The sequence below is a fragment of the Microbacterium sp. NPDC078428 genome (assembly GCF_044542535.1).
Taxonomy (GTDB): domain Bacteria; phylum Actinomycetota; class Actinomycetes; order Actinomycetales; family Microbacteriaceae; genus Microbacterium; species Microbacterium limosum.
This window is the reverse complement of the sequence record NZ_JBITUP010000005.1, coordinates 57,609-273,772: the sequence shown is the minus strand read 5'-3', so window position 1 is coordinate 273,772 and position 216,164 is coordinate 57,609. Positions and strand designations below refer to the sequence as shown.

The following is a 216,164-nucleotide window of genomic DNA, read 5'->3' as shown; positions in this document are numbered from 1 at the left end:
GTCAAACTCCGCCGCGCCAGCTAACCCGTTTCGCGGGCATTCTCAGATGAGGCACCGAACAACTTTCGCGGGCACCTTGACTTGAGGCACTCCGGACGACATGATCAGGCTCATCCCAGATGAGGGTGTAGTTGGCGTCGGCGTGGCGGTCCCGGGATAGACGTCGAGGGACGCTCTTCGAGGCGGGTAATACTGTCGTCGCGGCAGAGCTCGATATGCGTGTCATCGCAGTGGCCGACCACGTGTGATCGATCTAGGGCCCGGTGCGGGCGACGCTGGCGGGACCTCGGTTGCAGCTGGCACGCCCGAGCACGTCGCGGACAAAGGTGTCGGTGCTTCCGCGGGCTACCTCACCGCCGCACTGCACGCAGCCACCAACGTGACCCCATCGTGACGAGTCCAGAATCGCGGGTCACCCCCCGCGGTTGGGAGACACGCCCTAGCTCTGGGCCTCGCCGAGGCGCGCTTCGGGCGTGAGCTCAGCGCGGAGACCGCCGCCGGTCGCAGCCCGGGCAAGAGCGCGACCCAGCGCAGGTGCCTGCTTGAACAAATTGTGACCGGCCACAAAGAAGACAGACCCTGCCTCCCACACGGCCACGCCGTCCTCACTCCACGGGAGGTCGGTCACCCAGCAATGAAGGAAGTCGCGCGGCTCTGGGTGGAGACCGGGCAGCGCCCGTGTCACGTATTCGCGTGCGCGTTCGTCCAGCGATCGAATCGCCGCCGGGTCGATGAGAGTTCCGTCGTCGCGGACGCCAACGGTGTCGCTGAGTCCGACCGAATAGCTGCTGTTGCCCGGTAGCGGCGTCGCGTAGACGCCGACTTCGCCGAAGACGCCGCTGCTGTCCTGCAGGCACGCGACTCGTGCCGGGGCGGCGGCTTTCACGTCGAAGGTCAGCCTGACGTGTGCGGCAAGGCGAACCGGCAGCGACAGGCCGACGCTGCGTGCCAGGCGGGCGGTTTCGCGGCCGGCGCACACGACCACCTTGGAGTAAACAGCCCGGTCGGTGACGCTGCGCACCTCGACCGTCCCGTCGGCGCGGGGATCGATGGAGATGACCTCACCGGTGGTGACCGCATCTGCGAGGGCACCCGTGAGTGCCGTGATCGCGGCTCGGGTACGGATCGCGCCGCCCGACTCGTCGAGCACCGCTGGCCCCGAGTACCCAGCGAGCAGCGGCATCCGCTGGGCGACCTCGGCCGCATCGATCTCGTGCGCTTCCACGCCGCCGACCTGGTCGAGCACCCGCAACCGCGCCAGGGCGCTGTCTCCGATCGCCAGGACACCGTCTGATGAGACCAGCTCGACGTCGAAGTGTTCGGCCCACTCATCCCATACCCCACGGCTTTCGCGCGCGAAAGCGACGAGTCGCGGGTCGTCGTGAGCATGCCGGAAGATCCGCGACTCGCCTGCGGACTGACCCGTCCCGGGCAGACCAGCCTCATACAAGCGCACCGGCACGCCCTGCCCCCGCAGCGCGTACGCCGTCGACAGACCGACGATCCCGCCGCCGATCACTGCCACCTCGGGTGAACGCGTCGTGGCAACGCCGTCGTCAGTTCCTGTCATCGCGGTTCCCCGATCTGTTGGTGCTCAGCGATAGGCCGCAAGAGAAGGGGCCGCTGCCACGACGTCAGCGGGCTGTGCAAGCCCGAAGTCACCGCGCCCAGCGACCCCTCCTGTCTGGGCAGTACTCCCGGTCTGTGGTCTCAGGCGGGGAGCTTCGAGGCCAGGACGTCCAGTTTCTCGATCGTAGGCTCGCTGAACAGTTTGCCCGTCTGCTCGCCGAGAGCGGTCGCAACTGCGCCCGACAGGTGCGCGTCGCGGCCGGCGTCATCGGGGAACACATCGAAGATCCCGAATGAGGACGGGCCGAGACGGATCGCGAACCACGCGACGGTGGCCGGTTCCTCCTCGACGAGCCCTCGCCCGATGCCGAGAAATTCCTGGACCTCGTCCTCCTTGCCGGGCAGGGCCTCCAGCCTGAGAAGCAGTCCCTTCGTCACGCTGATCACATCACCTCTCCCTGGGTCGAACTGCTCGCAAATTTCGCCACGATCGTATCGCAGAACGCAGGCAGGTCATCGGGCGAGCGGCTGGTGATCAGGTTCCCGTCCACCACGACGTCCTGGTCGACGACGTCAGCACCGGCGTTGCGCAGATCCGTGCGGATGCTCGGGAAGGACGTCAAGGTGCGACCTTCGACCACACCCGCCTCGATCAGCGTCCACGGCCCGTGACAGATCGCCGCAACGGGCTTGCCGCTTTCGATGAACTCGCGGACGAAGGAGACCGCGTCGGGGTCAACCCGGAGTTGGTCGGGGTTCACCGTGCCGCCCGGGAGAAGCAGGGCGTCATAGTGGGCTACAGAGGCGTCCGCGACCAACCCGTCGACAGTAAACGTGCCTGCTGCATCCAGATCGTTCTCACGGGCCTGAATCTCACCGTCATGGATCGACAGAACCTCGGTCTGTGCACCAGCCTGCTCCAGCGCCTCGCGGGGCTTCTCGAGCTCGACTCGCTCGACCCCGTCGGCGGCGAGGATGGCGACTCTCTTGCCCTGCAGCGTCTCGGCCATATCAGTTCGCCTTCTTTTCGGTCGACATCCCGGGCTTGATGAGGACCTTGGTCCAACCCTTGGACCGGGCGTCGAAGTTCTTGTAGGCATCGGCAGCCTGGTCCAGCGAGATCTCGTGGGAGACGATCCACGAAGGGGTCGCCTTGCCGGCGGCGATCAAGTCCCGCAGCTGGCGGTTGTACCGCTTGACCGGGGCTTGACCGCTTCCCATGGTCTGCCCCTTGAACCAATGTGTGCCGAAGTCGATGGCCGCCTTTCCCTGCTTGGCGAGGTCGTCCTTGGCTCCGGGGTCCTGGGGGACGAACACGCCAACGGTGCCGATTCCTCCGGTGAAACGCACCGCGTTGATGAGCATGTTCATAGTAGCGGCGGTGTCCTCGTTGCCTTGAGGATCATGGGCCTGGTAACCCACGCATTCGCAGCCCCGGTCAGCTCCCAGCCCCATCGTCTCGTCGAGCACGGCTTGCACGGGATCGACCTTGGAGTCGTCGATGGCGATCGCGCCGATCTGCTCGGCCAACGCGAGCCGGTCAGGGTGACGATCGACCACCATCACCTTCGCGGCGCCCTTGATCATCGCGGACAGGGCGGCCATCAGCCCGACCGGACCCGCCCCGGCGATGACAACGCTGTCGCCCGGGACCACGCCGGCCATCTCGGTGGCGTGGTAGCCGGTGGGGAAGATGTCGGAGAGCATGACGTAGTCGTTCTCCTTCTCCTCCGCATCCTCGCCCAAGCGCAGCGCGTTGTGGTCACCGAAAGGCACACGGAGCAGTTCCGCTTGGCCACCGCCGTAGGGACCCATGTCGGCGAACCCGTAGGCCGCACCGGCGAGTGATGGTTCGGGCTGGGTGGTGAGGCAGTAGTTGGTCAGGCCGCGTTCGCAGTTCTTACAGAATCCGCACGAAATGTTGAACGGGAGCACGACTCGGTCTCCGACCCTGACCTTCTCCACACCGCTACCGACCTCGATGACCTCCCCCATGTTCTCGTGACCGAACGTCCGGCCTACCTCGAAGGACGTCCGTCCCTCGTACATGTGCAGATCGGAGCCGCAGATGTTCGTCGTCGTCACCCTGACCAGCACATCGGTGGGGCGCTCGATCTTCGCGTCCGAGACGTTCTTCGTGCTGACCTGACGGGGCCCCTGGTACACCACTGCCTTCATGTCCACTCCGATCCGATGTGTTGCTCGATGTCTGTTTGGCGGGGCCTCGACAACGCCGGCCCTCCGCGAGACAGCGAACGCCCCCCACGAACCACATCTCAAGGGGCTTCCCGAAGAAGACGATCTGACGAAGGAACCGCGAACGCTCGGTCGTAGATCGTCTGAACATACAGCGGAGGTGCCCGGGCCTCACCGCGTACCTTCCAGATAGCTCTAGAAGGCTCGAGAGCGCCCTGCGGCGACTTGGCGAAGTGTCCAGTAAACGACTACCAACATTTCACACCCCCTGATGGGGGAGGGAAGTTTCGGTGCTTTACCGGGTGTTTTGGTGGACCTGAGGGTGTCTGGGTTCACGACATAGGTCTCACTTGATAGGTCTCTCATGAGTCGGGACATAGGTCACAGGTGAGTCGGGTCATAGGCGACACTCGTGGATGTCGTTGAAGCATCGGGTCGTGGTGTTGAAGATCGTCGCCGGGGAGCTCTCGGTCACCGACGCGGCCCGGGAGTACGGCATCTCGAGACGACATCTTCACCGGCTGCTCGCCCGCTACGGGGAGCATGGTCTCGACGGACTTGAGGCGAGGTCGCGGGCTCCGAAGTCGTCCCCGCACGCGGTGACGGACCGGGTGCGGGACCGGATCGTGCAACTGCGGAGCGCACTGACGGCAGCGGGGACAGACGCCGGGCCGATCACGATCGCGTGGCACCTTACTCAGGAGGGATTGAGAGCCCCGTCGACGTCGACAATCCGCCGCATCCTGCATGCTGCCGGCCTGATCGTGCCCGAACCCCGCAAACGTCCACGCTCGTCATTCGTGCGGTTCGAAGCCGCGCAGCCGAACGAGACCTGGCAGTCCGATTTCACCCACTGGCGCCTTCGCCGACGGCACCGACGTCGAGATCCTGAACTGGCTCGACGACCACTCTCGCCTCCTGCTGTCCTGCACCGCCCACCACCCCGTCACCGGCCGCACCGTCGTGGACACGTTCCTCGCCGCCGTCGACGCCTACGGCCCGCCTGCTTCCACCCTCACCGACAACGGACGGGTCTACACCGCCCGGCACGCCGGAGCCCGCAACGAGTTCGAATACGTCCTCGCCGCCCTGGGCATCGTGCAGAAGAACGGCGCCCCGAACCACCCGCAGACGCAAGGAAAGATCGAGCGGTTCCATCAGACCCTCAAGCGCTGGCTGGGCGTCCGGCCCCGCGCACTCACCATCCCCGAGCTGCAGGGGCAGCTCGACCAGTTCCGGGACCACTACAACACCACCCGCCCCCATCGCGCCCGCGGCACCACCCCCGCCGCGGCCTACGCCGCAGCTCCGAAAGCCGCTCCCGCCGGGCACAGCGACCACACGCACTACCGGGTTCGTCACGACCACGTCGGCACCAACGGCAAGATCAGCTTCCGCCGCGCCGGCCGCATGCACCACCTCGGCGTCGGCGCGGACCACCGGGGCGCGCCCGTGCTCCTCCTCGCAGACGACACCACCATCACCGTCGTCGCAACCCGCACCGGCGAAATCATCGCCACCAACCAGATCCAGCCCGACAAAACCTACTGGCGCAACACGATGAAAGCCCCCGGCCGATGGCCGGGGGCTTCCAGAACGTGACATATGTCGCGACTCAGGTGAGACCTATGTCGCGACTCATCACATTGGTGGACCTGAGGGGACTCGAACCCCTGACCCCCTGCATGCCATGCAGGTGCGCTACCAGCTGCGCCACAGGCCCGTGATGGGCGGCCCCGCTCTCGCGAGGCAACCCCACAAGACTACTACATGCTCAGAGGTGCTTCGAACCGGCGTCAGTCCGCCGCGGAGTGGGCCGGAAGGTCGATCGGGATGACGGGGCAGTCCTTCCACAGGCGCTCGAGGCCGTAGAACACGCGCTCCTCCTCGTGGAAGACGTGAACGACGAGGTCGCCGAAGTCGATGAGAACCCAGCGGCCCTCCTGCCGGCCCTCGCGTCGGATGCGCTTGACGCCGCGCTCAAGCAGCTTCTCCTCGATGTCGTCGGAGATCGCCCCGACGTTGCGCTCGTTGCGCCCCGTGACGAGGAGGAAGGCATCGACCAGGGGCAGCGGACCCGACACATCGAGTGCGACGAGGTCGTCGCCGCCCTTCGCGTCGGCGGCGGCCGCGGCGATCGCCACGAGTTCGCGGGTGGCGTCGGTGGTGACCATCAGAAGACTCCGTTCACGACGGCGACGATCAGCACGCCCACCAGCGCGAGCGCCAGCACGCCGGCGGTGATCGCTAGCGCGAAGAGCAGCTTGCTCCCCTTTTCGGGGGCGGGGGGACGGATGATCTCGCCGGTACCGCGCACCGTGCTGACGGCGGCGCTGGCGGCAATGGGGGTAGGGGAAGAGGATGCCGGCAGCTCGCCGTCGACGAGCACGGCGTCGACGTCCTTGCCGTCGGTCGAGCGCGGGTCGCTGCCCCGCGAACCGAGGCCCTCCGGCAGGTGGTAGGACCCGGTGATGATGACCTCACCGGTCGCGTTGACGGGCCCGGACAGGGAAGGCGCTGCGGGCGTCTGCGAAAGGATGAGCGCGCTGGGCATCGCCAAGGCGCCCGTCGAGGACGATCGGGCGATCACCTCATCGAACGACGGCGGCAAGGTGATCGAGCTCTCCTCGGCGGCGAGCAACTCGGCCCCGAACTGGGGCCCGACGGTCGGGGTCTCCCGTCCCGCGACCTCGGCCTCCGCCGTGGTGTCGGCGGACGCCTCGCCGGTCGCGGTCCGCTGCTCATCGTCGATCGCCCCGGACTTCTCGACCAGCGGCTCCGCGGTCTCGGCCTCGTGGGTCTCGGACTCGTGGGTCTCGGACTCGTGGGTCTCGGACTCGTCGGCGTCGGCCTGCGCCTCCGCCTCGCCCGGGAGCTCGTCGAGAAGCGACTGATCGTCGCCCTCCGCCTCGACGGCCTCCTCCTGGCCGGGGGTCTCCTCGACGTCCGTCTCCTGGGCAGCGGAGTCCTCGACGGGGGCTTCGCGCTCGGGGGCGCCGGCGGCCTGTTCCGGCGTGATCACGGGAATGGATGCCGTGCGGATCCGCTCTTGCTCACGGGCCTGGCGACGCGTCAGCGGGGCGACGCCGAGGTCCACGTCGGCGTCGGCGCGCGGCGCGGGCGGCGCAGCCGCGGGCACGGCGGCCCGGGGAAGCGGCACCGCCGGCCTGGGCGCCGGTGCCGCTTCATCCTCTTCGTGGTCGTCGTCCTGCACCGGGACGGAACCGGTGCGCTGCAGTTCACGGAGCTGCTTGCGCGTCAGCGGCTGCTCGGGTGTGCTCATTCGGGGCTCCGGTAGAGGTGATGCTTGTTGATGTACTGGACCACTCCGTCCGGCACGAGGTACCAGACGGGGTGTCCTCGCGACACACGATCACGGCAATCAGTGGAGGAGATCGACAGCGCGGGGATCTCGAGCTGACTCACATCGGAACTGGGCAGACCCGTCGTGTCGAGCACATGCCCGGGCCTGCTCACAGCGACGAAATGGGCCAGGCTCCAGAGTTCATCATGGTCCCTCCAACTGAGAATCTGCGCCACGGCGTCTGCGCCCGTGATGAAGATGAGGGTCGCGTCCGGCCGCTGCGCCCGCAGGTCGCGCAGGGTGTCGATCGTGTAGGTCGGGCCGGCACGATCGATATCGACGCGGCTCACCGTGAACCGCGGGTTGGATGCCGTGGCGATCACCGTCATGAGGTAGCGATGCTCGCTGTCGGTGACGTGGGCCTTCTGCCACGGCTGACCCGTGGGGACGAACACGACCTCGTCGAGGTCGAAGTGCTGGGCGACCTCACTGGCGGCGACGAGGTGACCGTGGTGAATCGGGTCGAACGTGCCGCCCATCACCCCGATCCGGGGACGTCCCCCTGCCTCCGCCATACGCGATCAGTGGCCGTGCCCCGCCCGGTGGTCCAGGTCGGTCGAGCGGGACTCGGCGAAGGCCTGCGCCTTGCCCGCGTGGCGGTTGGCGACGTCGCGGTAGGAGAAGGTCACCAGCCCGAGAGCGGCGAAGATGGCGACGGCGACGACGCCGAAGATGATCGTCTCCATCGCGACGTTTCCGTGGTGCGCCTCCTCGGCAGCGGCCAGCAGGGTCGTGGCAAGAGTCATCGAGGGCTCCGTTTCTCAGGTGGGTGGCGCCGTCCCAGTCTAGGCAGTTATCGGCGGGTCTGCCCGACACCGTGCGCGAGCCACTTGGTGCTCGTGAGAGCGGGCAGCCCCATCGGGCCCCGCGCGTGCAGCTTCTGGGTCGAGATGCCCACCTCGGCCCCGAAACCGAACTCGCCCCCGTCGGTGAAGCGCGTGGAGGCGTTGACCATGACGACCGCGGAGTCGACCTCGGCGAGGAAGCGATCGGCGTGCGCCTGGTCGTCGGTGATGATCGACTCCGTGTGACCGGTGGAGTACCGGCGGATGTGATCGAGCGCGTCGTCCAGGTCCTCGACGATGCGCATCGACACGTCCAGGCTGAGGTATTCGGTGCTCCAGTCCGCCTCGGTCGCCGCGACCGCCCCCGGCACGAGCGACCGGACGCCCTCGTCGGCATGGATCGTGACGCCCGCCTCCGTGAGCGCTGCGGCGACGCTCGGCACGAGCCGCTCGGCGGCCGCGCGCGTGACGAGCACCGTCTCCACCGCGTTGCACACGCTCGGACGCTGCACCTTGGCGTTGGTGACGATGTCGCGGGCCCAGTCCTCCCGCGCGGTGTCGTCGAGCACGATGTGGACGACGCCCGCGCCGGTCTCGATGACGGGCACGGCGGACTCCGTCACGACCGTCTGGATGAGCTGCGCACTCCCCCGAGGTACGAGCACATCGACCAGGCCGCGCGCCTGCATGAGCTCGCGCGCGCCCTCACGCCCGAAGGCGTCGAGGGTCTGGATCGCCTCGGGGTCCACGCCGTGGGCCTCGAGGGCTCCGCGCATCGCCACCACGAGGGCCGCGTTCGTCCGTTCCGCGGCCGTGCCGCCGCGGAGCACCACGGCGTTGCCGGCCCGTAGGGCGAGCGCGGCGATGTCGACCGTGACGTTCGGACGTGCCTCGTAGATCGCGCCGACGACCCCGAACGGAACGCTCACCTGCGTCAGCTGCAGCCCGTTCGCGAGCGTGCGCTCGTCGAGCACCCGCCCGACGGGGTCGGGCAGATCGGCGACGTCGCGTACGGCGGACGCGAGCGCGGCCACGCGGGTCGCGTCCAGGCGCAGCCGGTCCTGCATCGCGTCGGACAGTCCGTTGCCGCGTCCGCGCTCGAGGTCCTGCGCGTTGGCCTCGACGATCGCGGAGGTCGCGCCCTCGATCGCGTCGGCGATGGCGCGCAGCGCCGACGACTTCTCCTGATCGGAGAGCAGCGCTACGCCCCGTGCAGCACCCTTGGCCGCGGTCATCAGGTCGCGGGCGGTCAGCTCGGTCGTGATCATCCGATCAGTGTATCGAGGCGGCATCCTCGTGCACCGTACGCACCGGACCCGTCAGAGCGCGTGCGGCCCCGTCGGGATCCGGTTCGAACCACGTGCCGATCTCGCCGCCCTCGAGCGCATCGACGACGCGCTCGGCGCTCGTGACCAGCACGCCCACTCCGCCGGCGGCCGCCAGGCGGGCGGCGGAAACCTTCGTGGCCGCGCCACCCGTTCCGACGCTGTTGACGACGACCGAGCCGAACTCGTAACCGGCGAGATCGTCGCCCCACGCCACGTGCGGGATCGCCTCGGCCCCGGGCTCGTCGGGCGGGCGGGTGTAGAGGCACTCGATGTCGCTCAGGAGCACCAGCGCGTCGGCGCCGATCAGCCGGGCCACGAGGGCCGCGAGTCGGTCGTTGTCGCCGAAGCGGATCTCGTGGGTGGCGACGGTGTCGTTCTCGTTGACGATCGGCAGGATGCGAAGCCCCAGCAGGCGCTCCATCGCGCGGCGGGCGTTCGAGCGGTGCGTGGGGTTGTCGAGATCCCCGGCGGTGAGGAGCACTTGACCTGCGAGCAGGCCGTATCGGTCGAGGCTTGTCTGGTAGCGCCACATCAGCACGTTCTGGCCCACCGCCGCGGCGGCCTGCTGGGTGGCGAGATCGTTGGGCCGTCCGTCGAGACTCAGCAGCGGAAGCGCCGTCGCGATCGCGCCCGAGGAGACCAGGACCACCTCGGTGCCGCGCGAATGGGCGCCCGCGAGGGCGTCGACGATCGTCTCGATGCGCGCCGCGTTCTCACCGCTGATCGACGAGGAACCCACCTTCACCACGAGCCGGGTGGCGCCCCTGAGCTCCTCGCGCCGCTGCGCCGTCATCGGCCCCCTCCGTCGACCTCGTCATCCGCCGTGCGCGCGAGGCGCTCGGTCTCGAGCTCGGCCCGGGCGGCGGCCTTGGCATCCATCCGCTCGTGATAGCGCTCGCGGCGCTGGGAGGTGGTGCGACGGCCGCCCTGGTCCAGCCGCGGATCGGTGCCGCGCGGGGCGGTCATCAGCTCCGCGGCGGAGGGCAGCGACGGCTGCCAGTCGAACACGACGCCGTCACCGGCCCCGATGACGACGGTCGATCCCGGCTGCGCACCCGACCGGTACAGCTCGTCCTCGACGCCGAGGCGCTCCAGGCGGTCGGCGAGGAAGCCCACCGCTTCGTCGTTCTGGAAATCGGTCTGCGCGACCCAGCGCTCGGGCTTGGCGCCGATGATCCGGTAGATGTTGCCGTACGTGCCGCCCTCGACCTTGACGACGAAGTCGCGCTCCGAGCCCTGGGGGCGGATGACGATGCGTTCGGCCGGCGGACGGGCGGCGATCTCGGCGCGGTGCTCCGCGATGATGCCGCCGAGGGCGAAGGTGAGCTCGCGCAGTCCGTCGCGCGCGACGGCCGAGATCTCGAAGACGCGGAAGCCGCGGGCCTCGAGGTCGGGGCGGACCAGGTCGGCCAGCTCGCGCGCCTCCGGCACGTCGACCTTGTTGAGGGCGATGAGCTGCGGGCGATCGACGAGCGGGACCTGACCCTCGGGCACGGGGTACGCGGCGAGCTCCGCGAGGATCACGTCGAGATCGCTCAGCGGATCGCGCCCGGGATCGAGCGTCGCGCAGTCGAGCACGTGCACAAGGGCGGTGCAGCGCTCCACGTGGCGGAGGAACTCGAGGCCCAGGCCCCTTCCCTCGCTCGCACCCTCGATGAGGCCCGGCACGTCGGCGATCGTGAAACGGATGTCCCCCGCCTCCACGACGCCAAGGTTCGGATGCAGGGTCGTGAACGGGTAGTCGGCGATCTTGGGGCGCGCGGCCGAGACGGCGGCGATGAGGCTCGACTTCCCCGCGGAGGGGAAGCCGACGAGCGCGACGTCGGCGACGGTCTTGAGCTCGAGGACGACATCGCCCTCCCAGCCGGGCGTGCCCAGCAGCGCGAAGCCGGGGGCCTTCCGCTTGGGCGAGGACAGCGCCGCGTTGCCGAGACCGCCCTGACCGCCGGGCGCCACGACGAGCCGCATGCCGGGCTCCACGAGGTCGGCGATCACGGAGCCGTCGGGGTCCTTCACGACGGTGCCGAGGGGAACGGGCAGTTCGATGTCCTCCCCGGCCGCACCCTGGCGCAGGTCACCCATTCCGAAGCCGCCGTTCCCGGCGGTGCGGTGCGGGGAGTGGTGGTACGACAGCAGCGTCGTCACCTGCGGGTCGGCGACCAGCACGATCTCCCCGCCGTTTCCCCCGTTGCCGCCGTCGGGGCCCGCGAGCGGCTTGAACTTCTCGCGGCGCACGGACACACATCCGTTGCCGCCCTTGCCGGCGCGCAGGTGAAGCGTCACCCGATCGACGAACGTGACCATACGGTCCTCCTGGAATGGCCGAAGGGGGCGAGCCGAAGCCCGCCCCCTCCTGACGTGGTGATCCGCGCTGCGGACCGGCGAATTACTCGGCGGTCGCGACGATGTTGACGACCTTGCGGCCGCCCTTGTTGCCGAACTCGACAGCTCCGGCCTGAAGCGCGAACAGCGTGTCGTCGCCCCCGCGGCCGACGCCGGCGCCGGGGTGGAAGTGCGTGCCGCGCTGGCGGACGATGATCTCGCCCGCGCCCACGACCTGGCCGCCGAAGCGCTTCACGCCCAGTCGCTGGGCGTTGGAGTCGCGACCGTTACGGGTGGAGCTTGCGCCCTTTTTGTGTGCCATCTCGTTCCTCCGTGGCGCTTACTTGATGCCGGTGACCTTGACGCGCGTGAGGTCCTGACGGTGCCCCTGGCGCTTCTTGTAACCGGTCTTGTTCTTGAACTTCTGGATGACGATCTTCGGGCCGCGCTCGTTGCCCAGCACCTCGGCGGTGACGGTGACCTTGGCGAGCTTGTCGGCATCGGTCGTCACGGTCTCGCCGTCGACGAGCAGCACGGCGGGCAGCTGGACCTTCTCACCGGTCTGCGCCTTCAGGCGGTCGAGGACGACGACGGAGCCGACCTCCACCTTCTCCTGGCGGCCACCGGCGCGCACTACTGCGTAAACCACTTCACACCTGTTTTCTCTGGGGAGCCCCACGGCTCCGGATGTCACGGGAAGACGTCGCCTCCATGACACGGGGTCCGGAGGGATCGGTGCGGACGCTTCGCGATCCTCGCGCCACACGGGCGGCACGGTACGCACCAAGGGTCGAGTCTACCCGATGCCGGAGCGCCCTGGCAAAAGCGGCCGCCGCATGTCGCCCCGCGGCGGCGTCAGCGCCCTAGGATCGCTGACCATGGCCATCCTGATCGACACCGCGCGCTGGCCCGCCCACGGCCGCCTGTGGGCGCATCTGATCAGCGACGACAACCTCGACGAGCTCCACGCCTTCGCCCGCGCGAACGGCGTGCCGGCGCGGAGCTTCGATCGCGACCACTACGACGTCCCCGAGGACGCCGTCCCCCGACTGATCGCCGCGGGCGCGCGCCACGTCGGCATGAGACAGATCGTGGAGGCGCTGCGGGCGTCGGGGCTGCGCGTGACGGCGCGCGAGCGCCGCCACGACGCGTGATCAGTCGTCGTCGGAGCCGTTGGTGGGCATCGCCACGGGCGTGCCGGTGAGCACACCCGTGGACACACGGCGTCGCGCGCCGCGCCCCTGACCGGGCGCCTTGGGCTCCGGAAGGGCGCTCAGCACCGAGTCGAGCAGCTGCTCCTTCTCGGTCTTGGGCGCCGCGGGGCGCTCCTGGCGCTTGCGCCGCTTCTTGGGGCGCTCGGAGGCGCCCTCCCCCGACCCGTTCGCGGCCGGGCCCTCGGGGAGCACGATCACGTCGTCGACGGATGCCGCGGGCAGGGATGCCGCGGCATCCACCTGCTCTGTCTCCTGATGCGCGGCGAGCGTCGAGGCGGCGATCTGCGCGAGCGCCGACTTGACCCCCTCGGTGATGACGTGGGTTCCGCCGACCGGCGCGGTGCCGCCGCTCTGCGGGGCGGGCGGGTTCGATCCGCCGCCGCGTCCGCGACGGGAGGAACCGGATCCGTTTCCGGACGACGCGGGGCGATGCTTGACGACCGGGTCGTGGTGCACGATGACGCCGCGCCCCGCGCACACCTCGCACGCCTCGCTGAAGGTCTCCAGGAGCCCCAGCCCGAGCTTCTTGCGGGTCATCTGCACGAGACCGAGCGAGGTGACCTCCGCGACCTGGTGCTTCGTACGGTCGCGGCTGAGGCACTCGATGAGGCGCCGGAGCACGAGGTCGCGGTTGGACTCGAGCACCATGTCGATGAAGTCGACGACGATGATGCCGCCGATGTCGCGCAGACGCAGCTGACGGACGATCTCCTCGGCGGCTTCGAGGTTGTTCTTGGTGACGGTCTCCTCGAGATTGCCGCCCGAGCCCACGAACTTGCCCGTGTTGACGTCGACGACCGTCATCGCCTCGGTGCGGTCGATCACGAGCGATCCGCCCGAGGGCAGCCACACCTTGCGGTCCAGCGCCTTCTCGATCTGCTCGGTGATGCGGAACTCGTCGAACGGGTCGTGCTCCCCCTCGAAGCGCTCGACGCGCTCGAGGAGATCGGGCGCGACGGCCTCGAGATAGCCCTCGATCGTGCGGTGCGCCTCGTCGCCCTGGATGAGCATCTTCGAAAAGTCCTCGTTGAAGACGTCGCGCACGATCTTGACCAGCAGGTCGGGCTCGGAGTGCAGCAGGGTCGGTCCCTGCACGTTCTGCACCTGCGCCGAGATGTGCTCCCACTGCGTCGTGAGGCGGCTCACGTCGCGCGTGAGCTGCTCCTCCGTGGCACCCTCGGCCGCCGTGCGGACGATGACGCCGGAGGACTCGGGAAGGACCTCCTTGAGGATCTTCTTCAGTCGCGCGCGTTCGGTGTCGGGGAGCTTGCGCGAGATGCCGTTCATCGCACCGCCGGGCACGTAGACGAGGTAGCGGCCGGGCAGCGAGATCTGGCTCGTCAGGCGCGCGCCCTTGTGGCCGACGGGGTCCTTCGTGACCTGCACGAGCACCTTGTCGCCGGACTTGAGGGCGAGCTCGATGCGGCGCGGCTGGTTGCCCGTCTCGACCGAGTCCCAGTCCACCTCGCCCGAGTACAGCACGGCGTTGCGGCCGCGCCCGATGTCGACGAAGGCGGCTTCCATGCTCGGGAGCACGTTCTGCACGCGGCCGACGTAGACGTTGCCGATCAGCGACGCGTCCTGGTTGCGTGCCACGTAGTGCTCGACGAGGACGTTGTCCTCGAGCACGGCGATCTGGATGCGCCCGTTCTTGGAGCGGACGACCATGACCCGATCGACGGCCTCGCGGCGCGCGAGGAACTCGGCCTCGGTGACCACCGCGCGGCGCCGTCCGGCCTCCCGGCCGTCGCGGCGGCGCTGCTTCTTGGCTTCCAGACGCGTGGAACCCTTGATCCGCTGCGGCTCGGTGATCATCTCCACGGCGCGCGGCTGGCGCACCCGCGCGGCCGGAACGGACTCCGTCTGCTCGCCCCCCTCGTCGCCCGAGCGGCGGCGATTGCGCCGACGCGAGCGCCCCTGGCCCTCGGCCTCGGGGCTCTCATCCACGGCCGTCGGGCGTGGAGGGAGCGGGGCGATCTCCGGCGCGTAGAAGTGGAGGGCCGTGCTCACCTGCGACACGAACGTCTCGGGCAGAAGCCCCAGCGATACGGCGGTCACGGGGCCGGAGGGGGCGGGCGCCGTCTCCTCCGACGCGGCGCCCGCCGCGGGCATGTCGTCAGCGGCCGGCGCACTGTCCGCCGCGGGCGTGTCCTCCGCGGCCGGCGCACTGTCCACGGCGGGCGTGTCCTCCGCGGCGGGTGTGCTGTCGGCGGCCGGAGCGCTGTCGGCGGCCGGAGCGCTGTCCGTGGCGGCCGTCTCCTCCGCCGCCGGGACCTCGGTCGGGCCGACGTCGGCACCGTCGGCAGCGACGGAGGCCTCCGCCTCTGCCGCGGCATCCACCGTTACGGGCGGCTCGGTCGGTTCGGTTCGGTCGGTGGTGTTGTTCTCATCGGCCATCTCTGGCGTACTCCCTGCGGGCGACACCGCGCGTCGCCCGGCGAACTCTCGTGCGGTGCCGCACCTGCGGTGCCGCGAACTCACTCGGTCTGCAGCAGGCCAGCGGCTCGTGCTGCGTGAGGGCGATCATCGCCCGAAGTCTTCGTCGATGCGGTCGCGGCGCGGCCGCGTGTGCATCTGGTATGCCATTATCGCACCTTCCCGGCCCGGATGCGGGACGCCCCGCCCGAATCGGGTCTGCCACGGCCCGGTCCAGGGCGCTGCCAGCGCGCGGTGCCATAATCCGAGGTATGTCGTCTCCCCACCCACGCACTCGTCCGCTCGGCCTGGCGATCTGGCTCGTGATCGCGGGAGCCGTGGGCTGGTACGCGGCGTTCGCGCTGACGATCGAGCGCTTCGCCCTGCTCGTCGATCCCGACGCGAGCCTCTCGTGCGACTTCAGCGTGCTGGTGCAGTGCCGCGCGAACCTCGAATCCTGGCAGGGCAGCGTCTTCGGCTTCCCCAACCCCATCCTGGGCCTCGCCGGCTGGATCGCGCCGGTCGTCGTCGGGATGGCGCTGCTGGCGGGTGCCCGCTTCGCACGGTGGTTCTGGCTGCTCTTCACCGCCGGCATGGCATTCGCCTTCGGCTTCGTGATCTGGCTGATCTCTCAGTCGATCTTCGTGCTCGGAACGCTCTGCCCGTGGTGCATGGTGACGTGGGCCGTGACGATCCCGACCTTCTACGCCGTGCTGCTGCACGTGCTGCGCACCGGCCTGCTCCCGGCGCCGCGAGGAGTGCGGCGCGCGGCATCCGCCCTCACGAGCTGGCTGCCCGTGCTGACGGTCGTCAGCTACGCGATCGTGGCGGTCATCGCGCAGGTGCGCCTCGACGTGCTGGCGACGCTCTTCTAGTCGAACCAGATCCCCAGCTCGCGCGCCGCCGACTCGGTGCTGTCCGACCCGTGCACGAGGTTCTGCTGGACGGCGAGGCCCCAGTCGCGGCCGAAGTCCCCGCGGATCGTGCCGGGGGCGGCACCGGTGGGGTCGGTGGTTCCCGCGAGGGAGCGGAAGCCCTCGATCACGCGGTTGCCGGCGAGCCGGATCGCGACCGACGGTCCCGACATCATGAAGTCCAGGAGGGGCTCGTAGAACGGCTTCCCCTCGTGCTCGGCGTAGTGGCGCTCGAGGCGCTCCCGGTCGGGTTCGACGAGGCGCACATCGACGAGCGCATAGCCCTTGCGCTCGATGCGGGCGAGGATCTCCCCGGTCAGGCCGCGGGCGACTCCGTCGGGCTTGACGAGGACGAGCGTCTCTTCGGTGGCCATGTCATTCTCCTTCCGGCGTCGCGCCCTGCGCGCGCCTTTCGATTCGGGGACCCTGGATGGTCGCGAAAGCCCACATGCCGCCGAAGACGAGGGCGACCAGCAGCATGCCGGGCACGAGGAACGCCGCGAGGGCGACGATCACCTGCAGCGCCCACCCGACGACGATACCGGCGGGGCGGCTGACGAATCCGCACGTCAGGAGCATCACGACCGCCACGACGGCGCCGCCGACGATGCCCCACCACGGTTCGACTCCCGCGGGCAGCGCGCGGAGACCGTAGATCGTGAGCCCGCCGAGGAAGACCACGATCGCCTCGAAACCGAGCACGACCGACGCCAGCTGCGCCGTGAGACTGCGGCGCGGACGGGGACGCGGTGCGGCCTCGCTCACGAGGGCCCGCCCTTCCAGTCCTCGCGGGCCGCGACCGCGAGGGCCTCCCCCGCCAGAACGACGGATCCGGCGATCACGACGGCCCTGCGGGCGGATGCCGAGGCCCACTCCCGTGCCGAAGCGGCCGCATCCTCCAGGTCGCGGTGCACGCTCGCGCGCAGCCCCGCCTCCTCCACGAGGTCGGCCAGCGCGTCCGGGTCGTCGGCGCGCTCGGAGTCCGGCGCCGTCACGAACACCTCCGCGGCGACCGGGGCGAGGGCCGCGACGATGCCCGCGGCATCCTTGTCGGCGAGGACGCCCAGCACGACGCCCCATTCGTCGAAGTCGAACGACGTACGCAGCGCCTCCGCGAGGGCCCGCGCGCCGTGGGGATTGTGCGCGGCGTCGACGAGCACCGTCGGCTCCGTGCCCACGAGCTGCAGGCGTCCGGGCGAGACGACCTGACCGAGGCCCTCGGCGAGCACGTCGCCGGCGATCGGCTGCTCCGCGCCGCCGATGAGGGACTCCACGGCCGCGATCGCGAGCGCCGCGTTGCGCCCCTGGTGCGCGCCGTAGAGCGGCAGGTACTCCTCGTCGTAGGTTCCCGCGAGCCCGCGCACGGAGATGAGCTGCCCGCCCACCGCCAGGCGGTCGTCGGTGAGGGCGAAGTCGGCACCCTCGAAGGCGATGCGCGCCCCGCGGTCGGATGCCATCTTCCGCAGCACTCGCTCGGCGTCGGGGTGCTGCGCCGCCGAGACGACCGCCGCCCCGTCCTTGATGATGCCGCCCTTGACGGTGGCGATCTCGGAGATCGTCGATCCGAGCCGGTCGGCGTGGTCGATGTCGATCGGCGCGAAGACCGCCACGTCGCCGTCCGCCGTGTTCGTGGAATCCCACGCCCCGCCCATGCCGACCTCAAGCACGAGGACGTCGATCGGTGCGTCGGCGGCCACGACGAAGGCCAAGACCGTCAGCAGCTCGAAGAACGTCAGCGCCGCATCGCCCGCCGCGGCGAGCTCGGCGTCGACGATCTCGACGATCGGCGCGACGGAGTCCCAGGCGTCCGCCACCTCGGTGTCCCCGACGGGGGCGCCGTCGATCAGGATCCGCTCGGTGAAGCGCACGAGGTGCGGGCTCGTGAACAGGCCGGTGCGGAGGCCGAACGCTCGCAGCAGGCTCTCGATGATGCGGCTGGTCGACGTCTTCCCGTTGGTCCCCGTGACGTGCACGACGCGGTACGAACGCTGCGGGTCGCCCAGCAGGTCGAGCACGCGACGCGTGCGCTCGACCCGCGGCTGCACCCACTGCTCGCCTTGCCGTTGCAGCAGGGCCTCGTAGACGGCGTCGGCGCGCGCCCGGTCGTCGCCGCTCATGAGCCCTCCACCCGGGCGACGGCGACCGTGAACGGGCCGCGATTGGCGAACGCGGCTGCCGCGAACGTCGCGGTGTGCTCCGCCTTCGCCGGCGATGACATGTGCGAGCGGGACGAGGCGCGCAGCGTCTCGTCGGCCGTGCCGAGGCGGTACTCCACCGCCAGGGTCTCCCGCGCCACGTCGGCGATGTCGAACGCGTCGCCGACGGCCGCGGCATCCTCGGCGTCGTCGAACAGCAGCGAGAGCTCGATGCGGTCGCTCACGTCGAAGCCGGCGGCCTTGCGGGTGTCCTGCACGGCGCGGATGACGTCGCGGGCCAGCCCCTCCGCCTCGAGCTCGGGGGTGGTGACGGTGTCCAGAAGCACGAATCCTCCTTCGGGAAGAAGGGCGAGCGCCTCGCCCTCGGGTCGGCCGGATGTCTCGAGCACGAGCTCGTACTCCCCCGGCATGAGGTCGACACCGCCGGCGGTGACGGCCTCGCCGTTCAGCGACCAGTCCCCCTCCTTCGCAGCGCGGATGACCTGCTGCACCTGCTTGCCCAGGCGCGGACCCGCGGCGCGGGCGTTGACGGAGAGGCGGTGCGTCACGCCGTACTGCGCCGCGGTGCCCTCCTCCAGCTCGACGAGGTCGACGCTCTTGACGTTGAGCTCCTCGCGCAGGATGTCGTCGAACTGGGCGAGCGCCGCGGCATCCGGCACGACGACCGTCAGGCGCGCCAACGGCAGCCGCACGCGCTTGCCCTCGCGCTTGCGCAGCGCGTTCGCGACGCTCGAGACCTCACGGACGGCGTCCATCGCCGTGCGGATGTCGGTGGCCGCAGGGAACGCGCCCGCGTCGGGCCAGTCCTGCAGGTGCACGCTGCGCCCACCGGTGAGGCCCTGCCACACCCGCTCGCCCACGAGGGGGATCAGCGGCGCCGCGACCCGCGTGAGCGTCTCGAGCACGGTGTACAGCGTGTCGAAGGCCTCGCGGCTGCGGGGGTCGTCGCCGACGCCCTCCCAGAACCGGTCGCGCGAGCGACGGATGTACCAGTTGGTGAGGGCCTCGGCGAAATCGCGCAGCTTCGCCGCGGCCATCGTCGAATCCAGGCCCTCGAGGTCGCTCGCCACGCCGCGGACGAGATCGCCCGTGAGCGCGAGGATGTAGCGGTCGAGCACGTCGGTCGAGTCGGTGCGCCAGGATGCCTCGTAGCCCCCGGCATCCACCCCGTCCCGCCCTGCGCGCGCGGCGTTGGCATACGTCGCGAAGAAGTACCAGGAGTTCCACAGGGGAAGCAGGAACTCCCGCACCCCCGCGCGGATGCCCTCCTCTGTCACGACGAGGTTTCCGCCCCGCAGCACCGGGCTCGACATCAGGAACCACCGCATCGCGTCGGAGCCGTCGCGGTCGAACACCTCGTTCACGTCCGGATAGTTGCGCAGCGACTTGGACATCTTCTGCCCGTCGTTGCCGAGCACGATACCGTGGGCCGAGACCGCCTTGTACGCGGGGCGGTCGAACAGCGCGCCCGAGAGCACGTGCATGACGTAGAACCAGCCCCGGGTCTGGCCGATGTACTCGACGATGAAGTCGGCGGGCGCATGCGTGTCGAACCACTCGCGGTTCTCGAACGGGTAGTGCACCTGCGCGAAAGGCATGGAGCCCGAGTCGAACCAGACGTCGAGCACGTCCTCGATGCGGCGCATCGTGCTCTGCCCGCTCGGGTCGTCGGGGTTCGGACGCGTCAGCTCATCGATGTACGGCCGGTGCAGGTCGACCTCGCCGACGTCGTTCCGGGGGAGACGGCCGAAGTCGCGCTCGATCTCCTCGAGCGATCCGTACGCGTCCACGCGAGGGTGCTCGGGATCATCGCTCTTCCAGATCGGGATGGGCGAGCCCCAGTAGCGGTTGCGGCTGATCGACCAATCGCGCGCGCCGGCGACCCACTTGCCGAACTGGCCGTGCTTGACGTTGTCGGGCACCCACGTGATCTCCTCGTTCAGCTCGACCAGGCGGTCGCGGAAGTCCGTGACCCGCACGAACCAGCTCGACACCGCCTTGTAGATGAGGGGATTGCGGCAGCGCCAGCAGTGGGGGTAGGCGTGCTCGTAGCTGGCCTCGCGCACGAGGCGTCCGCTCTGGCGCAGCAGCCGGATGAGGGGGGTGTTCGCCTCCATCCAGAGCTGGCCCGCGACATCCGTCACGGCGGGCAGGAAGCGCCCGCCGTCGTCGAGGCTCAGGATCGTCGGGATGCCGGCGGCCTCGCTCACCCGTTGGTCGTCCTCGCCGTATGCGGGGGCCTGGTGCACGACTCCCGTGCCGTCGGTCGTCGTGACGTAGTCGTCGACGAGCACCTGCCAGGCGTTCCCGGTGCCGTACGCCTCGGCATCCGCGTAATAGTCGAACAGCCGGTCGTAGGACACGCCCTCGAGCTCGCGTCCCTCGACCGTGCGCTCGATGGCCTCGCGCGCGGCCTCGGCGGAGTCGTAGCCGAGGTCCTTCGCGTAGCCGCCGAGCAGATCCTCGGCCAGGAGGTACCGGTGCGCGCTCGCCTCGAGCAGGTCGTCGGCCGCACCCTCGGGCGTGTGGTGCACGTCGGCGGCCCCGTTCGGGCCCGCGGGCAGGACGGCGTAGCGGATCGCCGGGCCCACGGCGAGCGCCATGTTGGTCGGGAGCGTCCACGGGGTCGTCGTCCACGCGAGCGCCCGCACGCCGGTCAGGCCGAGCGCTTCCGCCTTGGCCCCCACGAGCGGGAAGGTGACCGTGACGGAGGGGTCCTGGCGCGTCTTGTAGACGTCGTCGTCCATGCGCAGCTCGTGGGTGGACAGTGGCGTCTCGTCGCGCCAGCAGTAGGGCAGCACACGGTAGCCCTCATAGGCGAGGCCCTTGTCGTACAGGGACTTGAACGCCCAGAGCACGCTCTCCATGTAGGAGGTGTCGAGCGTCTTGTACCCGCGCTCGAAGTCGACCCATCGCGCCTGGCGGGTGACGTAGTCCTCCCACTCCCGCGTGTACGCCAGCACGGATTCGCGCGCCTTGGCGTTGAAGGTGTCGATGCCCATGGCCTCGATCTCGGCCTTCTCCGTGATGCCGAGCTGCTTCATCGCCTCGAGCTCGGCGGGCAGGCCGTGCGTGTCCCACCCGAAGACGCGGTCGACCTTCTTGCCGCGCATCGTCTGGAAGCGCGGGAAGAGGTCCTTCGCGTACCCCGTGAGCAGGTGCCCGTAGTGTGGCAGGCCGTTGGCGAAGGGCGGACCGTCGAAGAAGACCCACTCCTCGCTGCCCTCGCGCTGGGCGATGCTCTCGCGGAACGTGTCGTCCTCACGCCAGAACTCGAGCACCTGCTGCTCGATCTCGGGGAACCGGGGCGAGGGCACCACGGATGCCGCGGCATCCGCCTGGCTGTCGGCGGCGGGCCCGAAGGCCGAGGGGCGGGGGTATGTCATGTTCACTCGCAGGTGCTCGATGGTGGCTCCTGCGGGGACGATCCTCCCGGACCGCGGTACCACCCCGCTTGGATCCGCCATGCGGATCCCCCTCTGCTGCGGCTGTGACGGGCCTGACCCGTCCGGTTCTACTGGGCCGTGGGGCCGTTCTTCCGGAAGCTCCCCGGTGATGGCCGGATCTGTGCTGCTGCGACGATTGTAGCCGCCCGGCGCGGGGCCGGATGCCGCGGCGGTCGCGCGCCCGGCTCCTCTGCCCGGGAGAGGTTCACTGCCGAGCGGAGGAGCCGTCGCCCGTCTGCGGCCCTCTGCTCGGCAATGCCCCTCTGCTCGGCAGCGGACACCTCTGTTCGCGGGGTCGTGCCCCGGTGCGTCTACGCCCGGTGCAGCCCCTGCGCCACTGCGCGCATGAGGACGTCCTGCACCTCGTGCCAGCGCTCGAGCACCTGCCAGTACCCGACGCGGATGACGTGGTACCCGAGCAGCCTCAACGCGGCATCGTGGGCGTTGTCGATCTCGCGCTGGGCGCCGACATGGTGTCCCCCGTCGATCTGCAGGACCAGGCGGTCGCCGATCAACAGGTCGACCCGGTGCCCCGCAATCCAGGTCTGGCGTCGCAGAGGAAGCCGCATCCAGCGCAGGCGGGGCACGACGAAGGTCTCGACGCCGGAATCGGACCACGGGGATGCCGATGCCAGCACCTCCCGGGCGGCAGCGGGCAGCGGCATCCGCCCGAGTGCGAGCGGATCGACGAGTTGCCGTCGCAGCGCCGACTCCCACACGGCGAGCGCGGCCTCACGGGGCTGGCACTGGGCGACGAGGGCCAGGACGTTCTCGATGGGATCCTCGAGCTGCCCGGGCGGCCTGGGCACGACGGGACCGTTCCAGTGCACCATCGCCTGGGCGACGTCCACGGATCCGGCGTGCGCGGGTGCGGCCACATGCATCCGGTCGGACCCGAGAACCCACAGACCGAGGCGCGCGGCCGCCGTCACGCACGTGAGCACGACGCCCTCGCGCGCAGCGGTCACGAGCTGTTCGTCCGCGTCGATCGAGGCCACCCAGACCCTGCGAACACGGACCAGCAGCCCGAGCGTCACGGCATCCGCCACCGCCCATTTGGGCGTGCCCGCCTCGATCAGTCGCGCGCTGCGCACGATGCCGCCCTGCGCCCGCACCTTCGCCACCGCCGCTGCCGCCGCCCGCTCACGCGCTTCCGTCATGCACCGATGGTGGCCGAGACCCATCGGGGGCGACGCCTTCGGAGGCGCAACGGTGGACAGCCGACTATCCACAGGATGCGCATCCGGCATCCATCTCCCCCTCGAGCCCGCACAGTCTCCTCTGCTCGGCGGAGGGGATCTGCTCGGCAGAGGGCCGAATCACGGCATCCCGTCCTCTGCTCGGCAATCACCCTCGGCCGGGCAGAGGACCACGCCCTCCGCAAGCCGCACCGGGCGGCGGATGCCGCGCCGCCCGGTAAACTGGCCGGCGAATCCCACACTCAGGCACGCACACACCGTGCCGCACATAGCGCGCAAGGAGTCCCCTATGGCCGAAATCCCCGACAAGCCCGCCCTCGAGGGACTCGAGAAGAAGTGGGATGCCGCGTGGAGCGCGAGGGGCACGTACCTCTTCGATCGCGCGAGCGCCGCGGCATCCGGGCGTCAGGCCGTCTTCAGCGTCGACACTCCCCCGCCCACCGCGAGCGGAAGCCTCCACATCGGGCACGTGTTCAGCTATACGCACACCGATGTCAAAGTGCGCTTCGAGCGCATGCGCGGCAAGACCGTGTTCTACCCCATGGGGTGGGACGACAACGGCCTGCCCACCGAGCGCCGCGTGCAGAACTACTACGGCGTGCGCTGCGACCCGACGCTGCCCTACGACCCCGACTTCGCTCCCCCGTTCGAGGGCGGCGACAACAAGAGCACGAAGGCGGCCGACCAGCGACCCATCAGCCGCCGCAACTTCATCGAGCTGTGCGAGAAGCTCACGGTCGAGGACGAGAAGCACTTCGAGGCGCTGTGGCGCGATCTCGGCCTGAGCGTCGACTGGACCCAGACGTACCGCACCATCAGCGACGACACGATCCGCACGAGCCAGCTCGCCTTCCTGCGCAACATCGAGCGCGGCGAGGCCTACCAGGCCCTCGCGCCGACGCTGTGGGACATCGACTTCCGCTCCGCGATCGCGCAGGCCGAGCTCGAGGACCGCGACCAGCCCGCCGCCTACCACCGCCTGGCGTTCCACAGGGCGGACGGCGCCGGCGACGTGCACATCGAGACGACGCGTCCCGAGCTGCTGGCCGCGTGCGTCGCCCTCGTCGCGCACCCCGACGACGAGCGCTACCAGCCCCTGTTCGGCACGACCGTGCGCACGCCGCTCTTCGACGTCGAGGTCCCCGTGCTCGCGCACCCCCTCGCGCAGCAGGACAAGGGCTCCGGCATCGCCATGATCTGCACGTTCGGCGACGTCACCGACATCATCTGGTGGCGCGAGCTCGATCTCCCCAACCGCACGATCATCGGACAGGACGGCCGGGTCATCGCCGAAGCCCCCGACGTGCTGGCGACGGATGCCGCGAAGGCCGCCTACGCCGAGCTGGCGGGCAAGACGGTCTTCAGCGCCAAGAAGCGCATCGTGGAGCTGCTGGCCGAGTCGGGCGAGATGATCGGTGATCCCAAGCCGTTCACGCACGCCGTGAAGTTCTTCGAGAAGGGCGACCGCCCGCTGGAGATCGTCTCGACGCGGCAGTGGTACATCCGCAACGGCGCGCGCGACGAGCAGCTGCGCGAGCGCCTGATCGCGCTCGGCCGCGAGGTCTCGTGGCACCCCGACTTCATGCGGGTGCGGTACGAGAACTGGGTCGGCGGCCTCACGGGCGACTGGCTCGTCTCCCGTCAGCGCTTCTTCGGCGTGCCGATCCCGGTCTGGTACGCGCTCGACGACGACGGCGAGCGGGACTACTCCCGTGTGCTGACCCCGGATGCCTCGGCGCTGCCGATCGACCCGACCACGCACGTTCCCTCGGGCTACACCGAGGACCAGCGCGGCGTGCCCGGCGGGTTCGACGCCGAGACCGACGTCTTCGACACGTGGGCGACATCGAGCCTCACGCCCCAGCTCGCGGGCGGCTGGCAGCGCGACGAAGAGCTCTGGAACCTCGTGGCGCCGTTCGACCTGCGCCCGCAGGGGCAGGACATCATCCGCACGTGGCTGTTCTCGACGCTCCTGCGCAGCGCCCTCGAGGACGACCGGGCGCCGTGGACGGATGCCGCCATCAGCGGCTTCATCGTCGACCCCGACCGCAAGAAGATGTCCAAGTCCAAGGGCAATGTCGTGACGCCCGCCGACATCCTCGCGCAGCACGGGTCCGACGCGGTGCGGTACTGGGCGGCATCCAGTCGCCTGGGCACCGACGCGGCCTTCGATCCGCAGAACCCGACCCAGATCAAGATCGGCCGGCGCCTCGCGATCAAGGTGCTGAACGCGGCGAAGTTCGTGCTGACCTTCCCCGTACCGGGCGACGCGCATATCACCGACGCCCTGGATGCCGCGATGCTCGCCACCCTCGACGACGTCGTGGCGCAGGCCACGAAGGCCCTCGACGCGTACGACCACGCCCGGGCGCTCGAGGTCACCGAGTCCTTCTTCTGGACGTTCTGCGACGACTACCTGGAGCTCGTGAAGGAGCGCGCCTACGACCCCTCCGACACGGGTCAGGCATCCGCCGCGCTCGCGCTGCGGACGGCGCTCGACACGCTGCTGCGCCTGCTCTCCCCCGTGCTCGTCTTCGCGACCGAGGAGGCGTGGTCGTGGTTCCATCACGGCTCCGTGCACGGCGCGCCCTGGCCCACCCCGGGCGGGGCGCCGGGAGACCCCGCGATCCTGACGGCGGCGAGCGAGGCGCTCATCGCGATCCGGCGCGCCAAGACGGAGGCGAAGCTCTCCCAGAAGACGCCGGTGGATGCCTTGACCCTCGCCGCACCCGCGGCGACCCTCGGCGCCCTGCGTCAGGTCGAGGGCGACCTCCGCGCGGTCGGCCGCATCGAGCGGCTCGAGCTCGCAGAGGCCGAGAGCACCCACGTCGCCGCGATCGAGTTCGCGGAGAGGGAGGACTGAGATGCAGCTCGGAACCCGCTGGAACGCCGGGGCCCAGCCGCCCGCGGCCGTGCCGCGCACGCTGTGGGACACGATCGCGCAGGTCGAGACGCTCAGCCTGAACGCGGGCGACCCGCCGCCGCGCTGGACGCTCACCTGGCTCGAGGGGCGCCCGATCGCCGAGCTCGACACGGGCGTCATCGTGACGACGGACGCGAGCGGCGCCGCCGTCGTGCAGCACGACCCCGAGGACGACTTCGCCTGATCGCGGTGGCCGCTCCGGCCCCAGCCCTGGACGGAAGGCCGGCTCACCCTCGCCCTAACACCCGGCGATACGCTGGCCGGATGGCCGAGAACAGCAATCCCCTGCTCGCGGGATCCGCCCTCCCCTTCGGGCTGCCCGATTACGACGCGATCCTCCCTGAGCACTACCTCCCGGCCTTCCGCGCGGCGTTCGCCGCTCATCGCGACGAGATCGCGGCGATCACCGGGAACGCCGCCGCCCCCACGTTCGAGAACACGATGGAAGCGCTCGAACGGTCGGGCGAGGCGCTGGACCGCGTCGCCCGCACGTTCTACACCGTCAGCTCCGCCGATGCGACTCCCGAGATACAGGCGATCGACGAGGAGCTCGCCCCCCTCATGTCCGCGCATCGGGACTCCGTGCAGCTGGATGCCGAGCTGTACGCGCGGGTGCGGGCCCTCGCCGAGCAAGCCGACACCCTCGGTCTCACACCCGAGCAGCGTTACCTCATCGAGCGCCACCACCGCGAGATGACGCTCGCGGGTGCCGCCCTGGACCCGGCGAGCAAGGAACGGCTCACCGCCATCAACCAGCGGCTCTCATCGCTGACGACGACGTTCGAGAAGAACCTGCTCGCCGACACCAACGATCTCGCGGTCTTCTTCGACGACGCGCGCGAGCTCGACGGGCTCTCCGACGCCGAGCTGTCCGCGGCGGGCCAGGCCGCGGCCGACCGCGGACAGCCGGGACGCTTCGCCGTCACGTTGACGCTCTTCACGGGGCATCCCTATCTCGCCGTGCTCACCGATCGCGAGAGCCGCCGCCGCCTCATGGCCGCGTCCCGCGCACGCGGCATCCGCGGCGGGGCGAACGACAACCGCGAGGTGCTGCTCGAGATCGTGCGCCTCCGCGCTCGGCGCGCGGCGATCCTCGGCTTCCCCAGCCACGCCGCGTACGTCACCGCCGACGAGACGGCAGGCAGCCCGGAGGCCGTGCACGACCTCCTTCGCCGGCTCGCGGCGCCCGCGGCCCGCAACGCCCGCCGTGAGGCCGAGAAGCTGCAGCGCATCATCGACGAGGGCGACGACCGCTTCGAGCTCGCCGCACACGACTGGGCGTTCTACACCGAGCAGGTCCGGATCGCCGAGTACGACATCGACACGAGCGCCATGCGGCCGTGGTTCGAGGCCGAACGGGTGCTTCAGGACGGGGTGTTCCGCGCGGCATCCGAGCTGTACGGTCTTCGCTTCCCCGAGCGTCACGACCTGCACGCGTACCACCCCGACGCCCGCGTCTTCCAGGTCGATGAGGCCGACGGCACGCCGCTCGGCCTCTTCGTGCTCGACCTCTACGCCCGCGACACCAAGCGCGGCGGCGCGTGGATGAACTCGATCGTCGCGCAGGCGGGCCTGCGCGGCGACGCTCCCGTCGTCGTCAACAACCTCAACGTCGCCAAGCCCGCCGGGGGCCTGCCCACTCTGCTGACGCTCGATCAGGTCACGACGCTGTTCCACGAGTTCGGGCACGCCCTGCACGGCCTCTTCGCGACCGTCACCTACCCGCACTTCGCCGGTACCAGCGTGTGCCGGGACTTCGTGGAGTTCCCGAGCCAGGTGAACGAGATGTGGATCCTGTGGCCGGAGATCCTCGCCTCTTACGCCCGTCACGTCGAGACGAACGAGCCCTTGCCGGAGGACCTCGTGGAGCGGCTCCGCGCGACCGGGAGCTTCAACCAGGGCTTCGCGACGAGCGAGTACCTCGCGGCGGCCTGGCTCGATCAGGCGTGGCACTCCCTCAGCGAGGCGGATGCCGCCGCCGTCACCTCCGTGGAGGAGTTCGAAGCCCGCGCCCTCGCCGATATCGGGCTCGACGACCCGGCCGTCCCGCCCCGCTACTCCTCCACGTACTTCGCCCACATCTTCTCGGGCGGGTACAGCGCCGGGTATTACTCCTACATCTGGAGCGAGGTGCTCGATGCGGACACAGTCGAGTGGTTTCGCGAGAACGGCGGGCCCACCCGCACGGCCGGCGCTCGCTTCCGCGCCCGGCTCCTCGCGGTCGGGGGCTCGAAGGACCCCCTTGAGGCGTACCGCGATTTCCGGGGCCGCGAGGCCCGCATCGAGCCCCTGCTCCAGCGGCGCGGCCTCACCGGCTGAACGGCGCACGCGGCGGGATGCACCGGCTGAACGGCGCGCGCATCCCGACCAGGTGCAGCTAGGCGCTCTTCTTCGCCTGCTTGAGGACGAAGGTGGGCGCCGCGCCGTCCTCGACCGCAGCGCGGGTGACCACGACCTTCGCGATGTTCTCGGCGGACGGGATCTCGAACATGATCGGGCCGAGCACGTCCTCGAGGATGGCCCGGAGACCACGGGCGCCGGTCTTGCGCGCCACGGCGAGCTCCGCGATGGCCTCGAGCGCCTCCCGGTCGAACTCCAGATCGACGTCGTCGAGCTCGAACATGCGCTGGTATTGCTTGATGAGCGCGTTGCGCGGTTCGGTGAGGATCTCGATGAGGGCCTCCCGGTCGAGCGGCGCGACCGAGGCGACGATCGGCAGACGCCCGATGAACTCGGGGATGAGCCCGAACTTGTGCAGGTCCTCCGGCAGCACCTCGCTGAAGAGGTTCTGCACGTTGTCCTTGTCCTGCAGCGGCGCCCCGAAGCCCACGCCGTGCTTGCCGACCCGCGAGGAGATGATCTCCTCGAGCCCTGCGAACGCGCCCGCAACGATGAACAGCACGTTCGTCGTGTCGATCTGGATGAACTCCTGATGGGGGTGCTTGCGCCCTCCCTGGGGTGGCACGGACGCGACGGTGCCCTCGAGGATCTTCAGCAGCGCCTGCTGCACACCCTCGCCCGAGACGTCGCGCGTGATCGAGGGGTTCTCCGCCTTGCGGGCGATCTTGTCGACCTCGTCGATGTAGATGATGCCGGTCTCGGCGCGCTTCGTGTCGAAGTCTGCGGCCTGCAGCAGCTTGAGAAGGATGTTCTCCACGTCTTCGCCGACGTAGCCCGCCTCGGTCAGCGCCGTGGCGTCCGCGACCGCGAACGGCACGTTGAGGCGCTTCGCGAGCGTCTGCGCCAGGTAGGTCTTGCCGCAGCCGGTGGGGCCGAGCAGCAGGATGTTGCTCTTGGCGACCTCGACCTCTTCGGCGCGCTGCTCGGCGGGCTTGATCTCGCCGTGGGCCCGGACGCGCTTGTAGTGGTTGTAGACGGCCACCGACAGCGCGCGCTTGGCGTCTTCCTGGCCCACGACGTACTCGTCGAGGAAGGAGAAGATCTCGCGGGGCTTGGGCAGATCGAAGTCGGAGACGACGCCCGAGCCGGATTCGGCCATGCGCTCCTCGATGATCTCGTTGCACAGCTCGACGCACTCGTCGCAGATGTAGACGCCGGGGCCGGCGATCAGCTGCACGACCTGCTTCTGGCTCTTTCCGCAGAACGAGCACTTGAACAGATCGGCGCTCTCTCCGATGCGTGCCATCCGGCCCTCCTCGTGCGTTGCCGCCTGGATGATGCTGTGTGTCGAGCCTAATAGGAAGCCCCGGCATCCGGTCGCATTGACGGATGCCGGGGCGAACCTGTGGAGAGGACTACTTCGTGATCGCCGCGGGCGTGCGCTTGCGGGTCGTGAGGACCTGGTCGACGAGGCCGTACTCGAGGGCCTCGGACGCGCCGAGGATCTTGTCGCGGTCGATGTCCTTGTTGACCTGCTCCTGCGAGCGGTTGGAGTGCTTCGACAGCGTCTCCTCGAGCCACGTGCGCATGCGCAGGATCTCCTGGGCCTGGATCTCGATGTCCGACGCCTGCCCGTGACCGGCCTGGCCCATGGCCGGCTGATGGATCAGGATGCGGGCGTTGGGCAGCGCGAGCCGCTTGCCGGGCGCACCGGCCGCGAGGAGCACCGCCGCGGCCGAGGCGGCCTGGCCGAGCACGACGGTCTGGATCTGCGGCGAGACGTACTGCATCGTGTCGTAGATCGCCGTCATCGCGGTGAACGAGCCACCCGGCGAGTTGATGTACATCACGATGTCGCGGTCGGGGTCCTGGCTCTCGAGCACGAGCAGCTGCGCCATGACGTCGTCGGCCGATGCGTCGTCGACCTGGACGCCCAGGAAGATGACCCGGTCCTCGAAGAGCTTGTTGTACGGGTCCTGACGCTTGTAGCCGTACGCGGTGCGCTCTTCGAACTGGGGCAGGATGTAGCGCGATCCAGGCATCTGCAGGGCCTGCGGCGAAGGGGTTCCGAAGGTGGGGGTGTGCATCGCTTTGTCGTCCTTGTCTCTCGCCTCGAACCTCACGCGGCCGTTCCGCCGCCGCCGGTGACGTCGACGGCGTGCTCGCGGATGTGGTCGACGAAGCCGTAGGCCAGCGCCTCGTCGGCGGTGAACCAGCGGTCGCGGTCGCCGTCCTCGTTGATCTGCTCCACGGTCTTGCCCGTCTGGGCCGCCGTGATCTCGGCGAGGCGGTTCTTCATCGAGATGATGAGCTGAGCCTGCGTCTGGATGTCGCTGGAGGTGCCACCGAAGCCTCCGTGGGGCTGGTGCAGCAGCACACGGGCGTTGGGCGTGATGTAGCGCTTGCCCTTCGTGCCGCTGGTCAGCAGCAGCTGACCCATCGACGCCGCCATGCCGATGCCGACGGTCACGATGTCGTTCGGCACGAACTGCATCGTGTCGTAGATCGCCATGCCGGCCGTGATCGAGCCGCCGGGCGAGTTGATGTACAGGTAGATGTCCTTCTGAGAGTCCTCGGCGGCGAGAAGCAGGATCTTGGCGCAGATCTCGTTCGCGTTCTCGTCGCGCACCTCCGAGCCCAGCCAGATGATGCGATCTCTCAGCAGTCGGTCGAAAACACTCGTGGCGACCAGGGGTTCCGCGGCCATTCTCACTCCATTCCGGTGGTGCGTCGTTATGACCCTACCGGCGGCATTTGCGCCGATCGGTCGTGTTCGCCGTGGGCAGATCGGCGGTGCGCTCGGGAACGACGACGGGGGCGGATGCCGCGGCATCCACCCCCGTCGTCGTTCGCCTCACTCGGCGGTGTCGGCCTTCTTCTTCGCGGCCTTGCGGGTCTTCGGCTTCTCCTCGGCGGCGGCCTCCGACTCGGCGGGAGCGGCGTCTGCCTCGGCGTCGGCCGCCGAGTCCGCGATCTCCTGCGCCTCCTCGGCGACCTCTTCCTCGGCCTCGGGCTCGTCGTCGACGGCGACGAAGCCGGCCAGGTCGACCGCCTTGCCGTTCGTGTCGACGACCGTGACCTTGCCGAGCGCCACGGCGAGGGCCTTGTTGCGGGCGACCTCGCCGACGAGCGCGGGCAGCTGGCCGCCCTGCTGGATCGCCTGCATGAACTCCTGCGGGGCCATGCCGTACTGCGCGGCCGACTGGATGATGTACTGCGTCAGCTCGTCCTGCGAGACCTGGACATCGGCTTCTTCGGCGATCGCATCGAGCAGCACCTGCGTGCGGAACTGCTTCTCGCTCGCCTCGGTCACCTCGGCGCGGTGCTCGTCGTCCTCGAGCCGGCCCTCGCCCTCGAGATGGCTGTGCACCTCGTCCTCGACGAGCTTCGGCGGCACGGGGATGTCGAGCTGCTCGAGCAGCGTCTCGATGAGCTTGTCGCGCGCGGCGGAGCCCTGCGTGAAGACGGACTGCTGGCTGACGCGCTCGACGAGGCTCTCGCGGAGTTCGGCGATCGTGTCGAACTCGCTCGCGATCTGCGCGAAGTCGTCGTCGGCCTCGGGCAGCTCGCGCTCCTTGACGGCCTTGACGGTGACGGTCACCTCGGCCTCCTCGCCGGCGTGGTCGCCGCCGACGAGCTTGGAGCGGAAGGTGGTCTCCTCGCCCGCCGTGAGCGACTCGAGCGCCTCGTCGATGCCCTCGAGCAGCTCGCCGGAGCCGATCTCGTACGACACGCCGCCGGCGCGGTCGATCTCGGAGCCGTCGATCGTGGCGACGAGGTCGAGCTCGACGAAGTCGCCCGTCTTCGCGGGACGCTCGACGGTCACGAGGGTGCCGAAGCGGCCGCGCAGGCGCTCGAGCTCCTCCTCGACGGCGGCCTCGTCGACCTCGACCGCGTCGACGGTGAGGGTGATCCCCTCGAGCTCGGGAACCGTGATCTCGGGGCGCACGTCCACCTCGACGTCCACCAGCAGATCGCCCGAGAAGTCCTTCTCGTTCGGCCACTCGATGATCTCGGCGGCCGGGCGGCCCACGACGCGCACGTTGTGCTCGGTCACGGCCTCGCGGTAGAAGGTGTCGAGGCCCTCGTTGACGGCGTGCTCGATGACGGCACCTCGGCCGACGCGCTGGTCGATGATCGGCGCGGGGACCTTGCCCTTGCGGAAGCCGGGCACCTGGACGTCCTGCGCGATGTGCTCGTAGGCGTGCGTGATGCTGGGCTTGAGCTCGTCGGGCGAGACCGTGATACGCAGCTTCACGCGCGTGGGGCTGAGCTGCTCGACGGTGCTGTTCACCATGCTGGTTGTTCTCCTCGTGATGATCGCGCGCGCGGACGCGCGGCGGGTGAAGGTCTGTGCGTGAGGTCTGTTCGGGGATCCGTGCGTCGGGGCGACAGGATTTGAACCTGCGGCCTCCCGCTCCCAAAGCGGGCGCTCTACCAAGCTGAGCTACGCCCCGGGCGGCGCCGTGCGTGAGCACGGGCACGAAACGGCCCCGTGAAGTCTAGCCGACGGGCGCCGTTCGCCCCATTCGGCGACGTGTGCACGAGCGGGCGGCGTCCGCTGCGGACCATACGGCCCGCGTCGAGGGCACGCCCCGGACTCCGTTAGACTGATGGATGCCGCGGCTTCCGCGCGCGGACCGACACAACTGAACACTCACATCCGGCGGACACCCGCCGAATGCGGGGCTGTAGCTTAGTGGTAAAGCCTTAGTCTTCCAAACTAATGATGCGGGTTCGATTCCCGTCAGCCCCTCCGACTTTTCACTGCCCGCCGACTTCGCCACGGCCGGGCTCAGCCGAGTGCGGCGGCGTGCGTGGCGGAATGGGCGCGATAGATCTCGGCATTGCGCAGGATGCTCGCCCGCTCCTCGTCCGTCAGCTCGCGGCGCACCTTCGCGGGCACGCCCGCGACGAGCGAGCCCGGCGGAATGACGGAGCCCTCGAGCACCACCGCTCCCCCGGCGATGAGGCACCCCTCGCCGACCACGGCGCCCGACAGCACGACGCTGCCCATCCCGATCAGCGTCCCGTCGCCGATCGTGCAGCCGTGCACGACGGCGTTGTGGCCGACCGATACGTTCTCGCCGATCACGACGGGGTGCGCGGCATCCACGTGCACCGAGACGTTGTCCTGCAGGTTGCTGCCCGCGCCGATCGTGATGGCGGCGGAGTCGGCGCGCAGAACGGCGTTGTACCAGGCGCTGGATCCCTCCGACATCTCCACCGCGCCGACGATGCGGGCGCCGGGGGCGACGAAGGCGGCGGGGTCGAGCGCCGGCGAGAGTCCTCCGGGCAGGGCGAGGATCGTGGCATCCGGGGCGATGGTCATGCCCCCGACACTATTGCGTGAGGCTGCCGTCGCGTCCCATCGCCCCGCGCAGCGCGGCCGCGTACGAGGGCGCGAGCGTGTCGGCGAAGGTCACCGTGAGGTGGTCCTCGTCCCGGTAGACGTTCGCGCCGCCCACGACGGGCGAGCACTGCGCGTCGTCGCAGTAGACGTCCGTGAAGTCGAGCAGCGTCACCCCGGACATCCCCTCCGCGGCGTCCCGCACGGGGTCGTTCTCGGAGAGCACGGCATCCCGCGCGCCCGCGCAGGCATCGATCCCGCGCGTGCGCAGGCACTTGTTGGGGTCGTTCTCCCACACGGGGTTGTCCACGACGGTGACGACGGGGATGCCGCGGTCGATCGCTCCCCGCCAGGCGTCGCGGTACCCCGCCACCGCGGCGTCGTGCACGCTGTCGAAACCGGCCGACGAATACGGGGTCGTCGACAGCGCTGCGGTGAAGATGACGTCGGGATCGCGCTCCTCGAGCACCTCGGCGGCGTTCTGCCGCCACTGGTCGCACGCGGCCCCGAAGGCGCCGGGCGTGACGAGAGACGTCGTCGACCACGGGCACGCCCCCTTGAACAGCGTGGTCAGGCGCCACCCGTTCTCGACGGCGATGCCCTCGAACGTCGACAGCAGCTGGAAGGCGTGGCTATCGCCGATGAGCACCACCTCGGGCGCCTCGGGGTCGTCGACGCCGAACTCGCACGTCACCGGCCGGGTGTCGTTGAGCTGCACGAAGCACTGCTCGTCCGAGGGGCGATCGGCGGCGGCGAACCCCGGCGCGGGGAGGACCTGGTCGCCGAAGTCGACCGTCGCGCACGCGGGGTCGAGCACGCTCGCCGCGCCGAAGCACTCCGGCGGGTTCTCCCGGGTCTGCTCGATCGCCTGGACGCCCGCCCGATAGGCGGGGGCGTTCACGGCCCAGGCGCCTGCCGCCACCGCCGCCACGACGACCATCGCGACGAGCGACGACCAGAGCGTCACCCGCGGACGGCGCGACGTGAGCACCTTCCAGGAGCGTGCCGGGTCCTCGACGAAGCGCTTGGTGAGCCAGGCGAGAACGAAGCAGAGCGCCAGCAGGGCGACGCGGTGGTAGATGGAGAGCCCCCAGAACGGCACCGAGGGGGCGATGACGATGAGCGGCCAGTGCCACAGGTAGAGGCTGTAGGAGATGTCGCCGACGAACCGCGCGGGACGGAGGGAGAGCACCCGGGTGGGGTACCACCACCGATCGGCGTTGGATGCGGCGATGACGGCCGCCGCCCCGAGCGTCGGGATCGCCGCCATGTACCCGGGGAAGGGCGTCTGGGCGTCGAAGGTGAACGCGGTGAACACCAGCGCGGCCATCCCCGCCCACCCGAGGAGGAAACTGCCCGCCGCGTGACGGATCTGCAGCACCGGGACCAGTGCGATGACGGCGCCGACGCCGAACTGCCACATGCGACCGAACGTGACGAAGTAGGCCGGCGCGGGGTCGGTGATGGTGAAGATGACGTTGAAGACGAAGGATGCCGCGGTCACGGCGACGATCGCCACGAGCACAGCCCTGCGGCGCGCCCCGCGGAACCTCGTCACGCCGATCCACGCCGCCGCCAGCAGGATGAGGGGCCACAGCACGTAGAACTGCTCTTCCAGCGAGAGCGACCAGTAGTGCTGCACCGTCGTGGGCTCGCCGGTGTGGGCGAGGTAGTCGGCGGAGTTCAGCGCGAGGAACCAGTTCTCGACGTAGAACGTGGAGGCGAGGATCTCGCGGATCTCGGTGGGCAGCGACGACAGCGGGAACAGATAGGGGGTGCCCACGACCAGGGCGCAGAACAGCAGCACCAGGAGGGATGCCGGCAGCAGCCGGCGCGCGCGTCGCGCCCAGAACTGCGCGAGTCGCACCCCGCCGGTGGCCTCCAGCTCCCGCATCAGGTGCCCCGTGATCAGGAATCCGGAGATGACGAAGAAGACGTCGACGCCGACGTATCCGCCCGAGAGGCGCCCCGGCCAGAAGTGGTAGAGCACGACGAGGAGGACGGCGATGGCGCGCAGGCCCTGAACGTGAGGGAGGAACCGCGACGGCTCGGCGTGCTCGGGGGACCTTCCGCTCGGCTCACGGGTCACCGTGCGAGACGGTGAGCGCAGGTTCTGGGGGCCGAGTTCATGATCAGCGGAGGGCACCAGACGACGCTACCGGCTGCGCCCGCGGACCCTCGCATTTGCCCGTGTTTCTGCGCCGGTTAGCCGAGCCTTCACTTGCTTGCGGAATGTTTCGGACTGAGTACCGTTGGATTCACTGAGCCGCGAGACCCGCGGCGAGAGGGGATGTCATGAGCAACGCAGAGACCGTTTCCACAACCGCCGTCGACCCTTCGGTCGCCGCCGCCTCCGCCCAGTTCCTCTCCCCCGTGGCCCTCGGCCTGCAGGCCCTCGTCGTGAACGGCAAGCAGGCCCACTGGCACGTGCGGGGAGCCAACTTCATCGGTGTCCACGAGTTCCTTGATGTGCTCGTCGAGCACGCGGGAGACTGGGCCGACACCGCCGCCGAGCGGATCGTGGCACTGGGCCTACCGATCGACGCCCGCGTCGCCACCATCGCATCGAAGGTCGCACCCACCGCGGTTCCCGCCGGCTTCACCCGGTCCGACGAGATCGTCCGCGCCGTGATCGCCGACATCGACGCCGTGCTCGCCGACCTGGAGGCGGCCATCGAGGGCCTCGACGAGGTCGACCTCACCAGCCAGGACGTGGCCATCGAGATCAAGCGCGGTCTCGAGAAGGACCGCTGGTTCCTGTTCGCCCACGTCAGCGCGTAGCCGCCCGCGACCTCGAGGCCCCCGACACCGCTCCGCGGTCCGGGGGCTTCGGCGTTCACGCCAGATGCGTGAGGCGGCCCGCGATGAGAGTCGCCGAGACGGACATCGACCGCAGCACCGACTCGTCGGCCGTGCGCGGATCGGCGCCGCACAGCACGAGGTCGGCGGTGGCGCCCGGTTCGATCCGCGCGGCGGCGTCGCCGCTGCCGCCGTGCGTCGAGGCGTCGAGCGCCGTCTGCGGCGACACCGCCTCGTGGGGATGCCACGGCTCGCGACCGTCTCTCGTGCGGTACACCGCTCCGGCGATCGCCGCCCACGGGTCGAGGGGCGAGACGGGCGCGTCCGAGCCGAAGCGCAGCGACGCTCCCGCCGCGGCGAGGGAGCGGAGCGGATACGCGAGGGCCGTCTGCGCAGCCCATTCCCGCTCGGTGATGTCGCGGTCATCGAGGGCGTGCTCCGGCTGCACGCTCGCCGCGACACCCAGCCGCGCGAATCTCGGCAGGTCGGCGTGGGCGACGAGCTGTGCGTGCTCGATGCTGCCCGTCGCGCCCGTGAGGGCGAAGGCGTCGAGGGCGCGGGAGTTCGCGACGTCGCCGATCGCGTGCACGGCGCAGCGCAGGCCCGCGCCGGTGGCGACGGTCATGAGCTCGACGAGCTCGTCCGGCGGAACCGTCAGGACGCCCGTGTTGTGCGGCTCGCCCGGGTACGGGTGCGAGCACGCCGCCGTGCGCGTGCCGAGCGAACCGTCGGTGATCACCTTGAACGGCCCGACCCGCACGAGGTCGCTGCGCTGCCCCCGCACGGTGTCTCCTGTGGAGAGGCCCTCGGCGATGGCGCGTTCGAGGTGGTCGGGGTATGTGCCGAACTCCACCCGCAGCGCGTCGAAACCGCGCGCGAGGCGGCGCGCCCACACATCCTCGTTCCAGGCCATGTCGAGGTCGACGATGCCGACGACGCCGCGGGATGCCGCGGCATCCGCCGCGCGCGCGACGAACGCGTCGGCGACGCCGGGGTTGACGGCGTTCAGCCGCCGGGAGATCTCGAAGGCGGGCTGTTCGCGAAGGACCCCGTCGCGAGCGTGCTCGAACCCCTCTCGGCGCAGCGCCGCGGAGTTGAGCCACACGCTGTGCACGTCGGCGTTGATGAGATACGTGGGCACCTCGCCCGTCGCGGCGTCGAGGAGCTCGAGATCGGGGCGGTCGGGCCAGAGGGCATCGCGGTAGCCGGTGCCGATCCGACGGCCGTCGTCGGCGACACCGCGGACGACGAGCGCCGCCCCCATGATCGCCGCGGCCTCCGCGGCCGTGGCGGCGCCGCCGAGGTCGACGCGCTGGGCGGCGAGCGCCCACTGGACGGTGTGGACGTGGTGGTCCCACAGACCCGGCAGGAGCCAGCGACCGGCAGCGTCGAGCACCGCACCGCCGAGGCGCAGCGCACCCGCGGGGGCGATGTCGGCGATCCGGCCTCCCGCGATCACGATGTCGTGCGGCTCGTCGTCGCCGCCGGGCAGGGGCACGCCCGACGACACGATGCGCGCGTTCCTGATCGCCGAGACGACCTCGCCCCGGTTCACGGTGCCTCCGGCATCCGGCGCGCATCGAGCGCCCGGCGCATCTCGGCGGCCAGGGCGGGCTGCGCCGCGGGACCGTCGCCCGAGAGCTCGGCGATGATCGTCTCGACGACCTCGCTCGAGCGGTTCTGGCTGAGCTTGCGCTTGGCCACGACGCGCGAGGGCGTGAGGCGGAATCCGGTGGTGCCGCGCTCGAGGCGCTCCACGAATGCCTCGTCGTTCGGCGCCTGCCACATCGGACGCGGTTGCGGCATCCTGCTCTCGAATCGATCGACGAGCCTGTCGAGCACCGCGAGGTTCTCGGCCGTGCTGAGCAGCTCGGGCACACCGGAGAGGTGCGCCGAGACGAAGTTCCAGGTCGGCACGGCCGGCACGTCTCCGTACCACCCGGGAGAGATGTAGCCGTGCGGACCCTGGACGATCACCATCAGCTCCCGCTCCCCCAGGCCGTGGATGAGGTCGTCCGGCTTCCCGACATGACCGACGATCGTGAGGTCGTCCCTCTGGTCGTCCAGCAGCACGGCGTAGTGCGATGCGACGAGCCCCTCGTCGGTGTGGCTGACGAGGGTCGCCCAGGGATTGAGGTCGACGAGACGGCGCAGCTCACCGATGTCGGTCAGCGCGAAAGAGGGATTCTGGCGCACCGTGTCAGCCTACGAGCCCCTTGCCGCCGAGTCGTGACGTCATCGCTGACAGACGGGACACCAGTAGAGCTTGCGTGCGCCCATCTCCTCGAGCACGATCTCGGTGCCGCAGACGCGGCACGGCAGGCCGGCGCGGTGGTACACCCAGTGCCGGTCATCGCGGTGCGCCATGGCACACCGGTAGGCGTCGGGGTCGAGGTCGTCCATCGTCATCATCTGGCCGGTCTCGACACCGATGGACAGCAGCCGCACCCAGTCGCGCCACAGGCCCCGCACGAGCTCCTCCGGCACGTCACGACCCGGCGTGTGCGGATCGAGGTTCGCCCGGAAGAGCATCTCGGCACGGTAGACGTTGCCGATGCCGCTGACGACCGCCTGGTCCATGAGGAGGAGACCGATGGGGGTGGCCCTCTTCCGCACCGAGGCGACGAAGCGCTCCTCGCCCTCGGCCGCGTCGTCCACGAGGGGATCCGGACCGAGCTTCGCGATCGTCGCGGCGACCTCGTCGGGATCCTGGATCTGGCACGCCGTCGGCCCACGCAGGTCGGCGCACGTGATATCCGTCATGAGCCGCAGGCGCACCTGCCCCACGACCGGCGGCGGCCATTGGTCGTCCTCCTCGGCCAGTCCCGTCGTCTGCTCCGACATCCGCACGTGCACACGGGTCCGCCGGGGGGCACCGATCGACGTCAGGGAGTTCTCCCCCGCCGCATCGAACACTGGGTCGCCCTCGAGGTCGGTGCCGCGCTGATTCGTCTGCCCCATGCGCCCGTTGGCGGAGGCGATCGTGGGATCGACGAGGATCTCCCCCGCGAAATCCCACGCCCCGTACATGCCCAGATGCACGCGGAGCCACAGGTCGCCCTCGAACTCGAGGAACATCTGCTTGCCGACGGCCCGCACGGATGCCGCGGCGCGGCCGTCGATCAGCGAAGCGCCCTCGACGAAGCGGCCCTGCGGGCTCGATGCCATCACCCGGCGACCGACGTAGTTGCGGTCGAACTGGCGCGCGATCCGGTGGACGGAATGCCCTTCGGGCATCAGCCTGCCTCGGGGTCGAGCCGGTCGGACGCCTCACCGCCGACCGGAACACCGGCGCGAGGGTCGGGAAGCAGCGAGCCGTCCACCTCGTACGCCGCCACCTGGGCGATGCGCCGGGCGTGGCGCTCCTCGTTCGAGAAGGGCGTCGCGATGAACGTGTCGATGAACGAGGCTGCCTCCTCGAACGTGTGCTGCCGAGCGCCGATGGCGATGACGTTCGCATCGTTGTGCTCGCGGGCGAGCTCGGCGGTCGCGATGCTCCACGCCAGTGCCGCACGCACGCCCTGCACCTTGTTGGCCGCGATCTGCTCGCCGTTGCCGGAGCCGCCGAACACGACGCCGAGGGCCTCGACCCCGTCCGCGCGGTCGCGCACGACGGCCTGCGCGGCGCGGATGCAGAACGCGGGGTAGTCGTCGACGGGGTCGTACTCGAGCGGACCGTGGTCGACGACATCGTGGCCCTGGTCGCTCAGGTGGTGCTGCAGGCGCGTGGAGAACTCCAGGCCCGCGTGATCGGTGGCGATGTGGATGCGCATGGCTCTCATCCTAGGGATCGGGCGTCAGGGCGCGATGCCGGCCGCGGCGGGCTTGAATCCCGCGCGGACGTTCTCGCAGCATCCGGGACGGCACACGTCGAACCAGGGCCCGAGGGGCGTCTCGTGGGGCCGGTCGGCTGCCCGCGTCCCCCGAAGGCGCTCCTCGATGAGATCGACGAGACCCGCGACGTATGCGGGGTCCACGCCGGGCGTGGGCGTGCGCACGGCGCGCAGCCCCGCCTCCTCCGCCGCCTCCATCGCCTCGGTGTCGAGGTCCCACTTGACCTCCATGTGGTCGCTGACGAACCCGAGCGGAACGATCACCACCGCCTCCACCCCGCGCGAGGGCAGCTCCTCGATCACGTCGCATACGTCGGGTTCGAGCCACGGCTGGCTGGGCGGGCCCGAACGGGACTGGTAGACCAGCTCCCAGCCAAGGGTCGCCGCGGCGGGGATCTCGGCCGCGACGCGCTCCATCACACGCGCGCCGACCGCGAGGTGCTGGGCGGCATACGCGCCCCCCTCACCCCAGTCGACATCGCGGGGCCCCGACCGACGGGCGTCGTCGATGGGCACGCTGTGGGTGGAGAACAGCACCCGGATGGCGTCGGCGGGCACGCCGTCGTCGAGGAAACCGGCCACCGCATCGCGCACACCCGTGAAGAACGGCTCGACGAAACCGGGGTGGTCGAAGAACTGACGCACCTTGTCGATCGTGACGGTGCCGCCGAGCTGCGTCTCATCGAGCACGCGTGCGAAATCCTCGCGGTACTGGCGGCAGCTCGAGAAGGAGCTGTACGCGCTCGTGGCCACCGCGAGGAGACGGGTGTGACCCGCGTCGGCGGCGTCGCGCACGGCTTCGTCGAGGTAGGGGCCCCAGTTGCGGTTGCCCCAATAGACCGGCAGGCCCAGGTCGCGCCGGGCGATCTCCGCCTCCAGGGCTGCCTTCAGCTCGCGGTTCTGGGCGTTGATGGGGCTGATGCCGCCGAAATGACGGTAGTGGTGCGCCACCTCTTCCAGGCGCTCGTCGGGGATGCCGCGACCGCGGGTGACGTTGCGCAGGAAGGGGATGACGTCGTCCTGCCCTTCGGGGCCGCCGAAACTGGCGAGCAGGATCGCGTCGTAGGCGACGGGGGTCTCGACATGAGGACGACCCGACGCCGCCTCCGGGGAGGCGTGGAGGACGACGGGCTCGGAGGGAGCAGGCTCGGTGTGCACGGCTCAATCCTGCCATTCGCCGGGGCCCGCGGATCCGCGCGGGCGGGCGTAGGCTGAAGCGGTTGCCGCCGGCGCCAGCAGCGCCGTGGCACGGCATCCGCTCGGCGCCACGGCGCCTCAACCCCACACCCCACGGGAGCATCGCAGTGCCTGGAGAGAATCTGACCCGCATCGAGGCGCAGGAGCGCCGCGCCGTCGTCGAGACGCACTCGTACGAGGTCGAGCTCGACCTCACACGGGGCGCCGAAGTCTTCGGATCCCGGACGCTCGTGCGATTCGGCGGCACCGCCGGGGCGTCGACCTTCATCGACCTCATCGCGCGCGATGTGCGGGAGATCACCTTGAACGGCCGCAGCATCGACCCGTCGACGGCGTTCGCCGATTCGCGGATCGCACTCGACGGGCTGGAGGTCGAGAACGAACTGGTCGTCGACGCGGACTGCGTCTACACCAACACCGGCGAGGGTCTGCACCGCTTCGTAGACCCCGCCGACGGCGAGGTCTACCTCTACTCCCAGTTCGAGGTGCCCGACTCGCGACGCATGTACGCGGTCTTCGAGCAGCCCGACCTGAAGGCGGAGTTCCGCTTCACGGTGCGCGCCCCCGAGGCATGGAAAGTCGTCTCCAACTCCCCCACGCCGGAGCCCTCGCCCCGCGGCGACGGCTCGGCCGTGTGGGCCTTCGAGCCCACGCCCCGCATCTCCTCCTACATCACGGCGCTCATCGCCGGCCCCTACGAGTCGACGTTCTCCGAGCTCACGAGCGCGTCGGGTCGCGTCATCCCGCTGGGCGTGTACGGCCGCAAGAGCCTGTGGCAGCACCTGGACGCCGACTACATCTTCGACAAGACGCGCCAGGGCTTCGCCTACTACGAGGAGAAGTTCGACTACCCGTACCCGTTCGCCAAGTACGACCAGCTCTTCGTGCCCGAGTTCAACGCGGGAGCCATGGAGAACGCGGGCGCGGTCACGTTCACCGAGACCTACGTCTTCCGCAGCAAGGTCACCGACGCGGTCAAGGAGCGCCGCGTCGTGACGATCCTGCACGAGCTGGCCCACATGTGGTTCGGCGACCTCGTCACCATGAAGTGGTGGAACGACCTGTGGCTGAACGAGTCGTTCGCCGAGTGGGCATCGACGATCGCGACCGCCGAGGCCACCGAGTGGACTGCCGCCTGGACCACCTTCAACGCGATGGAGAAGACCTGGGCCTACCGTCAGGACCAGCTGCCCTCCACCCACCCCGTCGTGGCCGAGATCAACGACCTCGAGGACGTGCAGGTCAACTTCGACGGCATCACCTACGCCAAGGGCGGATCCGTGCTCAAGCAGCTCGCCGCCTGGGTCGGCATCGAGCAGTTCTTCGCCGGTGTCGCGGCCTACTTCGCCCGGCACGAGTGGAGCAACACCGAGCTGCCCGACCTCCTGCGCGAGCTCGAGGCCACGAGCGGCCGCGACCTGTCGCAGTGGTCCAAGAAGTGGCTCGAGACCGCCGGTGTGAACACGCTGTCGCCGCTCATCGAGGAATCCGCCGACGGCACCATCTCGCGCTTCGCCGTGGTGCAGACCGCGCCCGCCGACTACCCGACGATCCGCCCGCACCGCCTCGGGATCGGCTTCTACAGCGTTCGCGACGGCGCGCTCACGCGGGTCCACCACCTCGAGCTGGACGTCGACGGCGACCGCACCGACGTGCCCGACCTCAAGGGCCTCGCGCGCCCCGACCTCGTGCTGCTCAACGACGACGACCTCGCCTACGCGAAGATCCGTCTCGACGACCGCTCCCTCGCCACCGCCATCGCCCACCTCGCCGAGATCAGCGACCCGCTGGCGCGCTCGCTCGTGTGGGGCGCCGCGTGGGACCAGACGCGGGATGCCGAGGCATCCGCCACCGACTACATCGATCTCGTCCTGCGCAACATCGGTGCCGAGACCGAGTCGACCACGGTGCGGACGACGCTGGCCCAGCTGCAGCTCACCGCCAACGCCTACGTCGCGCCCGAGCGCCGCGAACAGTCCCGGATCCACGTGGCCGAGGGGCTGTGGTCGCTCGCCCAGGAGGCCGAGGCCGGCAGCGACAACCAGCTGCAGTTCGTCACGGCGTTCGCGCAGTCCGCCGCGACGGCCGAGCAGTGGGAGCGGGTGCGCGCGATCCGCGACGGCGAGAGCGCGCTGCCCGGACTGGCTGTCGACACCGACCTCTCCTGGCAGCTGCTCATCTCGCTCGCCGCCGGCGGCATCGCGACGTCCGCGCAGATCGACGAGGCCCTCGCAGCCGACAACACCGCGAAGGGCGGCGAGTTCGCGGCGCAGGCGAAGGCCGCCCTGCCCTACCGCGAGACCAAGCGCGCGGCGTGGGACGGCCTGGTCGACAGGGCCGACCAGCCGAACACGATCGTCCGCTCGGCGGCGGCGGGCTTCGTGCACCCCGCCACCTCGCACCTGCTCGAGGAGTTCGTGCCGGCGTACTTCGACATGCTGCTTCCGGTCTGGGGGTCCCGCAGCTACCAGATCGCGCAGTACCTGATCGTCGGGCTGTACCCGGCGCCCCTGGCGAACGCCGCCCTCCGGGACGCGACCCGTGCGTGGCTCGCGGATCACACCGATGCCCCCGCGGCGCTGCGCCGGCTCGTGAACGAGAACCTCGCCGGCGTCGAGCGCGCCCTCTCGGTGCAGGAGCGCGACGCGCAATGATCGCCACGGATGCCTCGGCCCCGCACAGCGGGTGCCGAGGCATCCGTGTCTAGGATCGGGACGATGATCGAGTTCATGGCCGCCGCCGAGGGCGTCACCGACCCCGAGTGGTGGACGGAATTCCTCGCGCGCCTCGGCATCGCGGGCTTCCGCATCATCAACGCCGTCCTCATCGTCATCGGCGCCCTGCTGCTGTCGTGGATCCTCCGCATCGTCATCCGACGTGTCGTCGACCGAGTCGTGAACGGGGCCAAGAGCAAGGCCAACGTCGATGACACCCGTGCTCTCGAGAGGTCGCCGCTCGCGGCGGTGCGCCTCGTGCAGCGCACCCGCACGCTCGGCTCGATCCTGCAGAACATCGTCAACGTCGCCGTCGGGATCGTCGCGATCGTCCTGGTCATCAACGCGATCGCCCCCAACGCGCTCGGCTCGCTCGCCCTGCTGACGGCGGCCATCGGCGCGGGGCTCGGCTTCGGCGCCCAGAACATCGTGAAGGACGTGCTCAACGGCATCTTCATCGTCGCCGAGGACCAGGTGGGCATCGGCGACGTCGTCGATCTGGGGCTCGCGACCGGGGTCGTGGAGTACGTGAGCGTGCGCATCACGCACGTGCGCGACGTCAACGGCACGCTCTGGTACGTGCGCAACGGCGAGATCACCCGCATCGGCAACATGTCCCAGGGGTGGTCGCGCGTGATCATCGACCTGGCCGTGCCCGTCGACGCCGATATCGATCAGGTCGAATCGGCCATGCTGGATGCCGCGAAAGCGCTCGCGAAGGATCCGAAGTGGCGCACGCGGGTCATCGAGCAGCCGGAGGTGTGGGGCCTGGAGTCCGTCTCCGGCGACGCGCTCGTCATCCGGCTCGTCATCAAGACCCGGGCGAACGCGAAGGACGACGTCGCCCGCGAGCTGCGCGTTCGGCTCAAGCGCGCGATCGACGCGATGGGCCTCACGCTCCCCCAGCTCAACTCCATCGTCCTGACGGGCCTCGAAGGCGCGCAGCGGGTGCGAGGCGCCAATCCGCCCAAGACGAAGCCGACTCCGGTTGCCGTCGCCGAACAGCGGCCGGTCTGGCGCCCCAAGCGCACCCCTCGCCCGCGCGACGGCGACACAGGATCGGCGCCGTCGGACGACGCCGTGCGGGACGACACCGGCAGCACCGACACCGAGGAGAAGCCGTGACCGACACGCCCGATGCACCGCTCGCCTTCTACGACGAGATCGGCGGGCACGACACGTTCGTGCGGCTCGTCGACGAGTTCTACCGGGGGGTCGCGGAGGACGACGTCCTCCGTCCGATGTATCCGGAGGAGGACCTCGGTCCCGCCGCGGAGCGGCTCACCCTGTTCCTCGAGCAATACTGGGGCGGGCCCACGACGTACGGTCAGCGGCGCGGCCACCCGCGGCTGCGGATGCGGCATGCCCCCTTCCACGTCAACCCCGACGCGCGCGACCGCTGGCTCGCGCACATGCGCCGGGCAGTGGACTCCCTCGAGCTGCCGCCGCTCCACGAGGCGACCCTCTGGGATTACCTGCACCGTGCCGCCCTGGCGATGGTGAACACCTTCGAGTCGACGCCCATCGGGCCCTCGGCGACGGGTCGCACGGAGCTGGGCGCGACAGCCGCCCCCGGCCCGAGGCGCGGCGCAGGCGAGCTGCCGCGCGCCGATTGAGCGTCAGTCGCGCGCGTCGCCCGTCCTGCGCACGGCCGTGAGCCCCGAGCGGGCGGGGCCTCGCACGAGGATGTGACCGCGCGAGAGCGTCAGCCGCGACCAGGCCGCGGCGACGCGCGACTGCGCCTCCTCCTCGCCGGCGATGAATCCCATCGCGAACGCCGCGAAGGCCGCGCCGAGCGGGAGCCCGCCGATCGCCTCGTCGGCCGCACCCCAGACGGAGGCACGCACGGTGCGCACGATGTCCTCCCCCGGGTCGGCCGGCATCGCCTCCGCGACGGCCTGGATGCCCCACTGCGCACGCGCCGCGAGCGTCGCCGCCGCGACGGGTTCCCGCAGCTGCCATCCCCCACGGGGCGGCGAGACCCCCGCCCACGAGGGTGCGAGGGCGGTCTCGGGGAGGAGGAGGGCAGACGCGTCGCCCTCGTCCGCTCGGAGGCTGCTCGCCTCCACGACCAGATCGCACTGCAGCTCGGGATCGACCGGCGACACCCGCATCGCCAGGACGGTCGGGGTGGTGTCGAAGAGACCGCGCGGCGCGAGCGGCGCGGACGTCACCACGAGGGTTCCGCCGGTGGCGCGGAGGCGGACGGCGCCGTCGCCCAGCCGCGCCGCGCGGCCCGCGAAGGTGAGCACGTCGGCGGCCGCGGCGCGCTCGGGGAAGATCAGGCGGGGAGGCATCCGACCTAGACTATTCCAGCGACGCCGGCGCTCCGGCGATGGAGGGTGCACGATGCCGGATGCCGAGAACACCGAGACCGATCACGTCCGCGAGGACCCGGTGGGTGCCATGCTCGGGGTTCTCGACCTCTCGACCGGCGTCGCGCGGACCACGGAGGACATCTTCACCGGCCGATCGCAGCACATGCCGCTCGGACGGGTGTACGGAGGGCAAGTCCTCGCCCAGTCGGTCGTCGCGGCGCAGCGCACCATTTCGCCCGAACGCACGGTGCACTCGATGCACGGCTACTTCCTCCGGCCGGGCGATGCGACCAAGGGCATCACGTTCTCGGTTGACCGCATCCACGACGGGCGATCCTTCGCCACGCGCCGCACCCAGGCGTTCCAAGACGGCGTCCCCATCTTCTCGATGATCGCCTCGTTCCAGGACGAGGATCCCGGCGTCGAGCACCAGGAGCCCATGCCCGAAGGTCTTCCCGCTCCGGAGGACATCCCCGACGTCGACGAGATGACGGGTGACGTGAACCCGATCTCGCGGCGGATGTTCTCGGAGCAACCGATCGAGCTGCGACACATCCCGTCGCCGATCTACGTGTCGGCGGGCGAGGAGCGGCAGCCGCGCCAGGCGGTGTGGATGCGCACGCGACGGCCGATCGGCGACGACGCGGGCCTGCACCGGGCGGTGATGGCCTACCTCAGCGACATGACGATCCAGGAGTCGATCCTCCGCGCGCACGGCATCGCCTGGGTCACGCCGGGCCTGAGGGTGGCGAGCCTGGATCACGCGATGTGGTGGCACCGCCCCGCCCGGGTGGACGAGTGGCTCCTCTACGTGCAGCACTCGCCGAACGCCCGCGGCGGCCGAGGGCTGGCCACGGGCCGCATCTACACGCGTGACGGCGTGCTCGTCGCGAGCGTCGCGCAGGAGATCATGGTGCGGGTGCCGAGCGGCGACTGAGCCGGCGCGCGGCGACGGCAGCCTCAGCGACGGCGGCCGTAGACGATCGGCTCGCCCACGTAGGGCCCCCACGCGCCGCGCTGCTCGTCGTCGATGCGGCGCGGACGACCGGTCGCGGCATCCACCATCACGACGATCGCGGTCGAGCGGGCGTAGAGCTCCTGCTCCGCGTCGGCGGCGGGGCTGAAGACCTCGTAGCAGACCTCCATGCTCGAGCCGCCGAGGGATCCGAACCACATCTGCACGTCCAGCGGCTGACGCTGATAAGGCACCGGTCGCAGGTACTCGATCTCCTGCCGCGCGATGAGGGTGAGCACGCCGTGCTCCACGCCGGAGTCGAGGACGGCCGTCGGCGGGCCCTCCTCCCCCGCACCGGGTCGCCAGAACGCGCGGACGCGCGCCTCCTCGAGCAGCTTGAGCATCGAGGTGTTGTTGACGTGGTTGAACGCGTCGAGATCGCCCCAGCGGAGGTGGATCGGAACGTGCAGCCGCACGGGAGGGGAACTCTCAGTCACGCGTGAGCTTGCGGTACGTCGAGCTCGAACGGTTGAGGGCGTCCGGACCCAGTCGCTCGAGCTTGTTCTGCTCGTACGCCTCGAAGTTGCCCTCGAACCAGTACCAGGCGTCGGGCGTGTCGTCGGTGCCTTCGTAGGCGAGGATGTGGGTCGCGATGCGGTCGAGGAACCACCGGTCGTGCGTGATGACCACTGCACAGCCCGGGAACTCCAGCAGGGCGTTCTCGAGCGACTGCAGCGTCTCGACGTCCAGGTCGTTCGTGGGCTCGTCGAGCAGCAGCAGGTTGCCGCCCTCCTTGAGCGTGAGCGCCAGGTTCAGCCGGTTGCGCTCACCGCCGGAGAGCACACCCGCCTTCTTCTGCTGATCGGGGCCTTTGAAGCCGAACTTCGAGACGTAGGCGCGCGAGGGGATCTCGGTCTTGCCCACCGTGATGATGTCGAGCCCGTCGGAGACGACCTCCCACAGCGACTTGCTGGGGTCGATGTTCGAGCGGCTCTGGTCGACGTAGCTGATCTGCACCGTCTCGCCGATCTTCAGGTCGCCGCCATCGAGCGGTTCCAGGCCGACGATCGACTTGAACAGCGTCGTCTTTCCGACGCCGTTGGGGCCGATGACCCCGACGATGCCGTTGGGCGGCAGGCTGAAGCTCAGGCCGTTGATGAGCGAGCGGTCGCCGAAGCCCTTCTGCAGCTTCTTCGCCTCGATGACGATGCTGCCCAGGCGCGGGCCGGGCGGGATCTGGATCTCCTCGAAGTCGAGCCTGCGGGTTCGCTCGGCCTCGGCCGCCATCTCCTCGTAGCGCGCGAGGCGGGCCTTCGACTTCGCCTGGCGGCCCTTCGTGTTGGAGCGCACCCATTCGAGTTCATCCTTGAGGCGCTTGGCGAGCTTGGCGTCCTTCTTGCCCTGAACGTCGAGGCGCTCGGCCTTCTTCTCCAGGTAGGTGGAGTAGTTGCCCTCGTAGCCGATGAGGCGTCCGCGGTCGACCTCGGCGATCCACTCCGCGACGTTGTCGAGGAAGTACCGGTCGTGGGTGATCGCGATGACGGCACCGGCGTACTTCTGCAGGTGCTGTTCGAGCCAGAGCACGCTCTCGGCATCGAGGTGGTTGGTGGGCTCGTCGAGAAGAAGGAGGTCGGGTTTCTGCAGGAGCAGCTTCGTGAGCGCGACGCGGCGCTTCTCTCCACCGGAGAGCGGGGCGACCTCGGCGTCGGCGGGCGGGGTGCGCAGCGCGTTCATCGCCTGCTCGAGCTGCGAGTCCAGGTCCCACGCGTCGGCCGCGTCGATCTCCTCCTGGAGGGTGCCCATCTCGGCGAGCAGGGTGTCGAAGTCGGCGTCCGGATCGCTCATGAGCGCGGAGATCTCGTTGAAGCGGTCGAGCTTCGCCTTGATTGCGACGCCCTCCTCGATGTTCTCCAGCACCGTCTTGCTCTCATCGAGTTCGGGCTCCTGCATGAGGATGCCGACGGTGAACCCCGGGCTGAGCTTCGCCTCGCCGTTGGAGGGCTGGTCGATGCCGGCCATGATCTTCAGGATCGTCGACTTGCCGGCGCCGTTGGGCCCGACCATGCCGATCTTCGCCCCGGGCAGGAACGACATCGTGACGTCGTCGAGGATCAGCTTCTCGCCCACAGCTTTGCGGGCACGGACCATCTGATAGATGTACTCAGCCATAACCGCTCCAGTCTACGGGCGCGCGACGGCCAGACCCGCCGCGGTGCTCACCAGTCGATGGTGCGGGTGTCGCCCACGAGGCACCGATCGCCCTCGATGACCGGGAGGACCACCGCAACGGGGTCGCCGGTCTCCGGACCGACCTGGCCGATCAGGCACTCCTCGTTCCATCGCACGGAGAATTGCAGACTCTCCACGGGATTGCCCAGCGTCGTCTCGTCGTCGGTCACCTGCATCGCGGCCTTGTCGAACCCGGCCGCGGCGAGCGCGTCGACGTACGCGCGACCCGCCACTCCGGCACCCGAGTCCCACACCGCCTGCACGGTCTGGGCGAAGAACGGCAGGTTCGCGGCGGCGTCGCCGTCGGGCTGCAGTGCGGGCGCCTCCGGAGTGGGCGTCGGCTGCGGCGCCGCGGGCGTGGACACCGAAGGCGTCGGCGTCGGCGTCGGCGCGGGCTCCCCCGCACATGCCACGAGCGCGACCGTCGCGAGCGTGAGAGCCGCGAATGTGCGCCCCGCGCGCCCCATCGGGGAGAGCGGGGAGACAGTCACCCTGCGAGTCTATGCGCGCCCGCCGCGCGGGCAGCGTCTCAGAACGGCACGGGGGCGCTCGCCCAGTCGCGCGCGGGCGGCGTGGCCTCCGATTCCTCGGCGGTGTCGCCCCCCGTGGCCCGCGGAACCGCCTCGGCGGCCTCACCGCCCGTCGCCCAGGTCTCCGGCGCGCCAGCGGGCGGCGCCGCCGGATCGGTGCCGCCCCATCCGTCTACGCCCGACGCCCCGGCATCGGCCGTCGACGCACGCTGCGTCGACGGGTGGAACGCCGCGGTGCCCCACAGCAGGTCGGGACCGAGCGCCTCCGCGTCGATCTCCGGGGCCGTTCCCCGTCGATCTCCGTTCTCCCAGCGCCGGAGCCTCAGGCGCCCCGACACGATGACCCGCTGACCGGTCGAGAGCGAGTCCCGGGCGTTGAGTGCCAATGCCCGGAACGCGGACACCGTGTACCAGTTCGTCGCCGTCTCGACCCATGCGCCGGTGGCGCGGTCGAGCCGTCGCTGGGAGCTGGCCAGCGAGAACGACGTGATCGGGAGTCCTGCGGGAGTCATGACGTGGCGGATGTCTCCGACGACGTTTCCCACGACGGTGATGTGATCGCTCATTTGCGCCTGTCCTTCCCGGCCGGCCCCTCCGGCCGTGTGGCATCGCGCCACTCGACCCAGGATGCGCGGGGGGCGCGAGCGGCGGCGCGTCGATCCTCGTCGTCGGGGATTCCGCGCGCCGTGGCGGAGGTGGGGAGGAGCATCCTCGAACGCGAACGGCGATGTCGGAGGCCCGGCCTACGTTCGTGGCGCAGGAGGAGACATGACAACGACAGCGATTCTCGGACGGCCCCGGGCTCCGCACGGGGCAGACCTCGTTCCCGCCGGGCCCTCCCTGTGGCGGGTGCGGGACAGGACCGGCCTCATCGTCGGCCACATCGAATCGTGCGCGGATGCACGCGGTGTCCGCTACAGCGCGAAGCGCTTCCACGCGCCGTCGCGCGCGTTCCGTTCGCTCGGCGAATTCTGGTCCGCCGACGAGGCGATCCGGGTCCTGCTCGATCGCTGAGCGGACGCGGCGCGGTCAGACGACCGATGCCAGCAGGGGCTCATCCGGCTGACCGGCGCGTGCTCGGCTCAGCGCGCTGTCCCACGCCTCCGCCAGGATCTCGACGCTGCGTTCGAGGATCGCGGGGGCGGCGGTGAAGGGGATCCGCAGGTGCCGTTCGTGCCCGCCGTCCACACCGAAGCGCGGACCGGACGAGATCACGAGCCCGCGCGTGCGCGCCTCCCATGACAGCGGAGAGCTCACGGGCTCGCCGAGCCCCACCCACAGGGCCACGCCGCCGGGCGGGCAGGGCACCTGCCAGTGCGGAAGCCGCGATGCCAGCGCGGCGCACAGGGCATCGCGGCCGGCGCCGAGAAGTCGCGCGCGCTGCTCGAGGATCTCGGGCATCCGGGCCAGCGCCAGAAGAGCCACCTGCTGTTCCATCTCGGGGGTTCCCAGCTCGCGTCGAGGACGAGCCGACACCAGTCGCTGCACGAGATCGACATCGGCACGGATCCACCCCACCCGCAGTCCTCCCCAGACCGACTTGCCGAGCGAGCCGAGGGTCACGACGCGACGCTGGAGGAGGGGATCCATCCCCGCGCCGAGCGGAGCCGAGGCGCCGCCGGGATCGATCCGCAGGTCGGCCGTCGTCTCATCCGCGACGAGGACGGCGCCGGCATCCGCCGCCAGGCCCACGAACTCCTCGCGCGCCGCCCGAGCCATCGACGCGCCCGTCGGGTTCTGGAAGTCGGGCATCGTGTAGACGACGCTGGGCGCGGCGCGGCGAAGCACGTGCTCGGCGCGCTCGAGGTCCCACCCGCTGTCGAGGTGCACCGGTATCGCCGTGAGGCGGCCACCCGCCCGCGAGAACGCATCCGCCGCGTGCGGATACGTCGGCGTCTCGATCGCGACCCGATCCCCCGGGCGCACCAGCACATCGGCGAGCAGCGAGATCGCCGCCTGGGCCCCGGTCGTGACGATGATCTGCGTCGCGTGGGTCGGCAGTCCGCGGGCGGTGTACCGCTCGGCGATCGCCTGGCGCAGCTCGGCGTCGCCCCGCACGTCGTACCCGGGGCGGCTGACCCATCGGGATGCCTGACTGGCGGCCTCCGCGAAGAGCTCCGGCAGACCCGGCCACGCAGAGGGACTGGCCTGACTGAGGTCGATCGTGTCCGCGCCCCCGGGCTCCGGGGCCGCGGCCATCCGCCCCACCGCCTGGACGACGCTGCCCGACCCCCGCAGGCTGCGCAGATGCCCGCTCTCCCGGAGATCGCGGTATGCGGCGGCAACAGTGGTCCGGCTCAGCTCCAGGCGTGCGGCCAGGTCGCGTTCCGCCGGCAGGGCCGTGCCCGGCACGATCCGGCCGTCGAGGCTCAGCACGCGGACGGCGTCGGCCAGGTCTCGATATGCGGGACCGGCGCCGCGCCACCGTCCGAGCATCACGGCGAACGACCGGGACGAGAGGCGGGAATCCGGCATGCATCCACCGTAAGAGGATTGGCCTCTGGCAAGCAAGCCACTTCCGAGATTGGATTGCAGCATGCTCCGCCGTTCCCTGCAGCTGCCGATCGGGCTGGTCCTGTACGGCGTCGGCTGCGCGGTCATGATCGCCGCCGGCATCGGACTCGACCCGTGGACGGTCTTCGCCCAGGGAGTTTCGAAGGCCACCGGCATGGGGATCGGCTGGGTCACCAACCTCATCGGGCTCGGGGTGCTTCTCCTGTGGATACCGCTTCGCCAGCGTCCCGGGCTCGGCACGGTGCTGAACATACTGATGGTCGGCACAGCGATGCAGCTCGCCCTCGACGTCATCCCGACCGCGCCGTCGTTCGCGCTCGGCTGCGTCATGTTCGCCGCCGGCATTGCGATCGTCGGCCTCGGAAGCGGCCTCTACATCGGCGCACGCTTCGGTCCGGGCCCGCGCGACGGGCTCATGACCGGGCTCTCCCACCGCCTCGGGTGGCCCCTCTGGATATCGAGAACACTGGTCGAAGCGGTCGTCCTGACGGCCGGGTGGCTGCTGGGCGGAACGCTCGGAATTGGCACGGTCGCGTTCGCCGTGCTCATCGGACCGCTCGCGCACGCCGCGGTGCGCGCCTTCGACACCGCCCCCGGCGGTGCAGGGACCGGTGCGCCGCACGCCTCCCCCGCGGTGACGCCGGCGGCGGGCGCGGCATCCGCACCCTGATCGCTCAGTGCTCCCGGAACTGCGGCCAATCGCTCCCGGGACGCATCCGCGCATGCAGAGCGCGCTTGGCGATCTCCATCGTCGGATAGGTACCCGCGGATGCCGCCGCCCCCGCCATCATCACGGTGTACCCGTCGTCGTCCTTGCGGACCGTTCCCACGACTCCGGTCGGCCCGTAGGCGACCCAGATCGTGTGGTGCGTCGTCGTGCTCATCGGCGAACTCCTTTCGACCCGCTCGACGCTACGCCGAGGCGTAGCCGAGCGGAAGCCCTCCCGCTCCCGCGTCCCGCGGGACGACGGAGCGAGTTCGTCCCGGACGCCCTCGACGAGCGGGGTTCGCGCTGGCGAACGGTCGCGACACGCCGTTGCACACCCGGTGCGCACGGCATGTCGCGACCGTTCGCGGCCGTCAGGTCAGTGACGAGTCGAACCCGGTGCCCCCGGCAGGATTCGAACCTGCGACAAACGGATTAGAAGGCCGCTGCTCTATCCACTGAGCTACGGAGGCGTGCCACCAAGGCTAGCGCGTCGTCGCGAGGGTGAACGGGGCCGCAAGAGCCCACGAAGATAGGATGTCGGCTATGGCTGCGAGCGAAAACGACCGTCTGGTCTGGATCGACTGCGAGATGACCGGTCTGGACCTCGGGGTCGACGAACTGGTCGAGATCGCGGTCGTGGTGACGGATTTCGAGCTGCGCATCCTGGACGACGGATTCGACGTGGTCATCAAGCCCGACGAGTCGGCGCTGGCGAACATGAACGACTTCGTGACCGACATGCACCGCTCGTCCGGTCTGCTCGAGCAGATCCCCCACGGCGTGAACGTCGCCGAGGCGGAGTTCCAGGCCCTGGAGTACATCCAGCGCTTCGTGCCCCAGCACGGGAAGGCACCCCTGGCCGGCAACACGATCGGCACCGACCGGATGTTCCTGGCGAAGTACATGCCGCGCCTGGACGGCTACCTGCACTACCGCAACGTCGACGTCTCGAGCATCAAGGAGCTCGCGCGCCGCTGGTACCCCCGCGCCTACATCCACGCCCCCGCCAAGCAGGGCGGTCACCGCGCCCTCGCCGACATCCGCGAGTCGATCCGCGAGCTGGCGTACTACCGCCAGTCCGTGTTCGTCTCCCAGCCCGGCCCCACCAGCGACGGTGCGCGTTCCGCCGCCGCCGCCGCGGTGTCGGCGTTCCCCTCCGGCGTGTAATAGACTTGGCTGGTTGCCCGCTCACGCAGGCACATGGTGGGTATAGCTCAGTTGGTAGAGCACCTGGTTGTGGTCCAGGGGGTCGCGGGTTCAAGTCCCGTTACTCACCCCAATGATCGACATGGATGCCGCGACGTTCGAGGACCTTGTCGTGTCCGAACTCGACCTGCTGCCCGATGACATGGTCGACGGGCTCGACAACGTCGTCTTCGTCGTCGAGGCCCGGCCGGAAGACGGCAGCCTCGATCTCTTCGGGCTCTACGACGGCGTGGCCGTGACCGAGCGCGACCGTTACGGCGTCGGCGAACTCCCCGACCGCATCATCGTCTACCGCGAGCCCCACCTGCACGCGTGCGCCGACGAGGCCGAGCTGCGCGACGAGGTGCACACGACCCTCGTCCACGAGATCGCCCACTACTACGGGATCGACGACGACCGACTGCATGAGCTGGGCTGGGCATGAGCACCACGACGCTGCCGGACACCCGGGAGGATGCGGATCTGCGTGCGTCCGCGCCGGGCCCGTGGCAGACCGTGGTGTGGAACGACCCGGTCAACCTGATGAGCTACGTCGTGCGCGTGTTCCGCGACTACTTCGGGTACTCCACTGCCCGCGCGACCGCCCTCATGCTCGACGTGCACGAGCGCGGGCATGCGGTCGTGTCCGAGGGAGCGCGCGAGCAGATGGAGCTGCACGCCGCGGCGATGCACGACTACGGCCTGTGGGCCACCGTCCGGAAGGCACCCCTGTGACCACCACCGTGTTGACCATCAGCCGACTCGAGGCGCGGCACCTCGCCGATCTCGTCGCGCAGTTCTCCGAGCTGCTGGAGAACGCCACGTCGGCGCCGGATGCCGCGGAGGCCGCCGACGATCCTGCCGTCGCGCGGCTCACCCCCACTCCCTACCCCGACGACGACGAGGCAGCGGCTGACTTCCGCTCGGCCACGTCCGGCGACCTCCTGGGCCGCCGGTCCGCCGACGCGCTGCGTGTCCTGGCAGACCTCGCTCCCGCCTTCGCGGAGGGCGACGACACCGCCGACCCCGACGACACGCTGCCCATCGAGCTCGACGCCGACGCGGGATGGGCCTGGATGCGCACGCTGACCGCCATCCGCCTCGTCATCGCTACACGCCTCGGGATCGCCGACGACGACGATCGGCCGGAAGACGACGACGAGCGGTACGCCGTGTACGACTGGATCGGCTTCCGCCTCGACGGGATCGTCAACGCTCTGGCGTAGCGGTCAGGCGGCGCTGCCGCCTACGGCATGACCGCGCTCACGCGGGCGAGGGCCTGCGGGCGATGCTCGCGGATGTGCTCGGCCTCCTGGAGCGCCCACCGCTCCCAGTGGGGCTCGTAGGCGTCCCCGTCCCGCGCCAGCGCCCGGTGCCGGCGCGAGCGTTCCGGGGAATCGAGCCATACCGGCACGTCGGCCACCCGCGCGGTCTGCGGAGTCAGGATGCCGGCACCCTCGACGATGAGAGGGAGCGACGGATCGACGGCATGCGCCTCCGCGGGGGCCCCGGCATCCCAGTCGTATCGGCGCCACACCCCGACGAGGCCGCGTGCGTGGGGCACCAGGATGTCCTGCCGCGCGATCTCCACCCCCGCGGCCAGGCCGTCCCACCCGGGGTAGATCGAATCGAGGGCGACGAGCTGCACCCGGCCCGCGGCGGGCCAGGCCGACACCAGGGCACGCGCGAGCGTGGACTTCCCGGCGCCGCTGCGACCGTCGATGAGGATGACGGGGTTGAGCGCCTCGACGCCCTCGACGGCGCGGAGCACGGCGGCCGCGGCATCCGCCACGGCGAGCCCGAAAGGGTCCTGCGCCGGCGTGCTACTTCTTGAGCGCGCGGATGACACGGCTGAGGGCGCGACCGGCCACCCACACGAACGGGATGGCGACCGCCAGGAGTGCGACGAGGTTGGGCTCGAACCGGAGGTCGTCGCCGCGCCGCACGTACGCGCCGAAGGGGACCGAATAGCCGCCGCCCCCTCCCCCGCCGTTGCCGGACTCATCGGATCCGCCGCCGAAACCGTGCCATGTCGCGGCGACCGGGATGAAGCGCACGCCGTCCACATCCTGCTGCTCGCCATAGGCGCTTTCGACGCCGAAGTGCGCGGACTGCTTGCCGAGTTCCAAAGCGATGTTGGGCATGATGCCACGCTATCGCTCCGGGGGTCCGCTGACGACCCCCGTCAGGGGCGGGGGTCGTGCGGGGGTTTCGGGTGGGAGGGCAGGCTGCGGGGCCCGCCCGCACGGCCCACGAGTGACGCGCGCATCACCGCGTTTCCGCCGAAGCGGCTGGTCGCATCATCCAGCGCGCCCTCGAGCCGGCGGCGCTCCTCGTCGTCGTCCCAGAGGGACATGCCGTGTGCGGCCCCGCGCAGGTTCTCGCCGCGCACGCCGAGCAGCCGTACCGGCCGGCCCTCCTCGAGCGAACCGAAGAGCTCCCTGGCGGTGTCGCCGATCCGCTGCCCCACGTCGGTGGGCTCGGTCAGCGTGCGGGATCGGGTGAGGGTCGAGAAGTCGGCGTAGCGCACCTTGATCGCCACCGTCGCCGCTTCCCACCCCGACCGCCGCAGCCGCCGCGCGACCCGATCGGAGAGCCGCAGCAGCTCGGCCCCCAGGAACTCCGGGTCCGCGACGTCGTCGGAGAACGTCTCCTCATGGCCGACGCTCTTCTCGATGCGTTCGGTGTCGACGCGACGCTGATCGATCCCGCGCGCGAGGTGCCACAGCCGCTCTCCCCCCGCGCGGCCGACGACGCGGTCGAGGACCTCCCGCGGCGTGCGCACGATGTCGCCGATGGTGCGGATGCCTCGGCCTTCGAGCGCCTCGGCGGTCTTCGGCCCCACACCCCACATCGCGCGGACCGATTGAGGCTCCAGAAACGCCTGCGTCTGCGCCTCGGGCACGATGAGAAGGCCGTCGGGCTTGGCACGCGTGGAGGCCATCTTCGCCACGTGCTTGGTGGCGGCGACCCCGACGCTGCAGGTCAGCCCGGTGCGCTCGAGCACGCGGCGGCGCAGTGCGGCGCCGATCTGCCCGGGGCTCCCCCACAGCCGACGCGCCCCCCGCACGTCGAGGAAGGCCTCGTCGATCGAGAGCGGTTCGACGAGCGGGGTGAACTCCTCGAAGACGGCCATGACCCGAGCCGACAGCTCGAGGTAGCGCTCGAAGCGCGGCGCGACGACGATCGCCCGCGGACACAGCCGGAGCGCCTGGCTGACAGGCATGGCGCTGCGCACACCGAACCGACGCGCCTCGTACGACGCACTCGAGACGACCGAGCGTCCCTCCGGGGATCCGATGATCAGCGGTTTGCCCGCGAGGCTCGGGTCATCCAGCACCGCGACGGCCGCGTAGAAGGCGTCCATGTCGACGTGCAGAATGCCGGTTCCGGTGTCGTCCGCGCCCTCCGGCGACACGATCCGCCCGCTGCCGTCACCCCGTCCCATGGGCCCATTCTCCCCACGGCTTCCGACATCGTGGGCGAACCCCCCGCATCACGCCTGCGCGGCGCGTTCCAGGATGAGCTCGCGCACGCGCGCGGCGTCCGCCTGACCCTTCATCGCCTTCATGACCGCGCCGATGATCGCGCCGGCGGCCTGCACCTTGCCGTCGCGGATCTTCTCGAGCACGTCGGGCTGCGCCGTCAATGCCTCGTCGATCGCGGCGATGAGCGCGCCGTCGTCGGAGACAACCGCGAGACCGCGCGCGTCCACGACCTTTTGCGGCGTCCCCTCCCCGGCGATGACACCCTCGAGCACTTGGCGGGCGAGCTTGTCGGTGAGGGTTCCGGCATCCACCAGCCCCTGCAGCGCCGCGACATCCGCCGGCGAGACGAGCTCGCTCGCCTCGCGGTCCTGCGCGTTCGCGATGCGGGCGATCTCACCCGTCCACCACTTGCGGGCCGCGGCGGGAGATGCACCGGCCGCGATCGTCGCCTCCACCTCGGGGAGGATTCCGCCGTTGGCGACGTCCTGGAACTCGAGATCGGTGAAGCCCCATTCGCTCTTCAGGCGGCGACGACGGGCCGCGGGCGCCTCCGGCAGCGCCGCTCGCAGCTGCTCGACGAGCTCCGGCGCCGGCACGACGGGGAGCAGGTCGGGCTCGGGGAAGTACCGGTAGTCATCCGCGTCGGACTTCGGGCGACCGGGCGAGGTGCGCCCGGTGTCCTCGTGCCAGTGCCGCGTCTCCTGCGTGATGGTGCCGCCCGCCTCGAGGATGGCGGCCTGACGCTGGATCTCGTATCGCACGGCCCGCTCGACCGACCGCATCGAGTTGACGTTCTTCGTCTCGGTGCGCGTGCCGAACTTCTCCTGCCCGCGAGGACGCAGCGACACGTTCGCGTCGCAGCGCAGGTTGCCGCGCTCCATGCGCGCCTCGGAGATGCCGAGCGCCCGGACGATGTCGCGGATCGTCTGGACATAGGCCTTCGCGATCTCGGGCGCACGGTGCTCCGCGCCCACGATCGGCTTCGTCACGATCTCCACCAGCGGCACGCCGGCGCGGTTGTAGTCGACGAGCGAGTACTCCGCCCCCTGGATGCGGCCGGTCGACCCGCCGACGTGGGTCAGCTTTCCGGCATCCTCCTCCATGTGGGCGCGCTCGATGTCGATGCCGACCTCGGTGCCGTCCTCGAGCTCGACCACGACGCGCCCCTCGAAGGCGATGGGCTCGTCGTACTGGCTGATCTGGTAGTTCTTACCGAGGTCGGGGTAGAAGTAGTTCTTCCGCGCGAATCGGCTCGACGGCGCGATCTGGCAGCCGAGCGCCAGACCGAGACTGATGGAGGACCGCACGGCCTCCTCGTTGACGACCGGCAGGGCGCCCGGCAAGCCCATGTCCACGGGGGCCACGAGCGTGTTCGGGGCGGCGCCGTGGTTCGCGTCGTGGGCGGGGTTGCCCGCCGACGAGAACATCTTCGTCGCGGTGTTCAGCTCTACATGCACCTCGAACCCGAGCACGGGCTCGAAGAGCTCGAGCGCACGGTCGAAGTCCATCAGCTTCGCGGCGGCCATCAGCGGGTTCCTCCGGGAGTCAGAGCAGGGGCGCGGTCCAGCAGCGGTGCGCCCCACGACCATTCGAGCAGCGACTCGAGGGCGGCGCCGACACGGTACAGGCGGGCGTCCTCGCGGACGGGGGCGAGGAACTGGATGCCGACGGGCAGGCCGTCCTCTTCGGCGAGGCCCGTGGGGATCGAGATCCCCGGCACGCCCGCGAGGTTGGCCGGGATCGTCGTGACGTCGTTGAGGTACATCTGCAGCGGGTCGTCGATGCGCTCGCCGAGGCGGAAGGCCGTCGTCGGCGCGGAGGGCGTCGCGATGACATCCACCTGGCCGAACGCGGCGTCGAAGTCGCGCTGGATGAGCGTGCGCACCTTCTGCGCGCTGCCGTAGTACGCGTCGTAGTAGCCGGCCGAGAGCGCATAGGTGCCGAGGATGATGCGGCGCTTCACCTCGGGCCCGAAGCCGGCCTCGCGCGTGGCCGCCATGACCTCCTCGACCGTGGCACCCGCGTGCGGGGTCACCCGCATGCCGAAGCGCACCGAGTCGAACTTCGCGAGGTTGCTCGAGGCCTCCGCGGGAAGGATCAGGTAGTAGGCGGCGACCCCGTACTCGAAGTGGGGGGCGCTGATCTCGACGATCTCGGCACCGTGCGCGGCGAGCGCGTCCAGCGCGCCGTGGAAAGAGGCGGCGACGCCAGCCTGGAATCCGCTGTCGGGCAGCTCGCGGATCACGCCGACCCGCAGACCCTTGAGCACGTCCCCGCGGGCGCCCTCGAGGGCGGCCTCGGCGAACGACGGCCAGTCGTGACGCAGCGACGTCGAATCGTGCGGATCGTGCCCGCCGATGACATCGTGCAACAGGCCGGCGTCGCGAACCGTGCGCGTGACGGGACCGACCTGATCGAGGCTGGAGGCCAGCGCGATCGCACCGTAGCGGCTGACGCCCCCGTAGGTCGGCTTCATGCCGACCGTGCCGGTCACGTGGGCGGGCTGCCGGATCGACCCGCCGGTGTCGCTGCCGAGGGCCAGCGGCGCCTCGAATGCGGCGACCGCCGCGGCGGAGCCGCCGCCGGAGCCGCCGGGGATGCGGTCGAGGTCCCAGGGGTTGCGCGTCGGGCCGTAGGCGGAGTGCTCCGTCGAGGAGCCCATCGCGAACTCGTCCATGTTCGTCTTGCCGAGGGGAACCATCCCCGCGGCGCGAGCCCGCGACACGACGGTCGCGTCGAAGGGCGACATGTACCCCTCGAGGATGCGTGAGCCGCTCGTGGAGGGCATGTCGGTCGTGACGAGCACGTCCTTGATGGCGAGCGGAACGCCCGCGAGCGCGTGCATCGTCTCCCCCGAGGCCCGCTGCCGATCGATCTCGGCGGCGATCTGCTCGGCCCGCTCGTTCACGTGCAGGAACGCGTGGACGTCGGCATCGACGTCGCGGATGCGCGCCAGGTGGGCGCGCGTCACCTCGACGCTCGAGAGCTCACCGGCGGCGAGCTTGTCGGAGAGGTCCGCGGCGGTGAGGCGGGTGATGTCGCTCACTGCTCCTCCCCCAGGATCGCCGTGACCCGGAAGCGGCCGTCGGCGGAATCGGGGGCGTTCTGCAGAACCTGGTCGCGCGTGAGCGTGTCGGCGGCCTCGTCGGGGCGGAAGACGTTCTCGAGCGGCACGGGGTGGCTCGTGGCGGGCACGTCGGGCGTGGCCACCTGCGACACCTTCGCGATGTTGTCGACGATCACATCGAGCTGGCCCGTCAGGGTCTGTACCTCGTCGTCGGTCAGCTGTATCCGTGCGAGCACGCCCAGATGGCGCACGAGTTCGGGGGTGATTTCAGACACCGCCCTATTCTAGGCGGCACCCCCGCGCCGCTCCGGCCCCGGGCGGCGGCACCTAGGCTGGCGGCGTGACGACGTACGATCCCCCGCGCCCCTGGATCCGAAGCTACGCCGAGGGCGTTCCCGCCGATCTCGAGCCCGTCTCGGGCTCGCTGGTCGACATCGTCGCGGCATCCGCCTGGGACTACCCGGACGCTCCCGCCCTGCAGTTCTTCGGGCGCACGATGTCATACCGCGAGCTGCAGGACCAGATCGAGCGGGCCGCGGCCGGACTTCGCGAGCGGGGGGTCCGGTCAGGCGACCCCGTCGCCATCGTCCTGCCCAACTGTCCTCAGCACATCGTGGCGTTCTACGCCGTGTTGAGGCTCGGCGCCGTCGTCGTCGAGCACAACCCGCTCTACACGCCGCGCGAACTGCGCAAGCAGTTCGAGGACCACGGCGCCGTGCACGCGATCGTCTGGAGCAAGGTCGCCGCATCGGTGCAGGCGTTCCCGTCCGACCTCGCGGTGCGCACCCTCGTCTCCGTCGATGTGACGCGTGCGATGCCCCTGCGCACCCGCGCCGCCCTCCGTCTGCCCGTCGCCAGGGCCCGTGAGGCGCGCGAGGCACTCACCGCTCGTGTGAGCGGTGCGATCCCGTGGGAGACGCTCCTGCGGAGCGACCCGCTCCCCGCGAGCGTGCCGGCCCCCGGCACCGACGACCTGGCGATCATCCAGTACACCAGCGGCACGACCGGCACCCCGAAGGGCGCCGCCCTCACGCACCGCAACCTCATCTCCAACGCCGCACAGGCGCAGGCGTGGGTGCCCTCGATCCGCCGCGGTGAGGGATGCGTCGTCTACGCCGTGCTCCCGATGTTCCACGCCTACGGCCTGACGCTGTGTCTCACCTTCGCGATGTCGATGGGGGCGCGTCTGGTGCTCTTCCCCCGCTTCGACCCCGACATGGTGCTCGCGGTGACGAAGAAGCACCCCGCGACCTTCCTTCCCCTCGTCCCCCCGATCGCCGACCGGCTGCTGACGGCGGCGCGGGAGCGGGGCGTCTCGCTCGAGGGAACCGAGGTCGCGATCTCCGGCGCGATGGCGCTGCCCCATGAGCTGGTCGTGCCGTTCGAGGCCGCCACGGGCGGCTACCTCGTCGAGGGATACGGCCTGAGCGAGTGCTCCCCCGTGCTGATGGCGAATCCCGTCGCCGAGAACCGGGTCCCGGGCACGGTGGGGCTTCCGCTCCCCGGGACGGAGTGCCGCGTCGTCGATCCCGACGACCCCACCCGCGACGTGGCCGCCGGGGAAGCCGGCGAGCTGCTCGTGCGCGGTCCGCAGGTCTTCGGGGGCTATTACGGAAAGCCCGAGGAGACGCAGCACGTGTTCGTGGACGGCTGGTTCCGCACCGGCGACATCGTGACGATCGACCAGTCGGGATTCGTGCGCATCGTCGACCGCATAAAGGAGCTGATCATCACGGGTGGATTCAACGTCGCTCCCACCGAGGTCGAGATCGCCCTGCGCCAGCATCCCCAGGTCGAGGATGCCGCGGTCGTCGGCCTGCCGAGCGTGCACTCGGGCGAGGAGGTCGTCGCCGCGATCGTCCCGGCGCCCGGCGTATCGCTCGACGAGGAGTCCGTGCGGGAGTTCGCGCGCGGCATCCTCACGCCCTACAAGGTGCCGCGGCGCATATTCGTGGTCGACGAGCTGCCGAAGTCCCTGATCGGCAAGGTACTGCGCCGCCAGGTGCGCGAGTCCCTCCTGCAGCTGACCACAGGCCGCTGACGGGGCGGCCCTGGGAGCCGTGCCGCGCCGACGGCGGACGCCGTCGGTTCAGCGATCCTCGGTGTCGAGCGCCGCCAGCGCTCCCGGGCCCTCCGTCACCAGCAGGCGGAACTGGGCCGCGTCGATGATGCGCACACCCAGCGCCTCCGCCTTCGCGAGCTTGGAGCCCGCTCCCGGCCCCGCGGCCACGAAGTCCGTCTTCTTCGACACGCTCGACGCGGCCTTGCCGCCCGCCGCCATGATCGCCTCCTGGGCACCCTCGCGGGTGTAGCCCTCGAGCGAGCCCGTCGCGACGACGGTGAGCCCCTCGAGCACGCCGCCGCCCCCCGCGGCCCCCGGCCCCGGATGGCCCGGTGTCGAGAACTGGGCACCGGCCGCCTCCCATCGTTCGACGATCTCGCGGTGCCAATCGACCTCGAACCAGTCGATGACGGCATCGGCGATGATGCCCCCGACTCCCTCGACGGCCGCGAGCTCTTCCCGCGAAGCGGCGCGGATCGCGGCGACCGAGCCGAACCATTGCGCGAGCGCCCGCGCGGCGACCGGACCCACGTGACGGATGTTGAACGCGACGAGGAAGCGCCAGAGTTCCTTGGTCTTGGCCTTCTCGAGCTCTTCGAGCAGCGTGAGCGCCTGCGCGGAGGGCTGCGGCCCCGTCGCGCCCTCCTTCTTCTCGGCGGCGGAGGGGTTGCGGCGGAACGGCGCCCTCAGCACGCGCTCCCCCGTCGCGGCGTCCACGCGGGGCTCACCCGTCTCGGCATCCCGCACGATCACCTCGATCGGCACGAGCTGCTCGATCGTCAGGTCGAACAGCCCCGCCTCGGTCTCGAGGGGCGGCTGGGAGGGGGTGGACGGCTGCGTGAGAGCCGCCGCCGTCACCTCGCCGAGCGCCTCGATGTCGAGCGCGCCCCGCGAGCCGATGTGCTCGACCCGGCCCCGCACCTGCGCCGGGCACGCCCGCGTGTTGGGGCAGCGCAGGTCGATGTCGCCCTCCTTCGCCGGGGCCAGGGTCCAGCCGCACTCCGGGCACTCGCGCGGCATCACGAACTCCCGCTCGGTGCCGTCCCGGAGCTCGACGACGGGCCCCAGCACCTCGGGGATGACATCTCCCGCCTTGCGGAGCACGACGGTGTCGCCGATCAGCACGCCCTTCGCGCGCACCACGTCCTGGTTGTGCAGCGTCGCCTGCCGCACCACCGACCCGGCGACGCGGGCGGGCGCCATGATCGCGAAGGGCGTGGCGCGCCCGGTGCGACCCACCGACACGACGATGTCGAGCAGTTTCGTGTTGACCTGCTCGGGAGGGTACTTGTACGCGATCGCCCATCGCGGAGCGCGGCTGGTTGCACCCAGCTCGTCGTGCAGGGCGAGCTCGTCGACCTTGACGACGATGCCGTCGATCTCGTGCTCGACATCGTGACGGTGCTCGCCGTAGTGCTCGACGAACTCGGCGACCCCGTCGATCGAGTCCTTCGTGGCGAAGTAGGGGCTGGTGGGCAGCCCCCACTCCGCGAGGAGGCCGTATATCTCGCTCTGCGATCCCACGGGGGGGCGCTCCCACGCGCCGACGCCGTGGACGAAGAGGCGCAGCGAGTCCAGACGTGCCTGCCCCGCCTCCAGCTCGAGGCCCTCCTTCTTGTCCAGCTGCTGACGGAGCCCGCCGCTGGCCGCATTGCGGGGGTTGGCGAAGGCGGGGAACCGGCGTTCCGCGCTCATGCGCGCCCGCTCCGGATCGAACGCCCGCGAGCGCGCACGCGACTGCTCGATGGCGCGATCCCGCATCTGCGCCTGCAGCGCGTTGAGCGCGGCGAACGACGCGACCGGGATGAACACCTCGCCGCGCACCTCGACGAGCGGCGGATGCCCCGAGCCCGACAGCCGCTGCGGGATGCCGGGCACCCGCACCGCGTTGACCGTGACGTCCTCGCCGATGCGCCCGTCGCCGCGCGTCGCGGCCGAGACGAGCACGCCGTGCTCGTAGCGAAGGCTGATCGCGAGCCCGTCGATCTTCAGTTCCGTGAGCCACCGCACGTGTCGACCCGCGCCGCCCTGCGCCTTCGTGCACCACTCGCGCAGCTCCTCGATCGAGAAGACGTTGTCGAGGCTCAGCATCCTCTCCGCGTGCTCGACGGGGGCGAACTGCGTGCCCTGCGCGGCCCCGACCGACCTCGTGGGCGAGTCCTGCCCCTGCAGCTCGGGGTACAGGCGCTCGATGGCCTCCAGCCGCAGCATCCACCCGTCATAGGTGGCGTCGTCGACGAGCTCGGCGTCTCGCCCGTAGTAGGCGTCACGCGCACCGACGATCTTCTCCGTGAGCTCGCGCGCCTCGTCGCGTGCCTGCTCGAGAGTCAGATCGGGGAGGGCGGAGTGCTGGTCGTCGGCTGCCACCGCATCAGTCTAGGTTCGGGCTCCGACGCGCTCGGCGCACGGCCGGCGCGCGGATGCCGCACGCGAAGCCTGCGCGGAGCCGTCAGACGCCCACGGGCGCCGCCGAGACGGTGCGATCGATCGTGAACTGGCCCAGCACCCGCGTGCCGCGATACAGCACGGCCGTCTGGCCAGGGGCGACGCCGTCGAGAGGGATGTCGGGTCGTACGACGACGCGCGCGCCGTCGTGTTCGTCGACCAGCCGGGCCCGTGCGGGCACCGGATCGGCGTGCGCGCGGATCTGCACGTCGCACGCGGCCTCCTCCCCCGCCGCGAGGGCAGGGGCCCCGGCCCAGCTGAACCGCGCGCCGGCGATCTCGGAGGTGGCGAGGGCCTCCTTCGGCCCGACCACGACCGTGTTGGAGACGGGCCTGACCTCGAGGACGAACCGGGGCTTGCCGTCGGCGGCGGGAACACCCAGCCGCAGTCCGCGCCGCTGACCGACGGTGAACGCGTGCGCGCCGTCGTGGTCGCCGACGACCTCGCCGCTCTGGTCGAGGATCTGGCCGCGCTCGGCGCCCACGCGCTCTGCGAGCCACCCCCGCGTGTCGCCGTCGGGGATGAAGCAGATGTCGTGGCTGTCGGGCTTGCTGGCAACGCTCAGGCCCCGCGCCTCGGCCTCGGCTCGCACCAGCGCCTTGGACGGCGTCTCGCCCAGCGGGAAGAGCGTGTGCGCGAGCTGACCGGCCGTGAGCACGCCGAGAACGTAGGACTGGTCCTTCGCCGCGTCGTGGGCACGGTGGAGCTCGAGTCCGTCGCGCCCCTCTCGCACGAGCGCGTAGTGCCCCGTGCACACCGCGTCGAAGCCGAGATCGAGGGCCTTCTCGAGCACGGCGGCGAACTTGATCCGCTCGTTGCAGCGCATACAGGGGTTCGGGGTGCGGCCGGCGCGGTACTCCGAGACGAAGTCCTCTACGACGTCGTCGCGGAAGCGCTCCGAGAAGTCCCACACGTAGAACGGGATGCCGAGGCGATCGGCCGCCCGGCGCGCGTCGAGCGCGTCCTCCACCGTGCAGCACCCGCGACTGCCCGCGCGCAGCGTGCCGCCCGCGCGCGAGAGCGCCAGGTGCACGCCCGTCACGTCGTGCCCGGCGTCGACCGCGCGCGCGGCCGCCACCGCGGAGTCCACTCCCCCGCTCATCGCCGCCAGAACACGCATCACCCCAGTCTACGAGGCGCCCACGCGGGCGGCTCCGGGGCCGGCTCGCCCGCAGCGCGCGGCATCAGCGCCCGGAGACAGCCCGCGAAGACAGCCCCGCCCGGCGCGCCCGCTCGTACGCGCCGGGCAGGGCACCGAGCACCGCCGCGACGTCATCGGGCGTGCTCGTTCGCCCCAGCGTGATCCGCAGCGCGCCGCGGGCGTCCGCGTCCTCGACGCCCATCGCGCGCAGCACGTGAGAGGGCTCCGGCACCCCCGCCTGGCACGCGGACCCCGTCGACACGGCGACGCCCGCGTCATCCAGCAGCAGCAGCAGCGAGTCGCCCTGAGCGCCCGGGAGCCGCACGTGGAGATGCCCCGGCAGCCGGTCGACACCGCCGGCGGAGACCTGCAGTTCGGGGATCGCCGCGACGAGACCCGCCTGAAGGCGGTCCCGCAGCGCCGCCAGCCGCTCCGCCTCCCGCGCCAGCTCGGCCACGGCGAGCTCCGCGGCCACCGCCAGTGCGGCGGCCCCCGCGACATCCTGCGTGCCCGCCCGCAGACCGCGCTGCTGCCCGCCGCCGTGCAGCAGCGGAACAGGGGCCGCATCGCGGGAGACCACGAGCGCGCCCACGCCCACGGGCCCGCCGAACTTATGGGCGGACAGGCTCATCGCCACGAGACCGGCGGCACGCGCGCCCGACTCCGCGCGGAGCCCCGCGAAGGACAGCGGCGCATGCCCGAAGGCCCCGACCGCGTCGACGTGCAGCGGCACTCCGGCCGCGGCGGCGAGGGCGGATGCCGCGGCGACCGGCTGCATCGCCCCGGTCTCGTTGTTCGCGGCGAGCATCGTCGCCACCGCGGCGTCGGGCGCCTCGAGGGCGGCGCGCCACTGCGCGAGATCCACGACGGAGTCGCCATCCACTTCGACCCGGCTGACGCGGGCCTCGCCGGCGCGCTCGAGCCAGTCGACCGCGTCGAGCGTCGCGTGGTGCTCGGCACGAGGCACGAGGATCGCGTTCCGCGAGGAGGAGGCCGCGCGACGCGCCCGCAGCAGTCCGGTCACGGCCGTGTTGATCGATTCCGTGCCCCCCGAGGTGAAGACGACCTCGACGGGATCGCAGTCCACCGCGGCCGCGACCCGCTCCCGGGCCTCCTCGAGCAGGCGCCGTGCCCCCTGGCCGGGTCCGTGGATCGACGACGCGTTGCCGAGCGTCGCGGATGCCGCGATCCACGCCTCTCGCGACTCGTCGCGCAGCGGGGTCGTCGCGGCGTGGTCGAGGTAGACGGCCATCGCGTCCCTCCTCCGGGCGTCGTGGTCGTGGGGCCGCTGTAACGTGCTGGACCCCTGCGCTGATTAGGGTAGTCGGCATGGTCAGCCCGAGTCCGAGCGCTGCGCCCGCCGTGCCGGGGCTGCTCGATGCCGCCTTCGACGATCTCGGGGTCACCCTCGACGCCGAGGGCGGCCGACTGCGCGTGTGGTCGGGGGCGGCGGACTCGATCGAGCTCGTCCTCTTCGACGACACCGATCTGGACTGGATCACCGACACCGCGCCGCTGGCTCCCGTGGGCCGCGGGGTGTGGGAGGTGCGATCCCCCCGTCTTCGTCCGGGCGCCCGCTACGCCATCCGCGTTTCCGGTCCCAGCGGTCCCGGCAACGCGTTCAACCCGCGCACCCTCCTCGTCGAGCCGTATTCCCGCGGTCTGGTCTCGGGAGGGTGGGCCGCGGGCGGCGGTGACTGGCGCTCCGTCGTCGTGGACCGCTCCTTCGATTGGGGCGGTGTCGCCAAACCCAAGACGCCGCTGGATCGCACCGTGATCTACGAAGGTCACGTGAAGGGCCTCACGAAGCGGCACCCCGGCATCCCGCCCGCCCTGCACGGCACGTACGCGGGCCTCGCCCATCCGGCGATGATCGATCATCTCCTCCGCCTCGGGGTCACGGCCGTCGAGCTCCTTCCCGTCCACGCGTTCGCGAGCGAGCCCCGCCTGCACCAGCTCGGCCTGTCGAACTACTGGGGCTACAACTCGCTCAACTTCTTCACCCCGCACGCGCCCTACGCGACCGAGGCGAACCGGCGGGAGGGACCGGAAGCGGTGCTGCGCGAGTTCAAGGGCATGGTGAAGCTCCTGCATGAGGCGGGCCTGGAGGTCATCCTCGACGTCGTCTACAACCACACCGCCGAGGAGGGCTTCGGCGGCCCGCGCACGAGCCTTCGCGGCATCGACAACCGTGCGTACTACCGGCAGCTCGACGACGGCACGTACGTCGACGAGACGGGGTGCGGCAACGCGGTCGACACGTCGACGGATGCCGCGGCGCGGCTCGTGCTCGACTCGATGCGCTACTGGGCGAACGACGTCCAGGTCGACGGATTCCGCCTCGATCTCGCGGCCACGCTGGGCCGCGACGAGAAGCACCACTTCACCCCCGAGCATCCGCTGCTGCGGGCCATCGTCGACGATCCCGCGCTCGCGGGGGTCAAGAAGATCGCCGAGCCCTGGGATGTCGGAATGGGCGGCTGGCAGACCGGCAACTTCGGGTCGGGCTGGAGCGAGTGGAACGACCGCTACCGCGACCGCGTCCGCAACTTCTGGCTGAGCGACATCGACTACGCCCGTCGCGCCTCGACCTCCCCGGTCGGCATCGGGGGCTTCGCCACCCGCCTTGCCGGTTCCTCGAACACCTTCGATCAGGAGCGCGGTCCCCTCGCGAGCGTCAACTTCGTCACGGCGCACGACGGCTTCACCCTGCACGACCTCGTCTCTTACGACGTCAAGCACAACCTCGCCAACGGCGAGCAGAACCGCGACGGCGCGGACACGAACCGATCCTTCAACCACGGGGCCGAGGGGCCGACCGACGACGAGGCGATCCTCGCCACGCGACGGCGGGCGATGCGCAACCTGCTCGGCACGCTGCTGCTGTCCGCGGGGGTTCCGATGCTCACCGCGGGCGACGAGTTCGGTCGCACCCAGCGCGGCAACAACAACGCATACTGCCACGACAGCCCGCTCACCTGGCTGCGCTGGGATCACAAGCCGTGGCAGGACGACCTGATGGAGCACGTGCGCCATCTCACCCGGGTGCGGCGGGAGAATCCCGCGCTACGACCGGTCCACTTCGCCCGGCAGGATCGGGTCACTCCCTCCGCCTCGGTCATGGACTGGTTCGACGAGAACGGCGAGACGATGTCGGCCGAGCGGTGGACGAGCCCCGCCCACCGCACGCTGCAGTACGTCGCGGCGTCGACCCCCGAGACCGAGGCGTTCAACCGCATCCTGCTGATGGTCCACGGCACGGAGCAGCCCGCCCGGGTCACGCTTCCCGAGATCGCGGGCGTGTCCCGCTACGTGTCGCTGTGGTGCTCGTCCGACGAGCGCCCCGAGGCGCCCGAAACCGCCTTCGCGCCGGGCGACGTGGTGCAGCTGGCCCCCACATCCATGCGCCTTTTCCGCGCCGAGTGATCGTCGCCCATAGCGCATCGAGGCCCGGAACGCGACACGTATCGCCCTTCATTTGAGCGCGGTAGGTTCGGGTTGTGGCTACCGCGTCTCGTCAGAAAACCAGCTCTCCGCCATGGCGCAGCGGCGCCGCCGTCCCGGTCCGTCCTGCCGCCCCGTGGCAGGGCGACCGCGACACGATCGCCCCGCGCCTGCCCCTCTTCGACCAGCGACCGTCGGTTCCCGGCGGGCTCTACCGCCCCAAGGCGTTCGTCGGAGAGGCGGTCCCGTTCGGCGTCACCACCTTCCGCGAGGGCCACGACCGCATCGGCGCGCACGTGCGGCTCCTGGCACCGTCCGGGGATGAGTCGCTGCACCGGCTGAGCCCCCTCGACGACGGCACCGACCGCTGGAGCGTGCTCGTGGCTCCCCTTGAACAGGGTGTGTGGCGGTTCCGCTTCGAGGTGTTCGGCGACGAGTACGCGACCTGGCACCACGCCGCGGGGATCAAGATCGCGGCGGGCGTCGACGTCGAGCTCATGTGCGAGATCGGCGCCGCACTGTTCGAGCGCGCCGCGGCCGAGAAGTCACGGCCCGCGGCTGAGCGCCGCCTCCTCTCGGATGCCGCGAGGCGACTCCGCGAGGAGGGCACGGATGCCGCGGCCGCCCTCGACATCGTCGAGGACCACCGGATCGCGGCGTCGTTCGCGGCCCGGCCCGTCCGCAGCCTTCTGACGGTCGGCGAGGAGCGCGAGCTGCTCGTCGAACGGGCCCGCGCGGGCGTCGGCGCCTGGTACGAGTTCTTCCCGCGGTCCGAGGGCGCGACGCGCGGGGCCGACGGCGCCGTCGTCAGCGGAACGTTCGAAACGGCCGCCCTGCGGCTGCCCGCGGTCGCCGCGATGGGCTTCGACGTGCTCTACCTGCCGCCCATCCACCCGATCGGAACCGTTCACCGCAAGGGCCGCAACAACACCCTGGAGGCCCTCCCCGGCGACCCCGGCTCGCCGTGGGCCATCGGCTCCGCCGACGGAGGCCACGACACCGTCCACCCCGATCTGGGCACGCTCGAGGACTTCCGGGCCTTCGTCGACGCCGCCCGCGAGGCGGGGATCGAGGTCGCCCTCGATCTCGCCCTGCAGGCGGCGCCCGACCATCCGTGGGTCGCCGAGCACCCGGAGTGGTTCACGACCCTTCCCGACGGGACGATCGCCTACGCGGAGAACCCGCCCAAGAAGTATCAGGACATCTACCCGATCAATTTCGACAACGACCCGGACGGCATCCGGGCGGAGGTGCTGCGCGTCGTGCGGCACTGGATCGCCCAGGGCGTGCAGATCTTCCGAGTGGACAACCCGCACACCAAGCCCCTGCAGTTCTGGGAGTGGCTGATCCGGGAGGTCACCGCGGAGCATCCCGGGGTCGTCTTCCTGGCCGAGGCGTTCGCACGGCCCGCCATCATGCAGGCACTCGCGAAGGCGGGCTTCCAGCAGAGCTACACCTACTTCACGTGGCGCAACACGAAGGGTCAGCTCGAGGAGTTCCTCGACGGGCTCGCCCACGAGACGGCGGACTACCTGCGCCCGAACCTCTTCGTCAACACGCCCGACATCCTGACGGAGTACCTGCAGTACGGCGGGCGCGCGGGCTACAAGATCCGCGTCGCGATCGCCGCGACCGCCGCGCCCACCTACGGCGTCTACGCGGGCTATGAGCTCTACGAGAGCGTCGCCCGTCCCGGCTCAGAGGAGAACATCGACAACGAGAAGTACGAGTACAAGTTCCGCGATTGGGAGGGCGCCGAGGAGCGCGGCGACTCGCTGGCACCCTATCTCGCGCAGCTCAACCGCATCCGCCGCGAACACCCCGCCCTCGGCCAGCTGCGCAACATCGACATCCACTGGAGCGACGACGACGCGATCCTGGTGTTCTCCAAGCATCTCGACGCGGCGCTCTCGCCCACCGGCGCCGACGACACGATCATCGTCGTCGCCAATGTCGATGCGCACTCGGCCCGTGAGACCACCGTCCATCTCGACACCCGGATCTGGGGTGTCGACCCCGGGGAGGAGTTCGAGGTCGAGGATCTCATCACGGGCGCCGTATGGCACTGGCGCGACCACAACTACGTCCGGCTCGACGCATTCTCCGAGCCGGTCCACATCCTGCACGTGAGGAGCACCCGATGAGCACCATCTCGACCGAGGACCTCGACCGGGTCGCGACGGGGTCGCACTACTCCCCCCACTCCGTGCTGGGTCATCACCCCGCGACGGATGCGTCCGGCTCGCCGGCCACGCGCATCCGCGTCCGCCGGCCGCTCGCGAGAACGGTCACCGCCCTCCTCGCGGACGGCACCCGCGTGGATCTGGAACACGAGCGCCACGGCGTGTGGGCGGGCCTGCACCGGCGCGATCCGCAGCCGTACCGCATCGAGGCGACCTACGACGAGGGCCCCGACTGGATCGCGGATGACCCGTATCGCTTCCTCCCCACGGTGGGCGAGCTCGATCTGCACCTCATGTCCGAGGGCCGCCACGAAGAGCTGTGGCGCGTTCTCGGCTCGCACCTGCGCACGATCGACGGCGTCGACGGAACCGCTTTCGCGGTGTGGGCCCCGAACGCCCAGGCGGTGCGCCTGGTGGGCGACGTCAACGGCTGGGACGGCCAAGGCCACCCCATGCGGTCGCTCGGATCGACGGGCGTGTGGGAGCTCTTCGTGCCCGGGGTCGGGGAAGGTTCGGCGTACAAGTACGAGATCCTCACGCGGTCGGGGCACTGGATCATGAAGGCCGACCCGATGGCGCGCGCGGCGGAGGTGCCGCCCGCAACGGCGTCGGTGGTGACGAAGGCCCGTCACCGGTGGCAGGACGCCGACTGGATGGCGCGTCGCGCGAAGACCAGCCCCACCGATCGGCCGATGTCGATCTACGAGGTGCACCTCGGGTCGTGGCGTCCCGGCCTGTCCTACCGCGACGCGGCCGACGAGCTCATCGACTACGTCCTGAACCTCGGGTTCACACACGTGGAGTTCATGCCCCTCGCCGAGCACCCGTTCGGCGGATCCTGGGGCTACCAGGTCTCGGGCTACTTCGCGCCGACCAGCCGCTTCGGCACGCCGGACGATCTGCGGTACCTCATCGACCGCATCCACCAGGCCGGCATCGGCGTCATCATGGACTGGGTCCCAGGCCACTTCCCGAAGGACGCCTTCGCACTGGCCCGCTTCGACGGCGAGGCGCTCTACGAGCATCCCGATCCGCGCCGCGGCGAGCACCGCGACTGGGGGACGTACATCTTCGACTACGGACGCCGGGAAGTGCGCAACTTCCTCGTCGCCAACGCACTGTACTGGCTGGAGGAGTTCCACGTCGACGGGCTGCGGGTGGACGCCGTCGCGTCGATCCTCTATCTCGACTACTCGCGGGAGGAAGGCGACTGGGAGCCGAACATCCACGGCGGCCGCGAGAACCTCGAGGCGATCTCGTTCCTGCAGGAGGTCAACGCCACCGCCTACAAGCGCTACCCCGGCATCGCGATGATCGCCGAGGAGTCCACGAGCTTCCCGGGGGTGACGGCGCCGACCGACCAGGGCGGACTCGGTTTCGGCTTCAAGTGGAACATGGGGTGGATGAACGACACCCTGCAGTACCTCGGGCGCGACCCGATGTACCGGGCTCACCACGAAGGAGAGATCACCTTCACCTTCGTGTACTCCTTCAGCGAGAACTACGTGCTCCCCATCAGCCACGACGAGGTCGTGCACGGCAAGGGCACGCTCATGTCACGCATGCCGGGAGACCACTGGCAGAAGCTCGCCAACACCCGGCTGCTGCTGGCGTACCAGTGGTCGCATCCGGGCAAGCAGCTGCTGTTCATGGGGCAGGAGTTCGGCCAGCTCTCCGAGTGGTCGGAGTCGCGGGCGCTCGACTGGTGGATCCTCGACCAGCCGGCGCACGCGCAGCTGCAGTCGTTCGTCGGGACGCTCAACCGCGTCTACGTGGAAAGGTCCGCCCTCTGGGCGCGCGACCACGACGGCGCCGCATTCAGCCGGATCTGGGGGCCGCACCACAACCCGAGCGTCGTGGCCTTCGCGCGCCGGGACTGGCACGGCAACATCGTCGCCGTCGTGTGCAACTTCTCCGGTGTGCCGATCCACGGCTTCGAGCTCGACATGCCGGCGCCCGGCGTGTGGGAGGAGATCCTCAACTCGGATGCCGCGGAGTACGGCGGCTCCGGCGTCGGGAACTTGGGCGTCGTGTATGCCGAGGACCGTGGTGAGGGAGAACCCCCACGCGCGAGTCTCGTGCTTCCGCCGCTCGGCGTGCTGTGGCTCGCCCACCGGGGCGATGCACCGGGCCCCACGGCGGAGTGAACGCCTCCGTGCCGCTCCGTGTCGGGACGGAGCGGCACGACCCGGTCAGAATAGCAGCGAGGCGAGACGCCCGCGCGCACGGATGACGCGGGGGTCGGTGTCGCCCACGAGCCCGAACAGCTCCAGCAGGCGCTCGCGGACGGGCGCGCGCGACTCGGGATCCAGCTGGGCGAACAGGTCGAGGAGGCGCCCGAACGCGTCATCGACGTGCCCGCCGGCGATGTCGAGGTCGGCGACCCGCAGCTGTGCGTCGATCCCCGTCGGTTCGGCGGCCGCGGCATCCCGCGCCGCCTGCAGGTCGGCGTCCTGCACCCGCTCGAGCAGGCGCACCTGAGCCAGACCCGTGCGGGCGTCCGCGTCGCCGGGGTTCTCCGCGATCGCGCGCTCGTACGCCGAGATCGCCCGCGGGTAGTCCCCCGCCTCGATCGCCTCGAACGCCTCGGCGTGCAGCGGAGGCAGCGGCGGTTCCTCCGGCTCCCCCGGCTCCCCCGCGTCCTCGGGGGCACCGGCGGGCTGCGCCGTTCCGGTGACGCCGTTCTGGGCGGCGAGCTGCAGCAGCTGGGCGAAGACCTCGCGGATCTGCGCCTCGGGCACGGCGCCCGTGAACAGGGGCACGGGCTGACCGGCGACGAGACCGACCACCATGGGGATCGACTGGGCGCGGAACGCCTGTGCCAGCTGGGGATTGGCATCGACGTCGACCTTGACGAGCACGATACGGCCGCCGAGCTCGGTGACGACGCGCTCGAGCGCGGGGCTCAGCTGCTTGCAGGGCCCGCACCACTCCGCCCACAGGTCGATGACCACGGGAACGGTGCGCGAGAGCTCCAAGACCGCGGTGAAGGTCTCATCCGTCGCGTCCATCACGAGCGAGGGCACGGATGCCGCACCGCCCGCGGCAGACGCGGCGGCCGATCCGGGGGCCTCCGCGGCGGGTCCCGACCCCGAGGGGCGGTTCCGCAGGGAGGAAAGGTCGACGGCACCGCGCATGACGGCGCCGGGGGTCACGTTCTGGCTCACTGGATCACTCCCGCGCTGAGGATGTTGGAGGCGTAGCCGAGCAGCTGGATCTGCCCGCCGTCGGCCTGGTTGGGGACGTAGAAGAAGAGCTGGTCGGAGAACGTCGTCTCGAAGCCCGAGGCCGACGTCGAGGTGCCGGCCAGCGCCTGGACCGTGGGATTGCCGTCGAGGCGGATGACCGCGTCCTCGTTCGTGGGCCGCACCGTGTCGGTCTCGGTCACGCTCACCGCGACGATCGCCCCCGACTCGAGGGTGGCCAGCGCGATGGGTTCGTAGGCCCCGGCGGCGGACGAGAACGTGAGGCTCCCGGTCTCGGCGCCGGTCTGGTTGAACTGCTCCAGACGGGTGCGACGGTCCTCCGCGACCTTCACGCGGAACTGATCCCCGTCCTCCTGGAACAGGTCGGCGTACGCGCTCTCCGCGCCGTTGTTGAGCACGTCCGCGTAGGCCGCGGCGATCTCCTGCGGCTCGATGACGAGGAACGAGGAGTCCGGCGGCACCTGCGCTGCGCCGATCGTCGCGGGCGCGACGCCGCCGGGGAACTCGGCGGATGCCGCGAGGCTCGCCAGGTACGTCAGGCGGTACTCGCTCCACGGGTCGTCCTGCGTGAGCACGGCGATGGAGGGGGCGGCGCTCTCGCCCTCGGCCGGCGCCACGACGGTCATGAACGTGCGCGGCCAGCCGTTCTTCGCCTCGGGCAGCACGATCTCCACCGGCTCGCTCGGAATCGCGGGGAGCGCGGGGTGATCGCTGACGCTGCTGCGGATCTGGTAGTTCGTCTGACGCTCGGCGAGGACGGCGCCGTCCAGGCGCGTCGCTGCCAGGTCGGCGTCGCCCGCGGCATCCGCCTCCGCCACCGTCTCGGCGACGCGGGCGAGGATGCGCTGCGCCTGCGTCTCGGTGACGACGGGCTGCTGCTGGTCCTCGGTCGTGAGGACCGTCGCCGTGGGGCTCGGGGTCGGCGTGGGACCGAGCTGCGGCCAAGCCTCGGCGGAGCAGCCGCTGACGACGAGCCCGGCCACCACGAGGGCGGGCAGGGCGTGCAGCGCACGGCGCTGCAGGGCCCTGCGAGGCGGAGTGGAACCGACGACGCCCTTCTCCTCCGAGGGGGGAAGCGTGTCGATCGGCTGCGTCTCGGGCAGCGGCGGCGGACCCTTGCGTCGCGGGCCACGCGAACGCCGGGCGTGGCGGATGCCGAGGAAGTACAGCACGACGCCGGCGGCCATCACGATACCGCCGAGCACGATGAGGGGTCCCGCCCACGGGGTGGCGTTCTGGATCGGCCACGTGACGGTCATCCGCGCGGGCGCGGGCTGCGTGCCATCGGAGGCGACGAGGACGCTCATGTCCTCGGGAAGCTGGAGCCGGGCGGTGAGCGTGCCCGAGTCGCTGAACTCGTCGAGCCACAGATCGGAACCGGCCGGGTTGCGCCCCGGGGCATCCGCAGCGGCGCCCTCGTCCGCGGCGCTGCCGTCCTCGGGAGCGGCTTCGTCGGGCGCCGGGGACGCGTCTTCCGCGTCGGGCTCCTCGGCCACGGGCTCCACGGTCTCCGTCGCGATCGTGCCCTCGTCGATCGCGACCCGGGTGTAGGTCGTGTCGGCGAGCCAGGCGGTCATGTCGGCGGTGCGGCCGTACGCGGCGAAGACCACGTCTTCGCCCTCTGCACGCAGGGTCTGCGAGCCCGGCAGGCTGGTGAGCACCGAGCCGTCCACCAGCGTGTAGGCGTGCTCGTCGAGCCCGGTGATCTCGGCGACCTCGGTGGTCGGCCCGAGGAACACGGTGCGCTGAGCGATGCCCGCACCGATCAGCACGGCAGCAATGACGAAGGCCAGCACGGCCCAGACGAATCGCAAAGAAGTACCCCTCCTCGTCACGCCGTGGGTGGTCTCGGCGCGGAATCGGACATTCCAGCCTATCCAAGACGACCTGAATGTCCGCCACGAGCGGGTGTCGCACGGACGCGGCCCCGGCGAGCCGTATTCTGACGGAGCCGTGACGGACCGCGGCGGAGAGAAGTGTCGGATGAAGGTGCAGAACCCTTTCCGCGTGGCGTTCGTCGCGACGCTCGGCGTCGGACTCGGCATCGTCCTGATCCAGAGCGTGCAGACCCTCTCGACGATCCTGCTCTACATCGGCACCGCCCTGTTCCTCTCGCTCGGTCTCGAGCCCGCCATCTCCTTCCTCGAGCGGCGGCGGATGAAGCGGTGGCTCGCCGTTCTGATCACGGTCCTCGTCATCCTTGCCGCCTTCACCGGCATCGTGCTCATGATCGTGCCGATCATCGTCGATCAGATCAGCCAGCTGGTCGTCGTCATCTCCGAAGCGCTCGACCAGGGGGTCGAGCCGTTCCTCGCGGACATCCGGGAGTGGGTCGGCGGCGTCTTCCCCTACCTCGACGTCGATCAGGTCTTCCAGTACGTCACGGACTGGGTGAACTCCCTCGACTTCGCCGCGATCGGCGAGAGCGTCATCGTCTTCGGGGCGACCGTCGTGGCCGGACTCGCCGGCGGATTCATCGTCCTCATCCTCACGATCTACTTCACGGCGTCCACGCCGAATCTGAAGGCCGCGGTGTATCAGCTCGTCCCCGCGAGCAAGCGCGCGCGCTTCATCGACCTCGCGGAGCAGATCACCGACTCGGTCGGCTACTTCGTCATGGGCCAGCTCAGCCTCGGGCTCACCAACGGCGTCCTGAGCTTCATCTTCCTGTCGATCATCGGCGCGCCCTTCACCGCGGTGCTCGCGGTGATCGCACTGTTCTTCTCGATCATCCCCCTCGTGGGAACGCTGACGGGTTCCGCGATCATCGTCCTGACGTGCCTCCTGCCCGGGGTAGGCTCCCCCGGCACGGCCCTCGCCGCGGCGATCTACTACCTCATCTACATGCAGATCGAGGCCTACGTGCTCGCCCCCCGGATCATGAGCCGCGCCGTATCGGTTCCCGGCGCGGTCGTGGTGATCGCGGCGCTCGCGGGCGGGTCGCTCCTCGGGCTGCTGGGAGCTCTCGTGGCGATCCCGATCGCGGCGAGCATCCTGATCATCTATCGTCAGGTGATCATCCCGCGCCAGAACGAACGCTGACGGACCACTCCCCCTGACGGGTCACGCCGAGGGCAGCGGGCCTTCCCACTCCGTCGGCAGCGGAAGAGCACCGGGGTTGACCGCGGCGACGATCTCCGTGAGCACCCGCCGCGTCTGCGTCTCGCCGACCCACAGGTGCTTGCCGCCCTCGACCGGCACCAGCGTCATCCGCGGCACCGAACGGAAGCGCTCCGCCGCCTCGTCGGGGCGGAGGTAGTCGTCGAACTCCGGGATGAGGGCGATGAGCCGCCGGCTCTCCCCCGCCCAGGCCGCCACGTCGTCATCGGTCGCGCGGTGAAGGGGCGGAGAGAGGAGGATCGCGCCCTCGATATCGTGATCGCGCCCGTACTTCAGAGCGAGCTCGGTGCCGAACGACCACCCCACGAGCCAGGGGCGAGGCAGCCCGCGCGCCGTGACGAACGCCATGGCCGCGGCCACGTCGAAGGCCTCCGCGTGCCCGCCGTCGAAGGTGCCCTCGCTGCGTCCCCGGGGCGACTCGGTGCCGCGCGTGTTGAAGCGCAGGACGGCGAGGTCGGCAAGAGCCGGCAGGCGCGCCGCGGCCTTGCGCAGGACGTGGGAGTCCATGAACCCGCCAGCCGTGGGCAGGGGGTGCAGCGTCACGAGGGTGGCGACCGGTTCCTTATCCGCCGGGGTGGCCAGCTCGCCGACCAGGGTCAGCCCGTCGATCGTCTCCAGTTCGATGTCCTCACGCCGCGCCGGCAGCTGAAGCGGACCTCGGATCTCGGTCGTCATGCGATCCTCCAGCATGCCGTGTGCCAGTGTCGGCGCGCGGCGAGGTCCGCCGCGTCGCCCATCACGCCATCCGCACGCCACGCCACGACGTGGGCGGTGCCGGCCGCGACCGTGCGCCCGCACCCGGGGCACGTGTAGTCCTTGACGGCCTGCGCGGCGCTGATCGGCTGGACGGTCCACGAAGACCCCCGACGGGTCTCCGTGCGTTTCCATCCCGCCAGCATCCGTTCGAACCCGTCACCGCTGGGCTGCTCGGGCCGGCGCCGGTTCGAGCGCGGCACGGATCAGTACCAGCCGCGCGCCTGCGAGTGTCCCCACGCGCCGCACGGGGTGCCGTAGCGTCCGCCGATGTACCCGAGGCCCCACGTGATCTGCGTGGCGGCGCTGGTCTCCCAGTCCGCTCCCGCGCTCGCCATCTTCGACCCGGGGAGGGACTGCGGGATGCCGTAGGCGCCGCTGGAGCGGTTGTGTGCATTGACCCGCCATCCGGACTCCTTCTGCCACAGCGCGACGAGGCAGTCGTAGTCCGCGGAGCTCCAGCCGCGGGCCATGACCATGTCGTAGGCGATCGCCTTGGCGGAGCCGGGGTCGGGCGATACCGCGGGCGGGGCCCAGCCGCTCGCGGATCCCCCGCCGCTGGAGCGCGGCGCGACCGGCTCGGGCGTCGGAGTGGGCTTGGGGGTGACGTACACCTCGTACCCGCTGCGGCCGAAGCCATCGGTCGCAGCGTCGGATGCCGCCTCCACCACGAGCGACTGCGCGTCCTCCTGCGCCGCGGCGAAGGAGGTCAGCGCAGACACGGGGGCATCGGCGTTCGGCTCGGCGATCGCGGACCCCGTGGGGGCGAGCACGTACGCTGCGAGGAAGGCGGAGGCGGCCACGGCCGCGAAGACGCCCGTCACGCTGCGACGCCTCGACCAGCGGACGGCGGCCGGGCGCAGGGCGGGGCCGGACGCGTGCGCACGAGAGACACCGCGCGTCGGCGCGGGAGTGATCTCGTTGCCCAGGCTCACAGTTTCACGAGTCTAGCCGCCACCCGGCATCCGCCGCACGCTTTCGGTCGACGGGTCGCAACGCGTCATCGAACCGCGAGCATGACCTCGATCACGGCGTCCAGAACGGCGTCCACCTGTTCTTCACGGTATCCCCGGCGCTGCATCCGAAAGGCCACGGATCGCACCTGCTCGACGCTGACGGGAGCACCCCGTTCGAAGTAGGCGACGAGACGCCCCGCGACGAGGTCCACCTCGTCGACGCGATAGCCGAACCCCAGCAGCCCGGTGCGGGCGAACTTGCGCGTCGCGGGACGCGAGAGGCGGTCGAGCAGCACCTGCGCCTCGCCGCGCGCACGCTCCACCCATTCGCGCGCACCGTGCTCGCTGACGGCGCTGTCCCGCTCGCGGGCCGCGAAGGCGTCTTCCACCCGGCTGAGCGCCGCATCGACGGGGCCGATCGCGTAGCCCCCCCGCACGAGCGGGAAGGATGCCGTGCGAACGGCAGCGGCATCCAGGTCGGCGCCGGACACCCCCTCCGTGGAGGGGTCGACCTCGAACGCGACACGAGCACGCTCGAGGAACTCGTCGACGGCACGCTTGTCGTAACCGCGGGTTCTCCCGGGCGCATCGGGGAAGCCCGAAACGGGGTGCGTTTCGCTCACAGGGCCGCCAGAGGGGAGAGCAGGAGGAACAGGGCGAGGGCGGCCGGAGCCGAGGGGAGGATCGAGTCCAGACGGTCGAGCACGCCACCGTGCCCGGGCAGCCAGGAGCTCATGTCCTTGATCCCCAGGTCTCGCTTGAGCATCGACTCGCCGAGATCGCCCGCCGTCGCGGTCGCGAGGATGACGGCGCCGATGACGAGGCCCGCCCACCAGGGCAGCCCCAGCATGAAGAGGGCGAGCAGCATACCCGCGCCCAGCGCGGCGACGACGGCGCCCGCGAAGCCCTCCCACGTCTTCTTGGGACTGATGCGAGGCGCCATCGGTGTCCTGCCCAGCGCGAGACCCGTCGCATACGCGCCCGTGTCCGAGGCGACCGCGATGATGAGGAATGCGAGCACCCACCACTCGCCGTTGTGCTCCCGCAGCAGCAGCATCGCCAGGCTCGCCATGAAGGCCACGTAGATCTGCACGAGCACGGCCGCGAGGACGTCATCCAGCACCTCGCCGTACGTGCGGCCGTTGCGCGCGGACATCTGCGCCAGCAGACGCCAGACGACGATGACCGCCACATCGACGAAGAGCAGCACCCAGAGCAGCCAGACCTCGGCGAAGAAGCCGGCGGCCACGAGCACGACCGCGAACAGCAGCTGCGGAACGAGGTCTATCTTGCGTCCCGCCCCCTGCAGGGCCCGGCCGAGCTCGAAGACACCGAGCAGCGCGACTCCCGCCGCGAAGATCGCGAAGACCCACTTGAGGAAGATGAGGGAGGCGATCACGACGGCACCGGCGGCCAGCCCGATCACGGTGGCGACGATGAGATCTCGCCCCGTCCGCTGCTTGATGCGCTCGTTCGCCTCGCCGAACTGGTCCCGTGCGTGGGCGACCTGCGTCTCGAACTCCTCGCGCGCCGCGCGGACGTGCGCCTGGAACGCAGCGGACTCCGCAGAACTCCCCCGCCGCGTCTGCCGCGTCGCCTCGGGTTCTGCCGGTCCCTCGCCGGGTGCGTCGGTCATCGCTGGCGTCAGACCTCGAGGAGCTCGACTTCTTTGCGCTTGAGGGCCTCGTCGATCAGATCGACGTGCGTGCGGGTCAGGGCGTCGAGCTCCTTCTCGCCCCGTGCGATCTCGTCCTCGCCGATGTCGCTCTTGAGCGCGTCCAGGTCGTCCTTCGCCTTGCGTCGGATGCCGCGAACATGAACCTTGGCGTCCTCGCCCTTCGAGCGCACGAGCTTGACGAACTCCTTGCGACGTTCCGCCGTCAGCTCGGGCATCGTCACGCGGATGAGGTTGCCGTCGTTCGTGGGGTTCGCACCGAGGTTCGGCATGTCCCGGATGGCCTGCTCGATGGCCTTGAGAGCGGACTTGTCGTAAGGAGTGACAACGATGGTGCGCGCCTCCGGGGTGTTCAGCGAGGCGAGCTGGGCGAGGGGGGTCGGCGACCCGTAGTAGTCGACCAGCACCTTCTGGAACAACTGCGGGTTCGCGCGTCCCGTCCGCACCGTCGAGAAGTCGTCCTTCGCCGCCTCGACGGCTCGATCCATGCGGGTGGCGGCATCCGCCAAGACGTCCGTGATCACGGTGACTCCTAACAGGGGGTGAAGCGTCGGTCCAGTCTAGTCAGCGACGCGCGTCACGCCGTGACCAGCGTGCCGATGGTCTCTCCGAGCAGGGCACGGGTCACGTTGCCGGCGGGCTCCATGCCGAAGACCCGCATGTCCATGCGGTTGTCCATGCACAGGCTGAACGCCGTCGAGTCGACGACCTTGAGCCCCTGCTGCAGGGCGTCGCTGTATGTGAGGCGGTCGATGCGGCTCGCCGTCGGGTCGAGACGCGGATCGGCGGTGTAGACGCCGTCCACGCCGTTCTTGGCCACGAGCACCTCCGTGGCCTTGATCTCGAGTGCCCGCTGGGCCGCCACCGTGTCGGTGCTGAAGTACGGCAGGCCGGCACCAGCGCCGAAGATCACGACGCGGCCCTTCTCCATGTGCCTCTCGGCACGGCGCGGGATGTAGGGCTCGGCGACCTGGGTCATCGAGATCGCCGACTGGACACGCGTGGCGGCGCCCGCCTGCTCGAGGAAGTCCTGCAGCGCAAGCGCGTTCATCACCGTGCCGAGCATGCCCATGTAGTCGGCGCGCCCCCTGTCCATCCCCCGCTGGCTGAGCTCGGCCCCACGGAAGAAGTTCCCGCCGCCGACGACGACCGCGATCTCGACGCGGTCCACCGCCTCCGCGATCTCGCGTGCCATCTGGCCCACGACGTCGGGGTTGACACCCAGCGCGCCCCCGCCGAACGCCTCCCCGGAGAGCTTGAGCAAAACCCTTCGCGTCCCGCTGGTCTCATCGATCACGGCGACTTCCTCTCGTCGTCTCCAACCTATCGCCGGTGGCCCGGCATGAGAAAAGCCCGCACCGCCTGATGGCGATGCGGGCTCGTCCCTGCGCTACGCGCCGACCTTGAATCGCGCGAAGTCGGTGACGGTGATCCCCGCCTCCTGCGCGACCTTGGCGACGGAGAGCTTGTTGTCCTTCGCGTAGTCCTGATCGAGCAGCGCGACCTGCTTGAAGAACGCGTTGACGCGCCCCTCGACGATCTTCGGCAGCGCCGCTTCGGGCTTGCCCTCGTTGCGCGAGATCTCGGTGACGATCTCCCGCTCCTTCTCGACGTCGGCCTCGGGCACGTCGTCGCGGCTGAGGTAGCTCGGGTTCGCGAAGGAGATGTGCTGCGCGATACTGCGAGCGGTCTCCGCGTCAGAGCCGCTGTAGGCCACGACGACGCCGATCTGCGGGGGCAGATCCTTGCTCGTCTTGTGCAGGTAGATCTCGAACGCGTCGCCGGAGAGCGTGCGGACGCGGCGCAGCTCGACCTTCTCTCCGATGATGGCGGCCTCGTCGGAGATCAGTTGATCGACCGTTCCCGAGCCGGCGGGCGCGGCGAGAGCGGCGTCGACCGAATCGGCCGATGCGGCGGCCGCGGCATCCGCGACCTTGTCGGCCAGCGCGATGAAGCGGTCGTTCTTGGCCACGAAGTCGGTCTCGCAGGCGAGTTCGACGAGGGTGACCTTGCCGTCGTGCTCGCGGGCCACGACGAGCCCCTCGCTCGTGGAGCGGTCGGCACGCTTCGCGTTGCCCTTCGCTCCCTTGAGGCGGAGGATCTCGACGGCCTTCTCGACGTCGCCGTCGGCCTCTTCGAGCGCCTTCTTGGTGTCGACCATGCCGGTGCCGAGCTGCTCGCGCAGCGCCTTGATGTCGGCGATCGTGAAGTTTGCCATGGGTGGTGGCCCTCCCTCTGTGGTTCTGGTGGGTACTCGGATGCCGGGCTTCTCACCCGGCAGAGGGTTACTTGGCCTCGGCCTCGGCGGCCTCGTCCGCGGCGGGCCCCTCGGCCTCCGCGGCGGGCTCCTCGGCCTCGGCGGCAGGCGCCTCGGCGGCGTCGTGCGCCTCCTCGCCGGCCTCGTCGGCGGCGGTCTCCGTTGACGCGGTCGAGACCTCGGCATCGCCGGTCGCGGTCTCCGGCTGCTCGAGGAGCTCACGCTCCCAGTCAGCGAGCGGCTCGGCCTCGGCCGACTCGTCGCTGGGCTGGTGACGCTGGATCAGGCCCTCCGCGGCGGCGTCGGCGACGATGCGCGTCAGCAGGCTCACGGAGCGGATCGCGTCGTCGTTGCCCGGGATGGGGAACTGGAACTCGTCGGGGTCGGCGTTGGTGTCGAGGATGCCGATCACGGGGATGCCGAGCTTCTTCGCCTCGTCGACCGCGAGGTGCTCGCGCTTGGCATCCACGACCCAGATCGCCGAGGGCGTCTTGGTGAGGTTGCGGATACCGCCGAGCGACTTGTGGAGCTTGTCGAGCTCGCGCTTCTTGATCAGCAGTTCCTTCTTGGTGAAGCCGCTGTCCGCCGGGTTGTCGTAGTCGAGCTCTTCGAGCTCCTTCATACGGGCGAGGCGCTTGCTCACGGTCTGGAAGTTGGTGAGGAGACCACCGAGCCAGCGCTGGTTGACGTAGGGCTGGCCCACGCGCGTCGCCTGCTCCGCGATGACCTCCTGGGCCTGCTTCTTGGTGCCGACGAAGAGGATGGTGCCGCCGTGGGCGACCGTCTCCTTGACGAACTCGTAGGCCTTGTCGATGTACGACAGCGACTGCTGCAGGTCGATGATGTGGATGCCGCTGCGCTCGGTGAGGATGAATCGCTTCACCTTCGGGTTCCACCGGCGGGTCTGGTGACCGAAGTGCACGCCCGAATCGAGCAGCTGACGAATGGTGACGACGGCCATGGCCGCTCTCCTTTTCTTCGGCGCGAGGCGCCGGTTCTGCGGTTTGACGAACCGGATCGGACGATGCGGTTCCCTGGTGCCCGACACGCTCCCACCCGAATGCAGCGGGACCGAAGGGAGGTGTGCCGCGGGCGGCGAGGCCGCTCCGCTGTGGGCACGCGAAGTCACCCCGTTTCCGAGGTGCCCGCCCAGTGTATCAGCAGCGGACCTCCTCCCCATCGTGGTCGGCGGCTCGCTTCCCCGGGGTTCCGAGCCTCTCCGGCGGCGGTGCGGGCGATGCGCGCGACCCTGTCACCATGGACCGCGCACTCGGACGACGATTCGATCGACCGCGGCGCCGGGCGCTCGCGCTCACGGTGGTGGTCGCCGCCCTGTGCACGGAGGCGCACGGCCTCTCGGCGGCCGCGGCGCCGTCCCACCGGGCGGGCCCTCACGACGGGATCATCGAAGCGCGCACGGAGGCCGTGTGGCAGTGGCCGCTGCCACCCCCTCGACGGATCGCCCGTCCCTACGTCGCACCGGTGCACGACTATGCCGCGGGGCACCGGGGGATCGACATCCAGCCGCTCGGTGATGACGCGGGCGGACGCGTCGTCACCGCTCCCGCCGACGGAGTTATCGCATTCGCGGGTCGGGTGGTCGATCGCTCCGTCGTGACGATCGACCACGGCGACGGGCTGGTCTCGACCGTGGAGCCCGTCGAGCCGCTGTGGCCCGCGGGCACCGCCGTACGCGCGGGCGAGCCGATCGCGCACCTCTCCGTCGGGGGTCACACGACGCCCCGCAATCTTCATCTCGGGGCACGGCGTCACGGCCGATACCTGAACCCCCTGGCACTTCTGGGCGACCTGCCGCGCGCCGTGCTCCTGCCGCTCGGATCCGCGCCTGCCGCACCGGGCGCGGGCGGCCTCGGCCGATGAGCGGGGGCGGTCAGGCGCGGGGGTGCGCGAGCCGGTACACGGCCGCGAGACGCTCGCTCGAGACGTGGGTGTAGATCTGCGTCGTGCCGAGGCTGGCATGCCCCAGTAGCTCCTGAACGCTGCGGAGGTCTGCGCCACCGTCGAGCAGGTGCGTCGCCGCGGCGTGCCGGAGCGCGTGCGCACCCACGTTCTCCGCGCCCATGACCGGCCCGATCCGGCGGGAGACGAGTCGGTGGACGACCCGAGGCGAGAGCCTGCCGCCGCGGGCGCCGAGGAAGAGGGCGCCGTGCGCGTCGGGGGCCGTGCCGGTGAGCAGGGCCGGTCGCACCGGCAGATAGGCCTGGAGGGCGCGCCGGGCGGGCGCTCCGAACGGCACCACCCGTTCCCTGTCCCCCTTGCCGACGACGCGCACGACCCCGCGCTGCTGATCGATGTCGTCGATATCGATGCCGCAGAGCTCGGACACCCTGATCCCGGACCCGTACAACAGCTCCAGCACGGCATGGTCGCGCCGGGAGATCGCGTCTCCGTCGGCCGCCTCCGCCGCCGAGCGCTCCATGACCTCCGCAAGGGCCGCCGACGGAGCCACGCGCGGCAACGTGCGCGCCCGCTTGGGCGCGGTGAGCCGCAGGCTGGGATCGGTCGGTACCAACCCCGTCTCGAGCGCCCACGAGAACAGTGCCCGGGCGGTCGCCGTGCGGCGCGCCAGCGTCGATCGGGCGTCGCCGCGTTCCGATGCATGCCACAGCCACTCCCGGAGCAGCTCGAGGTCCACATCGGTGAGCGCCGTGACACCTCGGGTCGCCGCGAGAGCCGCCAGGTCGCGAAGGTCGGCACGGTAGGCCCGCACCGTGGCCGGGGAGAGTCGGCGCACATCGCCCAGGTGGTGCGCGAACGCCTCGGATGCCTCGGTCAGCAGCATCCTTCAAGAATGCGCCCCTCCGCGCGCCGGCACCGCGGCGGCGCGCCGCCAGCCCACCGCCCCGCGCCTGGCCACCCCCTCGAGCTCGAGGAGCGCCAGGATCGCGCCGCAGTCGGCCGGGGCCAGGCCCGCCCGGCGGGCGACGTCATCGACCGATCGATCCGCCCTCGTCGAGAGGGCGTCGAGCACGCGAGTGGAGTCGTCGGTCGCCGGCCCCACGGCCCGCCGGACGGACGCCGAGCCACCCAAGAGGGAGAGCACGTCTTCGGGGCCCGTCACGCAGACCGCGTCGTACTCGCGAAGCAGGCGATGGCACCCCGCCGATGCGCCGCTCGTGACGGGACCGGGCACCGCGCCCAGCGGACGGCCGAGCGTGGCGGCGTGCCCTGCGGTGTTCAGCGAACCGCTGCGCCATCCGGCCTCCACGACGATCACGGCATCGGCGAGCGCGGCGATAGTGCGGTTGCGGGCGAGAAAGCGCCACTTGGTGGGCGCACCCCCGGGCGGGATCTCCGAGAGCACCGTCCCTGTCGCGGCGATGCGCGCGATGAGATCGCTGTGGCCGGTCGGGTACGGCCTGTCGAGCCCACCCGCCAGCACCGCGAGGGTCACCCCGCCGCCGGCGAGCGCCGCTCGGTGCGCCGCCCCGTCTATTCCGTGTGCGGCACCCGACACGATGCGCACACCGGCTCCCACCAGTTCGGCGGCCATGTCGATCACGATCCGCTCTCCATACGCCGTCGAAGCCCGCGCGCCGATCAGGGCGACAGCCGGCCCGTCTGCGGCCGCCATGCGCATGCTCCCCCGGGCCCACAGGCATACGGGTGCGTGGTCGCCGAGATCGTCGACACGCATCGGCCACGCGGGGTCGCCCGGGACGTGGATCGACACCCCCGCCGCCCGCGCCGTGTGGAACATCGCCTCGATGCCGCCGCGCCGCAGGCGGGGTCGCCACCGGCGAAGGCCGTCACTCACCGCCCCGGGAGTCTCCAGCGCACTCCCGGGATCCTTCTCCGCCACGACGAGGAGGGCCTCCATCGCCCCCACGGCCTCGATCAGGGCACGTGCCGTCCGGTCCCCGGGTTCGGCCAGCAGCGACCACACCGCCCGCGCCCACCGATCGGTCATTGCCGCATCGTCCTCGGAGGCCGGTCCCAGGCCCCGCAGGTCGTCCCGGCGCCGCCGTTCGCTCCACCCGGCCAGCTCGGCCGCCGTCATCGTGCTCACGTCGTGATCCCCTTCTTCAGAAACAGCGCCCGGCCGATCTCCGCGAGACCGGGCGCATCGATACCCGCGACATCCGCGACGCTCCACGCGAGGCGCAGAACGCGGTCGTATCCCCGCAGCGTGAGCGCCCCTCGCGCGAGGGCCACATCGAGCGGGCGTCGAACGGAAGCGGGCAGCGCCAGCGGCCCCTGCCGCAGCCACGGCCCGGAGACCTCCGCGTTGAGCCGCCAGGGCGTGGATTCCAGTCGACGGGCGGCCCGTGCCCGGGCCTCTGCCACCTGCGCTCGCGCGGCGGCGGTGCTGAGCCTTCCTCCCTCGTCCTGCGATGCGTGCGCGACGCTGACCCGGGTCATCTGCACCTCGATGTCGACACGATCGAGGAGGGGGCCGGAGAGCCGGCCGAGATAGCGCCGGATCGCCTGCGGCGGGCATCCGCACGACGCGCCGCGCACCCCGTAGTTGCCGCACGGGCACGGGTTGGTGGCGAGCACGAGCTGGAACCGCGCGGGGAACGTCGCGCTCGCGCCGGCGCGGTGGATCGTGATGCTCCCCTTCTCGAGCGGCTGGCGCAGCGCATCGAGCACGGAGGGGGCGAACTCGGCCGCCTCATCGAGGAACAGCACTCCCCCGCTCGCCCGCGCGATCGCGCCCGGGCGCACCACTCGCGACCCGCCGCCGACGAGCGCCGCCGCGGATGCGCCGTGGTGTGGCGCCTCGAAGGGAGGAGTGCGGGAGAGCCGCGTGATCGGCTCTCCCGCGAGCGAGCGCACCGCGGCGGCCTCGAGCGCCTGGTCGTCCGCGAGCGGCGGCAGGATGCCGGGGAGCCGGGCCGCGAGCATCGTCTTGCCCGCCCCCGGCGGACCCGACATCAATACATGGTGTCCTCCGGCGGCGGCGACGACGAGGCCCTCCACCGCGTCCCGCTGGCCCACGACGTCGGCGAGCTCCGCCGCCTCGCCGGATCCGCCCGGCGGTACGGCAGCCGCGCCGACGGGAACCATGGCGCGTTCCTCGACCTCCGACCCGTGGAGACGCATGACGTCGATGAGCGAGACCGCACCGTGCACGTCGATGCCGGTGACCAGTGCCGCCTCGTCCCGGTTGGCGTGGGGCACGACGACTCGGCGTCGCCCGCCCCGCGCCGCCGCCATCACGGCGGGGAGGACGCCCGCGACGGGGCGCAGCCTCCCATCCAGACCGAGCTCGCCGATGTGCACGGTCTCCTCGATCGATGCCCGGTCCAACGGCATCGCGGTGGCGAGCGCCGCGACCGCGATGCCCAGGTCGAAGCCCGATCCCTGCTTCGGAAGCGCCGCCGGTGAGAGGTTGACCGTCAGCCGGCGCGCGGGCAGCGGCATCCCGCAGTTCGCCGTCGCGTTGCGCACCCGCAGCTGCGCCTCGCCGAGCGCCTTGTCGGGCAGACCGATCACGCGGAATTCGGGGAGCTGATTCGACAGGTCCGCCTCGATCTCGACGAGCGCGCCGTGCAGCCCCGTCAGGGCGACGCCCCATGTGCGCGCCACGCTCACCGCACGTCCTCGAGATGCTCGAGGGGCGCCGTGGCCGCGTCGTCGCCCGTGATCGCGATGGCGTCGATGCGCACGCGACGCCCGCGCGCCTCATCGGGATGGGCGATCGCCCAGGCGACGGCGAGCCGGCGCAGCCTGTCGAGCTTGCGGGGAGTGATCGCCTCGAAGGGGTGGCCGTACCCGATGCCGCGCCGGGACTTCACCTCCACGGCCGCCAGGACGTCGCCCCGCTGCGCGACGAGGTCGAGCTCGCCCTCCCGGCAGCGCCAGTTGCGGGCGAGGATCAACCATCCGGCATCCGCCAGGTACCGTGCGGCACGCTCCTCGCCCGCACGCCCGAATTCGTCCTTCGCCGCCACGGCCGCCTCCTCCCGCGCACCCGACGGCACGCGAGACCCACCGTGTCAGCGCGGCCGTGCCCGGAGGCTCGCCCTCGCGACGGTCGGGGAGAGATCGCGGATCAGACCCGCGGGGAGGAGGGCTGCGTCACTCTCCGTCGAGGGAGAGCTCCTGCGGCAGCTCGAAGTCGCGGCGGGAGAGTTCCTCGACGTTCACGTCCTTGAACGTGAGCACGCGGACGGCCTTCACGAATCGGTCGGCGCGATAGATGTCCCACACCCACACGTCAGACATCGTGATCTCGAAGTAGAAGTCGTGCTCGGTGTCGCGACGGACGACGTTGACGTCGTTGGCCAGATAGAACCTGCGCTCGGTCTCGATCACGTACTGGAACTGCGAGACGACGTCGCGGTACTCGCGGAACAGAGCCAGTTCGAGCTCGCGGTCGTAGTCCTCGAACACATCGTCATCCATGGTCCCCCCAGTCTAGATGGGCACCCGGCCATCCCGATCTCGACCGGCGCCGGCGCTCAGAACAGCGTGGCGGGCCGGATCGCCCACGACGCGCGGTGGTGGGGGCTCAGTCCATGCTCGGTGATCGCCATCCGATGGTCGGGGCTGGCGTAGCCCTTGTTCCGCAGCCAGTTGTAAGGCGGGTGCTGCGGGTGGAGGTCGACCATGAGCGCATCGCGGGCGACCTTGGCGATGACGGATGCCGCGGAGGCGCTCGCGCAGTCGCGGTCGCCCTTCACCACGGGCATGACCGTGAGCCCCGTCGCTCCGGCCGGCGTGATGTAGTCGTGGTTCCCGTCGAGCAGCACGATCGCCTCGCCGGCCGCGACGCCCTGGGCGCGCAGCCCGTCCAGCGCCCGGATCGCCGCGAGGCCCAGGGCGCGGACGATCCCGACGTCGTCTACCTCTTCGGGGCTGGACCAGCCGACCGCGGATGCGCAGACCCACGCCGCCGCCCGCGTCGCCACGGCCGCTCGCCGGGCTTCGGGGATCAGCTTCGAATCGCGCAGCCCCTCCGGCATCCGTCGGCGCGACGCGGCCGCATCGATCGCCGTCGCGCCGACGGCGACGGGACCGGCGAGCGCTCCCCTGCCCACCTCGTCGCACGCGATGACGAGCGGGTACTCCCTCAGGAGACGCCGTTCGCGTGTCAGCGTCGGGACGGCGACCGTCACGGCACCCCCTCGGGCGCGGGCACCCCCGAGAACACCTCGTGATGGAAATCGATGAGGCCGAACCGGTCGAGCGGATAGGTGATCAGGAACGCCCTGCCGACGAGATTGTCGAGAGGGACGAAGCCGGCTCCGGGCTGGTCCTGGTTGTACCGCGAGTCCTTCGAGCTGTAGCGGTTGTCGCCGAGGACCCACAGGGAGCCCTCCGGGACCGTGACGTCGAACGCATCGGCGGATGCCGCGGTCTGCCCCGCCGGAAGCCGGAGGTACGAGCCCTCGTCGAGCGGGACGCCGTTGACGGCGATCTGACCGAGCGCGTTGCAGCACACGACCCGATCCCCCGGCAGCCCGATGATGCGCTTGATGAGGTGGTCGTCGCTGTCGGGCGCGGCGAGGCCGACGAGCGAGAGCAGCCATTCTCCGGCCACGACCACGGGCGGACGCTCCGGCGCCGTGGACGGCGGCAGCCAGCCGCCGGGATCGCGGAAGACGATGACGTCTCCGCGGTCGTAGCCGCCGAATCGCGGCGTGATCTCGTCGACGAGGATGCGGTCGTCGACCATGAGGGTGTTCTCCATGGACCCCGAGGGGATGTAGAAGGAGCGCACCAGGAACGTCTTGACCAGGAACGACACGAGCACGGCGACGAGAAGGATGACGACGATGTCGCGCAACAGCGCCAGCGCGCTGCGGCGACGGCTGCGTGCGGGGCGGGACGGCTCGTCGACGTCGGTCACAGGGGTGCTCACGGTTCTTCCTTCATGACCGGGACTCACGCGCCGGCGCTCCACCAAGCGTCGCACATCGCGACGCGCAAAGGGCGCGGAGACGCCCCTGAACGGCGAAGGCCCCGGGCATCGTTCGCCCGGGGCCTTCGGAGAGCAGAGGGGTTCAGCCCTCGCGCTTCTCCTTGATCTTGGCCTTCTTGCCGCGGAGGGCGCGGAGGTAGTAGAGCTTGGCGCGACGCACGTCGCCGCGGGTGACGACCTCGATGTGGTCGATCACGGGGCTGTGCACGGGGAACGTGCGCTCGACGCCCACCTGGAAGCTGACCTTGCGGACCGTGAAGGTCTCGCGCACACCGTCGCCCGAGCGGCCGATCACGACGCCCTGGAAGACCTGGATGCGGGAGCGGTTGCCTTCGGTGATGTTCACGTGCACCTTGACGGTGTCACCGGGACCGAAAGCGGGGATGTCGCTGCGCAGCGATGCTGCGTCGAGCGCGTCGAGGATCTGCATGATCGTCTCTTCCTGCGGCCGCCACAGGTCGGCCACGCGGGTGAAATGGTGGGTATGAGGTGTGCATGCGGAGATTCACTCGTCCGCGGGCTCCCCTGAGGCAGAGCCGGTCTCGGCACAAACGCCTATTCTGCCACGGATGCCGCGGCCCCGCCAAACGGCCGCTCAGTCGCCGCGGGGTCCTCGGCGGGACTCGTCGACGACGATGACCCGCGGCCCGTCCGCGCGGTCGGTGCGCTCCGAGGCCCCGGGCGACGGAGACGTCGCGCCGTAGCGCAGCATCATGCGCGTGCCGCTCTCGCGGGCGTCGCGCCACAGCTGCCAGAGGGACAGCCAGAACATCCCGATCCCCGCGGCGATGGCGCCGATCAGAATCGGCACGAACCATGCCTCGCTGAAGAGCCCGACCGCGATCGTGAGCGCGTGCCAGACCGTGAAACCCGCGACATCCGCCCACGAGACCGCTCGCTCCTCTCGCACGGAGGGCCGTGAGCGGACGAGGAGGGTGAGCACGAGCTGGCCCACGAGGACCGAGGGCACCGCGATGAAGAGGACCCAGAGGAACACCCACGCGCCGGCCTGGAACACCGCCCAGCCGACGACGAGCCAGAGCGGCAGGACCAACGCCGCCGGCAGGAGCCAGTGATAGTACGCCCTCCGCAGCCACATGACACCGATGCTACGCCGCGCAGCTCCCTGGCACCGGTGAGGCTGGGCGAGCTCCCAGGGCGGAACAGCGGCATCCGACAGAATGGACTCGGCGAAAGGAACACGATGATCGAGCTGCGCACACCCGCCGAGATCGAGCAGATGCGTCCCGCGGGCAGATTCGTCGCGGAGACGCTCGCGGCTCTGCGGGAGGACACGAAGGTCGGCACGAACCTGCTCGACATCGACCGGCGCGCGCACGATCTCATCCGCCGCGCCGGCGCGGAGTCGTGCTACATCGACTACCACCCCTCCTTCGGGGCCAGCCCGTTCGGCAAGGTGATCTGCACCTCGATCAACGACGGCGTCCTGCACGGGCTCCCCCGCGACTACGTGCTGCGCGACGGCGACCTCGTCTCGCTCGATTTCGCGGTCTCCGTCGACGGCTGGGTCGCCGACTCCGCGGTCTCCTTCGTCGTCGGCACGCCGCGCGACGAGGACCTGCGCCTCATCGACACGACGGAGCGCGCCCTCGCGGCCGCGATCGACGCGGCGACCGTGGGCCATCGCGTCGGCGACATCTCCGCGGCGATCTCCCACGTCGCCCGCTCCGACGGCTACTCGATCAACACCGACTTCGGCGGCCACGGCGTGGGACGGATCATGCACGGCGATCCCCACATCCCCAACGACGGCAAGGCCGGCAGGGGCTACCCCCTGCGCGCCGGCCTCGTGGTCGCACTCGAGCCGTGGTTCCTCGCCTCCACCGATCAGCTCGTGACGGACGCCGACGGATGGACGCTCCGCTCGGCCGACGGCTCGCGGGGCGCGCACGCGGAGCACACCGTCGCCATCACCGCGGACGGTCCGATCGTGCTCACCGACCGGTCGTGGCTCGGAGTCTCCTGACCTGACCGCCGCCTCGGCGGCCGATGCGGCGCTTCTCACAAGTGCCGCCGCTCGGGCGTGAGGGAAACGTTCGCAGAGGGTAACGCGGGATCGATCCCCGCCGAAACACCCCGACCGTAGCGTCGACGCCATGACCCCGCATGAGGACAACAGCGCGCCCCGCCGGCCGGCGCCCGCCGTCGGGAACCCGAAACCTGGCGAACACACCGGGGCAATCTCCCCTGGCTACCGTGAGGGCATGCCCCACCCCGATGACAGCCCGCACATCGTGGTGGTGGGAGCGGGCATGGTGGCACACCGCTTCGTGGAGAGCCTGCTCTCGCGCGGCGACCGCCCGTGGCGCGTCACGGTCATCGGGGACGAGGCCCGGCATCCCTACGACAGGGTCGGGCTGACCGGCTATTTCGCCGGAGCGAGCGCCGAGGACCTGACCCTCGACCGCACCGTGCTCGACGACGAACGCGTGAGCTTCGTGCGCGGCACGGCGGTCACCGCGATCAACCGCGAGGAGCGCGAGGTCACGACCGCGTCGGGCGAGCGCATCGCTTACGACCGCCTGGTGCTGGCGACGGGCTCGTACGCGGCCCGCCTCGCCGTCGACGGCTTCGGGCTCGACGGATGCTTCGTCTATCGCACGCTCGACGACGTCGAGGCGCTGCGCGGCTTCGTCGAGGCCCGGCGGGCCGAGCTCGGCCGACCGCTCACCGGCACCGTCATCGGCGGCGGCCTGCTCGGCCTCGAGGCGGCGGGGGCCCTGCAGGGCCTGGGTGTCGAGAGCACGGTGGTGCAGTCCTCCGATCGGCTGATGTCGGCCCAGCTCGACCAGCCGGCGGGCGCCGCGCTCGCGCGGCTGATCGAGGCGCGCGGCATCCGGGTCAAGACCGGCGCGATCACGACCCGCGTCGATCCGGGTCGCGACGGCCGGGTGACGGGGCTGGAGTTCCGCGACGGCACGTGGGAGCGCACGGATGTCGTGGTCTTCACGGTGGGCGTGCGCCCGCGCGACGAGCTTGCCCGCGCCGCCGGCCTCGCCGTGCACGAGCGCGGCGGCGTGCTCATCGACGCCGAATGCCGCACGAGCGACGACCGCATCCTCGCGATCGGCGAGGTCGCCAACTTCGACGGGCAGTGCGTGGGGCTCGTCGCCCCCGGGTACGCGATGGCCGAGGTCGCCGCGACCCGCCTGCGGGGTGGCGACGCCTCGTTCCCGGGATACGACCTCTCCACCAAGCTGAAGCTCAGCGGGGTCGACGTGGCCAGCTTCGGCGACGCGTTCGCCACGACCCCCGGCGCGCTCGACGTCGTCTACGCCGACCCCGTCGCGGGGGTGTACAAGAAGCTCGTCCTCTCGGACGACGCCAAGACGCTGCTCGGCGGCATCCTCGTCGGTGACGCCTCGGCCTACGGTTCGCTCCGGCCGCTCGTCGGCGGGGCTCTCGGTGGCGACCCCGCCGCCTACCTCATGCCGGAGGGAGGGGTCGCCGCGCCCGCGGGAGACCTCCCGGACTCGGCCCTCGTCTGCTCGTGCAACTCGGTCACCGCCGGCGCCATCCGCGGCGCCGTGCACGAGGAGGGCTGCTCCGACGTCGCCGCCGTGAAGTCCTGCACGAAGGCGGGCGCGGCGTGCGGGTCGTGCGTCACCATGATCAAGAAGCTCGTCGGCACCGAGCTCGCGAAATCCGGCGCGAGCCTCAGCAGCGCGCTCTGCGAGCATTTCGACCTCTCGCGCCGTCAGCTCTTCGACGCCGTGCGTGTCTCGGGTCTTCGCACCTTCAGCGCGGTCATCGAGCGCTTCGGCACGGGACGCGGCTGCGACATCTGCAAGCCCGCCCTCGCGAGCATCCTCTCGACCCTCGTCGGCGGTCACGTGCTCGAGGGCGAGAACGCGACGCTGCAGGACACCAACGACCACGTGATGGCGAACCTGCAGAAGGACGGCAGCTATTCAGTCGTCCCGCGCATCGCGGGGGGCGAGATCACGCCCGAGGGACTGCTCGTGATCGGGCAGGTGGCCAAGGACTTCGGCCTGTACACGAAGATCACGGGCGGGCAGCGCATCGACATGTTCGGCGCGCGGCTCGAGCAGCTGCCCGAGATCTGGAAGCGCCTCGTCGACGCCGGCTTCGAATCCGGGCACGCGTACGGCAAGTCGCTGCGCACGGTGAAGTCGTGCGTGGGATCGACCTGGTGCCGGTACGGCGTTCAGGACGCGGTGGGAATGGCGGTGCAGCTCGAACTGCGCTACCGGGGCCTGCGCTCTCCTCACAAGATCAAGCTCGGCGTCTCGGGCTGCGCGCGCGAATGCGCCGAGGCGCGCGGCAAGGACGTCGGAGTCATCGCCACCGAGGCGGGCTGGAACATGTACGTCGGCGGCAACGGCGGCTTCACGCCGCGCCACGCGGTGCTGTTGGCGGAAGGGCTCGACGACGACGCTCTCCTGAGGGCCATCGACCGGTTCCTGATGTACTACATCTTCACGGCCGACCGCCTGCAGCGCACCGCGCCGTGGTTCGAGGACCTGGAGGGCGGCATCGACGAGGTGCGGGCCGTCATCTTCGACGACAGCCTCGGCATCTGCGCGGACCTCGACGCCGCGATGGCCGCCCACGTCGCCAACTACGAGGACGAGTGGAAGTCGACGCTGGCGGACCCCGAGAAGCTGCGCCGCTTCGCCTCCTTCGTCAACGCGCCCGCGACGCCCGACCCGTCGCTCGCGTACACGGCCGAGCGGGGGCAGCCGCGTCCCGCGACCGCGGCGGAACGGGAGGACGGACGGGTCCTCATCGCCGGAACCACCCTGGAGGTGCGCCGATGACCATCGCCGACGCGAGGCCGGAGTCCGACGCCGCGATCCCGCGCTCGCCGTGGGTGCGCGTGTGCACGCTCACCGATCTCGAACCCGAGCGCGGGCGCGCCGCCCTCGTCGGCGGCACGCAGATCGCCCTCTTCCTCACGCACGAGCGCCGGGTGCACGCTGTGTCGAACTATGACCCCTACAGCGGTGCGCACGTCATCTCCCGGGGTATCGTCGGGACGCGGCAGGATGCCCCCACCGTCGCCTCGCCGATGTACAAGCAGGTGTTCGACCTACGCACGGGTTCCTGTCTCGACACGCAGGGGAAGGAGCCCCGCACGCTGGCCGTCTGGCCCGTCGCGGTGCAAGACGGAGACGTCTACGTCCGATCGGAGGAGCTGACATGACGACGATGCTCGGCATCTCGCTCGCGGGCCGCGACGTGCTCATGGTCGGCGGGGGCACGGTCACCGCGCGGCGGCTGCAGCGCCTGCTCGACGACGGCGCGCGCGTCCGCATCGTGGCGCCGCTGCTGAGCGCCGAGGTCCAGGACCTCGTGGACGCCCATTCCCTCGAGTGGCTGCCGCGCCCGGCCCGCACCACCGATGTCGACGGCGCCTGGCTCGTCCACACCGCTACGGGGGTCCCCCGCGTCGACGCACTCATCGCCGCGGCCTGCGAAGAACGCCGCATCCTGTGCGTGAACGCGTCGGACGGCGCGCACGGCACCGCGCGCCTGGCCGCCGAGGCGCGCTCGGGCGACGTCGTGGTCGGGGTCGTCTCCGACGCGGGCGTCGATCCGCGCCGCGCCGCGCGCCTGCGCGACACGATCGGGGCCCTGCTCAGGGAGGGTCGGCTGCCTCTGCGACGGCGTCGCGCGGGAGCCGCGGGGCGTGTGGACCTCGTGGGCGGCGGGCCCGGCCCGACCGACCTCATGACCCTGCGAGGGCGTCGCCTCCTCGCCGAGGCCGACGTCGTCGTCGCCGATCGCCTCGGACCCACCGACGTCCTGAGCGAGCTCGATCCCGATGTCGAGGTGATCGACGTCGGCAAGCGTCCGAATCACCACCCCGTGCCCCAGCACGAGATCAACGCCCTCCTGGTCGCGCACGCGCGCGCGGGAAAGCGCGTCGTGCGCCTGAAGGGGGGCGACCCGTTCGTCTACGGCCGCGGCGGCGAAGAGGTCGCCGCGTGCCTGGCCGCCGGCATCCCCGTCGAGGTCGTGCCCGGTCTCACCAGCGTCGTCTCGGTGCCGCAGGCGGCGGGAATCCCCGTCACTCACCGCGGCACCGCCGCCGGCGTGCACATCGTCAACGGGCAGGCCGAGACGAGCGAGAGTACACTCGCCGCCCTCGCCGACGAGACGGTGACCACCGTCGTGCTGATGGGCGTGGCCGCCCTCCCCCGCCTGGTTCGCGCGGCCGAGCAGGCGGGAGTTCCCGCAGACCGCCCCATCGCCGTGGTCGAGAACGGCCACACCCCTCACCAGCGCACGACGCGAACGACGCTCGGACGTGTCGTCGCCGACGCGGCCGCGGCCGGCGTGCAGAACCCCGCCGTGATCGTCGTCGGGGAGGTCGCACGCGCCGGCCTCCTGATGCCCGACCCGTCGTTGGCAGAGGGCTCCGGCCGGTGACATCCGCTGCCCGCCCCGCACTGTCGGCCGCCCTCGAGGGCTGCACGATCGTGATCGCCGTCGACCGGCGCTCGGGCGAACTGGCGGCCGCGCTCGAGCGGCACGGCGCCCAGGTGCGACACGCGCCGGCGCTGACGATCGTGCCGCACATCGACGACGAGGCGCTCATCTCTCGCACCCGCGAGCTCATCGCCTCGCCGCCGGAGATCGTGGTCGCCACGACGGGGGTGGGGTTCCGCGGTTGGATGGAAGCCGCCGACGAGGCGGGACTGCACGATCAGCTCCACCGCGCCCTGGAGGGTGCTCAGATCGTCGCGCGGGGTCCGAAGGCACGTGGGGCGATACAGCAGGCGGGCCTGACCGCGGACTGGGTGGCCGAGTCCGAGACCTCCACCGAGCTCGGCGAGTTCCTGCTCGCGGAGGGCGTCTCGGGACGCCGCGTCGCCGTGCAGCACCACGGCTCCGGCGCAGACGGTCTGGACGAGCTCTTCACCGGACACGGCGCGGATGTCGTCAGCCTCACGGTGTACCGGTGGGGTCCCCCGCCCGACCCCGAGGCGGTGCGCCGATCGGTCGTCGCGACGGGCACGGGCGACGTGGATGCCGTCCTGTTCACCTCCGCGCCCGGCGCCGAGGAATGGATCAGCGCGGCGCGGCGCGAAGGCATGCTCGACGACATCCGCGGGATGTGGGCCGCCGGGAGGGTGCTGATGGCGGCCGTCGGCCCGATCACGGCGGGTCCGCTGGTCGACGCCGGGCTGTCCCCCCTCATCGCCGAGCGCGGACGGCTCGGATCCCTCGTGCGGGGAGTCGTGACGCACTTCGGCGGCGGTCATGCCGCCGGGCTCGAGACCATCGCGGGCCGGCTGGAGCTTCGCAGTTCGGGCGCCGTCTTCGACGGCCGGCACATCCCCCTCTCGCGTACCGGAATCGACGTACTCGCCTCCCTTTTCGCCGCCGGGGGCGGCGTCGTCTCGCGTGCGACCCTGCAGGGCGCGCTGCCGCGCTCCGGTCACAACACGCACGCGGTCGAGATGGCGGTCGCGCGGCTGCGCGAAGCGCTCGCCTCCCCCGATCTCATCAAGACCGTGGTCAAGCGCGGCTACCGCCTCAACGTCGTCGAGCCCGAGGGACATCCATGACACCCACCCTCATCGCGTGCTCCCACGGCACGCGATCGCACGAAGGCCGTCAGGCCATCAGCACCCTCCTCGACCAGGTGCGCACCCTGGTGCCGGGCGTGCGCATCGAGGAGGCGTTCGTCGACGTCCAGGAACCGGCCATCGACGAGGTCGTCGATCGCGCCGTCGCCGAGGGCCCCGCGGTGGTCGTCCCCGTGCTGCTCTCTACCGGCTACCACACCCGCGTCGACATCGCGCGAGCCGTCGCCGCGCACCCGGGCCGGGCCATCGCCGCGCCGGCGCTCGGACCTCACGACCTCCTGGCGCTCGTCCTCGAATCGCGCCTCGCCGACGCCGATCTGCAGGGCGGAGACGCGATCGTCCTGGCGGCGGCGGGGTCGAGCGATCCCTCCGCCGCGATCGACGTGCAGGCGATGGCCGACCGCCTCTCGCAGTGCGTCTTCGCCCCGATCACCGTCGGGTTCGCCGCAGGAGCCCACCCTCGCATCGACGCGGCGGTCGAGAGCGCACGGGCGGCGGGCGCCGAGCGCGTGATCGCGGCCAGCTACGTCCTCGCGCCCGGGTACTTCGCCGACGTCATCGGCCGGGCGGGAGCCGACGCCGTGACCGCTCCGCTTGCCCCGGACGTGCGCATCGCGGCGCTCATCGTGGAGCGCTTCCGGGCCGCGGCCGGGCAGCTGCACGGCGCGGCCGCGCTCGCGAAGTGATCTCGGAGGGCAATGTTTCCGGCAGATGACCGCGCCCTAACCTTCGCGTCCGCCGCCGCGTGACACAGAAGTGACGCAGCGGTAACCCCCGCGACAGTCGGCACGAAACACGGCGTCCGTAGCGTCGGATCACGCCTATCCGAGGAGATCCGATGTCAACGACCGTGCAGCCCTCGTCCGTCGGCAGCGATGCCGGAACCCAAGCTCCCGCCGGGAGCGCCGCCGTCCACCTCACCCGCCGCCCCGGACGATGGGTCGACGGCTACGACCCCGAGAACGCCGAGTTCTGGCGGGGCGAGGGTCGCGGCATCGCCCGGCGCAACCTCGGTTGGTCGATCTTCGCCGAGTTCCTCGGCTTCATCGTCTGGCAGCTGTGGAGCATCGTCGTCGTCATGCTGCCCGCCGCGGGCTTCGATCTCACCAGCTCCCAGTCGTTCTGGCTCATCTCGCTGCCGAGCCTCGTGGGCGCCACGATGCGCTTCCCGTACACCTTCATGGTCGCCCGGTTCGGCGGGCGCAACTGGACGATCGTCTCGGCCGCACTCCTGCTGATCCCCGCGACCCTGCTGGGGTTCGTCGTCGGCAACCCCGACACCCCGTTCGGCGTGCTCCTGCTCGTCGCGGCTCTCGCGGGGTTCGGCGGCGGCAACTTCGCCAGCTCCATGGCCAACATCACCTACTTCTTCCCGCAGAAGGAGAAGGGCTGGGCCCTGGGCCTGAACGCCGCGGGCGGCAACCTCGGCACGTCGGTGGCGCAGTTCGCGGTGCCGATCGCCGTCACCATCGGTGCGGGTGCGACGCTGAACATCTCGCTCGCGGGATGGATGTGGATCCCCCTCATCCTCCTCGCGATCTGGGGCGCGTGGCGTTACATGGACAACCTGTCCAATGCCAAGGCGGACGTCGCGGGCTCCGCCGCAGCGCTTCGCGAGCCGCACCTCTGGCTGATGTCGCTGCTCTACATCGGCACCTTCGGCTCGTTCATCGGCTTCGCGAGCGTCTTCCCCAAGCTCATCGCCGATCAGTTCCCCGAGTTCTCCACGTTCCAGGTCGGGCAGGCGGCGATCTCCCTCGCCTTCCTGGGTGCGCTCGTCGGATCGCTCGCGCGCCCCTACGGCGGGAAGCTGGCCGACCGGTTCGGCGGAGCCCGGATCACGGTCGCTGCCTTCGCCGTCATGGCCCTCGGCGCCCTCGCCCTGGTGTGGACGCTCCCGATGCGCAGCTTCCCGCTCTTCCTCGGCTGCTTCCTCGTGCTCTTCGCCGCCACCGGCGTGGGCAACGGGTCGACGTACCGCATGATCCCCAACGTGTTCGCCGCCCGCGGGCTGGCTCGCGGCGCCGCGTCGGGCAGCATGGGCATGCAGCGCAAGGCGGCCGCCGCGCTCGGGCTGATCTCGGCCATCGGGGCCTACGGCGGGTTCGTTATCCCGCAGATCCTGAACGCCTCGCAGCTGGCGACGGGCGCGTACTCGGCCGCCTTCTACGGCTTCGTCGGGGCGTATGTCGCGCTGCTGCTGATCACGGTGTTCGCCTATGTGATCCCGCGCCGCTCGCTCGCCGGACAGAGGATCTGAGCCGCATGAGCACCCCCGTCCCGCTCCGCGTCGTCCTCGCCGGCTTCGGCCCCGTCGGTGCGCGATTCGCCGAGGAGATGCTTCCGGCCATCGCCGCCGGCCGGATCGCCCTGACCGTCGTCGGGGCGGAGCGGGACGACCCGTACAACCGCGTGCTCGTGGCGGAGTATGCGGCCGGTGAGGTCGCCCGCGACGACCTCACCCTCCTCGGGTCGACCACGCTGACGGATGCCGGCGCCACCGTGCTGCGCGGTGTCCGGGCGACCGGGATCGACCGCGAGGCGCACCTCGTGCACCTCTCCACGGGCGATCGTCTCGTCTACGACCGCCTCGTGCTGGCGACGGGAGCTCGCGCCAACGTCCCCGTGCTCGACGGTCTCGAGCGGATCGTGGGCGCCTCCGACGGGCTGGACGACACCCTCACCGAGGGCGTGTGCGTCCTGCGCACCGCCGAAGACGCCGAGCGCGTGCGCACAGTGGTCGCCGAGGGCGGCCGGGTCGTCGTTCTCGGGGCGGGGGTGCTGGGAATCGAACTGGCCCTCCTGCTCGCCCACGCGGGCGCCCGCCCGACGGTGGCCCACTTCGGCCCCACGCCCATGCCGCGACAGCTCGATCGCGGGGCGGCCGCCGTCCTGGGAGCCGCCCTCGAGCGCGCGGGCGTGCACGTCGTCCCGCACACCCGCGCCGAGGCGATCGTGGCGCGCCCGGACGAGCGGGGCATCCGCCGATTCGAGGCTCTCGTCAGCGCCGACGGCAAACGCATCCAGGGCGATCTTCTGGTGCTCTCGTGCGGTGTCACCGCCCGCGCCGAGCTCGCCGGCGAAGCGGGGCTGCGGGTGGGCGGCGGCGTCCTCGTCGATGACCGACTGCGCTCATGGACCGATCCGGACATCCTCGCGATCGGGGACTGCGCGCACATCGGCGACGCCGACGCGCATCTGCACGACCAGGTGGTCCCCGGCGGACCCGCGGGGCTCATCGGCCCGGGCTGGCGCCAAGCGGAATGGCTCGCGCGGGCCCTGATCGCGGAGTGCGAGGGCTCCGACGTCGAGCCCTTCGTCGACGACACGCCGGGGGTCGTGCTCCTGAAGGCCGAGGGCGTCGATCTCGTGTCGGCGGGCGATGTCAGCGCCGACCCGTTCGCTCCGGTCCCCCGCGGCGAGCAGGCGCCGGGCGTCGCGCTCTGGGCCGATCCCGAGCACGGCACGTACACGAAGATGGTGACGCGCGACGGCGTGCTGACCGGCTTCGTCAGCGTCGGGATGCCGCGCACGGCCGCCGAGCTGGGTGTGCTGTACACGCGGCGAGGAGAGCTCCCCTCCGACCGTTCGCTTCTGCTGCGTCTGGACGCCGTCGAGGACCTCGCGCCGCGGGCGACCGGGCGCGAGGCGACCGTGTGCGTCTGCAACGCCGTCACGGCCGGCGCCATCGAGGACGCCATCGCCGACGGCTGCGCCAGCGTCCCCGAGATCGGACGCTGCACCCGCGCGGGCACCGGATGCGGAGGCTGCCGCTCCCGCATCGCCGAGATGCTGACCGCTTCCGGCACCCTCGAGGCGGCACCCGCATGAGCGCGCCGGACGCCGCCGGCGGTGGCGACGGGCCCTCGACCGGAACCGCCACGCACTGCCCCTACTGCGCGCTGCAGTGCGCCATGACCCTGGATCCCGCGCCGGGCGACCGCGTGCCCGTGCGCGTGACGGGCCGGGATTTCCCCACCAACCGCGGCGGGCTCTGCAAGAAGGGCTGGACCTCGGCGGAACTGCTCGCGATCCCCGATCGCCTCACGACGCCTCTCGTGCGCGGAGAGGACGGCGAGCTGCGGGAGACCTCCTGGGAGACCGCCCTCGACACCCTCGCGGCACGACTGCAGGAGCTGCGGTCCGAGCACGGTCCCGACGCGGTCGGTGTCTTCGGGGGCGGCGGCCTCACGAACGAGAAGGCGTACCAGCTGGGCAAGTTCGCCCGCATCGCCCTGCGGACCTCGCGCATCGACTACAACGGGCGCTTCTGCATGTCGTCGGCTGCGGCGGCATCCACCCGGGCCTTCGGCATCGACAGGGGCCTGCCCTTTCCGCTGACCGACCTCGACACGGCCGACACCGTGATGCTGCTGGGCTCGAACGTCGGCGACACCATGCCGCCGTTCGTCTCGCACCTGCAGGGAGCGCGCGCCGCCGGCGGGTTGCTCGTCGTCGACCCGCGCCGCAGCAGCACCGCTCGCCTGACCGAGGACGGCGGCGGCCTGCACGTCCAGCCGGTGCCGGGCAGCGATCTGCCGCTGCTGCTGGGCCTCTGCCATATCGTCCTCGCCGAGCGCCTCTACGACTCCGAATACGTCGCCGCCCGCACGACAGGGCTGTCCACGCTGCGCGCATCGGTGGCGTCGTGGTGGCCCGAGCGCGTGCAGCAGGCCACGGGCGTGCCCGCGCCCACACTGCGCGCCCTGGCTCGCCGGCTGGCCGAGGGGCGCTCGACCTACATCCTCACGGGACGCGGCGTGGAACAGCACGCCGACGGCACCGATACGGCGACGGCCGCGATCAACCTCGCCCTGCTGCTCGGTCTGCCCGGCAAACCGGGCAGCGGGTACGGGACCCTGACGGGCCAGGGCAACGGACAGGGCGGACGCGAGCACGGGCAGAAGGCCGATCAACTGCCCGGGTACCGCAAGATCACCGACCCGGAGGCGCGCACGCACGTGGCGAGCGTATGGGGCGTGGATGCCGACGCGATCCCCGGACCGGGCGTGCCCGCCGTCCAGCTGCTGCAGAGCGCAGGCACCGACGCGGGCGTCAAGGCGCTGCTCGTGCACGGGTCGAACGTCGTCGTCTCGGCGCCGAACGCCGGGGCGGCCCGGGCCGCCCTCGCCCGCCTCGACCTCCTCGTCGTCTGCGACTTCGTCCTGAGCGAGACCGCGCGACTCGCCGACCTCGTCCTGCCCGTGCTCCAGTGGGCCGAGGAGGAGGGCACGATGACCAACCTGGAGGGGCGCGTGCTCCGCCGTCGGCGGGCACTGACCGCGCCGGAGGGCGCACGCAGCGAGCTGTGGATCATGGCGGAGCTCGCGCGGCGCCTGGATGCGCCCGGCACATGGAGCCTCGATCCGGCCGAGGTCTTCGACGAACTCGCCCGCGCGTCGGCGGGCGGACTCGCCGACTACTCCGGCCTCAGTCACGTCCTGCTCGACGAGATGAGCGAGCGCGGAGACGCCGCCTTCTGGCCTTTCCCGGCGGGGAGCACGGGCACGCAGCGCCTCTTCGACGACGGCTTCGCGCACCCGGACGGTCGTGCCCGTCTCGTGGCCGTGAGGCGCGCAGCGCACCGGCGGACGGCGGCGGGAGACGAGCTCACCCTCATCACCGGCCGGCTCCTCGAGCACTACCAGAGCGGGGCCCAGACCCGACGGGTGGCCGAGCTGAACGACGCCCGTCCGCGCGTCGTGGCACAGCTGCACCCCGTCACCGCGGCCGATCGGGGGCTCACCGACGGCGGCCTCGTGAGGGTGTCCAACACGCGGGGGACGGTGGATGCCGTGGTGGGGATGAGCCCCGACATCCGCCCCGACACGATCTTCCTTCCGTTCCACTTCGCGGATGCCGAAAGCGCGAACCTGCTCACGAGCGACGCGGTCGACCCGATCTCGGCGATGCCGGAGTTCAAGACGGCGATCGTGCGCATCGAGCCCATTCGGTCTCCGACCCGCTCGCCCGCGCGAGGCCCCGGACAGGCCTAGGCGCAGGGCCGGTCCGCGTGTCACGCGCCGCCCACGTCGCCGAGGCGGTGCACGCGGACGTTGTTGGTCGTGCCGGGGACGCCGGGAGGAGCCCCCGCGGTCATCACCACGACCTCCCCTGCCGACGCGCGGCCCGATCCGAGCACCACCTCGTCGACGAGACGTATGAGCTCGTCCGTGGTCCCCACGCGCGGAACGAGGAAGGTCTCCACGCCCCACGTGAGCGCGAGGCGGCATCGCGTCCCGGGCATGTCGGTGAAGGCGAGGATGGGCGTGGGATGCCGCAGCCGCGCCATCCGACGGGCGGAATCCCCCGACTGGCTGAAGACGCACAGGAATCGGGCCCCGACGAAGTCCGCGATCTCCGTCGCGGCGAGGGTCATGGCGCCGCCCTGCGTGCGCGGACTCGTCCCGAGAGGGGGGATCCGTTCCAACCCGTGGCGCTCCGTCGACTCGATGATCCTCGCCATCGTCGACACGACCGTGACGGGGTGCGCTCCGACACCCGTCTCCCCCGACAGCATCAGCGCGTCGGCCCCGTCGAGCACGGCGTTCGCGACGTCGGAGGTCTCGGCCCGCGTCGGAACCGGGTTCTCGATCATCGACTCCAGCATCTGCGTCGCGACGATCACCGGCTTCGCCCAGCGGCGCGCCTCCTGCACCGCGCGTTTCTGGACGATGGGAACCTGCTCGAGCGGCAGTTCCACGCCGAGGTCGCCGCGCGCGACCATGACGCCGTCGAACGCATCGACGATGGCGTGCATCGCCTCGACGGCCTCCGGCTTCTCGATCTTCGCGATGACGGGCACACGCCGGCCCTCCTCGGCCATGATCCGCAGCACACGCAGCGCGTCCTTGGGAGAGCGGACGAACGACAGAGCGATCATGTCCGCCCCCAGCGCGAGCGCCCACCGCAGGTCGGACTCGTCCTTCTCCGTGAGGGCGGGGACCCGCACGTCCACCCCCGGCAAGTTGATCCCCTTGTTGTCGGAGACGGTGCCTCCCACGACGACCTCCGTCAGCAGGCGCACGCCGTCGCTCTCGATCGCGCGCAGCCGCACGCGCCCGTCGTCGATGAGCAGCGTGTCGCCCGGAGCGGCGTCCCGGACGAGCGGCGCGAAGGTCGTGCCGCAGTAGTCCTTCGTCCCCCGCACGTCCTCGGTGGTGATCGTGAACAGGTCGCCGGGCTCGAGGTCGTGGGGGCCGTCTGCGAATCGTCCGAGCCGGATCTTGGGGCCCTGCAGGTCGACCAGCACACCGACGGCGCGACCCGTCAGGTCTGCGGCGCGCCTGACCCGCTGGTAGACGCTCTCATGGACCTCGCGATCGCCGTGGCTGAGGTTGAGCCGGGCGACGTCCATGCCCGCGCGCACGAGGGCTTCGATGGTGTCCTCGTCCTGCGATGCGGGTCCGAGGGTGGCGACGATCTTGGCGCGGCGCATGAGAGGTTCCTCTGCAGAGATGGTCCACGGGCGTTCCCGCGATTCTCCACCGTTCGCGCCCCGCGCGCATGTACGGCCCGTAACGATCCGCGGCCCCGCCGAGCGCCGGGTGACGCCCGGAGCGGTCAGCTCAGCAGATCGGGACGGTACTGACGCGTGCGTTCGATGCTCTGTTCGCGTCGCCACTGGGCGATCGCGCCGTGGTTTCCGCCGAGCAGGATCTCGGGGACCGATCGATCCCGCCAGACGGGCGGCTTCGTGTAGATCGGGTACTCCAGCAGGCCGTCCTCGTGCGATTCCTCGACGAGGCTCGAGGGATTGCCGACGACGCCGGGCACGAGCCGCGTGACGGCCTCGATCATCGCCATCGCGGCGACCTCTCCCCCGTTGAGGACGTAGTCTCCGAGGCTCATGAGCCGCACCCGGCCGCGCGCCGCGTAGTGGTCGATCACGCGCTGGTCGATGCCCTCGTAGCGTCCGCAGGCGAAGACGACATGCTGCTCGGACGCGAGCTCGCGAGCGGTCGCCTGCGTGAACAGCTCCCCGGCGGGGGAGGGCACGATCAGCACGGCGTCCTCGCCGAGGATGCCATCGAGCGCCTCACCCCACGGCTCGGGCTTCATCACCATGCCCGCCCCGCCCCCGTACGGGGTGTCGTCGACGGTGCGATGGCGGTCGTGGGTGTGGGAGCGGAGGTCATGGACCCTCAGATCCAGGATGCCGCGCGCCCGCGCCTTCCCGATGAGCGACAGGTCCAGCACATCGAAGAACGCCGGGAAGATCGTGACGATGTCGATGCGCACGACGCCGGCCCCGTCAGCTCTCGCGGGCGTCGTCGCCGGCGCCGTCATCCGCCGACGCCTCGCCCGGCGCGTCCTCGTGCGGCGCGTCCTCGTCCGGTTCGTCGTCCAGGTCCTCGAAGAGACCGGCGGGCGGCGTGACCACGACACGTCCCGCGTCGACGTCGACCTCCGGCACGATGGCGCCGACGAAGGGCACCATGATCTCGCGCTCACCGGCCTTGACGATCAGCAGGTCCTGCGCGGGCAGATGCTCGACGCGGATGACCCGACCGACGCTCACCCCGTCGCGCACGACGTCGAGTCCCGTCAGCTGATGGTCGTACCAGGCGTCGGGCTCCGAAGGCTCGGCCGTCGCATCCGCGTCGATCCACAGGATCGCGCGGACGAGCGCCTCCGCGGCGTTGCGGTCGTCGACGCCCTCGAAGAAGGCGACCGGGTGGCCGTTCATCCAGCGGAACTCCCGGACCGTCAACGGCTTGCCGTGCCAGGGGGAGGACTCCGGCACCTGCAGGGTGAAAGTGGCCCCGGGCGTGAACCGTCCCCCGGGGTCGTCGGTGTAGAGCTCCAGCTTGAGGGCGCCCTTGAGACCGTGCGCCTTCACGAGACGCCCGACGCGCAGCTGGGTCTTCGCCCCCTTCGGGGGACGGGCCTTGACGGGCCCGGTGTCCTCGGGCACGTCAGTCATCCGCGACGTCGACGCGCACGCGGCGACCGTCGGCGAGCGCGGAGACGAGCGTGCGGAGGGCTTTCGCGTTGCGTCCGCCGCGCCCGATCACCCGGCCTCGGTCATCGGGGTGCACGCGCACCTCGAGGACCTCCCCGCGAGCGGAGGAGACAGCGTCGATGCGGACATCGTCGGGGTGATCGACGATGCCCTTGACGAGGTGTTCGAGCGCGGCGGCGAGCAACGTCTTACTCGGCGTCGGTGGTCGCGTCGTCGGACGCGGCCTCGGCGGGCTGCTCGGCGGGAGCGGCCTTCTTCTCGGCCTTGGGCAGCAGCACGGGCTTCTTGGCGGCATCCGCCTGGAACGCCTGCTTCGGCTCGGCGACCTTCACGGTCGAGACCGCGTCCTTGTCGCCCTTGAACTTGCCCCAGTCGCCCGTGAGCTTCAGCAGCGCAGCCACCTGCTCGGTCGGCTGGGCGCCGACGCCCAGCCAGTACTGGGCGCGGTCGGAGTCGACCTCGATGAGCGAGGGCTCCTCGGTGGGGTGGTACTTGCCGATCTCCTCGATGACACGACCATCGCGCTTGGTGCGCGAGTCGGCGACGACGATGCGGTAATACGGCGCACGGATCTTGCCCAGGCGCTTGAGACGGATCTTGACAGCCACGATTCTCCTGAATGGTGTGGAAGGGAACGAACCGATCGCCTGGAGCGTGGGGTGCACACCCGGCGGAAGCTCAATAAGTCGGGACCGCGCTGGATAGAGGGTCGAGCGCTGGACCCGACCCACCATTCTGCCAGATCCGCGGGTCTCCCGCGAACCCCCCGGCCGCAGCGGAGACGCGGGATGCCGCGTGCCAGACTGTCGCCATGACAGTGACGTTCGCGGCATCGCCCCGATCGACCGTCGGCATCGAGTGGGAGCTCATGCTCGCCGACGGCACCTCGGGCGACCTCGTCCCTCGCGCTCCCGAGGTGCTCGAACACCTCGAGGAGGAGACCCGCCTCGAGCGCTTCACCGTCACCGGCGAGCTGCTGACGAACACGATCGAGCTCACCAGCGGGGTCGGCGACACTGTCGCCGCGGCGGTGGACGACATCGCCGACGCGATAGCCGCGGTGCGCGAGATCACCGACCCGCGCGGGATCGAGATGCTCTGCGCGGGCTCGCACCCGTTCGCGCAGTGGTTCGAGCAGTCGGTCACCGACAAGACGCGCTACAACACCCTGATCGAGCGGACCCAGTGGTGGGGCCGCAACATGATGATCTGGGGCATCCACGTCCACATCGGCGTCGACGACGTCGACAAAGTGCTCCCGATCATCGGTGCACTGTCGGTGTACCTGCCCCACCTGCAGGCGCTCTCGGCATCCAGCCCCTACTGGGCCGGCGAGCGCACGGGATACGCGTCCAACCGCGCGCTGGTCTTCCAGCAGCTGCCCACGGCGGGACTGCCGTGGCAGCTGGACACGTGGGCGCAGTACGAGTCCTACCTCGACGACATGGTGCGCACCGGTGTGATGGAGGATGCCACGGAGGTGCGGTGGGACATCCGTCCCGCACCGCGCTGGGGCACCGTCGAGGTGCGGGCGTGCGATGGCATGTCGACCCTTCCGGAGCTGGCGGCGGTCGCGGCGCTCACGCAGGTGCTGGTGGAGCACTTCTCGCGCGAGCTCGATGCGGGCCGGGAGCTGCCCACCATCCAGCCGTGGTTCGTCCGTGAGAACAAGTGGCGCGCCGCGCGGTACGGCATGGACGCGCGGGTCATCGTCGACCGCGCCGGCACCCAGGAGCTCGTCGCCGACCATCTGCGGGAGACGATGGCACGCCTGCAGCCCATCGCCGAGGAGCTCAAGTGCGCGCGCGAGTTCGCGGGCCTGGAGTCGATCCTCACACAGGGGGCGAGCTACGAGCGCCAGCTCGTGGTGGCGGAGGCCTCCGGCGGCGACCTCCGCCAGATCGTTCAGCACCTCATCCGGGAGTTCCGCACGGGCCCCACGCTGCGTCAGCACCTCGGCATGGGGTGAGGATGCTGCGGCGGGGCCGCGGCACCCGCTGAGGCCCCCAAGCGGGGGCTCAGCCCTTCCCGAACAGCTTCTGGATCTCCGCCAGATCGGCCTCGCTCGGCGCCCCCGCGCCCGCCCCGCCCGCGCCCAGGCCGAACCCCGACCCCGTCGGGGCCTTGGCGCCGACACCCGCGTTCTCCGCGGCGCGCTTGGCGGGGTTGCCCGACCGCGAGCCGCCCTTCGCCTTCTGCTGCTTTCCCCGCTTGCCGCCGCCGTGGGCGCCGGGCATCGGGCCCATGCCGGGGATCTGCGGCATCCCGCCACGCGCGACCGTCTTCATCATCTTCGCCGCCTGGTCGAAGCGCGTCACGAGCTGATTGACGTCGGTCACGGTCGAACCCGACCCGCGCGCGATGCGGAGCCGCCGCGATCCGTTCAGGACCTTGGGGTTGCGTCGCTCCCCCGGCGTCATCGAGCGGATGATCGCCTCGGTGCGACCCAGCTCGCTCTCGTCGAAGTCCTCCAGCTGCTGCTTCATCGCGCCCATGCCCGGCAGCATGCCGAGCATCTTCTTCATCGAACCCATCTTCTTCAGCTGCTGCATCTGCTCGAGGAAGTCCTCGAGGGTGAACTGCTCCTTCGCGAGCTTCTCGGCGACCTTGCGCGCCTCGTCCTCGTCGAACGCCTGCTGGGCCTGCTCGATGAGGGTGAGGATGTCACCGAGGTCGAGGATGCGACTCGCCATGCGATCGGGGTGGAAGGCCTCGAGGTCGTCGAGGCCCTCGCCCGTGGAGGCGTAGATGATCGGCCGGCCGGTGACGGAGGCGACGGAGAGCGCCGCGCCACCGCGGGCGTCGCCGTCGAGCTTGGAGAGCACGACGCCGGTGAAGTCGACCCCCTCCTGGAACGCCTTGGCGGTGTTGACGGCATCCTGACCGATCATCGCGTCGATGACGAACAGCACCTCGTCCGGGTCGGTGACGCGGCGGATGTCGGAGGCCTGCTTCATGAGCTCGGCGTCGACGCCGAGGCGACCCGCCGTGTCGATGATGACGACGTCGTGCTGCTGGCGGCGGGCGTGCTCGACGCCGTCGCGCGCGACACGCACGGGGTCGCCGACGCCGTTGCCGGGCTCGGGTGCGTAGACGGCGGCGCCGGCGCGCTCGGCGACGACCTGGAGCTGGCCCACGGCGTTGGGACGCTGGAGGTCGGCGGCGACGAGGAGGGGCGTGTGCCCCTCCTTCTCGAGCTGCTTGGCGAGCTTGCCCGCGAAGGTCGTCTTGCCCGAGCCCTGCAGGCCCGCGAGCATGATCACGGTAGGGGCGGTCTTGGCGAACTGGAGCCGGCGCTGCTGCCCGCCGAGGATCGCGACGAGCTCCTCGTTGACGATCTGGACGACCTGCTGCGCGGGATTGAGGGCGCGGTTGACCTCGTCGCCGAGGGCGCGCTCCCGCACGGTCGCGGCGAAGTCCTTCACGACGGACAGGGCCACGTCGGCGTCCAGGAGGGCACGCCGGATCTCCCGCACCGTCGCATCCACGTCGGCGGGCGAGAGCTGCCCCTTCTTGCGAAGGTTGCGGAACGTATCGGTGAGACGATCGGAGAGGGTGCCGAAGGTAGCCATGATGCGTCGAGTTTACGCGAGCGGATACCGCGCCGATTTCGGCGGACCCGCCCGCGAACGGTCCCGACACGCCGCCCCCGCCGCGGGTGTACGGCATGTCGCGACCGTTCGCGCGCGATCGCGGGGCGCTACGGGCCCGTGACGCCGAGCAGCGACAGGGCGCGGACGAGCACGTCGCGCAGCGAGACGCGTCCCGCGCCCTGCCGGGCCCACTCCTCGACGGCGGCCAGCACCGCTCCCCCGTACGCCGCACCGGCGACCGCGGCCCGCAGCTCGCCGGCACCGGCGGAGCGCAGCCGGCCCGCCACGTGCCGCGCGATGCGCGCCTGGCGCACGGATGCCTCGCGCTCGAGCTCGTCGTCGAGCCCCATCTGCCGGGAATTGGCCAGGGCGAGGGCGAGACTGTCGGGCGCGAACCCGTCGACCGTCTCGACGAGGGCTCGCCGCACCGCGGCGTCCGGATCCGCGTCGGCCCCGGCATCCGGCGACGCGCTCAGGCGCGCGACGCGCTCGTCGAACCCGCCCCAGAGCACGTCGGCCTTCGAGGGGAAGTAGTTGAAGAAGCTCGACCGGCTCACGCCCGCACGCCGCGTGATGTCGGAGACGGATGTCGCGGCGTACCCCTGCTCGAGGAAGAGCTCGCACGCGGCCTCGGCGAGCACCTCGCGCGATGACGCGCGAGGGCGACCGCTCCGTGGCTCCGACGACATGCGGTCAGCGTATCCGGCCGCGCCGCGCCGCGTCCCCGGGCCGGGCACCCCGCGCGCCATCGGGGCGTATTGTTGGACGCGGTACAGAAAACAATCGCCACAAGCGAGGGAGCAAGCGTGCTCGACATCCAGCGGGTGGGACTCTCACCCGATCTCGTCCCCTACATGCAGGGCTGGCAGCTGCAGCGCGACGTGCACGCCGCTGTCGTCGAGGGCACGCGGCCCGACACGCTGCTGCTCCTCGAGCACGAGGCCGTGTACACCGCCGGCAAGCGCACCGAGCCGGCGGAGCGCCCTCAGGACGGCACGCCCGTCGTCGATGTCGACCGGGGAGGCAAGATCACGTGGCACGGGCCGGGTCAGCTCGTCGGCTACCCCATCGTGCGCCTGCACGAGCCCGTCGACGTCGTGGGCCACGTACGACTCCTCGAGGGGGTGCTCATCGATGTGCTCCGCGAGCGCGGCGTCGACGGCTACCGCATCGAGGGACGCAGCGGCGTGTGGGTGCGTCGCCCGCTCTCGGAGGACAAGGTCGCCGCGATCGGCGTCCGCGTCCAGCGCGGCGTCACGATGCACGGCTTCGCCCTGAACTGCGACAACTCCCTCGCCGCGTTCCGCGCGATCATCCCGTGCGGCATCGCGGATGCCGGGGTCACCACCCTCAGCGAGGTCGCCGGCGCGGAGATCTCGCCCGCCGACATCGTCGACGAGGTGGCCGCCGCGTTCGAGGCGACATACGCCGGCACCCCCGCGGGGATGGCCGCATGAGCGCCGCACCCGAGGGCCGCAAGCTTCTGCGCCTGGAGATCCGCAACGCCGAGACCCCGATCGAGCGCAAACCGGAGTGGATCAAGACGAAGGCCAGGATGGGCCCGGAGTACACCGCTCTGCACTCGCTGGTCAAGGACGAGGGGTTGCACACCGTCTGCCAGGAGGCGGGCTGTCCCAACATCTTCGAGTGCTGGGAGGACCGCGAGGCCACCTTCCTCATCGGCGGGTCGCAGTGCACCCGACGATGCGACTTCTGCCAGATAGACACCGGCAAGCCGGCCGACTACGACCGCGACGAACCGCGCCGCGTCGCCGAGAGCGTGGTGCAGATGAACCTCCGGTACGCCACGGTGACGGGCGTCGCTCGCGACGACCTGCCCGACGAGGGTGCGTGGCTGCACGCCGAGACCGTGCGCAAGATCCACGAGATGAACCCGAACACGGGCGTCGAGATCCTCGCCACCGACTTCAACGGCAACCCCGACCTGCTCGCAGAGGTCTTCTCCTCCCGCCCGGAGGTGTTCGCTCACAACGTCGAGACGGTGCCCCGCATCTTCAAGCGCATCCGGCCGGCGTTCCGGTACGAGCGCTCGCTGGACGTGCTGACGCAGGCGCGCGCCGCGGGGCTCATCACGAAGTCGAACCTCATCCTCGGTATGGGCGAGGAGCCCGAGGAGGTCGTCCAGGCCCTGCAGGATCTGCACGAGGCGGGCACCGACATCATCACGATCACGCAGTACCTGCGCCCCTCTCCCCGCCACCTTCCGGTGGCGCGCTGGGTCAAGCCCGCCGAGTTCGTGGAGTTCAAGGAGGAGGCGGAGCGCATCGGATTCCTCGGCGTGCTGGCGGGGCCGCTGGTGCGCTCGTCCTACCGTGCGGGCCGCCTATGGGCCCAGTCGATGATCTCGAAGGGCCGGGAGATCCCGCCTCACCTCGCGCACATCGCCGAGGGCGTCGACCACGGGTTCGCCCAGGCGGTCTGAGCCGGAGGCCGTGTCACTCGGCGCTGGTGACCGACTGAACCGCTCCGTTGCTGGCGAGATTCACGAGGAGCACGTCGTCGGTCGCATCGGGGTCGAGGGCGTACTCGAGCACCGCGAAGGGGTCCCCGCTGCCGAGCTCGTCGGCGAGGATCGTCATGCTCATCAGCTGCAGCGACCGGATGACGTCGACGGCGATGTCGCCCGACACGTCCGCGAGGATCTCCTCGAGCTCGTCCTCCCCGTACGACGCCTGCTGCTGCAGGATGTACTCCGTCACCTCGCTCGTGCGGTCATCGACCTGCGCGAGCATGGCGTCCCGCGCCAGCCGGTCGATCCCCTCGATCGTCGCGACCATTCCGGCCGCGATGTCGAGTGCCGCGGGCGTCACGTCCTCCTGATCGGGCGCCGTCAGATCGACGGTGACCTGCTGGTCGCCGAACTCGATGTTCTCGGACCAGAAGATCGACCCGTCGGGTCCGGACTCGAGGAGTCCGAAGAAGTCGTGCTCGATCGCCATACCTCCATGAAACCAGCACGCGACGCCACACGGTAGCCCGCCGCGGCGCGTCGCCGGATGGCTCACTCCACGAGCGCGGCGGCGAAGACGTGCGGCGTGAAGCCGGTCAGGTCCCCGATGCCCTCACCCTGACCGAGAAGCTTGACGGGGATGCCCGTGCGCTCCTGAACGGCGAGCACGAAACCGCCCTTCGCGGAGCCGTCGAGCTTCGTGATGACCAGACCCGTGACGCCCGCGTGCTGCAGGAAGGCTTCCGCCTGCATGACGCCGTTCTGACCGGTCGTCGCATCCAGCACCAGCAGGACCTCGCTGATGGGCGCGAGCTTCTCAACGACGCGGGTCACCTTGCCGAGCTCGTCCATCAGGCCGCCCTTCGTGTGCAGGCGCCCGGCGGTGTCGATGAGCACGATCTCGGTCCCCGTGCGCTGGGCGAAGTCCACCGTCTGATAGGCGACGGATGCCGGATCCTGGCCCTCCTGCTGGGGCCGCACGATCTGCGCCCCTCCGCGATCCGCCCACGTCGCCAGCTGATCGACGGCGGCGGCGCGGAACGTGTCGGCGGCACCGACCACGACCGAGCGACCGTACCGCTGCAGGAACTTCGCGAACTTCCCGATCGTCGTGGTCTTCCCCACGCCGTTCACGCCCACCATCAGCACCACCGCGGGCCGCTCGGTGAGCCGCAGGGTCGTGTCGAACCTCGCGAAATGCTCCTCGAGCGTCTCGCGCAGCATTCGCTGGAGGTCCTTGGGGTCGGTCGTGCGGTAGCGCTCGACCTTCTCGCGCAGCTCGTCGACGATCCGCTCGGTGATGTCCGGCCCGAAGTCGGCCTGGATCAACGCGGTCTCGAGGTCGTCCCACGTCGTCTCATCGATCGTCGGCTTGACGAACATGCCGCGCAGCGCGCGACCGAGCGACCAGGACTTCTCCGCCATGACTCCAGCCTACGCGGGCACTAGGCCGAGGCGCGTTCGTTCACGCGCTGCCCCACGACCGCCGAGACGCCGTCCTGCCGCATCGAGACCCCGTACAGGGCATCGGCGACCTCCATCGTGCGCTTCTGATGCGTGATGACGATGAGCTGACTGGAGGCGCGCAGCTGCTCGAACACCCCGAGGAGCCGACCGAGGTTCGCGTCGTCGAGCGCCGCCTCGACCTCATCGAGGATGTAGAACGGGCTCGGACGCGCCTTGAATATGGCGGTGAGGAACGCCACCGCCGCGAGCGATCGCTCCCCGCCCGAGAGCAGCGAGAGCCGTTCGATCTTCTTGCCCGCGGGGCGGACGGAGACCTCGATACCCGTCGTCAGGAGGTTGTCGGGGTCCGTCAGCGAGATGCTGCCCGCCCCTCCCGGGAAGAGGATCGGGAAGACCTCGCCGAACGCCGTGCGGGTGTCTTCGTAGGCCGCATGGAAGATGGCCTGCATCCGCTCATCGAGCTCTTCGATGATCGTCATGAGGTCGGTGCGCGTCTTCGTGAGGTCGGCGAGCTGATCGACGAGGAACGCGTGCCGCTGCTCGAGGGCGGCGAACTCTTCGAGCGCGAGCGGGTTGACCCGGCCGAGTTGCGCGAGCTTGCGCTCGGCATCCTGCAGGCGACGGCGCTGACGATCGCGATCGAATGGTTCGGTGACGGGTTCGTCATCGTCGGTACCCGGAACCTCTACATCCTGGTCCGGACCATATTCCGCGATGAGAATCGTTTCATCGATCGCCAACTCCGACCGGACGCGATCGAGCACACCGTTCAGGTGGAGCTTCTTCTCGTGTATCTGGAGCTCGAGGGCGTGAACCCCCTGCGTCAGTCCGGCGAGCCGCTCGCGCAGCCCCGCTTCCCGACCGCGCAGGTCCTTCAACTCGGCGTTGTGCTCGGCGCGATCCTGCTCGGCACGGGCCAGCTCCAGGCGAGCCTGGGCGACAGAGCGTTCCACGGAGTCGAGCACCCGCGGCACCTCCGCGACCACTCCCCCGGCGGATTCGCGCTGCGCACGCCGGACCACGGCGCGACGAGCCGCGTCCTCGGCGGCCTTGCGCTCCGTCTCCCGCTGCCGGACCAGTCCGCCCACTCGGGACTCCTGGGCACGGATCCGCTCCCGCAGCGTCTCCACGTCGAGCCGGGCGCGCATCTCGCCCTCGCGCGCCGCCTCGAGCTCTGCCAGCATGCCCTCGCGGGCCGACGCGTCGAGGATCGGGCGGGGCAGCTCCTGCGCCGCCTCGAGCTCGGAGTCGGCGCGGCGCACGGCCGCCTCGGCGTCGGCGACCGATCCCGCCGATTGGGCCACGCCCGCCTCGAGGCGCTCGCATTCGGCCGCGGCGGCCTCGTAGCGCACGGTGACCTTGTTCCGGCGTTCGGCGTCGGCCGCCAGCGCGGCGTCGTGCTCCCGCAGCGCGGTCAGCGAGTCGGCCGCGTGCCGGCGCGCGGCCGCGAGCGCGGCCTGGGCATCGCCGAGCGCTTCGCGCAGCGAGTCGGCGATGACGCGGACTTCCGCGAGACGTTCGTCGGCCGCGTCGCGCTCGGCGATGAGCGCCAGGCGGGACGGCGATCCCCCCGCCCCGCCGCGGATGAGCTGGGCGGTGGTCACCTCCCCGGCGCGCGTCACGACGGTCACCGGAGCGGCGTCGGTCAGGAGGGGCATCCGCTCCCACGCGCTCCGCGCGGCCGCGAGGTCGTCGGCGACGAACACGCCCGAGAGCATGCCCCGCACACCGTCTGGGCCGGAGACGACGTCGCTCGCGGCGATGAGTCCCTCGACGGCGGGCGGCTTGTGGCGCACGGGAGCGTCCGCGACGACGACGTCGACGGTGCCGAGATCGGCGCGCGCGGCCTCTGCGAGAACGGCGAACGCGGAATCGCGCTCCTCGACGAGCAGGCCCTCGGCGACGGGACCGAGCACGGCGGCGATGGCGGCCTCGAAGCCGGGTCGCACCTGGATCCCGTCCGCCACGAGGCCCTGCACACCCGTCAGGCCGCGATCGATGATGGCGGCCGCCGCGTTGCGCACCGTGAGCGCACGGGTGAGTGCGGCCGTCTGGGCGGTCAGCGAGTCGATCTCGCGTTCCGCGGCGTGGAGCCGATCACGCATCCCGGCGACGTGCGCCTCGGCCTCGGACACGGCGCGGCCCGCGCGTTCGTACTCGGCCGCGTGCGCGGCGTCGTCGCCGCCGTCGGGAGGCGTGCCGAGCTGTTCGATCGCCTCCTGCGCCTCCGCGCGTCGCGCCAGCGCCGCATCCAGCGCCCCCCTCTGCCTCTGCACCGCCTCTCGCACGGCGGCGAGGGCGGATGCCGCTGCCTCGGCCCTGCCCCGCAGGGTCGTGAGCCGCATGTCATGCTCCGAGACCAGGGCACTCTGCGCGGCGATGTCGGTGTCGAGCGCGTCGAGCTCGGCTCGTGCCTGCGCCACCGCCCGCCCCGCGGCGACGGCCGCGTCCTGCGCTCCCGTCAGCCCGTCGGAGAGCTCGGAGACCTCGCGGCGCGCCTCGTCGATGTCGGCCTCCGAGACCGTAACCCCCGCGGGGGCGTCGTCTTCGCCGCCCAGCAGCGCGAGGCGCTGATTGGCGAGGGTGAAGAGGCTCCGCAGCCGCTCCTGCACCTGCTCGAGGCCGAACAGCACGCCGCGTGCGGCATCCACGCCCTCCCCGCCCGGGTCCGCCTCCAGCGCGGCCACCCGAGCGCGCACCTGCTCCAGCCGGTCCTGCAGGACGAGCCGCTCCGAGTGGCGCTCGTGCTCGGCGCGCGCGTGATCGGCGAGGGTGCGCCGCAGCTGCACGACCTCGTCGGCCAGCAGCCGGGCCTTCGCATCCCGCACGACCGCCGCGATCGACTGCGCCTCCCGCGCGATCTCCGCCTGCCGCCCGAGCGGCTTGAGCTGTCGCCGGATCTCGCCGGCGAGATCGCTGAGACGCGTGAGATTGGACTCCATCGCCTCGAGCTTGCGCAGCGTCTTCTCCTTGCGCCGCCGGTGCTTGAGGATTCCGGCCGCCTCCTCGATGAACCCGCGACGATCCTCGGGAGACGCCTGCAGCACGGCGTCGAGCCTGCCCTGCCCGACGATGACGTGCATCTCACGGCCGAGACCGGAGTCGCTGAGCAGCTCCTGCACATCGAGCAGCCGGCACGACTCGCCATTGATCGCGTACTCGCTCGCGCCGTTTCGGAACAGCGTCCGGCTGATCGTGACCTCGGAGTACTCGATCGGCAGCGCGCCGTCGGAATTGTCGATCGTCAGCTGGACTTCGGCGCGGCCGAGGGGGCCGCGGGTCGAGGTCCCCGCGAAGATGACGTCCTCCATCTTGCCGCCGCGGAGGGTCTTCGCGCCCTGCTCGCCCATCACCCACGCCAGGGCGTCCACGACGTTGGACTTGCCGGATCCATTGGGGCCGACGATGGCCGTGACGCCCGTCTCGAGCGCGAACGTCGTCGGCTGCGCGAACGACTTGAAGCCCTTGAGCGTCACGCTCTTCAGGTGCATGGATGCGCCCCTCGGCCCCGGATCTTCACGGGTTCACGCTACCCGAGGCATCCCTCGGAGCCCGGCAGGCACCGCGCGGCCGCGCGAGGAAACCTGAGAATCCGCTTGACGGCGGCGCACGTGGGCGCTAGCGTCTGTGCTCGCGTCGGACATCGAGAGGAGGTCGCCATGATGATGCACAACACCAAGACGGGCACAGCGCCCCGCACGCACGCTCCATTCGGAGTCGTCGCCCGCGCATCGCTCGCGACCGGCCCCGTCGGCGCCTTCGGCGGAACACCCGCCCTCTCCGCGCGCTAGCGTCCGCGCCGCACCTCTGCCCGGTTCCCGGGCTATTCGGTGCATGCCGGTACCCGGGGGCATCCGTGGACCCACCCCCGTGCCACGGCACGGGTCTTCGGGGCCCCCTCCCCCGCCCTTTCCTCTCCCGCCCGATACCCCGGGTCCTCCGAAAGCGATTCCCGTGAACACCACCTCCCCGCCGCGGACAGCCGCGCACCCTCCCGATTCCCTGCCTTCGCTCCTGGCGGCGGCTCTTCCCGCTCCACCGCGCACCTCGATCCTCGATCGCTGTGCCATGCGCGTGGGGCTCTGGCTGCTCATCTGGAGCGCTCGTCCCCCTCGCACCGCCGACAGGGGCACCGGCGCCGACGCCGGCGAACGGGAGCTGCTGCGGCAGCGCGCCGTCGACCGACGCGAGCTCCGGGATGCCGACGCGGCCTGGGCCACCCGCCTGTGGATGCACGGCGCGTAACCCGCCGGTGCCCGGGCCCACGCACGGGCACCGGCCTCCCCCTCCCCACCCCTTCACGATGAGAGCACCGCGATGACATCCCTTCCCGCCGGCGTCACCATCCGGCCCGTGACGATCCCCACCCGCGCCGACGATCCCGACGGCGCCGATTTCCGCGCGATGTCGGGCGTGCGCAACGCGGTGTACGAGGAGATCTCCGGGCATACCGACCATTCCATGAGCGCGGAGAGCCTCCTCCCGCACTACCGCGACGATCCGTACGAGAAGCGGATGACGTGGCTCGTCCTCGACGACGACGAGCCGGTCGGGCGCATCGGGGTGGATCTGCCGATCGAACGGGAATCGACCCTCGCGTTCGTCCTCATCGAGCTGCGCCGCGCAGCGTGGGGGCGCGGCATCGGCGGCGCGGCTCTCGAGATGATCGAACGGGTCGCGCGTGAGCACGGTCGGCAGACGCTGCAGACGTGGGTGGAGCATCCCGAGGCACCCGGTGGGCGCCTGCACCCGCCGACCGGCTTCGGCTCGGTGCCGGCGGAGGGCCACGCCGCGCGCTTCCTGGCCCGCCGGGGCTTCGCGCTCGAGCAGGTCGAGCGGTGCAGCGCCCTCGACCTGCGCGGGTCGTGGGATCGCGTGCGCACCCTGCGCGACGACGCGCTCGAGGCCGCCGTGGGCTACCGGGTCGTGTCGTGGACGCTGCCGACCCCGTCGGAGTTCACCGCCGGATACGCGTGGATGAAATCGCGCATGGTCACCGACGCCCCCTCCGCCGCCCTCGAATACGACGACGAGGTGTGGGATGCCGCTCGTGTCGCGACGCACGATGAGCGATACCTGGAGGCCGGGCAGACGATGCTCGTCACGGCCGCCCAGCACATCGCGACCGGTGAGCTGTGCGCCTTCAACGAGCTGGTCATCGCCGCCGACCGCTCCGAGGCGACGCATCAGGAGGACACGCTCGTGCTCTCCCGGCATCGTGGTCACCGCCTCGGGATGCTCGTGAAGTGCGAGGGGCTCCTCGCGTGGCGGGCGATCGCGCCCGATTCACCGCGCGTGCTGACCTACAACGCGGAGGAGAACCGGCCGATGCTCGACATCAACGAAGCGATCGGGTTCGCGCCGATCGCGTACGAAGGGGCGTGGAAGAAGGTGCTTCGCTGATCAGCCGGCCTCAGGCATCCGCTGGCAACGCGAGCAGAAATGGCTGGCGCGGTTGGTGAAGGCGATGCGCTCGATCGGGCGGCCGCACCGCGGGCACGGCCGCCCGCCACGACCGTAGGCGTTCAGCGAGTGGGCGAAGTACCCGGCCTGACCGTTGACGTTGACGTACTGGGCGTCGAAACTCGTGCCGCCTTCGGCGAGCGCCCGCTCCAGCACGGCCCGCACCTCCGCGAGCAGGCGTCCGGCTCGACGCGAGGAGATCGCGTCGGACGGCGTCTCGGGATGCAGCCGGGCCGACCAGAGGGCCTCGTCCGCGTAGATGTTGCCGATGCCGCTCACGACGCCCTGATCGAGGAGCACGCGCTTTATCGCGGAGCGCGTGCGCGACACAGCCGCGACGAATGCGCGATCGCGGAAAGCGGGGTCGAGAGGGTCGCGGGCGATGTGGCGGGCCTGCGCCGGAAGAAGGGGGTCGCGAGTTCCCCGCCCCGCGGGTTCGCCGTCGTCGGTCGGGACGAGCGCGTCGACGGCGAGGGAGCCGAACGTCCGCTGGTCGGCGAAGACGAGATCGAGCTCCCCGTGCAGCGGGTGGTCCAAGCTCAGTCGGACGCGTTCGTGGCGTTCGCGGTCCGCGCCCGCCGCCCGCAGGAGCATTTGTCCGCTCATCCCGAGATGACCGAGCACCGCTTCCGGCGCTCCCTCCCCGTCGGGAGCGAGCGGGAACCAGAGGAACTTCCCGCGGCGGGCCGCGCCGAGCACGCGGCGGCCGGTCAGACGAGCGCAGAAGTCGGCGACGCCCGCCGCGTGCCGGGTCAGGGCGCGGGCATCGTCGACCACGACGGCCGCGACCGTCGCGCCGGTGACGGCGGGCGCGAGGCCCGCACGCACCACCTCGACCTCGGGGAGCTCAGGCACGGGCGCTGAGATCGCGCCAGGCCTGAAGGGCCGCCGCCATCTCGGCCGCCTTCTTGCTCGTGCCCACTCCGTCCGCTCGGACGTCCCCCACACGCACCGTGGCGGTGAAGACGCGGTTGTGGTCGGGGCCGTCGGCGACGACCGAGTACTCCGGCGGCGGCGCTTGACGGCGCGCAGCGAGCTCTTGCAGGCTCGTCTTCGGGTCCATCGCGGCGCCGTAGCGCTCGGGGTCGTCGAGCAGGGGCTCGACGAGGCGGATGACGAGGGAGGTCGCGGCATCCTGGCCCGCCGAGAGGTAGGCGGCGCCGATCAGGGCCTCCGTCGTGTCGGCGAGGATCGAGTCCTTGTCGCGACCGCCGGTCTGCTCTTCGCCTCGGCCGAGGAGCACGTGGGCCCCGACGCCGACGCGTCGGGCGACCTCGGCGAGGGCGACGGTGGAGACGAGGCTCGCACGTCGTTTGGCGAGCGAGCCTTCGTCCAGGTCGGGATATCTCGTGAAGAGAGTGACCGTCACAGCCTGTCCGAGCACCGAGTCCCCGAGGAACTCCAGACGCTCGTTGTGCGGGATTCCGCCGTTCTCATACGCGTATGAGCGATGCGTGAGGGCGAGAGACAGAAGCTCGGCGTCGATGTCGACGCCGAGCGTGTCTGTGAGTGGCCGTCTCCCCCCAGGGACGTCCGTCACGAGCGTCGCTGTCAGACGTCGGCGACCTTGCGGCCCTTGTACTCCAGGAACAGCTCGGTGCCCTGCGAGTCGGTGACGACCTTCGCCTGGTGGGGACGGCTGTAGACGACCTTGCCGTTCTCCACCGTCTTGACGAGCGCGGGGGCTTCCGCCTTCCACTGCGCGCGGCGCGAACGGGTGTTGGAGCGCGAGACCTTGCGCTTCGGAGGGTTACCAGCCATGGGTCATCTCTTTCGTCGGTGAGTTCTAGGGCTTCCGGCCGCCATCGGCGTCTGTCGCGGTGTACTCCGCCAGCGCCGCCCAGCGCGGATCGAGGTCGGCACGAGGTTCCGTGCCCGATCCATCCGCCATCGGCTCGCCCGTCGCGGGGTCGAGCCCCGGGCAATCCGGTCGGCAGACCGGTTGAAACGGAAGCGTCAAAACGATCGCATCCCTGACCGGAGTTTCAAGATCCACGTGGTCGTCTTGAACCTCGAGGTCAGATGTTTCCTGCCCAGGATACGCGAAAAGCTCCTGGAACTCGACTTCGACCGGCGCGGAGATGTCCGTCAGGCATCGCCCGCACACCCCGCGGTACTGCGCGTCCACCGCTGCGGTGGCCAGGATGCCCTCGTGCACCGACTCCAGCCGGGCGAAGACGTGGATCGTCTCACCAGGTTCGACCGCGACGAGCCCCTCCCCCCATTTCTCCTTCAGGGGGACGTCGAGCTCGACTTCGCGCATCTCACCGGGGCGCCGGACGATGTCGCGGACGCCGATGCTGAAGGGGCCGGGGCGTGGGGATCTCACGGTCGACCATGCTACCCGCGCTCGCCCGGGCCGGGGCCGGGTCAGATGTCGCGGGCGCCCGTGTCGAGGAAGCGGGCGACCGCGGGCGGCACGTACGGCGAGACGTCCCCGCCGAGGGAGGCGACCTGGCGCACGAGCGAACTGGAGACGAGCGCGTGGGCGGGATCGGGAAGCAGGAAGACGGTCTCGACGGAGGCCAGATGACGGTTGACGATCGCCATGGGCGTCTCGTAGGCGACATCCACCTGCGAGCGGATGCCCTTCACCAGCACCCCCGCTCCGACATCGCGCGCGTAGTCCACGAGCAGCCCGACGCTCCAGGAGGCGACGACCACGTCGCTGTCGATGTCGCTCTCGGCGATCGACTGCTCCAGCAGGCTCAGCCGCTGCGCGATCGGCAGCATCGCCGCCTTGCCCGGGTTGTGCACGACGAGCACGTGCAGCCGGTCGTACAGTCCCGCGGCGCGCCGGATGACATCGAGGTGGCCGAGCGTGGGCGGATCGAAGGAGCCCGGCACGACGGCGATCCGGTTGTTCACCCCTCGAGACTACCCGCGGAGCGCGCTCGCCCCGTCAGGCCCGGGCCATCGCCGCGCGCTCGGCGACATCCAGGCGGCGCTCTATCGCCGACGACAGCCCCGTGTGGCGGCTGAGGGCCGGATCCTCCTCGAGGATCCGCTCCGCCTCGTCGCGCGCGAGACCGATGAGTGCCGCGTCATCGACGACCCGCAGCAGGCGCAACGACGATCGGGCGCCGGACTGCAGGTCGCCCAGCACGTCGCCCTCCCCGCGCAGCTCCAGATCGATCTCGGCGAGCTCGAAGCCGTCGGAGACGCGCGCCACCGCCTCCACCCGGGAGCGAGCGGGCGACCCGCCCGCGGCCTCCGTCACGAGCAGACAGAGGCCTGCGACGCTGCCCCGGCCCACCCTCCCGCGCAGCTGGTGGAGTTGCGAGACCCCGAAGCGGTCGGAATCGAGCACGACCATCGTCGACGCGTTCGGCACGTCCACGCCGACCTCGATGACGGTCGTCGCGACGAGCACATCGATCTGCCCCGCGGCGAAGGAGCGCATGATCGCATCCTTCTCCTCCCCGGGCATCCGGCCGTGCAGGGTCGCGACGCGGATCGAGCCGAAGAGAGGATGCCGGCCGAGCAGGTCCGCTGCCTGCACGACGCCCCACCGCGGCTTCGCCGGTGCGCCCTCCGCGACCGGCGCGTCGGCCGCGTCGGCATCGTCGTCCCGTGCGGCCGCCGTCGAGGCCGTCGGATCGATCGCGGGGCACACGACGAACGCCTGGTGCCCCTTGCCGACCTCTTCCGCGACGCGCGCCCAGACGCGATCGAACCATCCCGGCTTCTCGGCGACCGGCGCGACGAAGGTCTCGATGCCGGCGCGCCCCGTGGGCATCGACCGGATCGTCGACACATCGAGGTCGCCGAACACGGTCATCGCGACGGTGCGCGGGATGGGCGTGGCCGTGAGGACGAGGGCATGAGGACTCGTCCCCTTGGCCCGCAGCGCCTCGCGCTGCTCGACGCCGAACCGGTGCTGCTCGTCGATGACGACCAGCCCGAGATCGGCGAACGTCGTCTTGTCGCTCAGGAGCGCGTGAGTGCCGACGACGATGAGCGCCTGCCCCGACGCGACGCGGAGCGCGGCCTTGCGTCGCTCCGCGGTGCCCTGCTGGCCCGTGAGCAGGGTCGGCATCAGAGCGGGGGCGAGGTCGGGCCCGAGCATGCGGGCGATCGATCGGAGATGCTGGCCCGCGAGCACCTCGGTGGGGGCGATGAGCGCGGACTGCCCCCCGGACTCGGCCACCTGCAGCATCGCGCGCAGGGCGACGAGCGTCTTGCCCGATCCCACCTCGCCCTGCACCAGGCGGTTCATCGGCCACGGGGTCGTGAGATCTGCCGAGATCTGATCGCCGACGCTGATCTGGTCGGTCGTTCGTTCGAAGGGAAGGGCGGCGTCGAAACGGTCGAGCAGGCCCCCGGACTCGCTGGCACGGGTGGTCGCGGAGAGCGCCCGCACGAACTGACGCTGCTGCAGCAGCGCCGTCTGCAGGACGAGCGCCTCGTGCATCCGCAGCGTGCGGCGGGCGGCATCGACGTCCGCGTCGGTCTCGGGACGATGGATGCCGCGCAGCGCATCGGCGAACGGGAGCAGCTGCATCCGCTCTCGCATCTCGCCGACGAGGGGGTCGTCCAGACCTCCGAGCGAGTCGAGCCCGAGATCGACCGCCTGCGAGATCTTCCAGCTCGGCAGGGACGAGGTCGCGGGGTAGATGGGGATCATCGCGTTGGAGAACGCCGCGGTCGTGCGCAGCGTGTTCTCGACATCGCCGTCGAAGAGCACGTAGTCGGGGTGCGCGAACTGCCGGCCGCTCTTGTACTGCCCGACCTTCCCGGAGAAGATCCCCCGGCGACCGGGGCGCAGCTCGGACATCCGCCACTGCTGATTGAAGAAAGTCAACGACACCTCGCTGAGACCGTCGCCGATCACGACCTCGAGCAGCGAACCGCGCCGCTGCCGCATCGCCCGCTCGCTCACCCTGCGGATCTCCGCGACGATCGTGACGTTCTCGCCCAGCGGTAGCGAGTCGATGGGCGTGAGGTCGCCGCGGCGCGCGTACCGGCGCGGATAGTGCGAGAGCAGATCGCCGACCGTCTGCATCTGGAAGGCTCGGCCGAGAGCCGCCGCCGTCTTTCCGCCCACGACGCCGTCCAGGCGCGATTCGAGGCTGAGCGAGGGCACGACCCGAGTCTAGGGTCGGCCTCCGACGCTGCGGGAAGGCGTCGCCTCGCTATCGTGAGGGTGTGACACGCATCATCGCCGGACGCGCCGGATCGCTGCCGCTGGCGGTTCCCGCCGCGGGAACGCGACCCACGAGCGACCGGGTGCGCGAGTCGCTGTTCGCGGGACTCGAGTCGGCGGATGCGATCGAGGACGCGCGGGTGCTCGACCTCTACGCCGGATCGGGCGCGCTCGGCCTCGAGGCGCTCAGCCGCGGCGCGGCATCCGTCGATCTCGTGGAGAAGGCGTCGTCCGCAGCGGCCGTCGCCGAGCGCAACGCGCGGCGGGTCGCGGCTGCGGTCGGCTCGGGCGACGCGCGCGTGCACCGCATGTCCGCCGAGGCGTTCCTGCGCTCCACGTCGGCCACGTGGGACCTGGTGTTCCTCGACCCGCCCTACGACCACACCGATGCGGCACTCACCGACGCGCTCGCGGCGCTCGTGCCCCACCTCGGCGCTCGCGCCACGGTCATCCTCGAACGGTCGCGGCGCTCCCCCGCGCCCGCACTTCCCGAGGGCCTGCAGCACCGCAGGGAGAGGCGCTACGGCGACACCACGCTGTGGTGGGTCTCCGTCGCATCCTGACCGCGGTCAGCCCGAGCGCCCATCCCAGTCACGATAGGGGTCCCATCCGCCGTCGGCGGCCGCTCCGTCGACGTTGACCGCCGGCCCGTCGGCGCGCGCGGGCACGGCGCGACCGATTGCGCGGAATCCCTCCGGCAGTTCCCGCCCGTCCGGGAAGGTCGCCAGCAGGCCGTGATCCTCGCCCCCCGACACCGCCCAGGCGCGGTGCGGGCCGAGCGCCGCCCCGTCGATGTCGAACGAGACGCCGGATGCCGCCGCCATGCGCGCCGCGTCGCGGGCCAGACCGTCGGAGACGTCCATCATGGCGGTCGCGCCCGCATCCGCGGCGACGGGACCGAGGGCGACGGGCGGCAGCGGACGCAGCTGCGCATCGAGCGCTCGGGCGTCGTCGGGCACGAGCCCGGACCGGTCGACCGGGACAGGCCTCCCGTCGGCGTCACGGAAACGGTCGAAGAGCACCGAGAGGCCGCGGGCGGCCTGCCCCGCCTCCCCCGCCAGGGCGAGCACGTCCCCCGCACGGGCCCCGTCCCGCCGAACCGCTTCCCTCTCCTCGAGCTCGCCGAGCGCCGTCACCGCGATGGTGAGCGTGGGCGAGACCGTGAGGTCGCCGCCCACCACCTCGCACCCCGGCGCGAGGCGGTCGCACGCGTCGCGGAGCCCGTCGGCGAGGTCCAGCACGAACGACAGCCGCGTCTCGGCAGGCAGCGCGAGCGCCACGAGGAGCGCCGTGGGACGCGCGCCCATCGCCGCGACGTCGGCGAGGTTCACGGCGGCGGATTTCCACCCGAGGTCGTACCCGCTCGACCACGCGAGACGGAAGTCGGGGCCCTCGACGAGCGTGTCGGTGGTCGCGACGACCCGGCCCGCCATCGCGAGCACGGCGGCATCGTCCCCGGGGCCGACGAGAGCGCGAGAGCCCCCCAGACGCTCGAGGATGCCGCGGAGGATGATCGCTTCGGACAGCTCGCCCACACGCGGGTCCTCCGGCAGCACGCTCATCCCCCCACGGTAGCCTGGTCGGGTGCTCCGCCCCCGCTCCCGCCTCGCCGCCGCGACGGGGCTGTTCTCGCTCGCGGCGTTCGCCCTCGCCGGCTGCAGCGCCGTGGTCTCGCTCGAGCCTGCCGCGAACGCGGACGATCCCCTCTGCGCCGAGGTGTCGGTGCGGTACCCGGACGAGCTCGCGGGACAGGCTCGCGTCTGGACCGATGCGCAGGCCACGGCATCCTGGGGCTCCCCGACCGCCGTCGTGGTCAGCTGCGGCGTGGAACCTCCCGGTCCCACGACGCTGCCGTGTCAGACGGTCGGCTCGGTGGACTGGATCATCGACGACTCCGACGCCCCGCGCTACCTCGTCACGAGCTTCGGGCGCACGCCGGCCGTGCAGGTGTACCTCGACAACGAGGCCGTCTCGAGCCTCGACGTGCTCGACGCGCTCTCGCCGGCGGTCTCGCGGCTGCCCGTCGACGGGCGCTGCACGGAGCGTCCCGCGGGCGAGTGAGGCCTCAGGCCGCGCGCCCGAGGGCCGTGTCGAGGAGCTCGGAGATCAGCTCGGGATAGCTCATCCCCGACGCGATCCAGCACTTCGGGAACATCGAGATCGGGGTGAAGCCCGGCATCGTGTTGAGCTCGTTGACGACGAGGCCGTCGGCGGTCAGGAAGAAGTCCACCCGCGCGAGCCCGCGCCCATCGACCGCCTCGAACGCCCGCACGCCCATGTCGCGGATGCGGTCGGTGGATGCCGCGTCGACGTCGGCGGGACACACGACCTCCACCCCGTCGCCACCCAGGTACTTGCCCTCGAAGTCGTAGAACTCCCGCGTCGTCAGCACGATCTCGCCCGGAAGAGAGGCACGGACGACACCGTCGCTGCCCTCGAGGATCGCCACCTCGACCTCGCGCCCGGAGATCCCCTGCTCGACGAGGACCTTCTCGTCCTCGGCGAAGGCCACGCGCAGCGCCTCGTCGAGCTCGTCGATCGTGTGCACCTTCGACACCCCCACGCTGGAGCCGGCGCGCGCGGGCTTGACGAACAGCGGCATCCCGAGGCCCGCGGCATCGCTCCGCACGGCGCCGGGGTCGGCGCGCCAGGAACGCTCGCGCACGGTGACCCACGGGGCGACGGGCACGCCGGATGCCTCGAGGGCGACCTTCATGAAGTGCTTGTCCATGCACAGCGCCGAGTCGATCACGCCGGCACCGGCGTACGGGATGCCGAGGGTGTCGAGGAAGCCCTGCACCGTTCCGTCCTCACCGTGCACGCCGTGCAGGATCGGGAGCACGACGTCGACGGACCCGAGCTCCTCGACCTCGCCGTCGGCGCGTCGGACGCGGAGGGACCGGTCCTGCCCGCCCTCCGGCCACAGAATCCGCGTGCCGTTGTCGGTCACCTCGGGCAGCCGCGCCGCGTCGAGGGCGAAACGGTCGGGATCGTCCGCCTCGAGCACGAAGACTCCGTCGCGGGTGATGCCGATGGGGATCACCCGGAAACGGTCACGGTCGATCGCCCGAAGCACTCCCCCCGCCGTGGCGGAGCTGATCGAGTGCTCGCTCGAGCGCCCTCCGAAGAGCACCGCCACGACCTGTCGTTCCATTCTGGGTCCTCTCCCCCTGCGGGGTGTCATCGTCGGTGGTCAGGTGCGGGGCGATGTCGCGAGGATCCATCGTGCCGTCCAGCACGCGCTTGACCTGCTCGACGATGGGCATCTCCACCCCGGCCCCGCGGGCCAGCTGCAGGATCGGCGCGACCGAGGCCAGGCCCTCCGCGGTCTGCTGCATCTGCTTCACGACGTTCTGGAAGCTGTAGCCCTGGCCGAGAAGCCGGCCGGCCGTGTTGTTGCGCGACAGCGGCGACTGGCACGTCGCGATCAGGTCTCCGAGCCCCGCGAGCCCCTGCAGGGTCTCGGGCTGGGCGCCGAAGGCGACCGCGAAGTCGGTCATCTCGACGAGTCCCCGCGTGATGATCGACGCCTTCGTGTTCTCGCCGTACCCGACGCCGTCGACGATGCCGATGGCGACCGCGATGAGGTTCTTCAGCACGCCGCCGAACTCGGTTCCGGTGACGTCGGTGTTGACGAAGGAGCGGAAGTACCGGTTGCGCGCCCGGCGGGCGACGGCCTCCGCGGTCTCCAGGCTGAGCGAGGAGATGACGGCGGCGGTGGGCTGCTCACGGGCGATCTCGAGCGCGAGGTTCGGTCCGGACGCCACCGCGATGCGGGCCGGGTCGCAGTCCAGGCCCTGCTCGATCACCTGGCTCATGCGCAGGCCGGTGCGTTGTTCGACGCCCTTCATGAGGCTCACGATGGGCACGTCGCTCGTGGAAAGGAGTGGCCGGAGCGCGGTGAGGTTCTGACGCACCGCCTGGCTCGGGATCGACAGGTAGACCTGTTCGGCACCCTCGAGCGCCTCCGACAGGTGCGGCGTGGCGGTCATGGCGCGCGGCAGGTTCACGCCGGGGAGGTATTGACTGTTGCGCTTGGCCTCGGCGATCTCGTGCGCGAGCTCGGGGCGACGCGCCCACATCGTCACGTGCGCACCCCCGTCCGCGAGGATCTTGCCGAACGTCGTGCCCCAGCTGCCGGCGCCGATCACCGCGACGCGCGGAGCCTCGTTGCCCCTACGACTCAAAGCGGCCCGTCTCCTTCTGCGCGTGCTCCGCGGGATTCCACCGCTCGGCGGGGGGCGTCTCCTGCCGGAGGGAGGCCAGCAGCGCGGTGATCGCGTCCATGATCCGGGTCGTCGCCCCGGTGAGGGTCGCGGGCTGCGATCCCGTCGCCCGGAGGTCGGACAGATCGACGGGATCTCCGATCACCAGGCGCACGTGCTTGCGCGGCGGCCACAGGTCGATCTTCTTGCTGTAGCGGCCCATGATCTGCTGCGTGCCCCAGTGCGCGACGGGGATGACGGGCAGGCCGCCCGCGAGGGCGAGACGAGCCGCCCCCGTCTTTCCCCGCATCGGCCACAGGTCGGGATCGCGCGTCAGCGTCCCCTCGGGATACACGATGACGCCCCGCCCGTCGCCGACCAGTCGGCGCGAGGCCTCGATCGTCTGCGCCGCCCCCGAGGCGGTGGAGGCGCGGGCCACCGGGACCATTCCCGTCGCGCGCAGCGCCCAGCCCAGCACGGGGACCCGGAAGAGGCTCTCCTTCGCCATGAAACGCGGCGCGCGCCCGAGGCGCCACACCGCGACCGCGACGATGAGCGGATCGATCTCGCTGTAGTGATTGGGCGCGAGCACGTACGCGCCCTTGCGGGGGAGCTTCTCGCCGCCGACGATCTCGATCCGAGCGAGGAGCCCGACCACCGGCACGACGATGCCGGCGAGCACCCAGAAGATGCTGGGGCGGGTCTTCTCGCGCGAGGCGCGGGGGCGCGCGCTCATCCGACGACGTCGAAGTCGGCGCCCAGGCCGGTCAGCTTGTCGAAGAACTTCTCGTATCCGCGGCTGATGATGCCGACGTTGCGCACGGTGGACGTGCCCTCCGCGGTGAGGGCGGCGATGACGTGGCTGTACCCGCCCCGCAGGTCAGGCACGGTGATGTCGGCTCCGGTGAGCGGCGTCGGGCCCGTGATGACGGCGGCCTGCTCGAGGGTGCGGCGCGGCACGCGGCGCACCCCGTCCTGCAGGCCGTGCGGGTGCACGGCGATCTTGGCGCCCATCTTGTTCAGCGCATCGGTGAAGCCGAAGCGGTTCTCGTAGACGGTCTCGTGCACGATCGACTCGCCCGTGGCCTGCGTGAGCGCGACGATGAGCGGCTGCTGCCAGTCGGTCATGAAGCCGGGGTGCACGTCGGTCTCGACGACGACGGGGCGCAGGTCGCCCCCGCGCCGGAACAGGATGCCGTCCTCGCGCACGTCGAACCAGCCCCCGCTCTTGCGGAAGATGTTCAGGAACGTGAGCATCTCCTGCTGCTTGGCGCCTCCGACGAAGATCTCGCCGTCGGTCGCGAGCGCGGCGCTGGCCCAGCTCGCGGCCTCGTTGCGGTCGAAGATCGCACGGTGCTCGTACCCGCGCAGGTCGTCGACGCCCTCGATGAGGATGACGCGGTTCGGCTCGTAGGAGATGATCGCGCCCATCTTCTGCAGCACGGCGATCAGGTCCATGATCTCCGGCTCGATGGCGGCGTTCTTCAGCTCCGTGACGCCCCTGGAGCGCACGGCCGTCAGCAGCACCTGTTCCGTGGCTCCCACGCTCGGGTACGGCAGGTGGATGTTCGCACCGTGCAGACCGCCCGGCGCCGACAGGCGGATGCCGCTCGGGAGCTTCTCGACGACGGCGCCGAACTTGCGCAGGGCGTCGAGGTGGAAGTCGATCGGCCGGTCGCCGATGCGGCATCCGCCGAGGTCGGGGATGAAGGCCTGGCCGAGGCGGTGCAGGAGCGGGCCGCAGAACAGGATCGGAATGCGCGAGGCCCCCGCGTGCGCGTCGATCTCCTCCATGTGGGCGGACTCGACGTCGCGGGGATCGAGCACGAGGCTGCCCTCGGCATCCCCGTCCTGCACCCGCACGCCGTGAACCTCCAGCAGCGAGCGCACGACCGCGACATCGCTGATGTCGGGGACGTCGTGCAGGATGCTGGCGGTGTCGCCGAGCAGCGAGGCGACCATGGCCTTCGTGACGAGGTTCTTCGCGCCCTTGACGTCGACCGTCCCGGAGAGCGGCTGCCCGCCCCGGATCTGAAGCGTCTCCCCCGACCCTCCCTTCCGACCGCCCAGCGCCACGGAGTCGTTCAGGAGTGTCGTCATGCGGTGGGCCTCACGTTAGGGGAAGGGGCGGCACCGGTAGGGTGCGTGGCCTCCAGGATTCGCGTCGCGCCTCGTAAGCTGCGATCTTGTCTTCGTTCCTGAGGGTGAGCCCGATGTCGTCGAGTCCCTCCAGGAGCCGCCACCTAGTGTAATCGTCGATGTCGAATGCGACCCGGACATCGGCGACCGACACCTCGCGCGCCTCCAGGTCCACCGTCATCCGCGCGCCCGGCTCGGCCTCCAGCGCCGACCAGATTCGCTCCAGGTCCGCCTCCGGCACCACGGCGGCGAGCAGGCCCTGCTTGCCCGCGTTGCCGCGGAAGATGTCGGCGAAGCGCGAGCTGAGCACGACCCGGAACCCGTAGTCGCGCAGCGCCCACACGGCGTGCTCCCGACTCGAGCCGGTGCCGAAGTCGGGGCCGGCGACGAGGATGCTCGCCCCCGCGTACGCCGGCTGGTTCAGCACGAAGTCGGGATCCTGGCGCCAGTTGGCGAACAGGGCGTCCTCGAAGCCCGTCTTGGTGACCCGCTTGAGGTAGACGGCGGGGATGATCTGGTCGGTGTCGACGGCCGACCGGCGCAGGGGCATCGCGACACCCGTGTGCGTGGTGAACTTCTCCATGCTCAGGCCTCCGCCCCGGTCGTGGCCGCCACAGCGTCGGCCGGCTCGAGGTCGCTCGGGCTCGAAAGCGTGCCCCGGATGGCGGTGGCCGCGGCCACGAGCGGGGAGACGAGGTGCGTGCGCCCGCCCTTGCCCTGCCGGCCCTCGAAGTTGCGGTTGCTCGTCGACGCGCACCGCTCGCCGGGGGCGAGCTGGTCGGGGTTCATCCCGAGGCACATCGAGCAGCCGGCGAAGCGCCATTCCGCACCGAAGTCGACGAAGACCTTGTCCAGGCCCTCGGCCTCGGCCTCGAGGCGCACGCGCGCCGATCCGGGGACGACCATGACACGCACCCCTTCGGCCTTCGTGCGGCCCCGGATGATCGATGCGAACGCGCGCAGGTCCTCGATCCGGCTGTTGGTGCACGAGCCCATGAAGACGGCGTCGACGGCGACGTCCTTCATCGCGGTGCCCGGCTCGAGGTCCATGTACTCGAGCGCGCGCTCGGCGGCGCGGCGCTCGTTGGGATCGGTCATCGCCGCGGGGTCGGGCACGGAGTCCGAGAGGGACACGCCCTGGCCGGGGTTGGTCCCCCACGTGACGAAGGGCTCGAGCTCGTTCGCGTCGAGGAAGACCTCCGCGTCGTAGACGGCGCCCTCGTCGGAGGGCAGCGTGCGCCAGTAGGCGACGGCATCCTCCCAATCCTTGCCCTGGGGGGCGTGCGGCTTGTCCTTCACGTAGGCGAAGGTCGTCTCGTCGGGCGCGACCATGCCGGCGCGCGCGCCCGCCTCGATCGACATGTTGCAGATCGTCATCCGCCCCTCCATCGAGAGGGAGCGGATCGCGCTGCCGCGGTACTCGAGCACGTAGCCCTGGCCGCCGTTCGTGCCGATCTTGGCGATGACGGCGAGGATGATGTCCTTCGCCGTGACGCCGGGCTTGAGCTCGCCCTCGACCGTGATGGCCATCGTCTTGAAGGGCTTGAGCGGCAGGGTCTGGGTCGCCATGACGTGCTCGACCTCGCTCGTGCCGATGCCGAAGGCCATCGCGCCGAACGCGCCGTGGGTGCTCGTGTGCGAGTCTCCGCAGACGACGGTGATCCCCGGCATCGTCAGGCCCAGCTGCGGGCCTACGACGTGCACGATGCCCTGCTCCTTGTCGCCCAGCGAGTGGATGCGCACGCCGAACTCCTCGGCGTTGCGGCGCAGGGTCTCGATCTGGGTGCGGCTCGTGAGATCGGCGATCGGCTTGTCGATCTCGAGCGTCGGGGTGTTGTGGTCCTCGGTCGCGATCGTCAGGTCGAGACGCCGCAGCGGGCGGCCCTCGGTGCGCAGTCCGTCGAATGCCTGCGGGCTGGTCACCTCGTGCACGAGGTGCAGGTCGATGTAGATGAGGTCGGGCTGGCCGTCCTCGCCCTTGACGACGAGGTGGTCGTCCCAGACCTTCTCGGCGAGGGTGCGCGGTCGATCGGGGATCGTGATGTCGGACGCGTGGGTCTGCGGTGTGCTCATGCTCAGTGGTTTCTCTCCTGTGAGGGGATCAAGCCCGCGACGAACTCCGCGACGAGTGAGGCCTGGGAACTAGGACTCGTCGCGGCCGCTAAGGAGAAGGCGAGCGATCCGCACGGCCCCAGGGTATCACCGCGGCGGCACACCCCTCCCCGGCCGGGGCCCGCCCCCTCTCCCGGCCGTTGCGCACCCTCCTCTCCCGGCGAGGACCGACGCGAGTCGGGGCTCCTCCCCCTCGGAGGTGGCTGACCGATCTCCCCCCGACTGCGGGCCACTCGTCGGGGTCCGGCCCGGCGGGCGCGATGATCCGGCAATGCCCGAACCTCACCCCCTGCCTCCGGCCCTGCGGGGCGCACCCTTCACGACGCGGAGCGCGCGGGATCACGGCGTCGCGGCATCCCGTCTCCGCCGGCGCGACCTCGCCGCACCCTTCCGCGGCGTGCGCCGTGCCATCGGAGACGAGGGATGGATGGCGGACGTGCGCGCCTACGCCGCGCTCATGCCCCCGCACGCCGTGCTCTCGCACGCCACGGCCGCACGACTGCTCGGCATCCCGCTGCCCACCCGGCTCGAGGACGACCCGCGCGTCCACGTCACCGCGCTCGGCGGACGGGCGCCGCGCGGGCCGGGAGTGGCCGGTCACACGACGACACGGATGCCGGAGGTGAGGGCGCTCGGGATGCTGCGCGTCACCTCGCCCGCGCGCACGTGGGCCGACCTCAGCGCACTACTCTCTCTCGACGAACTCGTCATCGCGGGCGATCGCCTGCGGGGACTCCCGTCTCCGCTGGCCACCGCCGATGACCTCGTCGACGCCGTGCACCGGCACGCGGGTCGGCGCGGCAGGGCTGCGCTCGGGACGGCTCTCGACTTCGTGCGCCCGGGCTCGCGGTCGCCCCGCGAGACGCGGGCGATGAGCGACGCCGAGGTGGTCGCCCGCACCCGTCGAGCGCTGCGCTCACGAGGCTGGCTCTCCTGACGAACGGCCGCGACACGCCGCGACCACACGGCCCGATGCGGCGTGTCGCGACCGTTCGGCACGGGGACGCGACGCCTCGCGGGCCGACGCCTCAGCTGCGGGCGTCGGGCTTGGCGTCGGATGCCGGGGGCTGCTCGACGGTGGCGGGAGTGCCCTTCTCGACCGCGACGCTCGCAGCCGCCTCGTCCTCGCCGTCGGCGCGGCGCTCGCGGGCCGAGGCCGAGAGGCTCGCGATCGTCGCGACCGCCATCGAGAGCACGATGACGGCGAGCGACACCCACGTCGAGATGACCGGCACCCACTCGATGTGCTCACCCCCGTTGATGAAGGGCAGCTCGTTCTCATGCAGCGCGTGCAGGATGAGCTTCACGCCGATGAAGGCGAGGATGAACGCGATGCCGTAGTGCAGATAGCGCAGGCGGTCGAGCAGGTCGCCGAGGAGGAAGTACAGCTGGCGCAGCCCCATCAGCGCGAAGACGTTGGCGGTGAAGACGATGAAGGCGCTCTGCGTGATGCCGAAGATCGCGGGGATCGAGTCGATCGCGAAGAGCAGGTCGGTGACCCCGATCGCCGCGAAGACGATGATCATCGGCGTGAACATCTTCCTGCCGTCCACGACCGTGCGCAGCTTCGAGCCGTCGTACTCGTCGTGGATGTCTATGCCCCGGCGAAGCAGGCGGAGGAGGAAGTTCTCCTGCTTGACGTCGGAGTCGTGGTCGCCACCCGGGAAGGCCTGCTTGACGGCGGTGTAGATCAGGAACGCGCCGAAGAGATAGAAGATCGGGCTGAAGTGCTCGATGACCGCCGCACCCACCAGGATGAACAGGCCGCGCAGGACGAGCGCGATGATGATGCCGACCATCAGCACCTCCTGCTGATACCGCCGCGGCACCGAGAACTGGCTCATGATCAGCACGAAGACGAAGAGGTTGTCGATCGACAGGCTGTACTCCGTCAGCCATCCCGCCACGAACTGCCCCGCGACCTCTCCCCCCGCGAAGAACCACATGACACCCGCGAAGATCAGGGCGAGAGTGACGTAGAAGACGACCCACAGGGTCGACTCCTTCGTGGAGGGGATGTGCGGCCGCTTGAGGATGATCAGCAGGTCTGCCACGAGGATCAGCGTCACCGCGACGAGCGAGCCGATCTGGAACCAGACGGGAAGGACGAGGTCCATGCACGGCCTTTCGCGGCGGGAGGAAGAGGGGAAAGCCGAAGACGGGACGGGCTGTCGACGCAGCGCCTGTCGAGCGGCGACGAGTCTACGCCGCCCGTCCCTCCGCAGACGATGCGACGGATCTGAGACGATCCGCCCTGGCTCGACACTGACAGGGTGAGAGATGATGACGGCGAGCCGGGGCGACCCGGGCGATGAAGGGACCAGCGCGTGGCGGAGGCGGCGATGCACGACGAAGCCACGCTGGTCGCGCAGGCGGCGGCGGGCAGCGACTTCGCCTTCCGCACGCTCTATCGCGCGCACGTGCGCCCCGTGTACTGGGTCGCCTATGGCGTGCTCGGCGACGCGGGAGAGGCGGAGGATGCCGCTCAGGAGACGTTCGTGACCGCGTGGCGCAAGCTCTCGGGCCTGCAGCTGCGGGGCACGTCGATGCTGCCGTGGCTCGTCACCATCTGCCGCTTCCACTGCGCCAACAGGCTGCGCGCCCGCCGCGCAACGGAACCGCTCGAGCACGCCGAACAGCTGCCGGCCACGGTGGATGTCGAGAAGCAGGTGATCGACGCCGAGTACGCCCGGCGCATCCTGGCCGAGATCGAACAGCTCGACCCCCTCGACCGTGACATCTTCCTGCTGTGTGCGACGGAGGGCTACGGCTACGACGCCGCCGCCGGCGCGCTCGGAGTCACGCACGGCACGGTGCGCAATCGTCTCTCTCGTATCCGATCGCGCGTGCGCACATCCCTGGGAGAGACCTGATGAGCACCCCGACCCCGACCCTGCCGCCGCTGACCGAGGCGACGATCGACCGCATCGAGGCGCGTGTCATGGATGCCGCGCAGCACGATCGCGCGAGCAGGCGCCGCCGGCGGCGCACCGCCTGGGCGGTTGCGGCCTCCGCGGCGGCCGTGCTCGTCGTCGCCGCCGTCATCTCGCCCGCTGTCGTCGGCGGCATCGGAGGCGCCGCTTCGGACGAGGCGGGCGTGATCGCCACCGACGGCGCGTTCGAGCCGGCTCCCGGGGGCGCGCTCCCCGGTGACGCGGCACCCGAGTCGGTCGACGGGTCGATCATCGCCGGGCAGGGTTCCGCGGGGGACGCGTCGGCTTCCCAGAGCGCGCCCGACCGCGAGCTGATCGCCTCCGGATCCATGCGTGTGCTCGTGGGAGATGTGGATGCCGCGGCCGAGGCCATCGCCGAGGACGCGCAGGCCCGCGGGGGGTACGTCGAAAGCCTCAACGTCGGCCGCACCGATCTCGTCGTCGACCCCGCGACGGGGACGTCGATGCCCGCGCCGGTCGACGGTGCGTGGATCACCGTGCGCGTGCCCGCCGACGAGCTTCCGGCCGCAATGGCGGCGGCCGGCGCACGCGGGGAGGTGACCTCCTCGAGCGTGTCGCGGGTCGACGTCACGGAGCAGGCCCAGGATCTGCGCGCACGCCTGGCCGCGGCCGAGGCATCCGTCGCGCGCCTGACCGAGCTCATGGCCCAGAGCGGATCGGTGGCCGACCTGATCGCGGCCGAGACCGCGCTCGCGGAGAGGCAGGCGGAACTGGAGTCGTACCGCCAGCAGCTCGAGCAGCTCGAGGAGCAGGTGGAGCTGTCGTCGCTGACGGTCGAGCTCGCGGTGGAGCGGACGGAGGTCAGGGCCGATCCGGCGGGGTTCGGCGATGGTCTCGTCACCGGCTGGAACAGCATGATCGCCGCCCTCAACGGCTTCGTCGTCGCCCTCGGGTTCCTGCTGCCCTGGCTCGCGGTCATCGCCCTGGCGGCCGCTCTCGTCTGGGGCGTGCGGGCGCTGGTGCGGCGGCGCCGCGCGTCGCAGCAGCGCCCGCGCGACGACGCCTAAGCGGTGGCGGTGGCGTCCTTGCGCGGCAGGACCCAGCCCGCGCGCGGGAAGTGGCACGTGTAGCCGTTGGGGTAGCGCAACAGGTAGTCCTGGTGCTCCGGCTCGGCCTCCCAGAAGGGACCGGCCTCCTCGATCGTCGTGACGGCCTTGCCCGGCCGCAGGCCCGAGGCATCCACGTCCAGGATGGTCTCCCGCGCGACGCGCTCCTGCTCGGGGGTGAGCGGGAAGATCGCCGAGCGGTAGCTCGTGCCGATGTCGTTGCCCTGCCGGTTCAGCGTCGTCGGGTCGTGGATCTGGAAGAAGAAGGCCAGGATGTCGCGGTAGGTCGTCGCCTCCGGGTCGAAGACGATCTCCACCGCTTCGGCATGACCGGGGTGGTTGCGGTAGGTCGCGTGGGCGTTCTCTCCCCCGGTGTAGCCGACCCGCGTGCCGAGCACGCCGGGCTGGCGCCGGATCAGGTCTTCCATGCCCCAGAAGCATCCGCCGGCGAGGACCGCCGTCTCGGTTCCGGGGGTGCGGGTGATGCTGCCGTCGTCGGTCATGGGGTGAGCGTACCTCTCTGTCCGGGGTGCGGGCTCGGTGTGCCCGACGGGGACAACGGTCTGCGCGGCATCCGTGTTCCCGATCTACCCGAGGTGCGCCGATCCCCTGCGGGCATCGCGCCCGCAGGAGTGATCGGAGTCAGCCGCCCGAGGGGTTCTCGACGGGCTTGCCGTCGCCGTCGAGCGTCGTGTCGGGCTCCTCGGGGGCGCCACCCGACGTCGTGTCGGCTTCGGCGTCCCCGCCCGGGGTGCCCTCGGTGTTGTGGATGTCGGACGTGTCGCGATCGGTCATCGCTGCCTCCTCCTCCGGCCGGGCCGGGTCGTCGTGCCGGGAACGCTACGCGCCTGGCTGCGCTCGCCCGCCCCCATTGACATCCGCGCCTGCGCACGGCACGCTTGCGCGCTCGTGCGGGGCGCCGGGCATTTCAGAGCGGAAGCTCGCGCGAGCGATCCCAGTCCTCGGTCCATCCGAGCGCGTCGAACAGCCCGTCCAGCAGCATGCCGGTGAATCCCCACACCAGTCGGCCGTCGCGGCCGTGCGGCACGAGGAATCCCGGGCCGCGGAACTCCCGACCGCCGCGCCGGATCACGGTCACCCCGCGATTGGCGGGATCGAGCAGGTCGGCGACGGGCATCCGGAACACGTCCGCCGACTCCGCCTCGTCGACGACCCCGACGGGAGAGGGATGCCGCCACCAGGCGAGCACGGGCGTCACGACATGACCGGAGAATGCCAGCGAGACGCGCTCCAGCTCGCCGAGCACCTCCACCCCCGCGGCGTCGACGCCGGTCTCCTCCTCGGCCTCGCGCACGGCGGCGGCCACCGCGCCCTCGTCTCCCGGATCCACCCTTCCCCCGGGGAAGGCGATCTGACCGGGGTGCGAGCGCAGTGTCGCGGCGCGGGCCAGCAGCAGCACGTCGAGGTCGCGGGACACGGCCCGGGCCTGGGCCTCGTGATCGCTCGGCAGGCGGTCGAGCACCCCGAAGAGCATCAGCACGGCCGCGGGTCGCACGCCGGCCCCGGGCAGAGGACCGAACCGCTGGGCCAGGGCCCCTCCGGCGCCCCGCGCCGCGAACGCCGCCAGCTGCGCCCGGGCGCTCCGAGACGAGGAGGAAGCGGGCACCCGCCCAGCGTACGCCCCGCCTCCCCCGTGCGCCCTCGGTGGCACCGGGCGCCTCGGCATCCCACAATGGAGGATCAGACACGCGACACGAGGGAGCAGTGGCCATGGCCGAACACCGGATCTTCGCAATGCCCTTCGCCCGGGTCTACCCGCTGTATCTCGCGAAGGTCGAGCGCAAAGGGAGGGCCCCGGAAGACGTGGATCGCGTCATCACCTGGCTCACCGGCTACGACGAAGCGGGCCTGCGGCGCAGCATCGAGGAGGGCGTCGACCTCGCGACGTTCTTCGCGCGCGCCCCCCGGATCAATCCCGACAGCACGCTCATCACCGGAGTCATCTGCGGCCTGCGCGTGGAGGACATCGAGGATCCTCTGATGCAGCAGATCCGGTACATGGACAAGCTCGTCGACGAGGTCGCCCGAGGGAAGAAGATGGCATCGATCCTGCGGGGCGGCGCGGCGGTCTGAGGCCGGAGCGCGACACTCCACCGGCCCTGCGTCACGCGCGCCATGGCCCGCGATCGGGCCTTTTCCGGCGCCCGGACATGCTCTGCACCCAGGAGACCTTCAGGTGGCCTGTGCCAGGGTCGGTGCTTTGTGTCCGCTCCACGGACGCCCGGCGCCGCCCGAACGGCGCAGCTCATCGATACGGAACCGGTACTTCATGCGCTCCCTCACGTCTTCGTCACCCGACCGCCGCACCCGTCGCCTCGCTGATCGCAGCGCACGACGGGCCCGCCGCCGGCCCGCGATCGCCACGAGCGCACTCGCGCTGGGCCTCATCGCGGCGGTCGGCCTGTCGACGGCCCCCGCGGCCCAGGCGGGTGCCTCCGGCACTTCCCCCGGCATCGCGCTCGCCTCCTTCACGACCGCCATCGAGCCGACCCCTGTCGTCTCGCCGACGGGCACGGACGAGATCTCCGCCGCGATGCAGGCCGAACTGGCGGCGGCCGACGCGTCGCTGGCCGCGGCCACCGCCGTCGCATCGGACATCTCGGCCTCGGGACTCGACATCGGCGTGCCCGAGACGACCGTCGACACCGCCGCGCTGGAAGACGCGATCGATCGACTCGAGGGCGCGACCGACCTGCCGGCGCCTCTCGTTCCCGACCTGACCGACGACGTGACCGAGCACCGCACGGTCGTCGACGGCCAGGTCGCCAGCCTGCGAGGCAGCCTCGAGGCAGCCCAGGCGAAGAAGGCCGAGGAGGAGGCCGCCGAAAAGGCGCGTCTCGAGGCCGAGGCCGCAGCGAGGGCCGCCGCCGCGGCACCCGCCCCGCGCTCCTCCGCTGCCGGTGCCCCCATCGCCGCGGGCGGCGCCGTCGGCGGCACGAGCCCCGCGGACGCGCAGGCGACCGCCCGCTCGATGCTCGGCGGCTACGGATGGGGCGACGACCAGTTCTCGTGCCTCGTCTCCCTCTGGCACAAGGAGTCCGGCTGGCGCTACAACGCCTACAACGCCTCGAGCGGCGCCACCGGCATCCCGCAGGCTCTGCCCGGCAGCAAGATGGCGTCGGCCGGTGCCGACTGGCAGACCAACCCGGCGACCCAGATCCGCTGGGGTCTCGGCTACATCCAGGGCCGCTACGGCAGCCCCTGCGGCGCCTGGTCGCACTCGCAGTCGGTCGGCTGGTATTGACCCTCGTCACCTCGAACGGCCACGTCGCGCCGAGGCCCCCGTCAGGGTCCGCCCGGTCACGTCGTGGCCGTTCGTCGTGGCCGTTCGTCGTGGCCGGGAGCGCTAGGGAGTTCCCGAGCGGCCGCCGGCGCCCGCGAAGAGGGCGTGCAGCAGCGGCAGGCCGGACGCGCTCACCAGAACCGTGCCGAGGACGGCCTGGTCCGGCAGCAGGACCGCACCCGCCACGACGAGCCCGACGAAGAGCACGGCGGACAAGATCCGTCGTCCAAGACGCTCCAATCGCGCGATGCGGCGATCGAGGCGCGGCGTGTCGATCGAGACCTGCCCGTCGTCGAGGCGAGTGACGAGCTCGTCGAGCCGTACGGGGAGGCGTGCCGCGATGCTCGCGGCCTGCAGCACGTCCTTGCCGATGGCCTGCGCGATGTTGCCGCGCTCGTCCTGCAGGAGCCTGGCGGCGTACGGCTCGACGGAGTCCCACAGGTTGAACGCCGGGTTCAGCGCACTGCACACGCCCGAGGTCAGCGACGACGCGCGCACGATCAGGAGGAAGTTCTCGGGGAGCTGGAAGGGCAGCGACCGCACGACGTCGCCGAACTCGATCGCGAACGCGCGGAACTCGCGCGGGTCGACCTGCGCGAGCTCGGCGAATCCCATGCCCCCGAACCGCGCGAACAGCTGCGTCATGGCCCGCTCCAGCTCCGCCGTGTCGGCCGAGGGCAGAAGCACCCCCACCTCGCGGATCGCCGCGACGAGTCCTCTCCCGTCGCGGGAGGCGACCGCGATGAGCAGCTGACGCAGGCCGCGACGGATGCCGGAGGGCACCTCGCCCATCATCCCGAAGTCGACGAACGTGAACCGCCAACGTGGCCCCTCGCCCTCCTGCGGGCCCTCTCCCAGGGTGACGAAGACGTTCCCGGGGTGGGGGTCGGCGTGGAAGAAGCCGTGGTCGAACAGCTGATCGAACATGACGGCGGCGAACCGGCGCGCCACGGCGTCTGGCTCGACGCCCACGGCCCGCAGGGCCTCGTGGTCGGTGATCTTGATCGCCGTGACGTCCTGCAGGGTGAGCACGCGACGCGTCGAACGCTCCCAGACCACTTCGGGCACCGCCACCCGGTCGTCGTCGGCGAAATCCCGCGCGAACCGCTCGGCGTTCTCCGCCTCATGCAGGTAGTCGATCTCCTCCAGGCTCGTCGCCGCGAACTCCTCCACGAGGGCGGGGGCATTGACCCGCGTGTACACGAGCCGGATGCGGCTGAGCCAGCCGCCTACGCGGCGAAGCGCCGCCAGGTCGACGTCGACGATCTCCTGGATGCCGGGCCGCTGCACCTTCACGACGACCGCGGACATGCCGGTCTGTTCCGCGTCGGCGGCCGCCAGCCCTGCGCGATGGGCCTGGCCCAGGGATGCCGCGGCCACGGGCGTCTCGTCGATCCACGCGTACGCCGCCTCGAGCGGCACGCCGAGCTCCGCCTCCGCCGCGGCCCGGATCCGCGCGAACGGAACCGGCGGCACCTCGTCCTGCAGTCCTTCGAGCTCCTTCGTGATCTCGGGCGGCAGCACGTCCAGGCGCGAGGACATGAACTGCCCGACCTTGATCATGAGCCCGCCGAGGTCGACCGCGAGCACGTGGAACCTACGCGCGAACCGCCGCATCCGAGAACTGCGGGTGCGTTCCGCGATCCGCGCCATCCCGAGCCGCGGCAACGCGATCTCGAACCACCATGTCTGCACGAGGTAGCGAGCGGCGAACCGCAGGATACGACGGTAGCGGGCACGCGTGTCGCCGACGTCGGTCATCATGTCTCCGTGACGCCGACGTGCCGGAGGCACTCGCGTCAGTCCTGGGCGAGGATCGAGTAGAGCTTACGACGCGCCTCCTCGAGGACGTCCACCGCGCGCTGCACCTGATCGGGCGATCCCGAGCGGGCCACCTGTGCGGCCGCCTGCGCCAGCTCCACGCCTGCCTTGGGGAGCGCGCCCGCACGGGGGCCCGCCTCGGAGCGCGACGCGGAGGTCTGCCACGGTGCGGGGCGGTCCCCGGCGGCATCCGTCTCCTCGCGACCGGCGTCGGTGAGGGCGTATGTCTTGCGGCCGTTGGCCTCTTCGGCCGTGATGAGGCCCTCGTCGGCAAGCAGCTGGAGCGTGGGGTACACCGACCCCGGGCTCGGCTTCCACGAGCCGCCGCTGCGCTGCTCGATCTCGCTGATGATCTGGTATCCGTGCATCGGCTTCTCGGCCAGCAGCGACAGGACGGCGGCGCGGACGTCGCCTCGTCCCATACGGCCGCCCTGACGCGGCGACATGCGCCGCTCGAACTCGTCGCGGAGCTGCTCCATCGTCTCCCAGATACCCGATCCGGCCTTGCCGAGCCCGGCGCCGAAGCCGAATCCGTCTCCCGTGAATGAACCGTTCATGGTGTCCTCCTCGCGGTGGTCTGTCCGCGCCGGCAACGATACTCTCCGATATGTCGTTGAGGATCGCTCGATGCGAGAATCCCGGCGCCTTCCCAGCCACCCCCCTCCGCATCCGATCCCAGGCGATCGAAACACGGCTGTCGTCTGCCGCGGCTACCATGCGGCGCGGAGGGGGGGTCCATGACGAGCAGAGCCGTACCCGGATCCGAGACACCGACCGACCTGCGGATGAGACCGCCGGGCGCATCCGTCATCCGCGAGTGCCTCCGGCGCCAGGCGGCATCGCCTCCTCGCTCGCGCCTCGCGGCGATATTCGGACGCAGCCCCCTCAGCTCCCTCGCGCGCCCCTGGTACGTGGGCGCGCTCGGAGAGATCGCCGTCGGTCGCCTCCTCGACGGCGTCGGGCCCGGGTGGAGCGTGCTGCACGCCGTACCGGTGGGCTGCCCGGGCGCCGACATCGACCACCTGCTCATCGGGCCCGCGGGGGTCTTCACCGTCACGACCCTGATGCGCGAGGGCGGGCACCGGACGGCGCGCGATCGGGACCCGCTGTACACGGCCGGCGTGGGTCGCCACGCCGTCGCCGAGGCCGCCCAAGCGACGCGGCTGCTGTCTGCGGCCGCCCATCTGCCGATCGCCGTCCGGGGGCTGGTCGTGACCGTCGGCGCGCGATCGCTCCCGGACCACGGCCCCCAGGAGAGCGTCGTGGTGCTGCGCGATCGGGACCTCGCCCGGTGGCTGCGATCCGCGCCCGAGGTCTGGGGCGCCGGCGACGTGGCGCGGATCAGCTCGATCGCGGCGCGTCCGGCAACCTGGATGACGCGTCCCGACGACCACCCGGATCCGGTCGACGTGCCCGCCTTCGTCCGGCTGAGCCGGCAGGTGCGCCGGGCGGCGGGGACGCGCGCCGCGTGGGTGGCCGCCGCCGCCCTCGCCGTTCCCGTCGCGGTCGCAGCCGGCATCGGCGCCCCCGTCGTCGCGGCGATGCTTCCCTGAGGCCGTCTCGTCACGGCGGCGATGCGGGGCACTGCGGCGGGGCCGTAGCGTGGGCGTATGCGGATGACCTCGGCTTTTCGGGCGGCGCAGCGCGCTCCGCTTCTCCAGGTGACGAAGTCGGCGGTCGCGACAGCCATCGCGTGGGTGTTCGCGGGCTGGCTCATCCAGGGCCCACCCCCCGTCTTCGCCGCCATCGCGGCACTCCTGGTCGTGCAGCCGAGCCTCAACCAGTCGTTCGCGAAGGCGATCGAGCGGTCGGTCGGCGTCATCGCGGGGGTCGCCGTCGCCTCGCTCCTGGGCGTCCTGCTCGGCGAGTCGGCGTGGGTCGTCGTGATCGCCATCGTCGCGGCCCTCCTCGTCGCCTGGGCGCTGAAGATGACGGCGGGCACGGCCAACCAGGTGGCGATCAGCGCCGTCCTCGTGCTGGCCCTCGGCGCGACGACCCCGGGGTACGCGGTGGATCGCGTCCTCGAGACCGTCATCGGCGCCGTCATCGGCGTGATCGTCAACGTGGTGCTCGTGCCCCCCGTCGCCGTGGCGCCGGCCCACGAGAAGATCGACGCCCTGGCGGACGAGCTCGCCGCATCACTCGACCGGCTCGGCGACGCGCTGGCCGAACCGCGCAGTCGCACTCAGCTCGAAGAGCTTCTGCTGAAAGCCCGGCTCATGCGCCCCATGCTGGCCACCGCCGATCAGGCGATCGACGACGCGCAGGACTCGCTCGCGCTCAACCCGAGAGGGCGCCGGCACCGCGACGAGCTCCGCGATCTGCGCGCCCTGCTCGATCGCTTCCGCCCCGTCGTCACGCAGGTGATCGGAATGACCCGCGCCGTGTACGACCACTACGACCCGGCGATCGCCGACGAGCCGGTGCTCCCCGCGATCGGCGAGCAGCTGCACCGCGCGGCGCACGACGTGCGTCTTCGGATGCGCAGGGCCGCCGCGCCTCGCACGCAGGCCCCGCCGCGGGGGGATGCCGGGGCTTCCGCGCCGCCCACGACGACCATGCCCGCCCTGACCTCGCCGCTGCTGGTGCAGACGCCCTCCGCGGACCACTGGATCCTCATCGGCTCACTGCTCGAGGATCTCCGGCGGATCCACGAAGCGCTCGGCGACACGGCCTGACCGCCGCGCGGACGGTGGGGGCGGCTCAGCCCGCGCGCACCGCCGCGGCGATGGGCGTGGGCCCCGAGTTGAACCGGATGGTGCGGCCGAGCGTGGCGTCATCGGCCAGCACCGCCGCGATGACGGCCGCGACATCCGCCCGCGGAACGGACGCGGACTCGACAGCGGCCACATCGATGGCGCCGATCGGCTCGTCGAACGTCAGGGCGCTCGGCGCGACGATCGTGGCGTCGAGCCCGGAGGCGCGCAGGCGCGCATCGGCGGCCGCCTTGGCCTGCGCGTACGGGAAGAAGGAGCTGTGCTCGGGGACGCCGTGGTCGGGACCCGCGCCGAAGTAGGAAACCATGACGTACCGCCGCACACCGGCGGCCTCGGCCGCCTCCATCGAGCGGATCGCCGCGTCGCGATCGACCGCATAGGTGCGGGCGGGATCGCCGCCGCCCGCGCCCGCCGTCCATACGACCGCGTCATGCCCGGCGATCAGCCCCGCGAGGGCGCTCGTGTCGAGCTGTTCGATGTCGGCCACGACGGGCGTCGCACCCGCCGCCTCTACGTCGCCCGCGTGATCGGCGTTGCGGATCACGGACGTGACCTCGTCACCGCGGGCAGCCAGGATCGGAGTGAGCAGGAGGGCCACCTTGCCGTGACCGCCGAAGACGAGGATGCGAGCCATCCGTCCACGCTACTCGCCCCCGCCCCGCCGCGGGCCGCCTAGCCTGATCAGGTGACCACGAGCGAGATGACCTACCGCGGGACGACGGCGATGATCACGGGGGCGAGCTCGGGGATCGGCGCGGAGTTCGCGGCCCGCTTCGCCGAACGCGGCGCGGATGTCGTTCTCGTTGCGCGACGCGAGGACCGTCTGCGCGCACTCGCCGCGGAGCTCGAGGAGCGCCACAACATCACGGCCACGGTGCTCCCCCTGGACCTGGGCGTGGCGGGCATCGCCGCGACGCTGCGGCGCGAGCTCGACGACCGCGGCATCCGCGTCGACACGCTCATCGGCAATGCCGGCTTCGGGGCACGCGGCGCCATCCTCGCGGAGGATCCCGACCGCCTCGCCGCCATGATCCAGCTCAACGTCGTTGCCCTCACGGCGATCACGCGAGAGTTCCTGCCCGACCTCGTCGCCTCCGGGCGCGGCGCCCTGGTCAATGTCGCGAGCGTCGTGGCGTATCAGCCCACGCCGTACATGGCGGTCTACGGCGCGACGAAGGCCTTCGTGCTGAGCCTCACCGAGGCGATCGCCTACGAGACGCGCGACACCGGCCTGCGCGTGCTCGCCCTGAGCCCGGGGTCGACCGCGACGGAGTTCTTCGAGATCGCGGGCGCGGAGGAGGTCGCGCGCGGCATGCAGACCCCGGCGCAGGTGGTTGAGACCGCGCTGAAGGCGCTCGACCGGCGCAGCACGCCGCCGAGCGTGGTCTCGGGAGCCACCAACGCCGTGGCGAGCATGCTCTCGGGCATCATCCCGCGACGGGTCGTGCTCGAGGCCAGCGGACGGTTGCTCGCCTGACCCCGCGGGGCGCGGGCGGCGGCACCGTCGCCTGTCACGAACCGCTCACCGGATGCCGCGGCTCGAACGGTATGCGACAGGTGAGCCCCGCCCGAGGTGCGCGCGGGGGCGCTCAGCCGCGCCCGTCGAGGTACCACCATCGCCCGCTCTGGAAGACGAAGCGGCTGCGCTCGCGCACCGTGCGATCCCGACCGGCCTCGCGGTAGTGCGCCGTGAACTCCACGACTCCGCGACTCTCCCCCGGGACGCCGCCCCGCAGGTCATGGATCTCGAGCCCCGTCCACCGCACGTGGCCGTCCAGCTCGATGCTCCCCGGCGCCGTCCCGGGGTGCCAGGACGACATCAGGTAGTCCGCGTCGCCGAGGGCGAAGGCGCTGTACCGCGAGCGCATGAGCGCCTCCGCGGTGGGGGCCGCGCCGCCGCGGTGCAGCGGCGCGCAGCATGCCTCGTACGACGCGCTGCCGCACGGACATGGGTCGGGCGCGCTCACCACCCCATCGATCCCGGTCCGCCCTTGAAGGGACCGACCAGATCAGAGGTGACCCATCCCCCGTAGAAGCCTCCCGGCTGCGGCGCGACGACCTCACCGCCGACGGTGCAGGCATCCATCGGCCCGGCGTACACCGCCACGCGGCCCGACAGCTCCGCGAAGCCGGGCGAGGGGCGGGGGTAGGTCCACGCGGCGCGCGGCGCCGTGCGCCCTCCGCCGGTCACATCGAAGTACGACGCCGCCCCCTTGAACTCGCAGAACGAGGCGCCGGCGGTCGGCGTGAGGGCGCCCGCGACGAACGCGGCGATGGGCAGGTAGTACACGGGCGGATGACTCGTCTCGAGCACGCGCACGACGTCGTCGGTGTCGACGATCCGCTCACCGCCGAGGTCGATGCTCACGCGCGCATCGACGCGCTCGACACGCGGCGGACGCGGATAGTCCCACACGGATTCCTGGCCGGGACCGGCGGGTTCGGGACGCGGGCGGTTCATACGACCCACGGTAGTCCGCGCCGATGACCCGGGGCCGGGTCCGGGCGCGCCTGCTCTACTCTCGAGGGGTGAGCATCTTCGGCGGCGGCGATTCCCAGGGGCCCTCCCCCGCACGCATCACCATCTGGATCATCGCGGGTGGCGTGGGTGTGTACTTCGTCGTCTCCGGCATCATCGGCATCCTGACCTCCGGCGGGTGACCCGCGCGACTCCCGGCTGATAGCGTTCCGGCAGACCGCGGCTGCGACCCCGCAGCCTCTCACCGGAAGCAGGGAGCGCCATGGCAGATGCACCCACGTCGGCGGCCACGTCATCCTCACCCCCGCGCGAGCAGTGGACCGGCCAGATCGGATTCATCCTCGCGGCGATCGGGTCGGCGGTGGGGCTCGGCAACATCTGGCGCTTCCCGGGGGTCGCCTACGAGAACGGCGGCGGCGCGTTCCTCATCCCCTACCTCATCGCGCTGGTCACGGCCGGCATCCCGATCCTGTTCCTCGACTACGCCCTGGGGCACCGGTTCCGAGGCGCCGCCCCCACGGCGTTCCGACGTGCGGCGGGAAGGGCGAAAGGGCTCCTGGAGTCGCTGGGCTGGTTCCAGGTCGCCATCGCGTTCGTGATCGGGCTCTACTACACCGCCGTGATCGCGTGGGCCCTGTCGTACTTCGTCTTCTCGTTCGATCTGCGCTGGGGCGATGACCCCGCCGGTTTCTTCACCGGCGAGTATCTGCGTACCGGCGACCCCGGCTTCAGCCTGGAGTTCGTCCCCGGAGTGCTCATCCCGCTCGCGCTGATCTGGATCGCGACGATCGTCGTCCTCGCGCTCGGCGTGGCGAAGGGCCTGCAGCGCGTGAACGTCGTCTTCCTCCCCGTCCTGATCATCGCCTTCGCGGTGCTCGTCGTCCGCGCGCTGTTCCTGGACGGCGCGGCCGACGGCCTCAACGCCCTGTTCACGCCCAACTGGGCGGCTCTCGGCGACCCCAACGTCTGGATCGCCGCCTACAGCCAGATCTTCTTCTCGCTGTCGATCGCCTTCGGCATCATGATCACGTACGCGTCGTATCGCAAGCGCCGGGCGAACCTGACCGCGCCGGGTCTCGTCGTCGCCTTCGCGAACTCGTCGTTCGAGATCCTCGCCGGCATCGGCGTCTTCGCGACCCTCGGGTTCTTCGCCTTCCAGCAGGGTGTCGACATCGCGGAGCTCGAGGGGCTCACGGGCGTCGGGCTGTCGTTCATCACCTTCCCCGCCATCGTGTCCCAGATGCCGGGCGGCCCGGTCTTCGGAGTCCTCTTCTTCGGCTCGCTCACGCTGGCGGGGTTCACCTCCCTCATCTCCGTGCTGCAGGTCGTCTCGGCCGCGTTCCAAGAGAAGTTCGACCTGACGCCGCGGCAGGCGGCGATCCGGCTCGGACTGGTCTCGGCGGTCCTGTCGATCCTCCTCTTCTCGACCACGACGGGACTGCTCGCGCTGGATGTCGCCGACAACTGGGCGAACAACATCGGCATCGTCGCCTCCGCGGTCGCCTCGACGATCCTCGTCATCTGGGTGCTGCGGCTGGGCCCGGAGCTGCGCTACCACCTCAACTCCGTCTCGACCTTCCCCGTGGGTCGGGCGTGGATCGCCCTCGTCGGCCTGCTGGCGCCGGTGGTCCTCGGCTACATGCTCGTCGCACGCATCGTCACGCTGCTCGTCGAGGGCTACGGCGGGATGCCCGCCTGGTACCTCGGCATCGTGGGCTGGGGAACCATCCTCCTGATCGTCGTCGCCGCCGCCGTGCTCACCGGCATCCGATGGCGACGACCCCCGGACGACTTCACGCCCTGGCCGCCGTACCCCGCGCCGCGGGCGGCCGAGGCCGGCAAGGGAGTGCGGTCATGACCCCGCTGGCCATCGCCTTCTTCCTCCTCGCGGTCGTCATCGTGTGGGGCGGCCTCGTCACGAGCACGCTGTTCCTCCGCCGACGCCCAGAGCGGGAGTCGTTCCCACCCGGCGGACACGACGACCACCGCGAAGACGCCGCGCCGATCGAACACGACACGTGAGCACCCGAGGAGAGGATGCCGAGGCGCAAGGACGCCTCATGCTCCTCGATACCGCCTCGCTGTATTTCCGTGCCTTCTACGGTGTCCCCGACACGGTGAAGGCACCCGACGGCACGCCCGTCAACGCCGTGCGCGGGCTGCTCGACATGATCGCGAAGCTCGCATCGACCTACGCCCCGCAGCGTGTCGTCGCCTGCTGGGACGACGACTGGCGTCCCGCGTGGCGGGTCGCGCTCATCCCGAGCTACAAGGCGCATCGTGTCGCCGCGGAGCACGCGGGCGCACCCGACGAGGAAGAGGTGCCGGATGCGCTGGAGGCGCAGCTTCCGGCGATCCGGGAGGCGCTCGACGCCCTCGGCATCCCCGTCGTCGGTGCGGCGGAGCACGAGGCCGATGACGTCGTCGGCAGCCTCGCCCACCAGACGGAGGGCCCGGTCGACGTCGTGACGGGCGACCGCGACCTCTTCCAGCTCGTCGACGACGCGCGAGAGGCGCGCGTGATCTATACCGCTCGCGGCATGAGCAAGCTGGAGGTCGTGACGGATGCCGTCGTCGTCGCCAAGTACGGGGTCATCCCGCAGCAGTACGCCGACTTCGCGACGCTGCGCGGCGACACGTCCGACGGCCTTCCCGGCGTCCCGGGCGTGGGCGAGAAGACCGCGGCGACGCTGCTCGCCGCCCACGGCGACCTGCCCGGCATCATCGCGGCCGCCGAGGCAGGCGAGGGGATGTCCGCGGGCGTGCGCTCCCGCATCCTCGCCGCGCTCCCCTACCTGCGCGTCGCACCCCGCGTGGTCGCGGTCGCAAGGGATCTCGACCTGCACCTGCCACCGCCCGCCGCGCCCGACCCCGCGGATGCCGCCGCCGTCGCCCAGCGCTGGGGCCTCGGTACCGCGATGGAACGCGCCGCCGCGGCCCTCACTCCCTGAGCTCAGCGCCCCGCCCACTCCCGCAGGCGCGGGAGATCCCAGGTCGTCACGATGCGCTCGGGCGGGATGCCGGCGGCCTCCGCGCGCGCGGCGCCGTAGTCCAGCAGCGAGAGCTGCCCCGGGGCGTGCGCATCCGAGTCGATCGAGAACAGGCATCCCTCCTCGAGCGCGATCGCGATCATGTCGTCGGGCGGGTCTTGCCGCTCCGGGCGGGAGTTGATCTCCACGGCGACCCCGTGCGCGGCGCAGGCCTCGAAGACGGCGACCGGATCGAATGTCGAGGGCGGCCGCGTCCCGCGCGAGCCCTCGACGAGACGGCCCGTGACGTGACCGAGCACGTCGACCCGAGGATTCGACACGGCGGCGACCAGCCGACGGGTCATCGCCGCCTCCTCCATCCGCAGCTTCGAGTGCGCCGAGGCCACGACGACCTCGAGAGCGTCCAGGACCTCGTCCTCCTGGTCGAGCGCCCCGTCGTCGAGGATGTCCACCTCGATGCCGGTCAGCAGGGTGAACTCCCCCGTTCCGAAGTCGGGGACGAGTGCGCACTGCTCGCGCAGTCGCTCGGCGCTGAGTCCGTTCGCGACACGCAGGCGCGGGGAGTGGTCGGTCAGCGCGAGGTACTCATGGCCCAGCTGCCGCGCGGCGTCCACCATGAGATCGATCGAAGAGAGTCCGTCTGACCAGTCGCTGTGGGAGTGGAGGTCGCCGCGCAGCAGGGCCCGGAGCGAGCCTCCGCTCGGGGGCACGTCGTACCGCTCGCGCAGTTCCGCGAGGTAGCCGGGCACCGCGCCGGCGAGCGCCTCCTGGATGACGGCCATCGACGACGCGCCGACACCCTTCACCCGCCGCAGCCGCGCGGGGTCGCGCAGCACCGCATCGTCGAGACCGGCGATGGCCGCCGCCGCACCCCGGAACGCGGCGGAGCGGTACCTCGACGCCCGTTCGCGCTCGAGCAGGGACGCGATCTCGGAGAGCGCCTCGACCGGATTCACGGCGACCACCCTAGCCCGGCGCATCGGGGCGCGCGCCGGGACGAGCGGGGGCCGCCATCACGACAGTTCGCGTGTGACCGCAGCCCAGCGCCGCAGGGTCGCCGCCGCGCTCCCGTCGTCGATGGCCGCGGCCGCGCGTGCCTGCTCCTCCGCGAGGCGCTCGAGGATGGGTCTCTGCACCTGCCCCGCGTCGTGGGACAGCCGGTAGGCGACCATCCCCGCCGCGGCGTTCAGCAGCACGATGTCTCGCACGGGACCGGCTTCCCCGTCGAGCACGCGGCGCACGACATCCGCGTTGTGGGCGGGATCGCCGCCGCGCAGCTGAGAGATCTCGGCGCGCGGGATGCCGAGGTCGCGGGGATCGAGGTCGTGCTCGTGGACGTCGCCCCGGCTGATCTCCCAGATACGGCTGTGCCCCGTCGTGGTCAGCTCGTCGAGGCCGTCGTCTCCGCGGAAGACCAGTGCCGTCGCGCCGCGCGTGCGGAAGACGCCCGCGATCAGGGGCACGCGGTCGAGGTGGGCGACGCCGACGGCGTTGGCCTCGGCTCGCGCGGGGTTGCACAGCGGGCCGAGGATGTTGAACACCGTCGGCACGCCGAGCTCGCGTCGCACGGCGCCCGCGTGACGGAAGCCCGGATGGAACGCGGTCGCGAAGACGAAGGTCATGCCGACCCGGCGCAGCGACTCGGCCACGGCCTCGGGGCTCAGTGTGAGCGATACGCCCAGGGCTTCGAGGACGTCGGACGAGCCCGACGAAGAGCTCGCCGCCTTGTTCCCGTGCTTGATCACGGGCACACCGGATGCCGCGGCGACGATCGACGCCATCGTCGAGACGTTGACGGTCCCGAGCCTGTCGCCCCCGGTGCCGACGATGTCCAGGGCGTCGGCGGGGATATCCAGAGGCAGCGCGGCGTCGAGGACCGCGTCGCGGAAGCCGACGACCTCCTCGACGGTCTCCCCCTTCGCCCGCAGCGCGACGAGGAATCCGCCGAGCTGAGCGGGCGTCACCTCGCCCGTCATGACACGGGACATCGCCCACGTCGCCTCCGACACGCTGAGGTCCTTCCCGGCCAGCAGCGCGGCGATCAGATCGGGCCAGGTCTCGGCATCGCTCATGTCTCCCGATCCTATCGACCGCGGCATTCAGCACTCTCCCGGCAGATTGGCCGGGCGCTCCGAGGCGGCCCAAAGTCCCCGCTCGGGCGCGGGGAGGCGCCGCGGTGCGAACCCAACCGCTCAGGATCGGCCATAATGGGGAGCGTGACGAGCACTACAGCGACCTATGCCTCGGCGGCGAGGACCATCAAGCGTCCGGATCCGGTCGCTGTCGGAACGATCGTGTGGCTCGGAAGCGAAGTCATGTTCTTCGCCGGCCTCTTCGCGATCTACTTCACCCTGCGCAACACCTCGCCCGGTCTGTGGGCCGAGGACAGCGCTCTTCTGAACGTCCCGTTCGCTCTCGTGAACACGATCATCCTCGTGCTCTCGAGCGTCACCTGCCAGATGGGCGTGTTCGCCGCGGAGCGGTTCCAGCCGTATTCCACGCGCAAGCGCGGCATCCTCGGCTGGGGCATGGTCGAGTGGTTCTTCCTCACCTTCGCCCTCGGCGCGATCTTCGTGTCGGGCCAGGTCTGGGAGTATGCGCAGCTCGTCGCGGAGGGCCTGTCGATCGACACGAACTCGTACGCCTCCGCGTTCTACATCACGACCGGCTTCCACGCCCTCCACGTCACCGGCGGGCTCGTCGCATTCCTCCTCGTCATCGGCCGCGCCTACGCGGTGAAGAACTTCGGCCACAAGGAAGCCACGAGCGCGATCGTCGTGTCGTACTACTGGCACTTCGTCGACGTCGTGTGGATCGCCCTGTTCGCGGTCATCTACTTCCTCAAATAAGAAGCGAAAGCCCCGAAATGCCACGAGACAAAAAGCGCCGCTCCGGTCGCCGCAGCCCCCTCGCAGCCGCCGGCCTCATCGGAATCGGCCTCCTCCTGACCGGCGGTCTCTACGCGGGCGCTTCGGCGGCCATGGCCGCGACCCCCGAGACGCCGACGCAGACCCTCACCGTCGAAGACGGCGAGAAGCTGTTCCAGGCCAACTGCGCCACGTGCCACGGTCTCGACCTGCAGGGCACGGAGAACGGCCCCAGCCTTTATGGCGTGGGCGCCATGGCGGTCGAGTTCCAGGTCGCCACGGGCCGCATGCCCCTGCAGATGCAGGGACCGCAGGCACCGCAGAAGCCACCGCAGTTCACCGAAGAGCAGACGCTGGCGATGGCCGAGTACGTCCAGTCGGTCGCGCCCGGCCCCGAGATCGCCACGGGGCAGGTGCTGGACGGCGAGGGCGACGTCTCGCACGGCGCGGAGCTGTTCCGCATCAACTGCGCGATGTGCCACAACGTCGCCGCGGCCGGCGGCGCCCTCACGGAGGGCAAGTACGCGCCCTCGCTCGTGGGCGTCGAGCCCCGCCACATCTACGCGGCCATGGTCACCGGCCCGCAGAACATGCCCGTCTTCAGCGATCTGAACCTCTCCCCCGAGGACAAGCGCGACATCATCTCGGCCCTGCTGTGGATGGAGCGCAACCCCTCCCCCGGCGGGTTCTCGCTCGGCTCGCTCGGACCCGTCTCCGAGGGCCTGTTCATCTGGATCTTCGGTATCGGAGCGCTCGTGGCATTCACCGTGTGGATCACGGCGAAGTCCAACTGACGCCCCGCAACGACGACACACCAATACGCACGAGGAGCACCATGGCACACGAGATCGAGGCACCGGACCAGGACCGGGGCCCCGCTCCCTCGTCCGGGCTCGCGGTCGCCGTGACCGATCCCGTTCGCAACCCCGGCCTGCCGCCGCACCGCGAGCGGGTGACGGATCAGGATCCCGCCAAGATGCGCGCGGCGGTCCGTACCGTCTACACGCTCTTCTACCTCTCGGTCGCGGGCAGCATCTGGGCCATCGCCGCGTACTTCCTCTTCCCGATGGAAGACGGCGAGCTCGCCTCGGTCCGCGCCAACAACCTCTTCATCGGGCTGGGGATCGCGCTCGCGCTCCTCGCGATCGGCGTCGCCGCGATCCACTGGTCCAAGGCGATCATGTCCGACAAGGAGCACGTCGAGCACCGCCACCCGACCCGCGGCAAGGACACCACGCGCGCCGGCGCGGTGCAGGCGTTCGCCGACGCGAACGAGGAGTCCGGCTTCGGTCGCCGCGCGATGATCCGCAACTCCCTGATCGCCGCCCTGGTCGCCTCCGTGGCCCCCGGCATCGTCCTCTTCCGCGGTCTCGCGCCGCAGGGCGTGAACCCCGTCGAGCTGCTCAGCCACACGATGTGGGAGTCGGGCATGCGACTCGCGCGCGACCCCTCCGGCACGCCCATCAAGGCCTCCGAGGTCACGTTGGGCTCGGCTTTCCAGGTCATCCCGGAGCCACTGGCCGGCCTTTCGCACCACGACGGCTACCTCGAGGAGAAGGCGAAGGCCATCGTCCTGCTGATGCGCCTGCCCCCCGAGCAGCTTCAGGAGACGGAGGAGCGCGCGAGCTGGTCGTACGACGGCATCGTGGCGTACTCGAAGGTCTGCACCCACGTCGGATGCCCCGTGGCCCTGTACGAGCAGCAGACGCACCACCTGCTGTGCCCGTGCCACCAGTCGCAATTCGACGTCTCTCGCGGTGCGGAGGTCATCTTCGGACCCGCTGCCCGTCCGCTCCCGCAGCTGCCCATCGCCGTTGATGACGAGGGCTACCTCGTTGCGCAGAGCGACTTCCATGAACCCGTCGGCCCGAGCTTCTGGGAGCGCCATTGAGTACTGCAGCCGGCAACGAAGGCGCCAAGAAGGCGCCCCTGGGTGGCCGCTTCGTCGGAGGCGCCGCCAATTACATCGATGAGCGCACGAGCCTCTCGGGCATGGTCAAGGAGCTCGGTCGGAAGATCTTCCCCGACCACTGGTCGTTCATGCTCGGCGAGATCGCCCTCTGGAGCTTCGTCGTCGTCCTGATCACGGGAACGTTCCTGACGTTCTTCTTCCAGGCCTCGATGGTGGAGACCCACTACTACGGCGCCTACATCCCGATGCGCGGCATCGAGATGTCCGCGGCGATGGCCTCGACGCTCGAGATCTCGTTCGACATCCGCGGTGGCCTCCTGGTGCGCCAGATGCACCACTGGGCGGCGCTCATCTTCGTCGCCGGCATCGGCGTCCACATGCTCCGCGTTTTCTTCACGGGCGCGTTCCGCAAGCCGCGCGAGCTGAACTGGGTCGTGGGCTTCGTGCTCTTCATCCTGGCGATGGCCGAGGGCTTCACCGGCTACTCGCTCCCCGACGACGTGCTCTCGGGCAACGGTCTGCGCATCATCGACGGCATGATCAAGGGAATCCCCCTGATCGGCACGTGGACCTCGTTCCTGCTCTTCGGCGGCGAGTTCCCCGGCACCGAGATCGTCGGTCGCCTTTACACGCTGCACATCCTGCTGCTGCCGCTGCTCGTGATCGGACTGATCGCGGTGCACCTCATCCTGATGATCGTGAACAAGCACACGCAGTTCGCTGGCCCCGGCCGCACGAACGACAACGTCGTCGGCTACCCGATGATGCCCGTGTACATGTCGAAGATGGGTGGCTTCTTCTTCATCACGTTCGGTGTCATCGCCCTGATCGCATCGCTGTTCACGATCAACCCGATCTGGAACTACGGCCCCTACGACCCGTCGCCGGTGTCGGCCGGAACCCAGCCGGACTGGTACATCGGGTTCGCAGACGGCGCGCTGCGGCTCGTTCCCCCGCACCTCGAGACGGTCTTCCTCGACCACACGTGGTCGTGGAACATCATCCTTCCGCTCGTCGTGATCGGCCTGTTCATCGTGCTCGTCGCGATCTACCCCTTCATCGAGGCGTGGGTCACGGGCGACAAGCGCGAGCACCACATCGCCCAGCGCCCGCGCAACGCCGCGACGCGCACGGCGATCGGCGCGGCCGGCGTGACCTTCTACGCAGTCCTGTGGGCCGCGGCATCCTCCGACCTCATCGCGACCCACTTCTTCTTGACGATGGAGGGTGTGATCCATGCCCTCCAGGCGATGCTGATCTTCGGCCCAGTCGTCGCGTACTTCGTCACGAAGCGCATCTGCCTCGCCCTGCAGAAGAAGGACCGCGAGATCGCTCTCCACGGCTACGAGTCCGGGCGCATCGTCCGGCTCCCCGGCGGCGAGTACATCGAGGTCCACCAGCCCGTCGACGAGTACGAGCGGTGGAAGCTGGTCTCCCACGAGACCTTCGAGCCGCTCGTGGTGCGCCCCGACTCCCGCGGACGCATCGCGTGGCACCAGAACGTTCGCGCGTCGATCTCGCGCTGGTTCTTCGAGGATCGCCTCACGCCCGTCACCCAGGCGGAGATCGACGAGGCCGTGGCGCACCAGCACCACGCGCTGGACCACATCGCCGATGAGGAGACCGCGGAGATCCGCGGCGCCCACGAGCGCGCCGGCGCGCCCGATGCGCCGCTCGTGGCGGATGGGTCCGAGCGTATCCACGAGACGGCGGTTCGACCGACGACCGTCATCGCGCTCGAGGAGGACGAGAAGTCGTCGCAGACCAAGAAGTCGGGCCCCGAGGACAACTGAGGCCCGGAGCCGGTCACAAGGGCCCGGACAGGCTCCCCCCACGGGGTGCGGTCCGGGCCCTTTCTCGTGCGACGCCGGTCGGGCTCGACAGTGCGCGCAGCGAGATCGGCAGGAAGAGCACGACGCGTGACCGGGGAGCGATGTCGGGGCACGCCTGCGGTCCCCTATCGTCGAGAGATGACGAACGCCGTGTCGTACTTCTCCTCCCGCCTGGCGCACGAGACCGATCCATCGGACGTGTACGCCGCTCAGAGGGCGGGCGAGCACTTCGTTCTCGTGGACGTCCGCGGAGACGAGGCCTGGGCGCAGGGCCGCATCTCCGGCGCCACCCACATGCCCTACCGCGACGTCCCCCGTCGGGCCGCCGAGCTGGATCCCCGCGTGCCCGACGTCGTCTATTGCTGGAGCCCGGGGTGCAACGCGGGCGTAAAGGGGGCACGGGCATTCGCCGAGGCGGGTTTCTCCGTCAAAGAGATGATCGGCGGATACGAGTACTGGCTGCGCGAGGGACAGCCCACAGAGAACGACGAGGGGCCGCTCCCCCGCGTCTTCGACCCCCAGGTCATGGTCGTCCGCACCGCGCGCTGAGACCGCGCGTCCCGGGGAGCGTCAGGCGGTTTCGAGCTGCACCGCCGCCTTGCCCGCGGCTCCCGCAACCGCGACAGCTACCGGCGACGAGTGCTCCTCGCCGCCCGCGGCCTCACCCCGCATCACACCCGATGTGCGAAGAGCCACCAAAGTCGACACGTGACACTGCACGCCGCGATCCGCGGTCATGCCTGAGTTCGCGAGGGCGTCTCCTCGCGCTGACGCTGACAGATTCTCTCGTCAACGCACGTCTGGATCGCTCAGCCCTGGCGTCGCCGGTAGCCGGTCACAGTAATCACTCCGCCGAGTGCGAGCAGCAGCCCAGCCGCCGCGACCACACCCCAGCTGAGAATCGCGCCCGTAGCGGGAAGCCCGCTTGTCGCGGCCGGGATGGGGGTGACCTCGACCGTATGCGTGGCCGTCAGCACCCCCAGAGTGATGGTGAGCGTGTGGGGGCTCGCGGACGGGAACGATACCTGCGCCCCGTCGATCACGTCAGTGAGCACGCCGGAGGTGATCACCGCGTACGCCGTCGCATCGCCGAGGGGCCCGGAGGTCCCGGTGGCGGTGACGTGGACGGTGATCGTGTCGCCCTGATTCGCCGTCGCAGGCGAGGTGATCGCGATCCCGGTGACCGCGGAGACCACCTGCACATCCGCGGTTCCCGAGACTGACGGATCACCGTCCAACGTCGCGGTGAGAGTGCGGGTCGTGGTCTGTCCCGCGGTGGCATAGGCAATCGGGAAGGCGACACCTGCTCCAGTCGTATCCGCTCCGTCGAACGTCACGTCAGCGGTCACATCCCCTAAGGAGACCCCGTGCGCATCGAATGCTTCGACAGCGAACGGTGTGAGATCCCGTTCCGTGACCATGGCCGGTCCCGTAATCACCAAGGTGGCGGCAGGATTCTCCTCCCAGGTGGCGGTGAAGGCCCGCTCCCCTGTGGAGCCGGTCGTGATCGTGACCGACATGGTAGGGTCCGTGATGCCGGTGCCGACCCAGCCAGTGAACGTGAACCCATCCCGTATCGGGGCCGTCAGGGTGATCGCCGTCGACTCGACCGTGTAGAACACCGGATTCGCGGGCACGCCCGCGGTGCCACCGGCCAGATCGTAGGAGATCGCGTAATCGTCTGCCGCCCACTGCGCGTACAGTGTCCCATCAGCGGTGAACGCATAGTCCGCTCCGTCCGCATAGCTGGTGCCGGTGCCGTCCGCGGTGGTGTTCCATCCGGCGAAGGTGTACCCGTCATGCGTGAACGTGCCGGGCGCGAGCGGCGTGGACGCGTTCGCCGACTGCGCGGCCATCTCCCCCGTGCCGCCGTTGGCATCGAAGGTCACGGTGTGCATCGCGGGGATGTCACGCAACACCGACACCGAATCACCGGAATAGTCGGCGGTATAGACCGTGGCCCCGTCGGGGGACACCGCCACCGCCACTGGGCCGTCGCCGACAGCAGCCGTGCCAGTGACCGTGTTCGTGGCCGTGTCGATCACCGACACCGAATCATCGGAATTGGCGGTATAGACCGTGGCCCCGTCCGGGGACACCGCCACCGCCGTTGGGACGCCAGGGCCGATGATCGTGTCGACGACGATGTTCGTAGCCGTGTCGATCACCGACACCGAATCATTGAAATAGTCGGCGGAGTAGACCGTGGCCCCGTCGGGGGACACCGCCACCGCCCTCGGGCCGCCACCAACCCTGATCGTGTCGACGACCGTGCTCGTGGCCGTGTCGATCACCGACACCGAATCATCGGAATTGGCGGTATAGACCGTGGCCCCGTCCGGGGACACCGCCACTGCCACTGGGCCGCCGAGGCCCCAGATAGTGCCGACGACCGTGTTCGTAGCCGTGTCGATCACCGACACCGATTCACCGAAATAGTCGGCGGTATAGACCGTGGCCCCGTCGGGGGACACCGCCACCGCCCTCGGGCCGCCACCAACGCTGATCGTGTCGACGACCGTGTTCGTGGCCGTGTTGATCACCGACACCGAGTCGCCGGAATAGTTGGCGGTATAGACCGTGGCCCCGTCGGGGGACAGCGCCACCCCGTACGGGCCGTCGCCGACAGTGACCGTAGCGGTGATGGTGTTCGTGACCGCGTCGATCACCGACACGGAGTCATTCAAAGCGTTGGCGGTGTAGACCGTCGCCCCGTCGGGGGACACCGCTAACGAGATCGGCCGTCGCTGACCGCTATGGTCGTCTGCGGGGTCAGAGCCGCGCGCGCCGCGCCCGGCACGGTTACCACCAGCACTGCCGCAGCGAGAAGAGCAGCGGCGATCAGGGAACCCCACCGTTGCAGTTTCGACCTGCCGCGCGTCGTCGCAGGGTTCATGCCTGTTCGCACCTTCCTCGGGGCGGTGGTTCGCCCCCTGAGGACGGAACGCGTATCACTCTCGCTCGATCGTATATGGATCGTGTCGGGTGGAACCGCCCTGAGGTCTGCTGCGTGGCAGTCCGAATCCGGCTTGATCGCTCGCGTCTTCGCTCCACTCGTACCCGACCTTTCCCGGGCACGCCATGCAGCACTCTACGGCGGCGGCTCGACCCCACCGGATGTCCGAAGATCCGGTCAAGGCCGCGCTCGCGCAAGCCACGGAGAACGACGAGGGCCCGCTCCCCGCGTCTTCGACCCCCAGGTCATGGTCGTCCGCACCGCGCGCTGAGACCGCGCGTCCCGGGGAGCGTCAGGCGGTTTCGAGCTGCTCGGCGAACGGCAAGGTCACGGTCGCGGTGAGCGACGTCGAGGGCGGCGTGCATGCGGGCATCGGTGCGGGGCGCGTGTTCGCGGGTGCGGCAGCCATCCGGCGGATCAACGCGGCGGACGCGACCTCGCCGGCGGGACCACCGCCGACACCATCGGCGACGACCGTCGACATGGACGACACGAACGCGGAATCCTCATTGCCGCTAGGTTGTGGTCCTGTGTCGGACCGCATCGCCGAACGGAGCCCGAGGCGCGCCGCGGGATGACGGGGCGTCACCGGGCGAAGTAGCCCCGATAGTACTCGTAGACCCACCCGACGATCGCCACGAGGAAGACCGCGAAACCGATCGGAACCATCCACGACCCCACGGCGAGCCCGATGAACGCCAGCGCGGCCGCGAACGCGAGCACGATCGGCCACCACGACCACGGGCTGAACTCGCCGAGCTCCGGGTCGCCGTCATCGATGTCGGCCGTCAACGTGTCCTCGGGCAGCTCACCCCCCTGTGCCTTGTGCACACGCTGGAGGTACCACGCGATGAACGCAGCCATGAGGGTTCCGAAGACGAGGGCGACGGAGCCCACCCACTCGATGCCGTTGTACCACGGCACGTCGGGGTGGGCGACGATGTTCCAGCCGATGTACAGCGCGCCGACGGAGCCGAAGAAACCGGCCAGCAGCCACCACAGGACGACGTTGGAGCGCATTACTTGACCTCTCCCTGGGCGACGTCGACGACCGGGGCGTCGGGAGCGTCCTTCACGGGGCCGACGCCGACGGGAAGACCGGCCTCGGGGTGGTTCAGATCGAACGCCGGACGCTCGCTGCGGATGCGCGGGATCGAGGTGAAGTTGTGGCGCGGCGGCGGGCACGACGTGGCCCACTCGAGGGATGCACCGTAGCCCCACGGGTCGTTGACGGTGACCTTCGGAGCCTTGCGCGCCGTGATCCACACGTTCAGGAGGAACGGCAGCATCGAGGCGGCGAGGATCATCGCACCGATCGTGGAGAGCTGGTTCTGCCAGGTCCACCCGTCGGCTTCCGCATAGTCGGCGTAGCGACGCACCATGCCGTCGACACCCAGCCAGTGCTGGATGAGGAACGTCATGTGGAAGCCGATGAACAGCAACCAGAAGTGCACGTAGCCGAGGCGCTCGTTGAGCATGCGCCCCGTCCACTTGGGCCACCAGAAGTAGAATCCGGCGAACATCGCGAACACGACCGTGCCGAACACGACGTAGTGGAAGTGCGCGACCACGAAGTACGAGTCGGAAAGGTGGAAGTCCAGCGGCGGCGAAGCGAGGATGACGCCGGTGAGCCCGCCGAAGACGAACGAGATGAGGAAGCCGAGAGCGAAGACCATCGGTGTCTCGAAGGTGACCGAGCCTCGCCACAACGTGCCGATCCAGTTGAAGATCTTCACGCCCGTCGGCACCGCGATGAGCATCGTCATCAAGGCGAAGAAGGGCAGCAGAACGCCTCCCGTGACGTACATGTGGTGCGCCCAGACCGCCACCGAAAGAGCCGCGATCGCGATCGTGGCGTAGACGAGGGTCTTGTAGCCGAAGATCGGCTTACGGCTGAAGACCGGGAAGATCTCCGACACGATGCCGAAGAACGGCAGCGCGATGATGTACACCTCGGGGTGACCGAAGAACCAGAAGAGGTGCTGCCACAGCAGGACGCCGCCGTTTGCGGGGTCGTAGATGTGGGAGCCGAGGATGCGGTCCGAGGCCGCCGCCAGGATCGCCGCGGCGAGGACCGGGAATGCCATCAGCACGAGAAGGCTCGTGACGAGAGTGTTCCAGGTGAAGATCGGCATGCGCCACATCGTCATGCCGGGGGCGCGCATCGTGATGATCGTCGTGATGAAGTTGACCGCGCCGAGGATCGTGCCGAAGCCGCTCATGCCGAGCCCCAGCATCCAGAGGTTTCCACCCGCGCCCGGCGAGAACGTCGCATTCGCCAATGGTTGATAGGCGAACCAGCCGAAGGATGCCGCGCCCTGGGGCGTGAGGAACCCGGAGACCGCGATCGTCGACCCGAACAGGAAGAGCCAGAACGCGAAGGCGTTCAAGCGGGGGAACGCCACGTCGGGGGCGCCGATCTGCAGCGGCAGGATCGCGTTGGCGAACCCGGCGAACAGCGGGGTCGCGAACATGAGCAGCATGATCGTGCCGTGCATCGTGAACAGCTGGTTGTACTGCTCCTTCGTCGGGATGATCTGCATCCCCGGCGCGAACAGCTCCGCACGGATGATGAGCGCCATCACTCCACCGAGCAGGAAGAACAGGAACGACGCGATCAGATACATGTACCCGATGGTCTTGTGGTCTGTGGAGGTGATCCACTTGACGACGATGTTGCCCTTCTGGTCGACGCGCGACCGCGAGAGCAGCGCCGCCTGACGGGGAGGCAGTGTCGTCGTCCGGCTCGAGCCGGATTCCTTCGACGGCAGGGTCGTGGCCATGGGCTCAGCCTTCCTCGCTGCCCGCGCCGGCGAGGTCGCCGCCGGTCCCGGGCAGGTTGCTGTTGCGGTCGTAATCGTCGGTGATGTCGCCGGTCTGTCCCGCGGCCCGCAGAGTGTCGAGGTAGTCCTCGTACTCCTGCTCGCTCACGACCTCGACGTTGAAGAGCATGGCGGAGTGGTACTCGCCGCAGAGCTCCGCGCACTTCCCGGCGTAGGTGCCCTCACGCGTCGGCGTGAAGGACCAGAAGTTCTCGCGGCCCGGGTACATGTCCTTCTTGTACAGGAAGTCGATGACCCAGAAGCTGTGGATGACATCGCGCGAGCGCAGTTCGATCTGGACGGTCTGGTCGACGGGCAGGACGAGGGTCGGGAGCGCGGCCTGGTCGACGTCGCCGTTGGCCTCGGGGACCGCCTGGACGCCCATGGTCCACACCGCGTCGGAGCCGTCTTCGTCGTCGCCGTTGTACTGGAAGTCCCACGCCCACTGCTTGCCGATGGCGACGATGGAGACATCGGGGTCGTCGTACTGCGTCTCGAGGATCGTCTGGTCGCGCGCCGTGAAGGCGAAGAAGCCGACCACGAGGATCAGGGGCACGATCGTGTAGAAGATCTCGATCGGCATGTTGTAGCGCAGCTGCACGGGCAGGCCGCTCTGACCCTTGCGGCGGCGGTAGACGATCATCGCCCAGAGCATCAGCGCCCACGTGATGACACCCACCGCGAGCAGCACGATCCAGGAGTTGACCCACAGGCCCGACACCATCTCGGTGTGGTTGGTGGCCTGGGACCCGTCCTCCTGGAATCCGGGGAGGTACCCGTTGAGCTCGGTCGGCGTGCATCCGGCGAGGATGGCGACAGCCGCTGCTCCCACGGGGAGGGCGGCGAGGCGAAGACGGCGTTTCGAGCGCACGGTGCACCTTTCGGGGCTCGCGGGTGTGACTTGAGTCAGTCTAGGACAATTCACACCGCACTCAGGCCAGACGCCCAGCCCGACACGGGGTCGGACTGGGCGTCTGGAAGGGGCTGATCAGCTCAGTGGAAGCTGTCGCCGCAGGCGCAGCTGCCCGCGGCATTGGGGTTGTCGATGGTGAAGCCCTGCTCCGAGATGGTGTCCTTGAAATCGATGGCGGCGCCATCGAGGTAGGGCACGCTCATGTTGTCGACGATGACCTCGACGCCGTCGAAGTCGACCGTCTCGTCGCCGTCGAGATAGCGCTCGTCGAAGTAGAGCTGGTAGATCAGGCCCGAGCATCCGCCCGGTTGAACGGCGACACGCAGACGCAGGTCGTCACGCCCCTCCTGCTCGAGCAGGCTCTTGACCTTGGCCGCGGCCGCCGTCGTGAGGGTGACACCGTGAGCGGGGGCCTCGGTGGAAACGATCGTGGTATCGGTCATGGCAGTCCTCCTTTCGGAGAGTCTACCCGCGGCCCGGCCCCGCGGCGCCTGTCGTGCGCGCGTTGGCGGAAGCGAGGAAGACCGCCTCGCTGAGGATCGCGTGCCGGAACGTGTCGAGATGGAGGGACTCGTTCGGGCTGTGCGCCCGCGAATGGGGGTCCTCGACGCCCGTGACGAGGATCTGCGCGTCGGGGAACTCCCTCACGAGATCGGCGATGAACGGGATGCTGCCCCCGACGCCGATGTCGACGGGCTCCGCTCCGTACCCCTCCGCGAAGGCCTCCCGCACCGCCGCCACCGCCCACCCGGAGGTGTCGACGAGGAAGCCGTCGCCCAGATCCACGTCCGAGAACTCCAGCTGCGCGCCGAACGGCGCGTGCGTCATCAGGTGCGTGCGCACCGCCTCGTAGGCGGCCGCGGCGTCCTGACCCGGCGCGACGCGCGCGCTGACGACGACGGAGACCTCCGGCGCGAGCGTGTTGGATGCCGCGGCCACCGACGTGAAGTCGATCCCCGTCACGGTGATGGAGGGCTGGTTCCAGATGCGCCCGAGAATGTCGCCACGACCCGCAGGATCGACCCCCTCGAGCAGCCCGGCCTCGTCCCGCAGAGTCTGCTCGCTGTACGACGGGGTCTCGGCATCGCGGGCCGTCATGCCTTCGACCGCGACAGAACCGTCGTCGTGCCACAGCGTCGACAGTGTCTTCACCAGTGCCATCATGGCGTCGGGAACGGCGCCGCCGAACATGCCGGAGTGCGAAGCGTGGGCGAGAGTGCGCACCCGCAGCGTGAAGCGGGCATTTCCCCGCAGCGACACCGTCAGCGCGGGGGTGTCGGAGTCCCAATTGCCCGAGTCCGCGACGACGATGACGTCGGCCCCCAGCGACTCGCGGTTCTCCGCCAGGAAGTTCGCGAACGACCGCGACCCGTACTCCTCCTCGCCCTCGACGAACAGGGCGAGCCCCAGCGGGAAGTCCTCCCCCGCGGCCTCGCGAAGAGCCGTCACCGCGGCGATGTGCGTCATGATGCCGGCCTTGTCGTCGGCTGCGCCGCGCCCGTAGAGCCGGCCGTCCCGAACGGTGGGCTCGAAGGGCGGCGAATCCCAGAGCGCGTCATCGCCGGGAGGCTGCACGTCGTGGTGGGCGTAGAGCAGGACGGTCGGCGCACCGCGCCGCGCGGCGCGCGTGGCGAGCACGGCGGGCTGGCCCTGCTCGGCGGTGCCGGGGATCGGCGCGCGGAGGATGCGGACCTCGTCGAACGCACCGGTGGCCTCCGCGAGCGCCGCGACGGCCTCGGCGCTGCGCTGCAACGCGGACTGGTCGAACGCCGGCCAGGCGATGCCCGGGATGCGTACGAGCGCACCGAGCGCGGCGAGGGTGCCGGGCATCCCCTCCTCCACCAGGCGTCGCAGGTCGGTCGGTGTCGGGGAATGCGCGGGATGCATGCGGGTAATCTTAGAGACGTCCCCTTTTCCCGGCTGTAGAGGAACGATCGTGGCCAAGACTCCCGCCCCGGTGCCCAGCGACGAGCAGGACACCCCCGCGGGTTCCGGAAAGGGTCGCCCCACGCCCTCGCGGGCCGAGGCCGTCGCCGGCCGTCGCCGGCCGCTCGTGCCCGACACCAAGGAGGCGAAGAAGGCCGCACGCGCCCAACTGCAGGCCAAGCGCGACCTGGCGCGCGCCGGAATGGCCGCGGGCGACGAGCGGTACCTGCCCGCCCGGGACAAGGGTCCTCAGCGACGGTTCGTGCGCGACTACGTCGACTCCGGCTGGTTTCTCGCGGAGTTCATCATGCCGGCCATGATCGTCGTCATCCTGCTGTCCTTCATCTCGATCCCCGCGGTGCAGTTCTACGCGTTCGTCGCCCTGTGGGGCTTCATCCTGTTCGTCGTCGTCGAGATGTTCATCACCTCCTGGCGCACGAAGAGGGCGGTGCGGCGCAAGTTCGGTGAGAACGCGCTCGAGCGCGGCACCGGCTGGTATGCCGCGATGCGGTCGATGCAGATGCGCTTCCTGCGTCTGCCCAAGCCGCAGGTGCGGCGCGGCGCGAAGCTGTCCTGACCCGCGCGCGGGCCGTCAGTCCACGAGACCGCGGTTGATCTGACGGGCCCACAGGGGCCCGCGATAAAGGAACGCCGTATAGCCCTGGACGAGGGTGGCGCCCGCGGCGAGTCGCTGCCGTACGTCGTCGGCGTCCTCGACCCCGCCGACGGAGATCACGCAGAAGTCCGCCGGGACCGCGGCCCGCACGCGTCTCAAGACCTCGAGCGCGCGCCCCGCGAGGGGTGCGCCGGAGAGTCCGCCCGCTCCCGCCGCGGCGACGACGTCGGGGTCCGATGCGAGCCCATCGCGCGACAGCGTCGTGTTCGTCGCGATGATGCCGTCCAGTCCGAGCTCGACCGCGAGGGCAGCGATCGCGTCGACCTCGGCGTCGTCCAGGTCGGGAGCGATCTTCACCAGCAGGGGCGTCGCTCCCGCGGCGTCCTTGACGGACCTCAGCAGCGGGGCGAGGCTCTCCACCGCCTGCAGGGTGCGAAGCCCGGGAGTGTTGGGAGAGGAGACGTTGACGGCCAGGTAGTCCGCGAGGGGCGCGAGGAGCGTGGCGCTGCGGACGTAGTCCTCGGTGGCGTCCGCGACATCCACGATGCGGCTCTTGCCGATGTTCACGCCGAGGACGGGCCGATCGCGTCGGGCGCGCAGCCGGGCGAGGCGGTGGGCGGCCGCCTCGGCTCCCGCATTGTTGAATCCCATCCGGTTGACGACCGCGCGGTCGGGGATCAACCGGAAGAGCCGTGGACGCGGATTGCCGTCCTGCGGCACAGCGGTGATCGTGCCCACCTCGACGTGGCCGAAGCCCAGCGCGCCAAGACCGAGGGCGCCGTGCGCGTCCTTGTCGAACCCCGCCGCGACCCCGAAGGGGGAGGGGAAGTCGAGGCCGAGCGCCGAGACCGCGAGCGAGGGATCCGGCCGCGTGAAGGGGCGCAGCAGCCGGGCGATCGGTCGTGTGCCCGCGACCCTGATCACCCGCATCGCGAGGTGGTGGGCGTCTTCCGGATCGAGCCGCGAGAGGACGAGCGAGAACAGGGCGCGGTACATGGCGGCCTCGGGCTTTCGGGTCGGGGCGCTCACTCGACGGTGCGGCGACGGGGTCGGTCGTGGTCGGCGCGCAACTCGCCGATGGCGCTCTCGAAGTCCTCCAGCGAGTCGAAGGCCTGATACACGCTGGCGAATCGCAGGTAGGCGACCTCGTCGAGCTCCCGGAGCGGGCCCAGGATGGCCAGGCCGATGTCGTTCGCGTCGATCTGCGACGACCCCGTCTGACGCACCGTCTCTTCGACGCTCTGCGCCAGTATCGCGAGATCGGCCTCCGTGACGGGCCGCCCCTGGCATGCCTTTCGCGCTCCCGACATGACCTTCTCCCGGCTGAAGGGCTCGATGACACCGGAGCGTTTGATGACGTTCAGGCTGGCCGTCTCGATCGTCGAGAAGCGGCCCCCGCACTCGGGGCACTGACGGCGCCGCCGGATCGACAGCCCGTCGTCGCTCGTGCGGGAGTCGATGACGCGGGAGTCAGCGTGGCGGCAGAACGGACAGTGCATGAGGATCGCTCAGTCGGTGGATGCTGCGTCGATGGCGCTGCCGCCGGCCAGCCGCTCGGGTGAGAAGCGCGCGGTGATGGCCTCGCCGTGCGCCGGCAGCGCCTCGGCCTCGGCGAGGGCGATGATGGGCCCCGCCACCTCGGCCAGCGCCGCACGATCGTAGGAGATGACCTGCTGCGGCCGGAGGAACGTGTGCGCTCCCAGCCCCGCCGCATAGCGGGCCTGTCCGCCGGTGGGCAGGACGTGATTGCTTCCGGCGAGGTAATCGCCGAGGCTCACCGGAGTGCTCGCGCCGAGGAAGATCGCCCCGGCACTGGTCAGCCGCGGAAGCAGGTCCTCGGGCTCGGCCGTGACCACCTCGAGGTGCTCGGGCGCGTAGGCGTTGCTGAAGTCGGCCGCCGCGGCGAGGTCGTCGACGATCACGATCGCCGACTGCGAGCCCTGCAGAGCCGCCTTCACCCGCGTGCTGTGAAGCGTGCGGGCCGCCAGGCGCTCCGTCTCCCGCTCGACCGCGCGGGCCAGCTCCGGCGAGTCCGTCACCAGGACGGAGCCCGCCTGCTCGTCGTGCTCGGCCTGGCTCACGAGGTCGGCGGCGACGACGACGGGATCAGCGGTCGCGTCCGCGATGACCAGGATCTCGGTGGCGCCCGCCTCCGAGTCGATGCCGACCATCCCCGCCACGTGGCGCTTGGCCGCGGCGACGAAGTTGTTTCCGGGTCCCGTCACGACATCGACGGCCTCGAGACCGATCTCGTCGACCCCGTGAGCGAGCGCGCTGATCGCGCTGGCTCCCCCGATCGCGTAGACCTCTTCCACCCCCAGGATGCCGGCGGCCGCGAGGATCGTCGGGTGGACGCTGCCGTCGGGGCGTTGAGCCGGCGACATGAGCGCGACGGCCTCGACGCCCGCGACCTGCGCAGGCACGACGTTCATCACGACGGTGGACGGATAGACGGCCTTGCCTCCCGGCACATAGACGCCCACCCGCCTCACGGGCTGCCAGCGCTGCGTGACGCGGGCGCCCGGGGCGAGCTCGGTGACGGCCGGCGCGGGCACCTGGGCCGCCGACGCCCGCCGTACGCGCACGATCGCCTGCTCGAGAGCGTCCCGCACCGCGGGATCGAGGGATGCGACGGCGGCGTCGATGTCGCTTCGCGGCACCCGCAGCGGATGTCCGCTGACGCCGTCGAAACGTTCGGCGTGCTCTCGCAGGGCGGCCTCGCCCCGGTCTCGGACGTCGGCGACGAGCTCGCCGGCCACCTTCAGGGCGTTCTCGCGGGCCTCGACGGCCCGAGGGACGAGGGCCGCCGCGTCGCGCGCGGAAACACCGCGCAGATCGATCGTGCGCATCGTTCCAGGCTACCGGCGCTCAGCCGCGGGTGACGCCGGAGACGTCGTTGAGCACCCCGACGCGACCGTCCTCGTGGCGCACGAGGAAGCTGGACCCGCGATCGGCCACGACGAGCGCCCAGGCGGTGGGGCCGATGCGGAACATCGGAGCCCCGGTGGCCTCATCGACCACGTCGCGTTCGACGGGGACGAGCGCCCAGAAGGGCTGTTCGGACGCGGCCGGAGCGGGCGCGTCCTCGGCGTCGGGCGCGGAGGGGTCGTAGCCGGAGCGCGCATAGGCGGGAGTGGGAGCCCAGCCGGTGTCTTCGGCGGGCGCCCCGGTGTCGGTGTCGCGGGTCTCCGCCGCGTACGGGTCGCCGAGCGGCGCGAAGGCCTCGGTCATCGAGGACGTCTGCGGCTCGCTCGTCGCGACGGGCCCGGTCTCGGGCTTCGGCGCCGGCGCCGGCGCCGGCCGAGGGATCACGGCACGCACCGGGCGCGCGTTGCGGTGGGCGGGCACCTCGGGTCGTCCGCGGAAGTCCTCGTCGAACGGAGCCACGTAGGGTGCGAAAACGGTGAGGAACACCAGCGCGAGCATCGCGAAGAACTCGACCCAGATCACCCATGTCGTCAGCCACGGGCCGCGTCCTGCGACCGTCGCGATCGTGCTCCAGATGTACTGCAGCCATAGCAGGGCCGACACGGAGAACACGACCGAGGCGAACTGGTCGATGCCGAGCGACCCGACACGGCGGATCCCCTCCGGCGAGAAGCGGCGGAGCACGATGAGGAAGACCGCCACGGTGGGAGCGCCGATGAGCAGGATCCACTCGATGCCGCTCATCCACACCGAACTGAACGCACGACCCCAGATGGAGAAGAACGACGCGAGGAACGCGACGGCCCAGAACGCGAGGATGGCGACCTCGCGGATGGTGAAGGGTCCGACCCCGTACTGACCCTCGCGAGTCGGCGTCTCCGTGTCGGACGCGGTGTGCTGCTCGATCGGGTCCGATCCGGCCTGTGCATCGCTCACGCTGTTCCCCTTTCGTCCGGCGCTGCGCGCCTCGCCTACCTTACCGTCGCCGGCTGGAGGAGCGGGGGCGGCTTCGCCGCCCCCGCCTCACCCCCCGAGGCACCCCGGGCCGAGCAGCGACTTGAGCTCCCCGTACAGGTCGGCGGAGATCTTCACAGGGTGCGGCACCTCGAAGACCTTCGCGACCTGGCCCTTCGTGAGCGTGAGCCGAACCTCGGTGGGTCCCCCGTGCCGCGCGAGGATCTCGGCGAGGTCGCCGATGACGGGCTGTGTCGCTCGATGCTCGGGGATGACGAGGTCGAGCGCACCCGACGCGTCGAACGAGTCGAGTGCCGGCGCCATCGCCGACACGGCGTGCAGGTTCATCCCGTCGTCGCGGCGCGAGATCCGCCCGCGCACCACGAGGATCGAATCGGCCTGCAGTATCGGCTGGAACTCCTGGTACGTCTTGCCCATGAACATGACCGTGATCTCGCCGTTGAAGTCCTCGACGGTGATCATGCCGTACGGATTGCCGCTGGACTTGGCGACGCGGTGCTGGGCGCTCGTGACGAGGCCGGCGATCGTCACCTGCTCCCCGTCGGAGAGGTCGTCCGATGCCAGCAGCTCGTGGATGCCGAGCGAAGCGTGCTTCGCGAGCGGCACCTCCAGCCCGGCCAGGGGGTGATCCGAGACGTACAGTCCGAGCATCTCGCGCTCGAACGCGAGCTTGTCCTTCTTCGTCCACTCAGGCCGCTGGGGCACCTTCTGGGCGGTCTGCGGCTCATCCCACAGGCTGTCGAAGTCGAAGCCGACCTCGCCGTTGGCCTCACGGCGCTTGTCGAGCACGACCTGCTCGACGGCGTCTTCGTGCACCTCCAGCAGCGCCCGACGCGTCGCCCCGGTGGAGTCGAAGGCGCCGGCCTTGATGAGCGACTCGATCGTGCGCTTGTTGGCGACCTGCAGCGGAACGCGTTGGAGAAAGTCGTGGAAGGTCGTGAACTCCGTCTCCCGTCGGGCCGCGACGATCGCCTCGACGACGTTGGCACCGACGTTGCGAATGGCCCCGAGGCCGAAGCGGATGTCGTCGCCGACGGCGGCGAAGTAGCGGATCGACTGGCTGACATCCGGCGGCAGCACCTTGATGCCCATGCGGCGGCACTCGTTGAGGTAGATCGCGAGCTTGTCCTTCGAGTCGCCCACGCTCGTCAGGAGGGCGGCCATGTACTCGGCGGGATAGTGCGCCTTGAGGTATGCCGTCCAATAGGACACGAGACCGTAGGCGGCCGTGTGCGCCTTGTTGAAGGCGTAGTCCGCGAACGACTCCAGCACCTTCCAGAGGGTCTGCTGCGCGGCATCCGAGAAGCCCCGCTCGGTCATGCCGCCGAAGAAGATCTCCTTCTGCTTGTCGAGCTCGGACTTCTTCTTCTTCCCCATCGCGCGGCGCAGCAGATCGGCCTGTCCGAGCGAGTACCCCGCGACGCGCTGTGCCACCGCCATGACCTGCTCCTGGTACACGATCAGGCCGTAGGTGGTGTCGAGGATGTCGGCGAGGGGCTCGGCGAGCTCGGGGTGGATCGGCTCGATCTCCTGCTGGCCGTTCTTGCGCAGCGCGTAGTTGATGTGCGAGTTCACGCCCATCGGGCCCGGCCGGTACAGCGCGAGCACGGCGGAGATGTCCTCGAAGTTGTCGGGCTTCATGAGGCGCAGCAGCGACCTCATCGGTCCGCCGTCGAGCTGGAAGACGCCGAGGGTGTCGCCCCGCGCGAGAAGTTCGTACGACGCGGCGTCGTCGAGAGCGAGATCCTCCAGGACGAGGTGCTCGTTCCGGTTGGCGCGGATGTTGTCGAGGGCGTCGTCGATGATCGTGAGGTTGCGAAGCCCGAGGAAATCCATCTTGATCAGGCCGAGCGACTCGCACGCCGGGTAGTCGAACTGCGTGACGATCTGGCCGTCCTGCTCCCGCTTCATGATCGGGATGATGTCGATCAGCGGCTCGCTCGACATGATGACGCCGGCGGCGTGCACGCCCCACTGCCGCTTGAGGTTCTCCAGCCCCACGGCGGTGTCGAAGACCGTCTTGGACTCGGGATCGGTCTCGATGAGGGTGCGGAACTCCGACGCCTCCTTGTAGCGCGGATGCTGCGGGTCGAACATGCCGTCGAGGGGCATGTCCTTGCCCATCACGGCGGGCGGCATCGCCTTCGTGAGCTTCTCTCCCATGCCGAAGGGGAAGCCGAGCACGCGGCTGGCGTCCTTGAGCGCCTGCTTCGCCTTGATCGTGCCGTACGTGACGATCTGGGCCACCCGGTCGTCGCCGTACTTCTCGGTGACGTATTGGATGACCTCGCCGCGGCGACGGTCGTCGAAGTCGACGTCGAAGTCGGGCATGGAGACGCGGTCGGGGTTGAGGAAGCGCTCGAAGATCAGGCCGTGCTGAAGGGGGTCCAGATCCGTGATGCGCATCGCGTACGCCGCCATGGATCCGGCGCCCGAGCCGCGCCCCGGACCGACGCGGATCCCGTTGTCCTTGGCCCAGTTGATGAAGTCGGCCACGACGAGGAAGTATCCCGGGAAGCCCATCTGGAGGATGACGTCGGTCTCGTACTCCGCCTGACGGCGCACCTCTTCCGGCACCCCGCCCGGGTATCGGTACTGCAGGCCCTTCTCGATCTCCTTGACGAACCAGGACTGCTCCGTCTCACCGTCGGGCACGGGGTACCGGGGCATGTAGTTCGCGCTGGTGTTGAACTCGCTCTGGCACCGCTCTGCGATCAGCAGGGTGTTGTCGCACGCCTCGGGGTGGTCGCGGAAGACCTGCCGCATCTCGGCGGCCGATTTCAGGTAGTAGCCGTCGCCGTCGAACTTGAACCGCTTGGGATCGTCGAGCGTGGAACCCGACTGCACGCAGAGCAGCGCCGCGTGGCTCGTGGCGTCGTGCTGGTGCGTGTAGTGGAGGTCGTTCGTCGCGACGAGGGGAATGTCCAGATCCTTGGCCAGCCGCAGCAGATCTGCCATGACGCGGCGCTCGATCCCGAGGCCGTGGTCCATGATCTCGGCGAAGTAGTTCTCCTTGCCGAAGATGTCCTGGAACTCGGCGGCCGCCGCCCTCGCCGCGTCGTACTGCCCGAGCCGCAGTCGGGTCTGCACCTCGCCGGAGGGGCACCCCGTCGTGGCGATGAGTCCGGACGAATAGGTCTGCAGCAGCTCGCGGTCCATGCGCGGCTTGAAGTAGTAGCCCTCGATGCTCGCCTTGGAGGAGAGGCGGAACAGGTTGTGCATGCCCTGGGTCGAGTGCGACAGCAGGGTCATGTGCGTGTAGGCGCCGGCACCCGACACGTCGTCGTCGGACTGGTCCGGGCTCCCCCACCGCACGCGGGCCTTGTCCGCCCGGTGCGTGCCGGGTGTCACGTAGGCCTCGATGCCGATGATCGGCTTGACGCCGGCATCCTTCGCGGCCTTGTAGAACTCGAAGGCGCCGAAGGTGTTGCCGTGATCGGTCACCGCCAGCGCGGGCATCCCCTGCTTGGCCGCCTCCTGCACCATCGGGCCCACGCGGGCCGCACCGTCGAGCATCGAGTACTCGCTGTGGACGTGCAGGTGTACGAAGGAGTCGGCTGCCACGCGACCAGCCTACGCGTGGCCGCCGACACCCCCGCCGGTAGGGTGTCGGCATGCCGACCCCCGACTTCGTCCTCGCGCTGCGCCGGCACATCGGGCACGCCCCCCTTCCCCTCGTCGGAGTGACCGCCGTCGTCGTGAGGGCCGACGAGGTGCTCATGGGACGCCGGAGCGACAACGGCGCCTGGGCGCCGATCTCCGGAATCGTCGACCCCGGCGAGGAACCCGCCGAGACGGCACGTCGCGAGGCGCTCGAGGAGGCGGGCATCCGCATCCGGGTGGAGCGTCTCCTGTCGGTGCACCAGGTGCCGCGCATCACCCACGTGGGCGGCGACCAGGTCGACTACCTCGACATCGCCTTCCTGTGCGTCTGGGAGGACGGCGATCCGTGGCCCGCCGACGGAGAGCTGACGCAGCTGCGCTGGATGGCCCCGGACGACGCGATCGCCCTCGCACCCGAGGGCAAGAAGCGCGCGATCCGGCTTGCGCTCAGCGGTGCGCCCGAGGCGTTCTTCGAGCGCTGACGCTCACCCGCCTCGCAGGGTCTCCAGAGCGTGCGCGAGATCCTCTGGGTACTCGGAGGTGAATGTCATCCACTCGCCCGTGGCCGGGTGCGTGAGCCCCAGCCGCCGTGCGTGCAGCCATTGCCGGGTGAGCCCGAGCTTGGCCGAGAGCGTCGGATCGGCGCCGTACAGGGGATCGCCGACGCAGGGATGCCGGTGGGCCGCCATGTGCACGCGGATCTGGTGGGTACGGCCCGTCTCGAGGTGGATCTCGAGAAGCGAGGCGCCCGGGAACGCCTCCGTGGTCTCGTAGTGGGTGACCGAGTCCTTGCCCGAGGGCGTCACCGCGAACTTCCAGGAGTGGGACGGGTGGCGACCGATCGGGGCGTCGATGGTGCCCGACAGGGGATCGGGATGCCCCTGCACGACGGCGTGGTAGACCTTCTCCACCTCGCGCTCCTTGAAGGCGCGCTTGAGCGCCGTGTAGGCGCCCTCGGTCTTCGCCACGACCATCAGGCCGCTCGTGCCGACATCGAGGCGGTGTACGACGCCCTGTCGCTCGGCCGCACCCGTGGTCGCGATGCGGAAGCCGCCCGCCGCAAGGGCGCCGAGCACCGTGGGCCCCCCCCATCCGAGAGAGGGGTGAGCGGCCACGCCCGTGGGCTTGTCGACGACGACCATCTCGTCGTCGTCGTAGACGATCCCGAGGTCGGGCACCTCGACGGGGACGATCTGCGGCTCCGTACGCGGCTGCCAGTTCACCTCGAGCCACTCGCCCGCGCTCACGCGGTCGGACTTGCCGAGCGGGCGGCCCGACTGCGCGACACCGCCGGCCTCCGCGACCTCCGCGGCGAAGGTGCGGGAGAATCCGAGCATCTTCGCCAACGCGGCATCCACGCGCTGACCGTCGAGACCGTCGGGGACGGGCATGGTGCGGGTCTGCATGCTCACGCCGGCGACGACCCGCGCGGCACGTCGCCCTCCGCGGACGACCCGGCATCCGTCGCCCCGGCCCGACGCCGCTCCCGCGTGCCGTCCATGTGCACGCCGAGGAGGACCAGCAGGGCGATTCCGATCATGTCGCCCACGATGAAGATGTCGGCGACGTTGTAGACGGCGTCCATCATCCACGGCGTGTGGATGAAGTCGACGACATGGCCCACAGGGAAGCCGGGGTCGCGGAACAGGCGATCCGTGAGGTTGCCGAGCACGCCGCCGAGGAGAAGGCCGAGGGCGACCGCCCACAGTCGCGACCGCACGCGCGTGAGCATCAGATACACGATCACGATCGCCACGCTCGCGAGGGCGATCGTGAAGAACCAGGTGAAGCCCGCACCCAGGGAGAACGCGCCACCCGGGTTGAAGACCAGCACGAAGACCAGCGCCTCGCCGAGCACCTGCACGGGGTCCGCCGGCTCCAGCTGCGCCAGGGCGAGGGCCTTCGTCAACTGATCGGCGGCCAGCACCGTCACCGCGAGGATCGCGATGAGGATGCCGGCCGCCGCTCGGTTCAGGGGGCGCCTGCCGCCGGAGGATCGCTCCACGGCGGGGCGCTCAGCACCCAAGGGTCAGAGACCGACGGCCGAGACCGGGGCCGAGCCCGAGTTCGTGCCGCTCGAGTCGAGGTCGCGCAGCTGGCCCTCGATGTAGCTGCGCAGCTGCGCACGGTAGTCGCGCTCGAACTGACGGAGCTCGGAGATGCGGCCCTCGAGGAGCTGGCGCTCCTTCTCCAGGCGCTCCTTCTGCTCGCGCTGGTTGGCCTCCGCCTCGGCGATGATGCGCGATGCGGTGGCCTGGGCCTCGGCGACGAGCTTGTCGCGCTGGGCGATGCCCTCGGAGACGTGCTCGTCGTGCAGGCGCTGGGCCAGCTCGATGATCCCGGCGCTCGTGGCTGCGGGTGCCGTGCCATCGCCCGATGCCTCCGCGGCGGGGGCGGGCGCCGATGCCTCTGCCGCCGGCGCGGGCGCCGAGGACGGGGCCGATGCCTCGCCGGACTCGTACGCGGCGAGCTTGGCCTTCAGTTCCTCGTTCTCGGCGATCGTCTTGCGCCATTCCACGACGATCTCGTCGAGGAAGTCGTCGACCTCTTCGGGGTCGAAACCCTCCTTGAAGCGGACGTGCTGGAACTGCTTGGTGACGACGTCATCGGGGGTCAGAGCCATGGGATCCGTCCTCTTCTATCTCGTGGTCGGTGTGATGGCGCCCCGCGTGCGAGGCCTGTCCAGCATAGTCCAGGGGTTTTCGCGTCGCGAGGCGCGGGTGCGCGCCGGCGGGTCAGGCGCCCGCGGCGAGCGTGCGCGTCACCCCGAGGAGGATGAAGCACAGCAGCATGGTGAGCGCGAAGCCCAGGTCGATGGCGACCGGACCGATGCGCAGCGGCGGGATCAAGCGCCGGAAGAAGCGAATCGGAGGGTCGGTGACGGTGTAGACGATCTCCGCGGCGATCAATCCCGCACCCTTCGGCCGCCACTCGCGATTGAACACGGGGATGTACTCGAGGATGAGCCTCGCGAACAGGACGAAGACGTACAGGAGGAGAAGGCCGTTGAGGATCGACGCGATGAGCCCCAGCAGTTCCACTCCTCCAGACTACGCCGGAGAGAAGGAGGGCTGCTCCGGGTCGGCGTGCGGGATGCCGCCGTCACCGGACACGGCCACGTGCTCCGGCGAGAGGAGGAAGACCTTGCTCGTGACGCGCTCGATGCGGCCGTAGAGCCCCAGCGAGAGCCCGCTGGCGAAGTCGATGAGGCGGCGCGCGTCGGCGTCGGACATCTGCGAGAGGTTGATGATGACCGGAACGCCCTCACGGAAGTTCTCGGCGATCACCTGTGCGTCCCGGTACTGCTTGGGGTGGACGGTGAGGATCTCGGTCAGTCCGCTGCTGGCGGGCTGCGCGACCACGGCGGGCTTGCGGATGGGGGTCACCGTTCCCTTCGGCTGTTCGACGGGCTGCACTCGCTGCTCGCGCGTGTGCTGCGTCTGCTGCTGAGGCTGCTCGTCGATGATCTCCTCCTCGTCGGCGAGACCGAGGTACACCATCGTCTTCTTGAGCGGGTTCGCCATCGCTTCCTCCGTGTTCGCTGGGCTGTTCCGAGGCTACGCCCGGGGTGGTCGGTTGCCCGTGATTGCGGACCCGATCCGCAGGTGTGTCGCGCCGGCCGCGATCGCCTCGGCGAAATCCGCCGTCATGCCCGCGGAGATCCATCGCGCGTTCGGCTCCACCCCGCGGACGGCCTCCGCGACGCCTGCGAGCCGCGCGAACGCCGACGCGGGGGCCTCGTCGAGGGGCGCGACCGCCATGACCCCGCGCAGGCGCAGACCGCGGCATCCGGCGATGTGCTCTGCGAGTGAGGCGGCCTCCGACGGAGCCACCCCGCCCCGAGCCCGGTCCGACGTGAGGTTGACCTGCAGGAGGACGTCGAGGGCGCCCTCCCCCGGCTCTGCGGCGCGGTCCAGGGCGTCGGCGAGCCGCGTGCGGTCCACCGAGTGCACGGCGGCGGCGTCGTGACGGATCGCCCGGGCCTTGTTGGTCTGGGCCTGACCGACGAAGTGCCAGCGCAGATCGGCGAGGTCGGCGAGGTCCGCACGCTTGGCGTGCAGCTCCTGCTGGCGGTTCTCGCCGACGTCGCGCACGCCGAGCGCCCACAGCTCCCGAACCAGCGAGGCGGGGTGGTATTTCGTCACGACGATGCGGGTGATCTCACCCGGGTCGCGCCGGTTCGCCCGTGCGGCGTCGGCGATGCGCTGATCGATGGCCTCGAGCCGCTCAGCGAGCGAGGGGTGGCTCACGGCATCCCTTCCGTTGGAACACGCACGCGGGCCCGGCGCATGGCCGGACCCGCGTGCGCGACAGGTCGTTCTTACTTCAGGAAGTCGGGGATGTCGAGGTCGTCGTCCCCGAATGCCGACTCGAACCCGGCGTTCTCCGGAACGATGGGCCCGCTGTTCGACCCGACGGCCACGCTCTCGCGCGGAACCTCGGCCTTCGGCTTCTCGGTCGCCGGCTCCTCCGGGAGGGTCGGGGGGACCACGGGAGCCGGCCGCTGAGCCACGACCGGTTCGATCTTGGCCTGCGGCTCGCCCCCGTCGAAGCCCGCGGCGATCACGGTGACCCGCACCTCATCGCCGAGCGTGTCGTCGATGACGGTGCCGAAGATGATGTTGGCCTCGGGGTGCGCCGCCTCGCGCACGAGCTGCGCGGCGTCGTTGATCTCGAAGATGCCGAGGTTGGAACCGCCCTGGATCGACAGCAGCACTCCGTGGGCGCCCTCGATGGATGCCTCCAGCAGCGGAGATTCGACGGCGAGCTCCGCGGCCTTGATCGCGCGGTCCGCGCCCCTCGCCGAGCCGATGCCCATGAGGGCCGATCCCGCCCCCTGCATCACCGACTTCACGTCGGCGAAGTCGAGGTTGATGAGGCCGGGCGTCGTGATGAGGTCGGTGATGCCCTGCACACCGGCCAGGAGAACCTGGTCGGCCGTGGCGAAGGCCTCGATCATCGAGATGCCGCGGTCGCTGATCTCCAGCAGGCGGTCGTTGGGCACGACGATGAGGGTGTCGACCTCTTCCTTGAGCCGACCGACGCCCGCCTCCGCCTGCGTCTGGCGGCGACGACCCTCGAACGAGAAGGGCTTGGTGACGACACCGATCGTCAGGGCGCCGATCGACTTGGCGATCTTCGCCACGACGGGGGCGCCGCCCGTGCCGGTTCCGCCGCCCTCACCGGCCGTCACGAAGACCATGTCGGCGCCGCGGAGCGCCTCCTCGATCTCCTCAGCGTGGTCCTCCGCCGCGCGGCGACCCACCTCGGGGTCGGCGCCCGCGCCGAGGCCCCGCGTGATCTCGCGCCCGACGTCGAGCTTGACGTCCGCGTCGCTCATCAGCAGCGCCTGCGCATCGGTGTTGATGGCGATGAACTCGACGCCGCGAAGGCCGAGCTCGATCATGCGATTGACGGCGTTGACGCCGCCTCCGCCAACGCCGACCACCTTGATGACAGCGAGGTAGTTCTGGTTCTGGCTCATGCCGGCCTCCGTGTCCCGCACCGAATGTCTCAACCTTCAACCTCAAGTAGAGGTATAAAGAAATGCTCGGTATGCAATTCCGTATTCACACGGTAGGTCCCGGCCCCTCCCCGGCACGCAGGCGCGCGGGCGTGTCGCGTCATCCGATTTCCGGCGTCGCGGTCAGCGGATGACGATGGCCTCGGGCGAGGAGATGTCGTACGTGCTCACGGTCTCCGGTGGGCGCGTTCCCATGGCCGTCTCGAGCACGCGCGCCTTCATCGGAGTGTCGTCCACCGAGCCCCAGACGATCTGCGTCCCGGTCGCGCCGAGGGTCAGCGTGACGTCGTCGCGCGTCGAGGCCGACACGCGGGTGACCTGCGCGCGGATCGCGTCCGGGAGGGCGCGCATCACGAGCCCGACGGAGTCGAAGGCGTCGGATCCCGTGCCGCCCGAGACCTCGAGCACCGGCCGGCCCTCCGGTGCGTCGGGAGTCGTCTCGAGCGCGACGCCCGCGGCATCCACCAGCGTCCACCCCGCCCGTCCCTGGATGACGCCGATGGGGGTGCGCTCGACGATGCGCACGACGAGGTCGTGCGGGGGCCGCGCCTCGAGGGTGTAGGACTCCACGAGCGGGAATCCGACCAGCGCGGCCTTGACCTCGCTGGCGTCGACGAGGGGCAGCGGCCGGCCGAGCTGCGCGCCGAGCGCCCGCTCGAGGGCATCGGCCGGAAGGGTCTCGGTGCCCACGACGCTGATGCGCTCGACGGCGAACAGCGGGCTGTACGCGGCCCCGACGCTCCCGACGACGAGCAGCACGACGGCGCCCACGCCGACGGCCCACGCGACGCGCCGCCGCCGCGACCGCGCCGTGAAACGCCGCACCTCCCGGCGCAGCGCGCGTCGCCGGGCCCGGGCCGCGCGCCACACGTCGCGCCAGCCCGTCGCGGTCTGCTCGTCGTCGACGACGGCGGCCGGTCGCCGCACCGAGGCGAAGGGCAGGGCGGATGCCGCGCGCTCCGCCGGCGTGGCGGCCCGGTCATCCGTCGCCTCCCGCGTGCGGTCGCGCAGCCACGGCACCTCGGCGGTCTCATCGAGCGACCCGGGGCTCGTTGCGGGCGCAGCCTCCGTGGCGGACGGCTGCGCCTGCGTGGCGTCGGTACCGGCGTCGTGCTCGCCCTCGAGGGCGCGCGCCGCGGCATCCGTCTCGGCGTCCGCCTGCGCGCGCGGCGGCGTCGGCAAGGGAGCGGGCCGGCGCATCCCGATCAGCCCTGGGCGCCGACCGGCGCCTGTGTCGAGAGGGCTGCGAGCACCTGCGGGATGATCAGGTAGACGTCGCCGCAGCCGAGCGTGATGACGTAGTCGCCGGCGCGGGCGATGCCGGCGGTGTAGTCGGCCGCCTGCTGCCAGTCGGCGACGAAGCGCACCCTGGTGGGATCTTCGAAGTCCGCGCTGACGAGCTCGCCGGTGACTCCCGGCACCGGGTCCTCACGAGCGCCGTACACGTCGAGGACGACGGTGTGGTCGGCGTGGCTTTCGAGCACCTCAGCGAACTCGCGGTGCATCGCCTGCGTGCGCGAGTACGTGTGCGGCTGGTGCACGGCGATGATGCGGCCGTCGCCGATCACCGTGCGGGCTGCGGCGAGGGCCGCGGCCACCTCGGTGGGGTGGTGCGCGTAGTCGTCGAAGACGCTCACGCCCCGCTCCGTGCCGTGCAGTTCGAAGCGCCGAACGGTCCCGGTGAACCCCTCGACGGCGCGCGCGGCATCCTCGAGGCTTCGACCGAGGGTCAGCACCACCGCGATCGCCCCGCCCGCGTTGATCGCGTTGTGCGCGCCGGGCACCTGGAGACGCACGCGCACCGTCGCACCGTCGTGCGACACGGAGAACGCGACGGGGCCCTGCGTCGTGATGTCGGTGATGCGCACGTCGGCGCCGACGGATTCGCCGAAGCTCACGACGTGCGGATGGGAGAGGCGGGCCGCGACCCGCAGCGCGCCGGCGTCGTCGGCCGAAACGACGACGGCCTCCCGTGCCGCGTCGGCGAAGCGCACGAAGGCGTCCTCCACCGCCTCCTTCGTGCCGTAGTGGTCGAGGTGGTCGGGATCGACGTTGGTGATCAGGGCGACAGAGGTGTCGTACAGCAGGAAGGTGCCGTCGGACTCGTCGGCCTCGACGACGAAGAGCTCGTCGGCGCCCGGCCCGCTGGAGGCGCCCAGCTGCGCGATGACGCCTCCGTTGACGAAGCTCGGGTCCTCGCCGAGCGCATGCAGCGCCGTGACGATCATGCCGGTGGACGTCGTCTTGCCGTGGGCGCCGGCCACCGAGACCAGCCGACGGCCGCCGATGAGCCAGTGCAGCGCCTGCGAGCGGTGGATCACCGGCATCCCGCGGCGCTTCGCGAGCACGAACTCGGGGTTCTCGGGCCAGATGGCGCCGGTGTGGATGACGGTGTCGGCGTCGCCGAGATTCGCGGCGTCATGGCCGACGTGCACGCGCGCGCCGAGCGCGGCGAGATCGCGCAGCGCCTGGCTGTCGGAACGGTCGGAGCCCGACACGCGGATGCCGCGGGCGAGGAACATGCGCGCGAGACCCGACATGCCCGAGCCGCCGATGCCGATGAAGTGCGCGGCCTCGATGCGCTCGGGGATGGGAATGCTCAGGTCGGGCTTGATCATGACGTCACAAGTGTAGGTCGGCCCTCCTGTGGGGACGCCCCGGCGCGCGCGGGCCTGCGCCGAACGGTCGCGACACGCCGCGCCGGGGCGAGCTGTGCGGCGTGTCGCGACCGTTCGCGGCCGACCGAGGGCGTGGTCAGCGCCGCAGCGCGGAGTCGATCATGGCGATCACGTTCTCGGTTCCCGTGCGGGTGCCCGCCGAGACGGCCGCCTCGCGCATCGCGCCGAGGCGTTCGGGATCCCGCAGCAGCGGCACGATGGTCGTCCGCACGCGGTCGGCGGTGAACGACCCGTCCTCGACGAGGATCGCCGCGCCCGCCTCCACCGCCGAGCGCGCGTTGAGCTTCTGCTCGCCGTTGCCCACGGCGTACGGCACGTAGACGGCGGGGATGCCGAGGGCGCTGATCTCGCTCACGGTGGCGGCCCCGGCCCGCGAGACGATGACGTCGGCCATCGCGAACGCGAGATCCATGCGGTCCTCGTACTCGCGCACGACGTAGCCCGGCACGCCGGGGTCATCCCCCTCCCACCGGGCTCCCGTGATGTGAACGAGCTGGTAGCCCGCGGCGAGCACGTCGGCGTAGGCGCCCGTGAACGCGGTGTTCAGCCGCAGCGCGCCGAGCGATCCGCCGAAGACGAGCAGGGTGGGCACCGCGGCATCCAGCCCGTAGTGGGATGCCGCGGTATCGCGCAGCGACGCGCGGTCCATCGCGGTGATCTCCGGACGCAGCGGCATCCCGACCACTCGCGACCCGCGCAGCGGGGTTCCCGCGAAGGCGACGCCGACGCCCGCGGCCGTCCGAGCTCCGAGCACGTTCGCAAGCCCCGGACGCGCGTTCGCCTCGTGCACGACGAAGGGCACCCGTTCGCGCCGGGCGGCGACGTACGCGGGAGCCGACGCGTAGCCGCCGAACCCCACCACCGCGTCGACGCCGCGCTCGCGGATGAGGGCGCGCACCTGTGCGACGGCGCGACGGAAGCGCACCGGGAAGGACACCGCGGCGGCGTCGATCCGGCGCGGGAAGGGCAGGCGCTCGATCGTGAGCAGCTCATAGCCGCGCAGGGGCACGAGCCGCGCCTCTAGGCCCTCCTTCGTGCCGAGCACGAGGATCTCATCTCCGCGATCGCGGGCGGCGAGGCCGTCGGCGACAGCGAGCAGGGGGTTCACGTGACCGGCGGTGCCGCCGCCGGCCAGGAGGTAGGTCGTCACCGCAGCAGGCTACCCTCGCGCCCTCTCGCGCACGGGCAGCGCCCGGGCGAACGAGAGCAGCACGCCGCACGCCAGCAGCACCGACAGCAGCGCCGTGCCGCCCTGCGACATGAAGGGCAGCGGCACGCCGAGCACGGGGAAGACCCGCAGCACGACGCCGATGTTGATCAGCGCCTGGCCGACGATCCAGATCGTGATGCCACCCGAGACGATCCGCACGAAGGGGTCGTCGGTCTTGCGGATGACGTGGAAGGCGCCCACGGCGAAGAGCGTGAACAGGAACAGCACGACGATGCAGCCGATGAGCCCCAGCTCCTCGCCCACGATCGCGAAGATGTAGTCGTTCGCGGCCGCCGGGAGCCAGTCGTACTTCTCCTTGGAGTTGCCGAGGCCCAGGCCGAACACTCCCCCGCCCGCGAGACCCCAGACGCCGTGCAGCGGCTGATAGCACTCGTTGAAGTAGTCGCAGTCGGGATCCATGAAGCTCAGGATGCGTCGCATGCGGTTGGGGCTCGTCACCGCGAGGTAGGCGACGGTGACCGCCGCGGCGATGAGCGGGAGGATGAAGATGCGCAGCTTCACGCCCGAGAAGAACAGCGCTCCCAGCACGATGAGCACGAGGATCATCGCCGTGCCGAGGTCGTGCCCGGCCATGACGGTCGCGATGACGGCGATGGAGACGGGCACGAGCGGGATGAACACGTGCCGCCACAGCCCGAGCAGCGTGCGCTTGCGGTAGAGCACGTAGCCGATCCACAGCGCGAGGGCGAGCTTGAGGAACTCGGAGGGCTGCACCGTGAAGGCGCCGATGCCGATCCAGTTGCGGTTTCCGTAGACCTCGATGCCGAGGCCCGGGACGAACACGAGCAGCTGGAAGATCACCGCGACCCCGAGCAGCGGCCACGCGATCTTCTTCCAGAACGCGATCGGGAAGCGCGACGCGACGAACATCAGCGGGATGCCGAGGATCGCGAACACGCCCTGCTTGATCAGTGCGTCGAAGGGGCTCTCCCCCGAGGCGGTGGCGGTCGCGGTGGTGGCGGAGAGCACCATCACGAGGCCGAACACCGTGAGCAGGATCGCCGTGGAGGCGATGAGCAGGAACTCGCTGGGGACGGGCGCGAACACCCGGCCGAGCGAGACCCGGGCGGCGAGACCGCCGGAGCGCGCGCCGCCGTCGTCGCCGTCAGCCGAGCCCCGGGGCCTCGTCGGGGTCGTGATCGCCATCCGCCGCTCCCCTCGGTTCCTGCTCGATGTGCTTCCTGACGGCGTCCGCGAATCGCGTGCCCCGCTCGGCATAGCCGGTGAACTGGTCGAAGGATGCCGCGGCCGGTGCGAGCAGGACGACGTCTCCCTCGCGTGCGACGCCCGCCGCCAGTTCCACGACGCGCCTCATGACGTCCTCAGTCTCACCGGCCTGCACCTCGAACACGGGAACCCCGGGCGCGTGTCGGCCGAATGCCGCCACGACCTCGTCGCGTACCTCGCCGATGACGATCGCGGCGCGCGCCGACGGCCCGCGGTGCGCGACGAGCGGCCCGATGTCGACGCCCTTGAGCTGCCCTCCCACGATCCAGATGGCACCGGGGTACGCGCCCAGCGACGACGCGGCGGCGTGGGGGTTGGTCGCCTTCGAGTCGTCGATCCATGTGATCCCGGCGTGCACCGCGACGACCTCGATGCGGTGGGGGTCGAGCCGGAACTCGTCGAGCGCGTCGCGGATCGCGGCGGGTGCGACCCCCTGCGACCGGGCCAGCGCCGCGGCGGCGAGGATGTTCGAGACGATATGGGGAGCGCCGAGCCCGTGGCGGGCGAGGCGCTCGATCGTGGTGATCTCGAGCGCGCTCGTGCGGCGCTCCTCGAGGAACGCGCGATCGACGAGGATCCCGTCGACGATGCCCAGGTCGCTCGGGCCGGGCACACCGAGGTCGAACCCGATCGCGCGAGCCCCCTCGATGACCTCGGCATCCTCGACCATCTCGCGCGTCGCGGGATCAGCCTTGTTGTAGACGCAGGCGATGCGCGTGTTGCGGTAGACGAGGGCCTTCGCGTCGCGGTACGCCTCGGCGGACCCGTGCCACTGCAGGTGGTCGTCGGCCAGATTGAGGCAGACGGATGCCGCGGGCACGGGCTGCCCCTCGGGCGCCGAGAGCGAGAGGTACCAGAGCTGATGGCTGGAGAGCTCGACCACGAGCGTGTCGAAGCCGGCGGGGTCGCGCACCGCATCGAGAACGGCAATGCCGATGTTGCCGCACGGCGCGGCGCGCATGCCGCCCGCGACGAGCATCGCCGCGGTGAGGTTGGTCGTCGTGGTCTTGCCGTTGGTCCCGGTGATGAACATCCACTCCGCCGGCGAGCCGTCGGCGCCCACGACCTTGTCGCGCACGCGCCACGCCAGCTCGATGTCGCCCCAGAGCGGCACGCCCGACTCCTCGCACCAGCGCACCGCCGCGTGATGCGGGGGGAACCCGGGCGAGGCGATCACGAGCTCGGGATCGAACCCCGCGAGCTCGGCCGGGGCGGGCTCGAGCGCGCCGACGTGCAGCGCGGCGCCGATGACGGGCAGCAGGCGCTCGTACTCCTCGTCGGCGCGCTCGGTGAGCACGAGCACCTCGGCGCCGAGCTCCGTCAGGGTGTCGGCGACGGAGAACCCCGTCTGGCCGAGGCCGAGGACGGCGACCCGAAGGCCCTTCCAGTCGGCGTGCCAGCTGGTCAGCTCCGACAGCGGCGCACTCACGAGGCGCGCGCCAGCCACTCGACGTAGAACAGCCCGATGCCGGTGACGGCGAGCATGCCCGCGATGATCCACATCCGGAAGACGATCGTGACCTCTGGCCATCCGCGCATCTCGAGGTGGTGATGCAGTGGACTCATGAGGAAGAGCCGCTTGCCGCGGGTGAGCTTGAAGTAGAGCCGCTGCAGGATGACGGAGCCCGACGCGATGACGTAGACGCCCGCGACGAGGATCATCAGCAGCTCGGTGCGGGTGAGGATCGCCATGGCGGCGACGACGCCGCCGATCGCCATCGACCCGACGTCGCCCATGAAGAGCTTGGCCTTGGGCGCGTTCCACCAGAGGAACCCGACGAGGGCGCCGACGAACGCGGCGGAGATGATGGCCAGGTCGAAGGGGTCCCTCGTGTCGTAGCAGGCGGGCTGCAGCGCCGGGGCCAGCCCCTCGCCCGTGCACACCTGGTTGAACTGCCAGAACGCGATGAGGCTGTACGCACCGACGACGAAGACGCCCGCGCCGGCGGCGAGCCCGTCGAGACCGTCGGTGACGTTGACGCTGTTGGAGGAGGCCACGCCGATGAGCGAGAGCCACGCGAGGTAGAGCAGCCATCCGAGGATCGGCCCGAGCGCCACGAACGACAGCACGGGCAGGTCGCGGAACAGCGACACGTACGCGCTCGCGGGAGTCTGCCCCCAGGCGTTCTGGAACATCGGGTGCAGCGCGACGATGCCGAAGGGCACCGTCACGAGCACCTGCCCGATCACCTTCGGCCACCCCGACAGGCCGAGGCTGCGCTGCCGGCGCACCTTCATGTAGTCGTCGATGAACCCGACCGCTCCGAAGCCGACCATCATCCAGATGACGAGCCACCCCGAGATCGTGGGCGGGTTGTTGCCCGTGTACCCGCCGATGAGGTAGCCGACGATCGTGCCGAGGATGAAGATCGTTCCGCCCATCGTGGGCGTGCCGCGCTTCTCGCCATGGCTGGGGTTCTCGATCGCCTCGGGGGTGCGGATCACCTGCCCCCAGCCCCATGCGCGGAAGAGACGGATGAAGACGGGAGTGAGGAAGAGCGTGAATGCCAGCGAAATCGCGGCCGCCGTCAGCAGAGACCTCACGAGACCGATTCTCCCAGACGATCGCCGAGGTGCCGCAGACCCGCCGCGTTCGACGACTTCACGAGGACGCGGTCGCCCTCGCGCAGCTCGGCGACGAGGTACTCGAAGGCCGCATCGGCGTCGGGGAAGAACACGGCCTCGCCGTCCCACGAGCCCTGCGCGATCGCCTCGAGGTACATGCGTCGGGCGTCCTGGCCCACGACCACGATGCGCTGGATGTTCAGGCGCACAGCCAGGAGCCCCACGCGGTCGTGCTCGTCGTCGGCGTACTCGCCGAGCTCGCTCATCGCTCCGAGCACCGCGACGGTCCGCTCGCCGGGACCGACGATCTGCGCGAGCGTGCGCAGGGCGGCCGCCATCGAGTCGGGGCTGGCGTTGTAGGCGTCGTTGATGATGCGGATGCGCTCGGTGCCGAGGGGCTGCATGCGCCACCGCTCGGCGAGCTCGACGGTCTCGAGGCGCGAGGTGCACTCGGCGAGGGTGACGCCGATGCGCGTGGCGACCGCGATCGCCGCGAGGGCGTTCATGACGTGGTGCTCGCCGAGCACCCGCAGGCGGAGGGATGCCGCGGTGCCGTCGGCGTACACCGTGCACGACGTGCCCGCGGCATCCACCACGACCTCGTCGGCGCGGACGTCCGCCGCCGCTCCGCGCCCGAACCACCGCACCTCCACGCCGCGGTCCCGCGCGAGGGTCGCCATCCCGGCCACGCGCGGATCGTCGGCGTTGAGCACCGCCGTCCCGCCCGGCCGGATCGCGCCGACGAGCTCGGACTTGGCCTTCACGGTCGCCTCGATGCCGCCGAAGCCGCCGGCGTGCGCCATTCCCACCATCAGGACGACGCCGATGTCGGGGGTCACGAGGCCTGCGAGGCGGGCGATCTCTCCGGGCGCGCTCGCGCCGAACTCGCAGACGAGGTAGCGGGTGTCGTGCCGCACGCGCAGCATCGTCAGCGGCGCGCCGACCTCGTTGTTGAAGGAGGCGTGCGGATACACCGTCGGGCCCTCGTCGGTGAGGATGCGGGCGACGAGGTTCTTGGTCGTCGTCTTTCCATTGGAGCCGGTGATGCCCACGACCGTGAGCGCCCCGCCGTCCCGGACGCGGGCGACGACGTGGCGCGCGAGGTCGGCCAGCGCGGAGACGACGCCCGGCACGACGATCTGGCTGACGGCGTCGTCGGTGGGCCGCTCGACGAGGGCCAGCACCGCGCCGCGCTCGATCGCCTTTCCGATGAAGCGGTGCCCGTCGGTCTCTGCGCCGGGCTTCGCCGCGAAGATCCCTCCCGGCTCGATCAGTCGCGAGTCGGTGTCCACGGTGCCGTCGACGACGGTGTCGGGGGTGTGCTCCCCCGCCGTGCGCAGCTCGCCGCCGGTTACCCGTGCGATCTCGGCAAGCGTCAACGCGATCATGGACATCCTTCCTGGAGCGACGCGCGCCGCATCGATCGGCGCGCGAACCCTCTCATTCGTACTTCGGCAGGATCTCCGGCCCCGGATTCTGAGAGGGCAGCACCCGGAACGTCTTGAGTACCTGGGTCATGGCCTTCTGGAATCCCGGCGCGTTCGCCGCGGATGCCCGGTTCTTCTTCGGTTCGTCGAGCGTGAGGATCACGACGTACTGCGGGTCATCCGCCGGCGCGAAGCCCGCGAGGGTCGTATAGAAGATACCTTGCTTGTATCCGCCCTGCCCGTCCGGCTTCTGGGCCGTGCCCGACTTCGTCGCCATCCGATAGCCCGGAACCTCCAGCACGGAGTGGTTCGTGACCTGCTGATAGACGTTCTCCAGCATGAGCGTGACCTGATCGGCGGTGCTCTCGCTGATCACCCGCTTCGCGGCGGGCAGCTCCGGCTCGATGACCTCTCCCGAGGGCGTCGTGCAGGACTCCACGAGGCTGAGCGGCATCTGCACGCCGCCGTTCGCGATGGTCTGATACACGCTCGCGACCTGCGGCACCGTGACGGTGTAGTACTGCCCGAAGGTCGTCGTGTAGTGCGATGCGTCGTCCCACGGCACGGGGTGCAGCAGGCCTGCCTCTTCTCCGGGGAAGCCGATCGCGGTGCCCTGGCCCACGCCGAAGGCCTCGAGGTAGTCGTGGCGCACGGCATCCGGCACCAGTTCGCCGAACTTCGACAGCGCGACGTTCGAGGAGTCCACGAGCGCCCCGGTCAGCGTGTAGTCGTACGAGGGGTGCGAGAAGATGTCGTTGATCGTGACGCCGTTGGGGAACGTCTCCCGGCCGGATGCCGGGATGATCGGCCGCAGCGGCGTGGCCGCGCCCTCCTCGATGATCGTGGCCGCCGTCACGGGCTTGAACGTCGAGCCGGGCTCGAACGTGTAGCTGAAGATGCGGCTGCCCCGGTCCTCCCCGGGAGAGGCCGACGGGTCGTTGGGGTCGACGGTGGGATACTCCGCGGCCGCGCGGACCTTGCCGGTGCCGACCTCGAGGACGAAGACCGTTCCGTAGTTCGCCTCCTGGTTCTGCACCTCCTCCGCGATCATCTGCTGCATGTACCACTGCAGGTCGCGGTTGATCGTCAGCTCGAGCGTGCCGCCGTCGACGGCCGGCGTCTCGCGCATCGTCCCGGGGATGACGACGCCGTCCTTGCCCCGTTCGAAGACCCGCTCGCCGTCGGTCGCGGCGAGGCACCCGTCCTCCGCCCCCTCGAGACCCGCGAGGGCGTCGCCGTCGGCGCCGACGAATCCGATGAGGTTGCCGGCCACCGCACCGTCCGGGTACGTGCGGGCGGGGTGCTCGGTCATGTACAGGTACGGGTACCCGAGGTCGGCGAGGGCCTGGAACTGGTCCGTCGACAGGCCCGTCGTCAGGCGGGCCCACTGCGTGTCCGGGTCCGCCTTCAGCGCGTCGGCGACGATCTTCTGGATCTCCTCGGGAGTCTGCCCGGTGATCGCGGCGATGCGCGCGGCCTGCTCCGCCCACGTCACGACGATCTCCTCGCCGGTCGCCGACTCGGTCTCGATGTCCCCGACGTGCTGGGGGTCGACCTGCGCGTCGTACTGCATGACGTTGCCCGCAAGCAGCGCGCCCGTGGAGTCGGTGATCGTGCCGCGCGCGCCGAAGACGGTGTGGGAGGCGCCGATGCCGACCCCGAGGGAGTCGTCCCGGAGGGAGTCCGCGTTGACGACCTGGATGTCGACGAGGCGAACGACGAAGGCGGCGAGCACGGCGAGCACGACCGCGAGGGCGATCACGGTGCGGCGCCGCGGCGACCGGGTGGCGCGAGTGCTCATATCAGCGTGTCACCGGGCTGGGCAGTCCTTCGGAGAGCGCGGGGGGCTCGGGCGCCGCCGGCGACGCGGCGTCGCCCGCCGCGGCATCCGCATCCTCGGCGGGCGCGACCGGCACTCCGCCGATCGTCGCTCCCGGCGCGGTCACGAGCGGAGCATCCGAGACGAGGGAGTTGGGCACGCTGCCGCGGCCGATCGCGTCGACCGACGAGCTCCACGTGGCCGCCTCGCCGCTGCCGAGCACGGCACCGTCGGACAGGCGCAGGTACGAGGGCGGCTCCCCGACGACCATTCCGAGGGCACTGGCGTTCGCCGCGAGGTACTGCGGGGAGCTCAGGCCCGTGATGGCCTCCGCGAGCGACTGCTTCTCGTAGGTCAGCGCGGTCAGCTGCCGCTCGAGCGCCTGCTCCTGGTACACGCCCTGCGTCATCGCGATCGACAGCCCCATCTGACCCGCCGCGATCCCGAACGCCCCGCACACCGCGATGATCGCATAGAGCACCCTCGGGCGACGGCGGCGCGCGGGAGACTCGAGGGCGCGGAGGCCTCGCTGCGGATCGCGCTGGATACGGGGTGCGGACAGCGGTGCGACGGCCGGGACGCTCATGCGGCCCTCACTCTCTCTGCGGCGCGGAGTCTGACGGGGGTTGCTCGGGGGTTGGCCTCGCGCTCGGCGTCGGACGCGAGCTCGGCGCCCTTGACCAGCAGCCGGAAGCGGGCTGCGTGCTCGGGCATCTCGATAGGGAGGCCCGCGGGGGCGGTGGATGCCGTGGCATCCGCGAGGGCCCGCTTGACGATGCGGTCCTCGAGCGACTGGTACGACATGACCACGATGCGGCCGCCGACCCGCAGCAGGTCGAGGGCCGCGGGGATCGCGCGCTCGAGGACGCTGAGCTCGGCGTTCACCTCGATGCGCAGGGCCTGGAACACGCGCTTGGCGGGGTGTCCGGCACGCTGCACGGCGGCGGGCGTCGCCGCGACGAGGATGTCGACGAGCTGACCGGACCGCTCGATCGGAGCCTTCTGACGCGCGTCGACGATGAAGCGGGCGTAGCGCCCCGCGAGCTTCTCCTCGCCGTACCTCTCGAAGATGCGCCGCAGCGACCCCTCCGGATACGTCGCGATGACCTCGGCCGCGGTCGTGCCGCGGGTCTGGTCCATCCGCATGTCGAGGGGCGCGTCGCGCGCATACGCGAACCCGCGGTCTGCGAGGTCGAGCTGCAGGCTCGAGACGCCGAGGTCGAACAGGACCGCGTCGACGCGGGCGAGTCCGACGGATGCCGCGGCATCCGCGATCCCGTCGTACACCGTGTGCACGAGGCTCACGCGGTCGCCGAAGCGCTCGAGACGCTCGCCGGCGAGGCGGAGCGCATCGGTGTCGCGGTCCAGCCCCACCAGGCGCGCGTCGGGGAAGCGCTCCAGGAAGGCCTCCGCGTGTCCGCCCATGCCGAGGGTGGCATCGACGAGGACGGCGCCCGGTCGATCGAGGGCGGGGGCGAGGAGCTCGACGCAGCGCTCGAGCAGAACGGGGGTGTGCAGGTCGCGGGCGTCCATGATGTGGGCCTCGGGGCCCCGGACCCTGATCCCCATCCGCTCCGACCTGGCACCGGGGAAGTGTGTCAGGGCGTGCGGCTGGGAGTCAGGGTCCGGGGATCAGAACAGGCCGGGGATCACCTCCTGCTCCAGCTCGGCGTAGGTCGATTCGTTGGCTTCGGCGTAGGCGTTCCAGGCCTCGGCGTTCCAGATCTCGGCGTGGGCCCCGACACCCGTCACGACGAGCTCCTTCTCGAGTCCGGCGTACTGGCGCAGGTGGGCGGGCACCGTGATGCGGCTCTGGGAGTCGGGCATCTCCGCGGAGGCGCCCGACAGGAACATCCGCAGGAAGTTGCGCGCGTCGCGGTTGGACAGCGGTGCCTCGCGGATCCGCTCGTGCACACGCTCGAACTCCTGCTGGCTGAAGACGTAGAGGCACCGCTCCTGCCCGCGCGTCACGACGACGCCGCCCGCGAGGTCCTCGCGGAACTTCGCGGGCAGGATGACCCGCCCCTTGTCGTCGAGCTTCGGGGTGTAGGTGCCGAGAAGCATCGGCATCCCCCCTTCGCCCGGCCGCGCTCATGTGCCCCCACATTACTCCACTTCCCCCCACTCGTCTATCAATTTGTGGGCGCACCGCTCCCCTTCTCCGCCCCGCCCCGCGTCGCGGCGCACGGCGGCGAGGCACCACGCCGGCGCCGAAACACCACGCGCCGTGTGGTGTTTCGGCGCAAGAGCGGGGTTTCGGCGCGTGTGAAGGCGCGCGGAGCACGAAAAAAGGGGCCGACCCGAAGGTCGACCCCGAAGGAGTGGAGGGAGGTGGAGCTAGCGATCTCCCTGACGGCGGTCCCAGCGATCGTTCATGCGATCCATGAAGCTGGAAGACGGGGACGATGCCCGCGTGGGTCCGACGCCCGGTCGGGGAGCCGTGAGGGGCGCCGACTCGGCCTTGGAGGGCGTGGCCGCGAGGATCACACCGCCGAGCATCGCGGCGAACCCGACGATGCCGACCACGATCAGCTGGGTAGCGACACCGGCGATGAGCCCGCCGATACCGGCAAGCACGAGGAGGGCCCCGATGGTGACGTTGCGGTAGTTGACGGTCCGGCCGTGACGGTCGGCGCTGACGACATCGGCGTCGTTGCGCAGGAGGTGGCGCTCCATCTCATCGAGAAGGCGCTGCTCCTGTTCGGAGAGTGGCATCGGTCCCCCCGGTCGGTAATGGAAGAGTGCGCCTAAGTCTAGTGCTGGCGCCGGTTACTAGGCTAGGCCCGTGCAGGCTTCCCCGGACGCGATCACCCGAGTTTCACAGCGACTGGAGAGATTCGTCACGAGGCTCACCCAGGAGGCGCTCGCCGAGACACCGATGGCGCGGCCCGTGACGGATGCCGCGGCATCCGCGCTCGCGGGCGGCAAGCGCCTCCGCGCCCAGTTCCTGCTGGCCGGGTGGCGCGCCGTCGCCGAGGCGGGAGGGCGTCCGAGCGAGGTGCCCGAGGAGGTCGTCGATGCCGCGGGCGCCCTCGAGATCTTCCACGCCGCCGCCCTCGTCCACGACGACATCATCGACAACTCCGACACGCGCCGGGGCCGCCCCTCCGCGCACCGGGCCCTCGAGGCTCAGCACCGGTCCGACGGATGGGCCGGGGATGCCGCGGGCTACGGCCGCTCCACCGCCATCCTGCTCGGCGACCTGCTCGTGGCGTGGAGCGACGACCTGCTCGAGGAGGGCCTGCGCACCGCGCCCCGCGAGCGCGCGATCGCCGTGCGGACGCGGTACGCCCGGATGCGCCGCGACGTCACCGTCGGCCAGTACCTCGACATCGCCGCGGAGGCCTCGCACCCCGTGCTCGCCGAGCACGAGCACCTTGACGCGGCGCTGCTGGTCGCCTCCTTCAAATCCGCGCGCTATTCGGTGCAGCAGCCCCTCGCGATCGGCGCCGCCCTGGCCGGCTCCTCGCCCGCCCAGGACGACGCGCTGAGCGCGTTCGGACACCCGATCGGCATGGCCTTCCAGCTGCGGGACGACGTGCTCGGCGTCTTCGGGGACACGGCCGTCACGGGTAAGCCCGCCGGCGACGATCTCCGCGAGGGCAAGCGCACCGCCCTGATCGCCTTCGCGCGGGCGGCGCTTCCCCCCTCCGCGCGGCGGACGCTGGACGAACTGCTCGGCGACCCCGAGCTCGACGCGGCGCAGGTCGTCGCCCTTCAGGGCGCGATCCGCGACTGCGGCGCGCTCGATCGGGTCGAGCAGCTGATCGCCGGCTATGCCCACGAGGCCGACCGCGCGCTCGCGGGAGCGCCCCTCGGCCACGGGGCCGTCGGCGAACTGCGCGATCTCGCGATCGCCGCCGTTCGGCGCGAGGCCTGAGGAAGGCCGGGGCGCCCGTCAGCCGAGCGTCTGGGCGACGCGGCGGACCTCGCTCTTGCGTCCCGCCCGCAGGGCCTCGATCGGCGGCATCCCGATCGTCTCCTCCGGTTCGAAGAGCCACTGCACGGCCTCTTCGGGCGTGAACCCGCCGTCGAGAAGGACGATCACGGTGCCCCGCAGAGAGGAGAGCGGTCGCCCCTCGAGCAGGAAGTCGGCCGGGACCTTCAGGACGCCGTCGACACGGACCGCGACGAGCGCGTGGTCATCCAGCAGGCGACGAACCCGGCTCGTCGTCTCGCCGATCGCGTCGGCGACATCGGGGAGGGTGAGCCAGTCGATGGCTCGGATCCAGGACGGTGAATCGGTCACCCAGCCACTATCGCACGCCCGCCCGGGCCCGATCCACGTGAGGACCGCCCCTGACCTCCGTCACAGAACTCACTCGCGTCTCATGCGTCGCACATATCACTTTCGTTGACTTTCGTTAGCAGGCGTGACAGCGTGTCAGTCGTCTCACAGGAAGGGGAAGACCCGTGCGACACATCCTTCGACGCGGCTCGTCCGCCCAGATCGCCCGCATCGGCGTGCCCGCCGCGATCGTCGGAACTCTGACGGCGGCCCTGGCCGCGACACCGGCCCACGCCTCGGGCGCCCACGCAGACCGCTCCCCCGCCCCGACGTGGCGGCAGGTGCCGGCCAGCACGGCCCCCGACACGTACGTCGTCGCCCCGGGCGACACCGTGTGGGGCATCGCCATCCGGTACGGCGTCCGAGTCGCCGATGTGCTCGCGTGGAACGGCCTCACATCGGGCTCCGTGATCCATCCCGGCGACACCGTCGTACTCCGCCCGCCCGCCGCCGCGGCTCCCGCGCCCGCGGCGCCCGCCCCGGCCCCGGCCGCGACGCACACCGTGTCCGCCGGCGAGACCCTCTCCGCGATCGCGGCACGCCACGGCATCCCGTTGCGCGCGCTCTTCGACGCCAACGGCCTCGGCTGGCACTCCGTGATCCACCCGGGTCAGCAGATCGCGCTCCCCGGGGCTGCGGCGGCACCAGCTCCGGCTCCGGCTCCGGCTCCGGCCGCACCCGAGACGGCCCCGCAGGCTCCCTCGCCCGCCGCGGCCGTGCACACGGTCTCCGCCGGCGAGACGCTCTCGGGCATCGCCGCCGCGCACGGCGTCTCGCTGCAGGCCGTCTTCGACGCCAACGGGCTGGGTCCCGGCTCGATCATCTACCCGGGTCAGCAGATCTCCCTCCCCGGCACCGTCGAGCTCGCCGTCGCAACGGCCCCCGCGCCCGCGCCGGCCGAGATCGCCGATCTGGATGCCGAGCAGACCGCCAACGCGCGGCTCATCGTGCAGATCGGGCGCGAGATCGGGGTCCCCGACCGGGGCATCGCGATCGCCTTGGCCACCGCGGTGGTGGAGTCGTGGGTGCGCAACCTCGACTGGGGCGACCGCGACTCGCTCGGCCTGTTCCAGCAGCGCCCGAGCACCGGGTGGGGCACCGAGGGCGAGATCCGTGACGCGGCACGCTCCATCCGCGTCTTCTACGGCGGCGCCGCCGACCCCAACGGCGACCGTACGCGCGGCCTGCTCGATGTCGCAGGGTGGGAGCAGATGGGGTTCGCCGAGGCGGCGCAGGCCGTGCAGGTCTCGGCGTTCCCGGATCGTTATGGCCAGTGGGAGAGCCGGGCATACGCCTGGCTGGCCGCGCTCGGCTGACATTCCGCGCGATCCCGGCGCATGGGGGGTTCCCGAACAGGTGAGCCGCTGCCGGGCCGGATGCCGGGGCATCCGTAGACTGCTTGCGTGACGACCAGCCAGCAAGCCGACCCCCTCATCGGGCGGCTTGTCGACGGCCGGTACCGCGTTCGCGCCCGCATCGCGCGGGGCGGGATGGCGACCGTCTACGTCGCCACCGACCTGCGCCTCGAACGACGCGTCGCGCTCAAGGTGATGCACGGCCATCTCAGCGACGACGCCGTCTTCCAGGGCCGGTTCATCCAGGAGGCGCGCGCAGCCGCGCGCCTGGCGGACCCGCACGTGGTCAACGTCTTCGATCAGGGGCAGGACGAGGGCATCGCCTACCTCGTGATGGAGTACCTGCCCGGCATCACCCTGCGAGAGCTGCTGCGCGAGCAGAAGCGCCTCGATGTCGCCCAGACGATCACGATCATGGACGCGACCCTGTCGGGGCTCGCCGCCGCGCACCGCGCGGGGATCATCCACCGCGACGTGAAGCCGGAGAACATCCTGCTGGCCGAGGACGGCCGCATCAAGATCGGCGACTTCGGGCTCGCGCGGGCGACGACGGCGAACACCGCGACCGGGCAGATGCTGCTCGGCACGATCGCCTACCTCGCCCCGGAACTGGTCACCCGCGGCCAGGCCGACGCCCGCAGCGACATCTACGCGCTCGGCATCATGCTCTACGAGATGCTCGTCGGCGACCAGCCCTACAAGGGCGAACAGCCGATGCAGATCGCGTACCGACACGCCACCGACACGGTGCCCCGCCCGAGCGCGAAGAACCCGCAGGTTCCCGAGCAGCTCGACGAGCTGGTGCTGTGGGCCACCGAGAAGGTGCCCGACGACCGCCCGCGCGACGCGCAGGAGATGCTCGAGAAGCTGCGCGAGATCGAGCGGGAGATCGGCGTGACACCCGCCCCGACCCGGGCGACCGTCGGCATCCCGACGGTGTCCGACGGTGGCTCGGGCGAGCTGACCGCCGTGCTGCCGGCCGCCGGCACGACCGCGATGGCGAGCACGAACGCGCCCGGGGTGGACATCGACAACTCCGCGCGCCTGCGCTCGCGCGCCGGCCGCCGCCGCGCGAAGGGGGCATGGCTGCTCGTCATCGTCCTCCTGCTGGCGGGGCTCGCGGGGGGTGCGGGATGGTGGTTCGGCTCCGGTCCGGGCTCCCTCGTCGCCGTCGCCGATGTCAGCGGCCTCACCTACGAGGAGGCGGCCGCCCGTCTCGCACAGGACACCCTCGTCGCCACGCAGGCCGAGGGCGAGTACACGCGGGATGTGCCCCCGGGGCAGGTGATCCGCACCGATCCCGCCGCGGGCGACCGGGTCGACAAGGACACCGAGGTCGCCGTCGTGCTCTCACTGGGTCCGCGACCGCACCCGATCGAGGCGCTCGCGGGCCTGTCGGAGGATGCCGCACGCCAGGTGCTGACGGCGGCGAACGTGACCGTCGGCGAGTCGCGGGTGGAGTTCGCGGAGCCTGCGAACGGCACCGTCCTCGCGGCGACCCTGCAGCCCGCGGCGGGCGGCGATCCGAGCGACCTCTCCAACGGCGGCACGGTGCTGGAGGGCGACACCGTCGTGCTCACGGTCTCCCGCGGCCCCGTTCCCGACGTCACGGGCATGAGCGTCGGACAGGCGACCACCACGCTCGAGGGCGTCGGGCTGCAGGTCTCGGGCGACCGACCGGAGGAGTACTCCGACGACATCGCCGAGGGCGACGTGATCGGCATCCGCGGGGCGCCGGAGGGGCGCAACTGGGTACCCGGCGACACGGCGACCCTCGTCGTCTCGCTCGGGCCCGAGCCCTTCCCCATCCCCGACGTGACCGACCTCACGCGCGACGAGGCGATCGAGGTCATCGAGGGCGCCGGCTTCACGGTCGACTACGCCCCGTTCTGGAACGCGCTGCCCAACGGGCTCACGCGCGTCACCGGGACCGATCCGGCGATCGGATCGCAGCGCCCCCTCGGCACGTCGGTCTATCTGCAGATCACCGCCTCCGGCTGACCCCCGCGCGCCGAACCTCCGCATCGGTCGCACCGCCCACGCGAAAGCGCCCGAAAACGGCGGACCCTGGGGTCCTCCCGTTCCGGGCGCCTTCGCGTGCGGCGGATGCGCCGCTCGGTCAGCGCTTCTCGAGTTCCTCGGCCACGAGGAACGCCAGCTCGAGCGACTGCATGTGGTTCAGGCGCGGGTCGCACAGCGACTCGTAGCGCGTGGCGAGCGTCGCCTCGTCGATCATCTCCGAGCCTCCCAGGCACTCCGTGACGTCGTCGCCGGTCAGCTCGACGTGGATGCCGCCCGGGAACGTGCCGACGGAGCGGTGCGCCTCGAAGAAGCCGCGCACCTCGTCGACGACGTCGTCGAAACGACGCGTCTTGTAGCCGGTGGGGGTCGTGATGCCGTTGCCGTGCATCGGGTCGGTGACCCACAGCGGCGTCGCGCCGGAGTCCTTGACGGCCTCCAGCAGCGGCGGCAGTGCGTCGCGGATCTTGCCCGCGCCCATGCGCGTGATGAAGGTCAGGCGCCCGGGCTCGCGCTCGGGGTCGAGCTTGTCGATGAGCTCGAGCGCGACCTCGGGCGAGGTCGAGGGGCCGAGCTTCACGCCGATCGGGTTGCGGATCTTGGAGAAGTAGTCCACGTGCGCCCCGTCCAGCTCCCGCGTGCGCTCGCCGATCCAGAGGAAGTGCGCCGAGGTGTTGTACGGCGTGCCCGTGCGCGAGTCGATCCGGGTCATCGGCCGCTCGTAGTCCATGAGCAGGCCCTCGTGCCCAGTGTAGAACTCCACGCGCCGCAGCTCGTCGAAGTCGGCGCCGGCCGCCTCCATGAACTGGATCGCCCGGTCGATCTCCCCCGCGAGGCGCTCGTAGCGCTGGTTCGCCGGGTTCTGCGCGAAGCCCTTGTTCCAGCTGTGCACCTCGCGCAGATCGGCGAAGCCGCCCTGCGTGAACGCGCGGATGAGGTTCAACGTGGATGCCGCGGTGTGGTACCCCTTGAGCAGCCGCTGGGGGTCGGGCTGACGGGATGCCGCGGTGAAGTCGTATCCGTTGACGATGTCGCCGCGGTAGGCGGGCAGCGTGACATCGCCGCGGGTCTCGGTGTCGCTCGAGCGCGGCTTGGCGAACTGCCCCGCCATGCGGCCCATCTTCACGATGGGCATGGATGCGCCGTAGGTCAGCACGACGGCCATCTGCAGCACCGTCTTGATGCGATTGCGGATCTGCTCCGCCGTCGCACCGGCGAACGTCTCGGCGCAGTCGCCGCCCTGCAGGAGGAAGGCGCGACCGGACGCGGCCCGCGCGAGACGCTCGCGCAGGATGTCGACTTCACCGGCGAAGACGAGCGGGGGGAGCGTCGCGATCTCTGCGGAAACGGCGGCCACGGCATCCGGATCGGCCCACTGCGGCTGCTGCTTGATCGGAAGGGTGCGCCACTGATCGAGCGCGTCGAACTGCTGAAGCATCCGCTCAGTCTAGCCGGGGCGGGTTGCCCACCAGCGCGCGGGCGACTACCCTCGCGTCGGCCGGGCCGCGACCAGGCGGTCCTTGACAGTCGAGGCGTAGACGTCCTCGTACTCCTGCTCGCCCAGCCGCTGCAGCGCCACCATGATCTCGTCGGTGACGGAGCGGAGCACGTAGCGGTCGCCCTCCAGACCGGCGAAGCGGGAGAAGTCCAGCGGCTCGCCGATGACGATGCCGACACGGCCGATGCGCGGCAGGCGGCGCCCGATCGGCATGATCTCGTCGGTGTCGACCATGACGACCGGCACGACCGGCACGCGGGCCTCGAGCGCCATCCGGGCGATTCCGACGCGGCCGCGGTAGAGCTTGCCGTCGGGGCTGCGCGTGCCCTCGGGGTAGATGCCGAGCAGGTCTTCGCGGGCGAGCACGCTCAGCCCCGTGTTCAGCGACGCCTCGGAGGCCTTTCCGCCCGAGCGGTCGATGGGCAGCTGCCCCGTGGCCTTGAAGAAGACCCGCGTCGCCCACCCCTTGATGCCCCGCCCGGTGAAGTAGTCGCTCTTGGCGAGGAACGACACGGGCCGGTCGATCATGAGCGGGAGGAAGATGGAGTCGGCAAAAGAGAGGTGGTTGCTGGCGAGGATCGCTCCCCCCTGCACGGGGATGTTGCGGCGACCGACGATCCAGGGCCGGAAGATCGCCTTGAGCACGGGCCCGATGACGATGTACTTCATCAGCCAGTAGAACACCGCTCAGGCACCCCCGAGGATGTCGCGGCGGGCGAGGTCGGCGGCGCCGATCACCCCGGCGTCGTTCACCATCCGGGCGATCGCGAAGTCGGCGACCGGACGCGACCCCGCGGCCGGGGTCGCGGCGAGATACGCTTCGCGCATCGGCGCGAGCACGCGCTCCCCCAGCTGCGACACTCCCCCGCCGATGATGAACAGCTCGGGGTCGAGGATCGCGGTGAAGCTGCCGCACGCCTGTCCCACCGCGACCGCGATCCGGCGCAGCGCCTCTTCCGCCCCGGGATCCCCGGCGAGCACCAGGCCGGAGATCATCGCCCCCGTCAGCTTCCCCTTCTCGGCGCGAGCCTCGGCGAGTGCGCGACCGAGGCCCTCGGGCGCCGTGTCGGCGATCTCGGCCGCCTCCCGGCCGAGCGCGCGGCCCGATCCGTACACCTCGAGGCAGCCCTGCTGTCCGCACCCGCAGAGCCGGCCCCCGGGCACGAGCCGGATGTGACCGAGCTCGGCGCCGATGCCGTGGCCCCCGCGGTACAGCTCCCCGCCCGCGACGATGGCGCCGCCCACGCCGGTGCCGAGGGTCAGCATCACGACGTCACGGCGGCCTTCACCGGCACCGAATCGGTACTCGGCCCAGCCCGCCGCGTTGGCGTCGTTCTCGATCGCGACGTCGAGGCCCGTCAGCGACTCCAGCCGAGCGCGCAGCGGCTCATCCCGCCACGCGATGTTGGGCGCGAAATACACCGTGGAGCGATCGCGGTCGATGAACCCGGCGGCGGCGACCCCGGCCACTCGCACGTCCCGATCCGTCGACAGGTGGGCGATCATCTGTGCGACGGCCGCCTCGATCGCGGGCACCGTCAGGGGCGTATCGACCCTGACCTGCGCGAGGATGCGCCCCTCCTCGTCGACGAGTCCGCCGGCGATCTTCGTTCCGCCGATGTCGATACCTACCGCGAGCACCGCCACTTCCTTCCCCGGCCGCGCGCGGGCCAACGTGCAGTCTAGTAGGGAGGTCGCGCCCGGCGCCGGGCATCGTTTCGCGGCTGGGACTGAGTATCACCGCGGGGTAGAGTTGAGTGCCAGAGCCACCCCACCGGTACCGAAGGAGTTGCCGACATGAGTGCCGTCCAGTTCGAGGTTCCCGCCATCGTCCCCGCCGACCCGAGCGCCAACATCGCCGATCTGCTCGAGGAGCGGGTGAAGGCCACCCCCGATCGCCCGCTGTTCGCGGTCCCCGAAGGTTCGGGCTGGCGCGACATCGCCGCATCCGAGTTCCGGCGGCAGGTGATCGCGCTCGCCAAGGGCTTCGTCGCCTCCGGCATCGAGCCCGGCGACAAGGTCGGGTTCCTCGCCCGGACGACCTACGAGTGGACGCTCGTGGACTTCGCGCTGTTCTACGCCGGCGCGGTGATGGTCCCCATCTACGAGACCAGCTCCCCCTCGCAGATCCAGTGGATCCTCCAGGATTCCGGCGCCGTCGCACTCATCGTCGAGTCGGCCGACCACGCCGCCCGTGTCGACGAGGTGCGCGGCGACCTGCCCCTCATCCGCGACGTCTGGCAGCTGGGCCTCGGCGCGATCGGCAAGCTCTCCGACGCGGGAAGCGCCGTCGGCGACGACGAGATCGAGCGCCGCCGCGGCATCGCCGTGGGCGCCGACATCGCGACCCTCATCTACACCTCGGGGTCGACCGGGCGCCCGAAGGGATGCGTCCTGACGCACAGCAATTTCGTCGAGCTCTCGCGCAACGCCGCCAAGGCGCTCGACGAGGTCGTGCAGGTGCCCGGGTCGTCCACGCTGCTGTTCATCACGACGGCGCACGTGTTCGCGCGCTTCATCTCGATCCTGAACATCCACGCGGGTGTCAAGACGGGCCACCAGCCCGACACGAAGCAGCTGCTGCCGGCGCTCGGCAGCTTCAAGCCGACGTATCTCCTCGCCGTCCCCCGGGTGTTCGAGAAGGTCTACAACTCCGCGGAGCAGAAGGCCGAGGCGGGCGGCAAGGGCAAGATCTTCCGCGCCGCCGCGCACGCGGCGATCGAGCACTCCACCCTCCTGCAGGAGGGCAAGCGGATCCCCCTCGCGCTGAAGATCAAGTTCGCCCTCTTCGACAAGCTCGTCTACAGCAAGCTGCGCAACGCGATGGGCGGCAACGTGCGCTACGCCGTTTCGGGGTCGGCACCGCTCGGTCCCCGTCTCGGCCACTTCTTCCACAGCCTCGGCGTGACGATCCTCGAGGGGTACGGCCTCACCGAGACCACCGCGCCGGCGACGGTGAACCTCGCCAAGAAGTCCAAGATCGGCACCGTCGGCCCCGCCCTTCCCGGGGTGGGGGTCCGCCTCGCGGAGGACGGCGAGGTCGAGGTGCGCGGCATCAACGTCTTCAAGGAGTACTGGCGCAACCCCGAGGCGACCGCGGCGGCCTTCGACGGCGAGTGGTTCAAGACCGGGGATGTCGGGACGTTCGACTCCGAGGGGTTCCTCACCATCACGGGGCGCAAGAAGGAGATCATCGTCACGGCGGGCGGGAAGAACGTGGCCCCCGCAGCCCTCGAAGACCCCATCCGCGCCAATCCCATCGTGGGCCAGGTCGTCGTGGTCGGCGATCAGAAGCCCTTCATCGCGGCCCTCATCACCCTCGACCCCGAGATGCTGCCGACGTGGCTGGCCAACAACGACCTGCCGGGCGACATGTCGCTGGCGGATGCCGCGGCGCACGCCGCCGTACGGGCCGAGGTGCAGCGGGCGATCGACGAGGCCAACACCCACGTCTCCCGGGCGGAGTCGATCCGGAAGTTCACGATCCTGCCCTCGGAGTGGACCGAGGCATCCGGGCACCTGACGCCGAAGATGTCGATCAAGCGCAACGTGATCATGTCCGACTTCGCGCTGCAGATCGAGGAGCTCTACAGCGAGCCCGTCAACACGACGAACGTCTCGATCCCCTGACCCGCCGGGCGCGGGGTGCCGTCAGGGCTCAGAACCAGGAGCTCTCACGCACCTCGCGCATGGCGATCCGGCGCTGCTCGGGGGTGAGCCGCTGCAGGTAGAGCACGCCGTCGAGGTGGTCGCATTCGTGCTGGAGCGCCTGCGCCAGGAGGCCCTCGCCCTCGAGCTCCACGGCCTGACCGTCGAGGTCGATGCCCTCGACCCGGGCCCACGGGTGACGCAGCGCCGGATGCCAGAGCCCGGGAACGGAGAGGCAGCCCTCGTCGACCGGTTCCGCCTCGCCGCGCACCTCGACGACGCGGGGATTGAGGACATAGCCGATGTCGCCGTCGATGTTGTAGCTGAACGCACGCAGGCCGACCCCGATCTGGGGGGCGGCGACCCCCGCGCGCCCCGGCAGGGCGACGGTGTCGAGCAGGTCGCGCACGAGCGCCCGCACCGAGTCGTCGATCTCGGCGATCTCGGCGCTGGACGCCTTCAGCACGGGGTCGCCGAAGAGACGGATCTCACGCACGGCCATGCGTCAGGCACCCGCCGTCGTGGTCGAGGGGGCCGGCGCGCCGCGCAGCGCGTCGACGACCTTCACGGCGAGCTGCCTCGCCGCGGCGCGCGTCGCGGGCGGGAGATCTCGGAAGGTGATGGCCCCGCCGGTCGCGATGTGCGCGTCGTACGGCACACGCACGACGTCGCGCACGCGGGAGCGGAAGTGCGCCTCGATCTGGTCGGGGCGCACGAGTGCGGACCCCGGCGAGGCCATGTTGAGGACGACGATCGCGTCGCGCACCCGTTCCTCGTGCCCGTTGGATTCGAGCCACGTCAGCGTCTCCGAGGCGAGGCGGGCCTCGTCGATGCTCATTCCGGCGACGACGATCAGCTGATCGGCGCGCTCCAGCGTGGCACCCGTGACGGAGTGGACGATCCCCGTGCCGGTGTCGGTGAGAACGATCGAGTAGTAGTGGTCCGCCACGCGGGCGACCGTGCGGTACTCCTCGTCGCTGAAGGCCTCGGAGACGTGCGGGTCGGTGTCGGAGGCCAGCACGTCGAGTCGTGTCTCGTCGCGGGCGACGATCGCGGAGACGTCGTTGTACCCGCGCAGGCTCTCGCTCTCGCGCACGAGATCGCGCACCGTCTTCTCGCTGCGACGGGTGATGCGCTCGGCGAGGGTGCCGCGGTCGGGGTTGGCGTCGACGGCGATCACGCGGTCGTCGCGGGCGTCCGCGAGTGCCATGCCCAGCAGGGTCGTCACGGTCGTCTTGCCGACACCGCCCTTGCGCGACATGACGGCCACGAAGCGAGCACCGCTGCCGGGCAGCGGCGCGGCGATGCGGCGGTCGAGGTCCTTGCGCTCGCGGGCCCGCCGCGAATCCCCCAGATTGATGCGTCCCCGGGTGGCGCTGTAGAGCAGGTGCCGCCATGCCCCGTCGGGTTCGGGACGCGCGAGCCGGCTGGAATCGAGAAGCCGGTCCGCCGTCAGCAGGTCGGGGGTCTCCCGTACCGACCCCTGCGCGATGTCGCCGATGCGCCGCGGGGCGGCGGGTTCGGCGGGTGCGTGCCGGGTGACCTCGCGGGCCGCAGCACGCGTCGCGACGGCCGCGGTCGTGTTCTCCGCGCGCGATGCGTCGTCGGTCACGGCATCCCCTCCCGGCTCGTCCCCGGCGCGGGCGGACGAGTCCTCCGCACCGAGGTGTGCCGTCATCGTAGCGTCGGCGCGCGGGGCGGCGGCGACCGGTTCGGGCACCGGCTCGGGTTCGGGATCCGGTTCCTGCGGGGGCTCGGCGGCGACCGCCGGATCATCGTCGGCGAGCTCGGCGACGATGACCTCGACATCCTCCTCGAGCACATCGTCGTCGACGACGTCGTCGTCTTCCTCGTCGTCGTGAGCAGGCAGGACGATCTCGACGTGCGCCGTCGTGGCGCCCAGGATGCCGATCCCCGACGTGTCCACCGAGGGCGCCGTACTGAGCAGGCCGTTGTCGGGATGCTCGTCGGGGTTCTCGTCGGGGTGGGAATCGGGGCCGTGCGGGCTCACTCGTGCTCCGTGGGATCGGTCGGGTCGTCCGGTCGGACTGCCTAAGGCTAGTGCGCGGGCCGGATGACGACCAAAAGATCCCCTGCGTCGACCTGCGCCGTCGCGGCGATCGCGAGTCGTTCGATCACGCCGTCGACGGGCGCCGTGATCGCCGCTTCCATCTTCATCGCCTCGATGGAGGCGACGGGCTGACCGGCCGAGACCTTCTCCCCCACCGCGGATTTGAGCGTGACGACGCCGGAGAACGGTGCCGCGACCTGACCCGGGCGCGACGTGTCGGCCTTCTCCGCCTGCCGCGACTCCACCTCGATGCTGCGGTCACGCACGAACACCGGCCGCAGCTGACCGTTGAGCGTCGTCATGACCGTGCGCATGCCCTTGTGGTCGGCGGCGCCGATCGCCTCGAGGCCGACGTAGAGCCGCACCCCGCGCTCGATCTCCACGACGTGCTCCTCCCCGGGCACGAGGCCGTAGAGGTAGTCCGCGGTGTCGAGGAGGGAGAGGTCGCCGTAGGTCTCCCTCACCGTGTCGTAGTGCTTCGTGGGCGCGGGGAAGAGCAGACGGTTGAGGGCGTGACGGCGTTCGGCCGCATCGCCCTCGAGGGCCGCGGCATCCTCGCGGGACAGGGGCGCGGTCTCGATCGTGACCGTGCGGCCCGCCAGCACGGCGGTGCGGAAGGGTTCGGGCCATCCGCCCGGAAGGTCGCCGAGCTCGCCCGCCATGAACCCCACCACGGAGTCGGGGATGTCGTACTTCTGCGGGTTGGCGGCGAAGTCGGCGGGGTCGGCCTTGACGGCGGCGAGGTGCAGCGCCAGGTCGCCGACGACCTTCGACGACGGTGTCACCTTCGGGATGCGGCCGAGGATCTCGTTGGCCGCCGCATACATGTCCTCGATCAGCTCGAAGTCGTCGGCGAGCCCCAGCGCGATCGCCTGCTGGCGCAGGTTCGACAACTGCCCGCCCGGGATCTCGTGCCGGTACACGCGGCCCGTGGGGCCAGGAAGGCCCGACTCGAACGGACGATAGAGGCTGCGCACCGCCTCCCAGTACGGCTCGAGGTCGGCGACGGCGCCGAGGTCCAGCCCCGTGTCGCGCTCCGTGTGGGCGAGGGCTGCGACGAGCGCCGACAGGGAGGGCTGACTCGTGGTGCCGGCCATGGGGGCGGATGCCGCGTCGACGGCGTCGGCCCCGGCCGCGCTGGCCGCCAGCAGGGTCGCGAGCTGTCCGCCCGCCGTGTCGTGCGTGTGCACGTGCACGGGGAGGTCGAAGCGGTCGCGGAAGGCGGAGACGAGCTTCGCGGCCGCGGCCGGCCGCAGGAGGCCCGCCATGTCCTTGATGGCGAGGATGTGCGCCCCCGCATCGACGATCTGCTCCGCCAGGCGCAGGTAGTAGTCGAGCGTGTAGAGATCCTCGCCGGGATTGAGCAGATCGCCCGTGTAGCAGACGGCGACCTCGGCCACCGTCGTGCCCGTCGCCAGGACGGCGTCGATCGCGGGCCGCATCTGCGAGACGTCATTGAGCGCGTCGAAGATGCGGAAGATGTCGACGCCCGTCGCCGCCGCCTCGCGGACGAAGGCGTCCGTCACCTCGGTCGGATACGGCGTGTACCCCACCGTGTTGCGCCCGCGCAGCAGCATCTGGATCGGGATGTTCGGCATCGCGTCGCGCAGCTTCTCGAGCCGCTCCCACGGGTCCTCGCCCAGGAAGCGCAGCGCGACGTCGTAGGTGGCACCGCCCCACGCCTCCATCGAGAACAGTCCCGGGGTCATGCGGGAGACGGCGGGCGCCACCGCGACGAGGTCCTTCGTGCGCACGCGCGTGGCCAGCAGCGACTGGTGCGCGTCGCGGAACGTCGTCTCCGTGACGGCGAGGGCGGGCTGCTCGCGCAGGGCGCGGGCGAACCCCGCGGGCCCGAGCGACTGCAGCTTCTGGCGGTACCCCTCGGGCGGCGAGGCGAGCAGGTCGATCCGCGGCAGCTTGTCGGCCGGGGCGATCGAGATCGGATTGTCGCCGTGCGGCTTGTTGACCGTCACATCGACGAGCCAGTTGAGCAGCTTCGAGCCGCGGTCCTTCGACGCCGAGCCGGCGAGGAGACCGGGCCTCTCGTCGATGAACGAGGTCGCGAGGTCGCCCGCCGCGAAGGCGGCGTCGTCGAGGACGGCCTGCAGGAAGGGGATGTTGGTCGAGACGCCGCGGATGCGGAACTCGGCCAGCGCGCGTCGCGCCCGGGCGACCGCCGCGGGGAAGTCGCGTCCGCGGCAGGTCAGCTTCGCGAGCATCGAGTCGAAGTGCGGACTGATCTGCGACCCGGCGGCGGTCGTGCCGCCGTCGAGCCGGATGCCCGCGCCTCCGGGCGAACGGTAGGTCGTGATCTTCCCCGTGTCGGGACGGAATCCCTGGGTGGGGTCCTCCGTCGTGATCCGGCACTGCAGCGCGGCACCGCGCAGCCGGATCTCCGCCTGCGTCAGACCGAGCTGCCCGAGCGTCTCGCCCGCCGCGATCCGCATCTGCGACTGCACGAGGTCGACGTCGGTGACCTCCTCCGTCACGGTGTGCTCCACCTGGATGCGCGGGTTCATCTCGATGAAGACGTGCTCGCCGGCGCGCTCCCCCGCCGTGTCGACGAGGAACTCGACGGTGCCGGCGTTGACGTAGCCGATGGATGTCGCGAAGGCCACGGCATCCCGGTGCAGCCTCTCGCGGAGGGCGTCGTCGAGGTTGGGTGCGGGCGCGATCTCGATGACCTTCTGGTGCCGGCGCTGCACCGAGCAGTCGCGCTCGAAGAGATGCACCGTGTTCCCGCCGCCGTCGGCGAGGATCTGCACCTCGATGTGCCGCGGACGCACCACGGCCTGCTCGAGGAACATGCGCGGGTCGCCGAACGCGCTCTGGGCCTCGCGCATGGCCTCGGCGAGGGCGGGAGCGAGCTCGGCCTTGGACTCGACGCGCCGCATGCCCCGGCCGCCGCCGCCGGCGACCGCCTTGGCGAAGATCGGGAAGCCGATGTCGTCGGCCTGGGCGACGAGCGCCTCGACGTCGTCCGAGGCCTCGGTCGAGCGCAGCACGGGGACTCCCGCCGAGACCGCGTGGTGTTTGGCGGTGACCTTGTTGCCGGCCATCTCGAGCACCCTCGCGGGCGGGCCGATGAACGCGATGCCGTGCTCGGCGGCGCGAGCGGCCAGCTCGGGGTTCTCGGAGAGGAAGCCGTACCCCGGGTAGATGGCGTCGGCTCCCGACTCGCGCGCGACGCGGATGATCTCATCGACGTCGAGGTAGGCCCGCACCGGATGCCCCGGCTCGCCGATCTGATAGGCCTCGTCGGCCTTCAGCCGGTGCAGCGAGAATCGGTCCTCGTACGGGTAGACGGCCACCGTGCGGGCCCCCAACTCGTAGGCCGCGCGGAACGCCCGGATGGCGATCTCACCTCGGTTCGCAACCAGGATCTTGTGGAACATGGGGCCTCCCAGCGTCGGCGCGTCGGGGCAGAATGTGTTCCTCAGCCTAGGGGAAGGTAACGTTAGGGACCGTGCACGTACTCAGCGTCAGCTCGCTCAAGGGCGGGGTCGGCAAGACGACCGTGACACTGGGGCTCGCCTCGGCCGCGTTCGCCCGCGGTGTCCGGACCCTCGTCGTCGATCTCGACCCGCAATCGGATGTGTCGACCGGCATGGATATCCACGTCGCCGGTCGACTCAACGTCGCCGATGTCCTGGCGAACCCGAAGGAGAAGGTCGTCCGCCAGGCGATCACCTCCAGCGGGTGGGCCAAGGTGCATCCCGGCACGATCGACGTGCTCATCGGGAGCCCCTCCGCCATCAACTTCGACGGACCGCACCCGTCGGTGCGCGACGTCTGGAAGCTCGAAGAGGCGCTCGCGACGATCGAGGCCGACTACGACCTCGTGCTCGTGGACTGCGCACCGTCGCTGAACGCGCTCACACGCACCGCATGGGCGGCCAGCGACCGGGTCATCGTCGTCACCGAGCCCGGGCTCTTCTCGGTCGCCGCCGCCGACCGTGCGCTTCGCGCGATCGAGGAGATCCGCCGCGGCCTCTCCCCCCGCCTGCAGCCCCTCGGCATCGTCGTGAACCGCGTGCGTCCGCAGTCGATCGAGCACCAGTTCCGCATCAAGGAGCTGCGGGACATGTTCGGCCCCCTCGTGCTCTCGCCGCAGCTGCCCGAGCGCACCTCGCTGCAGCAGGCGCAGGGCGCGGCGAAGCCGCTCCACATCTGGCCCGGCGACTCCGCACAGGAGCTCGCGGCAGACTTCGACGCCCTTCTCGACCGCGTCATGCGGACCGGGCGCATCCCCGTCCCGGGAGCCTGATCCCCGAGAGCGCACCCCTCTCCACCCGGCACGGCCGGCGGAGAAGGAGGCGTCAGGCCGTGCGCTTGGCCCGGCGGGCGGCGAGCTCGTCGAGCGAGTCGGGCGCCTGCGGGTCGAACTCGACGAGCGTCGACTCCACCTCGCGGAGGACCTTTCCCACCGCGATCCCGAAAACACCCTGCCCGCGGCTGACGAGGTCGATGACCTCGTCGTTGGAGGTGCAGAGGTAGACGGATGCGCCGTCGCTCATGAGCGTCGTGCCCGCGAGATCGCGGATGCCGGACGCGCGGAGCTGATCGACCGCCGTGCGGATCTGCTGCAGGGAGATGCCGGTGTCGAGTAGGCGCTTGACGAGCTTCAGGACGAGGATGTCGCGGAAGCCGTAGAGACGCTGCGAGCCCGATCCGCTGGCGCCACGGACGGTCGGTTCGACCAGCTCGGTGCGGGCCCAGTAGTCGAGCTGCCGGTAGGTGATGCCGGCGGCGCGGGCAGCGACGGCGCCGCGATAGCCGACTTCGTCATCCATCGCGGGAAGACCGTCGGTGAAGAGCAGCTCGGAGACGAAGCGGGGTTCGTCGGCGAGGTCACCAGCGGTCATCGCGTTCTCCTCGCCTCGTCCGGATCGATCTTCCCCCACGGTAGGCCACGCCCGGGCGCCCGGCAACGACATCGGCCGCGACACGCCGCAACCCCGACCGTGCGGGGTCGCTCACGGCAGGATCCGCTCGAGGGCCGCCTTCAGGAAGTGGCCGCGGACCTCGTCGAGGCGACGTGCGAGCTCGGGGCCGGCCTCGCTCGCCCGTGCTCGCGAGCGTGGATCCGTGCGGTGCAGCAGCGGCGCCAGCGCCTGCTGCACGAGCGCGGCGTCCCTCTCGGCTGCCTGCCGCAGGGCACGCATGTGCCGCGGCTCGATGCCGTGGCGGTCGAGGGCCGCCATCGCCCCGAGGAGGCCGACCGCCGACTCGGGGTACGACTCCGACGCGGGGAGAAGGCCGATGGAGATGGCCTCGTTGAGCAGCTGGGCACGAGCGCCCGTCGCCTTCAGCAGCTCGTCGCGGCTGAATCGACGGCCGTGCGGGTGGATCGACGGCGGCGGCTGCTCCCCCGGGTGCTGCGCGTCGCGTCCGGCGTCGCGGTCCGCGAGATAGTCGCGGATGACGTGGAGCGGCAGGTAGTGGTCGCGCTGAAGCTGCAGCGCGATCCGGAGCCGCTCGACATCGCCCTGGGAGAACTTGCGGTACCCCGACTCCGTGCGCGTGGGGGTGACGATGCCCTGCACCTCGAGGAAACGCAGCTTCGACGTGGTCAGCGTGGGGAACTCGGGCGTCAGCCGTGCGAGCACCTGACCGATGCTCAGCAGGCCGGCGACGGGGAGGGACCCGCGGGCCGAAGCTGCCGGCATCAGCCGTTCGCCGCCACGGGGAGGTCGACGGGCGAGATGAAGAACGTCATGCGGAACTTTCCGATACGTACCTCGGATCCGTTGACGAGCGTGCCGCGATCGACGCGCTCGCCGTTGAGGTAGGTGCCGTTGAGCGAGCGCTGATCGACGATCCCGAACTCGGACCCCGTCCGTGTGATCTCCGCGTGCCGACGCGAGACGGTGACGTCGTCGAAGAAGATGTCGGCCTCCGGGTGGCGGCCGACCGTCGACACATCGGTGTCGAGCAGGTACCGCGCGCCGGCCGTGGGGCCGGAGCGCACGAGCAGCAGCGCAGCGCGGGAGGGCAGCGCCTGGATCGCGTCGAGCTCGGCCTGGCTCAGCTCGGCGCCGAACGGCACGAAAGACAGGTCCGAGTCGTGCCCGAACGTCTGGGTCGTATCGGCGGGAAGGTGGCCGGAATCCGCTCCTCGGCGGAGGCCGGCGACGCCGGGGTCTTGCTGCTCTGACACGCTGTCCTCCTTGGCCCTCCAGCGTAGCCGATGGGCGACCCGCCACGAGAGCGGGATGCCCGCGCTCATGATTCTTTCCAAGAATCCGCTTCCGCGGGAACTCCGCCCCCTCGCGCCCGCGCGAGCCCCCGCCAACACCCCCCGGTTAGGCTCGTGGGATGACTCTGCCCCGCCGCCCCCGACGTCTGCCCGGTCTGCTCGTCGCGGTGGCGGCGGTCGCCCTCCTCGTGGTGGCGCCGCTGCCCGCGCACGCGCACGACGAGCTGATCGGTAGCGACCCCGAGGAAGGGGTGGTATTGGATGCCGCACCCGAGCGGATCGACCTCCGCTACAGCGCGGAGCCGCTCGCGGAACCCGGCAGCACCCAGGTGCGCGTCGTCGACCCGACGGGTGCCGAGGTGCAGTCGGGTGATCCCGAAGTGGTCGACAACGGCGTCATCCAGGCCATCTCCGCGGATCCCGCCGCCGTCGGCACATACACGGTCACGTGGCGTGTGGTCTCGAGCGACGGGCACCCCATCTCCGGCGAGCTGACGTTCTCCGTGGGCGAGGAGTCCGAGCCGGTCGCGCCGCAGGACGAGGTCGATCCCCCGTCCGATGGGATCCTGCCGCCCGTGGCGACCGTCGTCTGGATCGTGATCGGCCTCGTCGTCGTGGCCCTGGGAGGCGCGCTGGTGGCCGTCCTGATGGTCCGCGCGCGACGCCGCGACGGAGGCGCCTGAGCCGCCCCGGCGCCGGCTGGCCTTCCCCGCGCGGGGACTAGGCTTGAGACCATGCCTCATTACGATGTCGTCATCCTCGGAGCCGGCCCCGGCGGGTATGTCGCGGCCGTGCGCAGCGCCCAGCTCGGGCTGTCCACCGCCATCATCGAAGAGAAGTACTGGGGCGGTGTCTGCCTCAACGTCGGCTGCATCCCCTCGAAGGCGCTGCTGAAGAACGCCGAGCTGGCCCACATCTTCCAGCACAAGGCGAAGATGTTCGGCATGTCGGGCGACGTCTCCTTCGACTACGGAGTCGCCTTCGACCGCAGCCGCGACGTCGCCGAGGGGCGCGTCAAGGGCATCCACTACCTGATGAAGAAGAACAAGGTCACCGAGTACGACGGCCGCGGCACCTTCACCGACGCCAACACGATCGAGGTCAAGACCTCCGCCGGCGGCACCGAGACGGTGACCTTCGACAACGCGATCATCGCGACGGGGTCCACCGTGCGCCTGCTTCCCGGCGTGACCCTCAGCGAGAACGTCGTGACCTACGAGGAGCAGATCCTCTCGCGCGAGCTTCCCGGATCGATTGTTATCGTCGGCGCCGGCGCGATCGGCATGGAGTTCGCCTACGTCATGTCGAACTACGGCGTGAAGGTGACGATCGTCGAGTTCCTCGACCGGGCCCTGCCCAACGAGGACGCCGACGTGTCGAAGGAGATCCAGAAGCAGTACCGCAACTACGGCATCGAGATCCTCACCTCCACCAAGGTCGAGAAGATCGACGACCAGGGCGACAAGGTCGTCGTGAGCTACACCGGCAAGGACGGCAACGCCGGATCGATCGAGGCCGACAAGGTGCTCATGTCGATCGGCTTCGCCCCGCGGGTGGAGGGCTTCGGCCTCGACAAGACCGGTGTCGAGTTGACCGACCGCGGCGCGATCGGCATCGACGATCACATGCGCACCAACGTGCCGCACATCTACGCGATCGGCGATGTCACGGCCAAGCTGCAGCTGGCCCACGTGGCCGAGGCGCAGGGAGTGGTGGCCGCGGAGACCATCGGCAAGGCCGAGACGATGACGCTGGGCGACTACCGCATGATGCCCCGCGCGACGTTCTGCTCGCCTCAGGTCGCCTCCTTCGGTCTGACCGAGCAGCAGGCCAAGGACGAGGGGCACGAGATCAAGGTCGCGACGTTCCCCTTCATGGCCAACGGCAAGGCGCACGGCCTTGGCGAGCCCGTCGGATTCGTGAAGCTGATCGCGGATGCCGAGCACCTCGAGCTGCTGGGCGCGCACATGATCGGCCCCGACGTGTCGGAGCTGCTGCCCGAGATGACCCTCGCGCAGAAGTGGGACCTCACCGCCCTGGAGCTCGCGCGCAACGTCCACACGCACCCGACCCTGTCGGAGGCGCTGCAGGAGGGCTTCCACGGCCTGGCCGGCCACATGATCAACTTCTGATCTTTACCCGCTCGTCCCGCGAGAGTAACCTTCCCGCACACCGATGCCGCCCCGCCCGAAGCCGGGGGCGGCATCGGTGTCTGGGGGCCCGACGCGCCCACTCGCCCCTGCTCACGCGCAGATGCCGCCGCTGCGCGGCCACCCGCCTCTCTCCTCTGCCCAGGCGAGGACGCTTGCGCTGCGCCACCACACGCCTCTCTCCTCTGCCCAGGCGAGGTTCATTGCCGAGCAGAGGTGGATATGGCGGCCGGCTCTCCTCTGCTCGGCAGATCCCCTCTGCTGAGCAGAGGGGAGCCGCGAGCGGCAGAAGAGGAGGAGCGGAGACAGCGGCTCGCAGGCACGCGCTGCGGGGGCGCGGCGGCTCCGGGCGCGGGGGGGGGGGGGGGGGGGGGTGGGGGGGGGGGGGGGGGGGGGCCCCCCCACCGAGTTGGGGCCCCCCCCCCCCGGGGATGGGGGGCCGGGGCCCCGGGGGCCCCCCCCGCGCAGCCGG

Annotated in this window: 206 protein-coding genes, 5 tRNA genes and 2 pseudogenes; 69 read left to right on the top strand and 144 right to left on the bottom strand. The window is 70.8% G+C overall.

Annotated elements, in window-relative coordinates:
- Window positions 1–170: 170 nt before the first annotated feature.
- Window positions 171–394 (top strand): annotated as a pseudogene (locus tag ACIGCK_RS11330) (ethanolamine utilization protein); the annotation flags it as partial.
- 45 nt (window positions 395–439) lie between these two features.
- Here the strand turns inward: ACIGCK_RS11330 and ACIGCK_RS11325 are convergent.
- From ACIGCK_RS11325 to ACIGCK_RS11310, 4 genes are all read right to left on the bottom strand, one after another.
- A complete protein-coding gene (locus tag ACIGCK_RS11325) occupies window positions 440–1,519 on the bottom strand; it encodes an NAD(P)/FAD-dependent oxidoreductase (RefSeq protein WP_396666178.1) in 1,080 nt (359 codons plus the stop codon).
- Between the two features lie 191 nt (window positions 1,520–1,710).
- A complete protein-coding gene (locus ACIGCK_RS11320) occupies window positions 1,711–2,013 on the bottom strand; it encodes a putative quinol monooxygenase (protein WP_396666176.1) in 303 nt (100 codons plus the stop codon).
- On the bottom strand, window positions 2,013–2,579 hold the full coding sequence (locus ACIGCK_RS11315) for a type 1 glutamine amidotransferase domain-containing protein (protein ID WP_396666158.1): 567 nt from the start codon (window positions 2,577–2,579) through the stop codon (window positions 2,013–2,015). The genes ACIGCK_RS11320 and ACIGCK_RS11315 overlap by 1 nt, the downstream gene beginning before the upstream one ends.
- A 1-nt stretch (window position 2,580) precedes the next feature.
- On the bottom strand, window positions 2,581–3,747 hold the full coding sequence (locus ACIGCK_RS11310; protein WP_396666156.1) for a glutathione-independent formaldehyde dehydrogenase: 1,167 nt from the start codon (window positions 3,745–3,747) through the stop codon (window positions 2,581–2,583).
- 434 nt (window positions 3,748–4,181) lie between these two features.
- Here ACIGCK_RS11310 and ACIGCK_RS11305 point away from each other — a divergent pair.
- Window positions 4,182–5,367 (top strand): annotated as a pseudogene (locus ACIGCK_RS11305) (IS481 family transposase).
- Between the two features lie 45 nt (window positions 5,368–5,412).
- Here ACIGCK_RS11305 and ACIGCK_RS11300 read toward each other — a convergent pair.
- From ACIGCK_RS11300 to rplU, 10 genes are all read right to left on the bottom strand, one after another.
- Window positions 5,413–5,488 (bottom strand) — tRNA-Ala (locus ACIGCK_RS11300).
- A 73-nt stretch (window positions 5,489–5,561) separates the two neighbouring features.
- Window positions 5,562–5,939 carry a ribosome silencing factor gene (gene rsfS / locus ACIGCK_RS11295; protein WP_396666154.1) on the bottom strand — a complete coding sequence of 126 codons (378 nt, stop codon included), beginning with the start codon at window positions 5,937–5,939 and terminating at the stop codon, window positions 5,562–5,564.
- Window positions 5,939–7,048: a hypothetical protein gene (locus ACIGCK_RS11290; RefSeq protein WP_396666152.1), complete on the bottom strand. Its 1,110-nt coding sequence runs from the start codon at window positions 7,046–7,048 to the stop codon at window positions 5,939–5,941. The genes rsfS and ACIGCK_RS11290 overlap by 1 nt, the downstream gene beginning before the upstream one ends.
- Window positions 7,045–7,644: a nicotinate-nucleotide adenylyltransferase gene (gene nadD, locus ACIGCK_RS11285; RefSeq protein WP_396666151.1), complete on the bottom strand. Its 600-nt coding sequence runs from the start codon at window positions 7,642–7,644 to the stop codon at window positions 7,045–7,047. Before nadD ends, ACIGCK_RS11290 begins: the two co-directional genes overlap by 4 nt.
- 6 nt (window positions 7,645–7,650) lie before the next feature.
- Entirely contained in the window at window positions 7,651–7,875 is a 225-nt protein-coding gene (locus ACIGCK_RS11280) for a hypothetical protein (protein ID WP_396666150.1), read from the bottom strand.
- 47 nt (window positions 7,876–7,922) lie between these two features.
- On the bottom strand, window positions 7,923–9,182 hold the full coding sequence (locus tag ACIGCK_RS11275) for a glutamate-5-semialdehyde dehydrogenase (RefSeq protein ID WP_396666148.1): 1,260 nt from the start codon (window positions 9,180–9,182) through the stop codon (window positions 7,923–7,925).
- A gap of 4 nt (window positions 9,183–9,186) precedes the next feature.
- Complete coding sequence (proB, locus tag ACIGCK_RS11270; protein ID WP_396666146.1) at window positions 9,187–10,035, bottom strand: glutamate 5-kinase; 849 nt, start codon at window positions 10,033–10,035, stop codon at window positions 9,187–9,189.
- Window positions 10,032–11,546, bottom strand: a complete 1,515-nt coding sequence (gene obgE / locus ACIGCK_RS11265; protein ID WP_396666145.1) for a GTPase ObgE — start codon at window positions 11,544–11,546, stop codon at window positions 10,032–10,034. The genes proB and obgE overlap by 4 nt, the downstream gene beginning before the upstream one ends.
- 82 nt (window positions 11,547–11,628) lie before the next feature.
- On the bottom strand, window positions 11,629–11,886 hold the full coding sequence (rpmA, locus tag ACIGCK_RS11260) for a 50S ribosomal protein L27 (protein WP_330171700.1): 258 nt from the start codon (window positions 11,884–11,886) through the stop codon (window positions 11,629–11,631).
- 18 nt (window positions 11,887–11,904) lie between these two features.
- Window positions 11,905–12,213, bottom strand: coding sequence for a 50S ribosomal protein L21 (rplU, locus tag ACIGCK_RS11255; RefSeq protein ID WP_330171699.1), 309 nt, complete (start codon window positions 12,211–12,213; stop codon window positions 11,905–11,907).
- A 229-nt stretch (window positions 12,214–12,442) separates the two neighbouring features.
- On the opposite strand from rplU, the gene ACIGCK_RS11250 reads away from it, so the two are divergent.
- Window positions 12,443–12,718, top strand: a complete 276-nt coding sequence (locus ACIGCK_RS11250) for a DUF4031 domain-containing protein (RefSeq protein ID WP_396666143.1) — start codon at window positions 12,443–12,445, stop codon at window positions 12,716–12,718.
- Here the strand turns inward: ACIGCK_RS11250 and ACIGCK_RS11245 are convergent, their stop codons facing one another.
- Complete coding sequence (locus ACIGCK_RS11245; RefSeq protein WP_396666142.1) at window positions 12,719–15,175, bottom strand: Rne/Rng family ribonuclease; 2,457 nt, start codon at window positions 15,173–15,175, stop codon at window positions 12,719–12,721.
- 290 nt (window positions 15,176–15,465) lie between these two features.
- On the opposite strand from ACIGCK_RS11245, the gene ACIGCK_RS11240 reads away from it, so the two are divergent.
- Complete coding sequence (locus ACIGCK_RS11240) at window positions 15,466–16,068, top strand: vitamin K epoxide reductase family protein (RefSeq protein WP_396666141.1); 603 nt, start codon at window positions 15,466–15,468, stop codon at window positions 16,066–16,068.
- On the opposite strand, the gene ndk is transcribed toward ACIGCK_RS11240, so the two are convergent.
- The 5 genes from ndk to ACIGCK_RS11215 all read right to left on the bottom strand — a co-directional run bounded on the left by ndk (window position 16,065) and on the right by ACIGCK_RS11215 (window position 22,869).
- On the bottom strand, window positions 16,065–16,481 hold the full coding sequence (gene ndk, locus ACIGCK_RS11235) for a nucleoside-diphosphate kinase (protein WP_396666139.1): 417 nt from the start codon (window positions 16,479–16,481) through the stop codon (window positions 16,065–16,067). The two genes, ACIGCK_RS11240 and ndk, sit on opposite strands and share 4 nt — an antisense overlap.
- A 1-nt stretch (window position 16,482) precedes the next feature.
- A complete protein-coding gene (locus ACIGCK_RS11230; RefSeq protein ID WP_396666137.1) occupies window positions 16,483–16,872 on the bottom strand; it encodes a DUF4233 domain-containing protein in 390 nt (129 codons plus the stop codon).
- Complete coding sequence (locus ACIGCK_RS11225; RefSeq protein WP_396666135.1) at window positions 16,869–18,224, bottom strand: bifunctional folylpolyglutamate synthase/dihydrofolate synthase; 1,356 nt, start codon at window positions 18,222–18,224, stop codon at window positions 16,869–16,871. The genes ACIGCK_RS11230 and ACIGCK_RS11225 overlap by 4 nt, the downstream gene beginning before the upstream one ends.
- On the bottom strand, window positions 18,221–21,649 hold the full coding sequence (gene ileS / locus ACIGCK_RS11220; RefSeq protein WP_396666134.1) for an isoleucine--tRNA ligase: 3,429 nt from the start codon (window positions 21,647–21,649) through the stop codon (window positions 18,221–18,223). Before ileS ends, ACIGCK_RS11225 begins: the two co-directional genes overlap by 4 nt.
- 371 nt (window positions 21,650–22,020) lie before the next feature.
- Entirely contained in the window at window positions 22,021–22,869 is an 849-nt protein-coding gene (locus ACIGCK_RS11215) for an endonuclease domain-containing protein (protein WP_396666133.1), read from the bottom strand.
- Window positions 22,870–23,197: 328 nt separating this feature from the next.
- On the opposite strand from ACIGCK_RS11215, the gene valS reads away from it, so the two are divergent.
- From valS to ACIGCK_RS11200, 3 genes are all read left to right on the top strand, one after another.
- Window positions 23,198–25,771 (top strand): valine--tRNA ligase, encoded by a 2,574-nt coding sequence (valS, locus tag ACIGCK_RS11210; protein ID WP_396666132.1) that lies wholly within the window; start codon window positions 23,198–23,200, stop codon window positions 25,769–25,771.
- Between the two features lies 1 nt (window position 25,772).
- A complete protein-coding gene (locus ACIGCK_RS11205; RefSeq protein ID WP_396666130.1) occupies window positions 25,773–26,015 on the top strand; it encodes a hypothetical protein in 243 nt (80 codons plus the stop codon).
- 80 nt (window positions 26,016–26,095) lie between these two features.
- Window positions 26,096–28,150, top strand: coding sequence for a M3 family metallopeptidase (locus ACIGCK_RS11200; protein WP_396666128.1), 2,055 nt, complete (start codon window positions 26,096–26,098; stop codon window positions 28,148–28,150).
- 58 nt (window positions 28,151–28,208) lie between these two features.
- Here the strand turns inward: ACIGCK_RS11200 and clpX are convergent, their stop codons facing one another.
- The 5 genes from clpX to ACIGCK_RS11175 all read right to left on the bottom strand — a co-directional run bounded on the left by clpX (window position 28,209) and on the right by ACIGCK_RS11175 (window position 32,628).
- Complete coding sequence (gene clpX, locus ACIGCK_RS11195) at window positions 28,209–29,477, bottom strand: ATP-dependent Clp protease ATP-binding subunit ClpX (protein WP_330171687.1); 1,269 nt, start codon at window positions 29,475–29,477, stop codon at window positions 28,209–28,211.
- A gap of 109 nt (window positions 29,478–29,586) precedes the next feature.
- Window positions 29,587–30,258 carry an ATP-dependent Clp protease proteolytic subunit gene (locus ACIGCK_RS11190; RefSeq protein WP_396666126.1) on the bottom strand — a complete coding sequence of 224 codons (672 nt, stop codon included), beginning with the start codon at window positions 30,256–30,258 and terminating at the stop codon, window positions 29,587–29,589.
- A gap of 32 nt (window positions 30,259–30,290) precedes the next feature.
- On the bottom strand, window positions 30,291–30,878 hold the full coding sequence (locus ACIGCK_RS11185) for an ATP-dependent Clp protease proteolytic subunit (RefSeq protein ID WP_396666124.1): 588 nt from the start codon (window positions 30,876–30,878) through the stop codon (window positions 30,291–30,293).
- Window positions 30,879–31,025: 147 nt separating this feature from the next.
- Window positions 31,026–32,468 (bottom strand): trigger factor, encoded by a 1,443-nt coding sequence (gene tig / locus ACIGCK_RS11180; protein WP_396666123.1) that lies wholly within the window; start codon window positions 32,466–32,468, stop codon window positions 31,026–31,028.
- 86 nt (window positions 32,469–32,554) lie between these two features.
- Window positions 32,555–32,628 (bottom strand) — tRNA-Pro (locus tag ACIGCK_RS11175).
- A 228-nt stretch (window positions 32,629–32,856) separates the two neighbouring features.
- On the opposite strand from ACIGCK_RS11175, the gene ACIGCK_RS11170 reads away from it, so the two are divergent.
- Window positions 32,857–32,927, top strand: a tRNA-Gly gene (locus ACIGCK_RS11170).
- 39 nt (window positions 32,928–32,966) lie between these two features.
- On the opposite strand, the gene ACIGCK_RS11165 is transcribed toward ACIGCK_RS11170, so the two are convergent.
- Together ACIGCK_RS11165 and ACIGCK_RS11160 are read right to left on the bottom strand one after the other, a co-directional pair.
- Window positions 32,967–33,503, bottom strand: coding sequence for a gamma carbonic anhydrase family protein (locus ACIGCK_RS11165; protein WP_396666121.1), 537 nt, complete (start codon window positions 33,501–33,503; stop codon window positions 32,967–32,969).
- Between the two features lie 10 nt (window positions 33,504–33,513).
- The gene (locus ACIGCK_RS11160) at window positions 33,514–35,667 is read right to left on the bottom strand and encodes an acyltransferase family protein (protein WP_396666120.1); all 2,154 of its coding nucleotides are present in this window, start codon (window positions 35,665–35,667) and stop codon (window positions 33,514–33,516) included.
- Between the two features lie 149 nt (window positions 35,668–35,816).
- Here ACIGCK_RS11160 and ACIGCK_RS11155 point away from each other — a divergent pair, with 149 nt between their 5' ends.
- Complete coding sequence (locus ACIGCK_RS11155; protein ID WP_396666119.1) at window positions 35,817–36,302, top strand: Dps family protein; 486 nt, start codon at window positions 35,817–35,819, stop codon at window positions 36,300–36,302.
- Window positions 36,303–36,357: 55 nt separating this feature from the next.
- Here the strand turns inward: ACIGCK_RS11155 and ACIGCK_RS11150 are convergent, their stop codons facing one another.
- Genes ACIGCK_RS11150 through ACIGCK_RS11130 form a run of 5 tightly spaced genes read right to left on the bottom strand, consistent with a single transcriptional unit; the run spans window position 36,358 to window position 41,311 of the window.
- Window positions 36,358–37,875, bottom strand: coding sequence for an amidohydrolase (locus ACIGCK_RS11150; RefSeq protein ID WP_396666117.1), 1,518 nt, complete (start codon window positions 37,873–37,875; stop codon window positions 36,358–36,360).
- Complete coding sequence (locus ACIGCK_RS11145) at window positions 37,872–38,516, bottom strand: FMN-binding negative transcriptional regulator (RefSeq protein ID WP_396666116.1); 645 nt, start codon at window positions 38,514–38,516, stop codon at window positions 37,872–37,874. Before ACIGCK_RS11145 ends, ACIGCK_RS11150 begins: the two co-directional genes overlap by 4 nt.
- Before the next feature lie 39 nt (window positions 38,517–38,555).
- Window positions 38,556–39,557, bottom strand: a complete 1,002-nt coding sequence (locus tag ACIGCK_RS11140; protein WP_396666114.1) for an Fpg/Nei family DNA glycosylase — start codon at window positions 39,555–39,557, stop codon at window positions 38,556–38,558.
- Window positions 39,557–40,093: a ribose-5-phosphate isomerase gene (locus ACIGCK_RS11135; RefSeq protein ID WP_396666112.1), complete on the bottom strand. Its 537-nt coding sequence runs from the start codon at window positions 40,091–40,093 to the stop codon at window positions 39,557–39,559. The genes ACIGCK_RS11140 and ACIGCK_RS11135 overlap by 1 nt, the downstream gene beginning before the upstream one ends.
- Window positions 40,094–40,117: 24 nt before the next feature.
- Window positions 40,118–41,311 carry a ferrochelatase gene (locus ACIGCK_RS11130; RefSeq protein ID WP_396666111.1) on the bottom strand — a complete coding sequence of 398 codons (1,194 nt, stop codon included), beginning with the start codon at window positions 41,309–41,311 and terminating at the stop codon, window positions 40,118–40,120.
- Between the two features lie 146 nt (window positions 41,312–41,457).
- On the opposite strand from ACIGCK_RS11130, the gene pepN reads away from it, so the two are divergent.
- The 3 genes from pepN (at window position 41,458) to ACIGCK_RS11115 (ending at window position 45,680) form a co-directional block, all read left to right on the top strand.
- Entirely contained in the window at window positions 41,458–44,004 is a 2,547-nt protein-coding gene (gene pepN / locus ACIGCK_RS11125; protein WP_396666109.1) for an aminopeptidase N, read from the top strand.
- A 63-nt stretch (window positions 44,005–44,067) separates the two neighbouring features.
- Window positions 44,068–45,189, top strand: coding sequence for a mechanosensitive ion channel family protein (locus ACIGCK_RS11120; protein WP_396666108.1), 1,122 nt, complete (start codon window positions 44,068–44,070; stop codon window positions 45,187–45,189).
- Window positions 45,186–45,680: a globin gene (locus ACIGCK_RS11115; protein WP_396666106.1), complete on the top strand. Its 495-nt coding sequence runs from the start codon at window positions 45,186–45,188 to the stop codon at window positions 45,678–45,680. Before ACIGCK_RS11120 ends, ACIGCK_RS11115 begins: the two co-directional genes overlap by 4 nt.
- A gap of 3 nt (window positions 45,681–45,683) precedes the next feature.
- On the opposite strand, the gene ACIGCK_RS11110 is transcribed toward ACIGCK_RS11115, so the two are convergent.
- Window positions 45,684–46,361: a hypothetical protein gene (locus ACIGCK_RS11110; RefSeq protein ID WP_396666104.1), complete on the bottom strand. Its 678-nt coding sequence runs from the start codon at window positions 46,359–46,361 to the stop codon at window positions 45,684–45,686.
- Between the two features lie 52 nt (window positions 46,362–46,413).
- On the opposite strand from ACIGCK_RS11110, the gene ACIGCK_RS11105 reads away from it, so the two are divergent.
- Window positions 46,414–47,319: an acyl-CoA thioesterase gene (locus ACIGCK_RS11105; protein WP_396666102.1), complete on the top strand. Its 906-nt coding sequence runs from the start codon at window positions 46,414–46,416 to the stop codon at window positions 47,317–47,319.
- A gap of 23 nt (window positions 47,320–47,342) precedes the next feature.
- On the opposite strand, the gene ACIGCK_RS11100 is transcribed toward ACIGCK_RS11105, so the two are convergent.
- From ACIGCK_RS11100 to ssb, 4 genes are read right to left on the bottom strand one after another with little or no spacing between them, the layout of a single operon-like run.
- Window positions 47,343–47,834: an acyl-CoA thioesterase gene (locus ACIGCK_RS11100; RefSeq protein WP_396666101.1), complete on the bottom strand. Its 492-nt coding sequence runs from the start codon at window positions 47,832–47,834 to the stop codon at window positions 47,343–47,345.
- Complete coding sequence (gene ettA, locus ACIGCK_RS11095; RefSeq protein ID WP_396666100.1) at window positions 47,827–49,506, bottom strand: energy-dependent translational throttle protein EttA; 1,680 nt, start codon at window positions 49,504–49,506, stop codon at window positions 47,827–47,829. Before ettA ends, ACIGCK_RS11100 begins: the two co-directional genes overlap by 8 nt.
- Before the next feature lie 47 nt (window positions 49,507–49,553).
- Window positions 49,554–50,057, bottom strand: coding sequence for a DUF6993 domain-containing protein (locus ACIGCK_RS11090; protein WP_396666098.1), 504 nt, complete (start codon window positions 50,055–50,057; stop codon window positions 49,554–49,556).
- A 38-nt stretch (window positions 50,058–50,095) separates the two neighbouring features.
- The gene (ssb, locus tag ACIGCK_RS11085; protein WP_396666096.1) at window positions 50,096–50,662 is read right to left on the bottom strand and encodes a single-stranded DNA-binding protein; all 567 of its coding nucleotides are present in this window, start codon (window positions 50,660–50,662) and stop codon (window positions 50,096–50,098) included.
- 202 nt (window positions 50,663–50,864) lie between these two features.
- Between ssb and ACIGCK_RS11080 the strand changes: the two genes are divergently transcribed.
- Window positions 50,865–51,110 carry a hypothetical protein gene (locus ACIGCK_RS11080; RefSeq protein WP_396666094.1) on the top strand — a complete coding sequence of 82 codons (246 nt, stop codon included), beginning with the start codon at window positions 50,865–50,867 and terminating at the stop codon, window positions 51,108–51,110.
- A 15-nt stretch (window positions 51,111–51,125) separates the two neighbouring features.
- Here ACIGCK_RS11080 and ACIGCK_RS11075 read toward each other — a convergent pair whose 3' ends face one another.
- Entirely contained in the window at window positions 51,126–52,571 is a 1,446-nt protein-coding gene (locus ACIGCK_RS11075) for a PLP-dependent aminotransferase family protein (RefSeq protein WP_396666092.1), read from the bottom strand.
- 61 nt (window positions 52,572–52,632) lie between these two features.
- Here ACIGCK_RS11075 and ACIGCK_RS11070 point away from each other — a divergent pair, with 61 nt between their 5' ends.
- Window positions 52,633–53,280 carry a YitT family protein gene (locus tag ACIGCK_RS11070; protein WP_396666090.1) on the top strand — a complete coding sequence of 216 codons (648 nt, stop codon included), beginning with the start codon at window positions 52,633–52,635 and terminating at the stop codon, window positions 53,278–53,280.
- A 4-nt stretch (window positions 53,281–53,284) separates the two neighbouring features.
- Here ACIGCK_RS11070 and ACIGCK_RS11065 read toward each other — a convergent pair whose 3' ends face one another.
- Complete coding sequence (locus tag ACIGCK_RS11065; protein ID WP_396666089.1) at window positions 53,285–53,494, bottom strand: methyltransferase; 210 nt, start codon at window positions 53,492–53,494, stop codon at window positions 53,285–53,287.
- A gap of 222 nt (window positions 53,495–53,716) precedes the next feature.
- A tRNA-Arg gene (locus tag ACIGCK_RS11060) sits at window positions 53,717–53,789 on the bottom strand.
- Between the two features lie 73 nt (window positions 53,790–53,862).
- Here ACIGCK_RS11060 and orn point away from each other — a divergent pair.
- From orn to ACIGCK_RS11035, 5 genes are all read left to right on the top strand, one after another.
- Window positions 53,863–54,486 (top strand): oligoribonuclease, encoded by a 624-nt coding sequence (gene orn / locus ACIGCK_RS11055; protein ID WP_396666087.1) that lies wholly within the window; start codon window positions 53,863–53,865, stop codon window positions 54,484–54,486.
- A gap of 36 nt (window positions 54,487–54,522) precedes the next feature.
- A tRNA-His gene (locus ACIGCK_RS11050) sits at window positions 54,523–54,598 on the top strand.
- Complete coding sequence (locus ACIGCK_RS11045) at window positions 54,599–54,949, top strand: metallopeptidase family protein (protein WP_330171663.1); 351 nt, start codon at window positions 54,599–54,601, stop codon at window positions 54,947–54,949.
- Complete coding sequence (gene clpS / locus ACIGCK_RS11040) at window positions 54,946–55,239, top strand: ATP-dependent Clp protease adapter ClpS (protein ID WP_396666085.1); 294 nt, start codon at window positions 54,946–54,948, stop codon at window positions 55,237–55,239. Before ACIGCK_RS11045 ends, clpS begins: the two co-directional genes overlap by 4 nt.
- Complete coding sequence (locus ACIGCK_RS11035; RefSeq protein WP_396666083.1) at window positions 55,236–55,730, top strand: DUF2017 family protein; 495 nt, start codon at window positions 55,236–55,238, stop codon at window positions 55,728–55,730. Before clpS ends, ACIGCK_RS11035 begins: the two co-directional genes overlap by 4 nt.
- Window positions 55,731–55,750: 20 nt before the next feature.
- On the opposite strand, the gene ACIGCK_RS11030 is transcribed toward ACIGCK_RS11035, so the two are convergent.
- Genes ACIGCK_RS11030 through gatC form a run of 6 tightly spaced genes read right to left on the bottom strand, consistent with a single transcriptional unit; the run spans window position 55,751 to window position 61,334 of the window.
- Window positions 55,751–56,296: a hypothetical protein gene (locus tag ACIGCK_RS11030; RefSeq protein ID WP_396666081.1), complete on the bottom strand. Its 546-nt coding sequence runs from the start codon at window positions 56,294–56,296 to the stop codon at window positions 55,751–55,753.
- Between the two features lie 31 nt (window positions 56,297–56,327).
- Complete coding sequence (locus ACIGCK_RS11025) at window positions 56,328–56,648, bottom strand: hypothetical protein (protein WP_330171659.1); 321 nt, start codon at window positions 56,646–56,648, stop codon at window positions 56,328–56,330.
- 41 nt (window positions 56,649–56,689) lie between these two features.
- On the bottom strand, window positions 56,690–57,952 hold the full coding sequence (locus tag ACIGCK_RS11020; protein ID WP_396666078.1) for a DNA polymerase IV: 1,263 nt from the start codon (window positions 57,950–57,952) through the stop codon (window positions 56,690–56,692).
- Window positions 57,953–58,000: 48 nt separating this feature from the next.
- On the bottom strand, window positions 58,001–59,518 hold the full coding sequence (gatB, locus tag ACIGCK_RS11015; protein ID WP_396666076.1) for an Asp-tRNA(Asn)/Glu-tRNA(Gln) amidotransferase subunit GatB: 1,518 nt from the start codon (window positions 59,516–59,518) through the stop codon (window positions 58,001–58,003).
- Window positions 59,518–61,038, bottom strand: coding sequence for an Asp-tRNA(Asn)/Glu-tRNA(Gln) amidotransferase subunit GatA (gatA, locus tag ACIGCK_RS11010; protein WP_396666074.1), 1,521 nt, complete (start codon window positions 61,036–61,038; stop codon window positions 59,518–59,520). The genes gatB and gatA overlap by 1 nt, the downstream gene beginning before the upstream one ends.
- Window positions 61,035–61,334, bottom strand: a complete 300-nt coding sequence (gene gatC, locus ACIGCK_RS11005) for an Asp-tRNA(Asn)/Glu-tRNA(Gln) amidotransferase subunit GatC (RefSeq protein WP_396666072.1) — start codon at window positions 61,332–61,334, stop codon at window positions 61,035–61,037. The genes gatA and gatC overlap by 4 nt, the downstream gene beginning before the upstream one ends.
- Window positions 61,335–61,399: 65 nt before the next feature.
- On the opposite strand from gatC, the gene ACIGCK_RS11000 reads away from it, so the two are divergent.
- Entirely contained in the window at window positions 61,400–63,100 is a 1,701-nt protein-coding gene (locus ACIGCK_RS11000; protein WP_396666070.1) for a long-chain-fatty-acid--CoA ligase, read from the top strand.
- A 48-nt stretch (window positions 63,101–63,148) separates the two neighbouring features.
- On the opposite strand, the gene ligA is transcribed toward ACIGCK_RS11000, so the two are convergent.
- From ligA to ACIGCK_RS10985, 3 genes are all read right to left on the bottom strand, one after another.
- Window positions 63,149–65,332: an NAD-dependent DNA ligase LigA gene (ligA, locus tag ACIGCK_RS10995; protein WP_396666174.1), complete on the bottom strand. Its 2,184-nt coding sequence runs from the start codon at window positions 65,330–65,332 to the stop codon at window positions 63,149–63,151.
- 238 nt (window positions 65,333–65,570) lie between these two features.
- The gene (gene mnmA / locus ACIGCK_RS10990) at window positions 65,571–66,686 is read right to left on the bottom strand and encodes a tRNA 2-thiouridine(34) synthase MnmA (protein WP_396666068.1); all 1,116 of its coding nucleotides are present in this window, start codon (window positions 66,684–66,686) and stop codon (window positions 65,571–65,573) included.
- Window positions 66,687–66,750: 64 nt separating this feature from the next.
- Window positions 66,751–67,959: a cysteine desulfurase family protein gene (locus tag ACIGCK_RS10985; RefSeq protein WP_396666066.1), complete on the bottom strand. Its 1,209-nt coding sequence runs from the start codon at window positions 67,957–67,959 to the stop codon at window positions 66,751–66,753.
- 77 nt (window positions 67,960–68,036) lie between these two features.
- Here ACIGCK_RS10985 and glgX point away from each other — a divergent pair, with 77 nt between their 5' ends.
- The 3 genes from glgX (at window position 68,037) to glgB (ending at window position 74,481) form a co-directional block, all read left to right on the top strand.
- On the top strand, window positions 68,037–70,133 hold the full coding sequence (glgX, locus tag ACIGCK_RS10980) for a glycogen debranching protein GlgX (RefSeq protein ID WP_396666064.1): 2,097 nt from the start codon (window positions 68,037–68,039) through the stop codon (window positions 70,131–70,133).
- Window positions 70,134–70,207: 74 nt separating this feature from the next.
- Window positions 70,208–72,295 (top strand): alpha-1,4-glucan--maltose-1-phosphate maltosyltransferase, encoded by a 2,088-nt coding sequence (locus tag ACIGCK_RS10975; RefSeq protein WP_396666062.1) that lies wholly within the window; start codon window positions 70,208–70,210, stop codon window positions 72,293–72,295.
- Complete coding sequence (gene glgB, locus ACIGCK_RS10970; protein WP_396666060.1) at window positions 72,292–74,481, top strand: 1,4-alpha-glucan branching protein GlgB; 2,190 nt, start codon at window positions 72,292–72,294, stop codon at window positions 74,479–74,481. The genes ACIGCK_RS10975 and glgB overlap by 4 nt, the downstream gene beginning before the upstream one ends.
- Window positions 74,482–74,526: 45 nt before the next feature.
- On the opposite strand, the gene ACIGCK_RS10965 is transcribed toward glgB, so the two are convergent.
- On the bottom strand, window positions 74,527–75,471 hold the full coding sequence (locus ACIGCK_RS10965; RefSeq protein WP_396666172.1) for a tetratricopeptide repeat protein: 945 nt from the start codon (window positions 75,469–75,471) through the stop codon (window positions 74,527–74,529).
- 26 nt (window positions 75,472–75,497) lie between these two features.
- Window positions 75,498–77,354 carry a glycosyl transferase gene (locus ACIGCK_RS10960; RefSeq protein ID WP_396666058.1) on the bottom strand — a complete coding sequence of 619 codons (1,857 nt, stop codon included), beginning with the start codon at window positions 77,352–77,354 and terminating at the stop codon, window positions 75,498–75,500.
- A gap of 169 nt (window positions 77,355–77,523) precedes the next feature.
- On the opposite strand from ACIGCK_RS10960, the gene ACIGCK_RS10955 reads away from it, so the two are divergent.
- On the top strand, window positions 77,524–78,582 hold the full coding sequence (locus tag ACIGCK_RS10955) for an AI-2E family transporter (protein ID WP_330171647.1): 1,059 nt from the start codon (window positions 77,524–77,526) through the stop codon (window positions 78,580–78,582).
- 21 nt (window positions 78,583–78,603) lie between these two features.
- Here ACIGCK_RS10955 and ACIGCK_RS10950 read toward each other — a convergent pair whose 3' ends face one another.
- The 9 genes from ACIGCK_RS10950 to rpsB all read right to left on the bottom strand — a co-directional run bounded on the left by ACIGCK_RS10950 (window position 78,604) and on the right by rpsB (window position 85,262).
- Window positions 78,604–79,335, bottom strand: coding sequence for an alpha/beta hydrolase (locus tag ACIGCK_RS10950; protein WP_396666057.1), 732 nt, complete (start codon window positions 79,333–79,335; stop codon window positions 78,604–78,606).
- The gene (locus tag ACIGCK_RS10945) at window positions 79,332–79,616 is read right to left on the bottom strand and encodes a hypothetical protein (protein ID WP_396666056.1); all 285 of its coding nucleotides are present in this window, start codon (window positions 79,614–79,616) and stop codon (window positions 79,332–79,334) included. Before ACIGCK_RS10945 ends, ACIGCK_RS10950 begins: the two co-directional genes overlap by 4 nt.
- 3 nt (window positions 79,617–79,619) lie before the next feature.
- On the bottom strand, window positions 79,620–80,348 hold the full coding sequence (locus ACIGCK_RS10940; RefSeq protein WP_396666055.1) for a lytic transglycosylase domain-containing protein: 729 nt from the start codon (window positions 80,346–80,348) through the stop codon (window positions 79,620–79,622).
- Between the two features lie 65 nt (window positions 80,349–80,413).
- On the bottom strand, window positions 80,414–80,992 hold the full coding sequence (locus ACIGCK_RS10935) for a DivIVA domain-containing protein (RefSeq protein WP_396666054.1): 579 nt from the start codon (window positions 80,990–80,992) through the stop codon (window positions 80,414–80,416).
- Window positions 80,989–82,005 carry a phosphatidate cytidylyltransferase gene (locus ACIGCK_RS10930; protein WP_396666052.1) on the bottom strand — a complete coding sequence of 339 codons (1,017 nt, stop codon included), beginning with the start codon at window positions 82,003–82,005 and terminating at the stop codon, window positions 80,989–80,991. Before ACIGCK_RS10930 ends, ACIGCK_RS10935 begins: the two co-directional genes overlap by 4 nt.
- 8 nt (window positions 82,006–82,013) lie before the next feature.
- Complete coding sequence (frr, locus tag ACIGCK_RS10925; protein ID WP_396666050.1) at window positions 82,014–82,568, bottom strand: ribosome recycling factor; 555 nt, start codon at window positions 82,566–82,568, stop codon at window positions 82,014–82,016.
- Window positions 82,569–82,621: 53 nt separating this feature from the next.
- On the bottom strand, window positions 82,622–83,341 hold the full coding sequence (gene pyrH / locus ACIGCK_RS10920) for a UMP kinase (protein WP_330171640.1): 720 nt from the start codon (window positions 83,339–83,341) through the stop codon (window positions 82,622–82,624).
- A 93-nt stretch (window positions 83,342–83,434) separates the two neighbouring features.
- Entirely contained in the window at window positions 83,435–84,262 is an 828-nt protein-coding gene (tsf, locus tag ACIGCK_RS10915; RefSeq protein WP_396666048.1) for a translation elongation factor Ts, read from the bottom strand.
- 67 nt (window positions 84,263–84,329) lie between these two features.
- Window positions 84,330–85,262, bottom strand: a complete 933-nt coding sequence (gene rpsB, locus ACIGCK_RS10910) for a 30S ribosomal protein S2 (protein ID WP_396666046.1) — start codon at window positions 85,260–85,262, stop codon at window positions 84,330–84,332.
- A 296-nt stretch (window positions 85,263–85,558) separates the two neighbouring features.
- On the opposite strand from rpsB, the gene ACIGCK_RS10905 reads away from it, so the two are divergent.
- Complete coding sequence (locus ACIGCK_RS10905) at window positions 85,559–86,182, top strand: murein hydrolase activator EnvC family protein (protein ID WP_396666044.1); 624 nt, start codon at window positions 85,559–85,561, stop codon at window positions 86,180–86,182.
- A 10-nt stretch (window positions 86,183–86,192) separates the two neighbouring features.
- Here ACIGCK_RS10905 and ACIGCK_RS10900 read toward each other — a convergent pair whose 3' ends face one another.
- From ACIGCK_RS10900 to ACIGCK_RS10860, 9 genes are all read right to left on the bottom strand, one after another.
- Window positions 86,193–87,104, bottom strand: coding sequence for a tyrosine recombinase XerC (locus ACIGCK_RS10900; RefSeq protein WP_396666042.1), 912 nt, complete (start codon window positions 87,102–87,104; stop codon window positions 86,193–86,195).
- 3 nt (window positions 87,105–87,107) lie between these two features.
- Window positions 87,108–88,322 (bottom strand): DNA-processing protein DprA, encoded by a 1,215-nt coding sequence (gene dprA / locus ACIGCK_RS10895; RefSeq protein ID WP_396666170.1) that lies wholly within the window; start codon window positions 88,320–88,322, stop codon window positions 87,108–87,110.
- 5 nt (window positions 88,323–88,327) lie between these two features.
- On the bottom strand, window positions 88,328–89,860 hold the full coding sequence (locus ACIGCK_RS10890; RefSeq protein WP_330171635.1) for a YifB family Mg chelatase-like AAA ATPase: 1,533 nt from the start codon (window positions 89,858–89,860) through the stop codon (window positions 88,328–88,330).
- Complete coding sequence (locus tag ACIGCK_RS10885; RefSeq protein ID WP_396666041.1) at window positions 89,857–90,219, bottom strand: YraN family protein; 363 nt, start codon at window positions 90,217–90,219, stop codon at window positions 89,857–89,859. Before ACIGCK_RS10885 ends, ACIGCK_RS10890 begins: the two co-directional genes overlap by 4 nt.
- 127 nt (window positions 90,220–90,346) lie before the next feature.
- Window positions 90,347–90,673, bottom strand: coding sequence for a DUF2469 family protein (locus tag ACIGCK_RS10880; protein WP_330171633.1), 327 nt, complete (start codon window positions 90,671–90,673; stop codon window positions 90,347–90,349).
- A 56-nt stretch (window positions 90,674–90,729) separates the two neighbouring features.
- Window positions 90,730–91,386 (bottom strand): ribonuclease HII, encoded by a 657-nt coding sequence (locus ACIGCK_RS10875; RefSeq protein ID WP_330171632.1) that lies wholly within the window; start codon window positions 91,384–91,386, stop codon window positions 90,730–90,732.
- Complete coding sequence (gene lepB, locus ACIGCK_RS10870) at window positions 91,383–92,132, bottom strand: signal peptidase I (protein ID WP_396666039.1); 750 nt, start codon at window positions 92,130–92,132, stop codon at window positions 91,383–91,385. Before lepB ends, ACIGCK_RS10875 begins: the two co-directional genes overlap by 4 nt.
- 142 nt (window positions 92,133–92,274) lie before the next feature.
- Window positions 92,275–92,622, bottom strand: a complete 348-nt coding sequence (gene rplS, locus ACIGCK_RS10865; protein ID WP_330171988.1) for a 50S ribosomal protein L19 — start codon at window positions 92,620–92,622, stop codon at window positions 92,275–92,277.
- 165 nt (window positions 92,623–92,787) lie between these two features.
- Window positions 92,788–93,291 (bottom strand): MFS transporter permease, encoded by a 504-nt coding sequence (locus ACIGCK_RS10860; RefSeq protein ID WP_396666038.1) that lies wholly within the window; start codon window positions 93,289–93,291, stop codon window positions 92,788–92,790.
- Between the two features lie 105 nt (window positions 93,292–93,396).
- Between ACIGCK_RS10860 and map the strand changes: the two genes are divergently transcribed.
- From map to ACIGCK_RS10815, 9 genes are all read left to right on the top strand, one after another.
- Window positions 93,397–94,179, top strand: coding sequence for a type I methionyl aminopeptidase (gene map, locus ACIGCK_RS10855; protein WP_330171630.1), 783 nt, complete (start codon window positions 93,397–93,399; stop codon window positions 94,177–94,179).
- Between the two features lie 238 nt (window positions 94,180–94,417).
- The gene (gene nirB, locus ACIGCK_RS10850; protein ID WP_396666036.1) at window positions 94,418–96,994 is read left to right on the top strand and encodes a nitrite reductase large subunit NirB; all 2,577 of its coding nucleotides are present in this window, start codon (window positions 94,418–94,420) and stop codon (window positions 96,992–96,994) included.
- The gene (nirD, locus tag ACIGCK_RS10845; protein WP_396666034.1) at window positions 96,991–97,380 is read left to right on the top strand and encodes a nitrite reductase small subunit NirD; all 390 of its coding nucleotides are present in this window, start codon (window positions 96,991–96,993) and stop codon (window positions 97,378–97,380) included. Before nirB ends, nirD begins: the two co-directional genes overlap by 4 nt.
- Complete coding sequence (gene cobA / locus ACIGCK_RS10840) at window positions 97,377–98,609, top strand: uroporphyrinogen-III C-methyltransferase (protein ID WP_396666032.1); 1,233 nt, start codon at window positions 97,377–97,379, stop codon at window positions 98,607–98,609. Before nirD ends, cobA begins: the two co-directional genes overlap by 4 nt.
- Entirely contained in the window at window positions 98,606–99,751 is a 1,146-nt protein-coding gene (locus ACIGCK_RS10835; RefSeq protein WP_396666030.1) for a uroporphyrinogen-III synthase, read from the top strand. Before cobA ends, ACIGCK_RS10835 begins: the two co-directional genes overlap by 4 nt.
- Entirely contained in the window at window positions 99,748–100,458 is a 711-nt protein-coding gene (locus ACIGCK_RS10830) for a sirohydrochlorin chelatase (protein ID WP_396666029.1), read from the top strand. Before ACIGCK_RS10835 ends, ACIGCK_RS10830 begins: the two co-directional genes overlap by 4 nt.
- A 152-nt stretch (window positions 100,459–100,610) precedes the next feature.
- Window positions 100,611–102,032, top strand: coding sequence for an MFS transporter (locus tag ACIGCK_RS10825; protein ID WP_396666027.1), 1,422 nt, complete (start codon window positions 100,611–100,613; stop codon window positions 102,030–102,032).
- A 5-nt stretch (window positions 102,033–102,037) separates the two neighbouring features.
- Window positions 102,038–103,603 (top strand): FAD-dependent oxidoreductase, encoded by a 1,566-nt coding sequence (locus ACIGCK_RS10820; protein WP_396666025.1) that lies wholly within the window; start codon window positions 102,038–102,040, stop codon window positions 103,601–103,603.
- On the top strand, window positions 103,600–105,768 hold the full coding sequence (locus ACIGCK_RS10815; RefSeq protein WP_396666023.1) for a molybdopterin oxidoreductase family protein: 2,169 nt from the start codon (window positions 103,600–103,602) through the stop codon (window positions 105,766–105,768). Before ACIGCK_RS10820 ends, ACIGCK_RS10815 begins: the two co-directional genes overlap by 4 nt.
- A gap of 20 nt (window positions 105,769–105,788) precedes the next feature.
- Here the strand turns inward: ACIGCK_RS10815 and pyk are convergent, their stop codons facing one another.
- From pyk to rpsP, 5 genes are all read right to left on the bottom strand, one after another.
- Entirely contained in the window at window positions 105,789–107,210 is a 1,422-nt protein-coding gene (gene pyk / locus ACIGCK_RS10810) for a pyruvate kinase (RefSeq protein ID WP_330171621.1), read from the bottom strand.
- 125 nt (window positions 107,211–107,335) lie between these two features.
- Entirely contained in the window at window positions 107,336–108,013 is a 678-nt protein-coding gene (trmD, locus tag ACIGCK_RS10805; RefSeq protein WP_330171987.1) for a tRNA (guanosine(37)-N1)-methyltransferase TrmD, read from the bottom strand.
- 13 nt (window positions 108,014–108,026) lie between these two features.
- Window positions 108,027–108,698, bottom strand: a complete 672-nt coding sequence (rimM, locus tag ACIGCK_RS10800; protein ID WP_396666022.1) for a ribosome maturation factor RimM — start codon at window positions 108,696–108,698, stop codon at window positions 108,027–108,029.
- Window positions 108,691–108,921, bottom strand: a complete 231-nt coding sequence (locus ACIGCK_RS10795) for an RNA-binding protein (protein ID WP_330171619.1) — start codon at window positions 108,919–108,921, stop codon at window positions 108,691–108,693. Before ACIGCK_RS10795 ends, rimM begins: the two co-directional genes overlap by 8 nt.
- 4 nt (window positions 108,922–108,925) lie before the next feature.
- Window positions 108,926–109,345: a 30S ribosomal protein S16 gene (gene rpsP, locus ACIGCK_RS10790; RefSeq protein WP_330171618.1), complete on the bottom strand. Its 420-nt coding sequence runs from the start codon at window positions 109,343–109,345 to the stop codon at window positions 108,926–108,928.
- A 203-nt stretch (window positions 109,346–109,548) separates the two neighbouring features.
- On the opposite strand from rpsP, the gene ACIGCK_RS10785 reads away from it, so the two are divergent.
- Complete coding sequence (locus tag ACIGCK_RS10785; RefSeq protein ID WP_396666020.1) at window positions 109,549–110,706, top strand: glutamate--cysteine ligase; 1,158 nt, start codon at window positions 109,549–109,551, stop codon at window positions 110,704–110,706.
- A gap of 49 nt (window positions 110,707–110,755) precedes the next feature.
- Here the strand turns inward: ACIGCK_RS10785 and ffh are convergent, their stop codons facing one another.
- Together ffh and ACIGCK_RS10775 are read right to left on the bottom strand one after the other, a co-directional pair.
- Window positions 110,756–112,309 (bottom strand): signal recognition particle protein, encoded by a 1,554-nt coding sequence (gene ffh / locus ACIGCK_RS10780; protein WP_330171616.1) that lies wholly within the window; start codon window positions 112,307–112,309, stop codon window positions 110,756–110,758.
- Window positions 112,310–112,437: 128 nt separating this feature from the next.
- Window positions 112,438–113,019 carry a TetR/AcrR family transcriptional regulator gene (locus ACIGCK_RS10775; RefSeq protein WP_396666018.1) on the bottom strand — a complete coding sequence of 194 codons (582 nt, stop codon included), beginning with the start codon at window positions 113,017–113,019 and terminating at the stop codon, window positions 112,438–112,440.
- Window positions 113,020–113,136: 117 nt separating this feature from the next.
- Between ACIGCK_RS10775 and lipB the strand changes: the two genes are divergently transcribed.
- Together lipB and lipA are read left to right on the top strand one after the other, a co-directional pair.
- Complete coding sequence (gene lipB, locus ACIGCK_RS10770; protein WP_396666016.1) at window positions 113,137–113,787, top strand: lipoyl(octanoyl) transferase LipB; 651 nt, start codon at window positions 113,137–113,139, stop codon at window positions 113,785–113,787.
- The gene (gene lipA, locus ACIGCK_RS10765) at window positions 113,784–114,773 is read left to right on the top strand and encodes a lipoyl synthase (RefSeq protein WP_396666015.1); all 990 of its coding nucleotides are present in this window, start codon (window positions 113,784–113,786) and stop codon (window positions 114,771–114,773) included. Before lipB ends, lipA begins: the two co-directional genes overlap by 4 nt.
- Before the next feature lie 13 nt (window positions 114,774–114,786).
- Here lipA and ACIGCK_RS10760 read toward each other — a convergent pair whose 3' ends face one another.
- The 3 genes from ACIGCK_RS10760 to smc form a co-directional block, all read right to left on the bottom strand.
- On the bottom strand, window positions 114,787–115,290 hold the full coding sequence (locus ACIGCK_RS10760; protein WP_396666013.1) for a DUF2004 domain-containing protein: 504 nt from the start codon (window positions 115,288–115,290) through the stop codon (window positions 114,787–114,789).
- 62 nt (window positions 115,291–115,352) lie between these two features.
- Complete coding sequence (ftsY, locus tag ACIGCK_RS10755; protein ID WP_330171611.1) at window positions 115,353–116,225, bottom strand: signal recognition particle-docking protein FtsY; 873 nt, start codon at window positions 116,223–116,225, stop codon at window positions 115,353–115,355.
- 20 nt (window positions 116,226–116,245) lie between these two features.
- Complete coding sequence (gene smc, locus ACIGCK_RS10750; RefSeq protein WP_396666011.1) at window positions 116,246–119,758, bottom strand: chromosome segregation protein SMC; 3,513 nt, start codon at window positions 119,756–119,758, stop codon at window positions 116,246–116,248.
- Between the two features lie 168 nt (window positions 119,759–119,926).
- Here smc and ACIGCK_RS10745 point away from each other — a divergent pair, with 168 nt between their 5' ends.
- From ACIGCK_RS10745 to ACIGCK_RS10735, 3 genes are all read left to right on the top strand, one after another.
- Entirely contained in the window at window positions 119,927–120,058 is a 132-nt protein-coding gene (locus tag ACIGCK_RS10745) for a hypothetical protein (RefSeq protein ID WP_330171609.1), read from the top strand.
- Between the two features lie 163 nt (window positions 120,059–120,221).
- A complete protein-coding gene (locus tag ACIGCK_RS10740; RefSeq protein WP_330171608.1) occupies window positions 120,222–120,512 on the top strand; it encodes a hypothetical protein in 291 nt (96 codons plus the stop codon).
- 108 nt (window positions 120,513–120,620) lie between these two features.
- A complete protein-coding gene (locus tag ACIGCK_RS10735; RefSeq protein WP_396666009.1) occupies window positions 120,621–121,670 on the top strand; it encodes a GNAT family N-acetyltransferase in 1,050 nt (349 codons plus the stop codon).
- Here ACIGCK_RS10735 and mutM read toward each other — a convergent pair whose 3' ends face one another.
- The 6 genes from mutM to ACIGCK_RS10705 all read right to left on the bottom strand — a co-directional run bounded on the left by mutM (window position 121,671) and on the right by ACIGCK_RS10705 (window position 126,816).
- Window positions 121,671–122,585, bottom strand: a complete 915-nt coding sequence (gene mutM / locus ACIGCK_RS10730; RefSeq protein ID WP_396666007.1) for a bifunctional DNA-formamidopyrimidine glycosylase/DNA-(apurinic or apyrimidinic site) lyase — start codon at window positions 122,583–122,585, stop codon at window positions 121,671–121,673.
- Window positions 122,578–123,270 (bottom strand): ribonuclease III, encoded by a 693-nt coding sequence (rnc, locus tag ACIGCK_RS10725; protein ID WP_396666005.1) that lies wholly within the window; start codon window positions 123,268–123,270, stop codon window positions 122,578–122,580. Before rnc ends, mutM begins: the two co-directional genes overlap by 8 nt.
- A gap of 11 nt (window positions 123,271–123,281) precedes the next feature.
- Complete coding sequence (rpmF, locus tag ACIGCK_RS10720) at window positions 123,282–123,491, bottom strand: 50S ribosomal protein L32 (RefSeq protein ID WP_050721097.1); 210 nt, start codon at window positions 123,489–123,491, stop codon at window positions 123,282–123,284.
- 25 nt (window positions 123,492–123,516) lie between these two features.
- On the bottom strand, window positions 123,517–123,993 hold the full coding sequence (locus ACIGCK_RS10715; protein WP_396666003.1) for a YceD family protein: 477 nt from the start codon (window positions 123,991–123,993) through the stop codon (window positions 123,517–123,519).
- Between the two features lie 107 nt (window positions 123,994–124,100).
- Window positions 124,101–124,598, bottom strand: coding sequence for a pantetheine-phosphate adenylyltransferase (gene coaD / locus ACIGCK_RS10710; RefSeq protein WP_330171603.1), 498 nt, complete (start codon window positions 124,596–124,598; stop codon window positions 124,101–124,103).
- Window positions 124,599–124,632: 34 nt separating this feature from the next.
- Window positions 124,633–126,816: an ATP-dependent DNA helicase RecG gene (locus ACIGCK_RS10705; RefSeq protein ID WP_396666001.1), complete on the bottom strand. Its 2,184-nt coding sequence runs from the start codon at window positions 126,814–126,816 to the stop codon at window positions 124,633–124,635.
- Window positions 126,817–126,878: 62 nt separating this feature from the next.
- Here ACIGCK_RS10705 and rsmD point away from each other — a divergent pair, with 62 nt between their 5' ends.
- The gene (gene rsmD, locus ACIGCK_RS10700; protein ID WP_396665999.1) at window positions 126,879–127,439 is read left to right on the top strand and encodes a 16S rRNA (guanine(966)-N(2))-methyltransferase RsmD; all 561 of its coding nucleotides are present in this window, start codon (window positions 126,879–126,881) and stop codon (window positions 127,437–127,439) included.
- A gap of 6 nt (window positions 127,440–127,445) precedes the next feature.
- Here the strand turns inward: rsmD and thiL are convergent, their stop codons facing one another.
- Complete coding sequence (thiL, locus tag ACIGCK_RS10695) at window positions 127,446–128,438, bottom strand: thiamine-phosphate kinase (RefSeq protein ID WP_396665997.1); 993 nt, start codon at window positions 128,436–128,438, stop codon at window positions 127,446–127,448.
- A 22-nt stretch (window positions 128,439–128,460) separates the two neighbouring features.
- Here thiL and ACIGCK_RS10690 point away from each other — a divergent pair, with 22 nt between their 5' ends.
- The gene (locus ACIGCK_RS10690) at window positions 128,461–128,937 is read left to right on the top strand and encodes a DUF3515 family protein (protein ID WP_396665996.1); all 477 of its coding nucleotides are present in this window, start codon (window positions 128,461–128,463) and stop codon (window positions 128,935–128,937) included.
- Window positions 128,938–128,941: 4 nt separating this feature from the next.
- Here the strand turns inward: ACIGCK_RS10690 and ACIGCK_RS10685 are convergent, their stop codons facing one another.
- The 6 genes from ACIGCK_RS10685 to leuC are packed head-to-tail and all read right to left on the bottom strand — an operon-like array spanning window position 128,942 to window position 135,293.
- Window positions 128,942–130,030 carry a D-alanine--D-alanine ligase family protein gene (locus ACIGCK_RS10685; RefSeq protein ID WP_396665994.1) on the bottom strand — a complete coding sequence of 363 codons (1,089 nt, stop codon included), beginning with the start codon at window positions 130,028–130,030 and terminating at the stop codon, window positions 128,942–128,944.
- Window positions 129,930–131,027 (bottom strand): NAD(P)H-dependent glycerol-3-phosphate dehydrogenase, encoded by a 1,098-nt coding sequence (locus ACIGCK_RS10680; protein WP_396665993.1) that lies wholly within the window; start codon window positions 131,025–131,027, stop codon window positions 129,930–129,932. The genes ACIGCK_RS10685 and ACIGCK_RS10680 overlap by 101 nt, the downstream gene beginning before the upstream one ends.
- A gap of 25 nt (window positions 131,028–131,052) precedes the next feature.
- Entirely contained in the window at window positions 131,053–131,817 is a 765-nt protein-coding gene (locus tag ACIGCK_RS10675; protein ID WP_396665991.1) for a lysophospholipid acyltransferase family protein, read from the bottom strand.
- Window positions 131,814–133,181, bottom strand: a complete 1,368-nt coding sequence (gene murA, locus ACIGCK_RS10670) for a UDP-N-acetylglucosamine 1-carboxyvinyltransferase (RefSeq protein WP_396665989.1) — start codon at window positions 133,179–133,181, stop codon at window positions 131,814–131,816. The genes ACIGCK_RS10675 and murA overlap by 4 nt, the downstream gene beginning before the upstream one ends.
- A 10-nt stretch (window positions 133,182–133,191) precedes the next feature.
- Entirely contained in the window at window positions 133,192–133,803 is a 612-nt protein-coding gene (leuD, locus tag ACIGCK_RS10665) for a 3-isopropylmalate dehydratase small subunit (protein WP_396665988.1), read from the bottom strand.
- A 2-nt stretch (window positions 133,804–133,805) separates the two neighbouring features.
- Window positions 133,806–135,293 carry a 3-isopropylmalate dehydratase large subunit gene (gene leuC / locus ACIGCK_RS10660; protein WP_330171593.1) on the bottom strand — a complete coding sequence of 496 codons (1,488 nt, stop codon included), beginning with the start codon at window positions 135,291–135,293 and terminating at the stop codon, window positions 133,806–133,808.
- Between the two features lie 310 nt (window positions 135,294–135,603).
- Between leuC and ACIGCK_RS10655 the strand changes: the two genes are divergently transcribed.
- Entirely contained in the window at window positions 135,604–136,269 is a 666-nt protein-coding gene (locus ACIGCK_RS10655; protein ID WP_396665986.1) for a hypothetical protein, read from the top strand.
- A gap of 91 nt (window positions 136,270–136,360) precedes the next feature.
- Here ACIGCK_RS10655 and ACIGCK_RS10650 read toward each other — a convergent pair whose 3' ends face one another.
- Window positions 136,361–137,449 (bottom strand): TerC family protein, encoded by a 1,089-nt coding sequence (locus ACIGCK_RS10650; protein WP_396665985.1) that lies wholly within the window; start codon window positions 137,447–137,449, stop codon window positions 136,361–136,363.
- 225 nt (window positions 137,450–137,674) lie between these two features.
- Between ACIGCK_RS10650 and ACIGCK_RS10645 the strand changes: the two genes are divergently transcribed.
- Window positions 137,675–138,205, top strand: a complete 531-nt coding sequence (locus tag ACIGCK_RS10645) for an RNA polymerase sigma factor (RefSeq protein ID WP_396665983.1) — start codon at window positions 137,675–137,677, stop codon at window positions 138,203–138,205.
- The gene (locus tag ACIGCK_RS10640) at window positions 138,205–139,293 is read left to right on the top strand and encodes a DUF4349 domain-containing protein (RefSeq protein WP_396665981.1); all 1,089 of its coding nucleotides are present in this window, start codon (window positions 138,205–138,207) and stop codon (window positions 139,291–139,293) included. Before ACIGCK_RS10645 ends, ACIGCK_RS10640 begins: the two co-directional genes overlap by 1 nt.
- Here ACIGCK_RS10640 and msrA read toward each other — a convergent pair.
- From msrA to ACIGCK_RS10625, 3 genes are all read right to left on the bottom strand, one after another.
- Window positions 139,290–139,835, bottom strand: coding sequence for a peptide-methionine (S)-S-oxide reductase MsrA (gene msrA, locus ACIGCK_RS10635; RefSeq protein ID WP_396665979.1), 546 nt, complete (start codon window positions 139,833–139,835; stop codon window positions 139,290–139,292). The genes ACIGCK_RS10640 and msrA overlap by 4 nt on opposite strands.
- A 139-nt stretch (window positions 139,836–139,974) precedes the next feature.
- A complete protein-coding gene (locus ACIGCK_RS10630; protein WP_396665977.1) occupies window positions 139,975–140,127 on the bottom strand; it encodes a hypothetical protein in 153 nt (50 codons plus the stop codon).
- Window positions 140,128–140,260: 133 nt separating this feature from the next.
- A complete protein-coding gene (locus tag ACIGCK_RS10625; protein WP_396665975.1) occupies window positions 140,261–140,959 on the bottom strand; it encodes an NUDIX hydrolase in 699 nt (232 codons plus the stop codon).
- Window positions 140,960–141,063: 104 nt separating this feature from the next.
- Between ACIGCK_RS10625 and ACIGCK_RS10620 the strand changes: the two genes are divergently transcribed.
- Window positions 141,064–141,426 carry a DUF2200 domain-containing protein gene (locus ACIGCK_RS10620; RefSeq protein ID WP_330171586.1) on the top strand — a complete coding sequence of 121 codons (363 nt, stop codon included), beginning with the start codon at window positions 141,064–141,066 and terminating at the stop codon, window positions 141,424–141,426.
- Between the two features lie 196 nt (window positions 141,427–141,622).
- A complete protein-coding gene (locus tag ACIGCK_RS10615) occupies window positions 141,623–142,597 on the top strand; it encodes a lytic transglycosylase domain-containing protein (RefSeq protein WP_396665973.1) in 975 nt (324 codons plus the stop codon).
- A gap of 102 nt (window positions 142,598–142,699) precedes the next feature.
- Here the strand turns inward: ACIGCK_RS10615 and ACIGCK_RS10610 are convergent, their stop codons facing one another.
- Both ACIGCK_RS10610 and ACIGCK_RS10605 read right to left on the bottom strand, forming a co-directional pair.
- On the bottom strand, window positions 142,700–144,397 hold the full coding sequence (locus tag ACIGCK_RS10610) for an ABC1 kinase family protein (RefSeq protein ID WP_396666168.1): 1,698 nt from the start codon (window positions 144,395–144,397) through the stop codon (window positions 142,700–142,702).
- Window positions 144,398–144,435: 38 nt separating this feature from the next.
- Window positions 144,436–145,014, bottom strand: coding sequence for a PadR family transcriptional regulator (locus ACIGCK_RS10605; RefSeq protein WP_396665971.1), 579 nt, complete (start codon window positions 145,012–145,014; stop codon window positions 144,436–144,438).
- A gap of 180 nt (window positions 145,015–145,194) precedes the next feature.
- Here ACIGCK_RS10605 and ACIGCK_RS10600 point away from each other — a divergent pair, with 180 nt between their 5' ends.
- Entirely contained in the window at window positions 145,195–146,010 is an 816-nt protein-coding gene (locus ACIGCK_RS10600; protein ID WP_396665969.1) for a nuclease-related domain-containing protein, read from the top strand.
- A gap of 63 nt (window positions 146,011–146,073) precedes the next feature.
- On the top strand, window positions 146,074–147,135 hold the full coding sequence (locus ACIGCK_RS10595; RefSeq protein WP_396665967.1) for an aromatic acid exporter family protein: 1,062 nt from the start codon (window positions 146,074–146,076) through the stop codon (window positions 147,133–147,135).
- A 25-nt stretch (window positions 147,136–147,160) separates the two neighbouring features.
- Here ACIGCK_RS10595 and ACIGCK_RS10590 read toward each other — a convergent pair whose 3' ends face one another.
- A complete protein-coding gene (locus ACIGCK_RS10590; RefSeq protein ID WP_396665965.1) occupies window positions 147,161–147,808 on the bottom strand; it encodes an SDR family oxidoreductase in 648 nt (215 codons plus the stop codon).
- Window positions 147,809–147,859: 51 nt separating this feature from the next.
- Between ACIGCK_RS10590 and ACIGCK_RS10585 the strand changes: the two genes are divergently transcribed.
- Window positions 147,860–148,651: an SDR family NAD(P)-dependent oxidoreductase gene (locus tag ACIGCK_RS10585; RefSeq protein WP_396665964.1), complete on the top strand. Its 792-nt coding sequence runs from the start codon at window positions 147,860–147,862 to the stop codon at window positions 148,649–148,651.
- Between the two features lie 112 nt (window positions 148,652–148,763).
- On the opposite strand, the gene ACIGCK_RS10580 is transcribed toward ACIGCK_RS10585, so the two are convergent.
- Together ACIGCK_RS10580 and ACIGCK_RS10575 are read right to left on the bottom strand one after the other, a co-directional pair.
- Window positions 148,764–149,141, bottom strand: a complete 378-nt coding sequence (locus tag ACIGCK_RS10580) for a YchJ family protein (RefSeq protein ID WP_396665962.1) — start codon at window positions 149,139–149,141, stop codon at window positions 148,764–148,766.
- Window positions 149,138–149,635, bottom strand: coding sequence for a DUF427 domain-containing protein (locus ACIGCK_RS10575; protein ID WP_396665960.1), 498 nt, complete (start codon window positions 149,633–149,635; stop codon window positions 149,138–149,140). Before ACIGCK_RS10575 ends, ACIGCK_RS10580 begins: the two co-directional genes overlap by 4 nt.
- Before the next feature lie 68 nt (window positions 149,636–149,703).
- On the opposite strand from ACIGCK_RS10575, the gene ACIGCK_RS10570 reads away from it, so the two are divergent.
- The 4 genes from ACIGCK_RS10570 to ACIGCK_RS10555 all read left to right on the top strand — a co-directional run bounded on the left by ACIGCK_RS10570 (window position 149,704) and on the right by ACIGCK_RS10555 (window position 152,604).
- Window positions 149,704–149,835, top strand: a complete 132-nt coding sequence (locus ACIGCK_RS10570) for a hypothetical protein (protein ID WP_396665959.1) — start codon at window positions 149,704–149,706, stop codon at window positions 149,833–149,835.
- An 80-nt stretch (window positions 149,836–149,915) separates the two neighbouring features.
- A complete protein-coding gene (locus ACIGCK_RS10565; protein WP_396665957.1) occupies window positions 149,916–151,511 on the top strand; it encodes a sodium-dependent transporter in 1,596 nt (531 codons plus the stop codon).
- Window positions 151,508–151,675: a methionine/alanine import family NSS transporter small subunit gene (locus ACIGCK_RS10560; protein WP_396665955.1), complete on the top strand. Its 168-nt coding sequence runs from the start codon at window positions 151,508–151,510 to the stop codon at window positions 151,673–151,675. The genes ACIGCK_RS10565 and ACIGCK_RS10560 overlap by 4 nt, the downstream gene beginning before the upstream one ends.
- A 38-nt stretch (window positions 151,676–151,713) precedes the next feature.
- Window positions 151,714–152,604 carry a 5'-3' exonuclease H3TH domain-containing protein gene (locus ACIGCK_RS10555; protein WP_396666166.1) on the top strand — a complete coding sequence of 297 codons (891 nt, stop codon included), beginning with the start codon at window positions 151,714–151,716 and terminating at the stop codon, window positions 152,602–152,604.
- Window positions 152,605–152,606: 2 nt separating this feature from the next.
- Here ACIGCK_RS10555 and ACIGCK_RS10550 read toward each other — a convergent pair whose 3' ends face one another.
- Together ACIGCK_RS10550 and trpD are read right to left on the bottom strand one after the other, a co-directional pair.
- The gene (locus tag ACIGCK_RS10550; RefSeq protein ID WP_330171574.1) at window positions 152,607–153,599 is read right to left on the bottom strand and encodes a PHP domain-containing protein; all 993 of its coding nucleotides are present in this window, start codon (window positions 153,597–153,599) and stop codon (window positions 152,607–152,609) included.
- 57 nt (window positions 153,600–153,656) lie between these two features.
- The gene (gene trpD, locus ACIGCK_RS10545) at window positions 153,657–154,715 is read right to left on the bottom strand and encodes an anthranilate phosphoribosyltransferase (protein WP_396665954.1); all 1,059 of its coding nucleotides are present in this window, start codon (window positions 154,713–154,715) and stop codon (window positions 153,657–153,659) included.
- Window positions 154,716–154,850: 135 nt separating this feature from the next.
- Between trpD and ACIGCK_RS10540 the strand changes: the two genes are divergently transcribed.
- The 5 genes from ACIGCK_RS10540 to ACIGCK_RS10520 all read left to right on the top strand — a co-directional run bounded on the left by ACIGCK_RS10540 (window position 154,851) and on the right by ACIGCK_RS10520 (window position 159,803).
- A complete protein-coding gene (locus ACIGCK_RS10540) occupies window positions 154,851–155,492 on the top strand; it encodes a heme-copper oxidase subunit III (protein ID WP_396665952.1) in 642 nt (213 codons plus the stop codon).
- 17 nt (window positions 155,493–155,509) lie between these two features.
- On the top strand, window positions 155,510–156,304 hold the full coding sequence (locus tag ACIGCK_RS10535; protein WP_396665951.1) for a c-type cytochrome: 795 nt from the start codon (window positions 155,510–155,512) through the stop codon (window positions 156,302–156,304).
- 41 nt (window positions 156,305–156,345) lie between these two features.
- Window positions 156,346–157,401: a Rieske 2Fe-2S domain-containing protein gene (locus ACIGCK_RS10530; RefSeq protein ID WP_396665949.1), complete on the top strand. Its 1,056-nt coding sequence runs from the start codon at window positions 156,346–156,348 to the stop codon at window positions 157,399–157,401.
- Complete coding sequence (locus tag ACIGCK_RS10525; protein WP_396665948.1) at window positions 157,398–159,215, top strand: cytochrome bc complex cytochrome b subunit; 1,818 nt, start codon at window positions 157,398–157,400, stop codon at window positions 159,213–159,215. The genes ACIGCK_RS10530 and ACIGCK_RS10525 overlap by 4 nt, the downstream gene beginning before the upstream one ends.
- 177 nt (window positions 159,216–159,392) lie before the next feature.
- On the top strand, window positions 159,393–159,803 hold the full coding sequence (locus tag ACIGCK_RS10520; protein WP_396665946.1) for a rhodanese-like domain-containing protein: 411 nt from the start codon (window positions 159,393–159,395) through the stop codon (window positions 159,801–159,803).
- A 260-nt stretch (window positions 159,804–160,063) separates the two neighbouring features.
- On the opposite strand, the gene ACIGCK_RS10515 is transcribed toward ACIGCK_RS10520, so the two are convergent.
- The 7 genes from ACIGCK_RS10515 to ACIGCK_RS10485 form a co-directional block, all read right to left on the bottom strand.
- Complete coding sequence (locus ACIGCK_RS10515) at window positions 160,064–162,109, bottom strand: InlB B-repeat-containing protein (protein ID WP_396665944.1); 2,046 nt, start codon at window positions 162,107–162,109, stop codon at window positions 160,064–160,066.
- A 393-nt stretch (window positions 162,110–162,502) separates the two neighbouring features.
- Window positions 162,503–162,703 carry a hypothetical protein gene (locus ACIGCK_RS10510; protein WP_396665942.1) on the bottom strand — a complete coding sequence of 67 codons (201 nt, stop codon included), beginning with the start codon at window positions 162,701–162,703 and terminating at the stop codon, window positions 162,503–162,505.
- Window positions 162,704–162,795: 92 nt separating this feature from the next.
- On the bottom strand, window positions 162,796–163,230 hold the full coding sequence (locus ACIGCK_RS10505) for a cytochrome c oxidase subunit 4 (RefSeq protein ID WP_396665940.1): 435 nt from the start codon (window positions 163,228–163,230) through the stop codon (window positions 162,796–162,798).
- The gene (gene ctaD / locus ACIGCK_RS10500; protein WP_396665938.1) at window positions 163,230–164,993 is read right to left on the bottom strand and encodes a cytochrome c oxidase subunit I; all 1,764 of its coding nucleotides are present in this window, start codon (window positions 164,991–164,993) and stop codon (window positions 163,230–163,232) included. The genes ACIGCK_RS10505 and ctaD overlap by 1 nt, the downstream gene beginning before the upstream one ends.
- Window positions 164,994–164,997: 4 nt before the next feature.
- Window positions 164,998–165,903: a cytochrome c oxidase subunit II gene (gene coxB / locus ACIGCK_RS10495; protein ID WP_396665937.1), complete on the bottom strand. Its 906-nt coding sequence runs from the start codon at window positions 165,901–165,903 to the stop codon at window positions 164,998–165,000.
- Between the two features lie 122 nt (window positions 165,904–166,025).
- Window positions 166,026–166,388 (bottom strand): iron-sulfur cluster insertion protein ErpA, encoded by a 363-nt coding sequence (erpA, locus tag ACIGCK_RS10490; RefSeq protein WP_330171564.1) that lies wholly within the window; start codon window positions 166,386–166,388, stop codon window positions 166,026–166,028.
- A gap of 22 nt (window positions 166,389–166,410) precedes the next feature.
- Window positions 166,411–167,832, bottom strand: a complete 1,422-nt coding sequence (locus ACIGCK_RS10485) for a dipeptidase (RefSeq protein ID WP_396665936.1) — start codon at window positions 167,830–167,832, stop codon at window positions 166,411–166,413.
- Between the two features lie 49 nt (window positions 167,833–167,881).
- Between ACIGCK_RS10485 and ACIGCK_RS10480 the strand changes: the two genes are divergently transcribed.
- The gene (locus ACIGCK_RS10480; protein ID WP_396665934.1) at window positions 167,882–168,448 is read left to right on the top strand and encodes a DUF3043 domain-containing protein; all 567 of its coding nucleotides are present in this window, start codon (window positions 167,882–167,884) and stop codon (window positions 168,446–168,448) included.
- A gap of 15 nt (window positions 168,449–168,463) precedes the next feature.
- Here ACIGCK_RS10480 and ACIGCK_RS10475 read toward each other — a convergent pair whose 3' ends face one another.
- The 5 genes from ACIGCK_RS10475 to dnaE all read right to left on the bottom strand — a co-directional run bounded on the left by ACIGCK_RS10475 (window position 168,464) and on the right by dnaE (window position 175,906).
- The gene (locus ACIGCK_RS10475) at window positions 168,464–169,483 is read right to left on the bottom strand and encodes a quinone-dependent dihydroorotate dehydrogenase (protein ID WP_396666164.1); all 1,020 of its coding nucleotides are present in this window, start codon (window positions 169,481–169,483) and stop codon (window positions 168,464–168,466) included.
- Window positions 169,484–169,512: 29 nt separating this feature from the next.
- Window positions 169,513–169,986: a transcriptional regulator NrdR gene (gene nrdR / locus ACIGCK_RS10470; protein ID WP_396665932.1), complete on the bottom strand. Its 474-nt coding sequence runs from the start codon at window positions 169,984–169,986 to the stop codon at window positions 169,513–169,515.
- A gap of 9 nt (window positions 169,987–169,995) precedes the next feature.
- Window positions 169,996–171,336: a histidinol dehydrogenase gene (gene hisD, locus ACIGCK_RS10465; RefSeq protein WP_396665931.1), complete on the bottom strand. Its 1,341-nt coding sequence runs from the start codon at window positions 171,334–171,336 to the stop codon at window positions 169,996–169,998.
- Window positions 171,337–171,355: 19 nt separating this feature from the next.
- Entirely contained in the window at window positions 171,356–172,351 is a 996-nt protein-coding gene (locus ACIGCK_RS10460; RefSeq protein ID WP_396665929.1) for a hypothetical protein, read from the bottom strand.
- Between the two features lie 87 nt (window positions 172,352–172,438).
- Entirely contained in the window at window positions 172,439–175,906 is a 3,468-nt protein-coding gene (gene dnaE / locus ACIGCK_RS10455; protein WP_396666162.1) for a DNA polymerase III subunit alpha, read from the bottom strand.
- A 98-nt stretch (window positions 175,907–176,004) separates the two neighbouring features.
- On the opposite strand from dnaE, the gene ACIGCK_RS10450 reads away from it, so the two are divergent.
- On the top strand, window positions 176,005–176,475 hold the full coding sequence (locus ACIGCK_RS10450; RefSeq protein ID WP_396665927.1) for an NUDIX hydrolase: 471 nt from the start codon (window positions 176,005–176,007) through the stop codon (window positions 176,473–176,475).
- Between the two features lie 3 nt (window positions 176,476–176,478).
- Here the strand turns inward: ACIGCK_RS10450 and ACIGCK_RS10445 are convergent, their stop codons facing one another.
- The 19 genes from ACIGCK_RS10445 to ACIGCK_RS10355 all read right to left on the bottom strand — a co-directional run bounded on the left by ACIGCK_RS10445 (window position 176,479) and on the right by ACIGCK_RS10355 (window position 195,179).
- Entirely contained in the window at window positions 176,479–177,399 is a 921-nt protein-coding gene (locus ACIGCK_RS10445) for an RluA family pseudouridine synthase (RefSeq protein ID WP_396665925.1), read from the bottom strand.
- Window positions 177,400–177,401: 2 nt separating this feature from the next.
- On the bottom strand, window positions 177,402–177,998 hold the full coding sequence (gene lspA, locus ACIGCK_RS10440) for a signal peptidase II (protein ID WP_396665923.1): 597 nt from the start codon (window positions 177,996–177,998) through the stop codon (window positions 177,402–177,404).
- Between the two features lie 24 nt (window positions 177,999–178,022).
- A complete protein-coding gene (locus ACIGCK_RS10435; protein ID WP_396665921.1) occupies window positions 178,023–178,616 on the bottom strand; it encodes a DivIVA domain-containing protein in 594 nt (197 codons plus the stop codon).
- 112 nt (window positions 178,617–178,728) lie between these two features.
- The gene (locus ACIGCK_RS10430; protein WP_330171554.1) at window positions 178,729–179,034 is read right to left on the bottom strand and encodes a YggT family protein; all 306 of its coding nucleotides are present in this window, start codon (window positions 179,032–179,034) and stop codon (window positions 178,729–178,731) included.
- Between the two features lie 9 nt (window positions 179,035–179,043).
- Complete coding sequence (locus ACIGCK_RS10425; protein WP_330171553.1) at window positions 179,044–179,517, bottom strand: cell division protein SepF; 474 nt, start codon at window positions 179,515–179,517, stop codon at window positions 179,044–179,046.
- 33 nt (window positions 179,518–179,550) lie between these two features.
- A complete protein-coding gene (locus tag ACIGCK_RS10420) occupies window positions 179,551–180,243 on the bottom strand; it encodes a YggS family pyridoxal phosphate-dependent enzyme (protein WP_396665919.1) in 693 nt (230 codons plus the stop codon).
- A 71-nt stretch (window positions 180,244–180,314) separates the two neighbouring features.
- Window positions 180,315–181,478 carry a cell division protein FtsZ gene (gene ftsZ / locus ACIGCK_RS10415; RefSeq protein WP_396665917.1) on the bottom strand — a complete coding sequence of 388 codons (1,164 nt, stop codon included), beginning with the start codon at window positions 181,476–181,478 and terminating at the stop codon, window positions 180,315–180,317.
- Window positions 181,479–181,640: 162 nt separating this feature from the next.
- A complete protein-coding gene (locus ACIGCK_RS10410) occupies window positions 181,641–182,717 on the bottom strand; it encodes an FtsQ-type POTRA domain-containing protein (protein ID WP_396665915.1) in 1,077 nt (358 codons plus the stop codon).
- Between the two features lie 5 nt (window positions 182,718–182,722).
- Window positions 182,723–184,135 carry a UDP-N-acetylmuramate--L-alanine ligase gene (gene murC / locus ACIGCK_RS10405; protein WP_396665913.1) on the bottom strand — a complete coding sequence of 471 codons (1,413 nt, stop codon included), beginning with the start codon at window positions 184,133–184,135 and terminating at the stop codon, window positions 182,723–182,725.
- Window positions 184,136–184,271: 136 nt separating this feature from the next.
- A complete protein-coding gene (locus ACIGCK_RS10400) occupies window positions 184,272–185,345 on the bottom strand; it encodes a UDP-N-acetylglucosamine--N-acetylmuramyl-(pentapeptide) pyrophosphoryl-undecaprenol N-acetylglucosamine transferase (RefSeq protein WP_396665911.1) in 1,074 nt (357 codons plus the stop codon).
- A gap of 9 nt (window positions 185,346–185,354) precedes the next feature.
- Window positions 185,355–186,572: a putative lipid II flippase FtsW gene (gene ftsW, locus ACIGCK_RS10395; protein WP_396665909.1), complete on the bottom strand. Its 1,218-nt coding sequence runs from the start codon at window positions 186,570–186,572 to the stop codon at window positions 185,355–185,357.
- Window positions 186,532–188,100 carry a UDP-N-acetylmuramoyl-L-alanine--D-glutamate ligase gene (gene murD, locus ACIGCK_RS10390; protein WP_396665907.1) on the bottom strand — a complete coding sequence of 523 codons (1,569 nt, stop codon included), beginning with the start codon at window positions 188,098–188,100 and terminating at the stop codon, window positions 186,532–186,534. Before murD ends, ftsW begins: the two co-directional genes overlap by 41 nt.
- A complete protein-coding gene (gene mraY, locus ACIGCK_RS10385) occupies window positions 188,079–189,197 on the bottom strand; it encodes a phospho-N-acetylmuramoyl-pentapeptide-transferase (protein ID WP_396665906.1) in 1,119 nt (372 codons plus the stop codon). The genes murD and mraY overlap by 22 nt, the downstream gene beginning before the upstream one ends.
- A complete protein-coding gene (gene murF, locus ACIGCK_RS10380; RefSeq protein ID WP_396665905.1) occupies window positions 189,194–190,606 on the bottom strand; it encodes a UDP-N-acetylmuramoyl-tripeptide--D-alanyl-D-alanine ligase in 1,413 nt (470 codons plus the stop codon). Before murF ends, mraY begins: the two co-directional genes overlap by 4 nt.
- A 52-nt stretch (window positions 190,607–190,658) precedes the next feature.
- Window positions 190,659–192,446 (bottom strand): peptidoglycan D,D-transpeptidase FtsI family protein, encoded by a 1,788-nt coding sequence (locus ACIGCK_RS10375; RefSeq protein WP_396665903.1) that lies wholly within the window; start codon window positions 192,444–192,446, stop codon window positions 190,659–190,661.
- Between the two features lies 1 nt (window position 192,447).
- Window positions 192,448–193,050 carry a hypothetical protein gene (locus ACIGCK_RS10370; protein WP_396665901.1) on the bottom strand — a complete coding sequence of 201 codons (603 nt, stop codon included), beginning with the start codon at window positions 193,048–193,050 and terminating at the stop codon, window positions 192,448–192,450.
- Window positions 193,047–193,997 (bottom strand): 16S rRNA (cytosine(1402)-N(4))-methyltransferase RsmH, encoded by a 951-nt coding sequence (gene rsmH / locus ACIGCK_RS10365; RefSeq protein WP_396665900.1) that lies wholly within the window; start codon window positions 193,995–193,997, stop codon window positions 193,047–193,049. The genes ACIGCK_RS10370 and rsmH overlap by 4 nt, the downstream gene beginning before the upstream one ends.
- 99 nt (window positions 193,998–194,096) lie before the next feature.
- Window positions 194,097–194,528, bottom strand: a complete 432-nt coding sequence (gene mraZ / locus ACIGCK_RS10360; RefSeq protein WP_330171982.1) for a division/cell wall cluster transcriptional repressor MraZ — start codon at window positions 194,526–194,528, stop codon at window positions 194,097–194,099.
- 273 nt (window positions 194,529–194,801) lie between these two features.
- On the bottom strand, window positions 194,802–195,179 hold the full coding sequence (locus tag ACIGCK_RS10355) for a DUF3040 domain-containing protein (RefSeq protein WP_396665898.1): 378 nt from the start codon (window positions 195,177–195,179) through the stop codon (window positions 194,802–194,804).
- Window positions 195,180–195,249: 70 nt separating this feature from the next.
- Between ACIGCK_RS10355 and ACIGCK_RS10350 the strand changes: the two genes are divergently transcribed.
- The gene (locus tag ACIGCK_RS10350; RefSeq protein WP_396665897.1) at window positions 195,250–196,344 is read left to right on the top strand and encodes a polyprenyl synthetase family protein; all 1,095 of its coding nucleotides are present in this window, start codon (window positions 195,250–195,252) and stop codon (window positions 196,342–196,344) included.
- Window positions 196,345–196,362: 18 nt separating this feature from the next.
- Here the strand turns inward: ACIGCK_RS10350 and ACIGCK_RS10345 are convergent, their stop codons facing one another.
- Entirely contained in the window at window positions 196,363–196,713 is a 351-nt protein-coding gene (locus tag ACIGCK_RS10345) for an Rv2175c family DNA-binding protein (protein ID WP_396665896.1), read from the bottom strand.
- 164 nt (window positions 196,714–196,877) lie between these two features.
- Between ACIGCK_RS10345 and ACIGCK_RS10340 the strand changes: the two genes are divergently transcribed.
- Both ACIGCK_RS10340 and pknB read left to right on the top strand, forming a co-directional pair.
- Complete coding sequence (locus ACIGCK_RS10340) at window positions 196,878–198,068, top strand: LysM peptidoglycan-binding domain-containing protein (RefSeq protein WP_396665894.1); 1,191 nt, start codon at window positions 196,878–196,880, stop codon at window positions 198,066–198,068.
- A gap of 87 nt (window positions 198,069–198,155) precedes the next feature.
- The gene (gene pknB / locus ACIGCK_RS10335) at window positions 198,156–200,108 is read left to right on the top strand and encodes a Stk1 family PASTA domain-containing Ser/Thr kinase (RefSeq protein ID WP_396665892.1); all 1,953 of its coding nucleotides are present in this window, start codon (window positions 198,156–198,158) and stop codon (window positions 200,106–200,108) included.
- A gap of 118 nt (window positions 200,109–200,226) precedes the next feature.
- Here the strand turns inward: pknB and ACIGCK_RS10330 are convergent, their stop codons facing one another.
- Genes ACIGCK_RS10330 through ACIGCK_RS10320 form a run of 3 tightly spaced genes read right to left on the bottom strand, consistent with a single transcriptional unit; the run spans window position 200,227 to window position 203,265 of the window.
- Window positions 200,227–201,564 carry a class II 3-deoxy-7-phosphoheptulonate synthase gene (locus ACIGCK_RS10330; RefSeq protein ID WP_396665890.1) on the bottom strand — a complete coding sequence of 446 codons (1,338 nt, stop codon included), beginning with the start codon at window positions 201,562–201,564 and terminating at the stop codon, window positions 200,227–200,229.
- Window positions 201,565–201,609: 45 nt separating this feature from the next.
- On the bottom strand, window positions 201,610–202,308 hold the full coding sequence (locus ACIGCK_RS10325) for a lysophospholipid acyltransferase family protein (RefSeq protein ID WP_396665888.1): 699 nt from the start codon (window positions 202,306–202,308) through the stop codon (window positions 201,610–201,612).
- Between the two features lie 3 nt (window positions 202,309–202,311).
- Entirely contained in the window at window positions 202,312–203,265 is a 954-nt protein-coding gene (locus ACIGCK_RS10320) for an ROK family glucokinase (protein ID WP_396665886.1), read from the bottom strand.
- A gap of 156 nt (window positions 203,266–203,421) precedes the next feature.
- Here ACIGCK_RS10320 and ACIGCK_RS10315 point away from each other — a divergent pair, with 156 nt between their 5' ends.
- Window positions 203,422–205,254 carry an AMP-dependent synthetase/ligase gene (locus tag ACIGCK_RS10315; protein ID WP_396665885.1) on the top strand — a complete coding sequence of 611 codons (1,833 nt, stop codon included), beginning with the start codon at window positions 203,422–203,424 and terminating at the stop codon, window positions 205,252–205,254.
- 28 nt (window positions 205,255–205,282) lie between these two features.
- Here ACIGCK_RS10315 and def read toward each other — a convergent pair whose 3' ends face one another.
- Genes def through ACIGCK_RS10300 form a run of 3 tightly spaced genes read right to left on the bottom strand, consistent with a single transcriptional unit; the run spans window position 205,283 to window position 210,738 of the window.
- Entirely contained in the window at window positions 205,283–205,774 is a 492-nt protein-coding gene (gene def / locus ACIGCK_RS10310; RefSeq protein WP_396665884.1) for a peptide deformylase, read from the bottom strand.
- A gap of 3 nt (window positions 205,775–205,777) precedes the next feature.
- Window positions 205,778–207,283, bottom strand: a complete 1,506-nt coding sequence (locus ACIGCK_RS10305) for a MinD/ParA family protein (protein WP_396665882.1) — start codon at window positions 207,281–207,283, stop codon at window positions 205,778–205,780.
- Between the two features lie 47 nt (window positions 207,284–207,330).
- On the bottom strand, window positions 207,331–210,738 hold the full coding sequence (locus ACIGCK_RS10300) for a pyruvate carboxylase (protein ID WP_396665880.1): 3,408 nt from the start codon (window positions 210,736–210,738) through the stop codon (window positions 207,331–207,333).
- Between the two features lie 71 nt (window positions 210,739–210,809).
- Here ACIGCK_RS10300 and ACIGCK_RS10295 point away from each other — a divergent pair, with 71 nt between their 5' ends.
- Window positions 210,810–211,610 (top strand): ParA family protein, encoded by an 801-nt coding sequence (locus tag ACIGCK_RS10295; RefSeq protein ID WP_396665878.1) that lies wholly within the window; start codon window positions 210,810–210,812, stop codon window positions 211,608–211,610.
- A 52-nt stretch (window positions 211,611–211,662) separates the two neighbouring features.
- Here the strand turns inward: ACIGCK_RS10295 and ACIGCK_RS10290 are convergent, their stop codons facing one another.
- From ACIGCK_RS10290 to ACIGCK_RS10280, 3 genes are all read right to left on the bottom strand, one after another.
- Complete coding sequence (locus ACIGCK_RS10290) at window positions 211,663–212,208, bottom strand: MerR family transcriptional regulator (protein WP_330171527.1); 546 nt, start codon at window positions 212,206–212,208, stop codon at window positions 211,663–211,665.
- 111 nt (window positions 212,209–212,319) lie between these two features.
- Entirely contained in the window at window positions 212,320–213,012 is a 693-nt protein-coding gene (locus tag ACIGCK_RS10285) for a MerR family transcriptional regulator (RefSeq protein ID WP_396665876.1), read from the bottom strand.
- On the bottom strand, window positions 213,012–213,503 hold the full coding sequence (locus ACIGCK_RS10280) for an FHA domain-containing protein (protein WP_396665874.1): 492 nt from the start codon (window positions 213,501–213,503) through the stop codon (window positions 213,012–213,014). Before ACIGCK_RS10280 ends, ACIGCK_RS10285 begins: the two co-directional genes overlap by 1 nt.
- A gap of 158 nt (window positions 213,504–213,661) precedes the next feature.
- Here ACIGCK_RS10280 and ACIGCK_RS10275 point away from each other — a divergent pair, with 158 nt between their 5' ends.
- A complete protein-coding gene (locus ACIGCK_RS10275; protein WP_396665872.1) occupies window positions 213,662–214,225 on the top strand; it encodes a copper resistance protein CopC in 564 nt (187 codons plus the stop codon).
- A gap of 51 nt (window positions 214,226–214,276) precedes the next feature.
- Entirely contained in the window at window positions 214,277–215,674 is a 1,398-nt protein-coding gene (gene lpdA / locus ACIGCK_RS10270; protein WP_396665870.1) for a dihydrolipoyl dehydrogenase, read from the top strand.
- Window positions 215,675–216,164 lie beyond the last annotated feature (490 nt).

Bases quoted from the DNA above. Each gene is read 5' to 3' on its own strand.
- ACIGCK_RS11315 (WP_396666158.1), bottom strand. From the start codon at position 2,579: ATGGCCGAGACGCTGCAGGGCAAGAGAGTCGCCATCCTCGCCGCCGAC.
- ACIGCK_RS11310 (WP_396666156.1), bottom strand. From the start codon at position 3,747: ATGAAGGCAGTGGTGTACCAGGGGCCCCGTCAGGTCAGCACGAAGAAC.
- rsfS (WP_396666154.1), bottom strand. From the start codon at position 5,939: ATGGTCACCACCGACGCCACCCGCGAACTCGTGGCGATCGCCGCGGCC.
- ACIGCK_RS11290 (WP_396666152.1), bottom strand. From the start codon at position 7,048: ATGAGCACACCCGAGCAGCCGCTGACGCGCAAGCAGCTCCGTGAACTG.
- nadD (WP_396666151.1), bottom strand. From the start codon at position 7,644: ATGGCGGAGGCAGGGGGACGTCCCCGGATCGGGGTGATGGGCGGCACG.
- ACIGCK_RS11280 (WP_396666150.1), bottom strand. From the start codon at position 7,875: ATGACTCTTGCCACGACCCTGCTGGCCGCTGCCGAGGAGGCGCACCAC.
- ACIGCK_RS11275 (WP_396666148.1), bottom strand. From the start codon at position 9,182: ATGATCACGACCGAGCTGACCGCCCGCGACCTGATGACCGCGGCCAAG.
- proB (WP_396666146.1), bottom strand. From the start codon at position 10,035: ATGACGGCGCAGCGGCGCGAGGAGCTCAGGGGCGCCACCCGGCTCGTG.
- obgE (WP_396666145.1), bottom strand. From the start codon at position 11,546: ATGGTCACGTTCGTCGATCGGGTGACGCTTCACCTGCGCGCCGGCAAG.
- rpmA (WP_330171700.1), bottom strand. From the start codon at position 11,886: ATGGCACACAAAAAGGGCGCAAGCTCCACCCGTAACGGTCGCGACTCC.
- ACIGCK_RS11250 (WP_396666143.1), top strand. From the start codon at position 12,443: ATGGCCATCCTGATCGACACCGCGCGCTGGCCCGCCCACGGCCGCCTG.
- ACIGCK_RS11245 (WP_396666142.1), bottom strand. From the start codon at position 15,175: ATGGCCGATGAGAACAACACCACCGACCGAACCGAACCGACCGAGCCG.
- ACIGCK_RS11240 (WP_396666141.1), top strand. From the start codon at position 15,466: ATGTCGTCTCCCCACCCACGCACTCGTCCGCTCGGCCTGGCGATCTGG.
- ndk (WP_396666139.1), bottom strand. From the start codon at position 16,481: ATGGCCACCGAAGAGACGCTCGTCCTCGTCAAGCCCGACGGAGTCGCC.
- ACIGCK_RS11225 (WP_396666135.1), bottom strand. From the start codon at position 18,224: ATGAGCGGCGACGACCGGGCGCGCGCCGACGCCGTCTACGAGGCCCTG.
- ileS (WP_396666134.1), bottom strand. From the start codon at position 21,649: ATGACATACCCCCGCCCCTCGGCCTTCGGGCCCGCCGCCGACAGCCAG.
- ACIGCK_RS11215 (WP_396666133.1), bottom strand. From the start codon at position 22,869: ATGACGGAAGCGCGTGAGCGGGCGGCGGCAGCGGCGGTGGCGAAGGTG.
- valS (WP_396666132.1), top strand. From the start codon at position 23,198: ATGGCCGAAATCCCCGACAAGCCCGCCCTCGAGGGACTCGAGAAGAAG.
- ACIGCK_RS11205 (WP_396666130.1), top strand. From the start codon at position 25,773: ATGCAGCTCGGAACCCGCTGGAACGCCGGGGCCCAGCCGCCCGCGGCC.
- ACIGCK_RS11200 (WP_396666128.1), top strand. From the start codon at position 26,096: ATGGCCGAGAACAGCAATCCCCTGCTCGCGGGATCCGCCCTCCCCTTC.
- clpX (WP_330171687.1), bottom strand. From the start codon at position 29,477: ATGGCACGCATCGGAGAGAGCGCCGATCTGTTCAAGTGCTCGTTCTGC.
- ACIGCK_RS11190 (WP_396666126.1), bottom strand. From the start codon at position 30,258: ATGCACACCCCCACCTTCGGAACCCCTTCGCCGCAGGCCCTGCAGATG.
- ACIGCK_RS11185 (WP_396666124.1), bottom strand. From the start codon at position 30,878: ATGGCCGCGGAACCCCTGGTCGCCACGAGTGTTTTCGACCGACTGCTG.
- tig (WP_396666123.1), bottom strand. From the start codon at position 32,468: ATGGTGAACAGCACCGTCGAGCAGCTCAGCCCCACGCGCGTGAAGCTG.
- ACIGCK_RS11165 (WP_396666121.1), bottom strand. From the start codon at position 33,503: ATGACCATCGCCCCGGATGCCACGATCCTCGCCCTGCCCGGAGGACTC.
- ACIGCK_RS11155 (WP_396666119.1), top strand. From the start codon at position 35,817: ATGAGCAACGCAGAGACCGTTTCCACAACCGCCGTCGACCCTTCGGTC.
- ACIGCK_RS11140 (WP_396666114.1), bottom strand. From the start codon at position 39,557: ATGCCCGAAGGGCATTCCGTCCACCGGATCGCGCGCCAGTTCGACCGC.
- ACIGCK_RS11135 (WP_396666112.1), bottom strand. From the start codon at position 40,093: ATGCGCATCCACATCGCCACCGATCACGCGGGCCTGGAGTTCTCCACG.
- ACIGCK_RS11120 (WP_396666108.1), top strand. From the start codon at position 44,068: ATGATCGAGTTCATGGCCGCCGCCGAGGGCGTCACCGACCCCGAGTGG.
- ACIGCK_RS11110 (WP_396666104.1), bottom strand. From the start codon at position 46,361: ATGCCTCCCCGCCTGATCTTCCCCGAGCGCGCCGCGGCCGCCGACGTG.
- ACIGCK_RS11105 (WP_396666102.1), top strand. From the start codon at position 46,414: ATGCCGGATGCCGAGAACACCGAGACCGATCACGTCCGCGAGGACCCG.
- ettA (WP_396666100.1), bottom strand. From the start codon at position 49,506: ATGGCTGAGTACATCTATCAGATGGTCCGTGCCCGCAAAGCTGTGGGC.
- ssb (WP_396666096.1), bottom strand. From the start codon at position 50,662: ATGAGCGATCACATCACCGTCGTGGGAAACGTCGTCGGAGACATCCGC.
- ACIGCK_RS11080 (WP_396666094.1), top strand. From the start codon at position 50,865: ATGACAACGACAGCGATTCTCGGACGGCCCCGGGCTCCGCACGGGGCA.
- ACIGCK_RS11075 (WP_396666092.1), bottom strand. From the start codon at position 52,571: ATGCCGGATTCCCGCCTCTCGTCCCGGTCGTTCGCCGTGATGCTCGGA.
- ACIGCK_RS11070 (WP_396666090.1), top strand. From the start codon at position 52,633: ATGCTCCGCCGTTCCCTGCAGCTGCCGATCGGGCTGGTCCTGTACGGC.
- ACIGCK_RS11065 (WP_396666089.1), bottom strand. From the start codon at position 53,494: ATGAGCACGACGACGCACCACACGATCTGGGTCGCCTACGGGCCGACC.
- orn (WP_396666087.1), top strand. From the start codon at position 53,863: ATGGCTGCGAGCGAAAACGACCGTCTGGTCTGGATCGACTGCGAGATG.
- ACIGCK_RS11045 (WP_330171663.1), top strand. From the start codon at position 54,599: ATGATCGACATGGATGCCGCGACGTTCGAGGACCTTGTCGTGTCCGAA.
- clpS (WP_396666085.1), top strand. From the start codon at position 54,946: ATGAGCACCACGACGCTGCCGGACACCCGGGAGGATGCGGATCTGCGT.
- ACIGCK_RS11025 (WP_330171659.1), bottom strand. From the start codon at position 56,648: ATGCCCAACATCGCTTTGGAACTCGGCAAGCAGTCCGCGCACTTCGGC.
- ACIGCK_RS11020 (WP_396666078.1), bottom strand. From the start codon at position 57,952: ATGGGACGGGGTGACGGCAGCGGGCGGATCGTGTCGCCGGAGGGCGCG.
- gatB (WP_396666076.1), bottom strand. From the start codon at position 59,518: ATGGCCGCCGCGAAGCTGATGGACTTCGACCGTGCGCTCGAGCTCTTC.
- ligA (WP_396666174.1), bottom strand. From the start codon at position 65,332: ATGCTGCGGCTGGAGGCCATCGAGCGCCTGTACCCCGAGCTGCAGGGG.
- mnmA (WP_396666068.1), bottom strand. From the start codon at position 66,686: ATGCGTGTTCTGGCGGCGATGAGCGGGGGAGTGGACTCCGCGGTGGCG.
- ACIGCK_RS10985 (WP_396666066.1), bottom strand. From the start codon at position 67,959: ATGGCCGTCTACCTCGACCACGCCGCGACGACCCCGCTGCGCGACGAG.
- glgX (WP_396666064.1), top strand. From the start codon at position 68,037: ATGGTCAGCCCGAGTCCGAGCGCTGCGCCCGCCGTGCCGGGGCTGCTC.
- glgB (WP_396666060.1), top strand. From the start codon at position 72,292: ATGAGCACCATCTCGACCGAGGACCTCGACCGGGTCGCGACGGGGTCG.
- ACIGCK_RS10965 (WP_396666172.1), bottom strand. From the start codon at position 75,471: ATGCGCGGTGCCGTCGACCTTTCCTCCCTGCGGAACCGCCCCTCGGGG.
- ACIGCK_RS10955 (WP_330171647.1), top strand. From the start codon at position 77,524: ATGAAGGTGCAGAACCCTTTCCGCGTGGCGTTCGTCGCGACGCTCGGC.
- ACIGCK_RS10950 (WP_396666057.1), bottom strand. From the start codon at position 79,335: ATGACGACCGAGATCCGAGGTCCGCTTCAGCTGCCGGCGCGGCGTGAG.
- ACIGCK_RS10930 (WP_396666052.1), bottom strand. From the start codon at position 82,005: ATGACCGACGCACCCGGCGAGGGACCGGCAGAACCCGAGGCGACGCGG.
- tsf (WP_396666048.1), bottom strand. From the start codon at position 84,262: ATGGCAAACTTCACGATCGCCGACATCAAGGCGCTGCGCGAGCAGCTC.
- rpsB (WP_396666046.1), bottom strand. From the start codon at position 85,262: ATGGCCGTCGTCACCATTCGTCAGCTGCTCGATTCGGGCGTGCACTTC.
- ACIGCK_RS10905 (WP_396666044.1), top strand. From the start codon at position 85,559: ATGGACCGCGCACTCGGACGACGATTCGATCGACCGCGGCGCCGGGCG.
- ACIGCK_RS10900 (WP_396666042.1), bottom strand. From the start codon at position 87,104: ATGCTGCTGACCGAGGCATCCGAGGCGTTCGCGCACCACCTGGGCGAT.
- dprA (WP_396666170.1), bottom strand. From the start codon at position 88,322: ATGACGGCGGCCGAGCTGGCCGGGTGGAGCGAACGGCGGCGCCGGGAC.
- ACIGCK_RS10880 (WP_330171633.1), bottom strand. From the start codon at position 90,673: ATGGATGACGATGTGTTCGAGGACTACGACCGCGAGCTCGAACTGGCT.
- rplS (WP_330171988.1), bottom strand. From the start codon at position 92,622: ATGCAGATCCTCGACGCGCTCGACGCAGCATCGCTGCGCAGCGACATC.
- ACIGCK_RS10860 (WP_396666038.1), bottom strand. From the start codon at position 93,291: ATGTGGCTGCGGAGGGCGTACTATCACTGGCTCCTGCCGGCGGCGTTG.
- map (WP_330171630.1), top strand. From the start codon at position 93,397: ATGATCGAGCTGCGCACACCCGCCGAGATCGAGCAGATGCGTCCCGCG.
- nirB (WP_396666036.1), top strand. From the start codon at position 94,418: ATGCCCCACCCCGATGACAGCCCGCACATCGTGGTGGTGGGAGCGGGC.
- nirD (WP_396666034.1), top strand. From the start codon at position 96,991: ATGACCATCGCCGACGCGAGGCCGGAGTCCGACGCCGCGATCCCGCGC.
- cobA (WP_396666032.1), top strand. From the start codon at position 97,377: ATGACGACGATGCTCGGCATCTCGCTCGCGGGCCGCGACGTGCTCATG.
- ACIGCK_RS10830 (WP_396666029.1), top strand. From the start codon at position 99,748: ATGACACCCACCCTCATCGCGTGCTCCCACGGCACGCGATCGCACGAA.
- ACIGCK_RS10825 (WP_396666027.1), top strand. From the start codon at position 100,611: ATGTCAACGACCGTGCAGCCCTCGTCCGTCGGCAGCGATGCCGGAACC.
- ACIGCK_RS10820 (WP_396666025.1), top strand. From the start codon at position 102,038: ATGAGCACCCCCGTCCCGCTCCGCGTCGTCCTCGCCGGCTTCGGCCCC.
- ACIGCK_RS10815 (WP_396666023.1), top strand. From the start codon at position 103,600: ATGAGCGCGCCGGACGCCGCCGGCGGTGGCGACGGGCCCTCGACCGGA.
- pyk (WP_330171621.1), bottom strand. From the start codon at position 107,210: ATGCGCCGCGCCAAGATCGTCGCCACCCTCGGACCCGCATCGCAGGAC.
- rimM (WP_396666022.1), bottom strand. From the start codon at position 108,698: ATGACTGACGTGCCCGAGGACACCGGGCCCGTCAAGGCCCGTCCCCCG.
- ACIGCK_RS10785 (WP_396666020.1), top strand. From the start codon at position 109,549: ATGACAGTGACGTTCGCGGCATCGCCCCGATCGACCGTCGGCATCGAG.
- ffh (WP_330171616.1), bottom strand. From the start codon at position 112,309: ATGGCTACCTTCGGCACCCTCTCCGATCGTCTCACCGATACGTTCCGC.
- ACIGCK_RS10775 (WP_396666018.1), bottom strand. From the start codon at position 113,019: ATGTCGTCGGAGCCACGGAGCGGTCGCCCTCGCGCGTCATCGCGCGAG.
- lipA (WP_396666015.1), top strand. From the start codon at position 113,784: ATGAGCGCCGCACCCGAGGGCCGCAAGCTTCTGCGCCTGGAGATCCGC.
- ACIGCK_RS10760 (WP_396666013.1), bottom strand. From the start codon at position 115,290: ATGGCGATCGAGCACGACTTCTTCGGACTCCTCGAGTCCGGACCCGAC.
- ftsY (WP_330171611.1), bottom strand. From the start codon at position 116,225: ATGGCGGAGAAGTCCTGGTCGCTCGGTCGCGCGCTGCGCGGCATGTTC.
- smc (WP_396666011.1), bottom strand. From the start codon at position 119,758: ATGCACCTGAAGAGCGTGACGCTCAAGGGCTTCAAGTCGTTCGCGCAG.
- ACIGCK_RS10745 (WP_330171609.1), top strand. From the start codon at position 119,927: ATGATGATGCACAACACCAAGACGGGCACAGCGCCCCGCACGCACGCT.
- rpmF (WP_050721097.1), bottom strand. From the start codon at position 123,491: ATGGCTGGTAACCCTCCGAAGCGCAAGGTCTCGCGCTCCAACACCCGT.
- ACIGCK_RS10715 (WP_396666003.1), bottom strand. From the start codon at position 123,993: ATGCGCGAAGTCGAGCTCGACGTCCCCCTGAAGGAGAAATGGGGGGAG.
- thiL (WP_396665997.1), bottom strand. From the start codon at position 128,438: ATGAGCGTGCTGCCGGAGGACCCGCGTGTGGGCGAGCTGTCCGAAGCG.
- ACIGCK_RS10685 (WP_396665994.1), bottom strand. From the start codon at position 130,030: ATGGAACGACAGGTCGTGGCGGTGCTCTTCGGAGGGCGCTCGAGCGAG.
- ACIGCK_RS10675 (WP_396665991.1), bottom strand. From the start codon at position 131,817: ATGAGCGCGCGCCCCCGCGCCTCGCGCGAGAAGACCCGCCCCAGCATC.
- murA (WP_396665989.1), bottom strand. From the start codon at position 133,181: ATGACGACACTCCTGAACGACTCCGTGGCGCTGGGCGGTCGGAAGGGA.
- leuD (WP_396665988.1), bottom strand. From the start codon at position 133,803: ATGGAGAAGTTCACCACGCACACGGGTGTCGCGATGCCCCTGCGCCGG.
- leuC (WP_330171593.1), bottom strand. From the start codon at position 135,293: ATGAGCACACCGCAGACCCACGCGTCCGACATCACGATCCCCGATCGA.
- ACIGCK_RS10655 (WP_396665986.1), top strand. From the start codon at position 135,604: ATGCCCGAACCTCACCCCCTGCCTCCGGCCCTGCGGGGCGCACCCTTC.
- ACIGCK_RS10650 (WP_396665985.1), bottom strand. From the start codon at position 137,449: ATGGACCTCGTCCTTCCCGTCTGGTTCCAGATCGGCTCGCTCGTCGCG.
- ACIGCK_RS10645 (WP_396665983.1), top strand. From the start codon at position 137,675: ATGCACGACGAAGCCACGCTGGTCGCGCAGGCGGCGGCGGGCAGCGAC.
- ACIGCK_RS10640 (WP_396665981.1), top strand. From the start codon at position 138,205: ATGAGCACCCCGACCCCGACCCTGCCGCCGCTGACCGAGGCGACGATC.
- msrA (WP_396665979.1), bottom strand. From the start codon at position 139,835: ATGACCGACGACGGCAGCATCACCCGCACCCCCGGAACCGAGACGGCG.
- ACIGCK_RS10630 (WP_396665977.1), bottom strand. From the start codon at position 140,127: ATGACCGATCGCGACACGTCCGACATCCACAACACCGAGGGCACCCCG.
- ACIGCK_RS10620 (WP_330171586.1), top strand. From the start codon at position 141,064: ATGGCCGAACACCGGATCTTCGCAATGCCCTTCGCCCGGGTCTACCCG.
- ACIGCK_RS10615 (WP_396665973.1), top strand. From the start codon at position 141,623: ATGCGCTCCCTCACGTCTTCGTCACCCGACCGCCGCACCCGTCGCCTC.
- ACIGCK_RS10610 (WP_396666168.1), bottom strand. From the start codon at position 144,397: ATGACCGACGTCGGCGACACGCGTGCCCGCTACCGTCGTATCCTGCGG.
- ACIGCK_RS10605 (WP_396665971.1), bottom strand. From the start codon at position 145,014: ATGAACGGTTCATTCACGGGAGACGGATTCGGCTTCGGCGCCGGGCTC.
- ACIGCK_RS10600 (WP_396665969.1), top strand. From the start codon at position 145,195: ATGACGAGCAGAGCCGTACCCGGATCCGAGACACCGACCGACCTGCGG.
- ACIGCK_RS10595 (WP_396665967.1), top strand. From the start codon at position 146,074: ATGACCTCGGCTTTTCGGGCGGCGCAGCGCGCTCCGCTTCTCCAGGTG.
- ACIGCK_RS10590 (WP_396665965.1), bottom strand. From the start codon at position 147,808: ATGGCTCGCATCCTCGTCTTCGGCGGTCACGGCAAGGTGGCCCTCCTG.
- ACIGCK_RS10575 (WP_396665960.1), bottom strand. From the start codon at position 149,635: ATGAACCGCCCGCGTCCCGAACCCGCCGGTCCCGGCCAGGAATCCGTG.
- ACIGCK_RS10565 (WP_396665957.1), top strand. From the start codon at position 149,916: ATGGCAGATGCACCCACGTCGGCGGCCACGTCATCCTCACCCCCGCGC.
- ACIGCK_RS10560 (WP_396665955.1), top strand. From the start codon at position 151,508: ATGACCCCGCTGGCCATCGCCTTCTTCCTCCTCGCGGTCGTCATCGTG.
- ACIGCK_RS10555 (WP_396666166.1), top strand. From the start codon at position 151,714: ATGCTCCTCGATACCGCCTCGCTGTATTTCCGTGCCTTCTACGGTGTC.
- trpD (WP_396665954.1), bottom strand. From the start codon at position 154,715: ATGAGCGATGCCGAGACCTGGCCCGATCTGATCGCCGCGCTGCTGGCC.
- ACIGCK_RS10540 (WP_396665952.1), top strand. From the start codon at position 154,851: ATGGGGAGCGTGACGAGCACTACAGCGACCTATGCCTCGGCGGCGAGG.
- ACIGCK_RS10535 (WP_396665951.1), top strand. From the start codon at position 155,510: ATGCCACGAGACAAAAAGCGCCGCTCCGGTCGCCGCAGCCCCCTCGCA.
- ACIGCK_RS10530 (WP_396665949.1), top strand. From the start codon at position 156,346: ATGGCACACGAGATCGAGGCACCGGACCAGGACCGGGGCCCCGCTCCC.
- ACIGCK_RS10520 (WP_396665946.1), top strand. From the start codon at position 159,393: ATGACGAACGCCGTGTCGTACTTCTCCTCCCGCCTGGCGCACGAGACC.
- ACIGCK_RS10505 (WP_396665940.1), bottom strand. From the start codon at position 163,230: ATGCGCTCCAACGTCGTCCTGTGGTGGCTGCTGGCCGGTTTCTTCGGC.
- ctaD (WP_396665938.1), bottom strand. From the start codon at position 164,993: ATGGCCACGACCCTGCCGTCGAAGGAATCCGGCTCGAGCCGGACGACG.
- erpA (WP_330171564.1), bottom strand. From the start codon at position 166,388: ATGACCGATACCACGATCGTTTCCACCGAGGCCCCCGCTCACGGTGTC.
- ACIGCK_RS10485 (WP_396665936.1), bottom strand. From the start codon at position 167,832: ATGCATCCCGCGCATTCCCCGACACCGACCGACCTGCGACGCCTGGTG.
- ACIGCK_RS10475 (WP_396666164.1), bottom strand. From the start codon at position 169,483: ATGTACCGCGCCCTGTTCTCGCTCGTCCTCTCGCGGCTCGATCCGGAA.
- nrdR (WP_396665932.1), bottom strand. From the start codon at position 169,986: ATGCACTGTCCGTTCTGCCGCCACGCTGACTCCCGCGTCATCGACTCC.
- hisD (WP_396665931.1), bottom strand. From the start codon at position 171,336: ATGCGCACGATCGATCTGCGCGGTGTTTCCGCGCGCGACGCGGCGGCC.
- dnaE (WP_396666162.1), bottom strand. From the start codon at position 175,906: ATGCTCGACGGTGCGGCCCGCGTGGGCCCGATGGTGCAGGAGGCGGCC.
- ACIGCK_RS10450 (WP_396665927.1), top strand. From the start codon at position 176,005: ATGCCGACCCCCGACTTCGTCCTCGCGCTGCGCCGGCACATCGGGCAC.
- ACIGCK_RS10445 (WP_396665925.1), bottom strand. From the start codon at position 177,399: ATGCAGACCCGCACCATGCCCGTCCCCGACGGTCTCGACGGTCAGCGC.
- ACIGCK_RS10435 (WP_396665921.1), bottom strand. From the start codon at position 178,616: ATGGCTCTGACCCCCGATGACGTCGTCACCAAGCAGTTCCAGCACGTC.
- ACIGCK_RS10425 (WP_330171553.1), bottom strand. From the start codon at position 179,517: ATGGCGAACCCGCTCAAGAAGACGATGGTGTACCTCGGTCTCGCCGAC.
- ftsZ (WP_396665917.1), bottom strand. From the start codon at position 181,478: ATGAGCCAGAACCAGAACTACCTCGCTGTCATCAAGGTGGTCGGCGTT.
- ACIGCK_RS10410 (WP_396665915.1), bottom strand. From the start codon at position 182,717: ATGCGCCGGCCCGCTCCCTTGCCGACGCCGCCGCGCGCGCAGGCGGAC.
- murC (WP_396665913.1), bottom strand. From the start codon at position 184,135: ATGATCAAGCCCGACCTGAGCATTCCCATCCCCGAGCGCATCGAGGCC.
- ftsW (WP_396665909.1), bottom strand. From the start codon at position 186,572: ATGGCGATCACGACCCCGACGAGGCCCCGGGGCTCGGCTGACGGCGAC.
- murF (WP_396665905.1), bottom strand. From the start codon at position 190,606: ATGATCGCGTTGACGCTTGCCGAGATCGCACGGGTAACCGGCGGCGAG.
- ACIGCK_RS10375 (WP_396665903.1), bottom strand. From the start codon at position 192,446: ATGAGCACTCGCGCCACCCGGTCGCCGCGGCGCCGCACCGTGATCGCC.
- ACIGCK_RS10370 (WP_396665901.1), bottom strand. From the start codon at position 193,050: ATGAGCGTCCCGGCCGTCGCACCGCTGTCCGCACCCCGTATCCAGCGC.
- rsmH (WP_396665900.1), bottom strand. From the start codon at position 193,997: ATGGACGCCCGCGACCTGCACACCCCCGTTCTGCTCGAGCGCTGCGTC.
- mraZ (WP_330171982.1), bottom strand. From the start codon at position 194,528: ATGCTTCTCGGCACCTACACCCCGAAGCTCGACGACAAGGGGCGGGTC.
- ACIGCK_RS10355 (WP_396665898.1), bottom strand. From the start codon at position 195,179: ATGCCACTCTCCGAACAGGAGCAGCGCCTTCTCGATGAGATGGAGCGC.
- ACIGCK_RS10330 (WP_396665890.1), bottom strand. From the start codon at position 201,564: ATGCTTCAGCAGTTCGACGCGCTCGATCAGTGGCGCACCCTTCCGATC.
- ACIGCK_RS10315 (WP_396665885.1), top strand. From the start codon at position 203,422: ATGAGTGCCGTCCAGTTCGAGGTTCCCGCCATCGTCCCCGCCGACCCG.
- def (WP_396665884.1), bottom strand. From the start codon at position 205,774: ATGGCCGTGCGTGAGATCCGTCTCTTCGGCGACCCCGTGCTGAAGGCG.
- ACIGCK_RS10300 (WP_396665880.1), bottom strand. From the start codon at position 210,738: ATGTTCCACAAGATCCTGGTTGCGAACCGAGGTGAGATCGCCATCCGG.
- ACIGCK_RS10290 (WP_330171527.1), bottom strand. From the start codon at position 212,208: ATGACCGCTGGTGACCTCGCCGACGAACCCCGCTTCGTCTCCGAGCTG.
- ACIGCK_RS10285 (WP_396665876.1), bottom strand. From the start codon at position 213,012: ATGCCGGCAGCTTCGGCCCGCGGGTCCCTCCCCGTCGCCGGCCTGCTG.
- ACIGCK_RS10275 (WP_396665872.1), top strand. From the start codon at position 213,662: ATGACTCTGCCCCGCCGCCCCCGACGTCTGCCCGGTCTGCTCGTCGCG.
- lpdA (WP_396665870.1), top strand. From the start codon at position 214,277: ATGCCTCATTACGATGTCGTCATCCTCGGAGCCGGCCCCGGCGGGTAT.